The organism is Spirosoma soli, assembly GCF_042684525.1.
Classification (GTDB): Bacteria; Bacteroidota; Bacteroidia; order Cytophagales; family Spirosomataceae; genus Spirosoma; species Spirosoma soli.
The window spans coordinates 1-230,686 of sequence record NZ_JBHULN010000008.1 but is presented as its reverse complement, the minus strand read 5'-3'; the positions used below and the strand labels follow the sequence as shown (position 1 = coordinate 230,686).

Annotated in this window: 173 protein-coding genes, 2 tRNA genes and 4 pseudogenes (1 of these 179 cut by a window edge); 83 read left to right on the top strand and 96 right to left on the bottom strand. The window is 51.6% G+C overall.

Going from position 1 to position 230,686, the window contains the following annotated elements; genetic code table 11:
- A protein-coding gene (locus ACFSUS_RS15035) for a zinc-dependent alcohol dehydrogenase (RefSeq protein ID WP_381523909.1) crosses the window boundary here: on the bottom strand, positions 1–67 show its 5' portion. Its footprint begins 1,091 nt before the window's first position; the window shows 67 of its 1,158 coding nt (coding positions 1–67); it begins with the start codon at positions 65–67; the stop codon falls past the left edge of the window.
- Between the two features lie 374 nt (positions 68–441).
- Between ACFSUS_RS15035 and cphA the strand changes: the two genes are divergently transcribed.
- On the top strand, positions 442–3,132 hold the full coding sequence (gene cphA / locus ACFSUS_RS15030; protein WP_381523908.1) for a cyanophycin synthetase: 2,691 nt from the start codon (positions 442–444) through the stop codon (positions 3,130–3,132).
- A gap of 137 nt (positions 3,133–3,269) precedes the next feature.
- Here cphA and ACFSUS_RS15025 read toward each other — a convergent pair whose 3' ends face one another.
- The gene (locus ACFSUS_RS15025) at positions 3,270–4,157 is read right to left on the bottom strand and encodes a helix-turn-helix domain-containing protein (protein WP_381523907.1); all 888 of its coding nucleotides are present in this window, start codon (positions 4,155–4,157) and stop codon (positions 3,270–3,272) included.
- 76 nt (positions 4,158–4,233) lie between these two features.
- Entirely contained in the window at positions 4,234–4,971 is a 738-nt protein-coding gene (locus ACFSUS_RS15020) for an SDR family NAD(P)-dependent oxidoreductase (protein WP_381523905.1), read from the bottom strand.
- 402 nt (positions 4,972–5,373) lie between these two features.
- Between ACFSUS_RS15020 and parS (ACFSUS_RS15015) the strand changes: the two genes are divergently transcribed.
- A complete protein-coding gene (gene parS, locus ACFSUS_RS15015; RefSeq protein WP_381523903.1) occupies positions 5,374–5,859 on the top strand; it encodes a type II RES/Xre toxin-antitoxin system antitoxin in 486 nt (161 codons plus the stop codon).
- Positions 5,860–5,862: 3 nt separating this feature from the next.
- Positions 5,863–6,396 carry an RES family NAD+ phosphorylase gene (locus tag ACFSUS_RS15010; RefSeq protein WP_381523901.1) on the top strand — a complete coding sequence of 178 codons (534 nt, stop codon included), beginning with the start codon at positions 5,863–5,865 and terminating at the stop codon, positions 6,394–6,396.
- A gap of 332 nt (positions 6,397–6,728) precedes the next feature.
- Here ACFSUS_RS15010 and ACFSUS_RS15005 read toward each other — a convergent pair whose 3' ends face one another.
- From ACFSUS_RS15005 to ACFSUS_RS14980, 6 genes are all read right to left on the bottom strand, one after another.
- Complete coding sequence (locus ACFSUS_RS15005; protein WP_381523899.1) at positions 6,729–7,661, bottom strand: alpha/beta hydrolase; 933 nt, start codon at positions 7,659–7,661, stop codon at positions 6,729–6,731.
- Positions 7,662–7,770: 109 nt separating this feature from the next.
- Positions 7,771–8,682, bottom strand: coding sequence for an AraC family transcriptional regulator (locus ACFSUS_RS15000; RefSeq protein WP_381523897.1), 912 nt, complete (start codon positions 8,680–8,682; stop codon positions 7,771–7,773).
- A 269-nt stretch (positions 8,683–8,951) separates the two neighbouring features.
- Positions 8,952–9,362 (bottom strand): type II toxin-antitoxin system VapC family toxin, encoded by a 411-nt coding sequence (locus ACFSUS_RS14995; RefSeq protein ID WP_381523895.1) that lies wholly within the window; start codon positions 9,360–9,362, stop codon positions 8,952–8,954.
- On the bottom strand, positions 9,359–9,526 hold the full coding sequence (locus tag ACFSUS_RS14990) for a hypothetical protein (protein ID WP_381523894.1): 168 nt from the start codon (positions 9,524–9,526) through the stop codon (positions 9,359–9,361). Before ACFSUS_RS14990 ends, ACFSUS_RS14995 begins: the two co-directional genes overlap by 4 nt.
- Positions 9,527–9,692: 166 nt before the next feature.
- Positions 9,693–10,292 carry a recombinase family protein gene (locus tag ACFSUS_RS14985; protein ID WP_381523893.1) on the bottom strand — a complete coding sequence of 200 codons (600 nt, stop codon included), beginning with the start codon at positions 10,290–10,292 and terminating at the stop codon, positions 9,693–9,695.
- Positions 10,293–10,467: 175 nt separating this feature from the next.
- Positions 10,468–11,814, bottom strand: a complete 1,347-nt coding sequence (locus ACFSUS_RS14980; protein WP_381523892.1) for an amidohydrolase family protein — start codon at positions 11,812–11,814, stop codon at positions 10,468–10,470.
- Between the two features lie 1,104 nt (positions 11,815–12,918).
- Between ACFSUS_RS14980 and ACFSUS_RS14975 the strand changes: the two genes are divergently transcribed.
- Complete coding sequence (locus tag ACFSUS_RS14975; RefSeq protein WP_381523890.1) at positions 12,919–23,874, top strand: putative Ig domain-containing protein; 10,956 nt, start codon at positions 12,919–12,921, stop codon at positions 23,872–23,874.
- A gap of 244 nt (positions 23,875–24,118) precedes the next feature.
- Here the strand turns inward: ACFSUS_RS14975 and ACFSUS_RS14970 are convergent, their stop codons facing one another.
- Positions 24,119–27,832 (bottom strand): sigma-54-dependent Fis family transcriptional regulator, encoded by a 3,714-nt coding sequence (locus ACFSUS_RS14970; RefSeq protein WP_381523888.1) that lies wholly within the window; start codon positions 27,830–27,832, stop codon positions 24,119–24,121.
- 496 nt (positions 27,833–28,328) lie between these two features.
- Here ACFSUS_RS14970 and ACFSUS_RS14965 point away from each other — a divergent pair, with 496 nt between their 5' ends.
- From ACFSUS_RS14965 to ACFSUS_RS14935, 7 genes are all read left to right on the top strand, one after another.
- Positions 28,329–29,069: an SDR family oxidoreductase gene (locus ACFSUS_RS14965; RefSeq protein ID WP_381523886.1), complete on the top strand. Its 741-nt coding sequence runs from the start codon at positions 28,329–28,331 to the stop codon at positions 29,067–29,069.
- 46 nt (positions 29,070–29,115) lie between these two features.
- On the top strand, positions 29,116–29,868 hold the full coding sequence (locus ACFSUS_RS14960; RefSeq protein ID WP_381523884.1) for an SDR family oxidoreductase: 753 nt from the start codon (positions 29,116–29,118) through the stop codon (positions 29,866–29,868).
- Positions 29,869–29,946: 78 nt separating this feature from the next.
- Positions 29,947–30,597, top strand: coding sequence for an HD domain-containing protein (locus tag ACFSUS_RS14955; protein WP_381523882.1), 651 nt, complete (start codon positions 29,947–29,949; stop codon positions 30,595–30,597).
- Between the two features lie 124 nt (positions 30,598–30,721).
- On the top strand, positions 30,722–31,246 hold the full coding sequence (locus ACFSUS_RS14950) for a nuclear transport factor 2 family protein (RefSeq protein WP_381523880.1): 525 nt from the start codon (positions 30,722–30,724) through the stop codon (positions 31,244–31,246).
- Positions 31,247–31,279: 33 nt separating this feature from the next.
- The gene (locus ACFSUS_RS14945; protein WP_381523879.1) at positions 31,280–32,125 is read left to right on the top strand and encodes an oxidoreductase; all 846 of its coding nucleotides are present in this window, start codon (positions 31,280–31,282) and stop codon (positions 32,123–32,125) included.
- 86 nt (positions 32,126–32,211) lie between these two features.
- The gene (locus tag ACFSUS_RS14940) at positions 32,212–32,685 is read left to right on the top strand and encodes a nuclear transport factor 2-like protein (RefSeq protein WP_381523877.1); all 474 of its coding nucleotides are present in this window, start codon (positions 32,212–32,214) and stop codon (positions 32,683–32,685) included.
- 60 nt (positions 32,686–32,745) lie between these two features.
- Positions 32,746–33,324 carry a DsbA family protein gene (locus ACFSUS_RS14935; RefSeq protein WP_381523875.1) on the top strand — a complete coding sequence of 193 codons (579 nt, stop codon included), beginning with the start codon at positions 32,746–32,748 and terminating at the stop codon, positions 33,322–33,324.
- A 104-nt stretch (positions 33,325–33,428) separates the two neighbouring features.
- Here ACFSUS_RS14935 and ACFSUS_RS14930 read toward each other — a convergent pair whose 3' ends face one another.
- Entirely contained in the window at positions 33,429–34,172 is a 744-nt protein-coding gene (locus ACFSUS_RS14930) for an SDR family oxidoreductase (protein ID WP_381523873.1), read from the bottom strand.
- Between the two features lie 46 nt (positions 34,173–34,218).
- Complete coding sequence (locus tag ACFSUS_RS14925) at positions 34,219–34,806, bottom strand: TetR/AcrR family transcriptional regulator (RefSeq protein ID WP_381523872.1); 588 nt, start codon at positions 34,804–34,806, stop codon at positions 34,219–34,221.
- Between the two features lie 86 nt (positions 34,807–34,892).
- Between ACFSUS_RS14925 and ACFSUS_RS14920 the strand changes: the two genes are divergently transcribed.
- The 4 genes from ACFSUS_RS14920 (at position 34,893) to ACFSUS_RS14905 (ending at position 40,845) form a co-directional block, all read left to right on the top strand.
- Positions 34,893–35,237, top strand: coding sequence for an antibiotic biosynthesis monooxygenase family protein (locus ACFSUS_RS14920; protein WP_381523870.1), 345 nt, complete (start codon positions 34,893–34,895; stop codon positions 35,235–35,237).
- A gap of 201 nt (positions 35,238–35,438) precedes the next feature.
- The gene (locus tag ACFSUS_RS14915; protein WP_381523868.1) at positions 35,439–36,305 is read left to right on the top strand and encodes an SDR family NAD(P)-dependent oxidoreductase; all 867 of its coding nucleotides are present in this window, start codon (positions 35,439–35,441) and stop codon (positions 36,303–36,305) included.
- A 587-nt stretch (positions 36,306–36,892) separates the two neighbouring features.
- Entirely contained in the window at positions 36,893–38,581 is a 1,689-nt protein-coding gene (locus ACFSUS_RS14910; protein ID WP_381523866.1) for an erythromycin esterase family protein, read from the top strand.
- Positions 38,582–39,210: 629 nt separating this feature from the next.
- Complete coding sequence (locus tag ACFSUS_RS14905; RefSeq protein WP_381523865.1) at positions 39,211–40,845, top strand: S41 family peptidase; 1,635 nt, start codon at positions 39,211–39,213, stop codon at positions 40,843–40,845.
- 118 nt (positions 40,846–40,963) lie between these two features.
- Here ACFSUS_RS14905 and ACFSUS_RS14900 read toward each other — a convergent pair whose 3' ends face one another.
- From ACFSUS_RS14900 to ACFSUS_RS14890, 3 genes are all read right to left on the bottom strand, one after another.
- Positions 40,964–41,569, bottom strand: a complete 606-nt coding sequence (locus ACFSUS_RS14900) for an OmpH family outer membrane protein (protein WP_381523864.1) — start codon at positions 41,567–41,569, stop codon at positions 40,964–40,966.
- A 342-nt stretch (positions 41,570–41,911) separates the two neighbouring features.
- The gene (locus tag ACFSUS_RS14895) at positions 41,912–42,331 is read right to left on the bottom strand and encodes a hypothetical protein (protein ID WP_381523863.1); all 420 of its coding nucleotides are present in this window, start codon (positions 42,329–42,331) and stop codon (positions 41,912–41,914) included.
- Between the two features lie 490 nt (positions 42,332–42,821).
- The gene (locus ACFSUS_RS14890; protein WP_381523862.1) at positions 42,822–43,691 is read right to left on the bottom strand and encodes a cyanophycinase; all 870 of its coding nucleotides are present in this window, start codon (positions 43,689–43,691) and stop codon (positions 42,822–42,824) included.
- Between the two features lie 131 nt (positions 43,692–43,822).
- Between ACFSUS_RS14890 and ACFSUS_RS14885 the strand changes: the two genes are divergently transcribed.
- Complete coding sequence (locus tag ACFSUS_RS14885; protein WP_381523861.1) at positions 43,823–44,662, top strand: cyanophycinase; 840 nt, start codon at positions 43,823–43,825, stop codon at positions 44,660–44,662.
- A 3-nt stretch (positions 44,663–44,665) separates the two neighbouring features.
- Here the strand turns inward: ACFSUS_RS14885 and ACFSUS_RS14880 are convergent, their stop codons facing one another.
- The 3 genes from ACFSUS_RS14880 to ACFSUS_RS14870 form a co-directional block, all read right to left on the bottom strand.
- Positions 44,666–45,592 (bottom strand): isoaspartyl peptidase/L-asparaginase family protein, encoded by a 927-nt coding sequence (locus tag ACFSUS_RS14880; RefSeq protein WP_381523859.1) that lies wholly within the window; start codon positions 45,590–45,592, stop codon positions 44,666–44,668.
- A gap of 335 nt (positions 45,593–45,927) precedes the next feature.
- A complete protein-coding gene (locus ACFSUS_RS14875) occupies positions 45,928–46,182 on the bottom strand; it encodes a hypothetical protein (RefSeq protein ID WP_381523857.1) in 255 nt (84 codons plus the stop codon).
- A 568-nt stretch (positions 46,183–46,750) separates the two neighbouring features.
- Positions 46,751–48,091 (bottom strand): family 1 glycosylhydrolase, encoded by a 1,341-nt coding sequence (locus ACFSUS_RS14870; RefSeq protein WP_381523855.1) that lies wholly within the window; start codon positions 48,089–48,091, stop codon positions 46,751–46,753.
- Between the two features lie 380 nt (positions 48,092–48,471).
- Here ACFSUS_RS14870 and ACFSUS_RS14865 point away from each other — a divergent pair, with 380 nt between their 5' ends.
- The gene (locus ACFSUS_RS14865) at positions 48,472–48,771 is read left to right on the top strand and encodes a hypothetical protein (protein WP_381523854.1); all 300 of its coding nucleotides are present in this window, start codon (positions 48,472–48,474) and stop codon (positions 48,769–48,771) included.
- Positions 48,772–48,845: 74 nt separating this feature from the next.
- Here the strand turns inward: ACFSUS_RS14865 and ACFSUS_RS14860 are convergent, their stop codons facing one another.
- From ACFSUS_RS14860 to ACFSUS_RS14850, 3 genes are all read right to left on the bottom strand, one after another.
- A complete protein-coding gene (locus ACFSUS_RS14860; RefSeq protein ID WP_381523852.1) occupies positions 48,846–48,995 on the bottom strand; it encodes a hypothetical protein in 150 nt (49 codons plus the stop codon).
- Between the two features lie 110 nt (positions 48,996–49,105).
- The gene (locus ACFSUS_RS14855) at positions 49,106–50,875 is read right to left on the bottom strand and encodes a sensor histidine kinase (protein ID WP_381523850.1); all 1,770 of its coding nucleotides are present in this window, start codon (positions 50,873–50,875) and stop codon (positions 49,106–49,108) included.
- Between the two features lie 305 nt (positions 50,876–51,180).
- On the bottom strand, positions 51,181–51,594 hold the full coding sequence (locus tag ACFSUS_RS14850; RefSeq protein ID WP_381523849.1) for a DoxX family protein: 414 nt from the start codon (positions 51,592–51,594) through the stop codon (positions 51,181–51,183).
- A gap of 618 nt (positions 51,595–52,212) precedes the next feature.
- On the opposite strand from ACFSUS_RS14850, the gene ACFSUS_RS14845 reads away from it, so the two are divergent.
- Positions 52,213–52,449 (top strand): hypothetical protein, encoded by a 237-nt coding sequence (locus ACFSUS_RS14845; RefSeq protein ID WP_381523847.1) that lies wholly within the window; start codon positions 52,213–52,215, stop codon positions 52,447–52,449.
- A 282-nt stretch (positions 52,450–52,731) separates the two neighbouring features.
- Here ACFSUS_RS14845 and ACFSUS_RS14840 read toward each other — a convergent pair whose 3' ends face one another.
- Positions 52,732–52,998 (bottom strand): hypothetical protein, encoded by a 267-nt coding sequence (locus ACFSUS_RS14840; RefSeq protein WP_381523845.1) that lies wholly within the window; start codon positions 52,996–52,998, stop codon positions 52,732–52,734.
- 285 nt (positions 52,999–53,283) lie between these two features.
- Here ACFSUS_RS14840 and ACFSUS_RS14835 point away from each other — a divergent pair, with 285 nt between their 5' ends.
- From ACFSUS_RS14835 to ACFSUS_RS14825, 3 genes are all read left to right on the top strand, one after another.
- Complete coding sequence (locus tag ACFSUS_RS14835) at positions 53,284–53,712, top strand: response regulator (protein ID WP_381523844.1); 429 nt, start codon at positions 53,284–53,286, stop codon at positions 53,710–53,712.
- Positions 53,713–53,848: 136 nt separating this feature from the next.
- Entirely contained in the window at positions 53,849–54,271 is a 423-nt protein-coding gene (locus ACFSUS_RS14830) for a BLUF domain-containing protein (protein ID WP_381523842.1), read from the top strand.
- Between the two features lie 10 nt (positions 54,272–54,281).
- Complete coding sequence (locus ACFSUS_RS14825) at positions 54,282–54,785, top strand: response regulator (RefSeq protein ID WP_381523840.1); 504 nt, start codon at positions 54,282–54,284, stop codon at positions 54,783–54,785.
- 58 nt (positions 54,786–54,843) lie between these two features.
- Here the strand turns inward: ACFSUS_RS14825 and ACFSUS_RS14820 are convergent.
- Positions 54,844–54,925: transfer RNA gene (locus ACFSUS_RS14820), tRNA-Leu, on the bottom strand.
- A 164-nt stretch (positions 54,926–55,089) separates the two neighbouring features.
- On the opposite strand from ACFSUS_RS14820, the gene ACFSUS_RS14815 reads away from it, so the two are divergent.
- Entirely contained in the window at positions 55,090–55,512 is a 423-nt protein-coding gene (locus ACFSUS_RS14815; RefSeq protein ID WP_381523839.1) for a DUF3127 domain-containing protein, read from the top strand.
- 41 nt (positions 55,513–55,553) lie between these two features.
- On the opposite strand, the gene ACFSUS_RS14810 is transcribed toward ACFSUS_RS14815, so the two are convergent.
- A tRNA-Lys gene (locus ACFSUS_RS14810) sits at positions 55,554–55,626 on the bottom strand.
- Positions 55,627–55,700: 74 nt separating this feature from the next.
- On the opposite strand from ACFSUS_RS14810, the gene ACFSUS_RS14805 reads away from it, so the two are divergent.
- Positions 55,701–56,426, top strand: coding sequence for a tetratricopeptide repeat protein (locus ACFSUS_RS14805; protein WP_381523837.1), 726 nt, complete (start codon positions 55,701–55,703; stop codon positions 56,424–56,426).
- Between the two features lie 68 nt (positions 56,427–56,494).
- Here the strand turns inward: ACFSUS_RS14805 and ACFSUS_RS14800 are convergent, their stop codons facing one another.
- Entirely contained in the window at positions 56,495–57,304 is an 810-nt protein-coding gene (locus tag ACFSUS_RS14800; protein WP_381523835.1) for an SDR family oxidoreductase, read from the bottom strand.
- 130 nt (positions 57,305–57,434) lie between these two features.
- Positions 57,435–59,690 carry a gliding motility-associated C-terminal domain-containing protein gene (locus ACFSUS_RS14795; protein WP_381523834.1) on the bottom strand — a complete coding sequence of 752 codons (2,256 nt, stop codon included), beginning with the start codon at positions 59,688–59,690 and terminating at the stop codon, positions 57,435–57,437.
- Between the two features lie 68 nt (positions 59,691–59,758).
- On the opposite strand from ACFSUS_RS14795, the gene rlmD reads away from it, so the two are divergent.
- The gene (rlmD, locus tag ACFSUS_RS14790; protein ID WP_381523831.1) at positions 59,759–61,207 is read left to right on the top strand and encodes a 23S rRNA (uracil(1939)-C(5))-methyltransferase RlmD; all 1,449 of its coding nucleotides are present in this window, start codon (positions 59,759–59,761) and stop codon (positions 61,205–61,207) included.
- 128 nt (positions 61,208–61,335) lie between these two features.
- Here the strand turns inward: rlmD and ACFSUS_RS14785 are convergent, their stop codons facing one another.
- Positions 61,336–62,325, bottom strand: a complete 990-nt coding sequence (locus ACFSUS_RS14785; protein WP_381523829.1) for a helix-hairpin-helix domain-containing protein — start codon at positions 62,323–62,325, stop codon at positions 61,336–61,338.
- Positions 62,326–62,505: 180 nt separating this feature from the next.
- Between ACFSUS_RS14785 and ACFSUS_RS14780 the strand changes: the two genes are divergently transcribed.
- Positions 62,506–64,017, top strand: a complete 1,512-nt coding sequence (locus ACFSUS_RS14780; protein WP_381523828.1) for a glycine--tRNA ligase — start codon at positions 62,506–62,508, stop codon at positions 64,015–64,017.
- 108 nt (positions 64,018–64,125) lie between these two features.
- On the opposite strand, the gene ACFSUS_RS14775 is transcribed toward ACFSUS_RS14780, so the two are convergent.
- Together ACFSUS_RS14775 and ACFSUS_RS14770 are read right to left on the bottom strand one after the other, a co-directional pair.
- A complete protein-coding gene (locus ACFSUS_RS14775) occupies positions 64,126–64,527 on the bottom strand; it encodes a LytR/AlgR family response regulator transcription factor (protein ID WP_381523826.1) in 402 nt (133 codons plus the stop codon).
- A gap of 246 nt (positions 64,528–64,773) precedes the next feature.
- The gene (locus tag ACFSUS_RS14770) at positions 64,774–68,763 is read right to left on the bottom strand and encodes a hybrid sensor histidine kinase/response regulator transcription factor (RefSeq protein ID WP_381523824.1); all 3,990 of its coding nucleotides are present in this window, start codon (positions 68,761–68,763) and stop codon (positions 64,774–64,776) included.
- Between the two features lie 158 nt (positions 68,764–68,921).
- On the opposite strand from ACFSUS_RS14770, the gene ACFSUS_RS14765 reads away from it, so the two are divergent.
- From ACFSUS_RS14765 to ACFSUS_RS14740, 6 genes are all read left to right on the top strand, one after another.
- Positions 68,922–69,374, top strand: coding sequence for an SRPBCC family protein (locus tag ACFSUS_RS14765; RefSeq protein WP_381523823.1), 453 nt, complete (start codon positions 68,922–68,924; stop codon positions 69,372–69,374).
- Positions 69,375–69,672: 298 nt separating this feature from the next.
- Positions 69,673–70,917 carry a dicarboxylate/amino acid:cation symporter gene (locus ACFSUS_RS14760; protein ID WP_381523821.1) on the top strand — a complete coding sequence of 415 codons (1,245 nt, stop codon included), beginning with the start codon at positions 69,673–69,675 and terminating at the stop codon, positions 70,915–70,917.
- 103 nt (positions 70,918–71,020) lie between these two features.
- A complete protein-coding gene (locus ACFSUS_RS14755; RefSeq protein ID WP_381523819.1) occupies positions 71,021–71,458 on the top strand; it encodes a chromate transporter in 438 nt (145 codons plus the stop codon).
- A 144-nt stretch (positions 71,459–71,602) separates the two neighbouring features.
- Positions 71,603–72,040, top strand: coding sequence for a chromate transporter (locus ACFSUS_RS14750; protein ID WP_381523818.1), 438 nt, complete (start codon positions 71,603–71,605; stop codon positions 72,038–72,040).
- Between the two features lie 179 nt (positions 72,041–72,219).
- Positions 72,220–73,134: an ABC transporter ATP-binding protein gene (locus tag ACFSUS_RS14745; protein WP_381523816.1), complete on the top strand. Its 915-nt coding sequence runs from the start codon at positions 72,220–72,222 to the stop codon at positions 73,132–73,134.
- 81 nt (positions 73,135–73,215) lie between these two features.
- Positions 73,216–74,538 carry an ABC transporter permease gene (locus tag ACFSUS_RS14740; RefSeq protein WP_381523815.1) on the top strand — a complete coding sequence of 441 codons (1,323 nt, stop codon included), beginning with the start codon at positions 73,216–73,218 and terminating at the stop codon, positions 74,536–74,538.
- Positions 74,539–74,617: 79 nt separating this feature from the next.
- Here ACFSUS_RS14740 and ACFSUS_RS14735 read toward each other — a convergent pair whose 3' ends face one another.
- Positions 74,618–75,355 carry an NUDIX hydrolase gene (locus tag ACFSUS_RS14735; RefSeq protein ID WP_381523814.1) on the bottom strand — a complete coding sequence of 246 codons (738 nt, stop codon included), beginning with the start codon at positions 75,353–75,355 and terminating at the stop codon, positions 74,618–74,620.
- 158 nt (positions 75,356–75,513) lie between these two features.
- Between ACFSUS_RS14735 and ACFSUS_RS14730 the strand changes: the two genes are divergently transcribed.
- Positions 75,514–77,142: a carboxylesterase/lipase family protein gene (locus ACFSUS_RS14730; RefSeq protein WP_381523812.1), complete on the top strand. Its 1,629-nt coding sequence runs from the start codon at positions 75,514–75,516 to the stop codon at positions 77,140–77,142.
- Between the two features lie 132 nt (positions 77,143–77,274).
- On the opposite strand, the gene ACFSUS_RS14725 is transcribed toward ACFSUS_RS14730, so the two are convergent.
- A complete protein-coding gene (locus tag ACFSUS_RS14725) occupies positions 77,275–80,181 on the bottom strand; it encodes a hypothetical protein (protein ID WP_381523810.1) in 2,907 nt (968 codons plus the stop codon).
- A 95-nt stretch (positions 80,182–80,276) separates the two neighbouring features.
- Here ACFSUS_RS14725 and ACFSUS_RS14720 point away from each other — a divergent pair, with 95 nt between their 5' ends.
- Together ACFSUS_RS14720 and arsS are read left to right on the top strand one after the other, a co-directional pair.
- On the top strand, positions 80,277–80,609 hold the full coding sequence (locus tag ACFSUS_RS14720; protein ID WP_381523808.1) for an arsenosugar biosynthesis-associated peroxidase-like protein: 333 nt from the start codon (positions 80,277–80,279) through the stop codon (positions 80,607–80,609).
- A gap of 90 nt (positions 80,610–80,699) precedes the next feature.
- Complete coding sequence (gene arsS, locus ACFSUS_RS14715) at positions 80,700–81,746, top strand: arsenosugar biosynthesis radical SAM (seleno)protein ArsS (protein ID WP_381523806.1); 1,047 nt, start codon at positions 80,700–80,702, stop codon at positions 81,744–81,746.
- A 35-nt stretch (positions 81,747–81,781) separates the two neighbouring features.
- Here arsS and ACFSUS_RS14710 read toward each other — a convergent pair whose 3' ends face one another.
- A complete protein-coding gene (locus ACFSUS_RS14710) occupies positions 81,782–83,212 on the bottom strand; it encodes an aldehyde dehydrogenase family protein (RefSeq protein WP_381523803.1) in 1,431 nt (476 codons plus the stop codon).
- A gap of 132 nt (positions 83,213–83,344) precedes the next feature.
- Between ACFSUS_RS14710 and ACFSUS_RS14705 the strand changes: the two genes are divergently transcribed.
- The 9 genes from ACFSUS_RS14705 to ACFSUS_RS14665 all read left to right on the top strand — a co-directional run bounded on the left by ACFSUS_RS14705 (position 83,345) and on the right by ACFSUS_RS14665 (position 91,295).
- Positions 83,345–84,565 (top strand): helix-turn-helix domain-containing protein, encoded by a 1,221-nt coding sequence (locus ACFSUS_RS14705; protein WP_381523802.1) that lies wholly within the window; start codon positions 83,345–83,347, stop codon positions 84,563–84,565.
- A gap of 105 nt (positions 84,566–84,670) precedes the next feature.
- The gene (locus ACFSUS_RS14700) at positions 84,671–85,174 is read left to right on the top strand and encodes a pyridoxamine 5'-phosphate oxidase family protein (protein WP_381523800.1); all 504 of its coding nucleotides are present in this window, start codon (positions 84,671–84,673) and stop codon (positions 85,172–85,174) included.
- A gap of 154 nt (positions 85,175–85,328) precedes the next feature.
- Positions 85,329–86,096 (top strand): tRNA pseudouridine(38-40) synthase TruA, encoded by a 768-nt coding sequence (gene truA / locus ACFSUS_RS14695; protein WP_381523798.1) that lies wholly within the window; start codon positions 85,329–85,331, stop codon positions 86,094–86,096.
- A 65-nt stretch (positions 86,097–86,161) separates the two neighbouring features.
- A complete protein-coding gene (locus tag ACFSUS_RS14690) occupies positions 86,162–86,764 on the top strand; it encodes a nucleotidyltransferase family protein (RefSeq protein ID WP_381523796.1) in 603 nt (200 codons plus the stop codon).
- Between the two features lie 100 nt (positions 86,765–86,864).
- Positions 86,865–87,458 (top strand): DinB family protein, encoded by a 594-nt coding sequence (locus ACFSUS_RS14685; RefSeq protein WP_381523794.1) that lies wholly within the window; start codon positions 86,865–86,867, stop codon positions 87,456–87,458.
- Positions 87,459–87,470: 12 nt separating this feature from the next.
- Positions 87,471–87,680 (top strand): hypothetical protein, encoded by a 210-nt coding sequence (locus tag ACFSUS_RS14680; RefSeq protein WP_381523793.1) that lies wholly within the window; start codon positions 87,471–87,473, stop codon positions 87,678–87,680.
- Positions 87,681–87,713: 33 nt separating this feature from the next.
- Positions 87,714–88,103, top strand: a complete 390-nt coding sequence (locus tag ACFSUS_RS14675) for a type II toxin-antitoxin system VapC family toxin (RefSeq protein ID WP_381523792.1) — start codon at positions 87,714–87,716, stop codon at positions 88,101–88,103.
- Between the two features lie 47 nt (positions 88,104–88,150).
- Complete coding sequence (locus tag ACFSUS_RS14670; protein ID WP_381523790.1) at positions 88,151–90,472, top strand: glycoside hydrolase family 65 protein; 2,322 nt, start codon at positions 88,151–88,153, stop codon at positions 90,470–90,472.
- 169 nt (positions 90,473–90,641) lie between these two features.
- Positions 90,642–91,295: a class I SAM-dependent methyltransferase gene (locus tag ACFSUS_RS14665; RefSeq protein ID WP_381523788.1), complete on the top strand. Its 654-nt coding sequence runs from the start codon at positions 90,642–90,644 to the stop codon at positions 91,293–91,295.
- Between the two features lie 9 nt (positions 91,296–91,304).
- On the opposite strand, the gene ACFSUS_RS14660 is transcribed toward ACFSUS_RS14665, so the two are convergent.
- From ACFSUS_RS14660 to ACFSUS_RS14650, 3 genes are read right to left on the bottom strand one after another with little or no spacing between them, the layout of a single operon-like run.
- Complete coding sequence (locus ACFSUS_RS14660; protein WP_381523786.1) at positions 91,305–92,045, bottom strand: hypothetical protein; 741 nt, start codon at positions 92,043–92,045, stop codon at positions 91,305–91,307.
- Between the two features lie 26 nt (positions 92,046–92,071).
- Positions 92,072–93,133 carry an AMP-binding protein gene (locus ACFSUS_RS14655; protein WP_381523784.1) on the bottom strand — a complete coding sequence of 354 codons (1,062 nt, stop codon included), beginning with the start codon at positions 93,131–93,133 and terminating at the stop codon, positions 92,072–92,074.
- 7 nt (positions 93,134–93,140) lie between these two features.
- Positions 93,141–93,608, bottom strand: coding sequence for a QcrA and Rieske domain-containing protein (locus ACFSUS_RS14650; protein WP_381523782.1), 468 nt, complete (start codon positions 93,606–93,608; stop codon positions 93,141–93,143).
- A 127-nt stretch (positions 93,609–93,735) separates the two neighbouring features.
- On the opposite strand from ACFSUS_RS14650, the gene ACFSUS_RS14645 reads away from it, so the two are divergent.
- Positions 93,736–94,194, top strand: coding sequence for a DUF2452 domain-containing protein (locus tag ACFSUS_RS14645; RefSeq protein WP_381523780.1), 459 nt, complete (start codon positions 93,736–93,738; stop codon positions 94,192–94,194).
- A 71-nt stretch (positions 94,195–94,265) separates the two neighbouring features.
- Positions 94,266–95,090: a 1,4-dihydroxy-2-naphthoyl-CoA synthase gene (menB, locus tag ACFSUS_RS14640; protein ID WP_381523778.1), complete on the top strand. Its 825-nt coding sequence runs from the start codon at positions 94,266–94,268 to the stop codon at positions 95,088–95,090.
- 151 nt (positions 95,091–95,241) lie between these two features.
- Here the strand turns inward: menB and ACFSUS_RS14635 are convergent, their stop codons facing one another.
- From ACFSUS_RS14635 to ACFSUS_RS14620, 4 genes are all read right to left on the bottom strand, one after another.
- Entirely contained in the window at positions 95,242–95,652 is a 411-nt protein-coding gene (locus ACFSUS_RS14635) for a hypothetical protein (protein ID WP_381523776.1), read from the bottom strand.
- Between the two features lie 296 nt (positions 95,653–95,948).
- On the bottom strand, positions 95,949–96,155 hold the full coding sequence (locus ACFSUS_RS14630; protein ID WP_381523775.1) for a hypothetical protein: 207 nt from the start codon (positions 96,153–96,155) through the stop codon (positions 95,949–95,951).
- Positions 96,156–96,225: 70 nt separating this feature from the next.
- Complete coding sequence (locus ACFSUS_RS14625; RefSeq protein WP_381523773.1) at positions 96,226–97,617, bottom strand: S8 family peptidase; 1,392 nt, start codon at positions 97,615–97,617, stop codon at positions 96,226–96,228.
- A gap of 74 nt (positions 97,618–97,691) precedes the next feature.
- Positions 97,692–98,741: a trypsin-like serine peptidase gene (locus tag ACFSUS_RS14620; protein ID WP_381523772.1), complete on the bottom strand. Its 1,050-nt coding sequence runs from the start codon at positions 98,739–98,741 to the stop codon at positions 97,692–97,694.
- Positions 98,742–98,941: 200 nt separating this feature from the next.
- Here ACFSUS_RS14620 and ACFSUS_RS14615 point away from each other — a divergent pair, with 200 nt between their 5' ends.
- Together ACFSUS_RS14615 and ACFSUS_RS14610 are read left to right on the top strand one after the other, a co-directional pair.
- Positions 98,942–99,502 (top strand): dihydrofolate reductase family protein, encoded by a 561-nt coding sequence (locus tag ACFSUS_RS14615; protein WP_381523771.1) that lies wholly within the window; start codon positions 98,942–98,944, stop codon positions 99,500–99,502.
- A gap of 335 nt (positions 99,503–99,837) precedes the next feature.
- On the top strand, positions 99,838–100,326 hold the full coding sequence (locus tag ACFSUS_RS14610; RefSeq protein ID WP_381523769.1) for a sensor histidine kinase: 489 nt from the start codon (positions 99,838–99,840) through the stop codon (positions 100,324–100,326).
- Between the two features lie 125 nt (positions 100,327–100,451).
- On the opposite strand, the gene ACFSUS_RS14605 is transcribed toward ACFSUS_RS14610, so the two are convergent.
- Positions 100,452–100,649, bottom strand: a complete 198-nt coding sequence (locus ACFSUS_RS14605; protein ID WP_381523767.1) for a hypothetical protein — start codon at positions 100,647–100,649, stop codon at positions 100,452–100,454.
- Positions 100,650–101,100: 451 nt separating this feature from the next.
- Between ACFSUS_RS14605 and ACFSUS_RS14600 the strand changes: the two genes are divergently transcribed.
- The 7 genes from ACFSUS_RS14600 to ACFSUS_RS14570 all read left to right on the top strand — a co-directional run bounded on the left by ACFSUS_RS14600 (position 101,101) and on the right by ACFSUS_RS14570 (position 108,899).
- Positions 101,101–101,640 (top strand): gluconate 2-dehydrogenase subunit 3 family protein, encoded by a 540-nt coding sequence (locus ACFSUS_RS14600; RefSeq protein ID WP_381523765.1) that lies wholly within the window; start codon positions 101,101–101,103, stop codon positions 101,638–101,640.
- A gap of 28 nt (positions 101,641–101,668) precedes the next feature.
- On the top strand, positions 101,669–103,417 hold the full coding sequence (locus ACFSUS_RS14595) for a GMC oxidoreductase (protein WP_381523763.1): 1,749 nt from the start codon (positions 101,669–101,671) through the stop codon (positions 103,415–103,417).
- A gap of 44 nt (positions 103,418–103,461) precedes the next feature.
- The gene (locus ACFSUS_RS14590) at positions 103,462–104,121 is read left to right on the top strand and encodes a hypothetical protein (RefSeq protein ID WP_381523761.1); all 660 of its coding nucleotides are present in this window, start codon (positions 103,462–103,464) and stop codon (positions 104,119–104,121) included.
- Positions 104,122–104,479: 358 nt separating this feature from the next.
- On the top strand, positions 104,480–106,345 hold the full coding sequence (locus ACFSUS_RS14585) for a serine hydrolase (RefSeq protein ID WP_381523759.1): 1,866 nt from the start codon (positions 104,480–104,482) through the stop codon (positions 106,343–106,345).
- A gap of 117 nt (positions 106,346–106,462) precedes the next feature.
- Positions 106,463–107,782 carry a serine hydrolase domain-containing protein gene (locus ACFSUS_RS14580; protein WP_381523757.1) on the top strand — a complete coding sequence of 440 codons (1,320 nt, stop codon included), beginning with the start codon at positions 106,463–106,465 and terminating at the stop codon, positions 107,780–107,782.
- Between the two features lie 74 nt (positions 107,783–107,856).
- Positions 107,857–108,591, top strand: coding sequence for a DoxX family protein (locus ACFSUS_RS14575; RefSeq protein ID WP_381523755.1), 735 nt, complete (start codon positions 107,857–107,859; stop codon positions 108,589–108,591).
- Positions 108,592–108,611: 20 nt separating this feature from the next.
- A complete protein-coding gene (locus ACFSUS_RS14570; protein WP_381523753.1) occupies positions 108,612–108,899 on the top strand; it encodes a hypothetical protein in 288 nt (95 codons plus the stop codon).
- A gap of 247 nt (positions 108,900–109,146) precedes the next feature.
- On the opposite strand, the gene ACFSUS_RS14565 is transcribed toward ACFSUS_RS14570, so the two are convergent.
- A complete protein-coding gene (locus ACFSUS_RS14565) occupies positions 109,147–109,719 on the bottom strand; it encodes a response regulator (RefSeq protein WP_381523751.1) in 573 nt (190 codons plus the stop codon).
- Between the two features lie 270 nt (positions 109,720–109,989).
- Here ACFSUS_RS14565 and bla point away from each other — a divergent pair, with 270 nt between their 5' ends.
- The 4 genes from bla (at position 109,990) to ACFSUS_RS14545 (ending at position 114,202) form a co-directional block, all read left to right on the top strand.
- Positions 109,990–110,895: a class A beta-lactamase, subclass A2 gene (gene bla, locus ACFSUS_RS14560; RefSeq protein ID WP_381523749.1), complete on the top strand. Its 906-nt coding sequence runs from the start codon at positions 109,990–109,992 to the stop codon at positions 110,893–110,895.
- A 101-nt stretch (positions 110,896–110,996) separates the two neighbouring features.
- Complete coding sequence (locus ACFSUS_RS14555; protein WP_381523747.1) at positions 110,997–112,313, top strand: aminotransferase class V-fold PLP-dependent enzyme; 1,317 nt, start codon at positions 110,997–110,999, stop codon at positions 112,311–112,313.
- A gap of 690 nt (positions 112,314–113,003) precedes the next feature.
- The gene (locus ACFSUS_RS14550; protein ID WP_381523745.1) at positions 113,004–113,297 is read left to right on the top strand and encodes a hypothetical protein; all 294 of its coding nucleotides are present in this window, start codon (positions 113,004–113,006) and stop codon (positions 113,295–113,297) included.
- A gap of 425 nt (positions 113,298–113,722) precedes the next feature.
- Complete coding sequence (locus ACFSUS_RS14545; protein ID WP_381523743.1) at positions 113,723–114,202, top strand: tryptophan-rich sensory protein; 480 nt, start codon at positions 113,723–113,725, stop codon at positions 114,200–114,202.
- A gap of 10 nt (positions 114,203–114,212) precedes the next feature.
- Here the strand turns inward: ACFSUS_RS14545 and ACFSUS_RS14540 are convergent, their stop codons facing one another.
- On the bottom strand, positions 114,213–115,283 hold the full coding sequence (locus tag ACFSUS_RS14540; RefSeq protein WP_381523741.1) for a hypothetical protein: 1,071 nt from the start codon (positions 115,281–115,283) through the stop codon (positions 114,213–114,215).
- Positions 115,284–115,290: 7 nt separating this feature from the next.
- Complete coding sequence (locus tag ACFSUS_RS14535) at positions 115,291–115,941, bottom strand: ABC transporter ATP-binding protein (RefSeq protein ID WP_381523739.1); 651 nt, start codon at positions 115,939–115,941, stop codon at positions 115,291–115,293.
- A 186-nt stretch (positions 115,942–116,127) separates the two neighbouring features.
- Here ACFSUS_RS14535 and ACFSUS_RS14530 point away from each other — a divergent pair, with 186 nt between their 5' ends.
- Positions 116,128–116,853: a PEMT/PEM2 family methyltransferase gene (locus tag ACFSUS_RS14530; RefSeq protein WP_381523738.1), complete on the top strand. Its 726-nt coding sequence runs from the start codon at positions 116,128–116,130 to the stop codon at positions 116,851–116,853.
- Between the two features lie 27 nt (positions 116,854–116,880).
- Here the strand turns inward: ACFSUS_RS14530 and ACFSUS_RS14525 are convergent, their stop codons facing one another.
- From ACFSUS_RS14525 to ACFSUS_RS14515, 3 genes and pseudogenes are all read right to left on the bottom strand, one after another.
- The gene (locus ACFSUS_RS14525) at positions 116,881–119,016 is read right to left on the bottom strand and encodes a TonB-dependent receptor (protein WP_381523737.1); all 2,136 of its coding nucleotides are present in this window, start codon (positions 119,014–119,016) and stop codon (positions 116,881–116,883) included.
- 189 nt (positions 119,017–119,205) lie between these two features.
- A pseudogene (locus tag ACFSUS_RS14520) lies at positions 119,206–119,746 on the bottom strand (sugar O-acetyltransferase).
- 133 nt (positions 119,747–119,879) lie between these two features.
- Positions 119,880–120,923 carry an NAD(P)-dependent alcohol dehydrogenase gene (locus tag ACFSUS_RS14515; protein WP_381523735.1) on the bottom strand — a complete coding sequence of 348 codons (1,044 nt, stop codon included), beginning with the start codon at positions 120,921–120,923 and terminating at the stop codon, positions 119,880–119,882.
- A 635-nt stretch (positions 120,924–121,558) separates the two neighbouring features.
- On the opposite strand from ACFSUS_RS14515, the gene ACFSUS_RS14510 reads away from it, so the two are divergent.
- The 4 genes from ACFSUS_RS14510 (at position 121,559) to ACFSUS_RS14495 (ending at position 128,860) form a co-directional block, all read left to right on the top strand.
- Positions 121,559–123,019, top strand: coding sequence for a DEAD/DEAH box helicase (locus tag ACFSUS_RS14510; protein WP_381524049.1), 1,461 nt, complete (start codon positions 121,559–121,561; stop codon positions 123,017–123,019).
- A 116-nt stretch (positions 123,020–123,135) separates the two neighbouring features.
- On the top strand, positions 123,136–124,239 hold the full coding sequence (locus tag ACFSUS_RS14505; RefSeq protein ID WP_381523734.1) for a Gfo/Idh/MocA family protein: 1,104 nt from the start codon (positions 123,136–123,138) through the stop codon (positions 124,237–124,239).
- A 157-nt stretch (positions 124,240–124,396) separates the two neighbouring features.
- Positions 124,397–127,498 (top strand): amidohydrolase family protein, encoded by a 3,102-nt coding sequence (locus ACFSUS_RS14500; protein ID WP_381523733.1) that lies wholly within the window; start codon positions 124,397–124,399, stop codon positions 127,496–127,498.
- Between the two features lie 60 nt (positions 127,499–127,558).
- Entirely contained in the window at positions 127,559–128,860 is a 1,302-nt protein-coding gene (locus tag ACFSUS_RS14495) for an amidohydrolase family protein (RefSeq protein WP_381523731.1), read from the top strand.
- 95 nt (positions 128,861–128,955) lie between these two features.
- Here ACFSUS_RS14495 and aac(6') read toward each other — a convergent pair whose 3' ends face one another.
- Entirely contained in the window at positions 128,956–129,399 is a 444-nt protein-coding gene (gene aac(6') / locus ACFSUS_RS14490; RefSeq protein ID WP_381523729.1) for an aminoglycoside 6'-N-acetyltransferase, read from the bottom strand.
- A 147-nt stretch (positions 129,400–129,546) separates the two neighbouring features.
- Here aac(6') and ACFSUS_RS14485 point away from each other — a divergent pair, with 147 nt between their 5' ends.
- Complete coding sequence (locus tag ACFSUS_RS14485) at positions 129,547–130,110, top strand: TetR/AcrR family transcriptional regulator (RefSeq protein WP_381523726.1); 564 nt, start codon at positions 129,547–129,549, stop codon at positions 130,108–130,110.
- A gap of 23 nt (positions 130,111–130,133) precedes the next feature.
- Here the strand turns inward: ACFSUS_RS14485 and ACFSUS_RS14480 are convergent, their stop codons facing one another.
- From ACFSUS_RS14480 to ACFSUS_RS14470, 3 genes are read right to left on the bottom strand one after another with little or no spacing between them, the layout of a single operon-like run.
- Positions 130,134–130,781, bottom strand: coding sequence for a response regulator (locus ACFSUS_RS14480; RefSeq protein WP_381523724.1), 648 nt, complete (start codon positions 130,779–130,781; stop codon positions 130,134–130,136).
- Positions 130,774–133,782, bottom strand: coding sequence for a ligand-binding sensor domain-containing protein (locus tag ACFSUS_RS14475; RefSeq protein ID WP_381523722.1), 3,009 nt, complete (start codon positions 133,780–133,782; stop codon positions 130,774–130,776). The genes ACFSUS_RS14480 and ACFSUS_RS14475 overlap by 8 nt, the downstream gene beginning before the upstream one ends.
- An 11-nt stretch (positions 133,783–133,793) precedes the next feature.
- Positions 133,794–134,567 (bottom strand): trypsin-like serine peptidase, encoded by a 774-nt coding sequence (locus ACFSUS_RS14470; protein ID WP_381523720.1) that lies wholly within the window; start codon positions 134,565–134,567, stop codon positions 133,794–133,796.
- A 148-nt stretch (positions 134,568–134,715) separates the two neighbouring features.
- Between ACFSUS_RS14470 and ACFSUS_RS14465 the strand changes: the two genes are divergently transcribed.
- The 3 genes from ACFSUS_RS14465 (at position 134,716) to ACFSUS_RS14455 (ending at position 138,043) form a co-directional block, all read left to right on the top strand.
- A complete protein-coding gene (locus tag ACFSUS_RS14465; protein ID WP_381523718.1) occupies positions 134,716–135,354 on the top strand; it encodes a PKD domain-containing protein in 639 nt (212 codons plus the stop codon).
- A 70-nt stretch (positions 135,355–135,424) separates the two neighbouring features.
- The gene (locus ACFSUS_RS14460) at positions 135,425–136,810 is read left to right on the top strand and encodes a hypothetical protein (protein ID WP_381523716.1); all 1,386 of its coding nucleotides are present in this window, start codon (positions 135,425–135,427) and stop codon (positions 136,808–136,810) included.
- A 57-nt stretch (positions 136,811–136,867) separates the two neighbouring features.
- Positions 136,868–138,043, top strand: a complete 1,176-nt coding sequence (locus ACFSUS_RS14455) for a lipid A deacylase LpxR family protein (RefSeq protein WP_381523715.1) — start codon at positions 136,868–136,870, stop codon at positions 138,041–138,043.
- A gap of 290 nt (positions 138,044–138,333) precedes the next feature.
- Here ACFSUS_RS14455 and ACFSUS_RS14450 read toward each other — a convergent pair whose 3' ends face one another.
- Positions 138,334–138,465 carry a hypothetical protein gene (locus ACFSUS_RS14450; RefSeq protein WP_381523713.1) on the bottom strand — a complete coding sequence of 44 codons (132 nt, stop codon included), beginning with the start codon at positions 138,463–138,465 and terminating at the stop codon, positions 138,334–138,336.
- Positions 138,462–139,574, bottom strand: a complete 1,113-nt coding sequence (locus ACFSUS_RS14445) for a carboxylate-amine ligase (protein ID WP_381523711.1) — start codon at positions 139,572–139,574, stop codon at positions 138,462–138,464. Before ACFSUS_RS14445 ends, ACFSUS_RS14450 begins: the two co-directional genes overlap by 4 nt.
- Positions 139,575–139,925: 351 nt before the next feature.
- Between ACFSUS_RS14445 and ACFSUS_RS14440 the strand changes: the two genes are divergently transcribed.
- From ACFSUS_RS14440 to ACFSUS_RS14425, 4 genes are read left to right on the top strand one after another with little or no spacing between them, the layout of a single operon-like run.
- Positions 139,926–140,207, top strand: a complete 282-nt coding sequence (locus ACFSUS_RS14440) for a hypothetical protein (RefSeq protein WP_381523709.1) — start codon at positions 139,926–139,928, stop codon at positions 140,205–140,207.
- Positions 140,208–140,244: 37 nt separating this feature from the next.
- Entirely contained in the window at positions 140,245–141,345 is a 1,101-nt protein-coding gene (locus ACFSUS_RS14435) for an efflux RND transporter periplasmic adaptor subunit (protein ID WP_381523707.1), read from the top strand.
- A gap of 24 nt (positions 141,346–141,369) precedes the next feature.
- Positions 141,370–144,573: an efflux RND transporter permease subunit gene (locus ACFSUS_RS14430; RefSeq protein ID WP_381523706.1), complete on the top strand. Its 3,204-nt coding sequence runs from the start codon at positions 141,370–141,372 to the stop codon at positions 144,571–144,573.
- Positions 144,566–146,011, top strand: a complete 1,446-nt coding sequence (locus ACFSUS_RS14425) for a TolC family protein (protein ID WP_381523704.1) — start codon at positions 144,566–144,568, stop codon at positions 146,009–146,011. Before ACFSUS_RS14430 ends, ACFSUS_RS14425 begins: the two co-directional genes overlap by 8 nt.
- A gap of 159 nt (positions 146,012–146,170) precedes the next feature.
- Here the strand turns inward: ACFSUS_RS14425 and ACFSUS_RS14420 are convergent, their stop codons facing one another.
- The 4 genes from ACFSUS_RS14420 to ACFSUS_RS14405 all read right to left on the bottom strand — a co-directional run bounded on the left by ACFSUS_RS14420 (position 146,171) and on the right by ACFSUS_RS14405 (position 152,206).
- A complete protein-coding gene (locus ACFSUS_RS14420; RefSeq protein WP_381523702.1) occupies positions 146,171–149,332 on the bottom strand; it encodes an efflux RND transporter permease subunit in 3,162 nt (1,053 codons plus the stop codon).
- A gap of 12 nt (positions 149,333–149,344) precedes the next feature.
- Positions 149,345–150,400, bottom strand: coding sequence for an efflux RND transporter periplasmic adaptor subunit (locus ACFSUS_RS14415; RefSeq protein ID WP_381523699.1), 1,056 nt, complete (start codon positions 150,398–150,400; stop codon positions 149,345–149,347).
- A 23-nt stretch (positions 150,401–150,423) separates the two neighbouring features.
- Positions 150,424–151,761 carry a TolC family protein gene (locus ACFSUS_RS14410; protein ID WP_381523697.1) on the bottom strand — a complete coding sequence of 446 codons (1,338 nt, stop codon included), beginning with the start codon at positions 151,759–151,761 and terminating at the stop codon, positions 150,424–150,426.
- Between the two features lie 61 nt (positions 151,762–151,822).
- Complete coding sequence (locus ACFSUS_RS14405; protein WP_381523695.1) at positions 151,823–152,206, bottom strand: MarR family winged helix-turn-helix transcriptional regulator; 384 nt, start codon at positions 152,204–152,206, stop codon at positions 151,823–151,825.
- A gap of 292 nt (positions 152,207–152,498) precedes the next feature.
- Between ACFSUS_RS14405 and ACFSUS_RS14400 the strand changes: the two are divergent.
- Positions 152,499–154,553 (top strand): annotated as a pseudogene (locus tag ACFSUS_RS14400) (glycoside hydrolase family 3 N-terminal domain-containing protein).
- Positions 154,554–154,664: 111 nt separating this feature from the next.
- Entirely contained in the window at positions 154,665–156,095 is a 1,431-nt protein-coding gene (locus ACFSUS_RS14395; RefSeq protein ID WP_381523693.1) for a Gfo/Idh/MocA family protein, read from the top strand.
- Positions 156,096–156,201: 106 nt separating this feature from the next.
- Here the strand turns inward: ACFSUS_RS14395 and ACFSUS_RS14390 are convergent, their stop codons facing one another.
- The 3 genes from ACFSUS_RS14390 to ACFSUS_RS14380 all read right to left on the bottom strand — a co-directional run bounded on the left by ACFSUS_RS14390 (position 156,202) and on the right by ACFSUS_RS14380 (position 158,674).
- Entirely contained in the window at positions 156,202–156,981 is a 780-nt protein-coding gene (locus ACFSUS_RS14390) for a MerR family transcriptional regulator (RefSeq protein ID WP_381523691.1), read from the bottom strand.
- A 100-nt stretch (positions 156,982–157,081) separates the two neighbouring features.
- Positions 157,082–158,071, bottom strand: a complete 990-nt coding sequence (locus ACFSUS_RS14385; protein WP_381523689.1) for an N-acetylmuramoyl-L-alanine amidase family protein — start codon at positions 158,069–158,071, stop codon at positions 157,082–157,084.
- Positions 158,072–158,257: 186 nt separating this feature from the next.
- Positions 158,258–158,674, bottom strand: coding sequence for an OsmC family protein (locus tag ACFSUS_RS14380; RefSeq protein ID WP_381523687.1), 417 nt, complete (start codon positions 158,672–158,674; stop codon positions 158,258–158,260).
- Between the two features lie 180 nt (positions 158,675–158,854).
- Here ACFSUS_RS14380 and ACFSUS_RS14375 point away from each other — a divergent pair, with 180 nt between their 5' ends.
- Positions 158,855–159,451, top strand: a complete 597-nt coding sequence (locus ACFSUS_RS14375; RefSeq protein WP_381523686.1) for a Crp/Fnr family transcriptional regulator — start codon at positions 158,855–158,857, stop codon at positions 159,449–159,451.
- A 55-nt stretch (positions 159,452–159,506) separates the two neighbouring features.
- Here the strand turns inward: ACFSUS_RS14375 and ACFSUS_RS14370 are convergent, their stop codons facing one another.
- Entirely contained in the window at positions 159,507–159,827 is a 321-nt protein-coding gene (locus tag ACFSUS_RS14370; RefSeq protein WP_381523684.1) for a hypothetical protein, read from the bottom strand.
- A gap of 103 nt (positions 159,828–159,930) precedes the next feature.
- Entirely contained in the window at positions 159,931–160,374 is a 444-nt protein-coding gene (locus ACFSUS_RS14365; protein ID WP_381523682.1) for a GNAT family N-acetyltransferase, read from the bottom strand.
- A gap of 290 nt (positions 160,375–160,664) precedes the next feature.
- On the opposite strand from ACFSUS_RS14365, the gene ACFSUS_RS14360 reads away from it, so the two are divergent.
- Complete coding sequence (locus ACFSUS_RS14360) at positions 160,665–164,012, top strand: glycosyl hydrolase (protein ID WP_381523680.1); 3,348 nt, start codon at positions 160,665–160,667, stop codon at positions 164,010–164,012.
- Positions 164,013–164,037: 25 nt separating this feature from the next.
- Here ACFSUS_RS14360 and ACFSUS_RS14355 read toward each other — a convergent pair whose 3' ends face one another.
- The 22 genes and pseudogenes from ACFSUS_RS14355 to ACFSUS_RS14250 form a co-directional block, all read right to left on the bottom strand.
- On the bottom strand, positions 164,038–164,304 hold the full coding sequence (locus tag ACFSUS_RS14355) for a hypothetical protein (protein ID WP_381523679.1): 267 nt from the start codon (positions 164,302–164,304) through the stop codon (positions 164,038–164,040).
- 4 nt (positions 164,305–164,308) lie between these two features.
- A pseudogene (locus ACFSUS_RS14350) lies at positions 164,309–164,617 on the bottom strand (GH92 family glycosyl hydrolase); the annotation flags it as partial.
- Positions 164,618–164,664: 47 nt separating this feature from the next.
- Complete coding sequence (locus ACFSUS_RS14345) at positions 164,665–165,741, bottom strand: OmpA family protein (protein ID WP_381523677.1); 1,077 nt, start codon at positions 165,739–165,741, stop codon at positions 164,665–164,667.
- A 139-nt stretch (positions 165,742–165,880) separates the two neighbouring features.
- Complete coding sequence (locus ACFSUS_RS14340) at positions 165,881–165,973, bottom strand: RagB/SusD family nutrient uptake outer membrane protein (RefSeq protein ID WP_381523675.1); 93 nt, start codon at positions 165,971–165,973, stop codon at positions 165,881–165,883.
- A gap of 152 nt (positions 165,974–166,125) precedes the next feature.
- Entirely contained in the window at positions 166,126–167,190 is a 1,065-nt protein-coding gene (locus ACFSUS_RS14335; RefSeq protein WP_381523673.1) for a peptidoglycan DD-metalloendopeptidase family protein, read from the bottom strand.
- Between the two features lie 78 nt (positions 167,191–167,268).
- Positions 167,269–168,225 carry a thioredoxin-disulfide reductase gene (trxB, locus tag ACFSUS_RS14330; protein WP_381523672.1) on the bottom strand — a complete coding sequence of 319 codons (957 nt, stop codon included), beginning with the start codon at positions 168,223–168,225 and terminating at the stop codon, positions 167,269–167,271.
- A gap of 202 nt (positions 168,226–168,427) precedes the next feature.
- Positions 168,428–170,428: an OmpA family protein gene (locus ACFSUS_RS14325; RefSeq protein ID WP_381523670.1), complete on the bottom strand. Its 2,001-nt coding sequence runs from the start codon at positions 170,426–170,428 to the stop codon at positions 168,428–168,430.
- The gene (locus tag ACFSUS_RS14320; RefSeq protein ID WP_381523668.1) at positions 170,383–171,018 is read right to left on the bottom strand and encodes a 7-carboxy-7-deazaguanine synthase QueE; all 636 of its coding nucleotides are present in this window, start codon (positions 171,016–171,018) and stop codon (positions 170,383–170,385) included. The genes ACFSUS_RS14325 and ACFSUS_RS14320 overlap by 46 nt, the downstream gene beginning before the upstream one ends.
- Positions 171,019–171,063: 45 nt before the next feature.
- Positions 171,064–171,349: pseudogene (locus tag ACFSUS_RS14315) on the bottom strand (sulfatase-like hydrolase/transferase); the annotation flags it as partial.
- Complete coding sequence (locus tag ACFSUS_RS14310) at positions 171,346–172,719, bottom strand: sulfatase (protein WP_381523667.1); 1,374 nt, start codon at positions 172,717–172,719, stop codon at positions 171,346–171,348. The gene ACFSUS_RS14310 and the pseudogene ACFSUS_RS14315, both read right to left, overlap by 4 nt.
- Before the next feature lie 37 nt (positions 172,720–172,756).
- Entirely contained in the window at positions 172,757–173,110 is a 354-nt protein-coding gene (locus ACFSUS_RS14305; protein ID WP_381523665.1) for a sulfatase/phosphatase domain-containing protein, read from the bottom strand.
- Between the two features lie 32 nt (positions 173,111–173,142).
- Entirely contained in the window at positions 173,143–173,850 is a 708-nt protein-coding gene (locus tag ACFSUS_RS14300; RefSeq protein ID WP_381523663.1) for a thioredoxin domain-containing protein, read from the bottom strand.
- A gap of 24 nt (positions 173,851–173,874) precedes the next feature.
- On the bottom strand, positions 173,875–174,933 hold the full coding sequence (locus ACFSUS_RS14295; protein ID WP_381523662.1) for a glycoside hydrolase family protein: 1,059 nt from the start codon (positions 174,931–174,933) through the stop codon (positions 173,875–173,877).
- Between the two features lie 23 nt (positions 174,934–174,956).
- Positions 174,957–176,642, bottom strand: a complete 1,686-nt coding sequence (locus tag ACFSUS_RS14290) for an arylsulfatase (protein ID WP_381523660.1) — start codon at positions 176,640–176,642, stop codon at positions 174,957–174,959.
- A gap of 14 nt (positions 176,643–176,656) precedes the next feature.
- Positions 176,657–178,036, bottom strand: coding sequence for a sulfatase family protein (locus ACFSUS_RS14285; protein WP_381523658.1), 1,380 nt, complete (start codon positions 178,034–178,036; stop codon positions 176,657–176,659).
- Between the two features lie 12 nt (positions 178,037–178,048).
- The gene (locus ACFSUS_RS14280; protein WP_381523656.1) at positions 178,049–179,899 is read right to left on the bottom strand and encodes a sulfatase-like hydrolase/transferase; all 1,851 of its coding nucleotides are present in this window, start codon (positions 179,897–179,899) and stop codon (positions 178,049–178,051) included.
- A 33-nt stretch (positions 179,900–179,932) separates the two neighbouring features.
- Entirely contained in the window at positions 179,933–180,406 is a 474-nt protein-coding gene (locus ACFSUS_RS14275; protein ID WP_381523654.1) for a hypothetical protein, read from the bottom strand.
- 2 nt (positions 180,407–180,408) lie between these two features.
- Entirely contained in the window at positions 180,409–182,718 is a 2,310-nt protein-coding gene (locus ACFSUS_RS14270; protein ID WP_381523653.1) for an arylsulfatase, read from the bottom strand.
- 21 nt (positions 182,719–182,739) lie between these two features.
- Positions 182,740–184,305 carry a RagB/SusD family nutrient uptake outer membrane protein gene (locus ACFSUS_RS14265; protein WP_381523652.1) on the bottom strand — a complete coding sequence of 522 codons (1,566 nt, stop codon included), beginning with the start codon at positions 184,303–184,305 and terminating at the stop codon, positions 182,740–182,742.
- Between the two features lie 26 nt (positions 184,306–184,331).
- Positions 184,332–187,403, bottom strand: a complete 3,072-nt coding sequence (locus tag ACFSUS_RS14260; protein ID WP_381523650.1) for a SusC/RagA family TonB-linked outer membrane protein — start codon at positions 187,401–187,403, stop codon at positions 184,332–184,334.
- Between the two features lie 173 nt (positions 187,404–187,576).
- The gene (locus tag ACFSUS_RS14255; protein ID WP_381523648.1) at positions 187,577–188,665 is read right to left on the bottom strand and encodes a formylglycine-generating enzyme family protein; all 1,089 of its coding nucleotides are present in this window, start codon (positions 188,663–188,665) and stop codon (positions 187,577–187,579) included.
- 23 nt (positions 188,666–188,688) lie between these two features.
- Positions 188,689–189,756, bottom strand: coding sequence for a sterol desaturase family protein (locus ACFSUS_RS14250; protein ID WP_381523645.1), 1,068 nt, complete (start codon positions 189,754–189,756; stop codon positions 188,689–188,691).
- 761 nt (positions 189,757–190,517) lie between these two features.
- Between ACFSUS_RS14250 and ACFSUS_RS14245 the strand changes: the two genes are divergently transcribed.
- The 6 genes from ACFSUS_RS14245 to ACFSUS_RS14220 all read left to right on the top strand — a co-directional run bounded on the left by ACFSUS_RS14245 (position 190,518) and on the right by ACFSUS_RS14220 (position 220,203).
- Positions 190,518–191,966, top strand: coding sequence for a sulfatase family protein (locus tag ACFSUS_RS14245; RefSeq protein WP_381523644.1), 1,449 nt, complete (start codon positions 190,518–190,520; stop codon positions 191,964–191,966).
- A gap of 13 nt (positions 191,967–191,979) precedes the next feature.
- Positions 191,980–192,453 carry an alkaline phosphatase family protein gene (locus ACFSUS_RS14240; RefSeq protein WP_381523642.1) on the top strand — a complete coding sequence of 158 codons (474 nt, stop codon included), beginning with the start codon at positions 191,980–191,982 and terminating at the stop codon, positions 192,451–192,453.
- A 438-nt stretch (positions 192,454–192,891) separates the two neighbouring features.
- Positions 192,892–194,559: an MFS transporter gene (locus ACFSUS_RS14235; protein ID WP_381523640.1), complete on the top strand. Its 1,668-nt coding sequence runs from the start codon at positions 192,892–192,894 to the stop codon at positions 194,557–194,559.
- Positions 194,560–195,036: 477 nt separating this feature from the next.
- Positions 195,037–199,269, top strand: coding sequence for a hybrid sensor histidine kinase/response regulator transcription factor (locus ACFSUS_RS14230; protein WP_381523638.1), 4,233 nt, complete (start codon positions 195,037–195,039; stop codon positions 199,267–199,269).
- A gap of 176 nt (positions 199,270–199,445) precedes the next feature.
- On the top strand, positions 199,446–206,135 hold the full coding sequence (locus ACFSUS_RS14225) for a putative Ig domain-containing protein (RefSeq protein WP_381523636.1): 6,690 nt from the start codon (positions 199,446–199,448) through the stop codon (positions 206,133–206,135).
- 208 nt (positions 206,136–206,343) lie between these two features.
- The gene (locus ACFSUS_RS14220; RefSeq protein ID WP_381523634.1) at positions 206,344–220,203 is read left to right on the top strand and encodes a putative Ig domain-containing protein; all 13,860 of its coding nucleotides are present in this window, start codon (positions 206,344–206,346) and stop codon (positions 220,201–220,203) included.
- A 367-nt stretch (positions 220,204–220,570) separates the two neighbouring features.
- Here the strand turns inward: ACFSUS_RS14220 and ACFSUS_RS14215 are convergent, their stop codons facing one another.
- The 13 genes from ACFSUS_RS14215 to parS (ACFSUS_RS14155) all read right to left on the bottom strand — a co-directional run bounded on the left by ACFSUS_RS14215 (position 220,571) and on the right by parS (ACFSUS_RS14155) (position 229,735).
- A complete protein-coding gene (locus ACFSUS_RS14215; protein ID WP_381523632.1) occupies positions 220,571–220,702 on the bottom strand; it encodes a hypothetical protein in 132 nt (43 codons plus the stop codon).
- Positions 220,703–220,753: 51 nt separating this feature from the next.
- A complete protein-coding gene (locus ACFSUS_RS14210; RefSeq protein WP_381524047.1) occupies positions 220,754–220,900 on the bottom strand; it encodes a recombinase family protein in 147 nt (48 codons plus the stop codon).
- Between the two features lie 293 nt (positions 220,901–221,193).
- Entirely contained in the window at positions 221,194–221,646 is a 453-nt protein-coding gene (locus ACFSUS_RS14205) for an RES family NAD+ phosphorylase (protein WP_381523630.1), read from the bottom strand.
- A 3-nt stretch (positions 221,647–221,649) separates the two neighbouring features.
- A complete protein-coding gene (locus ACFSUS_RS14200; protein WP_381523628.1) occupies positions 221,650–222,081 on the bottom strand; it encodes an antitoxin Xre/MbcA/ParS toxin-binding domain-containing protein in 432 nt (143 codons plus the stop codon).
- A gap of 317 nt (positions 222,082–222,398) precedes the next feature.
- Positions 222,399–223,355 carry a PDDEXK nuclease domain-containing protein gene (locus ACFSUS_RS14195; protein WP_381524045.1) on the bottom strand — a complete coding sequence of 319 codons (957 nt, stop codon included), beginning with the start codon at positions 223,353–223,355 and terminating at the stop codon, positions 222,399–222,401.
- Positions 223,356–223,958: 603 nt separating this feature from the next.
- Complete coding sequence (locus ACFSUS_RS14190) at positions 223,959–224,462, bottom strand: DUF6691 family protein (protein WP_381523626.1); 504 nt, start codon at positions 224,460–224,462, stop codon at positions 223,959–223,961.
- Between the two features lie 10 nt (positions 224,463–224,472).
- Positions 224,473–225,048, bottom strand: coding sequence for a YeeE/YedE family protein (locus ACFSUS_RS14185; RefSeq protein ID WP_381523624.1), 576 nt, complete (start codon positions 225,046–225,048; stop codon positions 224,473–224,475).
- A 242-nt stretch (positions 225,049–225,290) separates the two neighbouring features.
- Positions 225,291–225,431, bottom strand: coding sequence for a hypothetical protein (locus ACFSUS_RS14180; protein ID WP_381523622.1), 141 nt, complete (start codon positions 225,429–225,431; stop codon positions 225,291–225,293).
- Positions 225,432–225,694: 263 nt separating this feature from the next.
- Complete coding sequence (locus tag ACFSUS_RS14175; protein WP_381523621.1) at positions 225,695–227,107, bottom strand: MBL fold metallo-hydrolase; 1,413 nt, start codon at positions 227,105–227,107, stop codon at positions 225,695–225,697.
- An 89-nt stretch (positions 227,108–227,196) separates the two neighbouring features.
- Positions 227,197–228,000, bottom strand: a complete 804-nt coding sequence (locus ACFSUS_RS14170) for a sulfite exporter TauE/SafE family protein (protein ID WP_381523619.1) — start codon at positions 227,998–228,000, stop codon at positions 227,197–227,199.
- A gap of 75 nt (positions 228,001–228,075) precedes the next feature.
- Positions 228,076–228,714: a Crp/Fnr family transcriptional regulator gene (locus tag ACFSUS_RS14165; RefSeq protein WP_381523617.1), complete on the bottom strand. Its 639-nt coding sequence runs from the start codon at positions 228,712–228,714 to the stop codon at positions 228,076–228,078.
- 104 nt (positions 228,715–228,818) lie between these two features.
- The gene (locus tag ACFSUS_RS14160; RefSeq protein ID WP_381523615.1) at positions 228,819–229,310 is read right to left on the bottom strand and encodes an RES family NAD+ phosphorylase; all 492 of its coding nucleotides are present in this window, start codon (positions 229,308–229,310) and stop codon (positions 228,819–228,821) included.
- On the bottom strand, positions 229,310–229,735 hold the full coding sequence (parS, locus tag ACFSUS_RS14155) for a type II RES/Xre toxin-antitoxin system antitoxin (RefSeq protein ID WP_381523613.1): 426 nt from the start codon (positions 229,733–229,735) through the stop codon (positions 229,310–229,312). Before parS (ACFSUS_RS14155) ends, ACFSUS_RS14160 begins: the two co-directional genes overlap by 1 nt.
- 547 nt (positions 229,736–230,282) lie before the next feature.
- Here parS (ACFSUS_RS14155) and ACFSUS_RS14150 point away from each other — a divergent pair.
- Together ACFSUS_RS14150 and ACFSUS_RS14145 are read left to right on the top strand one after the other, a co-directional pair.
- Positions 230,283–230,483 (top strand): hypothetical protein, encoded by a 201-nt coding sequence (locus ACFSUS_RS14150; protein WP_381524051.1) that lies wholly within the window; start codon positions 230,283–230,285, stop codon positions 230,481–230,483.
- On the top strand, positions 230,410–230,610 hold the full coding sequence (locus ACFSUS_RS14145) for a hypothetical protein (RefSeq protein WP_381524043.1): 201 nt from the start codon (positions 230,410–230,412) through the stop codon (positions 230,608–230,610). The genes ACFSUS_RS14150 and ACFSUS_RS14145 overlap by 74 nt, the downstream gene beginning before the upstream one ends.
- The last annotated feature ends 76 nt before the right edge of the window (positions 230,611–230,686 follow it).

The window sequence follows — 230,686 nt, the reverse complement described above, 5'->3', positions numbered from 1 at the left end:
CGATCTTGGGGTCATCAAAGTGCTCGTAGCGGATGTCGCCCATTTTGTGAAATACGGCTGCGTTCATAACCAGCGAATTGAATCAGAGAAAATCATAAAATAGTCTCGATGTAACGGCTGGTCCAGGGTTTGGTTTACAAAACATACTAACTGGTAGGATTAGTAGGATAGTAGGGCTACACTCAATTGCCTTGCCAGGTCGGTTTACTGCTCAATGCTGCTGTGTATACCCATTAAGGTGTCGTATGCCCAAATCCTCACCGAACGTTTTAGGCTGTAAACTTTTAAACGTATCGGCCGTTTCGTAAGGGCTTACCGCAATCATGACAAATAGGTTAGCCCTTCATACCTCTATACATCAATCACTGGAAATAGAATCACATCGGCCAATTCAAGTTGTGCAAACGTGTTGTACACTTACTTTGACTTGTCAGACTTACTATGAAAATCATCGACATCCGCGCGTTGAAAGGGCCTAACTACTGGTCAATTAAACGTCATAAACTAATTGTAATGCGATTAGATCTGGAAGAGCTGGAAGAGTTCCCCTCCAACAAGATCGACGGCTTCTCTGAACGGCTGCGAACCCTCATCCCAAGCTTATATGACCATCGGTGTTCGGAAGGTCGGCCCGGGGGCTTTTTTTATCGGGTCGAGCAGGGAACCTGGATGGGCCACATCATTGAGCACATTGCACTGGAGATCCAGACGCTGGCAGGCATTGAAGTGGGTTTTGGCCGCACCCGCGGAACCGGAGAATATGGCGTTTACAATGTTGTTTTCGCTTATCAGGAAGAACGGGCTGGTTTTCACGCGGCCCATTGCGCTGTTAAGATCGCTCAGGCACTGGTGGATGGACAAGCCTATGACTTACAGGCTCAGATTGCCACCCTCAACCGGCTTTACGAAGAAGATCGGTTAGGCCCCAGCACATCGGCTATTGTTGAGGCCTGCCTTCAAAAAGATATACCGTATATCCGTCTCGACACCGACTCAACGGTTCAGTTGGGCTATGGTGCCCGGCAGAAGCGTATACAAGCCACCGTTACCTGTCAGACCAGCAATATGGCGGTTGAACTGGCCGCTGACAAAAACGAGACCAAGCGTAGGCTTGGCAGTGCTAGTATTCCGGTACCGCTTGGCGAAGTGATCAGAACCGAAAACGACCTTCAAGATGTGCTTCGACACCTTGATTTTCCGCTGGTGGTCAAACCGCTGGACGGTAATCATGGGCGGGGCGTAACGACTGACATTCGAACGGTCGAAGCACTGTTCAATGCCTTTCTGATGGCCAAAGCGCAGGGCGAGGACGTATTGGTTGAGCAGTTTGCCGAGGGCAATGATTATCGGCTACTAGTGATCGATTATAAACTTTGCGCAGTTGCCCAGCGCGTACCCGCCCGGGTTATCGGCGACGGCGTATCTACCATTCGCCGACTCGTCGATGAGGTGAACCAAGACCCACGGCGTGGGGAGGGCCACGTAAATCTGTTAACCAATATCGAGATCGACGAGGCCACGATCAACCTGCTCACGGAACAAAACCTGACGGTAGATACGGTGCTGCCGGCCGGTCAGGAACTATATCTCAAAAAGACGGCTAACTTGAGCACGGGCGGTACGTCGGTGGATGTAACGGATGGGGTGCATCCCGAGATCAAGGCCATGGCCGAACGCACAGCCCGGATCATTGGGTTGGACATTTGCGGTATTGATTTAATTGCCAAAGATATTTCCCGTCCTTTGAAGAAGTCCGAAGCCGTAATCATTGAAGTGAACGCTGGACCGGGTTTACGTATGCATACGCATCCATCCGAAGGAAAGCCGCGCGAGGTCGGCAAAGCGGTGGCTGACATGCTGTTTCCTATTCAGACTGTGGGTACATCCGTCGGTACCCCAACGGACCCTAAAACAGAAGCGCCCGGTCGCATTCCGATTATCGCAATTACGGGCACCAACGGTAAGACCACCACGACCCGGCTTACCCAGCATTTAGTTCGTCAGGTGGGGTATACGGTTGGTTTTACCGCTACTGAAGGCATATATATCGGCGATTCGCTCATTGAAGAAGGCGATTGCACAGGCCCCTTGAGTGCCCTGAAAATACTACAGGAGCCTTCGGTCGATTTTGCGGTATTAGAGTGCGCACGCGGGGGAATGTTACGTTCGGGCCTGGCCTTTGACCGGTGCGATGTAGGAGTTGTAACCAATGTGGCGGCTGATCACCTTGGCCTGCGCGACATTAATTCGGTGGAAGACATGGCCCGCGTGAAAGCCATTGTGGCGGAGAGTGTGAAGCGTGAGGGCTATGCCGTTCTGAACGCCGACAACGAGTACACCTATGCTATGCACCATGATCTCCGCTGTAACATCGCTTTTTTCAGCATGGACCCCACGAGCGAACGGGTCGTGGCGCATTACCGGGCCGGTGGGCTAGCCGCCGTCTACGAAGATGGGTTCATTACCATTCGGCGGGGGGACGAGCGGATTCATGTTGAACACATAAACAATATTCCGCTGGCCTTTGAGGGGAAAGCCCCCTTCATGATTGAAAATATCATGGCGGCTGTACTGGCCGTGTACTGTCAGAACCTGCCGCTTGCCTTGATTGCCCGAGGCCTCCGTTCGTTTGTGCCGTCGTTCGAGAACACGCCGGGCCGGATGAACCTCTTTTGCTTTCGGAACTACTGTGTTCTGGTCGATTACGCCCATAATCCGCACGGGCTAGCCGCGTTGGGCGAATACATCAAACAGGCTGGCGTAGCGCGTAAGGTGGGTATTCTGACCGGCGTTGGCGATCGTCGCGACGAAGATATTGTTACGATTGGCCGGTTGGCTGGTAGTATTTTTGATGAAATCATTATCCGTTTTGATGAAGACGGCCGTGGACGGGACAAAGCGGAGATTGCAGACCTGATTACGCAGGGGGTGCGTGACGTTGACAAAGACAAGCCCATCCGCGTGATACCCGACGAGCTGGCCGCGTTGACCTACGCCATCAAAAATGCCCAAACGGCTACCATGATTGTTCACCTATCCGACCAGATAAACCGGTCTGTGGAGATCATTCGGGAGTTTAAAGAATTGGAAGAGCAATACGAACTTCATCCAGAGTTGCTGGAGCGAGCTTAACGCTAGTTCCGTTCGTGTAAACATCGGCCCTTCAGAACGTGTAATTCTGAAGGGCCGATGTTTGAGTTAGGGTATTCCTGCGGAAAGGGAGATAATTCACGGTCCGATTACGAACTATATCGTACTGAGACTTGTGCTCAATTCAGATAATGCTTTTTGTATTGGTTGGGACTAATCCCTGTTTGTTTCTTGAATAAGCGGGAGAAGTAAGGTGGGTTTTCAAAACCAAGCCTATAGGCTGCCTCCGCCACGGTATAATCGCCACCATGGAGCAGATTCTTTGCCGCCGAGACTAAAGCGATGTGGATGAGCTCCAGGGCAGTTTTCCCAGTTTCCTGCTTCAGCAGATCGCTCAGGTACCGTGCCGACATGTGTAGCTCAGCCGCCAACATAGCCACGGTAGGTAACCCCTTTTCCCGTAACAATCCTTGGTCAAGGTAGGCGAATAACACGGCATTGAACTTAGTGACTGTGGTCCCGGATACGATCGTACGGTTCAGGAACTGTCGTTTATAAAAGCGCTGGGAATAGGTGAGCATCGAGTCAATATGGCCCAAGATAATATCCCGGGTAAATTCGTCCTGGTTGTTGTTATATTCGGTTTCTATTTTCCGGTAAAGCTCCCAAATGATCTGCTGCTCTTTAGGTGATATATGGAGTGCCTCATTCAGCTCGTAATTGAAATAGCTGTACTTCTTAATGGCCGTATGCAGCGGATGTCCGCTCAGATAATCTTCATGAAACCATATTTCGAAGCCATCACTTTCCAGTGCTATATCTTTCATCTGTATAGCCTGCTGTGGTTTCATAAAGTACATCGATCCGCTCTGGTGGTCGTAACGTGTCCTGCCATATTTGATCTCACCGGAGGTTAGCCTTTTAAAGGCGATAATGTAGAAATCTGTAGTTACCTCATAGCTAACCACATTACGCAACGGGTCGCAGGTAAAGATTGTCAGTAAGGGATTTTCCGGTGCGGGGTAATTATTGCAGCGATGCACATCACCCAGGTGCTTAAAATGCATAGTACAGGAAGTTAAGGTTAGCCTGAGCATAAGCCCAGACTAACCTATTATAAAAGTAGGACTAGTTTGTAGGCTACTAAAGACCATGTGCCGCTATAGCAACCGCATTCCACTCTTGCCAGCTAGCCAGCCGCTGCTGATACACCGCTTGGGCCAGGGGCAACGCTTTTTTACCCAGGAACAAACGCAGCGGAGGCTCCGTTGCATCTACCAGCTTTAATATAGCGATCGACGTTGCCTGCGGATCGCCATAGGCATCGCTTTCTATTATGGCTGGATTCGAATTTAACTCGGCCCGTACACCATCATAGGCGGCAATGGGCTTACTTTGGATCGTTGATGCGCTGAATTCGGTGGCAAATCCATTAGGCTCTACGATAGTCACATGAATACCCATACCTTTCGTTTCCAGGTAAAGGGCTTCGCTAAAGCCTTCCACGGCAAATTTACTGGCGCTATAGATACCCAGGGAAGGAAACGTATAGACGCCCAGCGCACTGGATAGTTGCAGAATATGGCCGCTACCCTGTGCTCTTAGTATGGGTAGGGCAGCCTGGGTGACCCATAGCGAACCAAACAGGTTCGCTTCGATGAGGTTCCTCGACTCCTGCTCGCCGAGTTCTTCCACCATGCCAATGACCCCCATAGCCGCGTTATTGATCACGACGTCCACCCGGCCAAAATGGGAGTTTGCCTTTTCTAAAGCGGCAAAGCAGGCTGCCCTATTGGTTATATCCAGTTCCAGCGGCAGTACCGCGCTGCCATACTTTTCTACTAACTCGGTTAGCCCGCTGACCTTTCTTGAGGTAACCACAACCTAGTCACCCCGATCCAGGAAAGCTTCCGCCCAAGTTCTTCCAAATCCTCGGGATGCGCCCGTAATAAAAATTGTCTTAGCCATTGCCTCTTCTTTTTTTGATGAGGCAAAATTATCCTCCTAACCTTCAGCGCTACTTATACAAAACAGCAGAATACGGATACGTTTTTACAACGAAACCAAATAAAGACTGTTACAAAGCCGCCTTGTAAAAGGATGAATAGTGACGTAAGGGTCGCGAAAAACGCCCCATTTAAGGCACAGATTTATGAAAACTCTTGCGTATCTCGCAGGATCATTAAGTTGCCAAGTAATCTAAGATAACTCACAAACTTTTTTTCGACCGCATGGGTTGTAGTTACGTAAAATGTCAGTAACGTTGCTGACATATTGTTACTCATGAAAGCAACTACCGCGAAAGCTCCCAAAGCCAGGCCCGATGCCAATAAGAGCCGTACGCACCAACCGATCTTTGAGCCAGCCAATACCATGGTGCGCATCGTACCCGAGCGGACCGGCCCCTTCGAGCTCATCGCCCAGTCGCGCTCAGGGGTGGCCCATGCCGAGGTACGGCAACTAGCCGCCTTGTTAGAGCTAACGATTCGGGAGTTAGCCATCCTGTTGTCGATGAACGAGCGGACGATGGCCCGTCGCTTAGTGAGCGGGTCCTTGAACAAGGTGGAATCGGAACGACTCCTGCTGCTCAAAGCCCTGGCCGCTCATGGCCTGCGGGTGTTCGAAGAGCAGGGTAAGTTCAACCGCTGGTTGCGTCGGCCTCTGGAGATCCTGGAAGGTCAATCCCCCTTACAACTGCTGGACACGGCTACCGGCTTCCAGGTAGTCGATCAGATCTTAGGCCGTATTGAGTATGGCGTTTACAGTTGAGCAATGCCCTTAGTTTACCGTATCCAAAAGAGGCAGTTTATTGATTCTGTACTAACGGGAGAAGGGGCTCGGCTAAACGGTGGTCGGTGGAATCCACCGGGTACCCCCTTAGTCTACACCTCAATGACGCCGGAGTTGGCCTTACTGGAAACGCTGGTGCACTTGGATGGTACACCCCTGCGCGATTTGCCGCCGTTTGTGCGGGTGAGCATCGAGCTGCCGGACGCCATTGAGGAGATCCGCCTAGCTGAACTGCCCAGTGGTTGGGATGCGCTCAAGTATCCCGAAAGCCTACCGCAGTTTCTACTCCCTAAGCTAGTGCCTACTTACCCCGCCTTGGCCTTTGGTATTCCGTCGGTGATTGTCAGGAACACGCCTTCGCGCAACATCCTGATCAATCCGTTGCACCCGCTGATGAGTCAGGTGAAGGTGGTGGAAGTAGTGGCTCATGAGTTCGATGAACGATTACAGAAACAGGCTGAGACACCAGGGGTAGAAACCGCTCGGGCTAAGAAGAGCCAAAGACGGTCTACTTAAATGTCCCATCCTGTCTTAGTTCTTTTGTGGTAGAACGGCTTAGATCGTTTTGAAATACAAGCATTTATTGAGACTGTACTTCTTATAGTATTAGACTGATTTTTGCTATCTCTCCAGTGGTTCCGCACCGGAATGCCAGCCACCGGGGCTCAAGCCATTGAAGGAGCTCTAATAAGCATTGTTAGTTGAAAAGAAAATCAGGATTAACCAGCCTAGAAATAGATTGATTCGACGACTCAATGTTATGCAGTAGCTTGAGACAAGGACACCAGAAAGCCCCAGCAGATTGGGCGCTGGGGCAGTTAAAGCGTACTTTTTATCTTGGTCTTGGGTTATGAATCGGCTAGGTGCTTTTGCATGAAGGGAACCACGGCGTCAATCGCCTTATAAATTTCAGGCGCTACATCGTAGAAATTGAAGTGGTAGCCCTCTGACCAGACCAGCTCTTTCTCCGTATTGAGCAGGTTGTAGAACTTCTTGGCCTGATCGGGAATCAGGGCATCGTCGGTGGAAAAAACCAGGGTGGGTATCCTGATCTTAGGAGCCTGACTGATGGGGTCAAACACCTGCGCCCACTCTTCCCAGGCACCCCAGAAGATCTGGTTACGCCATTGGTTAACGCTGCCGCCCCGGTGTTTGTCGAAGTAGTACTCGCCCGGCGTTAGGTTAAAGCCTTCCACCATCGGATCGTTGGTGAAAATCTGCGTCGTTAGCCATTCGCCGTTCTGGGCAAACCGCTGGCGGGCGTCTTGGGCTTTCTGATTGTTTTTCTCAATGGTTTCGCTGCCCCAGAAGGGCTCTTCCAGCGCCGGTTCGTACATCCAGGGCACCACGGCGGCCAGGGCGGTCAGCCGGTCGTCGGTAGCCGCTAAGTAGGCCGCGTTACCACCCGAGGTGCAGATGCCCACCATACCAATTTTACCCACGTAAGACAGGGTTTGCAGGTAAGTCAGGGCCGCCTGCAGGTCTTTGAGCTTACCCTCGACGTTTTCGTTTTTGCGAGGCTGGCCCTCGCTTTCGCCGTAGCTAACGTAGTCAAAATCCAGCACCACGAATCCTTCCCGGGCCAATAGCGGGGCGTAGTTGTCAGGGGCATTTTCTTTGACCATCGTGACGGCCCCCTGCACAATCAGGGCTGGGTATTGCAGTTCCTCGTCGAAACCGGGGGGCGTAAACAGATGGCCGGCGATGGTCAATTCATCGCGTTGAAAAGTGACGTTCTGCCGTTCCACCCGACCAGCCGTAACCACATTCGTCGTTTCCATGTTATTTGGAGTTTCGGTTGATTAACAATTGGTTATACGGGCAAAGTAACGGCGTTAATGATCGGTAATCTTGACCCTTCTTGCCAACCTATTGACGTTTCTTGCTCAGTTAGCGTCGCTGCTGTCGATAGGCCAGTGGGGTAACACCGGTAGCCTTGCGGAATAACCGGTTTAAATGCGACTGTTCCGACAGGCCCACCGTCAGGGCGATATCGGTCAGCGAGAGCCCGGAATGACGAAGTAACTCTTTAGCTTTATCAATCCGTTGCTGAACCAGGTGCTGGTGGGGCGCTTGCCCAGTGGCCCGCTTGAAGCAACGGGCGAAATGGAACGAACTCATGTGTACGAGTTGGGCTAGATCGGCCAGCTTAATCGACTCGCCCAAATGATCAGCCATGTAATCGGTCACCAGTTTACGTTGCACCGCACTAAGCCCCGAAACCCGCTGCTCAGCCCGGTAGGTTTGACTGGCATAACGACCAGCAATATGAATGGCCATGGCACTAACCAGCGTATCAGCCAGTAAAGGGCCTGAGGTCGTGCCTTGCTGCAGCTCAGCCCGTAAGGCCAGCGCAATATGGCTCAGGACCGGATCGGGCTGGCCATGGACCTCGGCTAACTCGATCGCCGAGGGATTATAATCGGGCAGATTAACGGCCAACGCGTTGGGGTCGAGCGCCAGGAAGACGCACTGCGAGGGCTGAGTCCAACGCAGATTGCCCGAGACGCCTGCCGGGCTAAAACAGATCCGGTCGGGCGTTAAGGGAACCCGTTTGAAGCGCCCATTGGTTCGCCATTCCAGTTCGAGCGGTGAACCGGTCTGCACACTGATGTGGATATTTGCCTGAACGACCTCGGGGACTTCGACGGGCGGCAACCGGTGTTCCTCCAGCACGAGATGATTCCACCCTGCCCCTTGACTCGACAGTAGGGGTTGGGTGGGGAAGGCATCCAGCACCTGGCCCGTTTTTGGTTCGGTGACCTGGATGCGTTGAGTGGGGTTAGATGTAAGCAGGGCCATAGGACTAGTTTTTGAGCAACGAACTTGTCAGTCCAGTCGTCTAATGTATATCGTTGGAGCTGAAAGTGAGCGAAGTGGCCCGCCTATTTTATACAAGCCGTCCAATAATTAGCATCTTGACCTTATCGCTTACTGTCCATTTAGTAGCTATCATATTTATTTATTGGCATTTTTTGTCTCACGGATGAGCCTTTAGTGAGACGCTCTCTTTTGGATAAACGCCAACTTTATTTAGTAGCACACGAATTTCTGTCAGTGGTTCACTGAACTTAAGCTCTCAATAGTTTCAAACCTTGAGGTTCGTAGAAGGGAAAATTACCGTCGTGACTAATCAGGATCAATCGCTCAGCAATGGCCTGACTAATCAGAATATGGTCGAAAGGGTCACTGTGTATTGGGATCAGTGCTTCCAGCTTCGCCAAATGGACGACCCGGGATGGGAGTAGTTTCACGCCTAGCGTTTCGCGTAACACATTGGCAATTTCAGCAATGGTAACCCCATTTAATTGGAAGTCAGCTCTCTTTAGCTTAGCCTTGATGACAATCTCACGCAGGCTTTCATGACTGACGTAGAATTCATTCGTGCGGTTTTGAAGAATAGTTCTGATGGAAGCTTTTAAGTCTGGCGAATCAGTTAGCCACCAGATAAGGATATGCGTATCCAGTAGATATTTCTTCATTTCTTAATCGTCACCCGCAGGTCATCTTCCCAGGCAGACGACTCGCTGACGATTTTGTCTTTAAATAGGCCTAATCCTGCCTTCATATTTGACTTGGCGGCAAACTGGCTACTAGCAGAAGATTTCTTAATCGACGTTTTGGGCGTTTTTGTGTCTGTTGCCATCACTTCTAGGGTTACTTTACAAATATAACGTTTTTGAGCTGAAGTAAAGTTTTGATAGATCCCTACTTTAGGGCGTTCCGGCCTTCCAAACGTTCAGATAAATGCTTTGTTGTATGTGCATTTGCAAAAATAGATCGAACTATAATTAGAGAGAGTTTTGTGTACATTATGCATTCGATGAATCGTTTTTTTCCTCTTGCCAAGCTAAATACCGATAAACAGTCGCTCGGCTTATGTGAAATAACAGTCCAATCTCAGCAATTGTGTTCAGTTTATTGCCATACATGGTCTTGACCGCTCGTGCTTTTACTTGCGCTTCTGGAGTAAGGCCCTTAGGGCGGCCTCCTACACGGCCCCTGGCACGTGCTGCGGCCAAGCCCGCCTTAGTACGCTCGCGGATCAGATCTCGTTCAAATTCAGCTAATGACGCAAAAAGGTTAAACACTAAGCGGCCTTGCGCGGTGGTGGTATCGATGGCATCATTCAGACTGCGGAAGCCAGTTCCTCTGGCTTGAAAGTCATTGATCAACGTGAAAAGTTCTTTCAGTGACCTACCTAACCGATCTAGCTTCCAAACAATGATAGTATCTCCTTCTCGCAGAACCTCCAGCATCTTCTGAAGTTGTGGTCGTACCTTAGCCGAAGACACCTTCTCCTGAAAGATTTTTTGACAACCTGCTTTTTTGAGGTCATCCAGTTGTAGAGCTAGATTTTGATCTTGCCGGTCCGCCGGTGCGGTTGATACGCGTGCATAGCCAAATAACATAAAAATAGCCGAACCGACGAACCGGTCTCAAAAATGTGTACTGATAAAGATCATTTTTGAGAAGATGCGACTAATAATCAGTAGGAGTGAGCGATATTAAAAACTAGCTTTTCAGCAAATAGAGGGTTTTCCGAAATACTTGTAAAACATATAGTGCTACAGAATCAAAGCGTTCCTAATGGTCTTGATTGGGATAAGTCTTCTCAACAGCAGCCAACATCTGCTTTAGTTCAGCCGAGCTAAACCATCGGCCTTGTAACATGACCCCAGTTATTGTTTTCGTGTTGGCGATGTCTTTTAACGGGTTGCCTGACAATAACACCAAATCAGCTTGTTTATCAGCCTCAATCGTGCCCACCTCCGGGTCCCTTTTTAAGAATACGGCCGCATTAACCGTACTCGCTTTTAAGGCCTCATAGGCCGGTAAGCCTACACTCACTAACTCCTGAAGCTCCTCATGGATGCTGAAACCAGCTAACACATAGGGGTTTAGACAATCAGTTCCTGCAATAAATCGTCCCCCATTTTTATAGATCAATTTGGCCATTACTTTTTGTAAACGGTAACGATCTTGGCTGTAATAATGAAGCCGCTGCTGCCAAAATGTGCGAGTGATTTTATCGACATAGCGTTCGTAATTGGTCGGAATAGTGGGGTCATTAGGATGCTTCTGCATGTTTTTATAAACCAGCAAGGTGGGACACATCCATTTTTGGGAATGACCAATTAGTTCCAGTCGTTTGACTAACGGAATATAGGGAGACAGCGGACTTACATCAACGTGCTCCAGGGAGTATTGAGTCGATGCCAGTACCTCTTCAAGGTCGACCTGAAAGGGGATGTGTCCCACGACCGGGATATGGAGTGAATCGCCTACCTGTAAAATTTCTCGGTACAACTCTTGGGGTAAGGTGTGATAAATTTTGATACAATCATAGCCCGCTTTAGCAAACTGAATAACGGCCTGACGAGCCTCATCGCGCGTTTTGACGACGTGACTAAATTTCCACACGTTTGGAGTGCCCTCTAGAATCGGGCTGGCCGTATAAAGAGTAGGACCCAGGATTTGGCCTTGATTGATTCTCTTCCGTAAGTTAAGATGAAAGGGGTAACCGGCCATATTACGGATGGTTGTAACGCCATTGGCGACAAACAGGAGCAGATTATTGTCATCATTGAGGTGCACATGAAGATCGTTCAAACCCGGAATTAGAAACTTTCCAGTTCCATCAATAACGAGGCAATGTCCAGCCGTATCGATTTGAGCTAAATGAGGAGTAACCTGTTTAATTCGTCCCTTTTCGATGAGGACATGGTGATGGGCTAAAATGGTATCCTTCGTCATAGGAATCACGGAGACATCACGGATCAGGTAAGAATCCGCTTTGTTTATGGTCATTTTGCCGTATTGAGTTGGCAGCCCAGACTTCAGGTGAACTGGCGGTAGGACTTTGGGCCTAAAATAAAAATAGGCTATTATAGCCAGGAGAAACAGCAGGCTAAACGAGGCAATTTTTTTCATGCTTTGAAGGAGGTGGATTCTCAACAAAGGTGGTGAAAACAAGGAGCCTAGTTAAGATACACTTCTTAATTAAGGTCTCTACGAATACAGATCAATTAATTTACTCTCTTTTTGATCGACCCATCCAGGAGTCAACTAGTTGAACGCTCCTTTATCTCACTTGAGAGCGTATTTTGAGAATCTTTAATCTATAATGACTACCTGTTTTTCTACTATCTGTCTAACTCATCCGTAGCCTTCCTTATCTTAGATCACCGCTCCGGCTGCCAGCCGCAGTGACATTTTCTAGATGTACCCAAAAGAGTCTAGTACTGAATCAGACCACACTGAAAACCGACTTTACTTGCTTGTTAAGCAACACCAGCCGGGTTAAATGTAGGATGAGAGTGACCGTTAGTTGACCCGGCGTATGAATTAAAATCCCAACCAGAGGCCGCCCATTATACCCCTTATTTTATAAAATCAGAAAGGCGGATGGGTCTTATTTAATAGCTTACCTTTCTATTACTCTTTCGGAGTGAAGCCTGAATAATAGCCCATGCTTTACTCTTTAGCTGCTGGTGTAGTTCTTTGTCTCGGGGTACAAACGTGACGCTGCGCACGTTGCCAGGCTCACATTTTGTAGCCCAATAGTTGTTATCCGAGGTATCCGGGATAGAGGTATATGTAGGTTGACTCATCGTCAAAGGTAGCCTTTAATCGATGAATAACCTATTGACAGCCGGGTAAGTAAAATCCCTTATTTAATATTTATAAGTTAACTTATATTTAAATTTTATTTATAAAATTTACTTTTTGTAATAATATTTTATATTTGGGCACATGCTGTCCGGTAATGTCTTGACCATAAACGGTTTTAGCGGTCCGTCCGGGCGATGGCTCTTTCCTCACTCCTCGCTATTTGGGTTCTATCATTACTTACTCAACCTTACCCTATGCTAATCCCTCTACGGCCTGTATCAACCCACTGACCTGCGCCAGCTCGGCTTCGACTGGTAGCCTTACGCCCTGAGCGTTCGGCTCAATGGGGCTTTGGCTGGCCTTGAAGGCCAGCTAGCTCCTGATTGCCTGTTTCTTTTTCCACTCTTCACCTTCTGTTTATTCATGCAACACGACTATCGTTTTCTGGCGGCCAGTACCGGTTTGCGGTTGGCTCGCCCAGGGATTGGCTATCAGGCCAACCTACATCCATCCGGGTGCCAGGCCCCGGGACAAGTCCTCTCTCGCTTCCAATCACCAGCGCAACCGGGATTTAGTGGCTTACCCAGTCAACCAACCAAATTCTCGGCTTTTCTACCGTTTACCCTGGCCAACCACACCCGTCTAATGTTGGGGGGGCTGGTAATCCTGCTGCTGACTTTGCCCCAGGGGACTTTATGGGCGCAGTGTGCGTTTTTTCCCAGTACTTACTTACCAGGCGTACTATCGGTGGTAATAGCGGTAGAGGATGTAAACGGCGACGGGCGACCCGATCTGATTGGTGCCGATTTTAACTCCAACACCGTGGGGGTGGCGCTAGGGGTGGCTGAGGGGGGCTTTGACGATGTTGATGTGGTTAGCTACCCCGTTGGGAATGGGCCTTGGGAGGTAGCCGCAGCGGATGTAACCGGTGACGGACGGGTCGATATTATCACGGCTAATTATTCCAGCGACGATGTGACGGTATTAGCGGGGTTAGCCGGGGGCGGCTTTGGCCCGCCCACTAACTACCCCGTTGGGAATGATCCTAAGTCGGTAGCCGCAGCGGATGTAACCGGTGATGGACGGATCGATATTATCACGGCTAATGCTTCAAGCAGTAATGTGACCGTGTTGGCGAGTTTGGCCGGGGGCGGCTTCTCGCGGGTTAACTACTCCGTTGGGTTTATGCCTGAGTCGGTGGCCGTAGCCGATGTAACCGGCGATGGACGGATCGATATTATCACGGCTAATGCTTCTATAAATAACGTGACGGTATTAGCGGGGTTAGCCGGGGGCGGCTTCTCGCGGGTTAACTACCCCGTTGGGGTTAGGCCCACGTCGGTGGTGGTAGCCGATGTGACCGGCGACGGTCTACTCGACATCATCACGGCTAATATTGCCAACGAAAACGTGATGGTATTGCCAAAGTTGGCCGGGGGCGGCTTTGGCTCACCAGTCGTTTACTCCGTGGGGGGCAGGCCCCTGTCAGTAGCGGTGGGGGATGTGACCGGTGACGGGCGACTCGATATTGTTACCAGCAATCAGGGCTTTTTAGACCAGTCCGGTGGTATATCGGTATTGGCGGGTTTGGCCGGGGGGGGCTACAGTTTGCAGGTCATCTCGAGCGTGCCGCCTAGTTCCCAGACAATACTGATACGGGATGTGACGGGTAATGGACGACCTGATATTATTATAGTCACTGGTTTTGTGACGGTGCTGGCGGATCAGCCACCGGTGACCATCGCTACACAGCCCCCTAGTGGCTCTTCGGTGTGCGCTGGTACACCGGTCAGCGCACTAATCAGCGTTGATGCGGGGGGTATTCTCGGGGATGGGCTCTCCTATCAGTGGTACCGAGACGGGCAGATCGTGAGCGGGCAAAACTCCGCTACGTTAACGCTGCCCAGCACGACCACCGCCCAGAGCGGCAGCTATTCAGTAGAAATCCGGGGTAGTTGCAACGCCGGAGTACCGGTCCTGCTAACCTCATCGGCGTTCAACCTGTTAGTCAACAATCCGCCTATAATCAGCATCAGCCCTTCAGCTACGGCTGTCACCGTAGGTGCTGCCTACAGTCAGGCCTTCACCGCTTCGGGCGGCACCGCGCCTTACAGTTTCTCAGTGATCAGTTCTAACCTGCCCGCCAGCCTGAGCCTGTCGAGTGCCGGTGTCCTGTCGGGCACACCTACTCAGGTGGGTAGTTACAGCCTGCTGGTACAGGCGGGCGATGCCAACGGTTGCGTGGGCGTGGCCAGCACCCCCTTCAGCCTGACGGTGGGAGCTGTCGTGAGTTCGCCCATCCGCTACGTTCGCCAGGGCGGTACGGGCACGGGCAACTCCTGGGCCGATGCCAGCGGAGACCTCCAGAGCCAGATCAACTTGGCCGGTGCTCAGCAGGTGTGGGTGGCCCAGGGCACCTATAAGCCCACCACCACGACCGACCGCAATATCAGCTTCTCTATGCGCGAAGGCGTGGCCATCTACGGGGGCTTTGCCCCCAGCGGTACGCCCCTATTGGCCGAGCGCAATCCGGCCAGCTTTACCACCGTGCTCAGCGGAGACATTGGCGTCGTGAATAACCCAACCGACAACAGCAGCCACGTCATCAACAACCCGCCGGGGCTAACGGGTGCAGCCGTGCTGGATGGGGTTGTCATCACCGGAGGCTACGCCCTGGTTGGTAGTGATATTTCCGGTGGGGGGATGGTCAATGCGAGCAACAGCAGTCCGAGCCTGATCAACTGTCAATTTCTTACTAACCTGGCTGGCAACGGCGGGGGGATGTACAATGCGAGTAACAGTAATCCAAGTCTGCTCAACTGTAGTTTTCAGAATAACCAGGCCGGCAATGGCGGGGGAATGTACAATGTTGACAACAGTAGTCCAAGTCTGGTCAACTGTCAATTTCTAGCCAACACAGGGGGCAACGGCGGGGGGATGGTCAATGGCAACAGCAGCAATCCTACGCTAACCAACTGTAGTTTTCTGGCCAACAGAGCTGATGTTGGGAACAGCGGAGGTATGTTCAATAGCAACAGCCGTCCTACGCTGACCAACTGTGTGGTGTTTGGCAATGGCGGGGCGCGCACGTTCCAGGCGGTCAATGGTGCATCGGTAACGGCCCGCTTCACCTTATTCGAGGCTAGTGTGACGGACTACACCGATGGGGGCAACAATCTGACGACTACTACCTCGCCCTTTGTCTCGGCCACCGATCCACGGCTCAACTCATGCTCACCGGCTATTAACGCCGGGGACAATACCGCCTACGCCACCGCCAACGGCGGGATGCCGCCCAGCTCCGCCATCGACTTAGCTGGCAACCCCCGCCGGTTCAACAACGGGGTAATCGACATGGGGGCTTATGAGTACCAGGGCAATCCCACCATTCTCACCCTAAGTAACCCCAGTGTGAGCACCGCTACGGTGGGCCAACTCGTCAGTCAACCCTTCACCGCTACGGGCGGCACCGCGCCTTACAGCTTCTCGCTGGTCAGCGCTAACCTGCCGGCCAGCCTGAGCCTGTCGAGTACGGGTGTGTTGTCGGGTACACCTACCGAAGCTGGCAGCTACACCCTCCTGGTGCAGGCGGGCGATGCCAACGGCTGTGTGGGCGTAGCCAGTACCGTCTTCAGCCTAACGGTGGGGGCAGTGGTTAGCTCACCCATCCGCTACGTTCGCCAGGGCGGTACGGGCACGGGCAACTCTTGGGCCGATGCTAGTGGAGACCTCCAAAGTCAGATCAACTTCGCCGGTGCCCAGCAGGTCTGGGTGGCCCAGGGCACTTATAAGCCCACCACAACCACAAACCGTGACATCAGCTTCGCCATGCGCGAAGGCGTGGCCATCTACGGGGGCTTTGCGCCCAGCGGTACGCCCACCCTGGCCGAGCGCAATCCGGTCAGCTACACCACCGTGCTCAGCGGAGACATTGGCGTCGTGAATAACCCAGCCGACAACAGCTATCACGTCATCAACAACCCCGTGGGGCTGACCAACTCGGCGGTGCTGGATGGGGTCGTCATTACCGGAGGCTACGCCGATAATAGCACTGGCGTTAATTCATTCGGAGGAGGGCTGCTTAATCGCGGTAGTAGTCCCTTAGTACGTAATTGTATCTTCCAGGATAACAGTGCCGCTACTGGCGGTGGGGTCTACAGTCAGGGCGGCAGTCCGGCACTAATCAACTGCTCGTTTGTCAGCAACGAGGGTCTCGTTCAGGGCGGAGGAATGGCCTATGACGGCAATCCGTTATTGACGAACTGTGCGTTTCTTAACAACTCGGCTTCTTTCGGAGCTTTTGGTGCTGGCGGGGGTATCTTAACCAGCGGTGCTGGCGTGCTGACTAACTGCTCGTTTATGGGCAACGCGGCAGGATATGGCGGGGCTATGTATAATCAATACGGCAGTCCGACGCTGATTAACTGCTCGTTTGTTGTCAACTCGGCCAACTATGGCGCAGTGATGTCCAACAACTTGACCTGTAATCCTACGCTGATCAACTGTTCGTTTGCCAACAACACGGTTACTAACGCAGGTGGGGTAGTTGAGAATGCTTCTGCTTATGGTATTACTACGCTGATCAACTGTGTGCTTTTTGGCAACGGCGGAGCCAAAACCTTCAGGAGTGGTGGTGCTGAAACGCTGGCGGTTCGTTTCTCGCTGTTGGAGGCCGGGGTGACCGGATACACCCCTGACCCGACGAACCGGATCACCAGTGTCTCCCCCTTTGTTTCGGCCAGCAGTGTGACCCTCAACGGCTGCGCTGCGGCCATCAATGCCGGTAGCAACGAGGCCTATACTACGGCTGGTGGGCCCACCACCGATCTGGCGGGCAATGCGCGTATCTTTCCCATCGGGGGGACCATCGATATGGGCGCTTATGAGTACCAGGGCGCTCCCACTACGCTAACCGTGAGCAATCCAGCCGTGAGCACCGCTACGGTGGGTCAGATCTTTAGTCAGGCCTTCACCGCTTCGGGCGGAGTGGCACCCTATAGCTTCAGCGTGGTTAGCAGCAATCTGCCCGCCAGTCTGAGTCTGTCCAGCGCCGGTGTCTTGTCGGGTACGCCCACCGAGGCCGGCAGCTATACGGTGCTGGTGCAGGCGGGCGATGCCAACGGCTGCGTGGGCGTAGCCAGCACCGTCTTCAGCCTAACGGTGGGGGCGGGTACGCCAACCCTGGGCGTGAGCCTGTCGGTAAGTTCCCAACAAGTACTGACGAATCAAAGCACTACCCTGACGGCCGTCGCTACGGGCGGCCTATCGCCCTACAGCTACGTCTTCAACGGGCCGGGCACCCTCAGCCAGAGTCCCACCAGCAATACGGCGACCGTCTCGGGTTTGTCAGCGGGCGTGCAGACCTTTACCGTCACGGTGACTGATGCCAGTTCCCAGACGGTAACGGGCACGGTGAGCATAACGGTGAGCGAGCCGGTGGCTGACGGACCCGTCTGTGATACCTACACCACCCGCACCACGGCCAATGGCCTGGGCGACGATCTCCTGTATGGGGTGTACGCAGTGGGCAATGTGGTCTATGCCGCTACCCAGGGCGGGTTGAGCATATCGACCGATGGGGGTAGCACCTTTACCAACCGCACCACGGCCAACGGGCTGGGCAGTAATGCCGTGGTTGGCGTGTACGCGGTGGGTAATGTAGTCTATGCCGCCTGTTTTGGGGGTGGATTGAGCATCTCGACCGACGGTGGCCAGAGCTTTACCAACCGCACCACGGCCAACGGGCTGGGCACTAATGATGTGAGAGGTGTATATGTGGTGGGCAATGTGGTCTATGCCGCTACTTTTAACGGGTTGAGCATCTCTACCGACGGGGGCACCAACTTTACCAATAAAACCACAGCCAACGGACTGGGCAACAATCGCGTGTATGGTGTGTACGCGGTGGGTAGTGCGGTGTATGCCGCCACTAATGGCGGGTTGAGCATTTCGACCGATGGGGGCCAAAGCTTTACCAATAAAACTACGGCCAACGGACTGGGCAATAATTACATAAGTGGTGTGTACGTGGTGGGCAAAGTAGTTTATGCCGCCACTAGCGGTGGATTGAGTATTTCGACCGATGGGGGCCAAATCTTTATCAACCGCACCACCGCTAACGGACTGGGAAGTGATATTGTGGAGGGTGTGTATGTGTTAGGCAATGTGGTGTATGCCCCCACGGATGGCGGATTGAGTATTTCAACCGATGGGGGTAGCACTTTTACCAACCGCACCACGGCCAACGGATTGGACGATACTAACGTGAGGGGGGTGTTTGCCCTAGGCAATCGGATCTACGCGGCCACGTTTGGGGGTGGTTTGTCGTTCTGTCCGGCCCTGCCTGCGTCCCTGGCGCTGAGCAGCTTCACGGCCAGCCCTGCTACGCTGCTCACCACAGTCAGCACTAGCCTGTCGGCCGCGGTAACGGGCGGAACGGGTCCTTACAGCTACGTCTTCAGCGGGCCAGGCACCCTCAGCCAGAGCCCCACCAGCAACACGGCGACCGTCTCGGGTTTGTCAGCGGGCGTGCAGACATTTTCGGTCGTGGTCAGCGATGCCAGTTCCCAGACGGTAACCGGCACGGTGAGCGTAACGGTGAGCGAGCCGGTGGCTGACGCCATCTGCGACACTTACACCACCCGCACCACGGCCAACGGCCTGGGCAGTAATGCCGTGTTTGGCGTGTACGCGGTGGGTAATGTAGTCTATGCCGCCACTGAGGGTGGGTTGAGCATTTCGACCGACGGCGGCCAAAGCTTTACCAACCGTACCACCGCCAACGGGCTGGGTAGTAATGCCGTCAACGGAGTGTATAGCTCGGGCGGTGTGATCTATGCCGCCACGTTTGGTGGGTTGAGCGTCTCCACCGATGGGGGCAACAGCTTTATCAACAAAACTATGGTCGATGGGCTAGGCAGAAATAACGTGTTTAATGTATACGCGGTGGGCAACGTAATCTATGCTGCTACCGAGGGTGGGTTAAGTATCTCGACCGACGGCGGCCAAAGCTTTGTCAACCGCACCACCGCCAATGGGCTGGGCAGTGCTAGCGTGATTGACGTGTACGTGGTGGGCAATGTAGTCTATGCTGCCACCTCTGGTGGGGTAAGCATCTCGACCGACGGCGGCCAAAGCTTTGTCAACCGCACCACCGCCAATGGGCTGAGTAGTACTGGTGTGAGTGATATATACGTGGCGGGCAGTGTGGTCTATGCCGTTACCAATCCCGGGTTGAATATTTCGACCGATGGGGGTCAAAGCTTCACCACCCGAACTACGGCCAACGGATTAGGCAGTAACTTCGTGATTGACGTGTACGCGGTGGGCAATATAGTGTATGCCGCCACGTTTGGTGGGTTGAGCGTCTCCACCGATGGGGGCCAAAGCTTTACCAACCAAACCACCGCTAATGGGCTGGGCAGTAATAACGTGTATGGCGTTTACATCCTGGGTAGCCGGGTCTACGCGGCTACTTCGGGAGGTGGTTTGTCGTTCTGTCCGGCCCCGCCTGCGCCCCTTGCCTTGAGCAGCCTCACGGCCAGCCCCACCACGCTGCTCACCACGGCCAGCACCAGCCTGTCGGCCGTAGTAACGGGGGGGACGGGTCCCTATAGCTACGTCTTCAGCGGGCCAGGCACCCTCAGCCAGAGCCCCACCAGCAACACAGCGAGCGTCTCGGGCCTGTCGGGCGGGGTACAGACCTTCTCGGTCGTGGTCAGCGATGCCGCTTCGCAGACGGTGACCGGCACGGTAAGCGTAACGGTGAGCGAGCCGGTGATTGCGGCTCCCTTTGTGCTCACCCCAGCCAATGGTAGCCTGATCGCCGATAACACCCCCACCTATAGCGGCACCGCCGTGGCGGGTAGCCTGGTCACGGTGTTTGTCGATGGCAACCCCCTAGGCACAACGACCGCTGAAGCGGAGGGCAACTGGCGTGTTACGGCGACGACGCCACTGGCTGATAGCCCGCACCAGGTGTATGCCACGGCCACCGCCAATGAGGTCACCAGCCCGACCAGCAACACCAATACCTTCACCATTGACACGAGTGCTCCCTCAGCACCCGTCGTGATTACGCCGGCCAATGGGAGTGTACTCGCCGACAACTCACCCACCTACACCGGCACGGCCGAACCCAATAGCACCCTGACGGTGTTTGTCGATGGGTCTGCTATCGGCACCACCACGGCGGTGGCCGGTACGAGCTGGAGCTTTACCCCGACGGCTCCTTTATCCCCTGGTCCCCACACGGTTAGGGCCCGCGCGACGGATCTGGCCGGAAACACGAGTGTTGACAGCAATACCAATACCTTTATCATTAACAACGTCCAGCCAACGGTAAGTCTGACCAGTTCGGCCAGCAATCCCACCAGCACGAGCCCTATTCCCGTGACGATCACGTTCTCCCAGTCGGTCACGGGCCTGGTGGTGGGCGAGGTGAGCGTAACGGGCGGTACGGCGGGTAATCTGGCCGGTTCGGGCCCGTCGTATACGGTGGACATCACGCCCACCGCCCCGGGGCCGGTCTCGGTGAGTCTGGCGGCCAACGTAGCCCAGAATGAGGCCGGCAACGGCAATGCCGCTTCCGCGCTTTTATCGATTGAGTATACGCGGCTGCCCGACCTGATGGGTTTTGCCGCTGCTGTCAGCTCGGTCTGCGTGGGTCAACCGGTGACCTTCACGGCGAGGGTAGGCAATGGGTCGGAGCCCTACGGCTACACCCTGACCAACGGCGAAACCAGCGTTAGTGGCACGGGTAGCACCAGCGCCTTCAGCCAATCCCTGACGGCCAGCGGCTCGGGTAGCCAGAGCTTCACGCTGACCATCAGCCAGAACGGCCCGCTTAGCTCGGGGATTACTACCCTGACGGTCAACGAGCGGCCCCAGGCCAGTCTGGTCAGCAGCGGCACGTTGAGCTGTGGGCAAAACTCGGTCACCCTGACGGCCGGAGGGGGCTCCTCCTACACCTTCAGTCCGGGCGCTACTCCCCTGGAAGCTACCAATCAGGCTCTGGTCACTAGTGCTGGTAGCTATTCGGTGATCGTGGCCAATGGCACCGGTTGCACGGCTACGGCCAGTGTGCTCGTCAGCCAGGCCCCTGACCAGACGCTGAGCTTCAGTCAGCAGCCCGTTTCAAGCGCCAGCGTGACGGTGGGTGCTGCCGTGACGGCGGGTGTGGTGGTGGACGGCCCGGTGTTGAGCTATCAGTGGTACAAGGACAACCTGAACCGTCCGGTGAGTGGCCAGACTTCGGCAACGCTGAGCCTGACCAATGTCCAGGGCTCGGATGCGGGTAGCTACTTCGTGGTGGTGAGCGGGAACTGCAACTCCTTGACTTCCTCCGCCTTCAGCCTCTCGGTGAGCCCACCGCTAGTGGACGGGCCCTTTGCCATCACGGCGGTGACCACCATCAGTTGTACCCCGGTGCTGCCCAACCGCTACAGCGTCAGCTTTGCCCCCCGCTACAGCGGCCTGACCGGCCAGCCCATCAGCTTCTCAGTGGTCAATGAGCTCTTCCCCACCCTGGATGGGGGCCCCTACACCATCCGGCTCTACACCGACAACCCCCGCATCACCCTGAGCGCCGTGCAGCAGGGCACCCCGGGGGAAGCCCTATTTGTCTACGACTGGCTGGCGGCTTGTCGGGCTTCGGAGTCGAGTAACACGCCCCCCACGGTGCTGATGGCGGTGCCGCCCCAGTCGGCCACGGTAGGAGTGGGCTACAGCTACGTCATCCCGGAAGGTACCTTCTCCGACGCCCAGACGCCCGCCAGTCTAGCCCTGTCGGCCCAGGGCCTGCCCCTGGGTATCGGCCTGTCAGGCTACACCCTCTCGGGGGTACCATCGACAACGGTGGGCTCGCCTTACTCGGTGACCCTGACAGCCACCGATCCCGGCGGCTTGAGCGTGAGTACGGTGGTGGGCTTCAGTGTCAGCCCGGCTACGGGCCCGGTGGGGCCGACGCCCCCCTTTGCCATCTCAGGGGTGACCACGATCAGCTGTACGCCCATCTTTGACCGGATCAACATCAACTTTAGGCCCCAGTACGTGGGGGTGAACGGGCAGGCCATCGCCTTCGGGGTGGTCAACGAACTGCTGCCCACCAACGAGCCAGGGCCCTACAGCCTGACCTTGTACCGGGACAACCCCGTGATTACGCTGCGGGCTACCCAGACGGGCAGTACCGAGCCGACCAGCTTTGCCTACCACTGGCTGGCGGCCTGTGCCAGTCAGGGCAAAGACAACACCCCGCCGGTGGTGGTCAACCCGATTGGGTCACAGACGGCGGTGGTAGGCGTGAACTTCGAGTTGAACGTCCTCAACACGTTTGTGGACCAGGAGACGCCGGGCCAGGGCGGCTTGCGCTACGCGGTGAGTGGCTTGCCAGCTGGGTTGAGTCTGGTGAACACCAGCCTGAGGGGCGTAGCTTCCCTGACGGGTGTCTCGACGGTGGTGCTAACGGCCACCGATGGGGGCGGCTTGAGCACGACGGTGAGCTTCGGGCTGACGGTGCAGTCGGCCCCGGTGAGTGGGCTGGCCCTGAGGGTGCAGGCCAACCCCACCCAGGTGACGGTCGGGGGCAGCACCACGCTGACGGCCCAGGTCAGTGGGGGCACGGGGCCCTATAGCTACAGCTTCTCGGGTCCGGGTAGCTTGAGCGTGGTGGGTAACGTAGCGGTGTTCACGAGCCTGCCCCTGGGTGAGCAGGCCTTTACGGTGGTGGTATCGGACGGGGGTCAACCGACTCCTCAGCAGCTGAGCGTAGGCGTAAGCGTAACGGTGGCCGAGCCTGTCTCCCAAACCCAGCCTCAGACCGGGCCCTTCTCCATCACGGGGGTACAGACGCTGAGTTGCGTCGGGGTGGGGAGCGGTCAGCGGCAGGTAAGCTTCCGCCCTCAGTACGCCGGAGTGACCGGCGAGCCGATCAGCTTCTCGGTGGTCAACGAGCTGTTACCTACCGCTGATACGGGCCCTTACACGCTACAGCTCTACCCCGACAACCCCACCATTACCCTGAGCGCTCAGCAGGGCAGTCAGGTGGTGAGCTACGCTTACCATTGGCTGGCGGGTTGCCAGGCCCCGGCCCGACTGGGCTCGTCGACATCGGCGGAAGCCAGCCGGGGCTTGCGGGTAGTAGTGCTGGGCAACCCCATCCAGGGCAACCAGGTGTCGGTGGAGGTGCGGGGAGCCCAGGGGCAGGCCCTGCAGCTTGAGCTGACCGACCCGGCTGGTCGGCCCGTGAGCGAGCAGCGGGTGGAGTCGGCCGGGCGGATCGAGACGCTCACCCTGTCAGTGGGGGGGCAGCCGGCGGGTATACTCCTGCTGCGGGTGAGTAGCCCCAGTCAAACCCAGACCCTCAAGCTGCTCAAGCGTTAAAGGGGTTTCCTGCATCAGCCAGCAGCCGGATCACTACTAGGTGATCCGGCTGCTTTTTTGCCCTTATTTTTCAAAATCTTTGGCGTGTTTTTAGCCCGGATCAGTGTCTTAAAACGCCCGAAATTCGGAGACACAAATCTCACATCGTCTCGTGTAGGAGCGATTTATGAGACGCTTATTTTAATAACTGTCAACAGTAGTGAGCAGCATATGGGTTAATAAAGTTTAGATCAACTGGACAACATTATTCCCTAAAGTGCTCCCGTTTAATACCAAGGCGCTTGATTTTTGAATTTAAGGTGCTCTTAGGGATACCTAACCGCTCGGCGGCTCCACCCTCACCCGCGATTCGACCTTTACAATACTTGAGTACTCGCAGAATATGATCGCGTTCATTCTCGTCGATGGTTTTTAAAAAGCCACTTTCTGGCAGGGAGTTGAGTGATTTGATTGGCTTTAAACTGGGCAGGGGAATATGTTTAATCGTATCCCCGTTGGCTAGCAGCATACTTCGCTCGATCAGATGCTCTAATTCCCGGATATTGCCCGGCCAGCTATAGCGGACAAGCTCCTCTACCGCATGGGTGCTTATTTTGCTGATTTGGCGGCCTAACTTTTTAGAAAACCGTTGGATGAAGTAAGTCGCCAGCAGGGGTATATCTTCCGGGCGGTCCCGCAGGGGTGGGAGACTGATGGGGAAGATATTTAATCGATAGTAAAGATCATTTCTAAACCTGCCTTCCGCCATTTCTTTCTCTAAATCCCGGTTCGTCGCGGCAATAATGCGCACATCTACCTGTATCGTATTTTTTCCGCCAATCCGTTCAATTTCTTTCTCCTGCAAAACCCGAAGGAGTTTGGCCTGTAGTTCCAGGGGTAGTTCACCAATCTCATCCAGGAAGATCGTGCCGTTATGCGCTAATTCAAACTTACCAATCCGTTTCTCTACAGCCCCGGTAAAACTGCCCCGCTCATGGCCGAATAATTCACTCTCAATCAGATTAGCGGGTAAGCTGGCACAATTGATCTTGACCAGCAATCTACTTTTACGGGGAGAATTGTTATGAATGGCCCGGGCAATTAATTCTTTACCCGTACCGGTTTCGCCCAATAGCAGCACCGTGCTGTCGGAGGAGGCTACCTGAGAAACCAGGCGAAAGGTTTTTCGCATTTCAGCACTGTTGCCAATGATTTCAGCATAATTATGGTTGGTTTCAATCTCTTCTTGTAGATAGATTTTTTCTTCTTCTAATTGTTCTTTGTAGCGGTTGATGACGTTAAATTGGGTGATGATTTGCTCATGAGCCAGTATATTGGAAAGCGCGATCCCAATTTGAGAACCGATGTTTTTTATCAGGGGGGCATTGGCTTCTTTGTCATAACTGGTCGGAATATTCAGCCATAAAATGCCGATATTCTCGTCGCCCAATCGGACACGGGTACCGGTAAGTTCAAGTAAGCCAATTTCTTTCCACCACCTTACGTAAGGGGGGACTAGGTCCCGTTGATTCAGCGCTTCTATGTTAAACGAAACGGGCTCACTCGATGCCAGCACCACATTGGTAATGCCATCGTTAATGTCACTTTGCCGACTTAAGATTTCGCCAAATTCGGGATGTTGGGTATAGTGATCCCGCTTATCGTACAAAAACATTTGATGCTGTTTTTTGTCGGCCGTCAGCATCCGTAAACTATAGTTACCAATGACGCCAAATCGCCTAAGCTCTTCCGAGATAATAACGGCCAGCTGTTTACGGTCCCGAACGGAAGCCAGCGCATTACTGAGCGATAATAACATGGATTTTTCCTCTTCCCGCTTCTTAATGGCTTCGTTGGCCAGAATATTCGAAACTGCCACGGCCAATTGGGCGCAAATACCTTTTAACAAATCAATTTTCAAAGCCTCTATATTTAGGCTTGGTATATGAAAAAAGACAGCACCCACCGGCGTTTCACCTACTCGAAGCGCTAGGCACAAAAGCTCCTCAAATCCTACTGCTAGCCAAAAGGCGACGTACGTGGGTGGGGTGGATTCCCTAGCTAACTGGTTGACATCCAAAATAACCGGTTCTTCGGACATCATAACCCGAACAAATGCTGCGTCCTTAACGCTGTGCTTGAAGTAAATTACGGTTTCATAATCATCCCGATTCCTGACCGAATCATACACATCCATAATAAACGCGCTGTGCGTTTGCCGATCCTCATTTATTTTTACGATGCCGAACTGTTCAATGGCAAATAGTTTTTTTATCCGCGTATTGACCACGTTAAACAAATCATCCCGGTTGCGGAGCGAGGCAATCTCATTGCTAAGCGAGAGTAATACTGATTTTTCGGCCTCCCGATTCGCAATTTCCTCATTGGCTAAAATGGTCGAAACGGCGATGGAAAGCTGATAGGAGACGCCTTCAATCAGGGCCAGTTCATGATCGGTATAGGCGTTGGTATTGGCCGAGTTAACGTAAAACACCCCGATGTCTTTCTGACCATCCCGCAGTTTAATGGCTACTTTCTCGGTAATCCCTTTTTCGTATTCATAGTTGATGTACTCGGGTGCGGCTTCATGCTGGTATAACTGCTGCATGTTAAGAACCACAAGGCGGTCAGATGCCATTACGCGCGTCAGACAACAATCCTCCGAGACGCTCTTTTTGAGCGCGCTTCTTTGATAATGGGTGTAGCCGGGACTTTGCTGATGCAACGAAAATAAAAAAGCGTAATACGATTGGTCTTCGTTGACTATTAGAATGATAATGTCCTCGAAGTTGACTAATTTCTTAAGATTCGTATTGATCGCCCGGAATAGATCATTCTTATTACGGATATGGGCAATGTCTTCACTGACTTTGAGCAACAAGCGCCCCTCCTGCTCCCTGGCCCAAATAGCTTCATACGTTCTTATATTGTCAATGACAATGGAGAGTTGGTTAGCCAGCCGTTTGACCAGCTGCAGCTGATTAAACGTAATAAGCTTATTTTCCAATAAACATATACACCAGAGTCCCAACACTTTTTCCCGTACGTGTAGGCCAATCAGCAATACCTTCTTAATCCCGCTATCGTAGAGAATCTGGAAATATTCCGGCATGTTCCCCCGGGCAGACTGCTGCTTTAATTCGAAAACCATCGGGTCCTTGGTTAAGAATACTTTATTAAAAACGCCGTCATTCAGGGGGTAGCGGGCGCTAACGGATTGTTGGTATTGTGGGTGCGTATCGACTAACGAATGTGTTTCCTGAAGAAAAGAGCTGACCGTAGATTCGTCGTCATTGATAACGGCGACAAAATGATCACTAAAATCGAACACCGTTTTTAATTTGGCGTGAATAATTTTTAATAGATCTTTTTTGTCGCGAATAGCGGCAAAATCGTCATTCAGGGATTGCGCGATTTCGTTGTCCAGCTCGCGTTTCTGTCGTTCAGCATAGTCAAGTATATTAATTAACGACGCCGATAATAAGCCAGCCACGGTTCGCATACTCTCCAGCCGATTGGCGGGCAGGACCTCCTGGGCCCCGTACAGCATAAGCCACCAGCCGATTAGCTGTTCACCATCACGAAGCGGTATCCTTAGCGAGTGCCATTCGGCTTGCTCGTTCGGGGTTAAGAAACCGCTTTGTTGTAGGCCAATGACCTGGTTTCTGGTCGAATCAGCAGCGGATAGCGGCTCGTCGAAAACCGTATCATCCACCGTCAGTTGATTTCCATAAACTACACTCTCAAATGGGCTATGCTCCCCTCTAAAGGCCGGCTCAAAGAAAAAGTCGTTGACGGCGGTGCCATCCGCATTAGGCAAAAAAAATGTTGAATAGCGGTAGCCCAGCAATTGCTTGACCGGTTGATTGATGAGGTAATTGAGCTGCTTTTTGGTGCGTACGCGCAGCACGTCTAAAGCAATTGATCCGTACAGATCGTGCTCAAAAGCGGATGGCGGGAGAATAGAAGCGTCTTTCATGGTCAACACATTTTTTGATTGAATAAGGCCGTTTATTCTGGCGAACTGGCGAGTCAGGACGGGCAAACGTAGCGCTATGGCGGATACGCTTGTCTATACGCTATACGTCTACGCCTGCTGGGGCTCAATTTCACCTTAGCCGATACGGGATCGGCTGTATACCACCTACTTAAGCCATCATTCAATTTTAAAGGTACTACGTTTTTAACCAGTTGGGCAGGTACGGTTCCATATTCTTGACGTTGATTTTGTCCGTGAAGCGTCAATCACTCAGGTCGGACTTCCTCAACGTTGAATTTGCGCCCACCCACGATGGGGGCAAGATGATATGACGACACTTCCTTCGCCATAGGGCGATATATCGTCACGTAAACAAAACGAAATTAAAAAGTAAACCTCTGATTTACAGCTGTTTATTGTAGTGGCATGATTCTTATATGGCTTAGGCTGTCGGGCAACCTGTCCTGGTTGACTTCTAAACGCCAACATACATGCCATGAAACCGCTATCCGAAAAAGTAGTTCTGGTTACCGGTGCTTCCCGAGGAATTGGGGCCGCCGTAGCCCTTAAGCTGGCCACTGCCGGGGCCAAAGTAATTGTCAATTATGCCGGTGGGCAGCAAGCCGCTGACCAGACCGTAAACCAGATCAAGCAAGCGGGCGGTGAAGCCATTGCCCTGCAGGCGGATGTCAGTAAAGCCGACCAGGTGAAAGCCCTGTTCGATGGGGCCATCGCCCAGTACGGCCGCATTGATGTGCTGGTCAATAATGCCGGTATCATGATCACCAAGCTCTTAAAAGATACGACCGACGACGACTTTACCCGCCAGTTTGACATCAATGTACGGGGCACGTTTAACACCCTGCGCGAAGCGGCTACCCGGCTGGCTGATCAGGGGAGTGTGATCAATTTCTCCTCGTCCAATAACCGGATCATGCTGCCCAGCTATGCCACGTATGCGGCTACCAAATCGGCCGTCGAGCAGTTAACCCGCGTATTCGCCAAGGAAGTGGGGGCCCGGGGTATCAATGTCAACTCGGTGTCGCCCGGGCCCACCAACACCGAATTATTTATGAAAGGTAAACCCCAGGAAGCGATTGACCGGCTGGCGTCCTTGTCTGCCTTCCACCGCCTTGGCGAACCCGACGATATTGCCAAGATTATCGTCTTCCTGGCCAGTGATGAAGCCAGCTGGATCAGTGCTCAGAACATCGGCATTAACGGGGGGATGGCTTAACCGCTCTTTTCTGTAGTGCATCTGCTTACGATAAATCCTGAAAATTATGAACTCCCTAAAAAGTAAAGTAGCCCTGATCACCGGTTCAGCCCGTGGTTTAGGAAAAGCCATTGCCGAGCGGTATGCGGCCCTGGGTGCCGATATCGTCATCAACTACTCCCGGGACAAGGCATCGGCCGATGAAGTGGTCAGCAACATCAAAGCCATGGGCGTCCGGGTACTGGCCGTACAGGCCGATGTCAGCCACGTAGCCGATATTGAACGGCTATTCGACGAAGCCAAGAAAGCGTTTGGTAAACTGGACATTGTGGTGGCCAATGCGGGGATCGAAATGGTCGAAACGCCCGTCACGGAGTTTACCGAAGCGCAGTTTGACCGGCTGTTTGCCATCAATACCAAAGGCTCTTATTTCACCATGCAGCAGGCGGCCAAAACCATCGAGGATAACGGTCGCATCATTTACATTGCCTCCAGCACTACCTCGTATCCGGTAACCGGCATGGCCGTTTACGGCGGTAGCAAAACGACTCCGCGCTACCTGGTGAACGTCCTCTCGAAAGAGATTGGCCACAAAGGCGTAACGGTAAATTCAATTATCCCCTTTGCCGTTGACCATTCCGGCATCTTCACCGACCCGGACTCGTACCCACGCTTGCGGAAACAACTGCTGGACAGTTGCCCCATGGGCCGTCTGGCGGAAGTAGAGGATGTGGCCAATGCCGCCGAGTTTTTTGCCAGTGATCTGTCCTCCTTTGTGTCGGGGCAACACCTGCTGGTGAATGGCGGAGCGACCAATTAACTCCCTTGTCAATCAGGCTACTCCGCCCCAGTCCATTACTGAACCACAATATTTACAACTCTACAACACACGATCATCATGGCGATTAACAAGGTAAAATCAGTAGCCGGAATTCCTATTCCAGACAGTACGATCGCCCATCAGGCGACGGAGCTTTTGCGGGAGCATGGTACTGAATTCATTTACAATCATTCCTTGCGGGTGTTCTTTTTCTCATCACTGAACGGAAAACGGAACAGCTTACCCTACGATGCTGAACTGCTATACGTTTGCTCCGTTTTTCACGATCTTGGGTTAACGCCCCATTACAGCAGTCCAGATCTTCGCTTCGAGGTAGACGGAGCCAATGCTGCCCGTGATTTTTTAAGAAGCCATGGTTTGCCCAATGAAAAGTTGCAACTGGCCTGGGATACCATCGCGCTCCATACAACCATTGGCGTTGCCGAGCATAAAGAGGCAGAGGTGGCCCTGATGTATTCGGGAGTAGGTCTGGATGTGATGGGGGAAGGCTATGACAACCTTAGTGCCCAACACCGGGACGAAATAATTACCGCCTTTCCCCGAAACGATTTTAAGAAACACATTATTCCCACCTTTTTTGGCGGGTTTGCCCACAAAACGGAAACGACGTTTGGGAATATCAAAGCAGATGTCTGTGCGTACATGATCCCCAATTTCCATCGGAAGAACTTCTGCGACTGCATTCTCCATTCGCCCTGGAGTGAATAACTAAACGTCCCATTTATTCTGGATTATCAATTGGCTTATTGGTCAGCCAATCGACAGGTCCTATTGGCCATTCACTAATGAGGTACAGTCCTGACTACGTACATTTTTTAACGAGGCAATCAAGATGAAAACGATTGAAGCAGCTCCATCCGGTAGATTGGTTGGCCTGATGGGAGGGTGGGGAATAGCCTTATGGGTATTGCTGAACGCAGGCATGGTGAACGCGCAAGATAAAACATCAACTGTCATGGAAAATAAAGCGCTGATTCGAAACGGGTTTGATCAATGGGCAGCCGCTACGGGCAACTTTTTTGACCTCTTAGCCGACGACATGCAATGGACCATCACCGGCAGTACGCCCCTGTCCAAAACGTACATGGGTAAAAAACAATTTATGGATGAGGTCATTACTCCGCTCAATGACCGGCTTTCCAAAAAGATTGTGCCCAGTCTTAGAGAACTGTATGCGGACGGCGATGTGGTGATTGCCTTATGGGACGGTCAAGCCACCGCCACGGATGGAAAGCCCTATAACGCCAGCTACTGCTGGACAATGCAGGTGCAACACGGCAGGATCATCCGGGTCGTCGCCTTCCTGGACGGTATCGAGTTCGCTGATATCATGAGCCGAATCGCCTTACCTAAATAAATCTACCTCACCCGAATACAAACAAACCAAGCGATGCACAACCCAAAAGTATGGTTCATTACCGGCGCGTCAAGGGGGCTCGGCCTTGACATCACCAAAGCCGTCCTGGCAGCGGGCGATCAAGTAGTCGCCACCGTTCGGAGTAAGCCCGAGGATTTAGTCGCTCAGCTGAATAGCCAAGACCTGCACGTACTCGTGCTTGATGTAACCCAGGAAAGCCAGGCGCACAAAGCCATCCAGGAAGCCATCGCTATCTTTGGCCAACTGGACGTTCTAGTCAATAATGCCGGCTTTGGCTTACTGAGTGCCGTAGAAGAGGCCACGGACCAGGCCATCCGGCACATGTTTGATACCAATGTGTTTGGCACCCTAAACGTAATCAGAGCGGCCCTGCCTTACTTCCGTCAGCAACGCCGTGGACATATCATCAACCTGTCGTCTGTCGGGGGGTTAGTGGGCTCTCCGGGATGGGGATTGTATGCCTCGACTAAATTTGCCGTGGAGGGTTTTAGCGAAGCGCTGGCCAAGGAGTTAGCCCCTTTACATATTCATGTGACGGTGATCGAGCCGGGTTATTTCCGCACTGATTTTCTGGACAGTTCCTCCCTGAACACCAGCGCAACGGTTATTGAAGATTATGCGGCTACGGTCGGTAAAATGCGTGCCCGGGCGTGCGAAGTCAATAAACAGCAGCCGGGCGATCCCAGGAAGCTGGCCGCGGCCCTGGTGCGGATTGCCCATAGTGACAATCCCCCTTTACACCTGCCTTTGGGGAAAGACGCCCTTGAAAGCTATCAGGCTAAAACGGTCCTGTTCCAAAACGACATCGACGCCTGGCACGAAGTGATTGTGGGGACAGATTATGATCAAGTTCATTAACTGCTAAGTGGGTATAGGCTGCTCGGGGTAAGTAGTCAGGACGAACCTGTTTGCTTGTTCGGTGTCACCTTAAAAAACGTATCACTATGACCCTTGTCGCTCGCTTGCTTCGGTACCTTTTTGGCCCGTCAAAAGCCCCCCTTCTCGAAGACCTTCATGTTCGTTTGCTAAACGACTGGATTTCGACCCTGGATGATTCTTTCATTCACCCGATTTGCACCTGGAAACTGACCGAGGGGCATCCCTGGGCGGGTGTCTACGAAGGTCGGCATTTTTACGACTACTATTGGCCAGCGATCAGCACGACGTACCCAGGTTGGCAGGAAGTGATCCAAGAGGTGATCGGTACGTCCATAGGGGGTATTGTCGTGGGTCATTACCTGTTTCAGAGTACAACAAATGGCCCCTGGTACACCGCTCCGTTTACTCATTTTTACCACATTGCCAACCACCAGGCTGTAACGGTTCGCTTCTTTATGGGCGAGATCAGTCCAGCCAGTTCCCTGTCCGGACAGGTTATTAATTGGTCCGCACTCCCCGTTTTCTATTCACTGAATTGAGATGGCCACTGGCTGCATTGCATCGATCGTCCTTTTGTATACCTCTTACTGGGCTTTTTTATGGCTTCGTTACCGAACATGTTCCCATTGGCTACCCGTGTAGGGGAGGGCACCGTCGAGTTGATGGAGTTTGGTAATTTTGCCTGCCACCAATGCCGTCAAACGCGGGCGTTAGTGTACAGCGTTCGGAATGAATACAGCCACCAGGTTTGTTACAGCTTCCGCCACTTTCCGAACCCGCTTCATGCATCGTCCATGCTGGCTTCCCTGGCCGCTGAAGCGGCCCGTCGACAAGGGTATTTCTGGCCCATGTATCAGGCATTGTTTACCCTGCCGGTTATGACTCATGGGGCCGTTACTGAATTGGCCAGTGACCTGGGACTTGACCACAACCAGTTCGTTACTGATTTAGCCAGCGAGCAGCTTCGTCTTACTCTTGATGAGGATCAGCGGGAAGGTCAGCGACTGGGCGTCATGAAAACACCCACGCTGTTTGTAGCTGGGCAGCAGTTTCATGGAAAGTGGACGCCGTCTCGTCTACTGCCCATTATTCGGGCTCAATTAAGCCGGGTCGCTCAACCCTTGTTAAGTAGAGTTGACCCAGCGAATGGTGTTATCTATTGGGGTAAAGAAGCGTAAGGTGACACGCCCGTTCATCCACCCCTTAGAGCAAAAAGACAGTACCCAGGCAGGACACTGTCTTTTCAACCGTCAAACGAATGAAACTAGCTACCAGAGAAGGGCTAAGCCGCCGAGTTGTAGGTCCGGACGGCCGCTTCCGGTGAACTCAGATAATGCTGGTACATGTCCTTCGTTGCGCCGGTCTTAATTTCGAACTGATCCTGGGCAAGACCGGCCAACAAATCATCCGCTACGGCCGATGGGGGCAGCATGGGAATGGTTAACCCCTTGGTCATTTCGGTTGCCACGAAGGGCGGAAACACCTCAAAAACTTTAAGCGTGGGGGTTGTTTGCTCTAAGGTCAGCCGTAACGTTTGCGTATACGCATGCAGAGCAGCCTTTGTCGCGCTGTAGGTAGCAATGAATTGGATGGGCACGAAAGCGGCCACCGATGAGATGTTTACAATGGCGGATTCTTCTTTTTCGGCCAGAGTAGGAAGCAGCTTTTCGGTGAGTCTGATAATCGAGAAGTAGTTCACCTCCATCTCCTGTTTGGCTTTGCCGTAGGCATCGGCCGTTGCCGAAAGCTGGTAAGCAAAAGCAGTACCGGCATTGTTCACCAGTATATCGATGCCGCCAAAATCGGCATTGATCTGCTTAATGAGCTGGTCCACGTCGTCAGCGTTGGTTATGTCTGAAACAATAGGTGTTGTATTGGGTAAGGTGGCCGCTGCCGCCTTCAGCTTGGCTTCGTTACGGCCCGTAATGATAATGCGGTTACCTTTTTGGGCTAATGCGCTGGCAATGGCCAGCCCGATACCCGATCCGCCCCCGGTGATGAGTACTGTGTTGTCTGTGGTTTTCATGAATTAACAATTAAAAGACCGATCGGTCTATATTTGGACAAAAAATTTAACGTTTATGGTGATCGATTTCTGCTTTCAGCATATCCGTAATCAGCTCCATCTGCTGGGTGCTGTTTTGGATGCGACCGATTAACATGCCCCCTTCCAGTAGGGCAAACATTTTCAGGGCGAATTGATCCGCATTAAAGTTGTCCTGGAATTCTCCGTTGGCCGTTCCCTGCTTGACCAAATCTGAAATTGAAGACTGCATTCCTTTAATGGCTTGATTCACCCGTTGTTTGATGACGGGGTTCGTGTCATCGGCTTCCACCCCAAAGTTCAGGATAGGGCATCCCCCCAGATCACTTCGGAGCAGGTTGTCCCGGTAAAAATCCAGAAAGTAAAACAGCTTTTCCCGGGCCGTTGTCCCTCTCTGCACGTAGCTGTCAATTTCCGTCGAGAGTTTTTTAAGCAAATAGTTAAAGACCTCAAAACAGATCTCATCCTTGTTTTCGAAGTTGCCATACACACCCCCTTTGGCCAGGTTAGTAGCCTGCATGATATCGCTGATGGCCGTACCGGCCATTCCCTTCTGATTGAAGATCGGGGCGGCTTTTTCGATGATTGACTGACGGGTTCTTTCTGCTTTTGACATGATAATGCAAATATAGACCGATCGGTCTATATTTGCAACTAATTCGACAACAAACCGATAAATTAATCTTCCTTAGCTATAGAACAATGATCACTATTTCAACTGAAGAGCAGCTTCTGACGCTGATAAACGTGTTTACGGTTGATCCGTCAAACCAGCAGGCCCTTGTCGACTTGCTGACCCTGGCGACTAAAGCCAGCGTGCAAAACATAGATGGCTTTCTATCAGCCAGTCTTCACCGGAGCATCGATGGGACAAAAGTTACCATGTATGCGCAATGGGAAAGTATCGATAAATACAAGGCGATGCGGGCCAATCCTACCGCATCGCCCTACCTAGAACAAGCCCTGAGTATGGCGAAATTTGATCCTGGCATATACCAGGTAGTTGAGACCTTTATGGCCGAAGTTAATCCTGGCATCGGCCATTAATTACCCTCATGGCCGGCCGTAGTAAGCACAAAGCCTACTTGATGATCAGCTCCGAAGGTACTTGACTGTAAATAGATCAGCTCGATGGTATCAACATCCGCCAACCGTCGCACAGCCCTAGTATGATCATTCGTAGCAGTGACTCTACCATATAGACAGTCATCTTTTATGTACTAAATAATAAAAGACAATTTACTAATTATGAAAAATATTATTGTTACCGGAAGTGCTAGTGGATTCGGCTTATTAACCGTACACATGCTAGCCGAGCAAGGCCACAGGGTTTATGCTACCATGCGTAATGTAACCACCAAGAATGCAAAAGCTGCGCAAGACCTTAAAAACTGGGCGGAGGCGCATCATGTCGATGTTCGTGTGGTTGAACTCGATGTGACTAGTGGTGATTCCGTAACGCAGGCTATCATTCAAATTGCAGCAGATGCTGAAGGAAAAATTGATGTATTGATTAACAATGCTGGTTTACTGATCTGGGAATTTTCTGAAGCATTGAGTACCAAACAGGTCGATCAGATTTTCCAGGTGAATGTCATGGGTGCTGACCGAATGAATAAAGCTGTTTTACCTTATATGCATCGAGAGAACAGCGGTTTGTTGGTTCACTTGTCTTCAGGTTTATCAAGACTGCATTTGCCGTACATGGGTGCCTACAGTGCAGCAAAGGCCGCCATCGACGTTTTAGCTGAAACCCTGCATTATGAACTAAGCAAAACCGGAATTGACTCCATTGTTATTCAACCAGGCGTATACCCAACCACTGATTTGTTCACCAAACAGCTACCCCAGGATAAAGCCTTTGAGGAAGAAAAATACGGTGCGTTTGGGGCAAGGGTAAAACAAGGCATAGTCTCCTTTTTTGCCCCTACACCTCAAAGTCCAGACCCTTCAGAAGTAGCTCGTTTGATAGCCGAAATCATTGATATGCCGAAAGATCACCGAAAGCTATTTACCGCTATTGGCATCGGAGGGGGACAACCAGTAGTGGAAGAGATCAACGATAGTACCAACCGCTTTAGCCTGCATGTGCAGGGTGCTCTTGGGCTGATATAGTTATAATCATAGGTTTGAACTGCCAGCCTTACGGCTCCTGTTTCATTTGAACAAGAGCCGTAACTCAATGGCCATGGAAAATAAAATATTGATTCGAAAAAGGATGAGCAAACTGCAAGCGGTACGGTTAAATGAGTTATTGAAATGGAAGTATAAATAAGCATGACTTATTGAAAAGGGGAAATGGCCTCTCTGCGGCTCCCCGGTACCGAAGCAGCGGACTGTCGCGCAACGTTTGTTATGCAGCCGGTCAAACAATGGTGCATTTTTTATTGAACTGTCCCACTTCAACCCCCTTTCCAATAAAAGAGCCTTTACTGAGACTGTGCCGTTTAGACTTTCAGGCCACCGGGTGGTTCCGGCGCACCAGCCGGGACGCGGCAGATTTTTCTAATATTCATCAAGGCTGTTCCGTAGCATATGCTATTAGCTCAGATAGTTGATGGTTGAAGTAGCCGGGTAGCGGTTAAAACTCACGCCCACAACGGGGCGGGCTAAGGGTCTGGCGTTTTAACATCATTTAACCCGGCAATTATCAACTTACTGGTCTTAAGCAGTTACTTTTCCGACGAAACCATTTCTGTCGGATGCTTCACCTACGGTTTGCCCTTATCACCTTGTTATTACTCAACGTTACGCCGATTTGGGCGCAGCGATTATCGTCCGCCGAGCAGGAATTGCTCCGCCAAGCGGTTGTCCCATTCAATGATCCGGATAGCGCCGTACTGACACCGACGTTAACGGAATTGGTCCGTAATCGGTCGGTCATTGCTGTTGGAGAGGTTACGCACGGTACGAAGGAAGTTGAGCGGCTTCAGATTAGGGTGGCGAAGGCTTTAGTGCAGAAACACGGTTTCAAAGCCGTATCACTTGGTGAAATTTATATGAGTAGCACATGGCTCTTGAACGACTACTTGCTGTTCGGTAAAGACAGTAGCCGACAAACCCTGGCGGCCGTTGTTGGTATGACTACGGACATGCTTGACTTTACCAAATGGCTACGAACGGTTAACGCGTCTCGTCCCGTAGAGCAGCGGGTCTGGCTGCTTGGAGCTGAGATGGGCCCACCGGGTCAGCTTGCCCGAATTGCTCTATCATACGTTCAAGCACGGCGAATTGCATTGCCCGACTCTGTGCACAACCTGCTGGCTGAATTACTGACGCTACCCGATACGTACAAAGCTCAACCCAACATCAACTCGCTGGTAAAGCGAGGTAAATCGTTGGCGGTATGGTTGGCTCGCAGCGATACGGCCGCTACATTGACGCCGAAGCAAGCCTGGCAGCGCCAGTGTATTCAGCAACTTACCGAGGCTCTTGAAACGTTTAGTCGCCCCACTCAGGCTTACCGCGACCGGGCGATCTATGAAAACATCCGTTGGCTCAAGGAACGACGGTCAAACACTAAAGTTGCCGTTATCCGCATTCATAACGCACACATTGAGAAGCGGCCCTGTTACGAATGGGAGGGCTTAACCCGGGCTGGTTATTGGCTGGATAGCGCCTACCGCCAGCAGTATCTCGCCATCGGTACGGAAGTTGGTAAGGGAGCGTATGCATCCGGGAACGAAAAAGAACTCCTTACAATCCGCGTTCCTGAGAGTCGTCGGAAAGTAGGAACGCTTATCGGAGCCGTCACAAGCACGCCATACGGGTTCATCAATCTAAACGCTTCGCCGGAAGTAAGGCAGTTTTTTCAGGTGCACAACCACCTTACGTATGGTACGTCAGACCAACGAACCGGTATGATATGGCCTTGCAAGACCTTACCCGATGCGTTTGACGCTTTAGTGTATAGCCGTAAATCAACACCTATGCAATCAGTTGGTGGAATTTACGCTGGCCCAGTTGTTCCTCTTTTCTGCATTTACTTAAATATGACGGATTCGCTAAAGCATCAACTACAAAAGGCGCGGCAGTTTCGCATTTCGCTGCGGGCCGACTTCAGCGAAATAGCCGATGCCGAGAGTTCTGTGCGACTCAGTGTATACTGCCACGACCGACGAAAGAAACAGCTGTTTAATTGTTTGTTGCTGCTCAATAGTGGCACGGCAGCAGAACAATTGGTTAAAGTTCCGGCCCGAACGAAGTTCATTTCTGTTGGTTTATACGCCGAACAGATCAGCACATTAACCTTAAAACAGTTTATGGTCAACGACAGCCCCTTGCCAACGTCCGTGTTTAGTCTTCATAAATGGAAACCAAACGACACCGGCGCGAAAGGAGACTACCAGATTTCGTATACAACTGGGCAGATCCTGGTTCAACGTAAATAACCGATGCGGCTGGTTGGTGATCTGGTAGTGTTGCACTTAGCTCGAAGCGACTGGTTGCCGCTGTAGGTGGCAACTACGTTTCTAATTCATGTCATCGCCGTTTTTCTGGAAAAGTGGAATCCCCTTACCGGCTGGCATACCTGATTAGCCTTTCTGTTGTTTGTATTTGGCTAGTTGTGGTTTCCTTGTTTGGGTTCAGAGTCTTTGTGAGGTGGTAGGCTGGGATGTGCTGAGCGAACCAGATGATTTTCCCGTTACTATTCACACTTTTACTGACGGTTTGTTTGACTAAGTTGGAAACGGCAAGGGCTGAGAGGATAATCTGTAGAGTTGTACAAACTTTTCGTTTGGCCTATTACTGTCAATTAAGTTAAGCATTACAGGCGAGATTTTTGAAGAACGACCCATTTGGTGAAGCAAGTCAAATGTATGTTCCTTCGTCTAACTTGGGAGCGATTTGTGAGAATAAGTCTCTCAAGATGATAGTCCATCTCCATGCTGAACACCGATCAAGCAACTGCTACTTTAATGAAGCCAACTAAGACACCATTTAACATACTTTAACCCGGCTTGCCTAGCCTCAATAAGCCGATATTTCTAAGTTTGGGCCTATAGACTAACCCCAACCTATGCGCTATCTTTTCGCATTACTAATGCTCTCATCAACGGCACTTGCTCAACCCATCACCCAGCCCCAGACTTTAGTGGCCATCGGGAAAGTATGGGGCTTTCTCAAGTACTATCACCCCCAGGTAGCTACCGGAAAACTCGATTGGGATGGCCAACTTGTTCAACTCATTGATGAATCCGCTGCCATCCGCTCCAAAGCTGACTTGTCCGCCCGACTCTTGATCTGGGTTAACCAGCTAGGCCCGGTTGAACCTTGTGCACCCTGTTCAACGCCTGATTCGGCTCGCTTTACCCGAAACTTGGATTTAAGCTGGCTGGCCGATTCGGCCTTGTTCAGCCCAGCCCTGCGCCAGCAACTGACCTTTATTGCTGCCAATCCAAACCAGCGGACCAATCAGTATGTCCACTGGGACCCCTTCCGGAATCGATTAGCCTTTTCCGAAAAAGAATATCTAACTATGGCCTTACCTAGCTCCTCCTACCGGATGTTGGGGCTGTTTCGCTACTGGAATATTATTGAGTATTTCCATCCCACCAAATACGCCATGACTCAACCCTGGCATCAAGTATTGACCCAGTTTATCCCCCGCTTCCAGCAGGCGACCGATACGCTGAGCTATCAACGCGTGTTGCAGCAACTCATTAGCGCGACCCATGACGGTCATGCCGAGCTGATCATTCCCCCAGCGTATCGACTTCCCTGGACCAAACCGTTCCTGTTTCCTTCCTTTGATTATCGGCTGCTGACTGACTCGCTGCTGGTGACGGGCTACCTCAATGACTCCCTAAGCCAACTCGATGATATTCGTCGGGGGGATCGCCTGATCCAAATCGGTGATCGCTCGGTTTCTGAACTTATTGACCAGCGAGCGCCAGATTTCTCGGGCTCAAATCGGTCAGCGCTGATTCGACAGATGTTGCCGGTGCTGCTCACGGGCTCCCAGCCCGTGGTCGATATTGATTTGATCCGCGATGGCCAACGCGTTCGCAAAACGATGCATCGGTATCGGTTTGAGCGTTTAGACTATCGCCCCCCTTTGCCTGTTCAAACCAAAGCCGTGCCCCCAACCATTGGCTACGTTAACCTGGGTACGCTCTCTGTGGGCCAGGTTAAGCAGGTCATGGAGCAGTACCGAAACCGACAAGGCATTATTTTTGATGTGCGGGCTTACCCCAAAGGGACCTTTCAGCGCATTTGTGAGTATTTAAATCCGGCCCCCAAGGGGTTTGCGCGTTATACCAACCCCGATCTATCGTCTCCAGGACTATTTAGTTGGGGTGAGGTGCAGTACGTAGGGCGAAAAAACCCGGATTATTACCGGGGTAAAGTCGCCATTCTTTGTAACAGCCGTACCCAAAGCGCAGCGGAATCGACGTGCATGGCCCTGCGCACGGCTCCCCAGGCCAAGATTATTGGCACACCCTCCGCGGGTGCCAACGGCGATGTGAGCTATGTGACGTTTCCGGGTGGGTATCAAACCCGCTTTAGTGGACGGGGTGTTTACACGGTGGAGGGGCAGTTAATTCTGGGGCCCGGCGTCCCCATTGACATCGACGCCACGCCGAGTGCTAGTGATTACTTGAGCGGCACGGATCGGGCCTTACAAGCGGCCATTGATTGGATCAGTCAATAGGATTGCCCTCGTATCAACCAAGATTGATCCAGCTTAAGATAGTGTGTGGGCAATAATTCGTCGTATGCTGGCTATTTCATGTCAGGGAGCATTTAATGAGAATTTCTAACTTAATCGTCTACTTTTTCTTGGGGGAGACGGTACTCTTTGGGGGCAAAGGACTCGTAGTTGATGCTGCTGGCGCTTGAACTGATGGGGCTGGTGTGATTCCTAATCGTTTGATCACCAAACTAGTGATGTTGTTCTCTTCCGAGGCATACAGAACGTCAGAAGAACCGCTAGAAGGTGCGTTTAGAATAAAACGATAACCGTTTTGTTTCGCTACGCTGTCAATGGCCTGTTGAACTTTGCTCAACACCGGACTCATTAATTGGGTGTACTTTTTCTGTAACGATTCTTGAGCCGACCGACTAAATTCTTGGATTCGGGTCTGTAGATTCTGTAATTCAGTTTCTCGGTCTTTTCGAACGGTTTCACTTAATTGAGTACCGGTCTTTTGGTAGCTAGCATACTTCTCCTCCAATTCCTTTTGCAACCGTTTTAGCTCCGTTTCAGCTTGTGATTGTTGACCACTCAGCTGACTCTCAACCTGCTTCGACTCGGGCATTTGGGAAACGATATAATCAATTCGAGCAAACCCTAGTCGTTCGGATTGAGCTTGAAGCCTTAGGCTAATCAGTAGTAGAACGCTTGCCTGAAAACTAACACGTATTATTTTTTTCATTGATACTCGCTATTAACTGACTAATAAGTCTTGTGGGTTGAACGAGCAAAGTAAGGAAAACAGACATGTAGTGGTACTATTTAACATTTAATAACAATTCTGCCGCTGTTATATAAGTGCTGTAGCTACGATCCCGTAGCGGCTCGGTCGGAATGTCCCGGCGGGGAACCGCGTATCAACACCGTTGCGGGACCGGCCACGCGGTCGCAAAAGTCCAGGGGACAACAAACAGCTTTAAATGAGTAGCTCTTTACCAGTCAATTAACGACTGAGAATTGCTGGTTTTACTCGTCAGATGGTAGCCGTATCGACTATTGCATTGGCTACTCCTTTTGTGATGCTCTAGTGCTTATATCCTAAATTAAGCCGATTGGATACTGATTTAGCTACCCCTTCGTACATGATCCTTATCGGCTGCTGTGCTGTCAGGGCCTCTTCATCCAACACGCGTATTCGATTGGCGTCGGGGATGAACACGTAATCCTCATCGACTGCCAGCACTCGATCCCCCAAACTTAGTCGAACGGTCGTTGGATTAACCCCGAGGGGTAGACGGATTTCATTACCGAATGGCCTCTTGGAGGGGGAGAAAAATACAGTCGCCCACTGCTGTTGCTTGGGGCTATTATCCGAAGCCAGCATAAAGTGATAGCGTTGTTGAGGGAGAATCGAATCTAGCATACTACTAAAGGTCGTTGACTGACCGAATGCCGATAAGCCCGACAGGGTGATTAAGCATATTAAGGTTAAACTACTTTTCATATCCAGATTTAGCGCTATTAACTGTAGTGAATAACGTGAAGCGTAAGTTTTTCTGTTATATACTTTCTTATAGGCTATCTAAAGCACGAAACTTAGGTCTAACTACTTGCTCATAAAACGCCCGTTTTTCCGCGACGGTCGCTGAACTTCAACTAATTGCGTCATTTCTAGCTACGCTTTATCTCAACCGGGCCGCCGATACGATCATAAATCAAAGCGGCAGCGCGCTGGTTCATTTTCAGCGATACGCCTGAATTTGTGACCAGACTGCCGCAACGGACCGGGCTGTCAAACGGCGAATTATCCGCTCGGCGGTCCGTTTTGGCAAAACAACCCAGTTAACGATATTGAGCGAAGTTTGAAACTTCGCTTTGGTGTTATCTATGACCGGTCTGTGACCGGTTAACGCTGGGACGTAGTCTGGAGACTACGTCCCACTGCAGACTACGCCGAACCAAAACCGCACAAGAAAAGCTGACTCAAACGGATTTCAAGAAAAGGCGGTCTCTTCTGCTCTCGTAAAAATCCGGTCTTTCAAGTAATACACGGCGCCTTTTGCCAGAATGTTTACTCGAAGATTGTTTACGAAGACAGGCTCAAGCTCTGGCACCTCGTAGTAGTTTGTGTCCCTTACGTCGTCGGCAACTACGATAAACACGCCCCCTGATCCGATGGCCCGCATTACGTCGCCCTGGGAGATGACAACTCCTGAGTCAACGCAAAGACCAATGCCGAGCAAGCCAGGGTTACGTAATAGGGATTCTACCAGGCGGGGCAGGCGGCTGCGCTGCATAAAATGGGTGTCGATGATCGCTTCGGGCAGAAAGGAAAGCCCTTTTTCGGTTTCAATCAGACCTTTAATGAGTGACTCTCCGCTTTTCCCGTCTTTAATGGCTAGTCGGGGCATAGCAGCCGCCCCGGCACTCGTGCCCGCAATGACAAAATCTTCATTCTGGTAGCGTTCGTGTATTTTTTTGAGCAGTTGGCTATCCAGTAGCTTATCGATCAATTTAGTCTGGTCGCCCCCGGAGAAGAACACGCCATCTGCCCTGGCAATGCGTTGCAGGTGATCTCCCTTGTCGGCCTCTTCGGCACTGTTGATCTGCATGATGTGCACATGTTTACAACCCAGCTTATGAAACGCGTCCAGATAATCCTTACCAACCTCCTCCGGGATTTCCGAAGCTGCCGGGATCACTTCAATTCGGGAGTCGGTCCCTTTTACTTCAGCCAGGAATTCGGTCAGAATGCCCGAGTCGAAAAATAGCGAATCCCGCACTTCGCTGGATGCTTCATTATTACCCTGATACTTTGCTTCACCACCGCCAATGGGGATGAGCTTTCCTTTTGGTGCTGCCATGTCGTTTACGTTACGTTCGTTTCCGATAAAACTGTAGAACTAATGGATGGCTCTGGTGTTAGTAGGATAGTTGGTTGGCTGTTATTTTACGAGCCTACGTCTCGTTAGACTGTTTAAATTCAGCGCACGCTATGGTTATACGAGGTACACTGATTGCCATCGGAGGGAATGAAGACAAGGGAGCCAGAAAAAAAACGCTCCACGTTCATGATACCATTCATACGTTTGTTAACTCGGGTATTTTATACCGACTCGTTGCTGAAATAAACAATGCTGACGCTTGCCTGGAAGTGGTCACTACAGCATCCAGTATCCCCGATGCCGTTGCCAGACAGTACACCCGTGCCTTCAGAAAACTCGGCCACCGCCATATTCGGCAGATGCACATTACCTCGCCCGAAGAAGCTGATCAGCCTGCCATTATCGACCGCATCAAGAACTGCGGGGGGATTATGTTTTCGGGGGGCGACCAGCTAAATCTGACGGCTGCTTTCAGCAATACCGCTTTTGCCCGCATTCTTCACGAACGGTACGTCCGCGAACATTTCGTTATTGCGGGTACCAGCGCCGGAGCGATGGTGATGTCCGACCTGATGATCTATCCGCGTAGCCCCGAGAACTTGTTACAGCCTGAGGTCGACTTATTTCCGGGCCTATCGCTCGTTCACGAAGCCATTATTGACACTCACTTTCTGGTGCGGGGGCGCTTTCGGCGCTTAGCCTTTGCCGTAGCGCAGCACCCGACTCACATTGGCATTGGCCTGGAAGAAGATACGGGCATCATCATCCGGAAAGGCAACAAGCTCGAAGCCATTGGCACCGGCTTGGTTACGCTTATTGACGGTCGTAGCCTGAAAGAATCCAACCATACGGTGGCCCACGTGCAGCACGATATTTTTATTGAAAACCTGCTGGTACATGTGCTCAGCCACGGCAATAATTTTACGCTACGGAATAAAAAATTCTCGTAGGCATCACCCGAAGATGGCAACCTCGCCTTCTCCCGATTCGTTACGCCAGGCCCGGTACATACCTTCTGAGTTGAACGGCAGGGCAACGTTGCCCTCTTTATCAACGGCAATGAGCCCACCTTCGCCACCCCGGTTCTTGAGTTTGTCCTGCACAACAAGGTCGCAGGCTTCGTTCAACGATACCCCTTTGTATTCCATCAGGCACGAAATGTCGTAAGCCACCACCGACCGAATGAAAAACTCGCCGTAGCCAGTGCACGATACGGCGCAGGTTTCATTGTTGGCGTAGGTGCCGGCTCCGATTACCGGCGTATCGCCCACACGCCCGTATTTTTTATTGGTTAAGCCGCCCGTTGACGTAGCTGAAGCCAGGTTGCCGTCTTTGTCGAGGGCTACGGCTCCAACCGTACCTTTGCCCGTATTTTTCTTTTTGGCGCTATGGTCCAGCTGCGTTTTGTTGGATTCCTGGGCTTCTTTGAGTTGCTGAAAGCGATGTTCTGTAAAAAAGTAGTCATCCGGTTCAACAGCCAAATTATGCTCACGGCCAAACTCTTCGGCACCAGCGCCCAGCAGAAAAACGTTTTCGGACTGCTCCATGACGGCGCGGGCCAGCGAAATCGGGTTACGAATGTTGGTTACTCCGGCAACAGCTCCGGCCTTCAGCGACTGACCACACATGATGGAAGCGTCCATTTCGTGCTTGCCACTGGCCGCAAATACCGACCCTTTACCGGCATTGAACAGTTCATTTTCTTCCAGACTCCGCACAGCCTGCTCTACCGCATCTAAGGCTGAGCCGCCCCTGGCTAATACGTTATACCCGGCATCTAAAGCGTCTTCCAGCCCTTGTCGATACGTCTTTTCCTGTTGTGGCGTGATCTCTGATCGGTTGATGGTGCCCGACCCTCCGTGAATAGCAATTGTGTACATAGCTTAGTTAGTAAAAGTGGGCAGGCTCGTTTGTTAGATAACTAGCCTATAACTCGCTGATCTGGGATAGCGATTACAACATACGTACCGCCCTCGACTACTTTCGGTTAAGAATTGAGGTATAAAATGGGTAAACGGCCCTGACCGGTGCTCATTTACTGTTGCAACTCAGACTCGATACGCTAGCCGTCTCAACACAACAGCGGAAACACTCTTCCAGAGCACTTCCGCTGTTGTGTTCCTGACAATTCACCTTGCGTGTCTGACCACTAAAATTAATTCTTTCAAACCTGGTGCGACATCACTGTCGTATATTAACTTACTTCTATACCTCACTACCCACCCATACCACCTGTACCCGAGCCATCATCCATGTCCCCTCCGCCATCGTCGGACCCGCTGTCATCACCCAAGTTGTCCCCATCCATATCTGCGTCGCCACCGTCTATCAAACCTGTCCCCCCGTCGGTCGAACTCCCGCCATTATCTCCCGTATCACCCCCATCCATTAACCCCGTTCCGCCGTCGGTTCCACTACTATCTGTTTCCAGGCCATCTGTTGGGAAGTGCATGCTGATTTGCCTGTTCATGATCGGATACCAGTTTCGTTATCACTGTACATAACTGTATGATGACTGTACCGAGTAAGCTAATAACGCCCAAAAATTAGGATTTGGCCCTGCCTAGAAACGCCCGGCAAAGTCAGTTTAGAATCGGTTTCGTCAATTGGTTGCCAGTGCGCCAATGCCTACACCCAAACCCGCCAGTACGAGGGCCGTAACAACCGGATGTTTGGTTGCTTTGACGTAGTAACTTCTCGAGCGTATCCAACCTCCGTGGCTGGCCCAATGTTAGAAAGGATGAATGCTCCTGGAAACTGACGCCTATATTCTTAGGCAATCCGCCAGTGCTCCAGGGCAAAACAGGGTCCGGCGCAACAGAAGCAGCCTTCATGGTCGCCCTCACGTACAACCAGACCGGGCTGCGGTTCGGGCCTGGTTATACATGTAGTTCTCCCAATAGGGCGCCAATGTTCTGGTGGTATTCTTCGGTACTAATTGGCTTGCTATCTTCCATACGGGCCGGTGGGATACTATCTACCGCTGTCCAGGTACGGCCTCTGTCCATAAAGACTGTACCCGGTGCGGTAAACGATGATTATTGATACCATGACGTGATCAGAGAAGGTTTCTGCTCCGCCGATTGCCACCAGCCTAAGCCCGGTGGTATCAACGACTCAACGGGTTCACCAGCCGCCAGGCGCTTAATCATCGGAGCCAGAGCGGTTGGCTCAGGGTGGCCACTGCTCACATTAAATACTCCCGGCTCGTGTTTATCCTCCCGCTTCGTGAGCAGGCAATGCCAGTCATACAGACCCAATAAGGCCCAAACGGTTACGGCTTGTATATCTACACCGGCTGCCTTAGCCTGGTGGGCCTGTTGCCAGATCTCACCTAACCACCGCATCTGCTCATCCTCCGTATCGCCCAGGTGAGCTTCTGTTACCACTATGGGTAGGCCATAACGTAGCCAGGCTTCTTGTAATAAGCCACCGATGCCAGTCCGTAATTCCGGCACTGCCCGCACCATTTCCGTATCGGCATAGCGATGAAAGCCGTTACCCCCACGCATTCGGGTCGGATAGTTACGGACATTATGATCCAGATAGCGCTCACTGGTAACGTAATGGTTAATGCCCATAACAGAAGGGGGACAAGCATTTTCGACTAAAAACCACAAGTCGCGCTCGCTGGCGCCAAACCGACGTAGATAATCCCACATGGGATGGTCTGGGTTTATGCGGCCGCAGAGTAAATCCCAGCTTAGCCACCGGCGCTCATTCTCCAAGTCAGCCTGGTATTGCAACAGGGGCGTGCTGTGGGTCTTGCCTAAATCATCCGTCTGAATCAGTTGAGCATCAGGGCGCACCGCTCTGATTTCGGCCATGGCCCGAACGGTGGCCCGGCACTCGCGTAAGAGAATATCCACGAATGTGCGGGGTGATTTACCGTGCGGGTACCAGTGCCCATAGAGTCCGCCAAAGCGGGCTGTGGTCAATGGCTCGTTAATGGGCGTGTACGCATCCACCCAGGGATAACGCTCGGCTACCCGTCGGGCATAGCGGGCCAGCTCGTGCTCGAAGGCGGGCTGGTCGTAGGTAGCGTAGCGGGGGCCACAGCCATGGTGCACTAGCCCCGCAATTGGACGAATACCTAACTGACGCAGCCGATTGAGCCGCTCGTCGGTCCAGGTCCAGTTTAGCTCATCCGGGTTGTCAGGAGCGGCCCGTTCCCACAACACCGGATAACGTAATGCGCTTATTCCTAAATCGGCAATTAAATCCAGATCGTCTATGCGGTCGTGGTGGCCGCTGCGGTAAACCTGATCCTGGTACGTGTCACCCACCCGGTTGACAGTACATTCAAGCCCTCCCCAGAGGGCCAGCTCGCTTGTTTGAGGAGTGTATAACTCCGCTCGCTTTCGTTGTCGGTTGCTCATCGTAAGTGTTGTTCAGCTGAAGCTGGGTATGTGCAGCAGCTTGAAATCGGTTAGGTCTGCTCAACACGGGCCTATAATGATCCGTCTATTAATTAAGTAGACTTGTGAGGGAATGGTCTACCCCCTGATTTTTGGGTTTTAGCCAGGTCTGTGGACGATCAAGAACGACTCCAGGATGAGAGGGCATAGTGGACTTAACTACCAGCCTGTAGCAGAATTATGTAGACTCGGCAGCGGTACCATTAACTCACTAACCGATCCTGTTAGCGGACCAGAACGGCCAGTAGACTGTTCATGAGAAAGAAAAAAATAGGCCTTCTGACCAGGGCACCCGAGTTTGATCACAAACCAACTTAAACAAGGATACAATGAGCCTGTTCATGAAATTTTACAGCCCCGACGGGGCCGACGAAACGGCAGCTACTGGTTTAGGCGAAGGAACGGCCGCTGATGATGCCGTAATTGGCCAGGACCGGAATGAGAGAACCGACGACGCAGAAAATACCGCTGGCTATCTAACAAATGCCAAAAGCGATGCAAAGGCCGATGGGGGCGATCAGGCCAACGTACGAGGTGGTGACTCTACCATTTTAGGGGCCGGAGGAGCCGCGGGGGGATTATCGGGCGATGGCGAACGAACTGATGAATACGATGCCGCTGTAATGGGGCTTGATGATTAACAAATATAAACAGCCCCTAGTCGGACTCCAACGGCCCGGCTAGTGGCTGTTTACACTAAGATTGACGTATTCGCTTAGTCGTCAGAATCTAAATCGTCATCTGCGTCCAGATCAACGCCCGACTCCATCGCAGCTACTTCGTCGTCGGTGGTTGCTCCGTCGAATTCGTTAGAGTCATAATCGGTTTGATCCAGGGTTGTTTCCTGCGGGTCTTGACTTTCCATGGTACGTCTGATGTTTTGAGATGGCTGTTAGAACTCAATAGCAGAACTCTACTTGTTGGGAAAGGTTGACTTTATTAAGTAAAGAGCCCGTGTTTCTGTAGAAGTGGGAGCTATAACTGTTTGCCAGATTCTGTAATCTGGCTTAGAATAGGCGGACGATTGGCGGTGTCATTGGGAAGGTAAACAACGAACGTAGCACCCTGACCAGGTTTACTGTGGGCCATTATGTAGCCGTGGTGATTCTCCACGACCTTTTTGCAGATGGCTAGCCCAATGCCTGTTCCCGAAAATTCGCTTCGGCTGTGCAGTCGCTGAAACACCTGGAAAATTCGATCTCCGTACTGTTCATCAAAGCCAATTCCGTTGTCTTTTACCATAAATTCGTAGAAGCTCTGATGCGTATTGGCAGGCGTACCGGATACATTAGGAGCGTTTGTGAGTTGGCAGGTAATCGAAATCTCGGCGGGTATGCCCGGACGTGAGAACTTCAGCGCGTTGGCTAACAGATTCTGGAAAAGCTGCCTCAATTGCAGGGCGTCGCCGGATAGGGTAGGGAGGGAATCCAGCTGAATGACCGCCTGCTTTTCCTCAATTAATAACTCAAGGTCAGTAATGACTTCGCTCACAAGCTGCGCTAAAGACACGGGCTGAAAGGCCTGTTGCGCTGACAGGCGGCTGTACGTAAGCAGGTCCTGAATCAGGGTCGACATGCGCCGGGACGCTGCCTGCATCCGCTGAATCATGTCGACCGCAGGAGAGGGTAAATCGCGGACAAACTGTTGTTGCAAAACATCGCCAAAGGCCTGAATCTTGCGCAAAGGCTCCTGTAGGTCATGCGAGGCCACGTAGGCAAACTCCTGAAGGTTGTCGTTGCTACGGTGCAGTTGCTTGATGTTGAGTTGGAGCTCGTGCTGGTATTGCTTAATGGGAGTGATGTCGTGGAAAGTGACTGCCAGATTATCGTCGAGCCCAGCCAGCACAGCATCCAGCCACACAACGCTGTTGCCTTTCTGATAGGGAATCTCAAACTGACCCGGCTGACCGGTTTCAAGAACGTCGGTAAAGCGGTTGATTAATTCAGGACTTCCCAAAAAGCCCGATACTTGCGAAAGTCGTTTGCCAACAATGTCGGTGCGTTTAACGGCTAACAGGTCTTCAACGGCCGCATTAGCGAAGGTGACCCGGAAATCAACAATCCGATTTTTGTTGCGAATCACCTGAAGGTTGATGATGGTGTTGTGGGTTGTGTTAAGAATCGACTCCAAAAAACCTTCCAGCCGCTTCCGGCGGTAGCTCATTGCCAGGTTTGAGGCAAATGCCGCCAGTAGAATACCTATGGCGAGTACCGAGAAAATAGTTGATGCATTACTCGTCAGATCTGTTGATCGGACCAACTCTTGTTTTTGGGTTTCCAACCGGTTGTTTTCGTAGGCAATTGCCTGGTTGATAAGCTTATGTATAATAAAAAGATCGTTGAGTCGCCAGGCTTGTCCGGCGTTTACAATTTCGGTAATATTATTCTGCATGATTGTAGACCAGTGCCGCCGGACCAATCGTGACAGAGAGTCAATACGTTGGTGCTGAACACGATCTTCCGCCACTAATGCCGTAAGTTCGTGGAGTTGATTTGGTACCTGATCAGCCTCTTCTTTAAAAAGTTGATAATACGAGCCGACGTGTTCCTGGGCGAATGAAGGGCTATAGACCTGGGCACTCTTTAACCAGTTGGATAAGCGTTCGAGTCGGGTAATTACTTCACGGGACTGGTCAACCTGAGTCGTGTACGCTCTCATCCGAGAAAAGCTGTTACGGTCGATCAGGATGACGGTTGTTAACAGTAATAAAGAAAGCAGGAAGGGAAAAAGAGCTTTCAGATTCATAGCGTAGCAGTATAGCATCAGGAATTGATTAAGCCTCAGTCATCAGAGCCCAACTGATTACTAGCGACATAAGTCGATAAAGCTAGGCGTCTTTTAGGATACCTGACACTCAGTACTCCAAAAAATGTATAAATCTGATTAATAGGCGCTTGTTGCAGTAAACGGAGTTGAGCTATCTGACAAAAATAACCCCGGCTAGTACGAACGACCAGCCGGGGTAAAAGAGATTGATAAACGATTGCTGCAAGCGATTGGAGCTACCTACACTGGTAGCTTATCTTTCTTGGCTACGCTGATTCTGTTGGTCAACTGGCCAGGGAGGCTAGTTGCTCTGTTGCCACTCGATTGTGTGAAGCTTTCTTCTGCTTTTTATGATAGAATACGTACGAGCCAACGCCAATGCCTATGAAAGCCAACATGGGTAGCCAGTCGGTAACGGGTGTACCACTGTTGATTATTGAATACGTTGCCCCGATCAGATCGAAGATTAAACCAGCGTATGCCCATTCTTTAAGCCTGGGAAAGCCAGGTACTAGTATCGCTATGACACCCAACAGCTTGGCCCAGCCCAGAAATGGAATAAGATAAACCGGGTAGCCCATCTGTTTGAATCCCTCCACCGCTTCTGGCATTACTAGTAAATCGGGTATGGCTGAACCGAGCATAACAAATAAAAATAGGCCGGTAAAAATCCAGTAGGTGATGTTTGTCTTTTTCATAGCAATTTGTTGGCTGATTGTTTCAACAAAGCTACTATCCCACTACGTACCCGAAGGGGGTAAACAACGTCAATTCTGGGGTGGAATTGCGACATACACCTTTGCGTAACAGGTTGGTTTGACAACCACAAATAAGCCTGGCTAACTTGTTGGTCAGCCAGGCTTACGTCTGCTAGATTAGGCGATGAGGACGCCTGAACTTCACTAACTTGTTGTTGTACGAAAAGTGTTTAAGCAAACCAGTAGAGTGAGTATACGGCACAAAAAAGCCCAGTCGCATGAGCGACCGGGCGAGCGGTGTAAAAATGGTAGGCAATCCTCATCACTTAAACTCGATTCGTCATGTGTAACTCGGCTTACAAAATTAGTGTTTGGTAGTAGCCGATTAAGTTTTTTGCGGTGACAAAACTCATGGTGAAACAATATATTATCTAATGGAAAATGACCTGGCCAATACTGAGAAACAGATGCCTTGTAGAATTGTCAGTCATCTACGGTAAAGAACTTTAAAAAGACTGATTTACTGTGCTTTGTCACGAAAAAACACCTTGTTTGTGTGCCAAAAGTTGTCATTATTTTGTTATAAGTATAGACGCTAATTTGCTGCTTATAAACGATATGGAGTCAACATACATGGCCAATAAATTAACATCGGAAGCCTCAACCGGAGCAACGGCCCGTTCGGTACGTCGGAAGGCCAACGGTCCGGCTACAGCGGCTTTGCTTATTCAAATGGCTACTGAAATTCTGATGGCTTCGCCAACCATGCGCCAGCGCGCTAACATCACTCTGACGGACCTGGCTGCAGCCGACAAAGTGCGCAAGAGTTTGATCAAGCCAACGTTGAAATTGTAGTTTTTAAACGTTTGTGGGTATCCGTTCGCTAACATTGGAGCTAAAAGTGAAAGGCCCGATACGTATTGTGTCGGGCCTTTTTTGTAACTTAGTTACGAATTGATAAAAAGTTTAGTGGTTAGGAAAGCCCTTTACCGTTGGTTTGGGGCTTTTTAGTTGGAGAACCAGTTGTGCGTGTTTATGTTTTCAAAAAGCTCTTTAACCTGTTTTGCCACATATACGGCCAGCTTTTCTGCTTGGATTTAGCTTTGTCGTTTACCAGCCTGTCCGAACGGAGCTGCCCTACGCCAAACAGTGCATTCGCTCGGTGTTCGGTTGCTTGCTTCGATCCAGCTCCTGCAAAACCGCTTTGGCAAAAGCCACTTTATCTGACTTACGATACTGTTCGATCTGTTGTTTCCGGGAGGGTGGGCGGAAATCTCGGTTAATATGTTGGCAAGCTCCCCACAGAGTTGGGTTGAGTTTGATTTTGTACTGGCGGATTGGCGTATCCTCGCCGAACCATAAGCTAATGATATTATTGACGGTTGGTTTAATGACAACACCCATGATTTTGGTAGCAATAGGCTTGGTTATATATTGTTACGCCGAAGGTATTCAGCAACTTATGACCCAGCAATAAATTTGGGGCTAGTGGTTCAAAAGTGGGTATAAGCCGCATAAAATGATGGATAAAGCGTTTTGCTTAACTAACAGATAAGCGAGTACTATCGTTAGCATATACTGTCCATGTCTAATTGGAATAGCCGGTTAGTAAATTTGAACCAGCAGGCTCAATCCTTTTGAACAATGTAACAGTTCTACGACTAGTACACTTAATTTACGATTAGCCGAATGGAACATCATGGGCCCATTATCTTTATCGACGATGATGAAGATGATCAGCTTTTACTTAAACCGATTTTAGAAGAGATTGCCCCTTCGAGTCCGGTTTTATTTTTTGAGAATGGCCAGCAGGCCGTTGAGTATTTGAAGGGGACTGATCAGCGCCCTTTCCTGATTATTTCAGAAGTGAGTTTACACATCATGAACGGGCTCGAACTTCGCCGATTGATTGAACAAGATGCTGCCCTACGCAAAAGGGCTATTCCGTTCATCTTTTTCACTCACCCCATTGATAAGGAGTTGGTCGAAGAAGCTTATGAATTGACTATTCAGGGCTTTTTTGAAAAAAGACAAAACCTGGCCGAAATGCGTAGGCAGTTACAGGCTATCGTTGACTACTGGTCTAACTGTCTGCACCCGAATCGATTTACAAATTAAAGATCTTCATAAAAACAGAACGCTGTGGGTTGTTACATCAATCTTTACAGCGACGTATGGAGATTGCCGGTAGTCTGCTTACTTCTGATTAGGCCAGGCATAGGCGGCATTCGTTACGTCCGGAATGAATTGTTATATGGAGCATTGCATTGTCTATTTCAGCTCTTCGGTGGATTCATTCCAGGAAGAAGATTTATTAACGATACTTCAACAGAGCCGCCAAAATAACCTGAAGCACGGCATCACAGGCGTTATGCTGTACGTACGAGGAAGCATACTGCAAGTGCTAGAAGGCGAAAAAGAGGCTGTTGAGACTCTTTACAAACGTATTAAGCAGGACAAGAGGCACAAAGAGGTTATTATGGTGCTGAATCGGCCCATTACGCAACGTCTCTTTCCTACCTGGTCAATGGCCTATGAGACCATTACGGTGCAACAGCTAGATGACATTAAATCGATAATAGACCTCGATAAGAAAGAAGAATCGGCTGCCACGGCAGAAGATCACATCATTCTGAGGACCATTAAGTTGTTTTACGAAAGTAACCGCCATAATTAACCTCTAGACTTTGGACAAACTTTCTAGCACCAATGATGGCTACACATCTTCTAGTTGCATCAACGAAATGGGCCTTAGGCTGCCCGGCTACGGCCCTGAGGAAAACGAAGCATTGCTGAAACACAGTTTTCCCGAATGTAAACTTGTGTTTGGGGCTTTGCTTCCCCAAGCTTTTAACTACCCGGCCGATTGCTCAACTAACTCTCATAGCTTACCCCGCCTGGTTTTACTCGATATTTACCTACCCGATCCTGAGTCAGGCAGACAACGGCTGAAAGAGCTAAGAACCGCTTATAAGTGTATGCCTGTCATCGTATTCAATGCTCATTACGACTCCCAAACCATACGGGCTGCTTATGACCTGGGGGCACATTCGTTCATCAGCAAACCTAGCAATGCTCAGGAGTGGAGCGACTATTTCAAGTCGATGGCTGAATACTGGTTACGTACCGTTAGCTTACCGCCGAAATACGCCCATGAACCAATTAAAAGTAGGGCATACTGCACTTTCTGACTTAAAACGAAAAAGCACTTACCGTTTACTGTAAGTGCTTAATTCCTAGTTATTTATGTGACCACGGGGAGACTCGAACTCCCATGCCGTGAAGCACCACCCCCTCAAGATGGCGTGTCTACCAGTTTCACCACGTGGCCTTGCCGTACACCAGATTATTGATGCGGGTGCAAATATAGCTGTTCGGTTTTTTTATCCAAAAACGAACGAAGATTCTTTCTGCTTTTTTAAGGCATAATAGCCGAAAAATGGGCAAATTTTAGTAATTTTATCATTCCAAATCATACGTAAAAGCCCAATAATTATGGCACTTGAATTAGTCGGAAAACTCATAAAAGTACTTCCTGAAGTAACAGGCCAAGGTAAAAATGGACCATGGAATAAGCAGGAATTCGTCATTGAAACCCTTGACAGCCAATACCCCAAGAAGGTATGCATGACCGCCTGGGGGGAGAAGGCTAACGACCTGAAGCAGTTTGCCGATGGAGATACGTTGAAAGCTACGTTCAGTGCAGAGTCGAGAGAATATAATGACCGATGGTATACCGAACTTCGTGCGTTCCGTATTGAGCTAGCCGAAGGCGATGGTAGTGGAGCCGGCGCGGGCTATTCAGCGCCAGCGCGCCCTGCTGCGTCGCCAGCCGCTCGTCCTGCTCAACAGAGCCAGCCTGCAGCCATGCCGTTCAACACGACCTTTGATGATGAAAGCAACGATCTGCCTTTCTAAGATATACTAAATAAAAAAAGCCGCACTAAGCGGCTTTTTTGTGATTCGGCTGGGATTCGAACCCAGGACCCATACATTAAAAGTGTATTGCTCTACCAGCTGAGCTACCAAATCGGCTAACGATTGTCGACATATGATGAATGCCTCTTCGTTAATTGTGGTGCAAAACTATAGCCTTTTTTAGTTCATTGCAAGCCCTACGTCTTAAAATAAGCCTATTTTTTTGTTTTCTGGCCGGAACATCGCAGGCACAGGTTACGTCTGCAGACTCACTTCGGCGGGCAGATTCCTTGTTTGCTGCTGGCGATCAGGCAAGTGCCACGCGATTGTATGAAACGGCATTAGCAAATGGCCATACAGCAACCGACGCAATTCTGTTGAAGTTAGCCAGTGCCTATGAGCAGCAGAACGACGTTCCCCATTTACTCTATTATCTGGAAGTGTATTTTGATCGTCACCCAGACGATGCCGTTCTGCGGAAAATGAACGACATCGCCCGCGCTAATAACCTGAGTGGTTACGAAACCGACGATCTTAACTATTTCTACCTCTTTTACCGGAAGTATGGTATCTATTTCCTGATCTTTTTATTGATACCCGCTGGGTATGTGTTCAGTGTCTTAGTGCTTAAAGTAGCACGGAAGGAACGTATTTCTCAGCGTCAGAAATGGGTGATGCTGTTGTATCTGCTCTTGCTTCTGGTTTTTGTCAATTTACCCGAAGGCTTCCAGTCGGGCATTACCAGCCACGATCGCGTTTTACTACGTACAGACCCGTCGGCCGCTGCTCCGGTGGTTGAGGTTATCGGACGGGGGCACAAAGTCAATATTCTCGGCACTAAAGACATCTACTTGCGCGTCCTTTGGCATAATGAGCTGTACTTCATCCGGCGGGACAATGTCTGGATTATTTAATCACCATCTAAGCTGAGTGGTGGCCTGCTGCGACATGCTTTGTCTGAAGAGTCAATTTGCCCAGGCGGTCATTTTTTCAGGGGCGAGTCTTTCTCTTTGGCCAAAGTATTAAACACCAACTTGTCGGTCAGGGCCGGTAACCATTTATTCATAAACACTGTCAGCTTTCCCTGCGACGTCAGAATGAGTTCGCGTTTGCGGTTCTTCACGGCTCGCAAAATGTGGGTGGCACATTCGTCGGCACTCATCATATTGCCTTCGTCGCGCATGGTTTCTCCAGTAGCTTCTCCTTTTGCATTGAGCGCCGAAAAACGAATATTCGATGCCGTAAAGCCAGGGCAGGCCGTTAACACATGAACACCGGTATGCAGTAACTCGGTACGTACGGCCTCTAAGAAGCCGTTCATGGCAAACTTGGAGGCCGAATAGCCGCTGCGTACGGGGAGCCCCCGATAGCCGGCAATCGACGAAATCCCAACGATTGAGCCTTTGCTTTGCTGAATATAGGGCAGGGCGTAACGCGTTGCATAGACTGTACCCATAAAATTAATGTCCATAACCTTCTGAATGACGGCTGGCTCCGTGTCAATCAGCATCGAGCGCATAGAAATTCCCGCGTTATTAATGAGGATGTCCAGCCGACCAAAGTGGTCAATGGTTTGCTCGATGAGCTGTTTGACATCGGCCTCAACACTGACATCGGCTATTAAGGAAAGAACATCAATACCCGCCTGACGAAGCTCTTCGGTAACGGCTTGTAAGGTGTCGGCTTTACGAGCGCAGATAACGACGCTGGCCCCTTCGCGACCGAATGCAAAAGCCAACGATCGACCAATGCCCGACGAGGCACCGGTAATAAGAACTACTTTATTTTTCATAAGAATAGCCGCGAAGATACAGAATTGGTCGAGTGAGTGGAGTGGGAGCAGTCACTTAATTAAGGGGCGCGGTAGGCCAAACCAGGACAGGCTTCAACATACTGCACTTACTTCACCTACTGACCCGTCATCACCGGATTAACGTCAACGGTCCTTTAAAAGTCCGTTTGGAGGTTATGAGCAGATAGTAATACGTGCCAACAGGGGCGTCGGTGCCGTACCAGCGGAATTTAGGATCAACGGACCTGAAAACTCGCTGCCCCCAGCGGTTAGTGATTTCTACTGACAGAAATTGCTCATCGCAGGAATTTTCGGGTACGTTTTTGGCGGCAAAGTAGTCATTGATGCCGTCGCCATTCGGCGTAAATACGTTTGGTATGGAAATCTCCGCATTGGCGGTTAAGTTTTTGACCCGGAACGTAACGGTTGTGGTATCGGTATGATTCGGTTGGCAAGAACGATCGTCTACCACGAAATCGACTATGAAAGTAGCTTCAGTTTTCCCGGCCATTAGTGCACAACTGGGTCGCCAATCGAACGGAGACTGGAGCGTGGGGAGCCCAAATTTATTGGTAAATGTCATACCCACTTCTTTCACATCGAAGCCACGGCCGATGCCCGTAAGGCGGAGGGTGTCCCGGTCGGCATCATCCCCGAGCACGTCGAAGGTCACTCGCCCGGCTGAGTCACTGGCGTTGACAACCAGATCGACGACAGTTTGCGGGAGTGTTGTTCGAATAGTTGGCGGCTGGCTGGGCAGCCCCACGGCCGACAGCTTGACTGTTACGGTGTCGCGGAGGTTCCGGTTACAACGCGTATCGGTCACAATAAAGTCGACCAGATAGTCCGATTGAGTAGCCTGTGTACACGTTGGTTTCCATACGAAGGGCTGAGATACTTTGCCGACGCCGGAGGCTGATCCAAAGCTCATACCTGCCTGGGCCAGGGTAAAACCTCGCCCTACGGCCTGAATGGTTACGTTATCATTATCCTTATCGGTGCCAAACGCATTGAAGGTTAATGAGGAGCCAACTGTAACTCGACTTTGATTGTTGGCTAAATCAGTACCGGCCAACGGCTTGTTATTAGGCGACGGGATTATATTCAGGCGGACGTTGATGGTATCACTAAGACCCTGTGGACAGCCCTCATCGGTGGCTCGGATCAGTAAGGTGACCGGCGTACCGTTGCCACCCACGCACCGTCCGAAGCAAAATTTAGCTTGCAGCGTATCCCGACTGGTTCGGGTAAGAAACTCGCCGGGCGTAAGCGTCAGGCCAGGCAGCGAACCACTCATATTAATAATCTGAATCCGTTGGTTCGGATTAGGGTCGGTTAAGTACAGGTTCAGGCAGTTAGTATCTTGTTCCGCAATAGTCAGTACGTTACCTTCGGTATAGAATGCTGCTTGTCCTTCGGGCCGAAACAGAAGCTTAGGCGGGTCGTTCTTTTGGCAGTCAATCACTAATAATTGATAATCGCGCCGAACACGGCCAATGGCTCGCCCGTTTCGATACTCGACCACTTCTACCGAAAATACGAACAAACCCGTTCGGTTTGGCGTAACGTTGAGTAAACCTGAACGGGCGTTTACACCGAGTGGCACAGTACCCGGGATTTGGTTGGTAGGCGAAATGCCGGCAGCCCACCGAACGAGTGGGTAAGGTCCGGCCGAGAAAAACGGTTGCGCATTGCCGTTGAGGGCTCCCGGATTTGGGTCGAACGTAGTGCTGAACCCATTATAAGGTGTCACCAGCGAGTAAGCAAGGCTGTCACCATCGGCGTCTTTAGCGCTAAAATCAAGCGAAAATGGTTGGCCAATACACGCATAGTCTCCTTTCGGGATGGTAAATACGGGCGATGAATTGTAGACCCGAGCGGTTCCGTTTGTTATCGCCGGAAACTCCAGATAAAACGAAGAACCCGCTCCTCCGGGGTTCTCAATGTTAACGATGGTGCGATTGCGGCAGCAGCGCTCCCACGACATGTAATAGCCACTGGGGTCATTAAATACGTTCGGATCAAGGTTAAGGTCAACACTATGGCGAATAAGGCGGGTACTTAAACTGGCCGATGCGCAGGCAGGTCTGCTGTAAGGGACAAACTCACTACTGATACGGTTAAGCGGCACATACCCAATAAACTGATTATTGCGTTTGGCAAAAATACCGACTGTTACCCGGCCATCGTCGGCACCCGGGTCGCCGTTAACATTATCGAAGTATAGGTTAAGGTTAATACGGTGCGTGAAAGGGCCTTGTGCGCCTAGGTAACGTAGCTCAAGTTCGCCCCCTACTATATGTGTTGCCCAGGCAAAGTGGCTGATAACCAGTAAAAAGCTAGTTAAGATTGTCGTTAACCAGGAAATACGGTAGACGTTTGACATAGACAGATAAGGTTCACTAGTAAGGTCGTCCGAAAACGGCTGCTTAAATTAGCAGTTTTTTAGGACTTATGCGTAGGAAGATCCATAAAACACCCGAACGGTTGCAGGGCGTACGTGTTGATGCTGTTGCGGCCGAAGGGAAGTGTATTGTGCGCACCGAAGAGGGCGTAATTTTTGTAGAAAACCCTAATGGCGGCCCTGGTGTAGCCCCCGGCGATATTGTTGACTTGCGCATTACGAACCGTAAGAAACAATACCGGGAGGCCGTTGCTGAACACGTTCATGAACGATCGGCGGTTCGCGCTGAGCCATTCTGCGAACATTTTGGAACCTGTGGCGGCTGCAAATGGCAGCATATTCAATATGACGAGCAGCTGCGATTTAAACATCAGCAGGTGGTTGACCACCTGACCCGTATTGGCAAGGTCGCCCTGCCGGACATTCGGCCGATTCTGCCCGCTCATCCAACCACCTATTATCGGAATAAACTTGAGTTTACCTGTGCGGAAGGCCGTTGGCTGACGCAGGCTGAAGTCGGTACCGATGAGCCCATGGACCCGCGGGCGGTAGGCTTTCACGTGCCGGGACGGTTCGACAAAGTGTTGCCAATTCGGCATTGTTACCTCCAGCCCGATCCGTCTAACGCTATTCGGCTGGCCGTGGCGGACTACGCTTTTCGGCGCAACCTCAGCATGTATAACCTGAAAGTGCATACCGGATTTCTTCGTACGTTGATCATCCGTACTGCTGATACTACGCAGCAGGTGATGGTAACGTTGCAGGTAGCGCAGGAGGAGCCTGAACTGTTAACGGACTTGCTGATCTATTTGCGCGATACATTTCCGCAGATAACCTCGCTCAATTACATCCTGAACACTAAGAAAAATGATACGTATCAGGATCAGGAAGTTATTAATTGGGCCGGCAAACCCTACATTGAAGAGCAAATGGACGATGGCAGCGGCCGGCCGTTGATTTTCCGCGTAGGCCCTAAGTCGTTTTATCAGACAAATGCGCAACAGGCATTTAATCTCTACAAGGTGGCTCGCGATTGGGCGGGTTTGACCGGCAACGAACGAGTCTATGATCTCTACACCGGTACCGGCACGATCGCGCTGTTTGTAGCTCGTCGGGCAAAAGAGGTCATCGGTGTCGAGTACGTAGAAGCTTCAGTGGCTGATGCTCGGGTGAACGCCGACGTGAATAGGATTACCAACACCAGCTTCCACGCTGGAGACATGCGTGATATTTTAACCGATAGCTTTTTTGATCAGCACGGTCGCCCGGATGTAGTGATTACCGACCCTCCTCGGGCGGGCATGGACGAAGCTGTAACCAGACAACTGCTCAACGCCGGGCCGCAACGGATTGTGTATGTCAGTTGTAATACGGCTACTCAGGCGCGCGACCTGGGTATACTCGACGAAGGCTATGCCGTAACCGATGTGCAACCCGTTGATATGTTTCCCCATACGCACCATGTCGAGAATGTGGTGTTACTTAGCAGGAAAGTATAGGGTCATTAGTTGTCAGTAATTGCCATGAAACGCTCATTATGAGTCAGTTATTCAGAAGTATACCTAACGGCAGCCAATAACAAGTAGAGACAATTACTGACAACTAACGACCATTAATGACCACTGATTCAGAACTCCAGATAGGGCGCGATCTTCTCAATGGTCTTCGCGTCCAGAATTCGGATAGGCTTTAATGATTCTGCCGACGTGTAAGCACCGTGTTGCTCACGATAACTGACGATGATCTGTGCCTGCCGCCGTGACAAAAAAGGATGGCGGTCCAGCTCTTCGGTACTGGCCGTATTGATGGGAATCTTCCGGGCGGCCGAGTGAATCTTTCCAAATTTTTGTAACTCTTCCAGCGCCAGCGAATCCAATCCGTACACCTCCCGGAACTGCTCCGTCGAAATAAAGCCGCCAAGCGCATCGCGGTACTTGACAATTCGTCCAGCCAACGTAGCACCGATGCCTTTTAACGCTATCAACTGCGACGTATCAGCCGTGTTAATATCGAACGGTTGAAGCGCTGGTTTTGCCGGGCGCTCGGCAAAAGCCGGTCGTTCGGTAGCTGTCTTGGGTTCGTTGGCATACGAGTCGCTTTTGTCGTATTTCGCATTGGCAAACCGAGTCGAATTCGCCGGTTCTTTGAGGGCGATATATGGTTCCAACTGCTCGTATAGCTCAGGTGGGAAGTCATAGATACGTAATAAGTCTTCTTTCTGGCGGAACTGCCCACCTTTGCTGCGGTACTTGTCTATTCGTTCAGCTAGCCACTTGGGTAGTCCGAGTTGCTGCCAGCCGGCTACGCTGACCGTGTTGGGGTCGAAGTTGAAGAGCTTAGGTTCGCTGAAGTGCTCAGCGGTGGTTGTTTCTTTATTGGAGCGATTCCCAAACTTGGGTTGCTTCGCTTCTTCGGTGCGCATCAACGCGACCAGGCTATCGAGCTTACGCTGGTCGGCTGCCGACGTATCAGCGGGTTGCGAACTGTTAATAAAACGATAGAGAAAGGGGAGGAGCAGAAAAAGCAGCGTCAGGAAAATGAGGACGACAAGCCCACGGCTTTCCTTGTGAGAAACGCCGAAATAGTCGCGCACGAGCGACTGAAAACGATTGAACATGACGGTGGGGTACGATTCAGTTACGGAAAAGATGCAAGCTAAACCGTAAAATTTTCATAATCAATTTCTAATTTACTCACGGCGTGCGACAGCCTGTAGCCTTATACCATCTGATATGAAGTTAGCCATTTTCGGGGATTTTCGGCGTAAACCCTATCTTTGCGGCATCAGTAGCTGATTATGACAGAGCAGAAAACTACCCCGGCAGCATCCTTACAAGACATTATCGCCCACGCCAAAGAATATGGCTTCGTATTTCCATCGTCTGAAATCTACGATGGCCTGCAAGCTGTGTATGACTATGGCCAGAATGGCGTCGAACTTAAGAATAACCTGAAAACACTGTGGTGGAAGGCCATGACGCAACTCAACGACAATGTCGTCGGCATTGATGCGTCGATCTTCATGCACCCACTCACCTGGAAGGCCTCGGGCCACGTCGACTCGTTCAACGATCCGATGATCGACAACCGCGATTCCAAGAAACGCTACCGTGCCGATCAGCTCCTCGAACTGAAAGCTGAAGAGTACGCCAACGCCGGTGACGAGGCCCGGAGTAGTGCGCTCCTGCAGGAAATGGGACGTTTGCTGGGTGATAATGACCTTGAGGGTGTTCGAAACCTGATCATTGCCGAGGGCATCAAAGATCCGGTATCCGGAACCGACAACTGGACCGAGGTTCGGCAGTTCAATCTGATGTTTTCAACGCAGGTTGGGTCGCTAGCTGAGGATGCCAGCCTGATTTATCTGCGGCCTGAAACGGCACAGGGAATTTTTGTGAACTTTTTGAATGTGCAGAAAACCGGCCGCATGAAGGTACCTTTCGGTATTGCTCAAATCGGGAAGGCGTTCCGCAATGAGATCGTGGCCCGTCAGTTTACGTTCCGGATGCGCGAGTTCGAGCAGATGGAAATGCAGTTCTTCGTGCGCCCTGGTACCGAGATGGACTGGTACGAACGCTGGCGTGACACCCGGATGAAGTTTCACCAGGCCGTTGGCTTGCCCGCCGAAAAACTCAAGTTCCACATTCACGAGAAACTGGCACATTACGCGAACGCAGCGGTTGACATTGAGTACCAGTTTCCGTTTGGTTTCCGCGAGATGGAAGGAATACACTCCCGAACCGACTTTGACCTGAAGTCGCACCAGGAGCTGAGCCGTAAGAAACAACAGTATTTCGACAACGATGTTGATCCGGCAACGGGTAAACCCTACGGCAACTATATTCCTTACGTAGTAGAAACTTCCGTTGGCGCCGACCGTCTGTTCCTGGCTGTTTTCTGCAATGCGTTCACGAAAGAAACGGTGCGGTCCGGCGTTCCGGGCGAGGGCGAGGATCAGAAAGAACGGACATACTTAAAGTTACATCCGGCGCTGGCACCGATCAAGGCGGCCGTGTTCCCGTTGGTGCGCAAAGATGGGTTACCCGAAAAAGCAGAGCAGATTGTGAAAAACCTGCGCTCCGAGTTCCGGGTGGTATATGAAGAACGTGATGCAATCGGTAAGCGTTATACACGCCAGGATCTGATTGGTACGCCGTTCTGTATTGCCGTCGATTACCAAACGTTGGAAGACGATACGGTCACAATTCGCTACCGCGATACGACCGAGCAAATTCGCGTACCGATTAGTGAGTTGAAATCGCGCATCGGCAACGAGGTGTCAATGGAGCGCGTACTGGAGAAGATGTAAGCCTGTTTCTGACCAACACATGCTTACGGGAGCAAACAACGAAGCCCCCGGCCAATCTGGCCGGGGGCTTTTTTATGATGACATTGAATAGAAGCGGTAGCCGCTGTATTAGTTCATTAAATGTGGCATGTTGTTAGCCAGTTGCCGCCGTACAGTACTCCAGCGCCGACGCGAAACCGGTAGGACTTCACCCGTTGATAGATGAACCAGACCACCCGTGTCCGTACGCTCTAGCCGGTCAACGTAACGACGATTGACGACACAGTTTCGGTGGAGCCGGATAAATAGTTCGGTTGGTAGTTTGGGTGAGTAATATTTTAGGGTGCGAGGCATGAGCATGCGTCGACCGTCCACCCAATTCAACCAGCTATAATTGGCCACTGCTTGTAAATATACCAGGTCACCTACCGAAAAAGATTGACGACCAGTTTCACGTAAATACAGTTTGAGAGGAGGCCATTCAGTGGGCGATGTGCGAGCCGATGCGGATGCAGAAGAAAAGTACGTCACGAGCTTTAGGAGTTTGAGATTGTTCTAAGTCGATCAAACTAATATGTTTATGATACAATACTAGGATGAATGCTCGCCAGCTCCTTGCTCATTCGTAACAAGTAGCTATAAAATTTGTAACATGAGGGATAAATTGTGTAGTTGTTCGTGTAACGGGCTCATTAACAGCCATTCGTATACACCTTTTTACCTGCCAGAGTTATACAGTTACTTCTAATTTGAAGTAATCTGATAAAAATAAGCAGACTAAAGGACTTCTTGCCGGTTCTTTTCAACGTACTCTGAAGGGGTCAGATGATAGTGTTCTTTGAACACTTTAGAGAAGTAAGCAGGTGTATCAAAGCCAACGAGGTCAGCAACCTCAGAAACCGAAGCGCCAGTTAGCAGCAGTTCTGCCGCTCGGTTAAGCCGAACGACCCGGATCAGTTCGTTGGGGGTCATGCCCGTCATAGCTTTGATCTTTCGGTTAAGGTGCATCCGACTCATGCCAATGACTGTGGCCAATGGTTCAACGCCAAACGTTGAATCATCCAGACGAGCTTCTAAAACGGCATACACCCGATTCATGAAATCATCTTCTGGCGCTTGACTCGTGGCTGGCAGGTGCCCTTCCCGAATTAACTGAACGCGGTAATGCTGGCGCATTCGTTGTTGCTGCTCCAGGCGGTTGCGGACGCGCCCACGTAATTCGTCTACCTGAAATGGTTTAGACAAGTAATCATCCGCGCCTGCAGTTAAGCCTTCAATGCGGCTTTCTATAGCAGCCTTAGCGGTGAGCAATAAAATAGGAATATGACTCGTCACGGGATTGCCCTTTAGTTGACGACACAACTCATAGCCGTTCATTTCGGGCATCAATACATCACTAATGATCAGGTCTGGTCCATTGGCAATGGCAGCGTCTAACCCTGCCTGTCCATTGTTGACCCGATGAACCCGCCATTCAGTAGTCAGAATAGACATGATGTATTCGGCAATGTCGTCGTTATCTTCCACTAGCAATAGCCGGGGGGCATTTACGTCGGCGGCTGAGTTGAGGTTATCTGCTGTGTCGGTAAACGGAGTGCTATTCGAATTGGCAGATACGGTTGAAGCCAGGGCTGGACGACACGGGAGTTCAATAACAAACGTAGTCCCCTCGTCAGGCTGACTGGTTACTGAAGCCGTGCCATGCATTATCTCAACTAACTCCTTTACCAGCGCTAAGCCAATACCTGAGCCATTTACAGAACCTTCGGCTAGTGGGTCGACCTGATAAAATCGGTTGAAAATATGCGGTAATTTTTGACTATCAATACCGGTGCCCGTGTCTTGAACGACTAGTCGGATACGTTCAGTGACGCCTAAGCTGATAATGCCTGGGTTGATCAGCTCGTGGCCTAATGAAGTCGTTACGGTCACAGAACCGTTTTCCTTCGTAAACTTTAGGGCATTGTATAACAAGTTGTTAAGTATCTTTTCGAGCTTGTCCGTATCAAACCAATAAAAGGGCTGGCTCAGTTGGTTGTTTATGAGCAATTGAATATGCTTCCGTTGTGCTTCTTCCTTAAACTCCTGAACGGTTCGATCGACAAATTCTGGGAGATCACCTGGGGTAGGAGTAACTTTCAAACTACCCGCGTCAAGCTTGGCTAAATCGAGCAACTCGTTGATTAAACGCAAGAGCCGGTTTGCATTTCGATAAATGAGTGTCAACCGGTTGTGCTGCTGCAAATCGGCTTTATTATCGTTTAAAAGTTGTTCTAACGGTGTTAGAATTAAGGTTAATGGCGTTCGGAACTCATGGGTTATGTTTGCAAAGAATCGCGTTTTAACTTCATCCAGATGTTTCAGTTGTATGGTTTCCTGTTCACGCAGTTCCATCCGGCTTTTCAAACGGATTCGGTGAATGCGGACCCGCAAGAACAGGGCAATGGCTCCGAGCAAGAGTAGTAGGTAAAGTAGATACGCCCACCAGGTTGACCAAACAGGTGGTCTGATAACAACGCGTATCTGGCGCGTATGCGGACTCCAGATGCCCGAAGTGTTTGAGGCATTGACAACAAACGTATAGGTGGCCGGGGGGAGCTTCGTATAGGTAGCCGTGGCCTGACTACCACTGTATACCCAGTCGTTGTCAAGACCTATTAGCTTGTAGCGGTACTGGTTTTTGCCGCTCTGATTAAATTGAAGGGCAGCAAAGTCAAAGGATAAGAAGTTCTGGTGATAATCAAGCTCAATCTCGGCGGTTTCGTTGATATCCCGTTGAATAGGTGAGTCAACCGTATTAGCCTGTACGGGTTGGTTGTTAATCCGTAGGGATGTCAGTGCAACCACCGGTTTAAACGAGTCCTCACTAATCCGGCTAGGGTCAAAAACGGTATAGCCGCCGATGCCGCCGAACACCAGCCGTCCATCGGGTAATACAATGTCATGAAACCGGTTAAACTCTTCACTTGGTAAGCCGTCGTCAGTAGTATAATTCCTGACTTCGTAGGTCCGGCTATCGAAACGGCATAAACCTCGGTTGGTACTTAACCAAAGGTGGCCGTGCCCATCGGGCAAAATAGTATAAATAACGTTATTCGGGAGACCCTGAGCGGTTGTAAACTGCTTTATTTGGCCAGTCATCTTGTCGAGCTGACATAAACCACTCCCGAAGGTGCCAATCCAGAGATGGTTATACTGGGTTGGGTCTTGGGCCAGACATAACAGCGCATCGTTAGGCAGGGCTCGGGAGTCGGTCCCACCGGCGCGCCACCGGATTAAACGCCTGGTAGAAAGGTCGGCCCTGAGCAAACCGTGGTGCTTTGTAGCCATGTAGATACGGCCACCATCAACGGTCATCGCCTGAATTTCATAGGGGTGATTAGGGGGCAATGGTAAAGGAAAGGCTGTGAACGTTTCCAGTTCGGGATTATGACGAACTACAGCCTGACCATTTGGCCCCAGCAAGCCCCACAGTTCACCCTGAGAACCTGTAGCCAAAACTGGCAGCCTGAATAGACCATTAGGCAACCATCGGGGTTCTATGCCAGCTGGTTTTACAGCCGTGAACGATCTGTTAATCTCATCATAACGATAAGGCACTGTTTCTGGGCTACTAAGCCACAATGCTTTACGTCGGTCAAACTGGGAGCGAATGTAGAAAGAAGACTGCTGCCGGATGGCGGCTGGAATTACGCTTAAGGGAACGCCTAATTGTTGATTGAGCCAGTCAGTATGGAAGTTGCTGACGTAAGGCCAGGCACGAAAAGGTCGGGGATTAAGGTCATATTTTATGACGCCGTCGCCATCAAGACCGATCCAAAGAACATTAGAACGGTCAGCCATCATCGACAACGCCGGGAACCGGGCTAGCTTTGGGTCAGGGGGTAACGGGACCAAACCAGTCTTATTGGTGTATCGATTTTGGTCGATATAGTCTGTTCCGCGGTAGTCTTTAGCAAACAATGGCGTTTTGGTGGGATTGCCGGGCAGCGAAATAACTTGACGAACGAGGCCATTTTGGGGGTCGAATAAGGCAAAACGACCAGGGAAACCAAGCATTAACTCACCATTAGCCCGTTCATGAAGGTTACCTACATCGTTCTGTGGTAATCCTTGAGCTATGCTGAAGCCTGTAAATTGTTCAGTCTCTGGGTGATAATGATAGAGGCCATCCCGGGCCGCTAGCCAGGGGCGACCTTTTTTGTCAAGTAACAAAGCCCGGATGAACCGCTGGACGGTATCTTTTTTAATAGCCCAGTGCCGGTGTGAGATTGTACCATCAGCGTTGAGTCGAAAAAATCCGTTAGTTTGGGTGGCTACCCAAATGTTCCCCTGCCGATCAGGATGGATGCCGATTAGTTGATGACGACCCATTGCCTGGCGAAAATGGGGAGAGTCAGAAACACGTTTGCACTGTTCGGTAACCGGGTCAAAATAATCGATATTGTTGTCTTCGGTACTGACCCATAGTTTGCCGGCAACGTCTTCTTTAATGTTTAGAATGCTGCTGAAAGAAAGGGACTTAGGCTGTCGGGCGTCGTGCGTGTAGATGCGGAAGCGGACGCCATCGTAGCGGCATAAACCATCGCGCGTAGCGAGCCAGATGAAACCACGCCGGTCCTGAATGAGGGATTTAATAAAACCCTGAGGAAGGCCATCACGTACCGTAATATATTCGGGGGTTGGTACATTAGCAGCTAGCGGAACTGAACAGCTAAGCAAGCTCATGAAAAACACCCGTACTGACCACCTCTCAAACCGATTCATAAGCCGACTAGATTATGCCCGAATCGGCTCGTATGAAGCCGAAAACAGATGGTCAAATTCGACTTTATTGCTGTACTTATCAATTTTACGGTATTATTTTTTATTAAACGGTAGGTTTTTTTCTTGGAGCCTGCTCTTTAACAGATGGTTAGTACTTTATGAATCTTATCCTTAAAACCCGGGTTGGGCAGGGGCTGCCTACAGTTTGGGCCGGTTTTGACCGAGCCTTGTTCGATCAGCTTAGCCCACCGTTTCCGCCCGTTAAGGTGGTTCGTTTTGATGGGTGCCTGCCAGGAGATGTAGTGCATTTACGGCTCAATTTCTTGCTTTTTCGCCAGGATTGGATTAGCCTGATAACGGACCAGCAAACCACGGAAAACGAAATATACTTTGTCGATAAAGGCACCCGATTGCCTTTCTTCTTATCTTACTGGCAACATCATCATCGTTTACTGCGTGATCCTTCCGACAAACAACAAACAATTGTTGTTGATGATATTACGTTCCGAACGCCTTTTATCCTGACAGATTACCTTATCTATCCGCTTATGTGGTTGCAATTTGCTTATCGCAAGCCTATTTATCGCCGAGTGTTTAAACGCGAACGCTAAGCTATAAACGATACGTTGATAGTACGTAAAAAGTATACATTGACGAATTGTGTAGCGATAGACCGCTGATTCTTACGATCTGTAAGATTTCTGATGATTTAATTCAATAAACCGCTTGAGTCTTCCATGCATTCATTCGAATAATCAGTGTAAACCATACTAATCATAAGAATCAGCGGTCTAATATGTGGCACAAATAGCATCATTTACAGGCAACCGCTGACTTGCTTGCCTTGGGCCGCTTTTTGAACTGCCAACATTCCGTTACTTTTGTTGATACGGCTACTTAATCAATTGCATGAAACTACCCAACCTGACAACTCGTATTTTTCTGGGCATGGTGCTCGGCATTGCCATCGGCTATTTCTTTCCAGATACCGGCTCTGGCTTTTCGGGTAGTGACCTGAATATCTTGTCCAAAATCTTTCTCCGGCTCATCAAAATGATTATTGGGCCGCTTGTCTTTGCTACGTTGGTAGTCGGCATTGCCAAGCTGGGTGACTTTGGTACGGTCGGTCGGATCGGCCTGAAAACACTGGCCTACTTCTATTTTGCCACAATTCTGTCGCTGGTCGTTGGCTTACTGGTTGTTAACATCATGAAGCCCGGTGAGGTCATGAGCCTGCCGCTGCCGGCCAAAGGAACTGATACGGGGGTTGAAGTGCAAAAATTGACCTTCGAGAACTTCATTACCCACATTGTACCCACTAGTTTTATTGAAGCGCTGGCCACCAATGAGATCCTCCAGATCGTTGTATTCAGTATCTTCTTTGGTATTGCCGTTGGGGCCGTTGGCGCTCAGGGTAAAATTATGATTAAAGCGCTCGACGCTTTATCGCACATTATGTTTAAGGTTACCAGTTACGTAATGGCGTTTGCACCGTTTGGGGTGTTAGGGGCTATCGCAGCTGTAGTGGCCAAACAGGGACTAGGGATTTTAGCGGGATATGCCTATCTAATCCTGTGCTTCTTCGGGGGCTTACTGTTCTTCGTGTTCGTTGTCTTGGCAGTTATTTGCCTGGTGGTACGTATTCCTTACATTGCCTTGCTGAAGGAAGTCCGCTCGGCCATTATTCTATCATTCAGTACGGCCAGTTCGGAGGCATCGTTTCCGCAGACCATCGAAGCGCTGCGCCGGTTTGGGTGCTCAGAACGGATTATCTCATTTGTGTTGCCTTTAGGATACTCCTTCAATCTCGACGGTTCCATGCTGTACATGACTTTCGCTACGGCGTTCATTGCGCAGGCCTATGGCGTACCGCTCAGCATTGAGCAGCAGATCACGATGATGCTGACGCTGATGATCACTTCCAAGGGCATTGCCGGGGTGCCGCGGGCGTCGCTGGTGGTCATTGCGGGTACCATGTCGCTTTTCAATCTACCAATTGAAGGCTTAGCGTTATTGTTGGGCATTGACCAAGTCCTCGACATGGGGCGTTCTGCGACGAGTGTGGCCGGAAACGCCGTCGCTACCTGTGTGATTTCTAAGTGGGAAGGTGAATTCAGGACTCAGCCAATTGAGAGCGAAGAAGTTACCGCTTAATAAAAGGGATACCTGTAGGCGTTGTTATAGCAGTAAGAACTTGAGAAGGCATAGTTTAATTAGATGTTAAACTTTTTAATCTACACCATATTCTCTTACTGGTATGATGCACACTGCTTTACTGGAACCACAGCTGGCTCCTTATTTTACGTCTAAAGCTCCTTTTCAATTTCCTGCTAGTATCCGTGACGCTTTTGTTCGGTATTGGTCTTTTCTATCATTGATACTGGTATTGTTACTATTACCGCCTAATCTGCTCTTTCCGGAGCTTGGTATAACCCTAATGCCAATATCGTTAGTAGAATCGAACCCTGATAAACTCACAGAAGTGGTGACGATTGCTTTGATAACTATCGGAACGGTGTTGAGCGTTATGGCATTGCCCGGTTTGTTTAATCGAAAGCGGTCGGGCTGGGTGTTTACTTATTACGCTCAGTTGTTAGGCGTGCTCACTAGTGCGCTCTCCATGAGTGTATTGGGAGTTTTGTTAGGGTTAGCCTTTCTAATGCTGCTTTTTCAGGTGCGGGAGTTTTACAGCTAGAATTTGCTTACGATCTTTACTAGGGTAACCGTCCAATAAACCAGTTTGCCGTTTACTCAAAGGTATTGATACAGAAAGTCTGATAAATGGTAAATTTGGTAGCAAACGAATTTTCGTTGCCGTATATATAAACTCCCCTAACTGATGGCACAGTCCGCCGTATTAGAGTCTGAACTGGCTCCTTACTTTACGACCAAAGCACCATTTCAATTTCCGATCGGTTTTCGAGAGGGATTTGTTAAATATTGGCCAATCGTATCGTTGATTCTGCTATTGATTACCCTACCGGCTATTCTGGCTTTCTTGGGTATAGGTGCCGCTTTGGTGCCCGTTTCGTTCTTTGGGGGAGTTGGGGCTGGATTTGGATATACGATCACAATGATCTTGTCTTTGGTAGGGTTGGTGCTTGGAGCATTGGCACTTCCCGGCTTATTTAACCGCAAACGGTCGGGTTGGGTGCTCAGCTATTACGCGCAGCTAATTAGTATTGTAGGTAGCATATTCACGTTCAGCCTCTTGGGTGTTATTTTGGGCTTACTGTTTCTGTTGCTTTTATTCCAGGTTCGGGAATACTACAGTTAACTCACACTAAACATTTCTGTCTAGTAAAGCCACAATCCAGCTGGGTTGTGGCTTTTTAATAACCGTTTGTCTAGCTGAGTAGCAATTCATCCGTAAATTGGTTGGTGTTACGTAACAGAACAACGTAGTTTGAATGAATAAGACATTCCTTTTTCAAACCTGAACTAACTAGTAGATTCATGAGTAACATTTTGGAAACTCATCACATCGTTAAACAATATGCTGAACACCGGGCATTGGATGACGTTAGCCTTGTTGTACCCCAAGGGAGCATCTTCGGGCTGCTCGGCCCGAACGGTGCGGGAAAAACGTCGCTGATTCGTATCATTAATCAAATCACCGCTCCCGATTCGGGTGAGGTCATTCTGGCGGGGGAGCGGCTTCAGCCCGATCACATCAAACGCATTGGGTACTTACCCGAAGAGCGGGGCCTGTACAAGAAGATGAAGGTTGGCGAACAATTGCTATACCTGGCTCAGCTTAAGGGCTTGAGCGAGAAGCAGGCCATGGAAAAGCTGAAAACATGGTTTATTAAGTTCGATATTAAAACATGGTGGCATAAAAATGTTGAGGACCTCTCGAAAGGGATGCAACAAAAAGTACAGTTCGTGGCAACGGTGATGCACGAACCTGATCTGATCATTCTTGATGAGCCGTTCTCTGGCTTCGATCCAATCAACGCCAACCTGATCAAAGACGAAATTCTGGAGCTGCGCGATAGTGGTAAGACCATTATCTTTTCCACGCACCGAATGGAATCCGTCGAAGAGCTTTGTGATCATATTGCGCTTATCAATCGATCTCACAAGGTACTCGACGGGCCAAAACGAGCTATTAAGGAGCAGTTCAAGACCCATACGTATCACGTGGAGTATCAGGGATCGCTGGATACCTTACCTCCTGCTTTTGACGTGCTAAACACGCAGCCGACAGAGGATGGGTTTCTGCGGGCTAACATAAAGATTCCGCCGGATGCCGCTGTTAATGATCTCGTTCGGCACTTGCTCGATCGGGTGGCCGTGCGCTCCTTTGGCGAAAATATTCCCAGCATGAACGACATTTTCATCCAAACCGTCGGCGAAACGAATGACTAAACGATTAAAAAAGCAGAAGGTAATTTATTGACACTTTTCTTCCGCTGGTCGAGTCGTTCGCATTTTTCACTCATTACAACTATGAATACAATTTTCCTCATTATTAAGCGCGAATACCTGGTACGGGTTCGCAAGCGGTCATTTATTATCATGACCATTTTGGGACCGCTGTTGATTTTTGGGTTCTATGCTATCATTGGCTGGGCTGCCGTTAGCTCTATAAATCAAAAGAAAGTAAGTATTGTAGACGAGAGTGGCCGGTTTGCGAATCGTTTCAAGAACGATGACGAAACCGTTTTTTCGTACACAAAACAGCCACTCGCAGAAGCTAAGAAAGCATTCATTAAGCAAGGGTACGATGCGCTGGTTTTCATTCCCAAAAATGTAATTGAACAACCTAAAACTGTTCAAATTTTTGCCGAGAAGGGAGTAAGTTTAGAGGTCCAGAACAACATCGAACGGGCTATCTCGAAAGAGATTGAAACCATCAAATTGGGTCAGGCCGGGATTACGCAGAAAGTCATTGAAGATGCCAAAGTTGATGTTGATGCCCAGACAATCAGCCTGAGCGATGGGGGCGAGAAGAGCAGTAATTCCATTGCGATGTACGTGATTGGCTACTTCTGCGCGCTACTGATTTATATTTCGTTGCTGATTTATGGTACTCAGGTCATGCGGGGCGTAATGGAAGAGAAAACCAACCGTATTGTAGAGGTCATTATTTCATCGGTGAAGCCGTTTCAGCTCATGATTGGTAAGATCGTAGGCGTTGCCTTGGTTGGTTTGACCCAGTTTATGCTGTGGATTTTACTAACCGTAGGACTGTTTTCGATTGGCGGTGCCGTTATGGGAAACAAGATCGAACGGGGCCGGCAGGCGGTGCAGCCGTCGGCTATCAGTGGTACGCAGAGGAATCCGGCACAGGATGCTAAAGTTCAACAGACTATAGTAACCAAAGTAATGGAAGCTATAGAAACCCTGCCTATTCCGCTCATTGTGAGCTGCTTTCTGTTCTATTTCCTGGGAGGCTACCTGCTCTATAGCGCCCTCTTCGGCGCTGTCGGCGCAGCCGTAGACAATGAGACCGAAACTCAGCAGTTTATGTTCCCAATTATGATGCCCATCATTGCCGCCATTGCATTTGCGCAAATTGCCGCCCGTGAACCCGACGGCGCTATGGCGTTCTGGACCTCCATGATTCCGTTTACCTCGCCGGTGGTTATGCTGGTGCGGATTCCGTTTGGCGTACCCAGCTGGCAGTTGGCTTTATCAATGGCGTTGCTGGTGCTGGGCTTTGTGGGAACCATCTGGCTGGCCGCTCGCATTTACCGGGTGGGAATCCTGATGTACGGCAAGAAAGTGTCGTATAAAGAACTCTCGAAGTGGGTGTTTTATAAAGGATAACGTTTAAATTGTTTTTCAGCAAGCCGCCGGATGTACGAACAGGTTCATTCGGCGGCTTTTAGTTTGTAACTGGCGAGGGTTATGGTGTCGGTTCATGGGCAAACCGATACAAATACGGCGCTTTGTGGGCTCCTCCGCTGTATTTTTTCTCAATACGTTCTAAGATCCCCAGGCTGAGCATCTTGCGCTGGAACGCCGAACGGTGGAGTTTTTGATCAAGAATTGTTTCGTAAAGACTTTGGAGGTCGGCCATGGTAAAGGTTTCGGCCAGCAGATTAAGCCCAACTAGCTTATGATCCAGATTGGCGCGTAACGTCTCCAGCGCTTTCTGAACAATCTGCTGATGGTCCTGCATGAGTGGTGGTAGGTTACCTAAATCATACCAGGCACACCGATCTGATAGCCGATCAGGATTAGGTACCGCTTTGGTAAAATCAACCAGGGCGTAATAACCAACCGTCACAAATCGACGCAGCAGCCAGTGATCGTTCGTTGGCGTGATACCGTTAGCTTCCAGGATTTTTTGGAGTGGCTCAGGGTCGTACCGGGCTATATCGCCGAAGGTGTAAAACTGCTCCAGGTAAATATCGTGCAGACCCGTGCGCTCAGTTAAAACGCGTCGGGCCGCATCATTTATATCCTCATTCTTTTTAATGAAACCGCCTGGTAGCGCAAACAGTCCTGTGTTCCGGTACTCCAGAATCAGAATTTTTAGTTGGCTCTCATGAAATCCAAAAATCACAGAATCAATAGCCAGTCCCGGTAGAAAACCGGAGCCCTCGGGCTTTATCTCCGCTGGATTAGCTGTATCCTGCATATCCTAAAATTTTAAGCAAGTAACACAAAAGGGTTGGTAGTCTCAATTTAAACGTATACTATTGTCTCACTTTGCGACAATAGAGTGAGACAGAGTGATAAACTGAAATACTCCTTTCCCATTTTAAAAACAATTGTTCTTCGGTAAACCTGGTTGTTATGAAAACCCTCATCATTTTACTGGCAATGGCTGCATCGGGGCCTGCTCTGGTCAGCGCCCAAAACAACTCAGCGCCACAGGCCAAGACGGCCAACGGCGTACTCGAAGGTGTCGTTGAGCCAAGCGGCATTTACTCCTTCAAAGGCGTTCCGTTTGCTGCGCCACCGGTTGGCGAGTTACGTTGGAAAGAACCGCAACCGGCTAAAAACTGGCAAGGTGTGCGTAAGGCTGATAAGTTTGGGCCTCGTGCCATGCAGCGTAACGTGTTTGGCGATATGAATTTTCGCTCCAATGGTATGAGCGAAGATTGCCTTTACCTGAACGTCTGGACACCGGCTAAATCAGAGAAAGAACGCTTGCCGGTTCTCGTTTACTTCTACGGAGGTGGGTTTATTGCCGGTGACGGGTCGGAGCCGCGTTACGATGGGGAAAGCATGGCCCGGAAAGGCATAGTAGCCATCACGGTAAATTATCGCCTTGGCGTGTTTGGGTTCATGGCGCATCCTGAACTGACCAAAGAATCGCCCCACAAAGCATCGGGTAACTACGGTTACCTCGATCAGAACGCAGCTTTGCGATGGGTTCAACAAAACGTGGCCGCTTTTGGGGGCGACCCAAAGAAGGTTACAATCGCCGGTGAGTCGGCGGGGTCAATTTCGGTGAGTGCACAAATGGCTTCTCCTTTATCGAAAAACTTGATTGCCGGCGCCATCGGCGAAAGTGGGTCGATGCTCGGTACGTTGCCTCCTACTACGTTAGCTGATGCCGAACAACTTGGGGTTAAGTTTGCCGAAATGATGGGAGCAAAGTCGCTGGCTGAGCTACGGGCGATGCCGGGCGAGCAGGTGCTTGAAGCGACGGCTAAAGAAGGGTACGGTCGTTTCCCGTCGGCCGTCGACGGTTATTTCTTCCCTAAAGCTCCTAAAGAAATCTTTGCCGCTGGCGAACAGGCTCATGTTCCCTTGCTAGTCGGCTGGAACTCGGAAGAAATGAACTACCGGGCTATCATGGGTAAGGATAAGCCAACACCGGAGAACTACACCAACGCCGTAAAAAAACTGTATGGCGAACGCGCCGATGAAGTACTGAAACTCTACGCAGGCTCTACGGAGGAAGGTATTGAGCAAGCCGCTACGGACCTGGCTGGTGATCGGTTTATCGGATACAGTACTTGGAAGTGGGCGGATATGCAAACGAAAACGGGTGGTGGAAAGCCGGTGTATCGGTACCTCTATTCGCGCCCAAGACCGGCCATGACGCCCGAAATGGGTAATGCTACCCCTGGTTTGGCCGGTGGAGTGATTAAGGGAGGTGATGCAAACGCCAACAAGATGCCGCAAGCTCGGGGGGCGGTGCACTCAGCTGAAATTGAGTACGCAATGGGTAATCTGGCGGGTAATAAAGTGTATGCCTGGACACCAGAGGATTATAAAGTATCAGAGTTAATGCAGAACTACTTCGCTAACTTCATTAAAACCGGTAACCCGAACGGGGCTGGTTTACCCAAGTGGCCTGCTCTCAAAAGCGCAGACAATGCTCAGTTTATGCAGATTGACGTGAACACCCGTGTGGAAAACGACCAGCACCGCAATCGCTATTTATTCCTGGATCAGGTTTCGACCAAATAGTAACCCGTCTTTTGAAATCGTTTAGTACCCCAAAGCCCACGACTCAGCCATGAGCGTGGGCTTTTTGATCGTGTAGCCCGGACGGCCACGTGCGCCAGCAATCAATCACCCGGACGTGGCCGTACAAGCTATTTAAAATCCAATGTCAATGACCAGCGGCTGGACGAGCCATTCCTGAGTAGTTGTGTTATAGACCGTACGGAAACCTGCTTCGAAGGGCGTTCGTAATCGTAGCGTATTAAAGACGAAGGATACATCCAGACCGGTTGTTCGATACGTGTACTGAGCGCGCGCATTTTCGCCGTTAGCCAAGTCATAAAAGCCAGTTGCTTTAATGCGTTGTACGTACAACCACCGCCCCAACGACCAATGCGTATCGGCAACGGGGAGCCGATACTCCACGCTGCCCACGTTAATCTTGTCGGCGCTAACGTACAACTGCCCACGAGGATAAAATACCAACGCACTAAAGTTGTAGGTTCGCTGGGTTTGTGGCAGCTGTTGTTGGTAACCGCCCCGTAACCGAAGCGAATGGTGTTTTCCCAGGCCAGGGAAATATAAATTTGCCTGAACGCCCCATTGTTCGGCTTCAAGCTGGCCCCCGAAAGGGGTATTTCGGTAATTTATAGCCAGCGTTTGTCCCCAGCGGGGCGCCACATCTCGCTGGCTTTGCCGTAATATACGTGAGTAGCTAAAGCCGTAGAGCATGGTATTTAATGATCCGGCAAAGCCTACTTCATTAGAATAGCGAACGGGCAGTTCATACCCAGTAATGTGCAGATAATTATAATAAGCCGACAGGCTCAGGCTCTGGCTGTATTTTGATTGCGTCAACTGCAGCGGTAACCGGAAGCCTGCCGTTAACTGATTGTATTGCCACCGATCGGAGCGGACGCTGTCATAAGGTAGCCTGCGGTCAATGGGAATAACGGTGTTACGATTGCCACTCTGAAAGCTTACGTCAACAATGGGGTATAGTCCTTGATAGCTTAAATTGGCGAAGAAGTTGCCGACCCGTTCGGATTGATTGTAGGTATAACCAGCGCCAATTTGTGTCGTACTCAAAATATCCTGCGAGCTTAAACCCACTGACAAGGCTTGCCCAGTGCTGCCGACGGTGGGGCCCCAGCTGTACACATTGATGGCATTGGCCAGCCGCCGGAACCGAGTGGGAATGTAAGGCGTAGTAGCCGCCACAGAATCGGCCAGGATACGTCGGCCCAGGGCCGCTCCCGGTTCCAGTCGGGGTAAAGAGCCAAAATACCGCAGTGGCGGGCCTCCACCTACCGAGGTTTGCTGACTAACAACGGGTTTCCAATCGGTTGGATTGAGCGGCATGTCGGCAATCTGGTAACCATTTGCGGTGAAGTCGTCAAAAGCCAGCCGCGTACCCGACGGCGATACAGTAGCGTGATAAGCCGCCAGGGGTCTCGACGTAACCTGAAATACCTGCTTCGATTGCGTATTGACCGCGTAGATATTATCGATGCCGGACCGGGGCGAGTTAAAAAATATGTAATTGCCCCAGGGCTGTGGATGGCTTATATTATCGTTAGCCGGTGTCAGCAAATTGGTCCGGGCATTGCTTTCCGTATCAATCGTCTGAATCGTCTTTTTCCCGCTTTTCAAAGACACGGTTACAATCGTGCGGTTATCCTGCCAGCGTGGGTGCTGATAAAATTCGTTCTCTGGATTGGGTAATGCTTTCAGTACGGTACCATTTCGGGCGTCGAGAACGAGCAGATGAGTCTTATACCGTTCCGTATTTTCTACGACAATAAGTTTGGTATTATCGGGCGATAAGGCAACTGCTGTATAACGGGCACGATGGGTAAGCCGAGTGAGCGTTTGGGTCTTAAGATCAAGACAGCGAATGTTTGAATAAATCCGCTGTCTCCAGCGTGGGTCATACCCGAACTCAATCCAGCACACTTTTGTGGGTGTGGCCGATAGCATGTCTGGATCGTTAATAAAGCCTTGTACAAAAATGGTCTGTTCGGGTTTGTTCTTGCCGAGAATCACCAGCCGGGGTGTGTCGCCGAGGCCACTTTTTACGCATAGTACCGTAGAATCTGTCAGGAACTGAGGATGTTGGTAGCTCGTAAATACGGGGCGTTTCGTTTCTTGCTTCTCTGCCTGTTTTTCAAAAACAGTTACTGGTGTAATCTTCAGCTGTTCCTGTTGTTTCTGCCAGATTTCGGTGATGTCGTCCATCGTTTTCCGATACAAGTCCTCCGTGCGCAACCCCGTTTCGTCTTTGATGCTGGCCGAAAAGGCGAAGGGCCACGGAAACCGACGGTAGTTACGGTTGAGTACACGGCTCCAGGCGTCGGGGCCGTAGGTGCGTTTCAGGTACGTCGTCAGGAAGTACCCCAATACGTAGTGACTGGGGACGTTATCGCGGTAAGACCCCCCCACCGCTTTCGGATAATCGAACCGTTTGCCCGCCAGCAAATTTGCACGCATACCCAGGTCAAAGTTTGGGATTCGGCCGCGACCGCTCGTGCTAAGCAATGTTTCATTACTAACCGCATCACCTTCGGCAAACCAATCCGGAACGGTTAAAAGCGGAAAGAACAAGCCACTATTACCCAGAAATGTGTAAAGGAACCGCCCGTAACCTTGCAACGCCTTTTCATTTTGAACGACATGTCGGTATTCGTGTACAGCCAGCAAATCCAGCCAGTCATACGTGCCCAGCAAACCGGGGTCTTGTGGAGGAATAGCGAAGAATTCCGAACGGCGTGGATAAAGCGTTACAAATCCGTTGCTGTTGGTGGTCTGATTTTGTAGTACTACAGAGATGGGTCGGGGCTTCCGTTCCAGCGATGCGCTGGTAGGCTCATAGAGTTGCTCGAGTCGCTGGGCCGTTCGTTGGGCCGTTGAATCGAAGCCATCAGGATATACTACCCGGAAATGAGGAGTCTTCAGGCGATACCAATGCAGACTCGCGGGGTTTTGATCAAGAATAGGTAATGACTGGGCCGTGGCTGTGAGTGATAATAGCCCAAACAGCCACGCTAGATAGCTTGTTCTCATAAGTAGACACCGCGAATGTACATCAGATGCGAGAATCCTCGCTAAAATCTACTTAAATTGCTTACTCGTATATATACAAAATCAATCGTTTGTTCATGGAAACGTATTATAATCCCGACGACCTGAAAAAATTTGGCAATATCAGCGAGTTTCAGAAAGAACTGGCCGATAAGTTCTTTTCCTATTATGGTGCCGTTTTTGCGGAAGGCGCGTTAACGGCTCGTGAGAAGTCACTTATTGCGCTGGCTGTTGCTCACACCGTTCAGTGCCCCTACTGCATCGACGCGTATACGACCGATACGCTCGAAAAGGGCTGTTCTGAGCAGGAAATGATGGAAGCCGTTCATGTCGCAGCAGCCATTCGGGGCGGATCGTCGCTGGTACATGGTGTACAGATGATGAACAAAGCCAAAGAATTATCCATGTAACTCGAAAAATGAGTGAAAAGGCGAAAGGGTGATTTAAGCCTTTCGCTCTTTCATTCTTTTACTCCGCTTCGGCGGTCCGATTTCGCTCTTATGAAAAGCTTAAAAGCCACTGGTCATCAGCTTGCTAGTTCAGCAACACAAATTGAGCTCTTGGAACAGGAAGTTTCGTCGAAGTTGAAGCTACCCACCTTTCGGGAGAAGATGGCCACAGCTGGCCTTTTGCCACTACGTCCGACTGAACTAGCCATTTTTCAGGTCAACCTCGGCAAAATGTGTAATCAGGTCTGTAAGCACTGCCACGTTGATGCCGGACCAGACCGCAAGGAAATTATGACACGTGAGACCATGCAGCACTGCCTGGCCGCACTGGCAAAAACGAACATTCCTACGGTTGATTTGACGGGTGGAGCGCCCGAAATGAATCCTGACTTCCGGTGGTTTGTCGAAGAGATTCGGCGGTTAGGGCGGCATGTGATGGTTCGCTGTAACCTGACAATCATTGTCGCTAATCCAAAGTACAACGACCTGCCTGAGTTCTACCGTCAACATGAAGTGGAAGTTGTCAGCTCCCTGCCTTTCTATAATGCCGACAAAACCGACCGCCAGCGTGGCAAGGGCGTGTTCGAGGACTCGGTTAAAGCGTTACGTATGCTGAACGCCGTCGGTTACGGTCAGGAAGGCACTACCTTAAAATTAAATCTGGTTTACAACCCCGCCGGGGCGTTTTTGCCAGGAGGGCAGGAAGGACTGAAACGTCAATTCAAGCGGGTGCTGCACGATGAATTCGGTGTCGTGTTCAACGATCTCTATGCCATCACGAATATGCCCGTCAGCCGTTACCTCGATTACCTGATTGCATCGGGCAACTACGACGGTTATATGGAAAAGCTGGTCAACTCGTTTAACCCAGCGGCCGCTGAGGGTGTTATGTGCCGTAATACCATTTCAATAGGCTGGGATGGCCAGCTTTACGACTGCGATTTCAATCAGATGCTTGAGCTGAATGTAGCTAGTTCGGTACAGCATGTTCGGGATTTTGATATTGATCAGCTAAGCCAGCGGTCCATTATTCTTAATGAACACTGCTATGGCTGCACCGCCGGAGCCGGATCGAGCTGCGGGGGCGCAACGGCCTGAGAAGTGCGCTTCGGGGCGAAGCATAAAGACCTCTATTACAAATACTTCACGATGAAGCGTATCAGCTTCTTAACCTTATCGGTATAAGGCGGATAGATGAACTTCATCGTGCCGAAGTCGCGCTGCATGATGCCCCGCTGGTTCGAAAACTCCTGAAAGCTGAAAAAGCCGTTCGACTTACCCAACCCGCTGTTGTTGACGCCACCAAACGGCAATTCTACATTACCAAATTGTAGCATGGTGTCGTTGATAACGGTATCACCGGCTGAGGTATGGTCGATGATGTATTGCGTGTTTTTGCGGTTACGGCTGTGAATGTACAAGGCCAGTGGTTTCTCGCGCTGATTGACAACCTGTAACGCGTCGTCGAGCGTATCGTACGTTAAAACGGGCAGTACCGGACCGAAAATCTCATCTTCCATGACCCGCATTTCGGCAGTAACGCCTTCCAGTACCGTTGGCTCGATGAAGTTTTGATCGGCATTCATCGTGCCGCCGATGGCTACTGTCGCGCCTTTATCAACCGCATCGTCAACCAACGCCTTGACGCGCTGAAAATGCTTGCTGTTGACAATTCGGGCATAGCTGTCCGACGATTCAACTGGGTTGCCATCGGGGCTATACATACTTGTCAGTGTTTTACGCAACGCCTGCATGAATGGCTGCTTAACCGACTGATGAACAAGCAGATAATCTGGGGCAATGCAAGTCTGGCCGTTATTGAGGCATTTCCCCCAGGCTAGTTGCTCGGCTGCCTGTTTAACATTGGCTGATTCATCGACTATGGCGGGCGATTTGCCACCTAATTCTAACGTAACCGACGCTAAATGCCTGGCGGCAGCGGCCATAACAATCCGCCCAACCGCCGGGCTACCCGTAAAGAATATGTGGTTAAAAGGCAGTTCAAGTAAGGCTTTCGATACCTCCGCATCGCCTTCAAACACGGCGACCTCTTCAATCGGAAACAACTCCGAAATCATGCGCTTAATGAGACTCGCCGTATGCGGTGTTATTTCTGACGGTTTCAAAATTGCCACATTGCCGGCAGCAATGGCGGATACCAACGGCCGAATCGTCAACACGAAAGGGTAATTCCAGGGCGCAATGATCAAGATATTACCCTTAGGTTCATGGCGAACGTAGCTCTTGGTACCAACCAAGCTAAGGGGCGTTGGGAGCTGCTGAGGTTGCATCCATTGTTTGAGGTGCCGAATCGTATGCTTTATTTCGGTATACAACGCCATTAGTTCGGCCAGCGTTACCTCCGCCGACGGTTTTCTGAAATCGTCGTACATGGCCCGCTGAATGTCCGTTTCGTTCGTTTGAACCCACTGCTGAATCTTGCGGATGCGTTCAATCCGTTGCTCAGCGGTTGTCAGAGCCATTTCAGGTGCATAGCGACGCTGTGCCTCAAAAGCGGCCCGTAGATCATCGCGTTGATCAGTGTCACTAAGAATAGCATTCATGGGTGCTCGTTATAGGCGTATACAAGTCAAATTATTACAATAATAGTACAAATTTGAGGGTGAAATGGTTGGTATTGGCATTTAAAACGTGAAACGTATATCTTAGCTGAAACTTTAGTAAACCCGAACCGGATGACGCTCGTCAGTGACAACATCCGCTATCTGCGCAAACTGAATGGGTTGACGCAGGAGCAATTCTCTCGGAAAATAAATATAAAGCGTTCGCTGTTAGGCGCCTACGAAGAAGGCCGCGCCAATCCGAATCAGCAGAACATGCAGGCCATTGCCAAAGCCTTTAATACAACGGTTGAGTTATTAACCCGGCAGGATCTTCGCAAAGTTCGTGAAACACCTAATCTGAGTATACCACTTGGGCAGCCAGGCAAAGCCGCTGAATCAAGAACGCACAGCATTCGGTCGGATGGCAAGATCGACTCCGACGATGACGATCCATTTCAGCACCCTGACTTCCCGGACATATTTGCCCAGCCTGAGCCCAAAACGCCTGAGCCACAGCCGCTGGCGTCGGTACTGAATAAGTATTACCGAACCGAAGATGAGCATTCGTCAGGAATAGCCCGGACCGGAATGATACGGGAGCCGCGTCCTGCGCCGGTTCCACCGGTCATAACGCCCCCGGTACGGCCAGTCAACGAATCAACTCAGCCTGTGCGGACTGGCGGAACGGGCTTTCAATCGGTAGCGCCAAGTTCGCCCGTTGACCGGCTATTTGGTCAACAGCCCGAACACAGAGCGGCCCCCGTGCCAACACCTCCATCGTCGGCCCGTGCTTCTGAGCCGCTGGCGTTTAACAATGTCTACGAAGGGCCAGGTACATCAGCTCGGTCAAGTTCGCCAAGTCAGGCTGTCGCGCCAACCATTCCGGTGGTCATGCAGCATCAGTTTGGCGAGTATAACCAGCGTTATCAGCAGGCTGAGTTCCTGCACCGTCTGCCTGCCATGCACCTGCCGACGCTGCCCGAAGGGCACTACCGAGCCTTTGAAGCTGGTGACGATTTTGCGTTTCCTGGTGCACTCCTCGTTGGGCAGTTTGTGCGCAACTGGTTCGATATCATTGATGGAAAGATGTACGTATTGCTCACCCACCGCGAACGGTCGGACGTGTCGGGTATCTGTTGCCGACGGGTCTATAACCAGGTCAAAGTCAAAGGAACGCTATTGTTAGTAGCCGACCGGGCCGACATCCCCAATCGTGAAGTGGCCTTGAAAGATGTGCTCGAAGTCTGGGAAATCCGCGCCTTCGTTAGCCAGCAATTGCCCCCACCAGCACCGAACACTGAGCGGCTTCGTCAGTTAGTCGACGAGCTTCGCTTCGAGGTTGAGCGGTTATAGCTACGACTTCGCTGAGTGAGCAGAGTTAGTTAGTTTTTAATGGATTTACAAAAACTCTATTTCTGTAGTGGAGTTATAGGTAAGTACAGCAAACTAACACAGCGAATGCAAGCGCAGCAAACTCTCAACTCGATGGAGCTTGATAAGCTCCGGGACAAAATTAAAGACATTCGAATCGCTATGCTGACTACCCTGGAGGAAGATGGCGATTTTCATACCCGCCCGATGGCCACCCATGAAATGGACCCCGATGGTACCATGTGGTTCTTTACCTACGACAATTCACACAAAGTAGACGAAGTACGGCAAAACGAGCGGGTCAGCGTGGCTTTCTCCGATCCAGGTTCAGAATTATACGTAACCACGAAAGGAATCGCGGAGGTCGTTAAAGATCGGATGAAAATTAATGAGCTGTGGTCAGATATTCTGAAGACTTGGTTTCCTAATGGCAAAGAAGATCCGCACATTGCCCTCTTGAAAGTGACTATTCATGCTGGCGAGTACTGGGATCGGCCGGGTGGTAAAATGGTTAAGCTGTTTGAGATGGCCAAGGGGGCCATTACCGGCGATGCTGATAAGACGGGTCGTAACGAAAAATTTGGTGAATAACCGCATTGACGAAGTCGAACGGATCGTTCGTCTCTAGTTTCGTTCCTTCCTTCTTTGAACGGGGGCTTCGGTTTAGACTAGTTTAGTCTGTAACTGAAGCCCCTAACCGTTTCATAGCTAACTCCAAACGAGCTATTCGTATTTTTGCTCGTATATGCGTTATTTTCTTGAGTTAGCGTACCGGGGCACGAATTACCACGGATGGCAGCGACAACCCAACGGCCTGAGTGTGCAGGAAGTGCTCGAAACGGCCCTGACGACTGTGTTACGGCAACCCATCGCTATCGTCGGTAGCGGTCGAACAGATACCGGTGTTCATGCAGGACAACAGTTTGCACATTTTGAAGTCGAAACGGCGTTGCCTCTTCAGTTACTTCGGTCTGTCAACAGTTTAATCCCGAATGATATTGCTGTATACGATTGCTTTCCCGTTCGTGCCGACGATCATGCGCGTTATACCGCTACCTTTCGGTATTATCAATACCATATTACTCGTCGCAAGGACCCGTTTCGGGATGGGCTAGCGTACGTATTCACGCTTCCGCTGGCTGTCGACCGCATGAACGAGGCCGCAAGCCGATTACTGTATTACACCGATTTCGAGAGTTTCAGTAAAGTTAAAACCGATGTGCGGACGTTTAATTGCCGCATTGATTTCGCTTACTGGGAGCAAAAAACAAACGGCGATTTAGTATTTCACATACGCGCTGATCGCTTCCTGCGCGGCATGGTTCGGGCCATTGTTGGAACATTACTGGCGGTAGGGCAGGAGCGGTTGTCTGTTGACGAGTTTGAGCAGATTATTCAGGCGAAAGACCGTAAACGAGCCGGTCGGGCGGCTCCCGCTGAAGGATTATCGCTGGTCGAAGTGGGGTATCCTGCTGAAGTGTTTGAGCATCGGCAGAACCCGGCCGTAATGTAAAATGTTCTCTGTATAAACGTACTGATTTCGGTATACTGTAAACCGAAAACCAAAAAAAGCATCACTTGAAAATTGGAACCATCATCTTAGCCGCTGGCGATTCCTCCCGGATGGGCGGTGAGCCTAAACAATTGCTGACTTACAAAGGCCAGTCGCTCATTCGAAGAATTGCGGAGAGCGCCCTGGCGTTGCAAAAGGGCCCGGTTGTGATTGTGTTGGGCGCTAATCGTGAGCGGATTGTGCCGGAGCTGGCTGGCTTACCGGTTACGCTGGTCGATAACCCTAGCTGGCCAACGGGGCAGGCATCTTCGCTTAAGACGGGGCTCGCGGCCCTTTATATAACGCACAAAGATATTGAAGCTGTCATGGTGCTGCATACCGACCAGCCACTGGTATCGCTCGGCCTACTATTGCACATGTTTGAGGTTCGTAGGGAAGAAGGTAAAGGTATCGTAGCCTGCCGTTACGAGACACAGATCAGCGTTCCGGCCCTCTTTAATCGTGATTATATTGCCGAATTGTTGCAGCTAGAGGGTGATAAAGGTGTAAAATGGGTAATCGGCCGCCATCGCAACGACTGCTCCCAAGTACCTTTTGAAGCGGGAGCCATTGACCTCGACTCGAAACGCGACGTAGAGTTGTTTAACCAGGCACACTTGCCTGTTTAGTTACTTTCTATGTAGACCGTCCGTCCTGGTCGGGAGTAAAGACCAGGTGTTTTCTTTGCCGAACGGGATAGGCGGGACTACGTTTCTCCGTTTTTTAGTCATGCAAAAACTCGCAACTGCTCAGGAGCTTCAAAGCCGCATAGTCACCATTTTAGAAACAGTGGTCAATGAGTTTAAACCGCTGACTGATGCACAACTGCGTTGGAAGCCGACCGCGGCCCGACCGGCGCCGGACCAATGGAGTATTCTGGAATGTCTGCAACACCTGAACCTGGCAGAGCGGTTCTATATCCGTAATATTCAGCACAAAGTAGACCAGCTAGGTTTGGTACAGACTAGTCCAACCGATCAGGTGCTTGAATCCGATTGGGTAGGCAAGGCAATGCTGTATACTGTTGATCCACAGGTGAAAATTAAGCTGCCAGTGCCGGGTATGATACGGCCTCGCCGGGTCGGCGAACTGAATCCGACCGAGGTGATCAACCAGTTCGTCGAACTACACACATTACTGCGTGAATTATTAGCGAAAGCGGTCTATCTCGACTGGAATCAGGAGGAAATGATGACGCTGTTCGGGAATTGGTTGAAGATACGATTGGGCGACGCCCTCCGGATGCTGGTGGCTCATTCTGAACAGCATATTAATCAGGCGATGCGGGTGAAGAAGGAAATGAATAACTTTGTGGCGTCATAAACACCTTAGGCCATGAGTTTGAAAGAACAAGTAGCATCGCAACTAGATCAACTGACTGAGCCGGAATTGGCTCGTGTTGCTCACTATATAGCTGAACTTAAGGACCAATTACCTCCTCGTCGGATTAAAAATGACGCTTATCTAGAGGTAAGGGAAGCGCTGAAAGGTATTGAAGGGTCTATGAGCCAGTTCATCATCGATGAACGCACGGACCGAGTATGATTTATTACTTCGATACCTCCGCTTTAGTCAAATATGTATGTACCCGAGAATGGTAGTGAACAGATTACAACTATCATTCAGGCTGCCGAAACATACTTATACATATCAGAATTGACTTGTATTGAGATTAAAAGCTCTTTTGTTACTAAGTACAGAACCCGCCAGATCAGTAAGGAAGAATGGTTGACAGCCTTGCAGGCGTTTGATAAATCACTGGCTAATTTTTATATCGAGCCGTTGAATGAATTTGTGCGAGCGGACGCCGAACAACTTATTCAAACATATGCAATTCACTTCGCGCTACGTGCATTGGACGCAATTCAACTGGCTACATATCGGCGTTTAACGTACATAAATGTGATTTTGGTTAGTTCCGACGAGCGGATGAATGTATTAGCCACGGAGTTAGGTCACGTTATCTGAAACCCAGCTATCCCTCCGCTCTAAATCTTTTCACAACCTGTAATTGAATGAAAAATTACCTTACCCAAGACCCCTGGCGCATCGTTGAAGAGGGTTTCCACCGTGACTACAACGAAATCACCGAAAGTGTACTTTCCCTTGGCAACGGCCGACTTGGTCAGCGGGGCAATTTCGAAGAGAAATTTACGGGTAAAACCTTGCAAGGCAATTACGTTGCCGGTGTCTACTATCCCGACAAAACCCGCGTCGGCTGGTGGAAAAATGGCTATCCTGAATACTTCGCTAAAGTACTGAATGCCGCCAACTGGATTGGCATTGACATTGACGTTGAATACGAATCCCTCGATCTGAACACCTGTGAGGTGCGTGATTTTCGGCGCGAGCTGAATATGCTGGAAGGCTATCTCGAACGCTCGTTTGTGGCTATCCTGAAAAGCGGTAAAGAGCTAAAGGTTACGTCGACCCGTTTTTGTAGCATTGTCGATGATGAATCTGGCGCTATTCGTTATGCTATTACGCCCCTGAACTTCGAGGCTAAAATTACCATTACGCCTTATATCGACGGGGCCATTCGCAATCGTGACGCTAACTATGATGAGACGTTTTGGGATGAGGTGCGTAAGGAAACTGGTTACGGGGAAGCTTATATCGAGCTTCGTACCCGTAAGACGGGCTTTCACGTAGCGACCGGAATGTGCGTGGCTATTGAGCAGGATGGCTCAAAAGTAGATTACCAGTCGCAGCCGATTAAATATGAAAAGTATGTCGCCAATCGTATGACACTCGATTGTCGGCAAGGACAGGAGACGGTAATTTACAAGTACGGAGTCAACCTGTCGTCGCTGAATTATGACAGCGATACGCTCATCCTGGAAGCTCATCAGTATATCCAGCGCATCACGCGAAAGGGCTTTGAAAAAATGCTTTATGAACAAAAGCAAGCCTGGGCCGATAAGTGGAAAACAAACGACATCATTATTGAAGGCGACATTGCCGCTCAGCAAGGTATTCGCTTCAATATTTTTCAGCTGAATCAAACCTATACCGGCGAAGACGAGCGGTTGAACATCGGTCCCAAAGGGTTTACGGGTGAAAAATACGGCGGGTCAACATACTGGGATACCGAAGCGTATTGCCTGCCGTTCTACCTCTCGACTGCCGATCAGAAAGTAGCCAGAAACCTGCTGATCTACCGCTATAAACAGTTAGAAAAAGCCATCGAGAACGCGCAAAAGCTTGGTTTTCGGGCGGGTGCCGCGCTTTATCCGATGGTGACGATGAACGGTGAAGAATGCCATAATGAGTGGGAAATCACGTTTGAGGAAATCCACCGAAACGGCGCTATCGCCTATGCCATTTACGACTACGTTCGTTATACGGGTGACGAGCAGTACTTGGTCGATTACGGGCTGGAAGTCCTGATCGCCATCAGCCGGTTCTGGAGCCAGCGCGTGAACTGGTCGGCCGCCAAGCAGCAGTATGTGATGCTGGGTGTGACTGGGCCAAACGAGTATGAAAACAATGTTAACAACAACTGGTATACTAACTACATTGCTGCCTGGACGCTACGGTATACGATTGAAGCCGTTGGGAAAGTAAAGGCGCTGGACACTCATAAATACGCCGAGCTTATCGACCGCATTCATTTCCGGGAAGAGAAAGAACTAGCTAACGCCCAGCAAATTGTGGACAAGATTTACCTGCCCGAGGACGAAGAAAAAGGCGTTTTTCTGCAACAGGAAGGATTTTTGGATAAAGAGCTGATGCCGGTTACGGATATTCCGAAGGGACAGCGCCCCATTAATCAGAACTGGTCGTGGGATCGGATACTGCGTTCATGCTTTATTAAGCAGGCCGACGTTTTGCAGGGACTTTATTTCTTCGAGGACGAGTTTGACACCGACACACTCCGACGCAATTTCGATTTCTATGAGCCGATGACCGTTCACGAGTCGTCATTGTCGCCTTGCGTTCATAGCATTCAGGCGTCAAAGTTGGGAATGAAAGAGAAAGCCTACGAGATGTACCTGCGCACGGCCCGGCTCGATCTCGACGACTACAACAACGACACCGAAGATGGCTGTCATATTACGTCAATGGCCGGCACCTGGCTGGCTGTCGTGAAAGGGTTCGGTGGTTTACGGATCGAAAAAGAACAGCTTATTCTGAATCCATATTGCCCGGATAACTGGCAGTCGCTGGCGTTCAAGATTCGTTTTCGGGGCGCTTTGCTTCAGGTGACAACCACCCAGCAGGACATAACTGTGCAGAACTTTTCGCAGCAGTCAATTACCATTAAGTTGCATGGCGAGAACGTAACCCTTGCTGGCGAAAGTCAGCAAACGGTTGGCGTTTCGGTAGCAGCCTGAGGCAAATGCTGCAATAAATTTGATCCAAATTGTTCAGACCACCTCAGCCCAATACAGAAACTTTCATACGCTGAGGTGGTCTGACTGTTACAAATGAGTCGTATTCGCTATTTATAGTGATCAACTGGATAACCTGCTGCTCAGCTAAGCGCATTTATAAGACTGAACGATGGCTCAGGTATCGGCTCCTGGCGGAAATTTTGATTGGGTAGCGCCGGGCTATGACGCCCTTTCGTCTGTCGTGTTCGGGCAAAAATTGCGTCAGGCACAAATCTTGTTTATTGACAAAATTCCGCCTGGTGCATCCATATTGATTGTTGGAGGAGGAACCGGATGGTTACTCGAACAAGTGTTGACACGTTGCCAACCCGGCAGGATGCTGTACCTTGAAACATCGGCTGGTATGGTCAATTTAGCCAGCCGCCGAATGGTGAAAAAGGCACTCGTTGGCACCGTCGAATTTCGGGTGGGCGATGAGACAACACTCCGGCCCGATGAACACTTCGATGTACTGATCACCCCGTTCCTGCTGGATCTGTTCACTGAAGCCACATTGCAGAGCCAACTGATTCCTAAGCTTCTTAACGCACTAACCAAGGACGGGCTCTGGCTCGTTACCGATTTTGTATGCACTGACATTTGGTGGCAAAAAGCTTTGGTGCGCACCATGATTCAGTTCTTCCGGATTACGGCAGGCATTGAAACCAGTCAGTTAGTTGATTGGCAGCGGCTTCTTACTGAAGCGGGCTTAACGCGTACGCAACGTCAACCGCAGGTAGGCGGCATGGTTTCTGCTGAAGTTTGGTCGCGCGTTTCTCAATGAAAGCTAATGCTATAGATTCTGTAGTTTTTTCGTCAACGCCGGAAAAGTGCTCACATCATACCACTCTTCACTACCCAGGTTTAGCCATTGTCCTGTTTGCTTGGGGCGTTTTAGCTGAGCGCTGTCTGGGTCGTAGTCGTGTTCGTATACAAAGCTCATGATTCGTTGTAACTCACTCCAGGGCAAGGTTTTTCGACGTTCGTTACGTCCCTGAATTCGTTCAATCTGCACGGCTCGTTCCGTAAATGATGCGCTCACGTTAAGCGTCAGGCTGTCTGGTCGCACGTTAAAATCCAGATAGGTCAATTCAAAGGGAGCTTCGCGGCCACCGGCTTCATAAGCAGCCTGCATCAACTCTTGAACCAGATAATCCCAGTCGTCACGACTACGGGGTGTGCCCTGCTGTTTTTGGCCGTTAGGTAGTTCAATGGTTAACTCAAGGAACGCTTCTTCCTCATCTAACTCTTCTTCCACAAGCGAACTCAGCCGCGTTTTGTCGGTTAACTCGGTTAAGGCCTTTTGCCAGGCATTAGGCAACCGTCCCGACCATTGAAAGTCATCATCGCGAGTGTACCCTTCGGCAATCAGCTCGTCATCGTCGATGTCGTCGCGGTCGGGAAACGTAATGGAAAAGTTTACATCCAGTGAGCCATTCGCCGTGGGCCGGGCCGTCAATGTATAGAAGTAAGCATAGGGCGCCGGCAGCGACCGGGCAGTTTGATAACGAATCTGAAGATGTTTGAAGGACATGTACCATTAGTTAACGCGCTACAAAGTTAGTGGATTCGGGCTATAGTGGCGTTACGGTCTATTTTGCCGGTTGGCGTTTCAGAAAATGGATGAACTGTAATAAATTCTCTGGGTACTGAATAGGGGCCAAGCTGCGTTCGTACAGCTTCCTGAATAGTCAGCCACTGATCAGGGCTTAAGGCAAGCTGTTCACCTATCAAAACCACTCGTTGTCCGAGTCGCTCGTCGGGAAGCCCACTCACAAACAGGCGATTGGTCAGTCCAAGGGAAGCCAGCACAAGCTGAGCAACCCGTTCTACCTGCTCGGGTTGTACTTTCACCCCGCCAGTATTAATAACCATATCAGCGCGACCCAGCAGCCGAAAATGAACGGCATCAACCAAATCAACGACATCATTGGTTTGAACCCGCTCGAAATTGGTGGCCGCTGACGTAATGTGCAGGCAGTTACGTTCATCAGTGCCAATGTCGACGCCGGCCAGTGCGGTGAAAACATCCGTCGCAGTTGGGCCATTCAGTCGGCGCAGGGCAATGTGCGACACCGTTTCGGTCATGCCATACGTAGCATAGACGGGTGCCTGGATAACCTGCAACGCCTGCTCAAGCGCCGAGCTAGTAGCCGCTCCACCGATCAGAATGGCCTTCATGCTGTTCAGTATCGGTAGTTTATCCGGAGTCGATTCCAGAATAGTCTGAAGCTGCAAGGGCACAAAGGCTGTAAACGCAAAGCTAGTTTTAGCCGGGTCAAAATCGGCTAACGGAGTACTCGAGGGTTCAATGATGGTCATGGGCAGGCCCAACTCCAGGCCACGCACGAGCATCATGATACCAGCTACGTAACGAACGTTCAGGCAAACCAGTGCAGCATCTCCCGTCCGTAGCCCAAGCGTTTGGCCGGTTAAGTGTGCACTGGCTTGCATCTGCGTTCGTGTTAGCACAATCGGCTTTGGAGTTCCTGTTGAGCCCGACGTGTGTAGGGTGAACTCAGTCTGTCCGCTCAACCACGCCCGGCAAAAGTCAAGCGCTTGGGTTTCATACGCTGTATTCGCAATGGGCCAACGGGCCGGTTGAGCCGGGTCTAGAATCATCGGAAGCCTAATTATACACTCGAACGGTACCCGTAGCCGGATTTGACACAGCCAGATATTTTGTCAAAGGTAGGCTAGCCGGGCCATTGATTACTTTACCGCCGATGTCGAACCGAGATAAATGGAGTGGGCAGTAAAACTGGTCATCATTCGGTTTAAACACCAGCTTAGTCCCCTGGTGAGTGCAATTGGCCGAGACCGCCACAAAGTCGCCATCTTTGGTTTGGGCTACAATGATCTCATTCACTATAACATAGCCACCCTTTACCTTTAAATTCGCATTCGCCTGCTCATCTAGCCGAAGCGTAAAATCAATTTTTTGGTTTGCATCAGGCTGTGGATCACCGTTAGCTTGGCCTGCACAGCCTGCCATGCATCGGGTAAGCATAATGGCCCCGATTGTGGTGCCAACTAATCTGAAAAATTCATGCCGGGGCATTGTAGGCTGGTCGGCGGTCGGAAAGATGGTTTCCATATTGGTTTATTGTACTTTTGCGGCAGACACTCTTTTAGTGGTGTAAATGTACCTTTTTTTGTCATTCAACGACAGCGAACAAACAGGTTCGTCGGACTGTTATCCACGGGCGGTCAGCCCAACAACTATGGAAGAAGCGAAAGTAGTGATCAATCCGATTTCGCCGGATAAAGTTGCCGAAGCACCTGGCCTGCTGGCCTATGCACACACGGCCGGTGGGGCCGTCATTCGGCCCGAAGACAAGGGTAAGATAACCGGCCGGGCAGTTTCGGCTATGCGCGAGCAAACCGACATGCAATTAAGTCAGCTCTACAAGCAGATGCAGTTGCTGGCCGACCAGGCCACTGCCATCCGGCACCGCGTTGAAGTATCGGAACGAATCTATGCGGCTCAGATGAGTTTTGAGCCGGTTGTAGGGCATACGTATTACTTTTATACACGTAAAAATGGCACGGACGTACTATCAATGGTTGGACCAACCGAATGGGGGCGAAAATTTCCGTTTGAGCGCTGTCTGGCTACCGTTCGGATGATGGCCGACCATACGTGGGATGTGCAGTATCATGATGTTAACTATAATGAGTAAAAGAGCGAATGAGTGGTTTGTTTCCAGTATTCTTTCGCTCTTTCATTCTTTCACCCTTTCACTCTTTGTTTATGCAAAGCAATTACCCCTGGGAAACAATTAAAGAATATCAGGAAATTCTGTTTAGCTACTACGACGGAATTGCTAAAATCAGTATCAATCGCCCACACAAGCGGAATGCGTTTACACCGCTGACGGTAAAAGAAATGTCGGAAGCTATGGAGTTAGCCCGGCAGGACGAGCGCGTTGGCGTGGTTATTTTAACCGGCGAAGGTGGCGAAGCATTTTGCTCCGGTGGCGATCAGTCGGTTCGAGGGCATGGTGGCTACGTCGGCGAAGACAAGGTACCGCGCCTGAACGTACTCGATTTACAGATGCAGATTCGGCGCATTCCCAAGCCAGTTGTCGCCATGGTCGCCGGGTACGCTATTGGGGGTGGCCACGTGTTACACGTTATCTGCGACATTAGTATTGCCGCTGATAACGCCCGTTTTGGGCAAACTGGACCTAAAGTGGGCTCGTTTGATGGTGGTTTCGGCGCTAGTTATCTGGCCCGGATTGTAGGGCAGAAGAAGGCCCGCGAAATCTGGTTTCTGTGCGATCAGTACAATGCTCAGGAAGCTCTGGATATGGGGCTGGTGAACAAAGTGGTACCACTTGATCAGCTTGAGGAAACAACGATTGCGTGGTGCCGGAAAATGCTCGAAAAAAGCCCGATTGCATTACGTATGCTTAAAGCCTCATTCAATGCCGAACTGGATGGCCAGGCTGGCATTCAGCAACTGGCGGGGGACGCAACCTTGCTTTATTATTTATCCGATGAAGCAAAGGAAGGGAAAGATGCATTTCTGGAAAAGCGAAAGCCGGATTTCAGTAAGTTTCCCAAGTTCCCATAAAAGAAAAGGTCCGGCGCAGTTGTCGGACCTTTTCTTTTATGGCGCTTTTTGTATGCACAAATGGTTTTCGTGATTCCGACATAAGCCGTGACGCCGGACCGCTCGGAGCTACGAAAGCAACAACAGCTTTGTAGACAACAAATGGCATTAATTACCATTTGCCATTCCGGGTCAATATTTCTCCCATATCAAAGTAGCACTGTCGCCAAGCCTGCTCCACCTCGGGGGTCCAGTCAGTGCCTAATGCTTGCTGAATTGTCCACATCAGCGCTCGTCCCAGGTAAAGAATTTGCTGCGGAGAAATCACATCGGGCAAGTAATGAGTGGCCAGTGAAAGTAGCCGTATGTTTGTAGCTTCGGGTTGATTCAGGCGGGCAATAATCATGCTGAACTCATCAATTAAGGCGGCTGCTTCCCCTTTCAGGCGAAAACTGGCCAGAGGTCGCCAGGAGGAGCCTTCGAGCTCTAGCCGGGTTAGAAACACGTTGCTGAGCAGTTGAGGGTCTATGGGACGTAATAAGCGCCACGTTCGTTGCACTAGTGTAATTTGCTCTTCTGTCATCTCATAGGGTATTCTGTAATAAGCTTCTAAGTTGGCGATACGGTAAACGGATACCAACTTTTTTCGCACAAAGCGTTCCAATCGTCTGTTGAACTGTATCTAATTGCCCGGTGAATTGCTTTTTGCGGTGTTGAGCTTATGCGTTCTCGAGTGCCGCGTTTGCTGGTTCAATCGGAAACGACTACTCGTCATGGGTCTGTGTTATTGTTAACTTTCTCGTATGTCCTGAACCGTCACGGACCCGAGAGAGCTAATAATGATTAAATGTGCGTAATACAGAGCATAAAACAGCGCCTTTAAGCAATACCTACCGACCGATCTGGTTCAACTGCTACCACTTCAGGAATGGCGTTTATGGCCGGTAACTGGCCATCATCTGCCTTAACCGTAATCACATTGATCTGATCAAGAACCTGGGAGACTTCGACCGATTTAGTTGCGAGTTGAGCGGCAACTTTCGACGACGCGCCTGCTTCAACAAGGACCGTGTAGTTTCTTTTCATGGTGATTAACTTAATGAAGTTTATTCAGAACGCCCACTGCCAGGCCTGGCAGTGGGCGTAATTCGTTTGACTAAAGTGCTTCCGAGATCGTCTGATCGGGCTGAGGGATGGTGTCTGAGACAGGCACCTGACTCGGCGGAAACACAATGCGGATTGGCACTAACGGAGCCTGAACTAACCCGGCGCCTACATCGGTAGTTGGCTCATGCAAGGGCTTAGCCATCGACAGCAGTTTTTTCCACAAAGCAAACCCCCGGTTACTTTTGCTCTGCTGGGCCAACAGCGCGGCAATGCCTGCAACGTGGGGAGTCGCCATGCTGGTGCCATTCCACGTAACATACTTTTCGGGAAGTTTTGTGGACGAAAAAACGCCTTCACCTGGCCCGGCAATGTCGACGTTACCGTAGGGAGCATGAATACCCCGGTTAGAGAAACGGGCGACTTTTCCCGTCTTGTTCACCGCGCCAACGGCCATGATAGACGGACAGTTCGCCGGGTGCGACACGGGACGGACGAAGCCAGGGCGATTGCTATCGTTACCGGCAGCCGCTACAATGAGCGTACCTTTTGCCAGAACATTAGCGGCTACATTCTCGAAAATCTGAGAAAAGCCTGGCTGGCTGGTAGATGCGCCCAACGACATGCTAATGACTTCGCATTTGTTAGCCAGCGCCCAGTTGATGCCCGCCAGTATGCCGCCATCACTACCAGATCCTGCATTTGACAACACTTTACCAGCGTAGATAATCGATTCATACGCAATTCCGTACCGGGGAATAGTCGGATCGACAGGGTTAAGAGGACCACAAGCCGTGCCGATGCAGTGGGTACCATGACCGTGACCATCCTGTACGCTCTCCCCATCAATAAACGATGCGGTAATAATCTTGCGCCCAGCAAAGTCAGGGTGACTCAAATCCATGCCCGTATCCAGCACGGCGACTCTGATGCCTTTGCCAGTAAACTCGCGAAACCGGTTTGGATGAACAACGTTGGTTTGTTGCAAACCCCAGGTTGATCCGTTGGCTTCAACGCCAATTTTGTCGAAGGATGCCGTTGTCTCCTGACCACCCTGACCTAGTTTTTCGACCAGCACATCAACCGCGTCTTTAAATCCTTTCAGATAATCGCTACTGTTCAGCGCCCGCACTACCCGCTCTGGTTCCACGATGTACGACTCATTGTCGTCGGCCATTACCGAAAGGCTACTTAGCTGCTGTGGCTTCGCATTAACAACGGCAACACCTAATTCTTCCAGATAAATGGCCTCTTGTTGCTCAAAATCGGTACTGGAAACAACGCTGTCTTTAAAGTCAGACGAGCGCATCATCTGCAAACCCGTTGCCTCCCGAAAAGCTTCGGCTTGTTTGGCGGTGTTGTTACTATTGGGCATCATCACCAGATAACGCCCTGTGTATTCTTCGGAAGCCTGAATAGCCGCCGGTTCAGTTGATTTTGACATGATTGAAACGTAGTTTTAGAAATAGTTAACATGATTGAACAAGCCCGCATCTACGCAGACGAGGGTCTCTTACATCAAGGATGCTCGTTACGAGCGCGAATGATCAGGTCCACCATATCGCTGCCACCACTGGCAAAGTTGGTGGATGGGTTGTGGGCACTCTGCACGCATACAGTGTGAGGTGCGCCATTCCAGTACCCGAAAAACGATCCTCCTGATTGACCCGGCCAAATATCTCCCCGGTGATTCAGGTACTGGTGAGCATCGCCCAGGTTGTTGGCCCCGTCGAGTGCAATGCTCCCTTGGTACGTCGGGCGCTGTCCGCCAGTCAGGTCACCAGGATAGCCCACGTGAGCCCAGTAAGCCCCGCCATCCCACGAGTCGGTGTATGATTTACTGCCCAGCCAGCCGGTCTGGTCTCCAATGCGGCTGTTGAGTACAATCACGACATAATCGTATTGAAGCTCTGTCGAGTTAATACCATCGCCACCCGTTACTTTTTGCTTATAATACGTTAATGAAGCCCAGGCCGTACCAAATGGCGTGCTGCCGTTGTAAAACGCAGGTTTGAAGGAAAGCCACCCGGTCGAGTTGTTGGCCTGCCAATCAACAATGTGGCTGCACGTGAGCAAATGCCGGGGACCAACCATCACCCCGCTGGCAAACCCCAATGGGGAGTCGACCCGCCCGGAGCATCGCCAGGGATAGTTCGTATCGTTGAAAACCTGACGCTGATCGGGGCTGAAAATCGTTTCAACGCCTACAGTTCCGCCCATGAATTCTTCCCGATCGATGAACTTAGGCTTAGCGTCCCGCTTCGGCTCCAGCTTTACCTTAGGGTTGAAATCGGCGAATTCGGGAATATATCCCGTTGTTTCCAGGGGTTTCGAGAGCGCAAGTACCTCCTGTTGAGTAAGACGTTCGACAGCAATCGACCGGGAACCTGCGGGGAAGACCCGAGTGCCCAGCGGCACTTTTTCAGGGTCGTCGGCGGGCAGATTCTCGTCTTGTGCTATCTTAACCAATGGTGGCTCCACTCTGGCTTTGCGAGCGGGAATGCGTAGTACCTCTTCGGCGGTCATGGGTTGATCGGCCGCTACTGCCAACGAATCATTCGTTTTCATACTGTTCGTGTTTAAGGATAAAAAATGGTTTAAGGAACTCGCCCACTTTAGTAGAGTAGACGGATTGTTAGTCGGTGGAGCCGAATCCGATGGCAACACGAAAGCACAAGGTTTTATGATCCTCTCCGAAAATTTGGCGTAAAGAATAAATGGACACCTATTTTTGCCGCCTACGATCCACTTCCTAAACCTCAACACTCATGCGCAAACTGATTTATGACGTAGCAGCCTCCTTAGATAATTACATCGCCCACTCCGACGGCTCCGTTGACGGCTTTCAGTGGGAAGGCAATTTTGTTGACGATTTCCTGGAGCGTATCAAAACGTATGGAGCCGTTTTAATGGGTCGCAAAACCTACGAGTGGGGCTTTGCCTTTGGCCTGCAAAAAGGAGAACCCGCTTACACTCAGGTTAATCCTCAACTAAAGAACTATGTTTTTTCGTCCTCTATAAGCTTTGAGCCTAGTCCCCTGATTGAAGTGGTTCGTGAGCATGAAGTCTCTTTTGTTGAGGGCCTAAAAGCTCAGTCGGGCAATCCCATTTGGCTCTGCGGGGGTGGTGAACTGGCCAGTAAGCTGCTGGAAGCGCACTTAATCGATGAGTTGGTCATCAAGCTAAATCCGGTCGTGTTGGGCGAAGGCATTCGTTTGTTTGGGTCAAGCCAGACCAAGGTTGGGTTAAGGTTGACCGATAGTAAGCGGTACGAAAACGGGCTAATGCTACTGAACTACCAGATTCAGTATGAATCGCCGGTTGCTTAGGAAATAGAGAAGGTCAAACGGCTAATCGACTGGCCCCTATAATATTGGATGAGTGCTGGCTCAGGACCTTATTGCCTTCATTTAGAAGCAGCTGATTTAATCGAACTGGTAAGAGGCCTGATGATTTTGGATGAGCTAGATAGGTCGCGACGGTCACACGTAGGTGAGTTTGAAAAGTCATAAATATACTAGCTGTTCAACAGATGCTTCCTCGGCGTTCGGACTCTATAAACAAGCCGTAGACGAAGCCAAAGCTGTTGAAACGCCTTATTCAACAGCTAGTTTGATGCCCTGAAGCAGCAGATTAGTCCCGACTTTTTTTTAACAGCCTCAATGTGCTGGATTCGCTCATTGATGAGAATCCTACCCAGGCCCGCGTTTTTCTGGAGGAATTAAGTACTGTTTATCGGTATTTGCTCCGCGCTAATGAGCAAAATCTAACCGACTTAACGTCTGAACTGTCGTTCATTCGGTCGTACTTTCACCTTCTGAAGATACGCTACGGTAGCGGAGTGAACATGGTTGTCGCCGTTGATGAACGGCACGGCATGTACCAGATTCCACCCCTGACGCTCCAACTGCTGGTTGAGAATGCCGCAAAGCACAATGTTGTGCTACCCGAACAGCCGCTGTCTATCCGCATCCAAACCGGAGACCATCAACAGGTAGTAATTCGCAATAACCTGCAACGGAAAAAGACCCGCGTTATCTCGAACCAGGTGGGGCTGGCCAACATTGCCATGCAGTACCGACTACTAAATAGGGGGGAAATGCGCGTGGAAGAGGATGAAAATTACTTCACCGTTACGCTGCCGTTACTGTAATCAACGTCGGCATCTCATCATGGTAAATTTGTGAGTTACGCTGGAAGGCGAGTGATATTCTTACCGAACTAATGTAGCCATTTTCCAGGCCAGCGCACAAGGCGCGTTGCCGATGGCCTGGAATTTTAAGCACAAATGCGAACCCGCGACAAGCGGATATCCGACCGGTTGAACTGACGTTGCATTTCGGCAAACACCCAATCGATAGCTTCGTCGGGATCAGTTGCGTTAACGCAAAGATTCTCATCTTGCCTGATGTTGTTTTTTGCTTCGTCTAGTAAATCAAAGACGACCCGGATTAACTGTTTCTTTCTGGTAGCCATAGTAATTCAATAATTAAAAAAGAGGCAATCAGCGTGGGGTTCTAAACTTAGCTGCCTGCTTGCCGCAATCACCGTTTCGACGCGCCAGACAGATTATGCTTACTTGCTGATTCCGCTTAGCAGTAATTGATGCCCCAAAAGTAATACTTGTCTATTGTAGTTGTATTATATATAGCAAAATAAAATTATAGAAATATATTTATACAATTGACTACCTGCGTCAAAGCTGTAGATGGGGCCTGTTACCGAGCTAAATTTTACCTGTAGGAGAAGTTACATCGCCCGATTCTCTTTGGTCAACACCTGTAAGCTATATAACCAGAAGAGCAAAGCATTTCTATAATAGTCATTAGTAGGACTACTAGCTGACCTGTCTTTTACGTATAATCTTATCAACGTGCTCAGACTACTAAGCACAGCTTTACAATTGTATTTAACTTCTTAGCGTACTATGCAACGACGTTCTTTATTGAAAAATATGGCCATAGGTATGGGTGGGTTAATCACGCTACCGGCCTGGGCTTCCAGCTGGACCCCCGACTCAATTGGCAGGGTGGCCACTGTATCGTTCGATGAAGAAATGCTACTTGGTGAAATTGTGGAGACCTTCATTCCTCAAACCGATACGCCCGGTGCCAAGGGGCTCTTTGTACACCAGTTTGCGCTACGTATAATTAAGGACTGCTACGATCAGTCAGCCCAGACGATGTTGCAACAGGGGCTAGCCCTGACGGATGCTACTGCTCAGCAAACATATACCAAGTCGTTTGCTGATTGCGATGCCACCCAACGTAAGGACGTCCTGGCCAGACTTACGGCATCTACCGACCCCACTGGCAAGGCATTCGTCGATATGACCAAGCGCCTGACCATCTGGGGCTATACCAACTCAGAATTTTATAAGGTTAATGTAGAGAAGTATGTTATGGCACCTGGGTTCTATCGCGGCTGCGCGCCTGTGCCTAAAATAGCCGTGAACGGTACCCGGTAACTTTCTTCCATCTGTTCTTCCTAACGCTATGTCATTCTTAAATATAGATTCGGTTAAAGCCCGCACATTCGATGCCATTGTTATTGGTTCGGGAATTAGCGGTGGCTGGGCTGCCAAAGAGTTAACTGGTAAAGGTTTACGTACGCTGGTACTGGAGCGCGGCCGCGACGTAAAGCACATTACTGACTATCCCACCACGATGATGCAGCCCTGGGAGTTTCCTCATGCCGGGCAGTTGTCAAAAGAATACCTGGATGCTAACCCTATTGCCAGTCGATGTTATGCAAACCGAGAGGACGCCAGTCATTTTTTTGTCAAAGATGCCGAGCATCCCTACGTGCAGGAGAAGCCTTTTGACTGGATTCGGGGCTATCAGGTTGGTGGGAAATCGCTGATGTGGGCGCGGGGCACCCAACGTTGGTCACAATATGATTTTGACGGGCCAGCGCGCGACGGATTTGCCGTCGAGTGGCCCATTACTTACAAAGAAATAGAACGCTGGTACAGTTACGTCGAAAAGTTTGCGGGTATATCAGGTAACAAAGACGGTCTGGCTCAACTGCCCGATGGAGAGTTTCTGCCACCCCATGAGCAATCGTGCGTCGAGAAATACTTTACCGAGCAAATGGCCAAGCAGTACAAAGGGACGCGGCCCATCATCATTGGCCGTTGCGCGCACCTGACCAAACCGCAACCTATCCACTACCAGCAGGGCCGGGCGCAGTGCCAAAACCGCTCCTTATGCCAGCGGGGCTGTCCATACGGGGGCTATTTCAGCAGTAATTCGTCGACGCTGCCCTGGGCGGCTAAAACCGGTAAGCTGACACTCCAGCCCGATTCGGTGGTGCACTCGATTATTTTTGACGAAAAGAAAGCCGGGCCGACCGGTGCGCCGGTGCAATCCGGCCGGGCGTCCGGGGTGCGGGTGATCGACGCGCACACTAAACAGATGACGGAATATTACGCCAAGATCATATTTGTTAATGCTGCCTGCCTGAACAGTAATCTGATTCTTCTGAACTCAAAATCAAGCCGCTTCCCCAACGGGTTCGGTAATGACAACGGCCTGCTAGGCAAGTACGTAGCGTTTCACAACTTCCGGACCACGATTTCGGCCGAATATGAAGGTTTTTTGGACACAACCACCGAAGGTATTCGTCCCAACAGTAGTTATATTCCCCGCTTCCGCAACGTATTCAAGCAGGAAACCGACTTTTTGCGAGGCTACGCAGCCGGGTTTGGTTCTAGTCGCATGACCCACGCCGATACGGCAGGCATAGGCGAGGAGTTGAAAGCAAGTTTGATGCAGCCCAAGTATGGTAACTGGCGCGTGGGTTCACACATGATGGGTGAGACGATTCCCAAAGAAAGCAACTACGTAGCGTTAGACCCAAATTTGGTCGATCCCTGGGGCATTCCACAACTCAGCGTCTCGGTAGCTTACGACGAAAACGACGAAAAGATGATTCGTGATTTCCACGAGCAGATGACTGAAATGTTAACCGTTGCGGGCTTTACTAACATCCAGACTCACGACAAACCTGATAAAGCGCCGGGCCTCGATATTCACGAAATGGGTGGTGTTCGGATGGGGAAAGACCCCAAAACATCACTACTCAATAAGTGGAATCAATTCCATACCTGCAAAAACGTGTTTGTCACGGACGGGGCTTGCATGACCTCAACCTCAACCCAAAACCCATCGCTGACTTTCATGGCCATAACGGCCCGAGCCGCGAATCATGCTGTAGAGGAGCTTCGTAAAGGAAATTTATAGCACGAGAGCACGGGCAACGTCGTTGCCCGTGCTCTACCATAGAAATGAATCGGTTTACAGTGTTTGTTGTATTGGTTACAGCTTGCCAAACTGTCTACGCCCAGCCGAGGGTTCCAAAAGCTGATTATGCTGTGTATGAGGCTGGTTTGCCTACGAAATCGTATGGGCGAGATAACCGGTTTTATCTGCTCCCGAAAACAGTCCCCATCTACCGAATAAAAAATCTTAAGATCTGGTACCAGCCGCGCTTGACTCCGGCTGAACTAAGGAACAGGCGGCCACCGTCCGATTCATTGTGGATCTGGGAAGATACTTTGCAAGCGTCCGAATGGCGTCAGCTGCTGTTACGTTTTAATACGCTTGACACGTCTGACACGCTGCTTCTTGACAAAACACAGTTCCGGGTTATGCCTGTTTACAGCTGGCCAACGGATGCCGAGCGGCACAGACAACAAACTCGTGACACGATCCGCAGTGATGACCCACTTGTGCTTTTCCAAAAACTTGCCCGATTTGACGCTATTCCGATTGAGCCCTACTACAATGTCCTGTCGCAAATTACTTACTCGCCCGACGGGCACACCGCTATGTTCTATTATGCCCATTACTGTGGTAGTCGGTGTGGCAGCGGTGGTTTAGTCTTTCTTAAACAAGTAAACGGCCTGTGGACGCATTATTATACGCACCAAATCTGGATATCCTGAAAGCTGTATAAAAAAACGTAGTCTCGTTTTCAGGACTACTGATACAAACTGCGTTCAAGAAGGCAAGCGTAATTTATAAATCCAATAAAAAATCAGCTGTTGCTTTGGATATCATTTTTGTAATTATGTACTTTGCTTTACAAAGTACTTTTGAAGACTTAGACGATGAGCTATTTAATAACGCCAGTAACTAGTCAACCTAGAACTACCCAGCTAATCACGAGCTCTACCAAGCTAGACTATTTCAGGACGTATGTATCGTTACCGAGAACGCTTTTGGGAGTGATTTTTGGCCCAGTCAAAGGGGGTATGCCAATAAGACTAGCAATGAAAATATGTCAAGCCTGTTTTTTTACCCATGAACTTTGTAAGACAAAGTACTTTTTGGCGGGTAATATTCGTGTTACACCATCACTTTTTTCAAAATACAAACCATATGAGAATAAAAATTACTAACCGCTTTAAAACGGATTCGAACGATGCTAGCGTACCAAAAATTACAATGTTCATTATTATCCAGGGAATGATTGACCGTAGGGGGTTTTGTGGCAAGGCTGAGCGAATCCCCTTTTTGCACCCAGCAGTGCCTGTGTTCATTGCCTTGTTTATGGGTACAACTGTCTACGCACAGGACAAAACCAGTGAGATTGACAAGATCTTCGGTTGGGCAACGTCAGCTACCCCAGGGTGCGTATGCGCCGTTTCGCAGAACGGAAAAGTGGTGGTGAGCCGTGCTTACGGATCTGCTGATCTCGAACGCGACCTGCCATTAAACCCAAGTTCAATCTTTGATGCCGGATCGGTTGTGAAACAGTTTGTTGCCGCAGCAATCCTGCTTCTCGTTGAAGAAAGAAAACTTTCTCTTTCTGACGATGTCCGCAAACACATTCCACAACTGCCCGACTACGGCCATAAGATCACGATAGACCATTTACTCACCCATACCAGCGGCATCCGGGACTGGACCGGGATTTTGCCCTTAACGGCGGGGAACGAGGATGCCCTAACCTTGACCCTCCGCCAGCGTGCTCTTAATTTCGTGCCCGGCGATGAATGGTCGTATTCAAACAGCGGCTATGTGCTGCTCAAAGAGATTGTCGCCCGTGTGAGCGGGATGTCGTTCGACGAATTCACCCGTAAGCGCCTGTTCGAGCCGCTCGGTATGAAGAATTCCGCCTACCACACTAACCTGCGCGAGATTGTTAAGAATCGCTCACTCGCGTACGAGAAGGACCGAAACGGTTGGAAGACGGCGATGAAACTCGATAATGACCGGGGCGGTGGTGGCGCTCTGCTCACCACGGCGGACGACCTCCTGATCTGGAACGACGCGCTGACAAACAGCCGTCTCGGCCAGTACGTCACTGAAAAGCTTCACGAACCGGCAACGCTGAACAACGGCAGGAAGCTGGGCTATTCCCGCGGCCTGTCTTTCGAAACCTACCAAGGCCTCAGAGAGGTGAGGCACACCGGTGGCGCTGGCGGTTACAGCACATGGCTGGGTCGCTATCCCGAGCGAGGTCTTTCCATTGCCATTCTGTGCAATTCAGACGCCATGAGCACGACGGCGCTTGCTCACCGCATCTTTAGGCTATACGTGCCCGCCACCGGAGCGCAAGGCGCTGATAGCAATCTGCCGCCAATCGCTGCCGAAGGTGTCGACCCCGCGGGACTCGACTTGAACAGCAAGGTGGGATTGTTCTTTAAGGAGGGTACCGCCGAGCCGCTCCGCTTGGTCGTGGATCAGGGTAGACTGCGCGTGGCAGGTGGCCCCGCCCTCGTGGCGCAGGCGAAAGACCGCTTCAAACGTTGGGGCGCCGTCTTAGAATTTATGTCGGGCGACGAGTTTGAGGTCTACTTCCTATCGCAAGACCGGTTCGAATTGAAGTCCATAGAAGGCAAGACGACCCGGTATCGGCGTGCTCAGCTTTACGCCCCCAGACCAGATGAACTACACGCTTTTGCCGGGCGGTTTGGCAGCGATGAGATTGGGAGCGTATTGCAAATAGAACCGAAGGAAGACGGCCTGATAATGCGTCTCGAACATTCGCCAGCTAAGAGTTTAGAGCTTAAACCCATTGATGGTGATGCGTTTCAGTTTATGGGGATCTTGGTGCGCTTTCGTCGGGACAAAGACGGCAAGGTCGTGGCCCTCGACTTGAGTAATCCGGTTGTGCGTAACATCAAATTCACCCGGCTGAGCGACCAGACCAGCCGCAAGTAGCACTAAAGAATGAGCCGAAAAACAACTCACAAAGGTCTCATGTCAACAGGCAAACGCTTCAGGTAGTCCCAAACGAGCCATAGAATGACACATTCGCTATTATTCAAACGTATAAAGATGAGAATAGTATTCACCGCTTTACTGTCACTGGCCTTATTTACCCCAGGCTACGCACAGACGCTCGATAAAGCCAAACTTGACCAATTTTTCGACCGGCTCGCCGAGAAAAACAAGGCGATGGGGAGTCTGACCATCACTAAAGATGGCCAGATGCTTTACGCCCGTAGCATTGGCTACAGCCAGATTAACGGAACCGAAAAGAAACTGTTGACTCGGTCGAGCAGGTACCGGGTCGGTTCAGTCACAAAGATGTTCACCGCAGTAATGATTTTTCAGCTCGTTGAAGAAGGAAAACTGAAGCTGACGGACAACCTCGACAAATTCTTTCCGCAGGTGCCCAACGCCAATAAAATTACGATAGCCCACATACTTGCGCACCGCAGTGGTATCCATGAGGTAAGCGGGGATCGGGAGTTCCGAACCCGGCGGCTGGATGGAATGACGAAAGATGAATTGCTTGCCTTAGTCGTCAACAGCAAACCTGATTTTGAGCCGGATGCAAAGGATGCTTACAGCAATACCGGTTTTCAGCTTCTGGGTATGCTCATCGAAAAGTTAACCGGTCAATCCTACCAGGAAGCCCTACAGGAAAGAATCACGTCGAAGATTGGGCTCAAGGATACCTACCTCGCCATGGGAAACATCGATGTGAATAAAAACGAATGTTTTTCTTATCGGTATTACTTAGACTGGAAACAGGAACCCCAAACGCACGCCAGTCTTTTGTTCGGCTCGGGTGCCCTGATTTCGACACCGGCCGATCTGGCTACGTTCATTCAGACGCTTTTTAACCTGAAACTGGTCTCGAAGGAGAGCCTCGATCAGATGAAGCAGAATACGTTAGGCATGCAAACCTTCACGTACCATGGCAAGACTTTCTACGGGCACACGGGCGGAGTCGACAACTTCGGATCGTGGTTGGTTTATCTGCCGGAAGAAAAACTGGCCCTCGCCTACACCTCGAATGCGAAAGTTTACCCGGTAGCCAAAATCATAGACGGCGTTTTCGATATTTACTACAACAAGCCGTTTACAATTCCTGACTTTGAAGCGATCACCGTCAACCCCGACGTTCTGGACAAATACGTCGGGGTTTATTCAATCCCAGGAGCTCCCATGAAATTTACGTTTTCCAGAGATGGCGCGACGCTCTACGTTCAAATGACCGGACAATCCGCTATCCCGCTCGAACCGATAACCCATGATAAATTTGGTATCGAAAGTGCCGGTATTGTTTTTGAGTTCGACGCTGCCGGGAGCCAGCTGATTCAAAAACGGAACGGTCGGGAGCGGGTATTGACCAAGGAAAATCAATAATCGTTAAACGGCAATCCGTAAAAGAAGCTACCGAGTAACTATGTGATTGGCTCGGTAGCTAAGTCTAAAATCCCATGACTATTTCTTCAACACTTGACCGGCTTCATGCGCAGGCCAAACAAAACAGATGGCTTTGGTTTTTCTCTATTTTTAATCGGCTGGCGCTGGCAGCTGGCTTTATTCCGGCGGGTATCGTGAAGCTTATGGACGAACGCTTTGCCAGCGGCCTATCCGCTAATCACCCGATGGGACAATATCTCGTAGCCTTACATCATACGGGTTATTATTACACCTTTATCGGCGTTGTGCAAGTGCTGGCGGCTATTTTTCTACTCATTCCGCGCACGGTTACGCTCGGTGCCTTTCTCTATTTTCCGATCATCTTAAACATTTGCGTTCTGACGTATGCCGTGCGGTTCGACGGCTCGCTTTTTACCGCTCCGCTGATGACGCTGGCGAATCTGTATCTGATTTGCTGGAATTACGAAAAATGGAAATATATTCTGCCCTTTAATCGGCTGCGTGTTTCGGCTGCCGCACCCGAGACTAAGCGCATGAGCAACAAATTCCCGACACTTTTCTTTGCTGGCGTATTTGCCGCCGTGGTTATTTGCGTGGTGGGCATTCCGAGCCTTTACCGCATTAAGCCCCGCAACACCTTACCACAGTGCATAAAGCAGTTTAAGAATACCAACCGCACGGTGGCTGGGGCAAATTTCTGCGATTGTATTCACAACAACGGCCAGCCGCTCAACCAATGCATGAACGAATACAACAAGGCTCCAGACGATAAGATCCGGGTACCGTAAAACCTTAAACAAACACAACCATGAATAACACCTTACCTATTGGAAATATCTTCAGTTCGCTAGTTGGTATAGTCGTTCTGGCAATTGGCGTAGTAAATACGTTTTGGGGGAACGATCCGGGTTTCGGAATTTTTATCGTTTTTCTTGCATTCGTTTACCTCCCACCGGCAAACGCTATTCTTAAGAACCTGACGGGTTTCTCCATTCCGTCAGCACTGAAAATCGCCCTGGGTGTCTTTATCCTCTGGGCATCATTAGGCGTGGGTGAATTGTTTGATAAGATTGAATTGATGAGAATGGATTTATAATACGTCAGAACCTGGAGATAGCCAGCTGAAAATACTGTTGCCCCGCTGTAGATTTTTCCTGCCTTCCCCACCGACTGGAATGGCTTAGCCGCTAACAACCGTAAGCGTCATTAAACAAAAGCCAATCAGCGTTCATAAATTACTGAGCGAATCGTAGCTGGGATGGAGGGTTATGAGCAATGAGGAAAGGGCATGGTGATACATGCCCTTTCCTCATTGCATCAGGCTTCGAAAATAGAAGCTGCGTTTATAACCAATGATCAATCAGTCGATTAACCACCTTAATCGTATCGTCGAAGGCTAGGGGTTTGGTCACAAACTCATCAGCTCCCATTGACAACGCTTTTTGACGATCGTGTTCATTCAACGAAGCCGTTAACATCACAACGGGCAAATGCTGAGAGGCAGCATGGGTTCGTACGTGCCGTAGGGTGTCAAACCCATCGATTCGTTTCATGTAAAGATCCAATAAGATAACCCGCGGTAAAACCGAAGCTGTTTCTAGCTGATTTAAGAGCTCATCGCCATCCATAAAAAAAGTGGGAGTTACATTGGGCGTAATTCGATTAAAGACGAGCCGCATTAGTATGTGGACATCAGGGTTGTCGTCTACGACCCATACCGGAATCATATCGTCTACGTACTTTTGGGGCGAAATGGACTGAAAAGGTTGTACGGGTTTTTGGGGAGTTTCGTTCAGAAGCCAATACTTTTCTTTTACTACCTGGCGATATCGGCGTAGCAGTTGATCGAACGCATTAGCTTTAAGTGTACCTCCTGCCCGAGGAGGTTGCTTTCTGTGTTTAGTATAAGAAATCATAGTTGGTTTAGCTTAAGGAGAATGATGTATTAAACGTACCAAAAAATTATCAATATCTACTTGTTATCTATACTAATAGTATAAAATTTCTAGTAAAATATACCTACAAAGTTGATAGGAAAAGTAGTAAGTTACTTAGTCGTAACGTGAACAAGGGCCATTAAGTATAAAGGATTGAATGCATTTACCGTTACAGAAAACTCTTAAGAGCAAAGCAAAATCAATGAGAAGAACGCCTACATTCACGTAAAAATCAGCTACTTTACTGTCATGCGTTTATTGATTTTAGTCAGTTTATATCTGCCTGTCGTAGTGTCCGCTCAGCCGAACGAAAACCGTGCAGGTCGTCGACAGTCAGTCAGTAAACTTCGTAATCAGATCGAACAACTAACTCAGCGTGCGCAGGGGCGAGTAGGCGTAGCGGCTACCGTGCTGGAAACCGGCGAATCCGTAACGCTACACGGCGACGAGCCATTTCCGATGCAAAGCGTTTACAAGTTTCCGATTGGTATGGCCGTACTACATCAGGTCGACCAGGGAAAACTGACACTTACTCAGACAATTCGGGTCGATAAAAGCGAATACGTTTCGGAACGGCAGCACAGTCCCATGCGGGACAAATACCCAAACGGTACTGAAGCAAGTGTAAGCGATTTGCTACGGTATGCCGTATCGGAAAGTGATGGTTCGGCTAGTGACGTCTTGTTGCGAATTGTTGGTGGAGCGCCAGTTGTTATGCAGTATCTGCAAAGCCTCGGCATAAAGGACATTCAGGTGGTGAATACAGAAAAAGAAATCGGCAGCGACAATGCTGTGCAGTATCGGAATTGGGCCAAACCGACAGAAGCTGTAGCGCTGCTGCGGGTGTTGCAGGAAGGGCGTGGGTTATCAAAGGCGAGCCGAACCCATTTGTTACGTCTGATGATAGAATCGCCCACCGGACCGAAACGAATTAAGGGGCTCTTACCGGCTGGCACAGTAGTGGCTCACAAAACTGGTGGGTCGGGGACTATAGATGGTGTAACGGCAGCTACCAATGACGTTGGTATCGTTACCATGCCCAGCGGACAGCACCTGGCTATCGCCGTTTTTGTATCAGACGCCAAAGCGGATACGGCTACCCGAGAGGAGGTAATTGCAGAGATAACGAAGGTGGTTTGGGATACCTGGAAGTGAATAGTATGACATTTTAAGGCTGTTAGTGGATATTATATTTGGTATTAAAGGTTTAAAGGCTAATTTTATTTTATACTATTTAGTTTTAACCGTATTGACACATGACTACTCGCAGAACCTTCTTCCGGCAGGCAGGAGCCGTAGCAACTGGTGCACTAGCTCTACCTAACTTTTTGCCCGAAACTCATGCCCGTTCCGTTCACGCAGCTGATGCGGGGTTGAAAACGGCCGCTGAATGGGCGCAGGATGAAGATTTCTGGTCGTGGGTTAAATCAGAGTTTACTGTATCGCCTAATCTCCTCAACCTCAACAACGGCGGGGTTAGTCCGCAGCCGAAGGTGGTGCAGGATGCGCACATTCGATTCTATCAATACGCCAACGAAGCACCCTCTTATTACATGTGGCGGATTTTGGACCAGGGTCGCGAAGCCTTACGCAGCAAATTGGCGGATCTGGCGGGCTGCTCGGCCGAAGAAATTGCTATTAACCGTAATTCGACAGAAGGATTAAATACCGTAATTTTTGGCCTTAACTTAAAAGCTGGTGATGAGGTGGTGCTAACCAAACAGGACTACCCAAACATGCTGAACGCCTGGAAACAGCGCGAAAAGCGCGATGGTGTTAAGCTCGTGTACCTAAACCTGGATCTACCCAGCGAAAACGACGACGCACTAGTTGAGCAGTACGTGCGGGCCTTCACGCCTAAAACGAAAGTAGTACACATCACCCACCTGGTAAACTGGGTTGGGCAACTGCTACCCGTTCGTAAAATTGCCGATGAGGCTCACAAACGCGGTATTGCTGTTATTGCCGATGGAGCTCATTCATTCGCCCATTTCGATTTCAAGATTCCTGATCTTGGCTGCGATTACTTTGCAACGAGTTTGCACAAGTGGCTGTGCGCGCCCTTTGGCAGCGGTATGCTGTACATCAAACAGAATCGCATTCCCGACGTTTGGGCCTTACTCTCAAACGACAAGTCGGACGGACCGGATATTCGCAAGTTTGAGACACTTGGTACGCGCTCGTTTGCCTCAGAAATGGCCATTGGTACCGCCGTTGATTTTCACCTTAGCATTGGCTCAGCCCGGAAATTCGCCCGGCTGCACTACCTCAAAAACTACTGGGCCGAACGTGTTCGTGAGGTACCGGGCGTTCAGATTCATACGTCGCTAAAACCCGAATACGCTGGTGCTGTGGCCCTGTTTTCGATTGACGGTATGAAGCCCTCCGAGATTGATGCCGCTTTGCTCGGGCAGTACAAGATCCACACTGTCGGCATCGACTGGGAGAACATACATGGTGTTCGCGTGACTCCGCACATCTATACGTCGCCCAAAGACCTCGATCGACTGGTAACGGTCATCACTACCATCGCGGGAAAACAAGCTGTGGCGAGTAAGCAAAAGAAAAGCTGATCATCAAGCGTAACATAGGGCGCTTGAGGGCAGTATCCCCATAGGCAAGCCGCTGTAGTTCAGCCAATCACACTTCTGAAAAAGCCCATTGTCAGCATATAATAGATCCGCTTGCTGATAAGACTGACGGGGTTGCTATGATTACTGACAATAACTGAACTTAACGTAGAATCAGACGACAACAGCACGAAGGGAATCGACTCATCCGGCTTTAGCAAACCACCAGGAATAATTTCTGCCCGTCTTGGAGCCCCATCTTGTCAATGTACTATTCTGCTAGGCGGCAATGCTCGTCCTTATTCGATCATTCGGATTGGCCGGAGTGGCAAAAACGGATGCTCGTTACGGGCGAAACTATGTTGGGCATTGGGAAATGTAAACGTATTTCAGATAAAAATTTTAACCGATGTGTTCGATATGAACATGGGTCAATAGGGTGTAGTTAACCGTTTGATTAATAGGTAGTTTTTAAATATAATAGTTGCTAGGTTTAACAATTTTGGAGGTATTGTACTTATTGAAAAAGTGTCGTATAACTTAAATTTCGAAAGAGAATAAGTAGAAGTATCAATTCGCCAAGGATAACTTCGTTACCTTCTTAAATGGCTTCACTAAGTTTTTTGCCCACCTTTGCTGACTGACCCTTGAAAAGCTAGTTTATCGAATATAGACATAGAATAAATTTGTCAGATGAGCTTTCCACTGATTACTTACCGAGCTAGCTACAGCTTTACCGTTGACGGCATTGTCATTGCCATTACCGAGCTTAACGAATGGGGCAAAAGCGTTGCCAATGATGTGGAGACAGTACTCAGCGAAATCCAGGATCAAGTTGGCGATCTGGCAGGCTATGCGGTGCTGCATTGCGACCGGATGGGTGTCTGGGACGGCATTCGTTTAGACCGGGGGCTGGTCAAATTCTATGAGTTAGGAGAAACCGCCTTTGAGCAGGCCACCGCGCGGCTGCTACACTTGTTCGAGTGAGCGACATGAGCTTGCTTATGGAGTAATCGCATCATGTAATCAACGAAATGGTTAACCAGTAAGCGATTACTCCTGTGGATTCGCATGCGCTTAACGTAGCGAGGAGTTAATGATGAAGCCCTGGGATACGCCTGATTGCCATCATTTAGATGAAGCCGCGCTGTCGTACCCCAGGCTGTACAGCAGCAGTCATCCCCGGCTGGTTGGCCAGAGCTACCAAACCTAATCAAATCGAACATCGGCCGGCTGGTTGCGAGACAGCATGAGTAACTCAGGGAGCCAGACGAAGCCGTAAGTCATAGCATATCGGCAGGCTTACTTACTGATTTTGGTAGATTTTACCGCTTTAAGCAAGAGAATTTTTGAGAACAACTTCAATTAATAGTCTGTTAATCTGACGTGAATGGGCGAAAACTAGAAGCGTGATGACTTGGACTGTTGTAACGAGCATTTTAGTATTCTACGCAATACTGGTAGTGGTCAACGTACCGGCTCCTTTTATAGGGCTCAATTTTGAGAGTGGCAATATGCCGAAGCTATGGTATCAACCTCCTGGCTTTGTGATCCCAATTGTTTGGTTTTTGCTCTTTACGCTCCTGGGAATAGCCAGATACACGCTTGTGGATATCAATCAGCCAAAGTTACAATGGTGGCTTTTCGGGTTAGCATTCTTATGCGCAACGTATGCCTATTACACATTGGGCTTTGCCAAACTGACTAATATATCACCGCTATGGTTTGGGCTCATTGGTAATATTGTGGTCATTCTTTTTGCAACGTTTATAGTTTACAAATTGTATCCTGTTTCAACACTGGCGGCATTTCTGACGTTGCCTGTCATTATCTGGACTGTTTTCGCTAGTCTGATCGTGATTGGTGAAATGAAACTCGAAAAATTATTGTAGAGACAACCAGTCAATGTCCTGACCGGGCTCGGTTGGTCATTTGAAGTATTATTGCCCCCAACCACCCCATAAGCAGCCATAAAGCGACGGGTAAGCCAAACATAATGGCCAGCAAGCCAATGATGAAGCCCCAGAACACGCCCGTTTGCCAGCGTTCGGAGGAAATAGCGCGGCCGTACGCCAGGCTGTGCAGTAGCAGTAACCAACCCCAGCCGGTTAGCCAGAGCCACCCAACGTAATCCAATCGAACCTTGGCCGGACAATTCCGACACAGTATGAGCAATTCAGGGAGCCAGATAAGGCCGTAGGTAATGACGTATCGGCCAAGGCGCAGCCACTGGGATAAGGGTAAGTTGGGTAAAATGAGTAAAAAACGCTGCTCGAACGCACTGAGCTGGCGACTCACCTGCGAATGGGTGATGAGCGCCAGCATCAGCCCAATCAGTAACAGCCGCTGATCGTAATCGTCGGTGGGGTAGAGTCGGCAGACTCCCACCAGCAACAGGCAGGAAATCAGCTTCGTTAAGAACAGAGATAGTGGTTCGTGACGAAGCCAGTAGGTGGGGAAAAAGAGTTCGTAGGGTAACCGAATCGATAAATGAGGCAGGCGAAGGGCGTTGTGGACGTGATGCCTGAGCCGATAGTCTACGACCCATGCACCCCCCGTTATCAATCCGAGAACGGTCAGCACGATGGCGACAAACGGTCCCCAGGTCTGGTAGTGAATGGCCCGCGCCAGCATCCAGATAGCGTATGCAATAACCGGAATTAACAATTCTGTCAGTAGCAATAACCACAAGGGCCAGCGAATAGGGGGTGGCACGAGCCTGAACGTTTGAAGAAACAGATGCTCAGGAGCGGCTAGTTGCCTGCGCACAAAACTTACCACCCGAACGGTGTATACGCCCCACAAGCCAATGATAATACTGAGAAAAAACGGGGAGCCCAGCGCCCCCGTGATCAAGGCTTCGTGATCTATGGGCCGCAGGAATCCAAACGCCAGTAGGACAACGACCAGAAACGTACCGGCGTTTCGGACATAAAAGGGCAGGACCAGGGTGCGGTAAAGAACGAAAAACATGGGCGGATCAGGACACGGAGACAATTTTACCCTTGCCCACCTGCCAGCTACTCGTAATCGGTAAACCGGTGAGGCTGACGTCCTGATGCGAGGTGAGCAGGAATGATACACCCTGGTCGGTATGAAGTTGCCGAACGTAATCGAACAAACGCGCGGCCGTGTCTACATCCAGAGTCGTCAGCGGCTCATCCAGCAAGACCAGTTGTGGAGTGCCGAGCAGCGCCAGAAGTAACGACAACTTTTTGAGCATCCCGCTGGAAAACGTGCCCGTGGGTTGCGTCCAGAATGCCCGGACCCCCAATACGTCAACTAAGGCGTTTAGCTGGCCAGCTGGTGCCTGTTTGGCTTTCCCCACAAATTCGGCCAGATCGCGTGCTGACAGAAAATCTGGATAAAGCGGCTCCGCTTCGGCATAATTGACCCGGAGTCGGTACGCTTCCGGGTCGCGGTTGACTTCGTATTGGTCGTTGAGCCGTATTTCTCCCGAAAAGGGTAATAACCCCGCCACCGTACGAAAAAACGTAGTCTTGCCCGAACCGTTGCCTCCCTGAAAATAGTGAATACCCAGTGGTAAATGCAGGTTAGGTATCGTTAGTACGGGCTGGCCGTTTGATCCGCCGTTGCTGTAGGATTTGATAAAGTTTGATACGGTCAACAAAGCTCAGTAGCTGCTCGTGAGGTAAGAAACTGAAAAATAATGAGGGAGACACAATCGAACAAGCGAATGGGGATGAATGGTTGGCTCACACGATGCAACGCGCATACGCTACCAGCGCTTACGGAACATCTGTAGGCCATTTGCTCTCATTTTTAACTAAAAAGTTGATAGGCTGGTCTCGATAGTATGAAAAGAAAAAACCTGTTCGTACGGCTGGTCGAAGCCAATCTTGAATCGGCCGGTATCATTCTGGATCGACTAACACCGTTACGGGGCATCGTCATTGCCACCATCATTGTAAGCTTGATTCTCGACCCATTTGTGCAGGCCAACGTCACAACCACGGGAGCGATAGTATATGCGATCAGCTTTTTTATCGCCCGTCAGTGGTTTCTGATGGCCAGTTTCGGAGCACAAGGTATAGCAAGCTGGCTAAAACGCAAGTATGGTGTGGCGCAGGGTGGCGACTGGTATGAGTTCATAACGGCGCTATTTTTCTATCACCGCAGTTATAGCTACTCGTTGCTGTTAAACAAAACGCATTTTATCGGCCTAGAGGCTCTGTTGCCCTATGAGCCGTATCTGTTAGTTATCGGTTGGTTATTGATAAGCCTCGGGCTGGTCGTGAACACCTGGTCGTATCTGCTCATCGGTCGCGAGGCTTATTATTACCTGGATATGTACTACGGCCGTTTCTTCAAGCCATTTGTTGCCGAAGGACCTTATAAATACCTGAACAACCCTATGTACAGTGTTGGACAACTACCCGCCTACGGAGCGGCTCTAATGGCGGGCTCGGGTGTGGGCCTGGTGCTGGCTGTACTCAATCAGATTGCCTGCTACATATTCTATCATCGGTATGAACGGCCCCACATTGAGGCTGTATTAGCGAAGCAAGCTCAGCCCGCCTGACAAGAATAGCTACTGAAGAATAAGTCTCTACCATTTTGTGCTGATGCGAATGCCGCCCACGCCGTTTCGGGTTGGGGCCGCGTTGTAATAACGGTTACCAACGGCGTTCAGATCGTAGCCTAACGAATACGTTTGGTTCAGGAGGTTGTCTCCACTGGCATAAACGTCGACGGTCCAGTGCTGCCCCAGCGACCGCCGAAAACCCAGCGTGGCTTGCAGTAACCGGGTGGGAGCGGCCATGACGGTGTTGGCGTCGTTGAGTGGGAACGGATTCAGGAATTGAAACGTCACGTGCGCATACAGCCCCGGTTTGGTTTCGGCATCAAAGCCAGTTACGAGCGTTGTCGGCGCTACACCCGGCAGACGATTGTTGGAAAGATCCGTGGCGCCCTGCTGATAGTCGCGGAATCGGTAATTGGTGAGCGTCAGGCTATGCCAAAGACGTAGTAAAGAAAACAAAGAGCGGTCGGTCGTTGTCGCAGAAGCATAGGTCGTGGGCGACAGAAAGTCGAACGAAATTTGAGCTTCTACCCCCTGCTGATCAGTCCGGCCGGCGTTAACAAAAAACTCGGCTCCGGCTTCGTTAGATCGTCGGACGATTGTCTGGCGCAGTTGAAGCTGGTAAACCGCAACGTCAAAGCGTAGTTTGTTATTAACCGCCGAACCTCGAACTCCTACTTCATAACTTGTGCCTTGCTCTGGGTTGAGGGTATTGTTAAAGCCCCCCGCCGACGGCCGAACTTCCTGGCTCGACGGTGCCGAATAGCCCGTGCTGATGCTGGCAAACACGGATACAGTCTCACCGAAGGTGCGAGCCAGCGCAACGCGCGGCAGCCACACGGGCGAAAAGTTGCGGGTCAGGAGCGTAGCGGGAAGTGCGCCAATGGCCTGGGTCGGAAAACGGGTGAAGCCGTACCGTACATCGTTGCGACTTAGGCCCGCTGTTACTCTAAAGCGGGCGGGGAGTTCCGTTTCAGCCTGAGCAAAGAGCGTTGATTGGCGAGCCGTTAACTCTTCGTCGGTTTGAATCGTATCGGCTGTGCCGCCCCGGTTACCAAAGTTGCGGTCGACCGTAAAATTGCGGATCAGTTCAGCCCCTACGGTGAAGGTTGTGGGTAGCGGCCCGTTTGGGAGTCGGATCTGGGTGATGGTTCGCCCGCCAATACCCTGATCGGTCCGTCGTTCGTAGTTCGTAATAAATGGATTCGCAAAATCGGTCGTTGATCCGTAAAGCACGGTTGTATTCTGGATTCGGTCGTTCCAGCGGTACTCGTGCGACACCCCCAGAAAGCCTAGTTTCTGATAAATGCCGGCTTGTTGCTCGACACTACCGGGTAGCGTAGCGGTGGCTGGGCGAGCCGCCCGTGGGTTGGCCTGAAACTGAGCCAACGTGAGTCCTCCCGGCGTCTGATAATGCAGGTCTGAATACAGGCCAAGAATAGACACAGTACGTTTTTCGCTGACAGTAAACGAGCCGGTCAAACTCAGGTTATCGCGTACTAGGCCACTCTGATCGCGGTAGCCGTCGCTTTGCAAATGGTTGTAGCTGATCGAAATCGCTGAATTGTTCTTGCCCGTTTGCACCGCGACCCCGTTGCCATATAGCCCATAGCTACCACCCAGCGCTGATAGTTCAATGCTGGTCTGACCCGGCGGCACGGCTAAACCACTGAACAAAATGGTGCCGCCCGTTCCGGCGCCGTATAAGCTGCCCGATGGCCCTTTGATGACCTCAATGCGGCCCAGCGCCCGTACGTCCAGAGCGTTGAGGGGCGTATTGCCTCCCGCATCGGTTAGGGGAATCTCGTTCCAGTAGGTCTTAATGTTCCGCACACCGAACGGCGACCGAACGGCACTGCCCCGAATGGCGAGCCGATAACTGCCCGGCGACCGCTCATCAGCCCGGACGCCAGGAAGTGTGTTAAGCGCGGGCACAAGCGTTGGCGTACCAAATCGTTGGTTTAAATCCCGGCGCGTCAACAGGCTAATAGAGGCCGGAGTTTCCAGCAGACGGCGGTTGGTGGCATACCCGCGTACCACGACTTCGTTGAGTTGAAGTGTGTCGTCAAGTGACGTAGCGGCTGTTGGTGGGGTTATCTGAGCAAATAAAAACGCAGGCAGCAGGGCTAAACCGAATAAAGCAGGTAAACTATACGTAAGCATGGGCGATTGGAACGAGATGGCAAAGGTACGTCGTCATCGCTTTCGGACGTCTTTAAGTGTAAGCAAGGTGCTTCTCGGATTGTTTAGGCCTAGGGTAGATAGTGGCCAGAACCAAACAAAGAGCCGGGCTAACGGGCAGGCGATTTTCGACCGCTTTTGCGGACGCATAGCCTCTGCATCCGCTGGCTTTTACAACGTCTTGACAACTTTTGCCGGTACGCCAGTTACTACGTACGGTATTAGACGGTACGTTCCTACTTACCACGGCGCCAGCCGCCACAATCGGGCTTTCGCCAATGGTAACACCCGGCAAAATGGTAGCTCCCGCGCCAATCCAGGCGTTTCGTTTAATGACAATTGGCCTGGGAATGACTGTTGGGCGGTCGGTAGGGTCAATTGGGTGATTTTCGGACGTCAGATTGACCCGGGGGCCAACCATCACATCGTCGTCAATGGTGATGCCGCCAATATCCAGGAAAGAGCAGGCATGGTTGATAAACACATTTTTACCCAAACGAATCGACCGGCCAAAGTTGGTGTAAAACGGAGGGAACACCGTTGTCGACGGGTTCACCTCCGTTCCAATAATTTCACTCAACCGGTTTCGTACCTGATCAACGTTGGTGGCCGTTGTATTCATCTCGACGCATAATTGGATGGTACGAGAAACGACCTCTCCGAACCGGGCATAGTCAGGATCATCCTAACGAAGTGGTTCTCCTGCCTGCATCCGGGCGAAAATGTCGTTACAGTCTGTTGGATTGCTCACGGACAAAAACAGCTGCCACTAGGCATAAAAAAATTGGGTTCTCAACAAACCCTGCTGACTACGACAGTAAGGCTCGGCTGATGATGTCCGAACACTACAGCGTTGCCATATCGATCACAAACCGATAGCGCACATCGCCTTTCAGCATTCGGTCGTAAGCGGAGTGAATATCGTTGATGTTGATCATCTCAATGTCTGACACAATATTGTGTTCGGCGCAGAAGTCCAGCATTTCCTGCGTTTCGGGAAGCCCGCCAATACTCGATCCCGCAATGCTTTTCCGGCCCGGAATCAGGCTGAAGGCCAGTAAAGCGGACGGGGTAGGTGGAGCACCCACGCAGATATGTACACCGTCGGTTTTAAGCAATGACAGATACTCATTGTAATCATGCTCGGCGGAGACGGTGTCCAGAATGAAATCATAATAGCCTCTGACCGATTCGAGCTGGGCCGGGTCACTGGTGACCACGAATTTATGGGCACCGAGTTTTTTTGCATCGGCTTCTTTCTTGGGTGAGGTGCTCAGTACAGTCACTTCGGCCCCAAACGCCACCCCAAATTTTACGCCCATGTGTCCCAGACCTCCCAGGCCCACAACGGCCAGTTTATGCCCCGGGCCTACTTTCCAGTGCCGTAGGGGGGAGTAGGTCGTAATGCCCGCACAGAGTAAGGGAGCCGTAGCAGCCAGATCCAGTTTGTCGGAAATATGCAGTACAAAATCCTCATGGACCACAATCGTGTTGGAATAGCCGCCGTAAGTAGGGGTCTTCTTATCCTGTTCGAGTCCATTATACGTCTGAGAGTTGCCATTAATGCAATATTGCTCCAACCCGTGCTGGCAGTTATCGCAGACGCGGCAGGAATCTACCAGACAGCCCGTACCGGCCAGGTCGCCCACCTTAAACTTGCTTACCTGGGAACCGACCGCCACTACGCGACCGACGATTTCGTGGCCAGGTACCATAGGATACATGCTGTTACCCCATTCGCCCCGCACCTGGTGAATGTCTGAATGACAGACCCCGCAGTAAGTAATATCGAATTGAACATCGTGAGCCCCCAGTTCTCGGCGCTGAAAATCCCAGGGAGCCAGGCCCGAATCTTTCGTTTGGGCGGCATAGCCTTTTGTCGCAATCATTGCTTCTTTTTTGTTTCGTTGACTATTATAACACACTTACTAAATAGCGCTACCGTCTAATCTTTTTTTAAACAACACGCAGCCGCTTATCGGGGGTAATGGGTAAATCACGGACGCGCTAACCTGTGGCGTTGAAGACCGCATTGGCTACCGCACCAGCAAAACCGATCAGCGCGATTTCACCCACGCCTTTGGCACCCATCGGGTTAGTTTGGGTTGGGGCTCATTAAAAATCGCTTATCGGAAGAACGTAAGACCCTACTGGCTCGGACAGATTTCACCCTACGTCAGATTCGCTAACACACTGGCTTTGCGGACTAGCCTAATTTTAACCAGTTCTTTAGAAAAAAGTTGAAATTACGCCCAGTGAATTCAGGCGCTCGTCCATTTATCTATTTGGGTATGCTCATAATTGATGACGGCGAACGAAGGAATAGGAAATATCGTTGTTTAATATATATTTGTTTTCAAATCAATCGGATGGCACGGGTCCCGGCGGGGCACCGCACCCCGCGCCGTATCGACTACAGGCTGACCAGGATGTTAAGGTCAGCGTTTCATCACTTTCACCAGCTGTTACCTTGACATTTTCCGAATTTAATCTCCACGACGACCTGCTGGCCGGTGTGGACGCCATGAACTACTTAAAGGCCACTCCGATTCAGGAGATGGCCATTCCCAAAATCCTCGAAGGGCGCGACCTCGTGGCCAGCGCCCAGACCGGCACCGGTAAAACGGCCGCTTACCTGATTCCACTCCTCGACCGCATCTCCCACGCTGACCACGACCACACCAGTACATTAATTCTGGTGCCGACGCGTGAGCTGGCCAAGCAGATCGACGAGCAGGTAGAAGGCTTCGGCTACTTCGTACAAGCGACCAGCATCGCTATTTATGGCGGTGGTAAGGGCGACGAATGGGATAAGCAACGGCGGGCGCTCGAAGACGGCGCCGACATTATCATTGCCACCCCCGGTCGACTGATTGCTCACATGCAACTCGGCTACGTCAATTTTAATAAGATTGATTACCTGGTGCTCGACGAGGCTGATAAGATGCTCGACATGGGCTTCTCCGACGACATTCTGAACATTGTGGCTAAGCTGCCTACGAAACGACAAACGTTGTTGTTTTCGGCGACGATGCCCAACAAGATCCGGGAGTTTTCCAAACGAATTTTAACTGACCCGGAAGAGATCCGTCTGGCGGTTTCAAAGCCAGCCGCCGGTATCGATCAGCAGTTCTACCTGGCCTACGACAGTCAGAAGCTGCCTTTATTGGCTCATCTAATCAAAAACAGCCCTACGCCCGTGCAGAGTATGGTGTTGTTCACATCGCGCAAGTCAGAGGTGAATGGTATTGTCAGGGCGCTCAGTAAGCTAGGTTATGAGGCCCGGGGCATAAGCTCGGATCTGGATCAGGACGATCGTGAGGTGGTGCTACGTGATTTTAAAAACAAAGCGTTCCCCATTCTGGTAGCGACGGATGTGCTTTCGCGCGGTATCGACATCGATAACCTGACCCACGTTGTCAACTACGATATACCACGCGATGCCGAAGACTATGTACACCGCATTGGTCGGACGGCCCGGGCCGCCACCACGGGAACGGCCATTACGTTCGTGAGTGACCAGGATCAGAATCGCATCGTTAACATCGAAAAGCTTATTGAGCGTGACATCGAAAAACGGTCGATTACTGAAGAACTGGGCATGGGTAAATCGCCCGTGTTCGACCCTCGACGGTTTAGTGGTCTGCGGGGCAAAGGCGGTCGAGGAAAAGGCAACTCCAGCCGGGGTGGACGCGACGGACGACGTGGAGAAGATACCCGTCGGCCACAGCATGGAACGGAGCCCGCTGGTGAACAGCGTGAAAATCGGAATGGGCAACGCCGTGGAAAACCTCGTGCCGAGGGCGTGGCAACACTCGCCCCGGTACCTGACAAGACATTAGCCAACCCGGTAGACCAAGCGTCGCCAGTTAGCGCGGAAGGGCAATCGCCCGAAAAAGCCAAGCGCCGAAAGAAGCGTCGACGCGGGCCAAAGGGAGAAAGCAGCCCGAACGGACAACCGCAACCCAACGTAGCTCCGCTGTAAATCGGTTGGTCTGTGGCTGCGGAATAAGATAAACAGAAGTTAAATGATGAATGGTAGCGCAAATTTCAAGTTGCGCTACTTTTTTTGTTGCATATGCTAAACCAGCCTTTTAAACTATGAACGCCTATATCTCACGCCGGGACTCACTGAAAACGCTGGCCTTAACGGCGGGTGGCTTATTGACTCAATCGAATCTTGTTCTGGGAGAGCCTAAGCCGAAAAAATTAGGCGTGGCCCTGGTTGGGCTGGGTAACTACGCTACCAGTCAGTTAGCGCCGGCTCTGCTCGAAACGCAAAATTGTTACCTGACGGGCATCGTTACGGGGTCGCCCGACAAGGCGAAGGCATGGGCAGAGAACTATAACATTCCCGCAAAGAATATTTACAATTACCAGACGTTCGACCAAATCCGGAATAATCCTGACATTGACGTTGTTTACGTCGTGCTGCCTAATTTCATGCATGCTGAATACACCATCCGTGCGGCACAGGCGGGCAAACACGTGATCTGCGAGAAACCCATGGCCATGAACGCAACCGAAGCGCGGCAAATGATTGGGGCCTGTGAAAAGGCTGGTGTGCAGCTCTCGGTGGGTTACCGGCTGTATTTCGAACCGCGTCACTTAGAAATGCGTCGGCTAGCGGCCGAAAAGACGTTCGGCGCGGTTAAAGTCATCGAATCGGGGCTGGGTTTCACCGTGCCGGGGCCGAATTCCTGGCGGCTGAATAAGAAAATTGGTGGGGGAGGGGCCATTATGGACCTGGGTGTCTATGCCATTCAGGGAGCCCGCCGAACACTTAATGAAGACCCAATCAGCGTAACCGCCCAGGCGTTTACGTTCGACAACGTCAATTTCAAAGACATCCACGAGACGGTGTTCTGGCAGTTTGAGTTTCCGAGTGGGGCCGTAGCGCATTCCAGCACAACGTATTCGTCTTATGTTGATCGGCTTTACACGACCTGCGAACGTGGCTGGTTTAAACTCGAACCGTCGTTCAATGCAACGGGTACCCAGGGTATCACGAGTAAAGGACCGATGGATGTGCCTTCGCCCCGGTATCAGCAAACGGCTCAGCTGGATGCGTTTATGCAGGCCATCCGGGATAAAAAGAAGCCCGAAGCTTCGGGGGAAGAAGGGTGGAAAGACATGAAACTTATTGGCGCAATCCTGCAAGCCGCCGAAACGGGACGGAAAATTAAACTCGACTGGCCCAGCTGATGAAGTCATCAAAACCATGACTTACAAAAGCTAAACAAATTCTTAATTGGGTTCTATGGATGGGCTTATTGTCAAAATAAACGTTGGCAGAAAGACCGTTTCGTTTTATTTCTTGTCTATTTTTGGAGTTTCACCCAATTATCTTTCAATCTACTTCATGACAAAACATTTTCTAACGGGACTATTAACCGTTGGTCTGACGTATTGTGCGGTAGCTCAAACGACATTTCCGCGCAATGGTGTGTTCGACGAGCGACCGGGTTTATACGCCTTTACCAACGCTACCATCGTCGTTGATCCGCAAACAACCCTCCAGAATGCTACCCTGCTGATTCGTGACGGCCACGTAGAAGCGGTTGGTAGTAACGTCAGTGTACCAGCTGGAGCCGTTATTGCCGATCTGAAAGGCAGACGGATTTACCCCGCGTTAATCGATATTGATTCGGATTATGGCATGCCTGACCTAGCCGGAACGCGTACCGCTGGCCCTGGGGCTGGTGGCGGTAACCGTGGCGGTGGCGCACCTCAGTATGAATCAAACAAAAAGGGGGCGTATTACTGGAACCAGGCGGTGCAACCCGAAAACGACGCCAGCGTATTGTTTAAAGCGGACCCTAAAAAAGCCGATGAGCTTCGGAAGCTGGGCTTTGGGTCGGTGCTGGCCCACAACCACGACGGAATCGTTCGAGGAACGGGCGCACTGGTCGTCCTGGCCGATGATCGCGAGAACACCCTCGTGCTGAAACCGAATGCCACAGCCCACTATTCGTTCAACAAAGGCACATCTACCCAGGTAAACCCAAACTCCATGATGGGGTCGGTGGCCTTATTACGTCAGGCGATGTACGATGCCGACTGGTACAAACGAGGTGGTAAAAAAGAACAAGCCAATCTGTCGCTCGATGCGCTGAACCAGATACTGGCGCTGCCCGCCATTTTTGAAGTAACGGATAAGCTGGGTGTTCTACGCGCGGACAAAATTGGCGATGAATTCGGTATTCAGTACATCATACGCGGATCGGGCGACGAGTACCAGCGCTTGGATGAGATTAAGGCAACCGGGGCGTCGTTGATTGTGCCAATTAACTTCCCGCAGGCGTATGATGTGGAAGACGCCTGGGACGCCGACAATGTAACCATGGCCGAGCTGAAACACTGGGAAATGGCCCCGATGAATGCCGGTCGGATAGCTGGTGCAAATATCCCGTTTGCGCTGACAACCGCCGGTTTAAAAGCTAAAACCGATTTCTGGGCCAATTTGCGGAAAGCGATTGAGAACGGATTGCCAGAACAGAAAGCCCTTGAAGCCTTAACGACCGTACCCGCCCGGATGATCAAAGCTGAAGATCAGGTAGGTACGCTGAAGAAAGGCAGCGTAGCAAACTTCATCATTACGTCTGGCAATCTGTTCAGCGCTGATAACGTGATCTACGAAAACTGGATTAACGGGAAGCAATACATTGTCAATCCGAAAGATGCGGCTGATTTGCGGGGGAGCTGGAAGCTCACGATCGGGACACGGACTGACCTGAAACTGAACATAACCGGCAAATCGGCCGACAAACTTGAATACCAGATTCTGGCTGACACCGCTAAAATCACTCCTAAAGTTGCCGTTTCTGGCGACCTCATTTCGATCCAGACCCAGCTAGATAAGAGGGCGGCAGGAACCACACGCTTAACCGGTTACCGGACAAACCCGACGACCTTTAGTGGCGATGGCGAAACCCCCGATGGGAAGATGGTGACCTGGTCGGCTACCCGGACGGGCGACGCACCGCAATCAACTACCGCTACGTCGGCGACGGCAACTGCAGCGAGATCAACCACTGCCACATCAACTACTGCTGTCAATAGCACCATCGTGTATCCGTTTGTTGGGATGGGCAACGTCCGTAAACCGCAACCCCAAACGATGCTGATCCGTAATACAACGGTCTGGACGAATGAGAAAGACGGCGTCATGCAGGGCGTTGACGTACTGGTGCAAAATGGCAAGATTGCGCAGGTGGGCAAAGGGCTGACGGCTCCAGCCAGTGCATCGGTAATCGACGGAACGGGTAAGCACCTGACGAACGGCATCATCGACGAACACTCGCACATTGCCTTGCTGTCCGTCAACGAAGGGTCACAGTCGAGCACGGCTGAAGTGCGCATGGCCGATGTGGTAAATTCAGAAGACGTAAACATTTACCGCCAGTTGGCCGGGGGGGTTACCACGTCGCAACTGTTGCATGGTTCGGCTAATGCCATCGGTGGACAGTCGGCCATTGTGAAGCTAAAGTGGGGCGAAGCCCCCGATGCTATGCTCATCAAAGGTGCCGATGGCTTTATCAAGTTTGCGCTCGGTGAGAACGTAAAACAGGCGAACTATCCTAACCCCAACGTACTGACCCGTTTCCCACAGTCGCGGATGGGGGTTGAGCAGGTGTACATGGATCATTTTACGCGGGCTAAAGAATACGCTAAGTCGTGGGCTGCCTACAATAAGTTAAGCGCTAAAGAAAAGGCAACGGCTGTAGCACCCCGGCGGGATATTGAACTCGATGCCCTCGCCGAAATTCTGGCTAAAAAGCGGTTCATTACGTGCCACTCCTACGTCCAGTCGGAAATCAACATGCTACTGAAAGTAGCCGACTCGCTGGGCTTTACAGTCAATACGTTTACGCACATTCTGGAAGGGTATAAACTAGCCGATAAGATGGCTAAACACGGGGCCGGTGGTTCGTCGTTTGCCGACTGGTGGGCGTACAAAATGGAAGTGAAAGACGCCATTCCGTACAACGCTGCTTTAATGCACCGCCAGGGCGTAACGGTGTCCATCAACTCCGATGATGCCGAAATGGCCCGCCGACTCAATCAGGAAGCGGCTAAAACGGTCGAGTATGGCGGCATGACCGAAGAAGATGCCTGGAAGATGGTAACGCTTAATCCGGCCAAACTCCTGCATCTGGACAATCGCCTGGGCAGCATCAAAGCAGGTAAAGACGCTGATTTGGTCCTCTGGAATGCTAACCCGCTGGCCATTTACGCCCGGCCGGAGTACACGATCATCGACGGTGCCATTTACTTCAGCCTCAAAGACGAAGATCGGAAGCGCGACGAGATGCAGGCGGAACGGGCCCGGCTCATTCAGAAAATGCTCGCAGCAAAAGCGGGTGGCTCGCCTACGCAACGCGCTGGCTTCAAACGGGCCCGGATGTGGCACTGCGAAGACGTGGAAGGCGTGATGGCAGAAGGGGAAGAACAGGGTCATTGATTGTCATTTATCGCAAGAACAACCAATGGCTATTAATGAGAACCAATGACCACTATTGATATGAAACGACTACTTATTTCTATACTCACGCTGGCGTCGCTTATGAGCTACGGCCAGAATCCAGCCCCGGCCAAGCCGCAAACAAAAGCAACGGCCTTGTTGAATGGCACCATTCACATTGGCAATGGTCAGGTGATTCCGAACGGGGTGATCATTTTTGAAAATGGTATCATCACCAACGTTGCTGATGCGACCGTTGTCCGGCTCGCTATGGATAACCTGGACGTAATAAACGTAGCTGGTAAGCACATCTACCCCGGGATCATCTCGCCCGCATCGACGGTTGGCTTGCAGGAGATTGGAGCCGTCCGGTCCACCGTCGATAAGCAGGAGGTAGGTATTCTCAACCCGAACGTCCGGGCGTTGATTGCCTACAATACAGACTCAGAAATTATTCCTACGATCCGGAACAACGGCGTTCTGCTGACGCAGGCCATGCCGCAGGGCGGTACGGTGTCGGGCAGTTCGAGCGTGATGATGGCCGATGGCTGGAACTGGGAAGATGCCGTGCTGAAAAAAGACGATGGCATCTGGCTCAACTGGCCCGCTTACTTCGGCCGGGAGTTTGATCTGGCCGACTTTACGGTTGTCGTTAAAAAGAACGAAAAGCGTAATGAAGCTATCGCTGCGTTGAAAGCCACTTTTGCCGACGCCAGAGCGTATGCTGCTGAGCCCAGTCATACCCCCATGAATCTTAAGCTGGAGGCCATGCGTGGACTTTTTTCGGGAAAGCAAAACCTGTATATCCGGGCTGATTATGGTAAAGATATCATCGAAGCCGTGACCTTTGCCAAGTCGGTGGGCGTGCCCAAAGTGGTAATTGTCGGTGGAGAAGAGGCTAATCGCGTTGTTACATTCCTGAAAGACAACAACGTACCGGTTATTTTAAGCGCCCTGCATCGACTGCCCAACCGGGAAGACGAAGACGTCGATTTACCGTACCGGATGCCAGGTATCCTTCAAAAAGCTGGTGTGTTGGTGGGGTTGAGCTATGCCGACGAGTGGTGGCGGACCCGTAACCTGCCCTTCCTGGCCGGGACCGCCGTTGGTTTTGGCGTTACTGACCGTGAAGAAGCCTTGAAGATGGTGACGTCGAATACGGCTAAAATTTTGGGTATCGATAACGTAGTCGGTACGCTTGAAAAGGGCAAACAGGCTACCTTGTTTGTGTCGGCGGGTGATGCGCTGGACATGCGCACGAACGTTGTTGAGCACGTATTCATCCAGGGACGCAAGGTGAACCTAGACGACCGCCACAAGCGACTGTATAACACGTACAAGGAGAAGTATCAGCAGAAATAAATAGGGATTAACACGCTTGATTAAAACAAAACGAGCCATGGATTTTTGTCTGTGTGCTCGTTTTGTTTGTGCTGCCTGACTAATTCGTGCTTCGGCTAAGTCACGTTCTTAATGAAGAAAATGGTTCGCTCCACCTCTTCAAAACCAGCTTTACTGTGGAATGCTGCACTGGGGGCGTTGTCGATCAGAACATCAGACGCTAATTCGCTGCATCCTTGGTCCCGTGCCCACTGCTCGGCTCGGTGAATCAGTTGTCGGCCAATGCCCTGTTTTTGGTAGGGTTCACGTACGTAAAGACCTTCGACGTAGGCCACTGGTTGCTGGGTAGCGCCTGGTACGTAGTCATGTCGCAGGGAAAGATTCATGAAGCCAATTGCGGTTCCCTGCTCATCCCGGACGATGAAAGCCGTCTCCCTGGGCGATTGGGCAATACCATCAGTTACTAAATTCATTTCATCAAGGCTGTAATCGGGCCATAACTCCAGGGCTAGTTGCAGCCAATCGTCAGCGTCATTTTCTGTAACCTCAAGGATAGTCATAGCGAATCAGTTTAAAGAGAACACAAGCCGCTTTTGGACTGCCGTTACTCTTCTCCGTTAAACAAAACGAGTATATGAGTCTTTTATATCCATTGCGCTCGTTTCGTGCATAGGTGATAGCTTACTTCGTTCAATCGGTCGTTGCTGGTGAAAGAAAGAATCATAAAAGAAGCCCGGCATCTGTTCAGCCAATATGGCGTAAAAACGGTCAGACTGGATGACATTGCCCAGCAACTGGGTATATCTAAAAAGACGGTTTATCAGTACTTTACGGATAAGGAAGAACTCGTTCGCCTGATGCTGGAAGAGCAGTTGAACGAGACGTTAGCAGAAGCCAGCTCAATTCATGAACAAGCCCCTAATCCGGTTGCAGGAGCCTTACAAATCTGGGACCGGCTGGTCCGCTACCGCCGAACGATAAATCCTAATCTTTTCCGCGATATAGAGCGTCATTACCCGACCGTATGGCACTTTTTCGAAGAGTTTAGGGCGCGCTATCTCAACGTTATTTTGGTGACCAATTTGCGTCAGGGTGTCGCCCAAGGGCTTTACCGGACCGACCTGGACGAGCTAATCATTGCCTGGCTCTGGGCCGAGCAAAGCCAGTGGGAGGTGCCCGATGAGCGCTACAAAACACAAATGAAGCATCATTTTATGCGGGGGCTGTTAACCACGGAGGGTTTAGCCCTGTATGAATTGCTGATGATGTGAGTAGGTGATGGGTTAAAAGCATTTTACTTGTTTTCATCCATGAACCGAAGTAGTTCAGCCGTGCTTTTCACACCCAGTTTGAAATAGATATTCTTCCGGTGGGTTTCAACGGTGTAGAAGCTTACATGCATAGCATCGGCAATCTGCTGGTTCGTTAAACCCTGCCGAACGTAGTTAATAACCTCCAGCTCACGAGCCGTCAACTTGATTTTCTTGAGGAAGTCGTCATTGATTTGCGGTTCAATATCGACTTCTCTTACAAATTTTTGATCAAAGTACGTCTTTCCGGCCATAATTGCTTTAATAGCAATAATTAGCTCGCCCACATCGGTCGTTTTTAACAGGTAGCCTTTAGCGCCAGCTTTCTGAAAATCGTCAACATACCGTTGTTCGGCATAACTGCTTAGAATTAAGACTTTTAGTTGTGGAAAGCTGCTTAGTAATTGCCGCGTCATCTCCAGTCCATTGATGCCCGGCATGTTAAAATCCATCAACAACATATCCGGTGAAAGACGAAGTAAGGCATGAGGGGCATCTTTGCTCTGATAAACCTGCCCAACCACCTCAATGGTTGGCTCGTTGATTAACATGGCCTTTAGTCCATCGTTAAACATACGATGATCGTCAACTATTAAAACTTTCGTGCGTGGATCAGTATTCGCTTCAATCATAAGGCACTTCCAGAATGATACTGGTGCCGCTTTCATTGGATGATATCTCTAGCCGGGCACTCAGGTAGTTTGCCCGTGAATTTATGTTTTTCAGGCCAATTCCTCTGCCTTTCTGCGAGTTATTTTGCTTATTAAAGCCGTGCCCATCGTCTTCCACGGTAAGCACAAAGCTCTCGGGCTGATACAGCATCTGTATAGATGCGGTTTGGGCTCCCGAATGTTTCAATATGTTATTGAGCAACTCGTTAATGATTCGATAAATAACCAACGACCGCTCGGGCGAAATATGTTCTTCTTGGCCAACGCTTAAGAAGTCAAACTGAATACCTGAAGCTTCCCCTGCTTTCTCAACCGCCTGCCGGACAACATAGGATAAAGCGTAGGTTTCAAATTCAACGGGCATAAGATTATGGCTAATTGTGCGCAGGTCCTGCCCGGCCTTCTCGATCAAGGACTGCGCTTTCATTACGTCGGGCGACTTCTTTTGAGAAACGACCCGACCAAGAATGCCTTTGGCAGCTGCCAGCGTATTGCCTACGTCATCGTGAAGATCCTGCGCAATACGATGACGTTCGGATTCCTGGGCTGCCATCAACTGACTCGTCAGACGGCGTTGCACCTGCTGCTTTCGGTGGAGATAAACCTTAACTAGCCAATAACCCAAGCCTAATACTCCTATTGCTATCAGCAGTTGAAACCACCACCGCTGCCAGAAAGGCTGATCTACGTAAATGCTCAGCGTTTTAGCCGGTGTCCAAAGACCATTCGATGCCAGTGCTTTCACCTGAAGCCCGTACCAGCCCGGCGAAAGGTTTGTATAGCGAATCTGCGGGTTAGCCTCGCTATTAATCCATTGATTGCTTTGCCCCAGCAACCGGTATTGATAATGGGGTGGGATACTACTCAGGTAATCCAAAGCCGCCACCTGAATCGATATATTGTTTTGGTTATAGGCTAAGCGAAGGGTATCAGATTCGTCAATCGTTTTGGGAAGCTCGTTTGCCGGTTGATCATTGACGCTTAGCTGAACCAGCCGCACGATGGGTGGTTTCATATGCTTGATGCGGCTCGGGTGTACTTGATAAAGGCTAGTTGTGGTACCAAAAAACAGGTGGTCGGCGTCGGTCTGATAGGCGGCATAGCTCATAAACTCTATATCAGCCATTTCGGGCAGAACCGTAAACCGCTCCTTCCGGTCAAAGATGGCTAAACCATGATTGGTGCTAATCCACAAATCCCCATCCGCGTCGGGCAGCAGACTAAACACCGAGTTATCAGGCAGGCCATCTTGCCTGGTGAAGCGCCGGATGACCTGGCGCTTTTGGATGTGGTATTTGACCAACCCGTTGTCGGTGCCAATCCAGAGCCATTCGCCCTGTTTGTGAAAGCTGGTAGGGCTGTAACCGGGAAGTGTGTTGTAAAGATGCCGAATCGACGTGCCACGCACCGAGAAACATTGCAGGTCGCGGTCGCGCCGACCTACAAAGAGGAGTCCGTTTTCCCGGTCATGATACAGAGCCCCGGAGTAGGTGGAGGTGGAGTCGTAGAGGTAGCGTAACCTTTGCCCGTGGTGTATCGTGTACATACCCGCGCTGGTAGCCAGTAGGTATACGCTGGGCGTGAGTTCGTAGATGTTGCGAATAACGTTCGCTTTAACCGGGTCGGCCCTGTTTGGAATCTTCTGGGTAGTAAACCGCTGTCGGCTGGGATTCCAGCTAGCCAAACCTCCATTAGTACCTATAAATACCTGCCCGGACGAACTGCACATGATACTGCCAACCCAGTAGCTCGTTAGCCCTTCCTTGGTTGAGTAACGCTTCATCTGCCCCGTAGCCAAATTGATTCGACGAACGCCATCGATAACTGTTCCGGCCCACAAATAACCTTCTTTGTCCTGGGCAATGCCCCGGACACTGTAACCGTTAAAGTCAGTAGAGTCAAGCGGGCTGTCTTCGGTGAACATGGGCTTGAGCGAAATCGGATAGAGTAAATCGACCCCTTTAGGATCTAAGTTGACCCAAATCCAACCTTTACGGTCCACAAACAATTCGCTGATATGGTTATCCGCTAATGAATTAGCCTGCAACGGCGACCGACGAAACTGCTGTTTGATCTGGCCAGTCTTGGGGTCCATAACCAGAATGCCGCTGCGCGACGTACCGATCCAGATTAGGCTGTCGGGACCAGGGGTAAGCGTATACACGACATCGTCTTCCGTGTTGATGCCAATGTTGTATTCTCGGTACTCCTGCGCCTTGAGGTATCCAACGCCTTTGTTTGTGCTAATCCAAACCGACCCACCGGGACCTTCGCAAAGCGCGTAAAGAACCCGCTCCTTCCCAATGCGGTCGTCTGTACGGCTGGTCAGGTAATAATACTGTTGCTTGGTTCTCAAATCGTAGCGTAACAAGCCTTTGGGTAGCCGGAGCCATAGTTGCCCGTTTAGCTTGTCCATAACTACTTCACGGGAAATAGGCGTAAAATCATAGGGTACATTAGGTAGGAGAGTATATAGCTTGTTGCGCCGGAAATTAAAACACAACACGCCCCGCAGACTGTTAAGGAACCAGACGGTTGAGTCGTCCACAAAAAAGGAACGATTCTGCGAAAATTGCCGCTTTCCCCGCCCGTCAACCAGATAATAATTCTGAAACCGGTTAGTCCGGCGAACGTATCGACTTAGACAGACCTCCGTGCCGACCCACAAATCGCCGTTGGGTGCTTCGACCAGCCCCCGAACCTCGCCCTTACCGATGCTGCCGGGGTCGTTGTCCGCGTGGGCATACGTGCGGAAGCGACTGCCTTCCAGCCGGTTCAGCCCGTTCTGGCTGGTCATCCACATATACCCCCGGCTGTCCTCCAGAAAGTAGTACACCGACCCCTGCGAGAGTCCGTCTTTCGTGGTGAAGTGCTTGATGGTGTATTGGGCATAAAGGGTAGGCAGTCCTATTGCGAGGTTGATTATCCAGACCAGAAGGTACCGAAGCAGGGGGTGTTTCATTTAATGGTGGGTTAGTTCATCCAAGACGTTATGTTATTATACACCTTTTGATTGATTCGCGCCCCTTTGCTACAATGTCTTGGAGGGCGAACCGGCCTACACTTTTTACCATAACCTGTATTGTGAATGCCAACCACAACAGCCTGCCCATTTACATCGACCCAAACGGGCGAGCCGCTGTTTCGCTTACGAGTGTAGAAGTTGTATGTTATGCATTGTGATTGTAAGCGGTCAATGCGACCGTCCTGCTCGTACATTTCGTACTCAACCTGATCGCACGGATAACCTGCCAGATGAACTGGTAGACTTTCACCATCCTTCAGGTATTGATAATTGTCTTTCCAGATAAAATGTCCTCCAATGATCCGGAAGAGCGTGTCGGTTGATAATTTAATAGTTCCATAATCAAACTCAGACTGTCCTCTCTTGCCTTTGTAGTTCGCATCAACAAACAGGCTTACTTCAGACCTGTCAAAAACAATTTTACTGCTATCACTTGGCCTACCGTTGATAAAAGGCATAACATCGATTCGACGAATCTTGCTACCCCGTTTCGAGATGGAATGGCCGGCGGTCACAAGCACAGTGGGGCTAATTAAGAAAGCCGTCGCGGGATGCGATCCACGTTTGCGATAAACCTTAATAGCACATAGATACCGGTACGGTGCAAGCGTAGCATCGACCACCCGAGTTCGAGTTGCTGGGTCGGGGCGGCAATCTTGGCTTTGGCCGGGTTGAGTCAACAACACGGTCAGGGCCACAATGAAAGCAAAGCAAGAGCGCATGGCATTGAAGTTGGTTTTCTGCCAAAAGTAGATGAGCTTATTATGCGTAAAAATACCTGAAATCAGGTATAGTGGATGGGGTGGGGGTAATAGCAACTTTGTGTCAGACAAACTCAATCATCACACAATTCCAAAAATTTCCACAATCATGAAAAATTACCTTTTGTTTCTGGTACTCCTTTGCTCATCTCTATTTACTGCTTGTAGTAATCAGGGAAGAGAGGATGCTGTAAATCCTCACGAACCTACGCCAACTGTCGATTTCTCCTTTCAGGAAAACAGTACTGGTGATATGACTTTTGCCACTACAACTACTGGTAAAATTACTTCGTATAGTTGGTCTTTTGGCGATCAGCAGACATCAAACGAAGTAAACCCTATTCACCCTTACAACAGAAACAAAACATACTCAGTAAGCTTGAAAGTGAAAGGACCAGGCGGAGAAGCCGTTACGTCTAAATTGGTAGAGACAAAGAATGTAGAAGGAACTGTAATTTTCTGGACTTCTAAGATTTACATAGATGTTTTAATGGAACCGCAAACTTCGGTAGGTATATGGTTTCCTAATACATCTCCTCTTAAGTTCTACAGTCCACCTCAAATAATTAAAAAATCATTTTCATCTGCTCCTCCTTGTAGCACAGAGGGAGCTGCAACTTTTAAAGGAAAAGATGGTGATACCGTTTATTGGAATTCAAATGGTAGTAGCTCCCCCTTTGGAGGTGGTATCTTCTACGGCTACTTTACTTTCGTTGGTCGTGAATGTAAGAACGTCAAGATTGAGTAGCGAATCAGTTAACATCCAAGGTCATAAGTAATCACCTCAGTTACTTCAGCACCTTCACAAAAATACTACCATGAGAGCTATATACCTTACCTGTCTTCTCTTAATAGCTTGGATGACATCAAAAGCGCAGAGCAGTCCATCTGGTGCTTATTACATCGAAGATTATATCGATACAACCCTTAGAGCAACCAATGAAGAAGTGCGTTTTGCTGATTCAACTAATGTAGCTAATCGAGCCAATACTTCTTTCAAAAAATTACGCCTTCCACTTTTCTCCGAACCAACACTCAACCGAATGTTTGCCAAACGGGTGGCCTATTATTTGTCTGGTTCGAACGACATAGCGCTGTATCGAAACTTTGCCATTGTGGACACCAAAGGATTTACAATTAGCAATTCGTTTGCATTCCCAGCAGATCCCGCCAAAATGACTCGATTTCTTATTAATACGGGCGTACGCATTCCTTTGAGTAATAATCAAGCCGTGCTTTATCAGAGTGACAGGCTTCAGCGAGGGATAACAGGACTATTCAATGTAGTATTTTTCAAAAAAGGCAGCGTATTCTTCCCAAGTGACAATGACGCTCGTTTTATGAGCGCAGCCAGGACGTTTTTAGATTCAGCAATTCGCCGAAAAGTAGCGAGGGAACGATCTGATTTTCGTGCGGTTTACGAGCCTAAACCTAACACTCCAATAAATAATACTTTGTTCGACGAACGAAAGGCTGATTTTGAGAAATCTCTTGTCAACAAGTACGCTGCCGAAATCGCAGATGAGGAGGAAGTTTATGGGCTCAAACGCATCAACTCCGTGCGCAAACAATGGTTTGTTATCAATGGTGAGGTTCCTTACAGCGCTATTGATAACAAATTAATTGAGCAAGATCGCAGGCAAGTCAGAAACATTTCTTACAGACCATTTATCATTGGCGCGCAGTATGCGTACTTTATCAATTGGCAGAAAACAGGGATGCTTTTCACAATGGACGCCAAGTTACGGAACGATGATGTAATTAGATTTTATAACGATTACAAAACCAACATTGCAAACGATAGCATATCGTCCTTTGGACGTTCATTGGGTATTCAGAAAATAACTGGCGATACAACCTTTCTCGATCATCGGTACAGAAACATAGGCACTTTTACATTCTCGCCAAGCGTTTACTTATCTTTATCTGAAGCCAAGTTTGCCATCGCCAGAGATGCCATTTTATTCAATGGTATGGCTTTTAATCTTTCTACGCAAACTGTTATCAATAAACTCTTCAGTTATAATAACGTCAATCTGGGTGTAATTTTTTCACTGGCAGGCAAAGACGGCAAGCCCATCAACCTCGAGTTACTTGGCACGTTTGTCGATGTATTCAACCAGTTAGCTCCTCCTGAGTCCAAAGCGAGTCGCTTTACGGTGACAGCTTCATTGGCTATTCCGCTTAGCAGTGTTATATTTTAAAGCGAATAAAAGTTTTGCTTTATGATTTAGCTGCGCTGCTTCTGAAGCTTTACGATTATGAAAATATCATTGCTTTCCATCTATCGTCGTTGGCTATTGATAGCTCTGTTGTTTAGTGGGCTATCCATCACGGCATCCGCTCAAGTCAGCAACGATACGACCCCCGTTGGCCCAAAGGAAACCTCGCGGAAGTACGTCCGGCTTATGTTCGAGAACGACATTCTGCAACTGCGCCCAAACGATATTCGAGATCATGATTTTACAAATGGCGTCCGACTCGACCTGATGGGTAATTTTTGGGGAAAGCTCCCCACACGTTTCCTACTGCTCGAATTTCCGGAGGAACCCGACCGGCGTAAATATGATTATCTGTATTCATTCAGTATAGGGCAGGAAATGTACACGCCAGACAGCATAGAAACGACGGCCATTTTGCGCGATGATAGACCTTACGCGGGTTGGCTCTACATGTCGTCGGCACTGGTTACAACCGACCCGGTGGGCAAACGGAAGCTAACGTCAAGTTTTGGACTTGGTATTATGGGACCGCTCAGCCGCTCTGACTCAGTACAGTCATTCATTCACCGAATTTTTGGGTTTACACACCCAGCCGGTTGGGGTAATCAGATTGCCAACGATATTGGGGTGAGTTACGCGGTTCGTTACGAAGCCCGTTTGTCTCCGCAGTTTCACCGGGCTTTCGATCTCATTGGCATGGTAGAAGGTCATATTGGCACCGTCACAAACTACATTGGAACAGGCGTAATGTTGCGAATTGGCCAGTTCAACGATTATTTCCAGAACGCCACTGGTTTGTACGACTCCCGGCTGGCAACCCGGCTCGTTGCCCAGCCGAAGTTGTACAGCCGAATGGACTCCGTTAAGCGAGAACGCTTGGACAATTCGACGGAATTTAAACGGTTGAGTAAGCGCTTAAAACGCAAGCCGGAATCGTTTAACAACCGGCGCTTTCAGGCATACGGTTTCATACGGCCGATTGCACGGGCCGTACTCGATAATTCATTTTTACAGGGAGGCTGGACCAGTCGTTCTCGCAACGTACACATTATACCATCGGAAGACATCGAACGGTTTTACGTTAATGTGGAATATGGCGGAGTGCTGTCATTCGGTCAGTTGCAGCTTACCTATTCACAGTCGTTCCGAACAAGAGAGTTTCGTCAGGGGAAGACTCAGCAATGGGGGCGACTTAGTTTACTCTTCGGCTTCTAAATGGCCGCATCTATAACTGGCTAAATAGTAAAGCATGCTGTACTTCAGCCGGGTTAGCAATCATGTATTTCTTTAAAACCCGCAATGTTAACTAATCGCTCAACCAGTCGTTTATCAACCAAGGCCGTATTATAATGTTTTATAATGTTCAAACCGCTCTTGGAAAGGCGCTAAACCGTCAAAGACAGCTTCGTCGTGCCGGACAGATTCTAAATCAGCATATGCCAATTAGTCAAGCGACGCTGATGGGATGCAGGATTGCATACACGTAATTGTTTTTACTCCTACCCTTACGCCACGGCCTCGTACAACTCCTCGCGCTGTTGCTTGACGTGCTCGTCGGAGATGTATTGGTCATCGGTTATCAGCTTGTCAATAATAGCGTTTGGGGTGATAATCTGCGCAAAGTAAGACTTTCTCACCCTCCCTTGGCCGTTTCATCCGTAATAAAATCCACTACGTCTTCCAGTTTGCCGGTTTTGGTGAAGGCTTTTCGTTGGCGGCTCGCGCCGGTACCCTGCCGAAGGACTTTTTTGACAATCGAATTGATCTCCTCCCATTCGCCGTATTCTTCCAGGGCGGGCCGCACATAGGTCAGTAGTTTTTTGATTAGGTCGGTGGCGGGAATCGATTGACCCATTTCTGTATCAATCAGGGTTTCGTCGAGGCCGAAACGGGCGGCCTGCCACTGGGCCGCTCGGAGGACTTCGGTCCGAACGTGCGTAAACTCTTTATACCGCTCGGCTTCCAGCGCGCACGTCCGGACCAGCGCACGCACCAAACCGGCAACCATAACGGCTTCATCAACGGTCAGGCATACGTCAGTGACCCTGAACTCCAGCGTTTCGTAATGCGGAGAAGGGCGAATATCCCAGTAAATCTTACTGGCATCGGTGATGCTGCCGACGGCAACCAGGTCATTAACAACCTGGTCGTATTCTGATCGCGACGTGAAGACGTGCGGGGGACCGGACATAGGCCAACGTCCCCAAATTTGTGTCCGGAAGCTCGTGTATCCCGTGTCGGAGCCGAGCCAGAATGGCGAATTTGACGATAAGGCCAACAGCGACGGAAGCCACGGACGAGCCCGATTCATGACCTGAATGGCGATTTCCCGATCCGGAATGCCCACGTGCACGTGGCAGCCGAAGATGAGCTGCTCCCAGGCTAACTGCTGGTAATCCGTCTCCAGTTCTTTATACCGCTCTTTGGGCGTCAGCTTCTGGTTTTCCCAATGCGAAAACGGGTGTGTACCGGCTGCAGCAATGCGACTCCCTTCTCGCTCGGCAGCGGAGATGATTTCGCTACGTAATCGCTGAAGTTCGCTACGTACTTGTGAAGCCGTACTACAGATAGGTGTACCAATTTCAATCTGCGACAAATAAAGCTCCTGCGTCACCTGCTTGCCGACGGCAGCCCGCGCTTTGGGGAGAATCGATTGCGCACGCGACCGCAACTCCCGACTTTGTGGGTCAATGATCTGATATTCTTCTTCTACCCCAATAGTAAATGCTTCCTTTTCGATGGACACGAGTATCTTTTGGGCTAATGGTGTACGTGAATGACTATACAAATAATCTTGCCAACGTAGATGCGGCCTATAAACAACTCTTTAACCTTTGAAGTGGTTATGGCAGCTATTGTAAAGGCATTCATATCTGTAGACTATTCCAAATTACTGCCCTGGACTAACAAAACGTGTACCTATAAATAACGCAACAAATTGATTGTTTAGAGTAAAAAATGGTATTTTTTAAATATACTACTGCTTATAACGGAGCTGATCATGCGAATTTTAGAACTTTTTAATGTTTTATAATTTGCTTCTCATGCCATTTTAATGTCGTGGTGCTTGGTTTGTGTCACTCAACACACACAAGCTATGCAACACCCAACTCTTCCTTTGATTTTGCTTTACGACGTTGGCCTGATTTCACAGGTGTCCAATAGGGTTCTGCTCTGTAAGCAAAGCCACCAACGAAGCATTCATGAATACGCAATAGGCAGCTCAGCGCAGCTGATAGATGATGTGGTTTGGCAACCACAAATTTCAGACTGTAAGCGGGTTCGTCAACAGAAACACAGTCTGATCCGTCAACTCGAACGGGCTCCCAATGCCCCACCGTATCAGGCAAGCATAGGTCAGAACACCACCTCGAAATAGTATCATTTACCATCAAATAACCCCATATTACTTAGCCATGTTACTAAAAATTCATATACAAAGGCTTCACATTCTTATAGGTATATGTGCCCTGTTAAGCAATGTAGGCTGCTCAACAAAAGCAGAAGAACAAAAAGAAGAGGAAGTCAGGTATTTAGTTACTAGCCCTTTACAGAAAGACACATTAGCTACCAAGGACTATGTGTGTCAGGTTCATTCAATTCAACACATTGAAATAAGGGCTTTGGAAAAAGGCTATCTGCAGAAGATTTTTGTGGACGAAGGGCAGTATGTAAAAAAAGGGCAGCTTATGTTCCAGATCATGCCCGTGGTTTACAATGCTGAACTGCAAAAATCGCAGGCGGAAGCTAACTACGTAGGCATCGAATACCAAAATACCAAGCGACTGGCCGATAGCAACATCGTCTCCAAAAATGAACTGGCGCTGGCTAAGGCTAAGTTCGACAAGGCCAACGCCGAAGTCTCACTGGCGAAAACACATTTGCAATTCACGGAGATACGGGCCCCGTTTAGTGGCATTATGGATCACTTCCAGGTACGACTGGGCAGTCTGGTCGATGAAGGGGATCTGCTGACTACGCTGTCGGACAACAGCAAAATGTGGGTGTATTTCAACGTGCCGGAAGCCGAATATCTCGACTTCAAAACCCATCATGACGACAACATGAAGCACGTAAACCTGGTGATGGCCAATAATGAACTGTTCGACCATCCGGGTGAAGTACAAACCATTGAAGCTGATTTTAACAACGAAACGGGAAACATCGCCTTCCGGGCAACTTTCCCAAACCCAAAAGGTCTCTTAAGACATGGCGAAACCGGTAATGTCCGAATGACCGTACCGCTCAAAAATGCCTTGATTATTCCGCAGAAAGCCACCTACGAAGTCCTTGAGAAGAAATACGTGTATGTCGTGGATAAAGACAACAAGATTCGGTCAAGGGAAGTCGCTATAGCTGCGGAAATGCCTCACATTTTTGTTATTAAGTCCGGGCTGAAAAAAGATGATAAGATCTTGCTGGAAGGCTTACGTCAGGTACGAGAAAACCAGAAGATACAATACAAGTTCGAGCAGCCTGATGCTGTCATCTCTCATTTAAGTCTATATGCCGAATAATTCGGTTTTCTAAAACCAGAAAATATGTTCACCAAATTCATACGCAGACCTGTATTCGCTATTGTGATATCGGTCATGATCGTCTTTGTGGGTATACTGGCTATCACGAGGCTGCCGATCTCTCAATTTCCAGACATTGCTCCTACCACCGTAAATATATTTATTGCTTATCCTGGCTCCAGTGCTGATGTTCTGGTAAAATCTACGTTGATTACCCTCGAACAGGCGATCAACGGGGTACAGGACATGCGGTATATCGCGACTGATGCAACCAGTGCTGGTGAGGCTACGCTCCGGATTATATTTGAGCCCGGTACGGACCCGAATGATGCCGTCATCAGGGTGAAAACAAGGGTGGACCAGGTAATGCCGCTTTTGCCCGAACTGGTTCAGCGCGAAGGGGTTATTATTACGCCTATCCAGCCTAGTATGTTAATGTACGTCAACCTCTATTCTAAAGATAAGAGCATTGACGAAAAATTCCTGTTCAACTACGCTACCGTTAAAATGATCCCTGAAATTCAGCGGACCAGAGGGGTAGCCAGAGCCCAGATATTGGGTAGCCGACGCTATGCCATGCGCGTTTGGCTAAACCCGGAGCGCATGCGGGCCTACAACATCTCTACGGAGGAAGTAATGAAGGCCATCGGGGAGCAAAGTATTATCGGTCGGCCCGGCCGGATCGGTCAAAGCTCCGGTATCGCTGCTCAGTCGCTCGAGTATGTGCTTACCTACAAGGGACGGTATAACAAGCCGGAAGAGTATGAAGCCATCATTGTCCGGGCCAATCCACAAGGGGAAAGCATCCACCTGAGGGATATAGCCAGAGTAGAATTGGGAAGCGAATTCTTCGATATCTATTCGAACCTGGACGGTCATGCGTCGGCCGCCATTGTGTTGCGGCAAAACTACGGGAGTAATGCCAGCGATGTAATTGCGGAAGTAAAGAAGAAACTCGAGGTAATGAAAGGCTCATTTCCTCCGGGTGTAGACTACAAGATCAGCTATGACGTGTCTAACTTCCTGGACGCATCGATCGAGCAGGTAATTGATACGTTGCGCGACGCCTTCATTCTGGTGGCCTTTGTGGTGTTCATATTCTTGGGTGACTGGCGTTCTACCCTGATCCCGATTCTGGCGGTTCCGGTATCCTTGATCGGGGCGTTTTTCGTGATTCAGTTCTTTGGAATCTCCATCAACCTGATTACGCTCTTTGCCCTGGTGCTGGCCATTGGTATTGTGGTGGATGATGCGATTGTGGTGGTGGAAGCCGTACACGCCAAGATGGAGGAGGAGCCGCATTTAACCCCCTTTGGTGCGGTCAGAAAAGTGCTTGGGGAGATCAGCGGAGCGATTATTGCCATCACGGCAGTTATGGTGTCGGTATTCCTGCCCATCTCGTTTATGTCGGGCCCCGTGGGTACCTTTTACCGGCAGTTTTCCATTACTATGGCCAGCTCCATCGTGATTTCGGCCATCATTGCCCTCACGCTGACGCCGGTGTTGTGTGCCATGTTATTGAAAAATCATCATGGACATGCCAAAAAGAAAAACCCACTTACTCGGGCGCTCGACAGTTTCAACCGGGGTTTCGATAAAATGACCGGATGGTACGTGGGCTTGCTAAAAGTAATCGTCAGCCGACGATTCGTTACGTTCGCGGTGTTAATTGGTTTCTGTGCGGGAATCGTACTCGTGAATAAAATTCTGCCAGCCGGCTTTATTCCGAACGAAGACCAGAGTACCATTTATGCCATTATCCAGACGCCACCGGGCTCTACCCTGGAAAAAACCAACGAGGTTTCCCGACGGCTCCAGAAAATTTGTGAAGAAGTACCGGGAATCGAATCGGTATCGTCGCTGGCCGGTTACGAGATCATGACCGAGGGCCGGGGCTCTAACGCCGGTACCTGTCTGATCAACCTGAAGACCTGGTCGGAGCGCGATCATACCGTGAAGGAGATCATGGAAGAACTGGAGGAGAAATCGAAAAACCTCGGGGCGACTGTCGAATTCTTTGAACCACCCGCCATCCCGGGATTTGGTACGTCGGGCGGTTTTTCGATGCGTTTGTTGGACAAAACAACCGATACAGACTATCGGGAGTTTGATAAAATCAACAAAGAGTTTATGGATAATTTGAGCAAGCGGAAAGAGCTCACGGGCTTATTTACCTTCTTTGCCGCGAACTATCCGCAATACGAACTGGAGATCGACAATAAACTGGCCATGCAAAAAGGCGTATCGATCGGAAAAGCGATGGATAACCTCAATATCATGATCGGTAGTACGTACGAGCAAGGGTTTATCAAGTACAACCAGTTTTTTAAAGTGTACGTGCAGTCTGATCCTAGCTTCAGAAGGCTTCCATCTGATCTCTTAAAGCTTTTTGTTAAAAATGATGAGGGAGAAATGGTGCCTTACTCAGCCTTCATGACGCTCAAAAAAGGGCAGGGGCCGAATGAGATTACCCGGTTCAATTTGTACAATTCAGCCGCCATTCAGGGCCTTCCGGCTAAGGGGTATACCACGGCACAAGCTATTGAAGCCATTCGAGAAGTTGCCGCCAAGACGTTGCCCAAAGGATATGACATCGCTTTTGAAGGTCTGTCTTACGACGAATCGATTCGGGGAAATGAGTCGCTTTACGTATTCCTGATTGTATTGGCCTTCGTCTACATGGTGCTGGCCGCGCAATACGAAAGCTTCATCATTCCGTTGGCCGTTGTATTCTCGCTGCCGGTTGGGGTATTTGGTTCGTTCCTGGTGCTGAAGATGATGGGGCTGGAGAACAACATCTACGCCCAGATTGGACTCATCATGCTGGTGGGTCTGTTGGGTAAAAACGCCGTGTTGATCGTTGAATTTGCCGTTCAGAAGCGCCACCAGGGCGAAACGATTCTAAACGCAGCCATTGAAGGGGCCAAGGTCCGTTTCCGACCGATCCTGATGACCTCATTCGCCTTTGTGGCCGGATTGATACCATTGATTAGTGCAACGGGGGCCGGCGCTATTGGTAACCGTACGATTGGTGCATCCGCCCTGGGTGGCATGTTGTTCGGCACCATTTTCGGGGTCATCATCATCCCTGGCTTGTATTACATATTTGGTAGTCTGGCCGATGGGCGGAAGATGATCAGAGATGAAGAGGATGACTCGTTAACCGAGAATCTAACGCATCAGTTAGATGCTTTTCCAGTAGAAGAAGAAAGCACAAATCATGTTTAAAAAACTCATATATACAGGGCTGGGCCGCGCCGGCGTACCGGTAGCTTGCATGGCGTTAGCTATAACGTCATGCAAAACCCCGGCATTGGTTACACGAACAGAGAATAGAACCGTTCCTACAAGTTACAGCACCGGTCAGGATACGCTGAATACGGGTAAGGCCAAATGGCGGGAATTCTTTACGGATCCGTACCTGACGGCCCTGATTGATACGGCCCTGCACAACAACCAGGAACTGAACATTACGTTACAGGAGATTCAGGTTGCTCAAAACGAAATAAGAGCCAGAACAGGGGAATATCTGCCGTTTGTAGGTTTGCAAGCGGGCGCAGGCGTTGACAAGGTAGGTCGATACACCCGGTCAGGCGCTATCGAAGAGAATACGGAAATCAGGCCGGGTCGGGAGTTTCCGACTCCTCTGCCAGATTTTCTTTTAAGTGCCAATGTCTCCTGGCAGGTCGATATCTGGAACAAGCTGCACAATGCGAAACGAGCCGCGGCAACCCGCTATTTGTCTAGTATAGAGGGACGAAATTTCACGGTTACGAATCTGGTTGCCGAAATCGCCAATTCCTACTATGAATTGTTGGGACTCGATAGCCAGCTGGATATAGTTAAAAGAAACATTGATATTCAGACGAATGCATTAGCTATCGTGCGAATCGAGAAAGAATCGGCCAAGGTTACAGAGCTGGCGGTACGTCGATTTGAAGCCCAGGTGCTCCGTACCCAGAGTCTTCAATACGACATTCAGCAGCGAATTGTCGAAACGGAGAACCGGATCAATTTCCTCGTAGGTCGGTTTCCGCAGCCTGTTCAACGGAGTTCGCAGGATTTCAATACGTTGGTGCCCGAAGTTATGCATGGCGGTATCCCATCGCAACTACTGCAGAACCGGCCCGACATCAGACGAGCCGAACGGGATCTGGAAGCAGCCAAGCTGGATGTGCAGGTGGCCAGAGCTAATTTTCTTCCTTCGCTGGACCTCTCCGCAGCCGTGGGTTTCAATTCCTATAATCCAGCCCTCTTGCTAAATCCCGAATCGTTACTATATTCATTGATTGGCGGCTTTACCAGGCCATTCGTCAACAGAAACGCCATAAAATCGCTGTATTACAGCGCGAATGCCAGACAGATCCAGGCGGTTTACAATTACGAACGAACCATTTTAAACGCCTACATCGAAGTTGCCAACCAGTTGTCTAATATTAATAACTTGCAAAAGAGCTATGATTTGAAAGCAAAGCAGGTCGACGCCTTGATCCAGTCGACTAATATTTCAAACACGCTCTTCAAATCAGCAAGAGCCGACTATATGGAAGTCTTGTTGACCCAACGCGATGCACTCGAATCGCGATTTGACCTGGTTGAAACTAAAGTGCAGCAACTGAATGCCATGGTCAATACGTACCGGGCGTTGGGTGGCGGATGGAAGTAAATTGGGTGAGGCTGAAAGATAGATACCCCGTCTTAAAGCAAGTACAGAAGGTGTCAAGTAAAGCGACGAAGTAAGCGTTGCGATTAAACATCAACCTTATCAAACAATAGAGCCAGCCCTCAAATCGAAGGCTGGCTCTATTGTTTGATAAGGTTGATCTTAACTTATTGCCTTGGCTACTTCTAATTCCTGTGGCTTTTTGGGCGTCACTTTCTTTTTGGCGAACCGAGCAATAAGCCGGTCAACGACCAGATACATAGACGGCACCACCAACAATGTCAGCAACAGTGAAGATGTTAAGCCACCGATAATCACCCAGGCCATACCATTTTTGGTTTCGGCACCGGCACCACTCGCCAGAGCAATCGGCAGCATACCCAGAATCATGGCCAGTGTCGTCATCAGAATCGGACGAAGACGTTCTTTGCCCGCTTCAATCAGCGCGTGAATAACATCGTGACCTTCGGCTTTCAACTGATTGGCAAAGTCAACGATCAGGATGGCGTTCTTCGCCACCAGACCTAGCAACATAATCATACCCACAATCGAGAATACCGTCAGGCTTTCCATCGTCAGGGCGAGTGCCAGCAACGCACCAATCAGCGCCACCGGAATCGAGAATAACACCACAAACGGATAGACCACACTCTCGTAGAGCGCCACCATGATGAAATAAACCAGCAAAATAGCAATCATCAACGCCAGACCCAGGCTACCAAAGGCATCGGACTGCTGCTGCAATTGGCCTAAATACTGGATAGACACGCCATCGGGCAGTTTCTCCTGTGCCATCTTGGCCTGAATGTCAGCGCCTACCGTACCCACCGGACGCCCAACGACTTGTGCGTTTACCGTGATCGAAGAGAGTCGGTCGATCCGTTCGAGTACGCTTTCTCCCACCTGTTCCTGTACCGTAGCGAACTGCGACAGTTCAAAGGTTTTGCCCTGGTTGTTCACAAACGTCAGGCGGCTAACATCCTGGGCGCTGGTGCGGTCAAACCGATCCAGGCTAACCAGAATATCGTATTCGTTCCCGTTCTGCTTGAACTTCGACTGGTCATTACCCCGGAAGGCGTTTTGCAGTGCCAGACCTACCTCAGATGCGTTGATTCCCAATTGCGCCATCCGTTCCCGATTCAGGTTAACCGTTACTTCGGGCTTCGGATCTTTTACTGAGTACTTTACATCTTGTGTACCTGGCACCGATGCGGTCACCTGTTTCACCAGGGCGGCTGCTTTCCGTATATCGGCCAGATTGGTACCTTTCACCGCAATCATAATTGGGGCCTGCGAGGCTCCAACAATGCCTACCGGGCTTACCGTTACCTTTACCCCCGGAATCTGGCTAACCTCCTGCTTCAGGATTTGGCCAAACTCTTCCGTCGACAGTTTGCGTTGCTTTTTGTCGATCAGCTTCACGTTGATGTCGGCCAGGTTACTGTTCGAGGAGGTTGCTATACCATTACTGCTGTAGCCAACATTGGTGAACACGTTGGTCACTTCGGGGTGTTTCATAATGATTTGCTCCGCCCGTTGTGCTGTCGTGTTCGTTTGATAAATCGACGCCGTTGGGGCCAGCTCAATCTGCACACTCATTTCGGCCTGGTCACTCTGTGGCATAAAAGCACCACCAATGAACCCGGCAGGTACTAGGGCAATGGAGCCAACCAGCAGTACGATAACCCCCAGGAATACCCACCGCTTGTGGCCTAATACCCAAGTCAGAATGCGACCATAGGCATCGGTCAGGCGATCCAGGAAGCGCTCAAAGCCTAAGTTCAGTTTACCCCATAAGGTTTCTGGATTCAGGACTTCGATCTTACCAAAGCGTGAGGCCAGCAACGGAGTCAGGGTAAACGACACAAGCAAGCTCATCAAGGTCGAGAAAACGACCACCAGCGCAAACTCACGTAGGATGTTCCCAATCAAGCCCCCCGTCATGGCCAGTGGAACGAATACCACGACGTCGACGAGCGTAATAGCCAAGGCCGTAAAGCCAATTTCACTTCGGCCATCGAGGGCTGCCTGGCGCCTGTCTTTCCGACCCGTCGGACCGTCCATTTCCAGGTGTCGATTGATGTTTTCCAACACCACAATAGAGTCATCGACCAGAATACCGACCACCAGCGAAAGGGCCATCAGTGTCATCAGGTTCAATGAAAAGCCCATCAGATACATCAGCGCGAACGTTGGAATCATGGACGAAGGCAGGGCTACCAGAACGAACAGCGCCGACCGGAAGCTGTGCAGGAACAGCAGCATCACCAGGGATACGATCAGAACCGCCAGCCCCATATCTTCGACTACCGCGTGGGCCGAAGCCAGTGTGTAGATCGACTGGTCAGACGCGATGTTGAATTTTAGCCCAACGTTGCTGTATTGCTTTTCTAACTGAGCAATCTTAACCTGCGCCTGCTGGCTAACCGACACGGCATTGGCATCGGACTGCTTCTGGATCTGCAAACCAATCGATGGCTGGGCGTTGATGTGGTTAATGGCCGTTGGTTTGGTCGTTGCATCGACTACTTCGGCAACGTCTTTCAGGAGAACCTGCGATCCGGCGTTCCGGCTGCCATCGGTCCGTTGCGCTATAATCAGATCGCGCAGGCGATTCACCGTTTGCACCGAGGCATCGAACCGAATCGAGTACTGCGACTCCCGCGTTTCTAACTGACCCGCCGGATAGCTGGCATTGGCCGCGTTGATGGCCTGCGATACCTGGGCAATTGATAGGCCATACCCGCGTAGTTTCTCGGTGTTGACATTGACCTGGATCTCCCGCTCATTGCCGCCAATGACGTTCACCTGGCCAACCCCCGACACGTTCGATAACTGTGGCTTGATATCGTTGTCGATCAGATCATACAGCGCTGTGGGCGACATCTTGGCCGTAACGCCCATCCGCAAGACCGGAATCTCGTCGGTAGAGAACTTATTCAGAATCGGCCGGTCGGCTTCGTCGGGCAAGAGGTTAATGATTTGCTCGATTTTGCGTTGGGCATCCTGTTGGGCCAGGGTAGTGTTCACCCCGTTCTTCAACTGGATAATTACGCTCGATGCGCCTTCCTGCGAGGTCGATGTCATCCGGTCCAGCCCTTCCAGCGCCGAGAGGGCCTCTTCGATGCGCTTGGTTACGTTCGTCTCAACCTCATCGGCCGAGGCTCCCCGGTAGGTTGTCACTACGCTGATGACGTTGGCCTCAAACTTAGGTAACAGGTTGTAGGACAGCTGCTGGTAACTCAAAGCACCGAATAAAATCAGGACAATGAAGATGGTTGTTACCAGCAGTGGCCGTTTAACCGCTATTTCAGATACAGACATGATTTCTTAAACTTATTTTGTGATTTGTACAGGCTTACCATCGCTCAGGTTCAGCTGACCAGTTGTTACTACCCGATCACCTGCCGATAGCCCCTCAAGTACTTCCAGACTATCGCCAAAATCCCGACCTACTTTAATTGTACGGCGGCTGGCTACGTTTCCATTTACGACATACACGTACGGATTCTTGATACTTTCGACCAGCGCAGCCCGCGGAATTTGTAAGGCTTTCTGGTTCGATTTCTGCGAGAAATCTACATTCACGAACGTACCTGCTTTCAGGCCATTGGCGTTATCAACGGTGATTTCAACCGGATAATTATGCTCTTCGCTGCCTTGTGGAGCAATGTAAGAGATCCGACCATTGAACGTCCGACCCGGAAACACGTCGGCCGATACTTTAACCGACTGACCCTCACGCAAGCCATACACATCACTCTCGTTAACGGGTACCTGCACTTTCAAACGGTTCACGTCCAGTACGCGTCCGAGTACTTTACCAACGGTGATGTATTCACCGGGCTCAATATCCTTCTGCACAATCCGGCCACCAATCGGTGCCTTTACATTGGCATCGGCTATCTGCTTCCTGATCTGTTCAGCCTGGTTGACAGCCGTTTCGTAGTTATATTTTGTTTCGTTTACCTGTATCTCCGTAGTAGCATTACCGGCCAGGAGGGTGTTGTAACGGGCTACGTCTTTTTTCAGCCTGTCAATTGTAAGCTGTGTTGCCTGAAGCGACAATTCTTTCAGCTGGTTGTCCAGTTGCACCAGCGTTGCGCCCTGCGATACGTTGGAACCCAGGTTAAAGTTGACCCTGGTTACCTTGCCTGCCGTGGTAGCAATGATGTCTGCTTCTTTGTATGGAATCAGATTGCCGGTTTTAACAAGCTGCTGGCTGACCGTTCCCTCCGCTACGGGAGCAACGGTTACCGGAATGGCCACGTTCGTCTTAACGACGGGCTGTTTCTGCGCGTCGATCTTCTTTTTGTTCGAAGACAGGCGGAAGCCAATCAGGGCAGTAACGACTAGTAAGGCTGCGACGACGATTAGCGTTGTCTTTTTCATGATCTATTATGCGGTTGTATTTCTCAAAGTTGGTTATAGAACGTGAGGAGTTTACCCTGCGATTGTTCGAGATCAAGGCGGGCCTGGTACAGATTAATCAACGAGTTGATGTAATTGGTCCGGGCTTCGCGGTATGAATTATCCGCATTGATCAGGTCCGTGAGCAGCTTGGTTCCCTGCTTGTATTGTAAGGTGGTGATGTTATACACCTCCTGCGCCAGCTTAACATTACGCTCATCGTTTTGCAGACTTGTCTGAGCCCGCTGAATCTGCGACTGGGCGCTGTTAAACTGAAGCCGGTAGGCCGCCACATTCAGTTTCTGTTGTTCCTGCTGGGTCAGCAGGGTTAGGCGCTGCTGTTTTATCTGAGCGTCTCGCTGGAAACCGTCGAAGATGGGAATACTCAGGCGTAGGCCAAAACTACCAAAGCCCACAAAGTTGCTGAACAGCTTGTCGATGGTCTGAGCTCCCAGGTTCAGCGTACCATAGTTAGCGGTCAGACTGAGCGTTGGCAGGTAACCCGCTCTGATTCGTTGCAGCTGCAAGTCCTGTAGAGCGATATTGGTTTGTGCCTGCTGAAAAGAAACCAGATTGTTCGCATCAAACTGTCCTTGCTGCAGGGTTGGCAGCTGAGTCAGCAGGGTAGAGTCCGACAGCACCAGATTCTGCTCCTGAGGCATTCCCATTTGATACTTCAGTCGGTTCAGGGCCAGGTTTAAATCATTCTCGGCCAGCGCCAGCTGCGACTGGGTGCTGTTATAACTTACCTCTGTCCGCGTATAATCGACTGGCTGGATAACACCGTTGTCGCGCTGCAATTTCAGGATGTTAAGCACCTGCTGCGTCCGTTCGAGGTTATCACGTAGTAACCCAATCTGCTGCTGAGCCACAAACACCTGGTAATAATTGCTGGCTATGTTATAGATAATATCCTCTTGTGTCTGACGTGTGTTCAGGGCGGCCAGCTCCTGATTGGGCTTGTTCGCTTTAATGCCAAGCAAAAGCGATTTATCGAAAAGCGTTTGAGAAGCCTGAGCCGTTACGTTCGTCTGGTACTTCTGACCAATGATGAACACGCGTGGATCGGGGCCAAATACACCAGCGGGAATAACGCTTTGCTGAAGCTTGATGTTGTTGGTCATTGTACCGCTTGCGCTTACCTGCGGCAGATACTGCCCCAGCGCCTGCCGAGCCTGCTGATTCGCTGTTTCCACCTGGTACTGCGCAATGCGAACAGTACCGAAATTTTTAAGGCCATAGTCAATGCAGTCTTTAAGCCGGAAGCCAGGTTGGGCCTGCGCCCAGGTGCTCACCGGTAAAAGCAGACCGAAAAATAAGCCAAGTGCAATTTTACGTTTCATAAATACAATTGTTGAGGTGTCAACTGTAGACGTGTCAACTATTAGATCGAAAAAATGTAAACTACTTATCTAACAACCCGGAGATTTTCCGGAGTGTGATTAAAAATGAGTCTAGTTCGCTAGCGGTCAATTGATCCGTTACCTGCTTGTCAATAGTTTCTGCTGTTTCAATCGCTTTTTCAACGACCAGTTTTCCGGCGGGTGTCAACTGAATCAGGTTTCGGCGACGATCTACATCATCGGATACAATTTTCAGGTAACCATCGCGCTCTAACGTACGAATAGAGCGTTGAATGCCTGATTTGTCTTTCTGAGCCATGTTGGCAATGTCCTGCTGAGATAGCAAACTATCACTTGAAAAGTAGATGATAAACAAGATAGGTAACTGCTCGATCTGTAGCGAGAAACCTGCCTTTGTTAATTCTCGATTAGATCGGCGGGCCATTAAATGACCAACATGGCTAATCATAAAAATGGACAAACGACCTAGCCTCTCGGAAAATTTATCCCTGATGTTAGTCTCTTTATCTACAAGCATGGGGCAAATGTATAAACGTGTTGATATATCAACTAACGTTTTATGGGAAAAGTTTTTCTGCACAGTACAATTTTATGGTAAGCAGATAAAGGGTGTATAGGTAAGCAGGAGTTGCTACCTGCCTTTCTTGCCCTACTTTTCGTCTAAACCCATGAAGCCTAGAAGTTTACAACCAACTCTCTTCTTTCCTGCTGCAATAATGTCCTGTCCAATACGTCAAGGCCTGACCTTTGCCCTGACTGGTCTGCTGCTTACGGTTTTGGGTGCGATCAACGCTGCTCTGAGTCAGGCCAAGACGACACAACTCACCTTAGGCAGTCGATCCGCTAAAATTCTGGAAAAAGATGGGCTTCGGTTCAAGGATGTCAACCGGAATGGGCAAGTGGACAACTACGAAGACTGGTGATCGTCGGCGGAGAAGCGCAGTCGGGACTTGCTGACTAAAATGTCAGAGGAGCAAAAAGTTGGCTTTATGCTTATTAGCACAACGCGTTTGAAAAATGACTGGGCGTTTGAAGCGCCTAAGAATAAAGAGCCTATAACCAGCGACTTCAACGAGGAAGATTTGGTAGCGGATATGAACATGTTCACGCGTAAGCCGCTACCGACGCCCATCATGAATGCGGCCGGTACAACCAAAGCCGTTACGCAGTTTCACCTTCGTCATTTCATCCTACGGGCGAACACAAGCGCACGAATCACCGCCGAGTGGGCCAACAAACTACAGGCACTCTGCGAGAGCGACGGCTTAGGCATTCCGGCCATCGTGGCGTCGAACCCGCGCAATCACATTACCAATGCCGCTGCCATTGGGAAAAGCGTTGGTAAAACTAGTTTCTCGAGCTGGCCGGGCGAGCTGGGCTTGTCGGCCATGCGCGACCTGAAGCTGGTGCGGGAGTTTGCCGACATTGCCCGCCAGGAGTGGGCGGCTGTCGGTTTGCGAAAAGGATACATGTACATGGCGGACCTGGCGACGGAACCCCGCTGGCAACGCACAGAAGGTACGTTTGGTGAAAACGCGGACTGGGTTGCTCAGGTGATTACGGAAGTCGTACTGGGCTTTCAGGGGGCTAAATTAAACCCAACATCTGTAGCTTTAACTACCAAGCATTTTCCGGGTGGGGGAGCCGGGCAAGGTGGCCAGGACCCGCACTTTGACTGGGGTAAGACCGAGGTGTTTCCGGGGGGGATGTTCCAGAACAACCTGATTCCGTTTAAGGCGGCCATCAAAGCCGGTACGTCGGCCATTATGCCCTATTACTCATTACCCAAAGGCACCCAGTATGCCCCCATTGCCTACGCCTACAACCGGGCCGTTATTCATGATTTGCTCCGGACCGAGCTTGGCTTTAACGGCATTATCAATTCCGATACGGGACCCATTGAGATGATGCCCTGGGGCGCAGAGAACCTCACAATCAATGAGCGTTACAAAAAGACGCTGGAAGCGGGTGTTAATCTGTACTCGGGTACGGCTAACCCTGCTAACCTGCTCGAAACCGTAAAAAGCCGTAGGGTCGACATGAAACTGATCGACGATTCGGTCATTCGTTTACTCATCGAAAAGTTCGAATTAGGGCTGTTCGAGAATCCGTATGTAGATGTTGATGCCGCCGAGCGAATCGCGGGTAACGCAAAATTTCAGGAACGAGCCAATCTGGCGCTCCGTAAATCCATTGTGTTGTTACGTAATGAAGCCAAAACGTTACCCATAAAAGCCAGAACCAAAGTATACTTCGAGTCGTATCTCAAAAAGACTGGGGTCGCTGACTCCACAGCTGGGTCGGTGTATGTGCCGACGAATCATCAGTACAGCGTTGATTTTGTCAAAACACCCGAAGAGGCTGATGTGATTCTTTTGTGGATTACACCCGGTGGCAAGTCCTTGTTTGCTTCTGATGGCTCTCCGCTTCACCTGTCCCTATCTAAAAATACCGTGAACACAGCGTACATTAATCGACTGACAGCGAAGAAATCTACCATCCTGGCTATTAACTACACGAATCCGTGGGTAATCGACGAGATTTATAACAAAGATAAGCCCGGCAATATCAAGGGTGTTCTGGCCACGTTCGGTACTACTCCCGATGCCTTGTTGGATGGGGTGTTGGGCAAGTTTGCACCAACGGGTAAGATGCCATTCACGACGCCTATATCGGAAGACGCCGTAAAAAGCCAGAAAGAAGACGTACCCGGATACAAGGAAGGAGCGGGGTACGCACTCTTCAACTATGACGAAGGGATAAGCTACTGAACGTATTGGCATACGCTTAGCCGCCCCCGACTGATCAGTCAGAAAAGTAGATAAACCAGAAACTTCACTTATTTTTATCCAGTCTTTACTCATTCTCAATCCATTTTCAGCATGAAACGTAACCAAACCGAAGCTTCGTCTGGCAACGGTGAGACAAACTCCCGCCGATCGTTTTTAAAGACTCTCAGCATTGCGGGAACCGCAGCGGCCACTGCACCAGCCGCGTTGGCCGGGTCGGCTGCCTCTACTCCGCAATACCTCAATCTGGTCAGAAACCACGCCAGTACGTCGGCCAACGACAAAGTGCGCATCGCCCTGATTGGTACGGGTGGTATGGGCATCGGCGATACGCAAACCGCGCTGATGGTGGACGGCATCGAGATGGTAGCCGCCTGTGATCTGTACGATGGGCGGTTGCGTCGGGCAAAGGAGCTTTGGGGTGATCAGATCGCCGTTACGCGGGATTATCGTGAGTTGTTGGAGCGTAAGGATATTGATGCCGTCATTAACGCTACAACTGACCACTGGCACGAAAAAATATCGTCGGACGCTATGCGCAAAGGCAAGCACGTATACTGCGAAAAGCCGATGGTGCAGAAGGTGGAAGACGGGCATACGCTGATTAAGGTATCGAAAGATACGGGTAAGGTGTTTCAGGTGGGCAGCCAGTTTGGTAGCTCTATCATTATTGCCAAAGCTCGTGAACTGCTCAAAGCTGGTGACATTGGCGAGATCGTCTTTGCCGAAGCCCAGTACGACCGGCACAGTGCTATGGGTGCCTGGCAATATTCTATCCCGCCCGATGCCTCGCCACAAACCGTTGACTGGGATACGTACCTGGGTAGCGCACCTAAACGACCCTGGGACCCCCTCCGCTTTTTCCGCTGGCGCAATTATCAGGACTATGGTACCGGTATCGCTGGCGACTTATACGTCCACCTGCTAACCTCGCTGCACACCGTTACCGGCTCAAAAGGGCCCAACCGCGTGTATTCGAGCGGGGGAATCCGGTACTGGAAAGACGGTCGGGATGTGCCCGATATTCAATTAAGTATCTACGATTATCCGAAAACGGCCGAGCATCCCGAATTTAACCTGACGACCCGCGCTAACTTCGTCGATGGCGGTGGTGGTGGCTATCTTGTGCGGATTGTGGGTACCGAAGGTGATTTGTCGATTGGTTGGGACAGCCTGACGGTTCGGCGGAATAAATTCCCGAAGGCACCAGGTATGTCAGTCGACAACTTCCCGAAAGACCAGAAGGAGCTGTATATTCAGGAATACAACAAACTGTATCCGCAACGGGCTGAAATGGAAGGACCGAAAGAGTTCAAATACACGGTTCCCAAAGACTACAAAGGCGATCGGTACGAGCACTTTGTTAACTTCTTTGAGTCGGTACGGAATAATAAACCAAACGTGCAGGACGCTACGTTTGGGTTGCGGGCCTGTGGTCCAACGCAGTGCGGCAACATGAGTTATTTCCAGAAGAAAGCCGTTAGCTGGGACCCAATCAACATGAAAATCCTGAGTGCTACCTAGCGACCCACTATTTTCGTTACAGAGGCACAGAACACACAGGTTAGTAGGCATTCAAAAGCTTGCTAATCCGTGTGCGCTGTGCCTTTGCGTTGAAAAGCATTGCGTCTTATGCGCTTAATTGCGTATTCGCAAAATACGTCATGGCTTTGTGCAGAAAAGCCGCGTAGGCTGGGTTGGCCTGGCCATTTTGACTGGTAAACCGCGGGTCGTCAATGTACAACTGCGCTAAGCCTTTGTATGCTTCAGCCATGTTCTTACTTTTGCACACATCCTCTCCCCAAAATCCCCGAATGTTGGTGTAATGCCGGGCAATCTGTTGTTGCACGGCCGCGCTGGCTGGGTCGTCATGGATCATCTGCAGGAGGGTTTGCGTGATGTCCTGCTGGTCGGCTTTGAGTCGTTCAACTCCAGCCTTACCGAGCTGGCGCAGGTTGTTTTCGCTCGCTTCGACCTCTTTAGCGCCGTATTTATCAACCGCTTCGCGTCGATACGCTTCCGCCTGTTCCCTGGGGAAGCCTGCATAAAGTTCTTCGTCTGTCATCATGCGTTGTTCGCCTTTTAGTTTAGAAATTGTTTTGTCAATCGTTCCTAACAGCGTTGTCAGCCGATCCCGGCGGTTTTCTAAGGCACAGCGGTGGCTTTCCAGCGCGGCCATCATATCGAATGCTGGGTCGTTCATGATGCGTCTGATTTCGGCGAGCGAGAAATCCAGTTCCTTGTAAAAGAGGATCTGCTGCAGTCGGATTAGCTCTTTCTCACCATACAGCCGGTACCTGGCCTCGGTGCGGACTGATGGTTTTAATAAACCCAACCGGTCGTAGTGGTGCAGCGTGCGCACACTAACCCCCGCTAGTTTGGCCAGTTGGTTGACGGAATACGGTCTCATCTTCGTCGTTCATTTTGATTGACGAAGCAAATGTAGCCTATGACGTAAGGGGAGAGTCAAGCGAAATTTTAACTTTTTTTCGGCTGGTTGGCAAAGCGTTTTACCGCAAACGATAATCATCCATAATGCCCTGCGCCATCCAGCTGGCCAGCGCCTGGCGGTTAGCGGCCAGCACAAAGCGTCGTTGGTCCTGCCGGTTCTGGATGTTCCCCAACTCGATAAATACCGTGGGCGGATGGCTGTTCCTGACGACATAGAGCGTACTGCGCGTGGTTACGTTGCCCGAATATGGCCGACCGGGTTGGTAACGCCTGTAGTTTGTCTTGAAACGTCGGTGAATGTGTTGGGCTAGTCGCCTGCCGACGGCGCTACGGTCGTGATGATAAAAGAAAACGTCGATATTCTGGCCCTGGCTGCGGCTGTCGACATGAATCGTAATAAAGCGCTGGTATGCTTTTTTATGACGGGTGTAGAGCCGGTTGACGGCGGTTGTCGTCTGATTGAGCCGGGCGGTCTGGTTGAGGGGAATGCGCTGATGGGGGTAGGCTACTTCGTCTCGGTCGAGCTTCAATACGGCATCATTCCGAATACCGTCGTTAGGGTCCTGCACCATCATGTAGACGGTTGCACCCTGTTGCTTTAACAACTGCGCTAGTCGAATGGTAACGTCGTAGGCATACTCATCTTCGGGCAACAGATTACGGCCGTACCGACCAATAGCGCCTGGGTCGGGGCCACCGTGTCCCGAAGCCAGATAAAAGATAGTGCCGCTGAGTGGCCGGCGACCAGCTACAGAACGTGCCGGTTGGCGGCTTTTGGATGACCGTACCTGTTGTTGGCTCGGCTTTACTTTTCTTTTTGTGGCGGTACGACGAGCCGCTTTACCTTGTTTGACGCGTTTCGTTCCAGCCCGTTGTTTTTCCGCCTGTTTGAAGGGGAAAGTAGACCGGACTGTTGGTAATAGCGTTGCGGATGCATGGTGATATTCGCTTAATCTACGGTCAGAAGAGTGAGTCTCTATTTCAGACGTTAGCTTACCGGACTTGCCAAAAAGGGAGAGAAAAAGAAAAGAAAGTAAAAGCGTCTGCAACGGGTTGATTTGCTAAATAAATAGGTGCGCTTGTGGAAGCGTTCAGGTTATTGTTTGCCCGAAATGACCTCGCAAACGAAAGCACAAAAGTATGGTTAAAGCGACGGGGTATCAAGCCGGTGGCTAAGTAGGCAATGGGTGAAAGAGCGAAAGTCCAGCATACCCGCTCTTTCGCTCTTTCACTCTTTAAGCCAATGTCGCGTCCACGCTGATGGTGGTGTTGAATAGCTTGGAGATGGGACAGTTGTGCTCGGCATGATCCACCAGCTCGTCAAACTTGGCTTTGTCGAGGCCTGGTACAGCCGCGTTGAGCGTTAGTTTCGAGCTGGTGATGCCACCATCTTCCAGGGTGATGTCGCACTTGACATCCAGCGAATCAGCGGCAAAACCCGCTTGTTGAATGTTAAAGGCCAGTTGCATGGCAAAACAACCTGCGTGGGCAGCCGCTACCAATTCTTCGGGATTTGTGCCTACACCATCCGCGAAGCGGGTATTGAAGGAGTACTGGGTCTGATTGAGAACGGTGCTGGCGGTGGTGAGCGTACCTTTACCATCTTTGCCGGTACCAGCCCAATGAGCCGACGCATTGCGGGTAATTTTCATAACTGTATGTTTAGATTGGTTACCAATTTTTTTTCTTAACGGGCCAAAAGTAGGATAAAGACCGTTGGTCATTTTTCACCTATGTTAAAAAGCGAAAAGAGCCCTATATGAATCAAGAACTAGTTTGCAGATTTAGGGTTTCGTCAGAAGAGCCTAGGAGGAACCATAACTAATTAAGCGATGCGGTCACCCGGACATGAGTTGTTGGAGTACCATTTGCAGCAGTTTGCTCAGCTATCCGATGCCGATATTCGGTTGACAGACGAGTTCTGGCAGCTTAGGGCCATTGCCAAGCACGAGTTGTTTACGTTTAAAAATGCGGTTTGTCGGCACGTAGGCTTCATTTTGAAAGGCATCTTTCGGGTGTATTATGTGGACCCGAAAACGGACCTGGAGCATAATCTATATTTTGTGGCTGAGAACACGTTCCTCACTTCGTTGAAAAGTTTGTTAACACAAACCACCTGTCCCTATATTATTGAAGCGCTGGAAGATGCCGAGCTGATGGTCATTGACTATGAGCACCTCCAGCAGCTCTATTCCAGGTCGCATGGATGGGAGCACTTCGGCCGGGTTCTGGCCGAACAGTATTTCCTGTTTAACCAGACCCGGTCTGAGAGTTTATTAATGCAGACGGCTGAAGAACGGTACGTCGATTTAGTTGAAAACCACCCCGACATTTTGAACCGGGTTTCACTAGGTCATATCGCTTCTTATCTGGGTATCAAAGGTCCTTCGCTGAGCCGAATTCGGGCGCAGGTAGCGCATCGCTGCTAGCCGATATAAACGCGTTCCGTCCCTGTTTCGTAGGTGTGGGCTAAGATGGGCTGGATTAATAGCCTTCATCAGTGACTAGATAGTAATGCTCGTGCTGAGTCGACTGATCGGCGTTTTTGAGGGTAACCTTGAGCCAATCAACGTGCGTATAGACATTAAAAGGGGCGTAGTGCGTATCGACCACTTCCTGGTTGCGAACTGATGCCCGATTCTGGACAAAATTAATGGCCTCTTCCCGAGAGTCGAATGTGCCCAGCAAGTCGCCTAAATCAAGAGTGGGTTCCTGGTCGGGGAGTTCGCCCGTTGTGTTCGAGATGGGTGAGTCGATAGTCTCCAGCGCATCAGACGTTGAAGCTGCATACAATTCAATAGTCATCCAGATGTAATGGTTGGTCTGAACGGATAACTACACAACGGGTCATTTTGATACAAAAGACCACACTTGCCGCGGCTTGGTTTGACCTTAAAGCGGCCTTAATTTATGCCCTGCTTTGGTATGCCCATTCCCAGACATCGCCATCTTCCTCATCCCAGACGGTACCCAGGCAGATGAACTTGTTTTTGCGCAGGATATGCGTTGAATAACTTTCTTCGGGTAGTGTCCTGGCGGTAACCGTAACGAGAGGGTCAGCTTGTAAGGCCAGGCGTACTAATTGCTTGCATACCTCAGTGCCAACGCCCCGGTTTTGGTAAGCCGGAAAGGTGCCATACGCAATTTCGACCCGGCCCGCTTTAGGTTGGCCCTTAAAAGCTGCACTGCCTACCAGTTTGCCATCCAACTCGACAAAATAACCAATCCAGGGTGGTACGTACCCTACGCGATTAAAGAAATCAATCGTCATTGACAGACCGGGTTCGCAATCGGGATTGCCAATAAAGTGGGCATTGTCTAAACGTGTTTGCTGAATTGGCAGAAGTTTCACTGATGTAATCGGCCATGTAAAGGTTGGGCACGTAAGGTGCCGCCCGGATATGGTATAAAAGTACACGGTTTTCCAAAGCCTTATACATTTTACGGGTTTACAGCTTGAGATCGCTAACCTGGCGAAATATCAGCGCACTTACCCTGGGTAAATGCCTGACTTAGAGTGGCTGATACCTTGAAAAAACCACATAGAAACCCGTAGCCGTAGATATATGCTTGGAGTAATCTAGGGGCTACGTTCCAGGCGGTTTATTTTTTATATCTTTCTTTTCCTAACCGTTCATACCTATGATTCATCTCCGTACTTATAGTAAGACGGCCGGTGCCTTGATGGCGCTGTCGCTACTCAGTTCTCCAGCTTTTTCTCAGTCGGTCAGTACGTTGCAATCCGGCTTTCAAAACCCGCCCAATGCGGCCAGACCCAGGGTGTGGTGGCATTGGATGAATGGCAACATCACTAAAGAAGGGATTCAGAAAGACCTGGAATGGATGCAACGGGTCGGTATCGGCGGATTCCAGAACTTTGACGCTAGCTTGTTCACTCCGCAGGTCGTCGCCAAAAAACTCGTGTTCATGACGCCGGAATGGAAAGACGCCTTCCGACATACAACCGAACTGGCCGATAAATTACAGCTTGAAATGGCTATTGCCGGGTCGCCGGGCTGGAGCGTTACGGGCGGCCCCTGGGTAAAGCCGCAGGATGGTATGAAAAAATACGTCTGGACAGAAACCCGTGTCGTAGGCGGGCAACGCTTTTCGGGGAAACTGCCTCAGCCTTCGTCAAAAACGGGCGCTTTCCAGCAAGTTGAGATGCCCAAAACGGGAACACTCGGCCAATCGGTAGGCCAATTGCCAACTTTCTACGAGGATGCCGCCGTAATTGCCTATCGCTTACCAGCCAGTGATAAATTGATGGTCGAACTTAATCCTAAAGTCACTTCGAGTGGCGGTACGTTCAGCCTGGCCGAACTAACCGATGGGGATGTGGCTACGGCTCGGTACCTGCCACCCAAAGAAGTAGGCGAAGACATGTGGATTCAGTACGAATTTGATAAGCCCCAAACGTTCAAGGCGTTTTCGATTGCAGGGGCGAATCACATTGCGCTCGAAGATTTTAACGGGGGTCCCCAAAACCGATCCCTGAAAGTTAGCGACGATGGAACAGATTTTCGGGAAGTGGTAGCCATTCCTGGGAGCATCGTTCCGCAAAATACCCTCAGTATTCCGCCAACTACGGCCAAATATTTCCGGTTTACGTTTAAGACTTTACAGCCCCAGGTTAACATGTTTGCGGCCATGGCGGGCGTAAAGCCCGAACCACCCAAGACGGAGGGCGTGAATGTAGCCGAGCTGGCTTTACACAACACCGATCGAATTAACCTCTTTGAAGACAAAGCGGGCTTCAATCCCTGGAAGGAAGAAGCTACTTCGCCTAAAACCTCTCGGGCGGATGCCATTCCCGTTGCCGATATAGTCGACCTCAGTGCGAACCTGAAAGCAGATGGTACTTTGGAATGGAACGCACCAGCCGGTAATTGGGTCATTGTACGGTTGGGCTACTCGCTCACGGGGCGGCAAAATCACCCCGCTTCGCCCGAAGCCACTGGGCTGGAAGTGGACAAGCTCGACAAAACGGCTGTCAAAAAATACATCGAGACGTATCTGGACATGTATAAAGATGCCACGGGCGGCCTGATGGGAAGTAAAGGACTTCAGGCCATGGTGTTAGACAGTTACGAAGCAGGCCACATGACCTGGACGAAAGCCCTGCCCGAAGAGTTTGCCAAACGGCGCGGTTACGACCTGAAACCCTGGATTCCGGTGCTGACCGGCCGGGTTGTAAACAGCACCGAAGCCAGCGAACACTTTCTGTGGGACTTCCGCAAAACTATCGGTGAACTGATCGCCGAAAACCATTATGAAGTGATTGGTGATGCGTTGCACCAACGCGGTTTGAAACGCTACACGGAATCGCACGAAAACAAACGGATCTATCTGGCCGATGGCATGGACGTTAAACGTAAGGCCGACATTCCGATGGCGGCCATGTGGACGCCGGGAAGTTTGGCGGGCGGCAGCGATGAAGAAGTTCGAAGCAAAGCCGACATCCGCGAGTCGGCGTCAGTGGCACACATCTATGGCCAAAACCTGGTAGCAGCCGAATCAATGACTTCAATTGGTAATGCTTTTAGTTTCCATCCGGAGAAATTGAAACGAACGGCCGATATGGAGATGGCGTCGGGGTTGAACCGCTTTGTCATTCATACCTCGGTGCATCAGCCTCTGGACGATAAGAAGCCCGGCTTCTCACTAGGACCATTTGGACAATACTTTACCCGTCAGGAAACCTGGGCCGAACAGGCTAAACCCTGGATGGACTATTTAGCGCGAAGTTGCTATCTACTTCAGCAAGGAAAACCAGTGGTGGATGTGCTGTATTATTACGGAGAAAATCACAACATCACCTCCGCTTTTGCTAGTAAGTTGCCCCTAGTTCCGTTCGGCTACGAATATGATTTTGTCAACGCAGCGACCGTACTGACCGCATTGAAAGTAGAGAACGGAAAAATTGTGGCACCGAGTGGCCAGCAGTATAACTTGATGGTGCTCGACTCTACTGCCCGATACATGACGTTACCGGTTTTGAAGAAGATCAGGGACCTGGTGAAATCAGGCATGCGGCTAACCGGCACTAAGCCCGAACATTCTCCGAGTTTAGCCGATAACCCATCCGAGTTTCAAGTGGTAGTCAGCGAAATCTGGGGAAGTCCTACAGTTGTCAATAAGCCGATTGATGCGGTTTTGAAAGGGTTAAACGTAGCGAAGGATGTGGAGGTGTCGAATGCTAAAGCCGAAGTTTTGTACGTTCATCGGCAGGCTACGGATCAGGACATCTATTGGCTCAATAGCCGAAGCGATGCCCCTAACGAAGCGGTCGTCAGTTTCCGGGTGACGGGGAAAGTGCCTGAATTGTGGCATCCCCAGACCGGGAAAGTTGAAAAAATATCGTATGAGATTAAAGACGGACGGACCATCGTTCCCCTCCAGTTCGACCCATGGGACGCTTACTTCATCGTTTTCCAGCAGAAGGCAACAGCTAACTCGTACACGAAGCCGTCGGTTTCAGAATCAACAGCGACTCCGGTGAGTGGCCCCTGGGCCGTTCGTTTCCAGGCCGGTCGAGGGGCTCCGGAGCGCGCTACGTTGCCGCAGCTGGCTTCCTTCTCAGACCATGCCGATGCGGGAATCAAGTACTTCTCCGGCACGGCTACCTACGAGAACGCGTTTGATCTGACAAGCTTCGACAAAGCCGGACGCTATATAATTGATCTGGGTGACGTAAAAAACATCGCGGAAGTCATCGTCAACGGAAAAAGTATGGGCATCGTTTGGAAAAAGCCCTTTCGTTTAGATGTTACGGACGCCCTGAAAACAGGTCGGAACACGGTACAGATTAATGTAACCAACCTATGGGTAAACCGCCTGATTGGCGATCAGCAGCCGGGGGTTGCCCAAAAGATTACGTTTACGACTATGCCATTCTACAGAGCCGATTCACCACTGTTGCCTTCGGGGCTTCTGGGACCGGTAACGTTACGTTCCATGAAAAATAAAAGCGTAGTTTCTGCCAAATAAGGAAAGTGCACCAATGACTAAGTGCTTATGGATTCATTAACGCCAGCTTGGCGAAGAAATCATTGAGCATCAGATGTATATCAAGCTGGGTGTATACTCTTACCGGGCGTCCTTTGTCATTAAACTCATACGTTCCCTGTTGACTGATCGTTGGAGCCAACTTGATGGTGTAGCTGCTCGACGAAGGATCGGGCTCGAAAGACGATTGCAGTGCGGTTAACAGGACCAGCGGACTGTCGCCTAATACATAGGGTTCGCCGATATTAAGCTTATAGTTCTGAAGTCTGGTCATTAGGTTCATCAACCCGGAGCATCCCGGTGATCGGCATAAGCGAAAACTGGCCGTCGTCGTTCATCCAGGGCGAAGGTTGGTGAGTTCGTTTGAAGCCGCGAATTTTGTCGGCGGCATAAGTATACGCCCAACCATTGCCCATTTTGCTCGTTTGTGGCATCCAGAAGTTCATGCCCCAGGGTAGCGCAATAGCCGGATACGTGTTGCCATTCGATAAGCTCGGCTTTGAGCCAGTGCCAATTAGCGGGTTGACAAATTCAATAAGGTCGGTGAATTGTTGTTGGGATTGGGCGTGGCTGTCAATTGTGTTCAGGAGTATTAAGCAGCCAAAAAGGCAAATGAGGGCGGTTTTTATGAGTATTAATTGGCGGTAAGAGACATTGGTTCTGTTGCCATAAGTTGAATCACTACCCGGCGGCTTTTCGCTTTCAGTTCTTCTGGATCATTAGGCAAAGCGTTCTCATCCGGGCCTTTCCAGTCGATAATGAGCTGTTGATCAGATATGCCACGCTGGTTGAAATAATGCCGAATGGTTTTGGCGCGGTACTCCGATAAGGTAGTGTTCAAGTCTCGCCTGCCGACGTTATCAGTATAGCCCGTGATAGTCATCTGACCATTAGGCTGTTTTTTCAACACATCGATCAGTGAGTCCAGGATGCGTCGGTTAGCCGGACGTAGCTCGTATTTACTCTGGTCAAAGTAGAGGGTTGTCTGCCCGGTCGTGGTTGTCGGAAAGCGATGTACCCCCTGATTAAGAGCATTATTTGGCTTTTTGATTGGGGCGTAAACGAAATTGTATCCTTTCCGGATGGTGAACGTAGTCTCCGATAGCAGCTCTTTGTCCTTTGTTGATAGAGCCAATACATATTGTCCTGGCCGCATACCACCCCCCGGCTTTTTTGAGAAGAACCGGGGTATGTGACTTGGAATGAACCCCTCCTGTGCTTTTCTCATCGAGAAAATAGTAACACTGCTTATCAACCCAGGCCCTGGTGTTCTGACATCTCTTATGTCAAGATCAACTTCAACGCTGTCAACGAGTTGAAACGTAAAGGAGAATAGCGTTTCCGACTCGGCATAGCTTTCCGTTGAACGGGCCAGCGTAAAGTCGGGCGTTTCAATCTCAAACCGAGTCCCTGAGGGTATCGCATTGGCGAAGTGTACAGGGATCTTTAACGACTTATATCCTTCCGCTTCATAGATCAGGTGCGTTGCTGATGCAGGCAGTGAGCATTCAAAACGGCCCTCTTTAGTGCAGGTTCCTATCGGTTCACGGCGTTCGTTGATCACCGCAAACAGATCGGCTTTAACCGCGCTAGTGGCATTGGTATCCACACACCTACCATAAATTACGTAATGCTTACTCAATTGGTCTTGGGCCGATAAGTCTGCGCAGAGGAGACTACATACCAGCAACATGAAGTAGGAAAGCTTCATAAGGTGAGTTGTTTGTTGTTTGTTAAAAAGGTTTAGCTAAGCTATTACTACCCAGCTAAACCTTTCTGGTACATAAAACAACCAACCGTTAAGTCGCAATGCTGTATTACTCGGCTGAATTGTTCATTACGTGCCTGAATTAATTAGCCGGATAGCCGGGGTTCTGCTTTAGGGTAGGGTTCGCGGCCAATTGCCGTTGTGGAATTGGAAACAGCGCTTTAGTTAAAATCACTGGGTTGGTGGTCTCACCAGCTTGCTGTAGTGAACGCTCCCAACCGGATCATGTCCGTACGGCCTTCCTTACTTAAACGAAACGGCTCAACAGTTTCCTAGCTGGAAGTAGTTGCTGTTGAGCCTGTCGAATCTCCTGAGCACGGAGACAAATTAATTTACCCGTAGCTTTTGGCCGGGCCGAATGCGTGATCGGGAAGAGATATGATTACGTCGTGTTAGGGCTGATACTGACATGCCATACCGACTCGCAATGGAGCTTAGGGTTTCGCCCGATCGGACACGGTGCAGCACCGTCCGTTTGAAACGAGGTTTAAAGCTAATATCGGTTGAACGGCCACCCCGTAGATAATCCCAAACGCTGCCCGTCAGCAGGAAATGGTCAGAGTTTACGGTGTTTTCCGGAAAGGAGTAGATGTTGAGCGGGCTGAAAGGATTGCCTTCGTAGCGAACCTCAAAGTGGAGGTGTGGGCCAGAGCTGCGCCCTGTGCTTCCGCCGAGACCGAGTTGGTCACCTGCCTTCACTAACTGACCTTGCTCAACCGTCTGTTTAGACATGTGTCCATAGAGGGTTTCCAGACCATTGTAGTGCCTGACCAATACGAAACGACCGTATCCATCCCCATTCCAACCCACCACCCGAACAATACCATCAAAGGCAGAGTAGATTGGGTCACCGGTTTCGAGATCAAGGTCGGCACCCGTATGCCAGCGGCCCCAGCGGAAACCGAAGTTAGACGTCAGCTTACCTTCATTTAACGGAGCTGACCAATAGCGGTTGGCCGGCGGGTCGTATAACTTGATATCAATGGTTTCGTCAAACTCCAGTGGGTTAATGTTGTAAGGATCAACCTGGCGAGAATCCCAGACCGCGTAGTAGTCTGCAATTTTTACCCACTCATTACCAACTAATACAGAGTCAATGACTTCTACAACGCTGGTCTCTCCCTGGTCAATCATACTGGTGTCTTCACTGACGACCGGGTTAAGTTCTTTTTTGGGCTCAAATTGGTTGTTGAAGCGCAATTGAGTAGTTTCTTGTTCAAACTGGTCATCCGCTTTTCGGGGCTGATCAATGACCTGAGAATTGGAGTTATTCTGATTTTTGGGTGTAATACGCAGGTTATTCTTAAATCGCCCGCGCTCTTGAGCTTGTACAGTCAATGCCATGCACAAGCACCCAATGGCCAGCAGCCACTGTGTAGCGGTTTTTCTCATCGGTATCAAAGATGAGTTTTCGGTTTTCGGGTATGATGGCATCAGTGCGCCAGAAACCGAAAACCGAAAACTAGTAAGTTAATGAACAAGTTCCTGGCCCTGCATTTCCAGGGTAACAAGATAACGTTCTGCGTCAAGGGCCGCCATACAGCCTGTTCCGGCTGCGGTGATGGCTTGGCGATAGATGTTATCCTGGGCGTCTCCACAGGCAAAAACGCCAGGTATGTTAGTTCGGGTACTGCCTTTCTCGGTCAGAATGTAACCATTCTCGTCGAGGTCAAGATAATCCCGGAAAATATCTGTATTCGGTTTATGACCAATGGCCACAAAAAAGCCGGTCACATCTAAAACGCTTTCTTCACCCGTTACGGTATTTTTTACCCGCACGCCCGACACTTCTTCGTCACCTAAAACCTCTTCGGTTTCGGTGTTGTAGAGGATCTCAATGTTAGGGGCTGTTTTAACGCGCTGCTGCATGAACCGCGAGGCCCGCATTTCATCCCGTCGAACGAGCATGTATACTTTCCGGCAAAGATTGGCCAGGTAGCTGGCTTCTTCGGCCGCGGTGTCACCCGCACCTACAATCGCTACGTCCTGGCCGCGGAAAAAGAAACCATCGCAAACGGCACAGGCGGATACCCCGCGGCCATTTAGCCGCATTTCGGAAGGTAAGCCAAGCCACTTGGCTGATGCACCAGTCGAGATAATGACCGAATCGGCGGTTATTTCGTGTTTGTCGTCAACAACAGCGCGGTGAGGAAATCCCGAAAAGTCAACACTCGTCACCATCCCGTATCGAACATCGGTACCAAATCGACGCGCCTGATTTTCGAGATCTTGCATCATTTGCGGGCCATTAACACCATCTGGATAGCCAGGGAAATTATCTACCTCAGTAGTGATGGTCAACTGACCACCAGGTTGGGCACCCTGGTATAAAACGGGTTTCATATTGGCCCTTGATGCATAAATAGCAGCCGTGTAGCCTGCAGGGCCTGAGCCGATAATCAGGCACTTAACGTGTTCGGAAGTCATTGCGGTTGGCACGATGTCGTCTTTAAAGTAAGAAACAAAGTCTATCTAAGAGACTATGCTAAATAGACAACATATGCAAAATTGAAAAAAATCCCGAAGGAAAGCAAGGTTAGAGGGCGACGGGCATAGGGCAGGGGGCATAGTGTTTAAATGGAGCGGTTCGGTTATTTAGCCCCAACCTCTATGCCCTTCACCCTACGCCTTACAACACGCGCCACTCGATACGCCGGTTTAGTCGTCGGTTTTCGTCGTTGATGTTCGGGGCCAGTGGGCGGGTTTTTCCGAAACCTACCGCCTGAATACGAGCCGGAGCAATACCGGCCTTGGTCAGGTAGGCGACAACGGCCTGCGCCCGCTTTTGGGATAGCGTCAGGTTAGCGGCCGCATCACCTTTGTCATCAGTATGGCCCGATATTTCTATTTTAACGGACGGGTTTGATTGAAGAAACGCGGAGAGCCGGTCGAGTTCGGTGCGGGACTTCTCCGCAAGATCGTAACGGCCAGACTCGAAGAATAAGTTGTTCAGCGTCTCTTTGGCCGATGTTCCAGCTGTTACTGGTTCGAGCGGGACGCTCAACGACATGCCCGTTCCGGCGCTCCGGTCACCTTTGGTCTTTTGAGTGAAATCGAACGAAAGGCTTTTGAACAAGTAACCGGGGATGCTCACATAAAGTGCATATTCACCACCGCTTGGGAGCACAGCCGTGTACTGACCCGTCTGGGCATCGGCCTGTACTCGCGACAGTACCTGATTTGTCTTCAGATCAACCAGTTCGACGGTGGCTGCCAGCGGTTTATTGGTTTTAGCGTCGGCAATAACCCCTTTCAAATAGCTAACCGGCTTAATTCGCTCACGGAGCGATTCGGGTAGGTCGAAGGTGTACAGCCGTGACTTTTGTGAAACTCCTTCTTTTTGTTCTTCAAACGAATAATAAGCCCGTTTGCCATTAGCGGATACGAACAGCGACGCCTGATCTTCGGAGGTATTAATCGGATACCCCAGATTGGTGGGGGCAGACCAACCCGAAGGACCATTGTCAGCAATAAACAGATCGTAACCTCCCAGGCCCACGTGCCCTTCCGACGCAAAGAAAAGGCTTTGCCCGTTGGCATGAATAAACGGCGAAGCTTCGTTTGACGATGTATTGACCGGCTCGCCAACGTTGACCGGTTCGCCCCAGTTGCCTTCAGCGTCGAGGTCGCTACGCCATATGTCGCGTCGACCTTTACCACCGGGACGGTCAGAAACAAAGTACAGTCTTCGTCCATCGGCGGATAATGAAGGCTGCGATTCATAGTAGCGGGTATTGATAACGGGTCCCAGGTTTTCCGGACTCGACCAGTCGCTACCGGTTTTCCGGCTTAGGTACAGATCACAGCTCCCGAACCCTTTTCGACCCTGACAGGCGGTGAAGACAATCAGGCGACCGTCGGCCGAGAGGCTGGCGGTACCTTCGTTATCCGGGGAGTTGATGCCCGAGGAGAGCGATGCTGGGGGCGACCAGGTTTCGCCATTGAAACTGGCCGTCATCAGGTCTTCGTCGCCTTCGGGCTTCAAAGCCGTAAATACCAGCGTTTGCTCGTCGGCCGTCAGGACCGGAAAATATTGCGAAGGCGTAGTTTGCAATACTGAAGACAGTGGCTTTGGGTCTACCGCCTGCGGATGCAGCAAAGCTTCCTGCCCAAAACGAGCGGACTCGATCTGACGACTAATGCGTTTGGCCTGCGCCGACTGCGGGGCAAACATAGTCTGAAATTTTTCGAGATAAGGCAGGGCCTCACTATAGCGGCCTAATCGAAGCAACGCAGTACTCAGTGACTGATAAGCGGCCCCGGAGGCCGGGCTATCGGGCTGGAGTTTGATCGCATTCCGGTAGGCAGCCATCGCAGGCTCAAACCGCTTAGTGAACTCGTACAACTGGCCCAGCTTCAGGTAGGCATCCGAAAAATTTGGGTCGACTTTTACGGCCTGTTCCATGAACGGAATGGCTTCATTGGCCTTGCGTTCACCGAACAGCTTTATTGATTGAGCGTAAAGTTCCTGCGCTTTGGGCGATTGGCAAAGGGCGTGGGGCATGGAGCAAAGGGCTAATAAAAGCGAAGCGATTAGCGCTACCACTAGCTTCTCCCAGCCCTTAGCTCCCGACCCAAGTCTGCCTATGGAATATCTAAGTATTTGTGCGTCTGCAACGAAATTTGCCATTGCGGATGTTCTTTTACATACTCAACGATGCGGGAGAGCATTTCATTGGAACGACTCCATTCAGTTTGCAAAAAGAGTTTGCAACCGGGCCGCAGATGAGGCACAAATGATTCTGCAAAAGCAAAATCTGAGGGATTGTAAATGATGACTTTCAGCTCGTTGGCTTTGTCAAATATCGCCGGATTTGGCTTTTTGAATTTCTTGGGCGAAAAGCAAATCCAGTCCCACGAGCCCGTCACAGCCTGGCATACGCCAGAGGTTTCAATGTTGGTTTGAAACCCGGCCGCTTGAAGGGTTTTAGTCAGCGCGGTAAGGTCGTGCATGAGGGGTTCCCCTCCCGTAACAACCGCCATTCGGCCGGGGTGCTGCAAAGCGCCTTGTACAATAGCCTCAACGGTTTGCTGGGGGTGGGCGCTGGCATCCCATGACTCTTTAACATCGCACCAGTGACAGCCCACGTCGCAGCCGCCGAGCCGGATAAAATAAGCTGCCCGACCCGTATGCGCTCCTTCGCCCTGAAGCGTGTAAAAAGCTTCCATAACGGGCAAGGTGTGCGTTAGTGTTGTTTGTTGTTTCTGTTCCAAAAGCATATACAAAGATACGAATGCGTAGGCGGATTATCAGGGTAGATTGTTGGGCTCTTTGGTCATGTGGCCGATGCCGGCCTGGTGCTGAAACAGGCCGGTCATTAAAGCCGCGCGGGTAGGGCAGCAGCGGGCGGTATTATAAAACTGCGTAAACCGAACCCCTTTGCGAGCCAGCTTGTCCCAGATCTGAGTAGCCCATGTCGTCGGCCATGATCAGCACGATATTGGGCTTGGGTGGGGCCTGTGGGTTTCGGCTTGCTACGGTTAGGGGCGGAGTAGCTCCCAGAAGGAGTAGTTCGCTCAGGAGAGCACCGAGGAGAAACAGTCTATTCATGGTTTTACCGGAAGATTCGTTGTGAATTTGAAATCAGCGGCTGCCTTTTGTCGCCATTGCCTCAGCCGGGTCAGTAGTTGTTCTCGTTGTGCGGGTAGCTTTTGGGATAAGTCGGTTTGTTCTCCCAAATCGTCCGAAAGATTGAAAAGTTGAACCTGGCCGTTGTCGAAGTATTCGATCAGTTTGAAATCACCGCTTCGAATAGCACCAGCTGAGCGACCACCAAGAAAATGAGGTTTGGCTATTGGGTAATGCCAGTACAGTGTTCTTGGTATTGGCCCGGCCTTACCTTTCAAGACAGGAGCCAAACTGACGCCGTCCAGAACCAAATTAGCCGAAGGCTGCACGCCAACCAGTTCTAGTAATGTGGGGTAAATATCCAGCGTGTTGATGACCTGGTCCGAAACTGATCCAGCTTTGATCGTACCCGGCCAGTAGGCTACGAAAGGCTCACGAATCCCACCTTCGTACAACTTCGATTTACCCCCACGCAAAGGTGCGTTGGATGTTACGTTGCGTTCTCCACCATTGTCGGACGTAAACAGAATTAGCGTATTATCACTGACTCCCAACTCCTTCAACGTAGCGACAATCTGTCCGACACCGTCATCAATACGTTCCAGCATGGCGGCCAATTCGGGATTGTTCTGGTTGGTGCCAGCTCCTGCTTTTTGTTTGTATTTCGCTACGTCGTTTGGTTTGCCCGCCAGTTTCGTATGGACGGCGTAATGCGATAGATACAGGAAAAACGGTCGTGCCTGATTACGTTTGATGAAGTCGACTGCTTCGGCGTTCAGCCGATCCGTTAAATACTCGCCTTCGATTTTGGCCTGGACGTCCGGCATAAAAAAATACGGATGGACGTAGTCGCCGTTGGCAATGTAGCCGGTTTCGGAGCAGATTACTTCGTCCCAACCATGCTTAGCCGGTTCGCCTTTTTTCTGGCTATAGTCGCCCGTCAAATGCCACTTGCCGACTAAGCCTGAGTGGTAGCCAGCCTTCTTCAATTGCTCATTGAGGGTTACGTAGTCGGGCGAAAGAAACTTTTCGTCCTTAGTGTCCAAATAGTCCGTTATGCCGATGTGGGCGGGGTGTTGCCCGGTCATGAGGGCAATACGCGTGGGGGTACAGACGGGTGCGGTGGCGTAGGCCTGCGTGAAGCGCATACCGCCTGCTGCCAATCGGTCGAGGTTCGGCGTTTCGTTGAAGCGATTACCATAACAGCCCAGTTCACTCCATCCCAAATCATCGGCCAGAATAAAGATGATGTTGGGCGCAGTTTTGGCCCTGGGCAACTGGGCAAAAGTTGCTCCGGTAAATGACATTATCCCAACGAGAATGGTCAGGCAGGTAAAAGGCAGGTGCTTCATCTTATTTCTGATTGAGTAGTTATAGTCAAACCTTTCCTTACAAAACAGCCTGTTTCAATGCTTTATACCGCTTTCGCATTTGTTCGAGTTGCTTAACGTACCGGGTATCCTTAGCCAGATTCGTCGTTTCATGCGGATCATGCCTGGTGTCGTAAAGCTCCTCGTAACCATATTCCGTGAACAACATGTATTTTAGTTGCGGACTCACCACACCTTCTACTTTAGGGATTTGGGGGCTGCCCATGAACGTGTGTTCGTAGAAGAAGTCTGTCCGGTTGGGCCTTTTTTCGTTTAGGCTACTGGTTAAATCAATCCCCTGCATGGTTGAAGGAATCGGTGTGCCTGCCAAGGATAACAGCGTTGGCCGCTTCGTTTGCGTGGAGAGACGCAAACGAAGCGGGTCGGCTATTGGTGAAGAATGGGTTAAAGCGACTCGGCGATACTGGCCTGAATTTCGGTCTTCGGCGTTACGCCAGCTTTCTTCCATACCTGCTGGCTGCCTTTGTAAAGGACCAGCGTAGGTAACGAGGTGATACCAAGTTCTTTTACCAGCGCCTTGTTTTCGTAGGCTTCGATACGAACGACTTTGATGTTCGATGCCTGTTCCTTTTCCAGCTCATCTACCGTAGGCGCCAGCTTTTTGCAGGAACCGCAGTAACGGGAGCCGAAGTCAACCAGGACAAGCTTATCCGATTTCAACTGGGCTTGGTAATCCGCCAGCGACAATCCGGCGCCAACCGTCGATTCGACGGGACGGCCAGAGCCAATCCATTTGCTTAACCCACCCGGTAGTTCTGTTACGTCCGAGAAGCCCGCTTCCTGCAACTCTTTGGCGAGCTTGCCACTACGTCCGTTACCGATGGAGTAGACAAAGACCGGATTCGCTTTATTGAGCGTTTTAATCTGTTTCTGAAAGTCGGCCTCGTTTGCTACGCTGAAGGAAATAGCCCCCTTGAGATGGTTCTGGTTGTATTCTTCTTCCGAACGAGCGTCCAGAATCTGCGCCCGGTCGCCGGCCTGCTGAAGTTTGGCCTCGAACGCTTCAAATGTCAGCGCCGGGGTCTGGGCTTTCAGGGTCAGGCATACGAAAAACGCGAAGCTCAGTGTTAATAGGAAGCGGTTGATTTTCATAGTTATATTTAGTTTAGTGAATTCTTATTTGTTGGGTGAAGCTCGGTTGGCTACCGGCTGCTTGTCGAAGATCAGCCGACCAATCGCAATGGCGTTTTCGCCGGCGGCCGAATACAACAGGTACCAGTTCTTGTTTTCCTCGAATACGTAGGGATCTCGCAACTCCCGCACCTTGCCGTAGTACAAGCCTATCTTTGAGGTCGTAAGCGGAAGGTTAGCGCCTTCGTAGTCAGTTTGGGGAGCGGCTACTTCCTGGGGCGGGGTAGCTGTCCAGGCCGTCCAGTTGTCAGTCAGCTTAATTTTGGTGAGCAAAATGCGCTCGGGTGTATCACCCACGCGGCTGTAGAACACCCAGAGCGTATCACCAACCAATTTCACTGCCGAATGACGCAGGGCATTGGGCTTCTGAATTTTGGCAAATGGGTTAGGCCCTTTCTCGAACTCGGTCTTACCATCGTTGGACCGGTAGATGGCGCTCGACCGACCGATGGCGTAGTACTTATCGTTCCACTGAAAGACCCGGAAATATGATTCACCCAGCACTGCCGTATCAGCTTTGAAGTGGATTCCGTCCCGGGTCGTGGCTCGTAGCGTGTATTGGCCTTTCTGCCCCTTGTGTTCCAGAGGGCAGTGGAAATACAGGATCAGCTGCTTTTGACGGTCATCAATGTGCACATCGGGCGAGGCCACGTGTGTTACACCATCGCCCGCGTTTTCGGCTCCCTCATGGCGAACGCTCTCGGTGGCCGGAAACGGCGCGTCGTTGCAGCGACAATCGGTGATCTGCAAGGTGCCCGGTTGGTAAATCTTCCAGGGACCATGCAGATCGTCGGCGTAGGCCAGCCGAATGTATTTGCCTTTATGATGAGCAAAATACAGGTAGTACTTGCCCAGCTTATTCGGTAGCCAATCGGGGACTTTGATCAGCGAAGGGCCGTTAATGTCGTCGCCGTCCTGACCAGGCAGTGAAGAGGCCGAAATGATAGGATTGCTGGCAAAGCGTTCCAGGGATATGTTTTGTGCATTAGACCTATGAAATAACAAGAGTAGGAGGGCTAATGACCAACGTGCCGGTTGTTTCATAATGCTTTGAGTCTGGTGAATGATTAGAAATTGCGTCCGCCCAGTAATGTCTTTTTGGGGGTGGGTAGAAGCGGCTGCTCCGGTTTTATTTTGTCGTAATCGACTACGCCTGTTTGCCCGGCCCAGTTGAAGTACAGGGCTGATAGCGCATCGACCAGAGTAGGGTTTTTTGCTGCTACGTTCTCTGTTTCTCCGGCATCGGTGGAGAGATCGTACAACTCCCACTGGTAGGACGGATAAATAGACACCAGCTTCCATTTTCCCCGCCGAACCGCCCGGTTGCCGGCCCATTCCCAGAACAACGGCCGTTCCGTGTCCAGCTCCTGCCCATTGAACAGAAGGTTTTTCAGGCTTTTGCCCGGTAGAGCATTCGTCGTTACGCCCTGGAACGTAGTGGGGTAGGTTGTCTGGGCGAGGTCGTAAATCGTAGGCGCTATATCAATGAGATGGGCGGTTCCCCGGGCCAGTGTACCGGCTTTGATTTTGCCGGGGAACCAGGCAATAAAGGGCGAACGAATACCACCCTCGTAGGCAAAGGCTTTGAACGAGCGGAACGGCGTGTTGGACAGGTACGACCAGTTTTTGCCCTGCGATTCAAACGACCCGGCCGTACCAACTGGACCTGTATTACGTCCGGCGCGACTGCCCCAATGCGCTACGTCTTCGGCGGGAGCGCCGTTGTCCGAAATAAAGATAATCAGCGTATTGTCGTCTTTTTTGAGGTCCTTCAGCTTGGCCAGTACTTTGCCCACACCCTGGTCAGCCCGATCCAGCATGGCCGCGTACACTTCCATTTTGGCCTTCCAAAGCTGTTTTTCGTCATAAGTCAGGGCATCCCATTCCGGTACGTCGGCGTCGCGGGCAGCGGCAGCTTCGGCCTGTTTTTGGGTAATAAGGCCTAATTTGACCTGACGAGCTAAGCGGTCTTTACGTAGGGCATCCCAGCCTGCGTCGTATTTGCCGCGATACTTAGCAATGTCTTCTGGCAACGCCTGCAACGGCCAGTGGGGAGCGGTGTAGGCCAGGTAGAGAAAGAAGGGGCGGGCCGAAGTGCCATTCTCTTTACTCTGTTCATCCAGAAAGGATAGGGCGTGATTGGTGATTTCGTCGGTGAAGTAGAAGGAGTTGGGTTTAGGATGTTGTCGTTGATTGTCCTCCAGGATGACCACGGGCGACGGTCGTCCGATGGGCAGCGGATCGGCATCGAAATAGTTGGACGCTCCGCCCAGGATACCATAAAACCGATCGAACCCGCGTTGTTTCGGCCAGTGTAAACTATCGTTCCCAACGTGCCATTTACCCGATAGAAGCGTACTGTAACCGGCCTGTTTCAATACTTCGCCAAACGTTAGCGACTCTTTGTTAAGCCAGCCCTGGTAAGCGGGTAAGCCCAGGTTGACGTTAAAGTAGCCGATTCCTGCCTTGTGGGGGTACTGACCCGTGATAAGCGACGCTCGGGTGGGAGCGCAGATGGAATTATTGTAAAATTCGCGGAGACGTAAGCCCTCACTGGCTAAGCGGTCGATATTAGGCGTCTGAATCTCGGAGCCATACGACCCCAGATCAGAATAGCCCATATCATCCACCATGATCAGGATGATGTTGGGTTTGTCGACACCTGATCGGGTAGGCCGCTGCGTTTTTTGCTGGGCAACCGCTCCAGACGAAACGCAGCCAAGGAGCAGTAAGCTAATGATGAGTTGTTTCATGACTAATCTGGTGGTTACGGCTTTTGTGCGTACGTGATATCAAGCGCGGCTCCCTGGTCGCCTTGCTGCTTCATCCAGGCCTGTAATTTCTGCTGGTATAGCTTAATGCGTTCCTGATACGCTGGATCGGTGGCGAGGTTGTTGAACTCCCATGGATCGGTCTGGGTGTCATAGAATTCGATGGCTGGCCGTTTGACAAACCGCTCGGTGATCCGTTTTGCATTCGAATTAGTAGCTGCCTGGGTAGTCCAGGAAAACCAGACAGAATTCCGGTCTTTCTGCTTTTCGTTCATCATGAAGCGGTTATAGTAATCCTGATCCGGGGTCAGGTTCACGATCAGTTTGTAGCGGGTGTCACGGATACTGCGGATGGGGTAGGGGCTGCCTTCCGGAATGTTGTTATGAATGCCGTAGGCGTATTGTCGTGCCGTTTGGCTCCTGCCCAGTAGAACAGGTAGAAAGCTTTTACCATCCAGTCCCGCAATGGGTTGGCCATCTGCTACGTTAATAAGCGTAGGCGTAATGTCTTCGTATTGAATGAGGGCATCGGTCTGGGTGCCGGGTTTGACATTGCCCGGCCACTTGATCAGCATTGAGCTTTTCTGACCGGCGTCCCAGAGGTTCCACTTGGCCCCCGGAAACTGCGCACCCTGCTCGCCCAGAAACACGACGATTGTGTTCTTATCCTGACTAGTTTCTTTCAATAGCTTCGCAATGTCTCCGACCTGATTATCCAGGCGCCGGACTTCCGCCAGGTACTTGACGAACTGACGACGAGTCACTTCCGTATCAACCCAGTTTTCGGGAAGAACAAGTTTGTCCGGGTCGAATTCGGTTGTGTCACCGACAGTCCAGGGAGCGTGCGGGTTGATGCTCATGACAAACAGGCAATACGGTTTGTCATTCCGGGTGATGAATTTCTTTACGCCGTCCAGCGTGTAGTCGTCGGTGGGCGCCACGCAATTGGGTTCAAAGCCCTGGATAATCTCAAACGGAAAGACGGTTTTAGGCTTAGTGACGTGGTCTTTGCCTGTTAGCCCCACGCGGTAGCCCAGATCGGCCAGGTAATGACCCACGCTTTTGAGCGTATCATAAACGGGTTTGTGGTTCTGAAACGACCCATGCCGCACCGGATATAAGCCCGTGAACAGTGACGCCCGAGTCGGTACGCACATCGCTTCAGACGTATAAATCTGGTTGAATTTTAGTCCTTCGCTGGCTAATGCATCAATGTGAGTAGTACGTATGTTTTTACCACCGTAGCAGCTCAGTTGCCGACTATCCAGATCATCGGCCATGATGATAATGACATTCGGTTTTCTGGCCGAACTCTGTTGGGCAAACAAGGGCACTGTTGTCATAACGGCCACCAGAAATAGGAGCGTCCTACGCATCGTATGCAGAAGTTATTGGTTCAGCGTATTCAGTAAGGTCTGAGCGGCCCGAACGTCGTATAAGTCGTTGACGGGATTCCTGGAAGGGTTCTTCTCAATCAATTCCCTGGCCAAATCAGCGGCTGACGTAGCGTCGCGGCCAACGGTTTGCAGGACATTAAGCGCCTGCAACCGAATCGGGCGACTAGAGTTGCTCAGGGCCTGCTTCAACGTAGCGATGCTTGCTTCTTTTTCGCCGAGTTGATACAGAGCTTCAGCCGCGGCAATCTGCACCGCCACTTCCGAATCCTTGAGCAAGGGGGGCAGTGACGATTTTGCGGCCACGGGTTTTAACACGGTACAACCCGTGGCCGCCCAATACCGAACTACCGGGTCGTTGTCTTTGAGCCGTTTGATGAGTTCAGCCGCATCCGCCAGGTTTCGCGAAGAAGCCAGCGTAGCCGTTTCCATGACCCGTTGCAGGTTGTACTTGCCCGCTTTAGCATAGTCGTATAATGGCGTTTGGCCAGCGATGTCCGACAGGATCGCTTCGGGAATAAAACCAACATCCCTGCTTTCGAGGAGCCATTGGTTATTGGCTTTCCGCAACCGAACCAGTTCTTTGGCGTACTTAGGATCATTGGCCAGGTTATGAATGTTGTGCGGATCGGCTGCTACGTCGTATAGCTCCTCGGTGGGTTTGGGTTGCCAGAACCGAGACTGCACTTCGTTGAGTCGCCTGGCTTTGTATTCCGTCTCCCACGATTGAATGGACGGCGCTTTCCATAGGTAATCCAGGTGTTGGCCGTAAATCCTGTGCGGCAGGTAATTGCGGGTGTAGCGAAATTGCTTATCCCGCACCGACCGCGATAGGTCAATGGCTTCGTCCATCCGCCCCCGGAAGCCATAAGCATATGCGGGGTCGGCTTTCTGTTGACGTCCCAGGAATGGCTTCCCCTGCATGTAATCCGGAACGGGGATGCTTACCAAACTCAGAATCGTAGGCGCGAAATCGAGGAACGTGACCAGCCGATCAGTCTGCGAGCCCGCTTTATTGGGCGCTAAATGGGCGTACTTTTTTGGCAAGTGGACGATGAGAGGCACATGAAGGCCGGATTCGTACATGAATCGTTTGCTCCGGCCCAGCACCCCACCATTGTCGGCGTAGTAAAACACAATCGTGTTTTCGGCCAACCCGGCTTCGTTCAACTCCTTGAGTAGCTTGCCAAACTGCCGGTCCATTTCCTCCACTTTGTCGTAATACTGTGCCCAGTCGTGCTTGAACTCAGCGGTACGGGGGTGATACGGCGGAATGGGGGCTTTTTCGGGATCGTGGTGTAACGACGCCAGAGGTTGGTGGAGCGAGCTTTCGTGCGATACGAATAGATTGAAAACCGCAAAGAAGGGCTGACCGGCTTTCCGTTTTTTATACGTAGCCGAATCGCTTGAGTCATCCCAGGCATCCGGCTGATCCGTTGTGTTGTAATCTTTCTTCGAGTTGTTGGTGGTGTAGTAGCCGGCTTCCCGCAGGTACTTCGGAAAGAACTTCACAAACGATGGCACGGGATACGTACTGCGCATGTGCTCGGTGCCCAGCGTGGGCGGATACATGCCCGTGATCAGCGTGTTCCGGGAGGGCGCACAAACCGGGGCAGTCGAAAACGCATTTTTGTACAGAATGCTTTCTTTGGCAAACCGGTCGATGTTCGGCGTTGTGGCGTACGCATTCCCGTAACAGCCAATCAGAGACGTATTGTTGTCCTCACTGACAATCCAGAGAACGTTTGGTCGGTCGGCGGGCGTCTGGGCCAGCAATCCGAAAGGAATAAGCCAGCCCAGGACCAGTAAGCCGGTATAAATGAGCCGATATCTGCTGTAACGCATGGCGGTAGTTTAGATAAATACGTTGCCAGAGTGCTATTCAGCGAAGCTGGAACGCAGCTTTACGCCCCAGCGTCCGTCTTCTTTGGTCAATACGTATAGCGATTCATAAGAAGCCACTTTGCTGCCGTCTTTCCGGTAGCGAGTGAACTTCGTATCGACATGCACCTTTTCGGGCGACGCCTGAACGATGTTTCGGTGATCCCACTTGCTGTAGTCCCAACCCGCTTTTTGCAGCGGACCAAACACACTGATTGAATCGCGTAATCCGGCCCGCTCCAGCACCGACATTTTGCCGCTGGCGAGCCGGTAGTGCGGAAACTGATACGTGCTTTCCCAGCCTTTCAGGTCTTTGGCATTGAAGGTGCTCAGGTAATCGTCGAGCACCTTGTCAATGGCGGCCTTCTCCTGCTTTGATAATACATAACTACCATCGGTCTGCGCGTGTACGGCTGTAGCCAAGGTAAGCAACAGACAAAAGCTCATCAGCGCTTTCTTTATAGTGAACATGCTTATTTGCCTGATTTTAAGTACGACTGCTGCGACGCTTCAAAATCAATCGTGACTTTGTTGATCTTGCCCGTAAAGGCAAACGGCACTTTATACGTATCCGAAACTGGCGTGAGATCATCGAAACCGACGTTAACGCCTTCGTGCGAATACAGGTTACCGAGTGTTTTGGCCAGCGTTCCTTCGCCAACTTTTGTGTTGTTGATGTACAGACTGACGAGCCCCTGACCGTTGGGCTGGTAGGTGACGTCAGTCCGAAGCTGAACGGGTCCCGTCGGGATAGGTGTATTGTCGGAAGTGACGCTGGTTTTGGTTTCGTCGCCCAGTACGTAAGTCAGGTGCAGTTTTTTATGCTGGACGAACAGGCTTAACCCACCCGCGCGGCCACCCCGCGACAGCAGCACCCCCTCTGCACCATTCGCCGGTATGACGACGTCGGCTGTAAGGCTGAACGAGCGTTTGACGGCAAAAGGACTGGCAATGTCCGGTACGGTCGATTGACCGGGGTAAAGCACCACCTTGTTCAGATGCCGATAGGCATTGGGCAACTCAAACGGATCGGTTTCGTCCTTTAGCGGGTAGACATTGTACTTGGTCGCTTCACGGTCGAACAGGGCGATCAGTTCCTTGAGTTTAGCCGGGTGCTGCTCGGCCAGGTTATTGATCTCGTTGATGTCCTGCGCTACGTGGTACAACTCCCACTTGTCCTGCGCAAACGGCTGCCCTTTTACGTGCAGAGCACCCGCTTTCCAGCCATCCTGGTAGATGGACCGACTGCCTTTGATCTCGTAGTACTGAACCGTGTGCCGGGCAGGAGCTTTCGCATCGTTGAGGCTGTAGGCCAGGCTCGTTCCTTCGATGGGCTCCTGTTTGTAGCCGTTGATGCTTTGCGGCACCTGCGCGTGAATCAGCTCAAGCGTTGTCGGTAAAATGTCCGTAACGTGGCTGTATTGCGTTCGTAAACCGCCCTTTTCTTTGATGCCTTTTGGGTAGTGAACAATCAACGGATTGCGCGTGCCGCCTTCCGAATTGGCATCCTGCTTCCAGTGCCGGAACGGCGTGTTGGTAGCCGCAGCCCAGCCTAAGGGATAGTTGGCTTTGGCAAACTCGGTACCGATAAGGTCAATCTTTTCGAGGTTTTTCTGCAACCGCTGCTCTTCGGTCAGGTCAGTGCCTACGTTGTTGATCGTCCCCACGAACGTTCCTTCTTTGCTGGCGCCGTTATCGCCAACGGACACAAAAATCAGGGTATTGTCGAACTGGTTGATTTCTTTAAGGTAGTTGATTACCCGGCCAATTTCATAATCGGCATGGGACACAAATCCGGCGTACACTTCCATGAAGCGGGCATACAGCTTCTTCTCCTCCGCCGACAGGGTGTTCCAGTCCTTGATACCCGGATTGCGGGGAGGCAAGGGCGTGGTTTTCGGCACGATGCCCAATCTGATCTGATTGGCCAGCACTTCCTCGCGGTACTTATCCCAACCACCGTCGAACTTGCCCTTGTACTTGTCCGACCATTCTTTCGCGACCTGGTGGGGTGCATGACCCGCTCCGGTTGCCAGATACAGGAAGAAGGGCTTGTTAAGGTCGGCCGACTTCTGGTCGGCTATGTACTCAATAGCCCGGTCGGCCAGGCGTTCATTCAGGTACTTGCCGTTTTGCTCGTCGGGCACCCGGTGAATTCCTTCCCACAATTCAGGGTGAATCTGATCGGTACTGCCACGTGAGGGGAAACCATAGAACTGTTCAAACCCCCGCCCCGTCGGCCAGCGGTTAAACGGCCCGGCCGGCGTCAGATCGGTGAGGGGCGTAATGTGCCATTTCCCGAGCGCGAAGGTATTGTAGCCGTTTTCGCGCAGGATTTCGGCTACAGTAGCTTTTTCAAAGGGGATCTGAGCATCGTAGCCGGGCGTGCCGATGGCGGTTTCGGGGAACAGACCCATGTGTGCCGAGTGCTGATTCCGGCCCGTTAGCAAGGCGGCCCGGGTGGGCGAACAGATCGCCGTTGTGTGGAAGTTGGTGTAACGAAGGCCGTTATACGCTAATTGGTCGAGGTTGGGCGTCTGGATTAAACCGCCGAACGAACTGACCGCGCCAAAACCAACGTCGTCCAGCAGAATCCAGACAATGTTGGGGGCGCCTTGCGGAGCTTTATTGGCCGGGGCCCACCATTGTTTCGTTTCGCTAACCGTTTTGCCCAGCCTACCCTGAAAGGCAGGAATGGGCGTGTGTTGCGCCTGAACACCAGTGGCTAAGACCGTCAGAGCTGCCAGCGATACGGTATGAATACTATTGAGCGATGTTTTCATGGGAGAGGAGAACGTGAGGGATTAAAAGCCAGGATTTTGCGTCAGTAATTTATTGTTGTCGATCTCCGACTGAGGAATTGGGTACAGCCGGTGCTTGTCGGCCGCGTTCGTTTTGCCTACTTTTTGCAGGTTAGCCACGAACGTACTTTTGCCCGACGCATCTTTCTGGCGGATGAGATCAAACCAGCGCTGGTATTCGTACACCACCTCCAGCCGTCGGTCCAGATACAACGAGTCGCGGAATTGATCTTTTGTCAGGCCAGGGGTTAGATTAGGGAGTCCGGCCCGGTTTCTGACGCGGTTCAGCGATTTGTACGCTTTCACCGTTGGCCCGTTGGCCTCGTTCTCTGCTTCGGCGTGAATCAGCAGGAGTTCGGCATAGCGTAGAATCGGTACGTTCGTAGCCGCTTCGCTGGTAACCGATGTGGAGCTTGGGTCCCACCACTTGTGAAAGAAGGGAGTGGAATCGTTCGGTATAGTCGAATTGGTGATGAGTAAGGCATACTTCCGACCGTTGGCCGGGCTGACAAAGTACCGGACAAACGTGACATCCCGGCGCTTATCGGCTGGCTTATACATCTTGTAGATGCTGTAAAACTTATCGTTGCCCTGGGTGTAATACCGGACCATGTGGGCGTAGTTACCCGATAACCCCGGAATGGAGGACAGAATAGCCCGCGGGTTTTCGTTGTTGCCCTGGCCTTGTGCGTTGGATTTAAACTGCGCTGAGAAAATATGCTCCACGCCGTTTTTAGACGCGGGCAGGAATACGTCGGCGTAGTTGGTGAAAAGGTTATACCCATACGTACCTGTTCCACCATCGGCTGCTGACAACACTTCTTCGGCTTTTTTCACTGCGTCAGCATAGTGCGATGTAACGTTGAGCGGTAAGGAGGCTTTTGTTAGATACACCTTCGCGAGCAGCGCTTTGGCGGCACCCTGCGTAGCGCGGCCCACGTCTGGCGCGTTGTAGGAGGCTGGTAGTACCGTAGCCGCTTCGGTCAAGTCCTTTTCAATCTGTTCATAAACTTTTGTTGATGGTGATCTGGCAATGGCGTAGTCTGATGCGGTTACAAACTTCTGATATTCCGTAATCAGGGGAACATCGCCGTAAAGCCGAACCAGGTTGAAGTAATAGAGCGCCCGCAGGAACTTAGCTTCGGCCAATAGCCGGTTTTTCAGCGTTTCATCGAAACTGATTGCCGGAATTTTCTCCAGTACTACGTTCGCTTTTTTAATAGCCGCGTAGTGTTGCTGCCAGAGTTCGTACACCCGCAAATTGGTTGAGGAGTGGGCCAGCACCGACAGCGAGCGAACATCGGGATTTGTCGCGCCCGGCCCTGGATCTTCGTCGTCGCCGGCCATGTTCATGCCCGTGTTAAACAGGGTGTTATACGGCGTTTGTATGGTGCTCCCCCCTGAGTTTAGCAGAAAGTACACCGCATTAACCGCGTTGATGGCGTCGGCCTGAGTTTTATAATACTGGTCCTCCGAAATCAAGGCTTCGGGGGCTTCTTTCAAAAATTCCTTGCAGGCGGTAAGCGATAGCGCAATCAATCCGGCTGCTGCGTAGTTCAATAATTTCATGGTCAGTATGTAGAAGAGTGGCCGGATTACAGCGAAAGCGAAAGGCCTACCTGATACGATTTGTTGTTGGGATACACGCCGTTGTCGATGCCCTTATTGATAAGCGACTGGCCGTTCAGGCTCACTTCCGGGTCATAGCCCGTGTAGTTCGTCCAGGTAGCGGCATTCTGCGCCGAAACGTACACCCGCAGGTTTTTGATTTTAGCTCTGGTCAGCAGTGTTTTAGGAAGCGTGTAGCCCAGCGAAACGTTCTTTAGGCGGTAATACGTAGCGTCCTCAATAAAGCGGTCGGAGATGGTGATGGCCGGGTCCTGGAAAGCCGCTTTTACGTCCGTGTTTGTGTTCGTCGGTGTCCAGCGGTTCAGCAGGTCTTTCGATGCGTTCGTATAGCCGGTGCCCAGTTCGAGATTGGCCCGGTTGGCGTTGTAGAGCTTCCCACCGATAGACCCCTGAAAGAAGATCGACAGATCGAAGCCTTTGTAGTTTAAGGTGTTCGTCAGGCCCACGTTAAACCCAGGTTGGTTGGCAATTACAATGCGGTCACCGGCCTGGGTGATAACACCATCGCCGTTTATATCCTTGTACTTCTGACCACCCGGACTTTTGTTGGCCTGGGGAGTTAAGGCGGCATCTCTGGACTGGATGACGCCATCCGTTTGGTAGACGATGAATGAGCCCAGTGGATACCCTATTTTGGCAATAGAAGGCGAAGAGATGTCTGGGATAATCTGATCAACGCCCTCGCCGAGGCTCAGGATTTTGTTGCGGTTTGCCGAATACACCAGAATCGTGTTCCACTTCAGGGCACCCGTCAGGTTGCGTGAGTTAACGGACAGCTCAAATCCCTGGTTAGATACGGCACCAATGTTCTGGTAAATGGTAGAAGCCTGACCATTGTAGAAATTAGATAGCCCTGAGGTGCCCGGAACCGTACGGCTTAGCAGCAGATCGGTCGTTTTTTTGTAGTAGTAGTCGGCCGTAACCTGAATCCGGTTGTTCAGCAACCCCAGGTCAACACCGGCGTCTACCTGGAAGGTTTTTTCCCAGCCAAGGTTCGGATTAGGCACCGTATTCGGCGCAAAGCCGGAGACCGTCGCGTTCGAGAAGTTGTACCGGAAATACGCCAGTTGGGAGAGGGACTGATAGGGCGGAATGCTCTGGTTGCCCGTCAGCCCCGCACTCAGCCGAAGCTTCAGCACGCTGATGTTACGCACTGATGCGAAGAAAGGCTCGTTGCTCACGTTCCAGCCAAAAGCCGCCGACGGGAAGTACCCCCACTTGTTGCCTTCGCCGAATCGGGAAGAACCATCGGCCCGAACCGTGAAGGTTACTAAATATTTGTCGTTGAACCCGTAGTTAACCCGGGCCAGGTAGGAGGCTAATGCCCACTTGCTGGCGAATGACCCTGGTGTTCGGTTGGTGATGCCCGTTCCCAGGTTGTTGTAGCTAAACGCGTCGGTGGCAAAACCAGCCGCTTCGGCAACGGCTCCCTTGGTGTCGGACTGCTGCGCCGTAAACCCAACAACTGCGTTGATGGTATGGCGTTCGTTGATGACTTTGTCGTAACTAAGCGTGTTTTCGTTCAGCCAGTTGGAGGTGAATACCGAGCCGACGAGCGCATTACCCTGTAAACTCTGCCCTTCGGCAGTGCTGCTGGGAAGATACCGGTTTTGTTTGTTATCAACGATATCGGTACCAATCAACACTTTTGCTTTTAGCCCGTCGGCGATCGTATACTCACCGGAGATGTTACCCAGGATACGATTTGTAATGGTCTCGTTCAACTGGTTATACAGTGAGTTGATCGGGTTCTGAAGGCTGGACTCGAAAGGGCTGTTGACAACGAACGTACCATCATTTGTGTAGATAGGCAGAGACGGGGGCGTAAGCAGTAAGTTACCCACAATGGCAGCGGGAGCTACGTTTGCCTTTGTGTTGCTGGCGGTTAAGTTACCCGTAATTCTGAACCGCGAATTGTATTCATGCGCCAGATTGATGCGGGCCGAGTAGCGTCGGAAATCCGTGTTCTGCAGAATGCCATCCTGTTTGAAGTAATTACCCGAAATGGCTAACTGCGTACGGTCTGAACCGGACAAAATCGAAATGTTGTGGTTCTGAATAGGAGCCACCCGAAAGGCCGCAGCCTGCCAGTCGGTACCCACGCCCGACGTGTCCAGCGAATAGCCCAGGGCAGTTGGCAACGTAGTGGTCTTTCCCGAATTGGTGGCTGCATCTTTGCGAAGCTGCCACCACTCACCGGCGTTGAGCAACGGAATGGTCCGGATTACGCTCTGCGCACCGTAGTAGGCGTCATAGTTGACCGAAGATTTGCCTTTCGATCCGTTCTTGGTCGTGATAATAACCACCCCGTTTGCCCCCCGCGATCCGTAAATAGCCGTTGCCGACGCATCTTTCAGAACGTCAATGGTTTCAATATCGGAGGTGTTGATCGACGACAAGGGGTTAATTTTTGATCCATTCGTGACACCGGCATCGTTCAATGAATAGTCGTTGTTGATCGGAAAGCCGTCAATTACGTAGAGGGGGTCGCTACCCGCGGTGATGGAGTTATTACCCCGGATCTGTACGCTAACACCACCACCGGGTTGCCCGGATGTTTGCGTAACAATAGCACCAGGAATGGTACCCTGCAGGAGTCGTTCTACCGAAGCAACGGGCTGGTTTCTAACCTCTAAGGGTACCGATGCAATAGATCCCGTAATATCGCTGCGTTTCTGGGTACCGTAACCAACGACCACCACTTCGCTAAGCTGGCTGGCGTTTTCCTTAAGCTCAATGCTGATTGTGCTGGTGGTAGCCTGTATTTCCTGTGGGCTATACCCAACGTAGTTGACAACCAACGTAAACGGAAGCGTTTGCCCCGTCTTTAAGAAGAATTTTCCATCGGTGTCGGTAGCGGCTCCGTTAGTGGTTCCTTTGATCTGAACGGTAGCGCCGATTAATGGTTCTTTGGTCTTATCGTCGACGATCCTACCCGAAAGCGTCGAGTTTATGACGGGCGCAGCGGTCTGGGCATAGTGTCGCAGCGGTTGGATAAGTATCCAAATCCATAGTAATACGATAAACGTTTTTTTCATTGTTTTGTACCGGTTATAGAAAATAAGGACCCATGACAGTCGTGCCAACGACTGCTCATTCAGTTGCCACTGAGTATGCGCCTTGTTTTTTGACCAGCCAGTCCTGCTGGAACAGGACTGGCTTTTTTATGAACTGAGGGGTTAATTAATTAAAGATTAGACTATAATTACTGTTACTGAGCCGACCGTACGCACCGGAAACCCAAGTTGTTACTCGCGCTCGAGGTTTCGCCCTTGCCCCGGCTGCCCGCCTGATATCGGACGCAGTATTGGTCGCTACACAGGAAAGAGCCGCCCCGTTGTACGTGCTTGATGGTGCCCGGTTCTTCCGGATCATAGCTGTCACTTGGTCCTTTCGGGTTGTTGGCGGGGCTTTTCTGGTAATAATCCGGCCGGTAGAGATCGCTGCACCATTCCCACACATTGCCTTCCATATCATAGAGGCCGAACGCGTTGGCCGGGAACGTCTGTACCGGAGCCGTCGTGCGGAAACCATCTTCGGCGGTATTGGCGTTAGGAAAGTTGCCCTGAAAGATGTTGGTTACCCACTTGCCTTGCGGTTTCAACTCACTTCCCCAATAGTACTTGGTTCCTTTGTGACCGGCGCGGGCCGCATACTCCCATTCGGCTTCGGTTGGTAAGCGCTTACCCGCCCACCGAGCATAAGCCACTGCATCTTCGTAGCAGACCTGAACGACTGGGTCGTTATCCCTGCCCACGAGGCTGCTCCTGGGCCCCAGCGGATGACGCCAGTTTGTTCCCGCTACGTACTGCCACCACTGCAACGGATTTTGCAGCGACACAGGCCGGGCAGGGGGCGTAAACACCGCCGATCCTGGCACCAGCTTATCAACCGGGACGCCGGGATAGTCAGCCGGATTCAGCGGGCGTTCGGCTACGGTTACGTATCCCGTTGCTTTGACAAACTGCGCAAACTGGGCGTTGGTCACCTCGTGTTTGTCCATCCAGAAGTTGTTGACCCTGACGGCATGAATCGGCCGTGCATCCACAAACTCGGCCGCACCCATCGAAAAACTGCCTCCTTTAATTAATACCATCTCCGCATTCCCACGACTGTCGTTCGATGTGGGTGAGCTGCCGGAACGGATAACGGCCGCGCGAGTCGGGATTCGGCATAGAGGGCCTTCACCGAAGGTTATCGCTTTTTGCGGTTCGACACCCATTACGTTATCAACCAGTTCATTTTTTTGAATGAATGGGCTGGCCAGCAGTAGCGCGAGGATTGGCAGGGTTTGTTTCATGGTATATTCACGTCAATAGGGCATTAGGCTCGGGCCAGCTCTGGCTGAGGGGCCACGTCAATGGCGTCACCGACCTCTGGACCATCAGCGGCCAGCTCACTGCCTTCCTTTTTGGATTTAAAAATAGGCCACAGGAATTGCGCGTACCACTCCTCTTCTTTGTAAAATTTAATGCCAAAGGAGGCCGGGTACTGGCGGGTAATGATGCCGGTGCCGAAAATGACATCCCAGATGAAAAACATATTGCCAAAATTGCCTTTGTAGTGCCCGATCCCGTCGTCGTTTGAGTCGGCGTGGTGGGCATGGTGCGTAGCTGGGGTCGAAATGAGCCGCTCCAGCACCCAGGCAACCGGATGCAATACTCTGTACTTGTAGAAGGGCTTATCCCAGGGGATGCTACTGTGCGCCGTTGTAGTAATCAGTGATTTAATCACCGTAACAAACAGGGCTGGTAGCCCTAAACCTAGGTAGGTTAACGTAGCTGTCAGGTACGTCTGCGAAAAGAAGATCGTGTAGATGAAGTTTTGCCGCGAAGCCATCGCCATACCCATGTACGGTGCTGAATGGTGAGTACGGTGAAAGCGCCACATGAAAGGCACCTGGTGATGCAGCCGATGATACCAGTACTGCGTGAGGTCGTCGGCTACCGCGATGATAAACAGGCCACACCAGAACGGCACCCACGCAAACACACCTTTGTAGTCTGGTAGCAGATAAGGCAGGATTTGCAGGCTGAAAAAGGCGATGGTTGGCGGTATCAATAATTTGGGGGCAAAAAAGCAGACCAGATCTAGGGTTTTCTCGTTTTTCGTCCACTTGTTATCGTACAACCCTAAGGCAAATTCAGCTACTCCGAGGAGTAAGATAAATACCGGCAGGCCCCAGCTCTTAAAGTTTCTGAAAACCGGCTCCGCAAACTGAAACGCTGCGGGAAGAGCGTGTGAGATGTCTTTTGGCGGACCATCGTTCCAGGGCGTTTCGCCTGTAAGCTGGCACCACAGCAACAACGCCAGGATGGGAAGGGAGTACAAAAAAACGCTGATGAGCGCATCGCGGGTAATTCTCGAAGCTAATGTCTGGTCAGAAGCCATGATCGGGTTTATCTAATTGTTCCACAAAGTTTTAATGAGCAAAAGCCACCCTGCAATGATGGTGAGTGGTAGCAGAAAAACGAGGATGCTTACGACTATCTTCTTAGTCAAAATCTGGGCATCTTGTAAAAACCTCATCGGCAACATGATTTATAAATTGAAGCTTGGTAATCATTACAATTTTTTAACCTATAGATTTTATAGGATAATGAAATACACACAAAGGCGTATGCACGGACGGATTAATCAGGTATTAACGTCTAGTTAAGACAACAACAGGCGAGTGATGAAGTGACTTTCACAAGCATTTCGTTAGGCGCGGTTGAGAGTAACGATATCATAACGAAATGCTATGAGGTTGATAAGGGCTTGGTAAAAGCGTTGTATTGACGGCTCAAAGGTAATGTAGCTGATTTTTAAAAAGCAAACATTTTTTAAGTTTTTAATCTAAAGAGCATCATTTGACAAAATAATAATAAACTATTTCCCCTAAAAACAGATGTATTCGATAGACTATTAAATAACTAGATTTTGTATTTTGGCATCTTTCTATTAAACTTTTCTTTCTAGTCAGCCTACTCTTTTGGCCTGAATTGCAATAAACTTTTATTTGCAGCCAAACGATTCTCAATCTGGTCAAGACCTGTTGATAAACCACTTCTGGGGAACAGATCTGGTTTATCGTGCGTCAAGGTCTGGCTTCAACTGTCATTCATCTGGTTAGTAAGCTCGTTAACGGGTTTCTTATGTACCATAACCCTATGCTACGTGGTCTTTGGATTACCATTTTTGCCATTAGTCAATCCTGGGTACTACTTGCTCAGAGTCGGCCTAATATCGTATTAATCGTTGCCGATGATCACGGACGCGAGGCCGTAGGTTGTTATGGCAACAAGGTTGTCAGGACGCCAAATATTGATCGGTTGGCCGCCGATGGCACTCGATTCGCCAATGCTTTCTGTACAACGGCAAGTTGCAGTCCGAGTCGTTCGGTGCTGCTGACGGGTTTACACAATCACGCAAACGGCATGTATGGGCTTGAGCACCGCGAGCACCATTTTCACTCGTTCGACACCATACGTTCGTTACCGGTGCTGCTCGAACAGGCAGGCTACCGAACGGCTCGCATTGGTAAATTTCATGTTGCTCCCGAGTCAGTTTACCACTTTCAACAGGTCTTGAAAGCCGGTGGAACCAATGATCCGACAGCTATTGGTCGCAGTCCGGTTGAGATGGCCGATTTGTGCCGTCCGTTTATGGCGGAAGCTTCCGAGAGGCCATTTTTTTTGTACGTAGCCAGCGACGATCCACACCGAAGCAATGCGGTTGCTGCGGACGGCTCGCCTATTTTTGATACGCCAAATCAACCGAATTCGTTTGGGAATCGCGCGCAGGGTTATCCCGGCATTAACACTGATACGTATCGGCCAGAAGACGTCATCGTGCCCTCTTTTCTCCCCGATACAAAGGCGACACGAGCTGAACTGGCACAATACTATCAGTCCATTAGTCGGCTCGATCAGGGCGTTGGCCGCCTGATCGACCATTTAAAAGCAACCAATCAATACGACAACACCTTGATCATCTATCTGGCTGACAATGGAGCTGCTTTTGCCGGGGCCAAGACAACGCTCTATGAGCCGGGTATGCGTTTGCCTTGTATTGTAAAGCCGCCGAAGCCAGCAAAACCCGGTTATGTGCAGCAGGCCATGATCTCGTGGGTAGATATTACTCCTACGTTACTGGACTATGCGGGGGTTGCTGAGCCCAATGTCAATCGACAGGGTCGTTCGTTCAAAAACATGCTCGAACAGGACGCCGTAACAGGGTGGGATGAGGTGTATGGCTCCCACACCTTGCATGAGGTGACGATGTATTATCCCATGCGCGTCTTGCGGGAAAGGCGGTTTAAGCTAATTTATAACATCGCTTACCAGTTGCCTTTTCCCATGGCGCTTGACCTCAAGAAGTCACTTACCTGGCAATACACGGAGCAGAGCGGGATAAAGCAATACGGCAAACGAACCGTAGCTGCCTGCCTGCACCGGCCACAATTTGAACTGTACGATCTGGAAAATGATCCCGACGAAAGCCGTAATCTGGCCGATTCCCCTACATACAGAGCCATGCTGGAGCGAATGAAGCAGAAGTTACGCTCGTTTCAGGTTCAGACGAAAGACAGTTGGGTGAGTAAATGGGACTACGATTGACGGTGATTCTGGCGTGCGAAGCAAGAGACGGCTGACGGCGCTGGATATTCTGCCAACCGTTGCCAAAGTATGCGGAGCCCGGTTACCCAAACAACGCATTGATGGCGTCGACTGGGTGGCTTTGCCGAAAGGGGATGATTCAGTGACGCCCCGCGATACGTTTTACTATTACTACCGCAGGAACAGCCTGGAAGCCGTGCGGCAGGGCGACTGGAAACTGGTGTTCGCGCATCCTGGCCGGACGTATGAAGGCTACCTGCCGGGGCAGGGTGGCAAACCAGGGCCTACTACCGAAACCCACCAATTTGGGGGCGCTCTATACGACCTGCGTCGCGACCCCGGTGAGCGATATGACGTTCGGGAGCAGCATCCGGAGGTTGTGAGTAAGCTGGAAAAGATTGCCCTAGAAGCCCGCGCCGATTTGGGCGATGACCTTCAGAAACGAACCGGCGCTAATGTTCGTGAGCCGGGGTGTATCGCTCAATAATTAACGTTATCGAAGAATTGGAATTCACATAATGCTGATCCCTGGCGTCGTATACTGCCAAGTCCAGGTTCAGGAGTGCCTTCCTGACGGAGAATGGACTGTCTGTCAGTCGTACTGTTTCCTGCTTGATCTCCTTTGCCCCCTGGCGCATACGATCTAACCGTCTTCATACCGGCTTCGTTTCTTGCGAATTATCCTCTGGAAACCCGTTGAAAGCAGATGAGGTTTTAAAAGTAGAATATGTTCAGTGCGCAAAACATGATCGTAAATTCAGTAACTAACCCCATGGCAGTTCCTGAAGAAGCCAGACAGACTATACGATACTATTCTACGGGGAGAGGCAGGCCAGTTTTAATTTACACCAGGTTAAGTTCAAACGTTCAACGCTTTCCGGGAGTTATCAGCAGAAGACATTTACCAATGATCTTCGCTTCTTTTATGCAAGCTGTAAATACGAACGTACCCGTCGACAGACCACCGACCATCTGGGAAGCCTTTCAGGTTAGCATGTTTCGGGCGGTCTGGATAGCCGCCTTTGTGTCGAACATTGGGACCTGGATGCAGAATACGGCTGGCGTGTGGCTGATCACGACCTTGTCAGAGTCATCGGTACTGGTGTCGTTGATGCAAACGGCGACCAGCTTACCCGTTTTTCTGCTTAGTGTACCCGCTGGGGTTATTGCTGACTTAGTTGATCGAAGAAAATTGTTGCTGGTAACTCAGTTGTTCATGGCAGCAGCGGCTTTGACGCTTGCCGTTACAACCCTGCTGGGCTTCTCAACGAGTTGGTCGGTGCTGTTGCTGACGTTCCTGTTGGGGGTAGGGGCCGCTTTTAATGCCCCGGCCTGGCAGACTGTGGCCTCCGAGCTCGTTCCGCGACACTTGTTGCCAGCCGCTCTGACGCTCAACGGCGTGAGCATCAATGCCGCCCGGGCGGTCGGGCCGGCCCTGGGTGGCCTCATCATTGCTTACTATTCGCCGGGTTACGTCTTTCTGTTGAACAGCCTGTCATTTCTGGGCACCTGTTGGGTGCTTTATCAATGGAAACGAACCAACGTGGTTTCAAACCTGCCAAGCGAGCACTTCGTGAGTGCACTACGAGCGGGTATTCGATACGTTCAATTCTCACCGTCGATCCATGCCATTCTGATTCGGGCATCGGCGTTTACGTTCGGGGCCAGTGCCTTATGGGCGTTATTATCGTTAGTGATTGCCCGTAAGTTACACCTGAGCTCCGGCACGTACGGAGCCATGCTATCCTGCCTTGGCGCCGGGGCCGTGACAGGAGCCTTACTCATGGATTACATTCGTCAGGTACTGCCCACCAATCGCCGGATTATTTTAGGACTCATCGGGTTTGCCATCGCGACGGTAGCGCTGGGTACGGCACCATCAGTCAGTTATCTCTACCCGATGATGTACGTAGCGGGGATCTCATGGCTCTTAACCCTAACTAGTTTCAATGTAGCGGTGCAGCTGAACCTACCCAAGTGGGTGCAGGCCCGGGTGTTGAGCATTTACCTGCTGGTGTTTCAGGGCGGGATGGCGTTTGGTAGCCTGATATGGGGTAGCGTAGCGAGTCGCTTTGGCCTGGAAACGGCCTTGCTGGCCGCTGCTGGTTGGTTGCTAGTCAGCACATTACTGGCAATTCCCTTACCCGTTATTCAAGCCGATAAGTTGAACTTAGCCCCGGCGGGTACCTGGGCCGAACCCGAAAATCATACGGATGTTGACCCCGACGATGGGCCGGTGGTGGTGATGATTGAATATCGCATTGATCCTGTCAGGCTACCTGACTTCTTGAGAGCTGCTGAAGGCTTAAAACGAATTCGAATGCGCGATGGGGCCTTACGGGTGGGTGTGTTTACGGACATTGCCCGACCTGAGCGTCAGGTAGAGTTTTACACCGTAGCTTCGTGGGGAGAACACCTGCGTCAGCACCAGCGGTTCACGCAGGAAGACCTCGTTGTTGAGCGCATGGTTAAGCAGTTTCACCTGGGTCCGAACCCGCCCCTGGTTACGCATTTTGTGACCCAAACGGATAAAATTACGGATATGCCCGCTCCTATACAGACGCCAAGCGCAGCGACGCTGGAGGGGCAGTAGGAGTAAGTCTAAAAAAGCGGACCGCAGCCGCGGACGGTCGCTGGCGGACCATCAGATTCGTCACTTAGGTTAAGTTCAGGGTAATGGGTTAATGAAGGGCGGAAATTATTGCAGGGCCGCTTGGTGGGTCCAAACGGCAATTACAATTTATCTAATTCCTTATTCAATCTTGCCAGAAGGAGCATTTCATGAGATAGCAAGATGACAGATTGCCGCTCAAGGAAACCGCTGCTTAATTAACTCAACAAAATAGCTATACATATCGGTTTGCGCGCCCAGTTCGTAGTTTTGAAGAGAAGCAAGATGCTTCTTCTTCCATGAATGACCTTCCGCCCGCTATAACGCCCGACTCAAAGAGTACCGACCGCAAACAATGGGAGCAACACCAGACCTTCTTTGGTAAAAGATTGACAACAAATGGCGTAGTCAATCTAGGAAGTCCAATTTTGCGTATTTTGTGGACCAATTCCACCGACAATGCGCTTTCTTTACTTACTGGTTTTCTTTCCGTACTGGATTTTTGCCCAGTCTACCCGACAGACTGGAAAAGGCTGGCAGGAATTGACGATTTCAGAGGGGTTGTCGCAGGGGATGATTTTCGATCTCAAACAGGATCGCAAGGGGTTTATGTGGGTGGCGACAAAAGACGGGCTGAACCGCTACGACGGGCATAATTTCACCGTTTTTACCCACGATCCCTACAACGAATACAGCCTGTCCGACAACACCTGCTCGGCCCTGCTGGTGGATCATAGCGGGCGACTCTGGGTCGGTACGCTCACGCAGGGACTCAACCTGTTCGATGCCAAAACGCAACGCTTTTACCACATCGACATCAGCGACCGCGACGCGCCCAATGCAGGCAATTACGAAGTTCGTTATCTGGCCGAAGACCCCGACGGCAACATCTGGGTGAACACCGACCAGGATAAGCTGATTAAAATTACCCTGCCCGACGCGATTAAAATGGGTTTCCCGACCCAGTCTGACTTCACCGATCAGGTCAGATTTAGCCAGTTACCACTGCAAGGCATGAAAGCTAACGGTATGGCACACCACTTCCATTTCGAGCGGGATGGCCGGGCAATCGTGGGGACAACCTATGGCATGTATGCCCTCAACTGGCGGCTGGCCACCACCATCAGGCCCGTGAATCGTCCGGCGGTAGATCCGGCGAAGTGGATCATAGTTGACGATGACAGCCAGGGAGACTACTGGTTTTCGGTAACGGGCGACTCGGTTCACGGCTGGTACCGGGGTGTCTATAAAACCATTGCCCTGCCTAAATGGTACCATAGCGTGGTAGTTCGGTTTGTAGGGGCGAATACAGTGGCGGTGGCGACCATCGACCACCTCTGGGTCATGTCGCCCGCCGATCTGATGGCGCAGGATAGCCTGACCGACCGGAACGCCACAACGGTGATGCCTCCTAATCTGTTCAGTCTGAAGGCACTGATGAAAGATCAGACTGGTAATCTCTGGGTGGGTAGTGCCGGCTATGGATTGCGTAAGTTCAATCCGCGGATCAACCAATTCCAAGCCTTTCTGCCAAACACATCACTCAACTATTTGTATCAGGACCGGCAGCAACGGATTTACGCCCTGAAACCGGTGCAGTATGTGCAACTCGACCGAGCAACCAACCGGGCAGTGCCTATACCAGCTTTCCGCCAGTTGAGACCCGAACAACAGCACCGCTACCTGATGCAGGATCGGCGGGGTAATTTCTGGGTGGCCTACCACGATCAGGTAACGCGGGAGTACTATTTGATGGCCTATTCGACCGACTGGAAACCAGGCAAAAAATACCCTTTACCCCCCAACACCGGTTTTGGGTATTATGGCAACCAGATCATCGAAGACCGGCAGGGAATGCTCTGGATTGGAGCCACCAACGGTAATCTGCTCCGGTTCAACCCGCTGACTGGAGCCTTTCAGACGATCAGCTATGGTGCGTTACTGCCCCGAAGCGGAGCCGAAACGGAGACCTATGCCCTCTATTTCGATCAGGCTGGTACACTCTGGATTGGCACCCAAAAAGGGTTGATTCGCGCCGAACATCCGCTTTCAAAACCCGTTTTCACCCTTTATAAGAACTCAAAAACGGATCGCAATAGCCTGAGCAACAATTTTGTGTCGTGCGTGCTCGACGACCCCTATGAACCCAACCGCTACCTGTGGGTGAGCACCAAAGGCGGGGGACTGGAACGGCTCGACAAGCAAGCCCGTACCGACGGGGATGCCAGTACGTCGGACCGAACCCTCCGACCAGGGCCGTTTACCCACTTCACCGAAGCGCAGGGGCTACCCAATAAAGTGGTGTATGGCATGCTGGTCGATGAGTTTAAAAACCTGTGGATAAGCACCAACCGGGGACTGGCTCAGTTCAATCTGAAAACCCTCAAGTTTCGCCACTACACCAAAGCCGACGGTCTTCAGGACGATGAGTTCAACACCGGCTCGTACTTTAAAACGGCTTCGGGCGAACTGCTGTTTGGCGGTGTGAACGGCCTGAACATTTTTCGGGGGGAGGGGGTAACGAGCAAAAATGGCCCGGCCCCGCCGGTTCATATTGTTGATCTGAAAGTGAACAACGAGCGGGTCGTTGTGGGTGGGGCCGATGGCATTCTGTCCACTAGCATCGACTATGCTCAGGAACTCAACGTGGCGCACAACCAGAATGGATTGACGCTGGAGTTTGCCCTGATGGACTACACCAATGCGCCTAACAACCGGTATCGGTATCGGCTCGATGGCATCGACCGGAACTGGGTGGAGGCCGGTACCAACCGCTTTGCCAACTACGCGCAACTGCCCTCGGGTAGCTATACGCTGCAGGTGATGGGTTCGGCCGATGGCGAGGTCTGGAGCAAACCCGTTGACCTCGCCATTCGGATCAACCCACCGTTTTACCGTACCTGGTGGGCTTATCTGTTTTATGCCCTGGTGTTGGCCTTTATTGGTTGGCAGTTGTACCGGTTTCAGAAACAACGCTGGCTGCTCCAGCAGCAAGTCGATTTTGAACAGAAAGAAGCCAGTCGGCTGGCCGAGCTCGACGCGCTCAAAACCCAGTTTTTTGCCAATATTTCCCACGAGTTTCGCACGCCCCTGACGCTCATTCTGGGGCCTATCGAACAGGCCGTTCAGAACTACGCGCATGATCCCAGTTTTCCCCTTATTCAGCGTAACGCCCAGCGGTTGCTGAGCCTGATCAACCAGCTCCTCGACCTGAGCAAGCTGGAAGCCGGTCAACTCCGGCCCGAACCCGAACCAGGCGACCTGGCGGGTTTCTTCCGTACTTTAGCCAGTTCGTTTACGTCCCTGGCTGAAAGTCGGAACATTCAGTTTGTATTTACCCAGGATGAAACCGAACGGCAGGCCAATTTTGACCGCGACAAACTGGAGAAGATCGTGTCGAATCTGCTGTCGAATGCATTCAAGTTCACGCCTTCGGGCAACGAGGTCAGGATGACGGTCCGTTACCCCCGCCTGGGCCAGTCGGGCGTGTTGCAGTGTACTATTGAGGATACAGGAATCGGCATTGCACCCCAATACCTGCCCCATATTTTCGAGCGGTTTTACCAAGTAGAGGGGCAGACCAACCGCGATGGCGGTGATGCGGCATACCGACCGCGCCCCTACGAAGGCACCGGCATTGGGCTGGCCCTGGTTCACGAACTAGTGAAGGTGCTGGGTGGTACCATCGACGTGGTCAGCACGGAGGGCGTTGGCACTACGTTTGTGGTGACCCTGCCCTTGCGTGAGGTGGGCGAGCCGGGGGTACGGACCACGCTCATTAGCCGGGATCGCTCGCTGCTTCACCAGACGCCCCTCCCGGATTTGCCGTTACCCAGCCAGGCCAGCACAATGGAGACAGAGGTTCCACCAACCCACTCCGAAAATGTCCTCCTTATTATCGACGATAACGACGACATCCGGGCCTATGTTCGCTCGGTTTTTGCCGCCGACTACCAGATTATCGAGGCCGTAGATGGGCAGGATGGCCTGGAAAAGGCTACCGCCAGTTTGCCCGACGTGGTGATCTGCGATCTGATGATGCCCCGGCTCGATGGCTTCGGCTTTTGCCGCGCTCTGAAAACAGGGGAAGCCACCAGCCACATTCCGGTGGTGATGCTCACGGCCAAAGCCACCCTCGAAGACCGCATCGAGGGCTTTGAACTGGGGGCCGACGACTACCTCACCAAACCTTTCAACCGAGCCGAAATTCAGGCACGGGTGCGGAATCTGGTTAGCCAACGCCAACGGCTCTACCAACGCTTTGCCACCAGTCTGCTACCAGAGTCCACAGCATCTTTGCCGGTAGCCAGCGTGGTTGAGCCAGTCAAACCCACCCTGCTGGCTGCCGAGCAGAAATTTCTCGACCGGCTCCGGGCGGTGGTCATGCAGCACCTCGACAATGCCGAGTTCACGGTCGAAGCCCTGGCCGGAGCCGTGAACATGAGCCGGGCGCAGCTTCACCGCAAACTGCGGGCCGTGGCCAACACCACGGCCACTAACTTCATCCGCGACATTCGGCTGACCCAGGCGGCTGACCTCCTGGCGAAGGGTGAAGACACCGTTTCGCAGGTAGCCTACGCCGTCGGCTTCGACAGCCTGTCGTATTTCGGCAAAGTGTTTCAGGAGCGGTATGGCGTATTGCCTTCTCAGTATGGAAGGGCCTCCGCTACCAATGAACGTGGTCTATCCTGACCAGTAGGCAATAGCGATTACTTGCACCAAAAGCCCGGTCTTCGAGCTTTTTTTAAGCTCATGCAACGCCAGCGATAAAGAATGCGACGAGAGCGTCAATGATTTGGTGGGCCTTAGCAGTACTTGCGAGGGCAATTACGGCTATTCATCAGCCCATCGTCATTCCTGTTTCTTGTATGAAAAACCACTACCTCCTTCGTCTTCTTTTGCTGGTGCTGTGCCTGCTCTGCGTTGGGCTGACGGCCCAGGCCCAATGCCCCACGGGTGGTGTGACCTTATCCACACAGGCCGAGGTCAACGCCTTCCCGGCGGGCTGCCCTAACTTACCCGGCACCTTAACCATTTCAGGGGCTGATATTACCAATCTAAATTCGTTGTCAGCGCTCACCAGCGTGGAGGGACAGCTACGAATCCTGAATAATACATCCTTAACGAGTGTAAGTGGGTTGAGCGCCCTCCGACAGGTGGGGACTAGTTTAATAATTCAAAATAACGCTGTTCTACCCAATCTGAGCGGGCTTCAGTCACTCACCAGCGTGGAGGGCCTTCTGACCATTCGGGATAACGCAGCCCTGACGAGTATAAGCAGCCTGAGCGCCCTCCGACAGGTGGGGGCTAGTTTAACAATTCAAAATAACGCTGTTCTACCCAATCTGAGCGGGCTTCAGTCACTCACCAGCGTGCAGAACCTTCTGACCATTCAGGATAACGCAGCCCTGACGAGTATAAGCAGCCTGAGCGCCCTCCGACAGGTGGGGGCTAGTTTAAGAATTCAAAATAACGCTGTTCTACCCAATCTGAGCGGGCTTCAGTCACTCACCAGCGTGCAGAACCTTCTGACCATTCAGGATAACGCACAACTCAGTCTTTGCGCTACCCCGCCCATTTGTCGGCTGCTGCCTACTATAACCGGCACCATCACCATCCGCAACAACGCACCGGGGTGCGCTACCCGGGCCGAGGTCGAGGCCAACTGTAGAGGGCTTACCATTACGGACTTTGCCGCCAGCCCCAACCCCGTGTGTGCGGGTAGCCCTGTCACGTTTACCGCTACGGTGAGCAATGTCGTCACCCCCTACAGCTTCACGATCACCAATGGGGCGAGTACGTCTATTGCCACCAACAGCAGCAACACCGCCCTGAGCCAGACGCTGACGGCCAGCGGCTCAGGGCCCCAACCCTTCACCCTGACAGTGAGCAGCCCGGGCGGTTCGGCCACTTCGGTGACCACTAGTGTCACGGTGAACGCGGTGACGGTGACCAATCCAACCGTTAGTGATGCTACCGAGGGCCAGCCCTTCAGCCAGACGTTTACCGCATCGGGTGGGGCAACGCCCTACAGGTTCAGGGTGGAGGGTGGTGACTCTAGACTGCCCACTGGCCTGAGCCTGAGTGAATCGGGCATACTCAGTGGCACGCCGACTCAGACGGGCAACTTTCCCATCGCAGTGCGAGCGACCGATGCCAGTTTAGTTTGTGAGGGATCAGGAACCACCTATCCGCTGAGGGTGAACCCTCCGGTGGTGCAATGCCCCACGGGTGATGTAAGGCTAAGCACTCAGGCAGAGGTCAACGCCTTCCCGCCGGGCTGCTCTACCGTACCGGGCTCCTTAACCATTTCAGGAATTGACATTACTGATCTGAGTCCGTTGGCATCACTCACCAGCGTGGGGGCCAATCTTATTGTTAACAATAACTCCTTGCTGACGAGCATGAGTGGACTGAATGCACTCCGACAGGTAGGGGGTAATCTTGAAATTATCTCGAACAATGCCCTGCCAAACCTGAGCGGACTCGAGTCCCTTACCAGCGTAAGGGATCTTCTGACTATCTACGAGAACGAATCGCTGACGACTGTGAGTAGCCTGAGCGCACTTCAACAGGTGGGGGTGCTCGACATATCCATCAACAATGCCCTGCCCAATCTGAGCGGGCTTCAATCACTTACCAGCGTAGAGGGCGGTCTATTTATCCTCGAAAACCTTTTGCTGACGAGTGTGAGTAGCCTGAGCGGAATCAGGCAGGTGAGGGGGAATATTCGAATCCAGGGGAACAGTGCCCTGGCGGACCTGAGCGGACTCGAATCGCTCACCGGCGTGGGGGGAGAGCTGGCTATCGCAAATAACCCCTCGCTCACGAGCGTGAGAGGACTGAGTGCACTCCGACAGGTGGGGGAGGATCTGTTCATCTTCTCAAACGACGTACTGCCCAGCCTGAGCGGGTTTGACGCACTTACCAGCGTGGCAAGTGATGTGTTTATCGTTGATAACGCGCAACTCAGTACCTGCTCAACTGAGCCTATTTGCCGGCTGCTGCCCAGCATAACCGGCGCCATCACCATCCGCAATAATGCACCGGGGTGCGATACCCGGGCCGAGGTCGAGGCCAATTGTGCCGGGCCCACTATCACCAGCTTTGGGGCCAGCCCCAACCCCGTTTGTGCGGGTAGCCCGGTAACGTTTACCGCTACCCTGGGCAACGTCGTCACGCCGTATAGCTTTACGCTCACCAACGGGGCAGGTACGTCTATTGCTACTACCAGCAGCACTACCGCCCTCAGCCAGACCCTGACGGCCAGCGGCACCGGACCCCAACCCTTCACCCTGACGGTGAGCAGCGGGGGGCAACTAACCACGGCCACCACCAGTGTCACGGTGAATGGAGCCGCTCCTACCCGGCTCTATGTGAACGACGATGCCACGGGCGCTAATACCGGCCTGACCTGGCAGGATGCCTTCACCGACCTGCAATCGGCCCTTACGTTCAGTTGCCGACAGAACCTCACCGAGATCTGGATTGCCCGTGGGGTGTACAAACCACGATCCGGCGCAGTGGGAGACGCCTTTGCCATGCTGCCCAATGTGGCCATCTATGGCGGCTTCAACGGCGGTGAAACAGACTTGACCCAACGACCTCCGATCACCCCGGAGAACCCCTCCTCAACTACTCTGTCAGCGGACATTAACAACGACAATACGGTACTGGGCAACTCGCGCTACATTATTTACAACACGCTGCGCCTGACCAGCACCGCTATTCTGGATGGGGCCGTAATTACCGATCCACTCTCGGGTACCCAGACGGCGGCTATCATGAACAATAGCAGCACCGACCCCAGATCTGGGTTTGGCAGCGAGTGTAGTCCCCAGTTTCGCAATCTCCTGTTTACCGGGTATGTAACAGGTCAAGATTTTGTAAGTAGTAGTGGTCTGTTTGTTAATAATGTTGCCATTGAAGGGAGTATAGCCAGTCCCAGCTTCGTTAACTGTGTATTTCGGGCCAATCAGGGGAATCCCGGTAATGGAGCCTCGATTTTAAACGTTACCTCGAGCCGCCCTGAGTCTTCCTCCGCCACCAAGATAAGTCTGCAGTTTACCAACTGTATATTTGCTAACAACAGTGCCCCTCAATTGATAAATTTTACAATTAGAGGATCGATACAGACCCAATTTACAAACTGTTCGTTTCTGAATGTACCTGATGGTATAGCCGAAAACCGAAGAAGTCAGGTCGATCCGGCTATCGACATCCAACTGACTAACTGTGTTCTGTGGAATACCGGAGGAGCGAATACCTTTCGGCAGGACCCCAGTACGTCACTTAGTGTAACGGCCCAGTACAGCTTACTGGATCAGGCCATCACGGGCTACACCAGCGGTCCGAATAACCTGACCACGACCAGCTCGCCCTTTGTGTCGGCCACGAATCTGCGGCTGCTCCCCTGCTCGCCCGGCATCGACGCGGGCTTAAACTCGGCCACCGGCCTCAACGGCATCACCACCGATGTAGACAATAACCCCCGCCGGTTCAACAACGCTGGAGCGCCGGCCGGAATCGTGGATATGGGCGCCTATGAATTCCAGGGTACTACGTCACTCACTGTCACCAATCCGACCGTCACCACCGCGACGCAGGGAGTGGCTTTCAACCAGACATTCACAGCTGCGGGCGGTACGCAACCTTACAGCTTCTCGCTGGCCAGTGGTAGCTTGCCGCCCGGCCTGAGCCTGGCTACAACCGGTGTGCTGAGTGGCACGCCGAGTCAGGAGGGTAGCTATACGCTCACGGTGCGGGCAACGGATGCCAGTGGCTGCGTGGGGACGGGCGGGGTCTACAGCTTGACAGTGACGGCACCAGTGGTAAATCAACCCACCATCACGGGCTTTGCCGCCAATCCCAACCCCGTATGTGCAGGTAGTCCCATCACCTTCACCGCTACTATTGGCAACGTCACCGGCGACTACGGCTGGTCCATTTCCAATGGTGGACCTCCGGTTGGCAGTGCTGGCCCCAGTTCGGCTACGGCCTTCAGTACCCAGCTAACGGCCATTGGTAGCGGGCTACAAACCTTTACGCTCACTGTCACCAGCGGAGGGCAGGTGGCCACAGCTACCACCACGGTAACGGTCGATGCCTTGCCCGTGGCGGAGCTGACCAACAACGGCCCCCTGACCTGCAACCAAACCTCGGTCACCCTGACGGCCAGTGGCGGCACCTCCTACAGTTTTAGTGCGGGAGCTAGTCAGATTGGTGCTACCAACCAAGCCGTGGTGACTACCTCGGGGACCTATTCGGTGACTGTGGCTAATGCTACCGGCTGTGTGAGTGCCACCAGCACCACCGTCGAGAGCAGCACGGCCGCGGCCCAGGTGAGCATCAGTCCTGTATCGGCGACGCTGAGTTGCGCCAGCCCAACGGTGAGTCTGACGGCATTGGGGACGGGGGATGTGCGCTGGAGCACGACCGAGACCACGCCGGTCATCTCGGTGAGCGTCGCGGGCACTTACTCGGTGACCATCACCAACGCCAGCGGTTGCACAGCCACCACCAGCGCGAGAGTCGAGCAGGCCCCCGACCAGACCATCGCCTTCACTCAGCAGCCCTTGTCGGCTACTAGCGTCACGGTGGGGGCGACGGTGAGCACCGGCGTCACCGTCAGCGGCAATCCTACCAGCTACCAGTGGTACAAGGATAACCTGAACAATCCCCTGAGTGGGCAGACCTCGGCCAGCCTCACCCTGGCTAACGTCCAGCTATCCGATGCGGGCACCTACTCGGTGGTCATCACGGGGAGCTGTAACTCACTCACCTCAACGGCCTTCAGCCTCTCGGTGAGCAGCCCCGTGGTCGAGACGGGGCCCTTCGCCATCACCGCCGTGACCACCCTCAACTGCACCCCCGTGCTGCCCAACCGCTTCAGCATCAGCTTCACCCCCCGCTACAGCGGCCTCACCGGTCAGCCTATCAGCTTCTCGGTGGCCAACGAACTGCTGCCCACCACCGAGCCCGGCCCCTTCACCATCCGGCTCTACACCGATAACCCCCGCATCACCCTGAAGGCCACCCAGCAGGGCACACCCCAGGAAGCCAACTTTGTCTACGACTGGCTGGCGGCCTGCCAGGCTTCGGAATCAGCGAACACCGCCCCAACGGTGGTGCTGCCTGTGCCGCCCCAGTCGGCCACGGTGGGGGTAGGCTACAGCTACGTCATCCCCGAGGGCACTTTCACCGATGCCCAGACCCCGGGTAGCCTACAGGTGAGTGCGCGGGGCCTGCCGCCCGGCCTGAGCCTGACAGGCTACACCCTGTCGGGGGTGCCCTCCACTACCGTTGGGTCGCCCTTCACGGCCACCCTAACGGCCACCGATCCGGGAGGCTTAGCCGTGAGCACGAGCGTGCTCTTCAGCATCGCCCCTGGTCTGAGTGTGCCCCCGGCTCCCAGCCAGCCCTTTGCCATCACGGGGGTGAGCATGCTCAGCTGCACACCCATCGCCGACCGGATCAACATCAACTTTGCGCCCCAGTATGTAGGCCTCAACGGGCAGGCCATCGCCTTCGAGGTGGTCAACGAGCTGGCGGCCACCAACGAGCCTGCTCCCTACAGTCTGACCTTGTACCGGGACAACCCCCGCATCACCCTCAGGGCTCGTCAGACGGGCAGTGTGGGGGAGGCCAGCTTTGTCTATGACTGGCTGGCGGGGTGCGCTAGTCAGGGCCAGGACAACACCGCCCCGCGGCTCAACAGTGCGGTGGGCAGCCAGACGGCGGTGGTTGGTCAGTCGTACGTGTTGAGTCTGGCCAACGTGTTTCTGGACCAGGAGACGCCCCAGAGCCTGACGCTGAGTGCGAGTGGCTTACCGGCAGGGTTGGCTCTGGTGGGCAGCACCATCAGTGGTACGCCTTCGGTAACGGGGGTGTCGACAGTGGTGGTGAGAGCGACCGATCCGGGCGGGTTAAGCCTGACGGTAAGCTTTGGCTTGACGGTGAGTGCGGCCAGTTCGCAGACGGTCACCCCCCCGGTGGGTGAGCCGGGGTCTTTCACCATCACAGGGGTACAGACACTGAGCTGCGTGGTGGTCAATGCCGGTTTACGAGCCGTGACGTTCCAGCCCCAGTATGCCGGGGTGACAGGCCCGCCGATCAGCTTTAGGGTGGTCAATGAATTGGCGGCTACCAGCCAGCCGGGTCCTTACACGCTGAATCTGTACACCGACAACCCGGCAGTCTTGCTCAGGGCTACGCAAAACGGGAGTGCGGGCGAGGCCTCCTTTGTCTACAATTGGCTGGCGGGCTGTAGCGGGGGTAGTGCCCGGCAGGGTGTCGAAGCTGTCGCCCCACTGGAGGTGCTCGTCCTGGGCAACCCCACGCCGGGCGATGTGGTGGAGGTGCTGGTGAAGGGAGCGGGTGGTCAAGCCCTAAGCCTGCGGGTAGTCGATGAACGGGGGCGGCTGATGAGTGAGCGCCGGGTTGGAGGTGAGGAATCTGATCAGCCTCAGCCAGTCCGGCTAGGACAGTCTGCGGGCCGCTACCTCATCCAGGTGAGCACCCCGAGCCAGCAGCGGACCGTGAAGGTACTCAAGCGGTGAAGGGGCTGTGGGGGTGATCAGACGGCCCTATCCGTACCTTGACGAGTACTTCTCCTTAAAAAAAGCCCGTTTTCCGGGCTTTTTTTAAGCCCATGCAACGAGAGCGTTAAAGAATGAGACGAGAGCGGCAATGATTTGGTGGGCTTTAGCGGTACTTGCGGGGGTCATTGCGGCTACTCATCAGCCCCTCATCATTCCCGTTTCGTGTATGAAAAATCACTACCTGCTTCGTCTTCTTTTGTTGATGTTGCTCTGCCTGAGCCTGACACCGACTGCCTGGGCTCAAACCGCGGCCTCCTACGTGTTTGCTCCCATCAATGGGGTGACAGCCGAGTCCACACCGGGCAATATCCTTATCAGTGCCTCGTCGACGTTCAATTTCCGGTCGAACCCGGTGAATATCGGCTTTACGTTCGTTTTCGCGGGTGTCAGCTACACCCAGTTCACGGCCGATGCCGGGGGCGTGCTGCAGTTCGGCGCGCAGCCGAACGGTGCTCCCGGCTTTCCCCGGGACAACAACACGCCGGGCCTGACGCCCGGCTCGGACAGCTTTGGCACCACCGGCTTCAACGGTGGCGTGAGCTACGGGGTGGTTGGCACCAGCCCCAACCGCAAGCTGGTGGTGGAGTGGCGGCAGTCGGGCGGTGGGGTACCCGATAACGCGTCGCGCCGATTCCAGGTGTGGCTCTTCGAGGGTAGCAACGCCATTCAGATGGTGTACGCGAGCGGGACCGCCGACGCGGAGCGGGTAACGGTTGGAATTGCGGCTTCGGAAACCGATTTTCTGTGCGTCGACCCTGCAACTAACCTGGCCAGCAGCACCGAGGTGCCCGATGCGGGGGGCTTCGCATACACGGCGGGCAGGTCGTTCCGGTTCGAGCCGGTGGTGGCGTCCACGGCACCCACCATTACCGGCTTCACGCCCACGACGGGCACTGAGGGCACCAGCGTGACGGTGAGTGGCACCCGGCTGACGGGCATCACCGCCATTCGCGTGAACGGCACAGCCGGCACCATCATGGGCACGCCCACGGCCACCGCGGTCACCTTCACGGTGGGTACTGGCAGCACCAGCGGGCGCATCAGCCTGAGCACCCCCGGCGGGCTGGCGGTGAGCAGCAGCTCCTTCTCGTTTGCCCCTGGCATCACCAGCTTCACCCCCACGAGCGGGGCTACAGGCCGGGACGTCACCATCACCGGCACGAACCTCTCGACGGTCACGGCCGTGACCGTCAACGGTACGCCCGGCATTCTCGTGGGTACGCCCGGCAACGCCAGCCTCACCTTCAGGGTGGGCACGGGCAGCACCACGGGGCCCATTAGCGTGGTGAACCCGGCGGGTACGGCCATCAGCAGCACCAATTTCACGGTGACGAACAGCGTGACGAACGTAGCGCCGGCGAGCGGGCCGGTGGGCACGGTGCTTACCATCACGGGCGTGGGCTTCACGAACATAACCGGCGTCCGGTTCGGGGAAGTGCCGGCCCCGTTCACGGTCAACTCCGACGCGCAACTCACTGTTACGGTGCCGCGCCTGGCCTCCAGCCAGCCCATTCGGATTACCCGAGGTAGCCCCGGTAGCCTCACTTTCTCGTCGGAACTGTTTACGGTGACGCGGCCCCTGACCGGCACCGCGTATAGCCTGGTGACGAGCGGGCTGGCCACCAATGCCAGCACCGGTGCTGTGCCAGCCCTGGCTGATTTCGATGGCGACGGTCAGCTGGATTTGCTCATTGGCCGCGCCGACGGCGCCATCAGCCATTTCGAGCAGAGTGCCGTCAACGCGGCCACCTTCACGCTCGTGACCCACAACTTCAACGGCATCAACGTAGGTGGCAACGCTGCGCCCACCCTCACCGACCTGGACGGCAACGGCCGGCTGGACTTGCTTATTGGCCGCGCCGACGGCACGATATCGTTGTACCGGCAGGACGCCATGAACAGCACCACCTTCACGCTTGCGGCAAATAACCTCGGCAACATCGACGTCGGCGACAATTCCGCGCCCGCGTTTACGGACTTCAATGGCGACGGCCTGCTGGATATGCTGCTGGGAAATGCTAATGGCTCGGTGAGTCGCTTCTCGCAAAGCAGCTTGAGCCCTACTATCTTCTCCAGCCCCACCAACTTCAGTGACTTGGCGCTGGGCAATGGCAGCTCGCCAAAGCCTTTCGTGACAGATCTCGACGGCAACGGTCGGCTCGATGTGCTCTTCGGCCTGGCCAATGGCACCATTAGTCGCTACGAGCAAACGGCCACCAACGCTACCACCGTGGCACTGGTGAGCAGTAATTTCGCCGGCCTGAGCGCGGGCACCGACGCGGCTCCCATCCTGACTGATATCGACGGCAACGGTGCCCTCGACCTGCTGCTGGGCCGCGGCACCGGTGCTGTGGACCGCTACGAGCAGACGAGCGCCGGGCCCACCATCACCAGCTTATCGCCTGCCAGCGGTCCGGCGGGTACGGTGGTCACCATCAACGGTACCAACCTGACGGGAACTACGGCCGTTGTGCTGCGTGGTATTCCGGTCAACATTACGCCCATCTCAAACACGCAGGTGTCGTTTGTCGTGCCCGCACAGGCATCTACCGGTCCCATTCGGCTGACTACGCCGGGCGGCACCGTACTGAGCGGCACGAACTTTACCGTAACGCGGGCCAGTTCGTCGCTCACCTATGTCCAACGATCTGCGTCGTTCAACAACATTGATGTCGGGACTTTTTCAACGCCCGCCATCACCGACCTCGACCACGACGGGCTGATTGACCTGCTCGTGGGCCGGGAGATAGACGGGCTGGTGAGTCATTATGAACAAAGTGCGCCCAACAGTCTTAGCTTCACACTTCGGGCTAACAACCTGAGCGGCCTGACGGGTCACTTCAACTCGCTGGTGTCGGTGACCGATATCGATGGCGACGGCCTGCTCGATATGGTGGTGGGGATCGGGGCGGGTAATTTCAAGCACTACGAGCAATCGGCCCCTAACAGCAACTCGTTCACGCAACTATCCAATGACTTCAACAACATCGTTGCTACAGGGGGAATAGCCTTCCAGATTCCGCACTTTACGGATGTTGACGGCGACGGCCTGCTCGATCTGCTGGTGGGCGACGAGTTTCTGAGCCGCTACGAGCAGACGGCCGCCAATGGGGGCACGTTTACCCAACTGAATAACCAAGACTTCGGCCCGACGGACGATGCGGGTAACGGTGGTGCTGCCGCCTGCGTGGTTGATCTGGACGGTAATGGGCGGCTCGATATGCTGATTGGGCGTCAAAATGGACAACTGTTTCATTATGAACAAAGCAGCGCGAATAGTACCGCTTTCACCCAGATTTCAACAGCCTTCAATGGATTGAGTTTATCGGGGTATACAACCCCCGCCATCACTGATCTGGATGGCGATGGGCTGCTCGACTTGCTGGTCGGTGGTGCTGATGGCCAGATCAGGCATTTCGAGCAGGCTGCTCCGCCAGTTTTCACAAGCGACCCTGTCAGCAAAAGCGTTTGTAGCGGCAGTGGCACCACGTTTACCGTGGCCACTACCGGAGCCAGTTCCTTCCAGTGGCAGGTAAACACGGGTAGCGGTTTTACTAATCTGAGCAATACCGGTCCTTATTCGGGCGTAACCAGCACGACGCTCACGATCAGCAATGTAGCGGGTCTTACTGGGTTTCAGTACCGTTGCGTTGCCACTGGGGACGGCATTTCCGTTAATTCAAATGCGGCAACCTTAACGGTGAACCCCCTGCCAATCGTCACCAACCCCACCGTCAGTACTGCTACCCAGGGCCAGGCCTTTAGCCAGGCCTTTACGGCGTCGAATGGGCAAACCCCCTACAGCTTTAGTCTGGCCAGTGGCACGTTGCCCACCGGCCTGAGTTTAACCAGTACGGGCGTGCTGAGTGGCACACCGAGTCAGAGTGGCAGCTTTCCCATCACGGTGCGGGCCACCGATGCCAATGGTTGTGTAGGCGTAGGGCCCACCTACAGCCTGACGGTGAGCAGCAGTACAGTTATCTGCAACAGCAGCCCCGACTATCAGCCCTTAGTCGATCTCTACAACGCTACCAACGGCCCCAACTGGAACAACAACACCGGTTGGCTCAGTGGCTGCGACCCCTGCACAGGCAACAACGGCAACCCCTGGTTTGGTGTATTCTGTCTGAATGGGCGGGTTAACCGCATCATCTTAGCCGCTAACCAATTGAGTGGCTCTATTCCGGCCAGCCTGAGTGGGTTGACTACTGTTAAATTTATTGAATTGGACGGAAATCGTTTAACTGGCGCTATCCCCTCCGAACTGAGTGGATTGCCCAGCCTTGAATTACTTAATTTAGGGAGTAATCAGTTGAGCGGGAGCATTCCGGCCAGTCTGGGGACGCTCCAAAATTTAAGAGCTCTTGACTTATTCAAGAACCAGCTAACGGGTAGTATACCGTCCGGTTTAAGTGCCGCTACCAACCTGGAAGTTATACGAATCAGTGAAAATCAGCTAACGGGCAGTATTCCGGCCAGTTTCACCACACTGACCAACCTTAGAGAGCTTATTGTAGGCGTTAATCAGCTAACGGGCGGCATTCCAACCAATATCGGTTCGCTCACTGCACTCACCACACTCGATGTTGCCTTCAATCCGCTTGGTGGGCCAATTCCACCCGGTTTAGGCACCTTACCCCTCATAATTCTGGAAGCCCAGAATGCTCAGCTAACAGGTTGCTTTCCCGCATCACTATCTGCTTTGTGTGGACGTGATATCCGGCTTGGCGGTAATCCTGGCCTGCCGGGCGGTGGCAATTTTGCTGCATTTTGTGCGACGGGTGCAGGCAGTGATGCCTTCGTGGCCCGCGCCGGAGCCAGCCAGTCAACTGTCTGTGTGGGCAGCGTGGTGAGTTTGAGTGCTTCGGGCGGGACATCCTACACCTGGAGTGTCCCGTCGGGAGCCATCCTGAGTGCTACCACGGGGGCGGTCGTTTCGGCTACCCTAACAACGGCAGGTCCCAAAACCTTCACAACTGTAGTGAGCAATGGAGGGGGCAGTTGCACGGCTACGGCTACAGCCAGCGTGACGGTGAACACGGCTCCGGTAGTCACCAATCCAACCGTCAGCACGGCTACCGTGAGCACCGCTTTCAGCCAGAGTTTCACCGCATCAGGTGGTACTGCACCCTACAGCTTCTCGCTGGCTAGTGGCACGTTGCCCCCCGGGCTGAGTCTGAGTACAGCCGGTGTGCTGAGCGGCACACCAAGTCAGAGCGGCAGCTTCACCCTCACCGTGCGGGCCACCGAGGCCAGTGGTTGCGTGGGCGTAGGGCCAACCTACAGCCTGACGGTGACGGCCCCGGTGGTGAGTCAACCCATCCGCTACGTGCGGCAGGACGGCACGGGCGATGGCACCTCGTGGGCCACGGCCTCGGGCAATCTGCAAAGCCAGATCGACGCACCGGGCGTGGAGCAGGTCTGGGTAGCGGCTGGTCTCTACAAGCCCACTACCACCACCGGCCCCAACAGCCGCACGATTAGTTTCTCGATGAAGAATGGGGTAGCCATCTACGGGGGCTTCCCGGCCACGGGCAACCCCAACTTTGCCCAGCGTGGCGCCGTCAACCCCGTTACGGGCAGCCCCAGCAGCAGTACACTCAGTGGCGACATTGGTACTATCGGCAACAACAGCGACAATACGTATAACGTTATCTACAATGGTCCGGGCTTAACGCTTACGGCCATACTCGATGGCTTTGTGATAACCGGCGGCAATGCCAACAGTAATCAGTTAAACATCGGTAGTCGGCGTGGAGGGGGAGTTTATAACGATGGAGGTGCCATTGATCAGGTTTGTAGCCCAACCATTCGTAACTGCCTGTTTCAGCACAACGCGGCTTCGGATAGGGGTAGTGCTTTGTTCAACGATGCCAATAATGGTTCGGCCAGCCCCCAGTTGACCAACTGTGTGTTCGAAAGCAACACGGGGGTCGCCATTTTCAATGAGTCGGATTTGGGTGCCAGCAGTCCCGTCATCACGAACTGCTCATTCCTGAACAATGCCGGAGGAGGCATCTTTATTAATGTAGTCCAGGACAATACGGTAAGCCAGTTAACCCTCGCCAACTGTCTATTTAGAAATAATAGCGCTTTTGAGGGAGGGGCTATCTTCGGCAATTATGAGATAGGCGCTGCCCAGCAGAATAATATTGTCCGCATTACTAATTGTGTGTTCGAAGAAAACTCAGCCAGTACCGGGGGTGGAGCGGTGACCGGACTTGGCAATAACCGGTATGAGGTGGTAGGTAGCACGTTCCGGAACAACTCGGCCAGCGGAAATGGAAGTTCGGGAGGTGCCATTTACTCAGCTGACCCCATAATGACCTTTACCAACTGCCTGTTTGAGGGAAATTCTGCCACACGGTCTGGGGGGGGGATAGAAATACAACGGGCAAGCAAGACTCTCTTTATTAACTGTTCGTTTCTAAACAACAGCGCTTCCAGTAGTGGTGGCGTAGTACGGTATGTAGCTGATGATAGCCTCGTACTCAGAAACTGTTCGTTTCAGGGGAATATTGCTCCTTATGGAAGTATCATAAATAAAGGGAATAGTAGTACTAAGGTAGCCTTGACCAACTGTGTCCTGTTTGGTAACGAATCAGAGATCCCAATCGGTGATGACAGTCAACAGGTGCGGGTCAGCTACAGCCTTCTTGAGCCTTCGGTGACAGGATACACTAGCGGACCGGGCAACCTGACTACGACCGTCTCGCCCTTTGCCAGCACCACCTCTACCCAGCTCAAGGGTTGCTCCCCGGCCATCAACGCCGGTGACCCGGCTACCACCACGGCCACTGTCGGCACCACCGATCTGGCAGGGAATCCGCGCTTCTTCAACAACGCCGGAGCGCCGGCCGGGCGCATCGACATGGGAGCCTACGAGTTCCAAGGTAACCCCACCGCTATCACCGTTACCAATCCAACCGTTATGACGGCGACGGTAAGCACTGCTTTCAACCAGACCTTTACGGCGTCGAATGGGCAAATTCCCTACAGCTTCTCGCTGGCGGGTGGCACGTTGCCCACCGGCCTGAGTTTAACCAGTACGGGCGTGCTGAGTGGCACACCGAGTCAGAGTGGCATCTTTCCCATTACGGTGCGGGCCACCGATGCCAATGGTTGTGTAGCGACAGGTGGGGTGTATAGCCTAACGGTAAATGCACCGGCCACGGTGCTGTCCATCGCCCGGGCGAGTGGTACCCCCACCAAGCTGACTGCCGTAGTTTATGTGGTCACGTTCGACATGCCCGTGGCAGGCCTGACAGCGGCCAACTTTAGCGTGGTGACGACGGGGCTGAGCGGAGGTGCCGTGACGGGCATCACCAATACCGGACCCAGCACCTACAACGTGTCGGTGAACACAGGTACTGGCGACGGCACCCTGCAGTTGCGGCTGAACAACGGCACTGGCCTGACGCCGTCCGTGAGCAACCTGCCCTTCGACGGCGAGGTGTACACCATCGACAAAACGGCCCCCACCGCAGTCGTGTCGAGCCCGGCCAGTACCAGCACTGCGCCCATTCCATTCGCAGTTGACTTCAGCGAAAACGTATCCAACCTCGAAGTAAAGGATATTCTGGTGACCAACGGCACGGCCGGGGCGCTGGTGGGCGGTGGCAGCAGCTACACGCTCTCCGTCACGCCCACAGACCCCGGCGCGGTCACGGTTCGCCTGGCAGCAGATGCCGCCAACGACCTGGCTGGCAACGGCAACCAGGCGTCCAACACCGTGAGCGTGACCTACGCCCCGGCCCCAACCATCACCGGCTTTGCCGCCCTGGACAACACGGTTTGTGTAGGCAGTCCGGTGACGTTTACGGCTACAGTGGGTAACGTAACGGGCTTCTACAGCTTCACCCTGACCGATGGGGTGACCACGCTGGCCAACTCGACCAGTATGAGCGCCTTCAGCCGTAGCCTGACCCCCAGCCAGACGGGACCGCTGACGGTGACGCTGATCACGGGTGACAACGGCTTCACCAGTACGGCCACTACGACGATCACCGTCAACGCCTTTAGCCCCGATTACCAGCCTCTGGCCGATCTCTACAATGCAACCAATGGCGCAAACTGGTCCAACAACACGGGTTGGCTCAACGGCTGTGACCCCTGCACGGGCAACGCAGGTAATCCCTGGTCGGGACTCACCTGCGCCAACGGGCGGGTTACAAGAGTTAGTCTGTTCTCCAATAATCTTGTCGGCACCATACCGGCCAGCCTGAGTGCACTGAGCAATCTGACCGGATTGATTTTAGAGAATAACCAGCTCAGCGGACCCATACCCCCCAGCCTGAGTGCGCTGAGTAATCTGACTCAACTGAATGTAGGGTTCAATCGGCTCAGCGGGGGCATTCCTTCCAGCCTGAGTGCGCTAACCAATCTGACCAGCCTGAATTTAGGGGTCAACGGACTCAGCGGGTCAATACCGGCCAGCCTGAGTGCACTGAGCAATCTGACCGGATTGATTTTGAGAACCAATGGGCTAAACGGCCCCATTCCTGCGGGCTTGGGTGCGTTGGACAAGCTAACGCTACTGGATTTAGGGACCAACGAACTAAGTGGGGCTATTCCTCCCAGTCTGGGTGCATTAGGCAATCTAAACCTATTGAATTTGTCCTTTAACCAGCTAAGCGGATGCTTCCCCGCGTCGTTATCAGCCCTGTGCGGACGTACTGTTAATTTCTCCAATAACGCAGCCCTGCCGGGTGAGGGTGATTTTGCCGCTTTCTGTGCAACGGGCGCAGGCAGCGATGCCTTCGTGGCCCGCGCCGGAGCCAGCCAGTCAACCGTCTGTGTGGGTAGCGTGGTGAGCCTGACGGCTTCGGGTGGCACAGCATATAGTTGGATAGCGCCCGCTGGTGTTACCTTGAGTAGCCCGGCCACGGGTTCCGTCGTCTCGGCTACGCTGGGCGTATCGGGCCTACAGACCTTCACGGTCGTCGCTAGCAATGGAGGCAGTTGTACCGCGATGGCAACGGTAGGTGTGCTGGTAAACCCGGCCGTGAGTGTCATCAATCCGGCCACCAACACCGTCACCATCAACACGCCTTTCAGCCAAACCTTTACCGCGTCGGGGGGAGCGGGTATCTACAGCTTCTCACGGGCGAGCGGTAGTCTGCCCAATGGCCTGACACTAAACACAGCCGGTGTGCTGAGTGGCACACCCACCCAGGGCGGCAGCTTCACCCTCACCGTGCAGGCCAGAGACGCCAATGGCTGTGTGGGGGTGGGCCCAGCCTACGTGCTGACGGTGAACGCCGTACCGACCATCACCGGCTTTGCTGCTGTGGACAACAGCGTCTGTGTGGGTAGTCCGGTGACGTTTACGGCCACGGTGGGCAACGTGATCGGTTTCTACAGCTTCACCTTGACCAACGGGGTGAGCACCATCACCAACGCCACCAACCAGAGCGCCTTCAGCCGTACCTTAACACCAACTCAGACGGGACCCCAGACCTTCACCCTGATTGCGGGTGACAACGGCTTCACCAGCACGGCTACCACCACTGTAACGATCAACGTCCTGCCGGTAGCGGGGCTGACCAACAACGGTCCTTTGACCTGTAGCCAAACCAGCGTGACCTTGACGGCTTCGGGTGGCACCTCCTACAGCTTCAGTGCAGGAGCTGACCAGCTTGGCAGCAGCAACCGGGCGGTGGTTAATACGCCGGGCACCTACTCGGTGATGGTGGACGATGGGAATGGTTGTGTGAGCAGCACCAGCACGACAGTGGTCAGTGGCACGGCGGTGGTAACGGTGGCTAATCCCACCACTAACGCGGTAGCGGTCAACACGCCCTTCAGCCAGACTTTCACGGCCAGTGGCGGAGTGGGTCCGTATAGTTACAGTCTGGCCAGTGGCGATCTGCCCAACGGGCTGAGTTTAGCCAGTACGGGGGTGCTGAGCGGCACCCCGCGTCAGGGGGGCAGCTTCCCGCTGACGGTGCAGGCCACCGATGCCAACGGCTGCGTGGGGGTGAGTGCACCGTATGTGCTGACGGTGAATGCCGTACCGACCATCACCGGCTTTGCTGCTGTGGACAACAGCGTCTGTGTGGGTAGTCCGGTGACCTTCACCGCCAGTGTGGGCAACGTAACGGGCTTCTACAGCTTCACGCTGACCGATGGGGTGAGCACGCTGGCCAACTCGACCAGTATGAGCGCCTTCAGCCGCAGCCTGACCCCCAGCCAGACGGGACCGCTGACGGTGACACTGATCACGGGTGACAACGGCTTCACCAGCACGGCTACCACCACTGTAACGATCAACGTCCTGCCGGTAGCGGGGCTGACCAACAACGGTCCTTTGACCTGTAGCCAAACCAGCGTGACGCTGACGGCTAGTGGGGGCAGCTCTGGTGAGCCGTTCTCTTACACCTTCACCGACAGTAGTGGTAGCGTGCTGGCTGGCAGCGGCAACACCCGCAGCGTAAGCGCATCGGGCACCTACTCGGTGATGGTGAGTGATGCCAACGGCTGCGTGAGCAGTACCAGCACGACAGTGGTCAGTGGCACGGCGGTGGTAGCGGTGAGCAACCCAACGACCACCGCCGTGGCCATCAACACTTCCTTCAGCCAGAGCTTTACCGCATCGGGGGGAGTGGGTCCGTATAGTTATAGTCTGGCCAGTGGCGATCTGCCTAATGGCCTGAGCCTGAGCACAGCGGGTGTGTTGAGTGGCACCCCGCGTCAGGGGGGCAGCTTCACGCTGACGGTGCAGGCCACTGACGCCAACGGCTGTGTGGGCGTAGGCCCAGCCTACGTGCTGACGGTGAACGCCGTACCGACCATCACCGGCTTTGCTGCTGTGGACAACAGCGTGTGCGTGGGCAGTCCGGTGACGTTTACGGCTACAGTGGGTAACGTAACGGGCTTCTACAGCTTCACCCTGACCAACGGGGTGAGCACCATCACCAACGCCACTAACCAGAGCGCCTTCAGCCGTACCTTAACACCAACTCGGACGGGACCCCAGACCTTCACCCTGATTGCGGGTGACAACGGCTTCACCAGCATGGCCATTGCCAGCGTGACGATCAACGCCCTGCCGGTAGCGGGGCTGACCAACAACGGTCCTTTGACCTGTGAGCAGACCTCCGTCACACTGACCGCTTCGGGTGGTACGAGCTATGTCTTCAGCGGGAACGCTACTCAGATCGGTACGACTAATCAAGCTACGGTCAACGCAGCAGGTACGTATTCGGTCACGGTGGCCTCGGCCAGTGGCTGTGTGAGTACTACCAGCACCAGCGTCGAGAGCAGCACGACCGCAGCTTCCGTCAGTATCAGCCCCGCATCGGCTCTGTTGACGTGTACTAGCCCTATCGTGAGTCTAACGGCACTAGGCGAGGGCGATGTGCGCTGGAGTACGGCCGAGACGAGTCCGATCATCTCGGTGAGTGTCGCGGGCAACTACTCGGTGACGCTGACCAACGCCAGCGGTTGCACGGCCACGGCCAGCGTGACAGTTGAGCAGGCCCCCGACCAGACGCTGGCCTTCACCCAACAACCCCTGTCGGCTACTAGCGTGACGGTGGGGGCGACCGTCACCACGGGTGTGGTTGTGAGCGGCAATCCAACGGCCTACCAGTGGTACAAGGACAACCTCAACAGTCCCGTGAGTGGGCAGACCTCAGCCACCCTGACTCTGACTAACATCCAGCTCACCGATGCGGGTAGCTACTCGGTGGTCGTCACCGGGGCCTGCAACATCGGAACGCCGACCGGCCTTACCTCGTCGGCCTTCAGCCTCTCGGTAGTCACTCCTGCAGTCCCCCTGGCTCTGACGCTCTCCGCCAGCCCCACTCAACTATTGACTAACCAAAGCACGACCCTGACGGCTATCGTCGCGGGCGGCACAGCTCCCTATAGCTACAGTTTTGCCGGACCAGGTATCCTTATATCCAACGGCAATACGGCCATCGTGTCGAGCCTGCCCGTGGGGGTACAGACGCTGACGGTGGTAGTAGCTGATGCTGTCAATCCCGCCCAGACGCTTACCGGTACAGTTAGCGTGACCGTCGGAGAGGTGGTTAGTGCGCCCTTCGCCATCACGGCGGTGACCACCATCAGTTGTACCCCGGTGCTGCCCAACCGCTACAGCGTCAGCTTTGCCCCCCGCTACTCGGGGCTCACCGGCCAGCCCATTAGCTTCTCAGTGGTCAATGAGCTCTTCCCCACCCTGGATGGGGGACCCTACACCATCCGGCTCTACACCGACAACCCCCGCATCACCCTGAGCGCCGTGCAGCAGGGCACCCCCGGGGAAGCCCTATTTGTCTACGACTGGCTGGCGGCTTGTCGGGCTTCGGAGTCGAGTAACACGCCCCCCACGGTGCTGATGGCGGTGCCGCCCCAGTCGGCCACGGTAGGAGTGGGCTACAGCTACGTCATCCCGGAAGGTACCTTCTCCGACGCCCAGACGCCCGCCAGTCTAGCCCTGTCGGCCCAGGGCCTGCCCCTGGGTATCGGCCTGTCAGGCTACACCCTCTCGGGGGTACCATCGACAACGGTGGGCTCGCCTTACTCGGTGACCCTGACAGCCACCGATCCCGGCGGCTTGAGCGTGAGTACGGTGGTGGGCTTCAGTGTCAGCCCGGCTACGGGCCCGGTGGCCCCCACGCCCCCCTTTGCCATCACGGGGGTGACCACCATCAGCTGTACGCCCATCTTCGACCGGATCAACATCAACTTTGTGCCCCAGTACGTGGGGGTGAACGGGCAGGCCATCGCCTTCGGGGTAGTCAACGAGCTCTTGCCCACCAACGAGCCCGGGCCCTACAGCCTGACCTTGTACCGGGACAACCCCGTGATTACGCTGCGGGCTACCCAGACGGGCAGTACCGAGCCGACCAGCTTTGCCTACCACTGGCTGGCGGCCTGTGCCAGCCAGGGCCAGGACAACACCCCGCCGGTGGTGGTCAACCCGATTGGGTCACAGACGGCGGTGGTAGGCGTGAACTTCGAGTTGAACTTCCTCAACACGTTTGTGGACCAGGAGACGCCGGGCCAGGGCGGCTTGCGCTACGCGGTGAGTGGCTTGCCAGCTGGGTTGAGTCTGGTGAACACCAGCCTGAGGGGCGTAGCTTCGGTGACGGGTGTCTCGACGGTGGTGCTAACGGCCACCGATGCCGGGGGCTTGAGCACGACGGTGAGCTTCGGGCTGACGGTGCAGTCGGCCCCGGTGAGTGGGCTGGCCCTGAGGGTGCAGGCCAACCCCACCCAGGTGACGGTCGGGGGCAGCGCCACGCTGACGGCCCAGGCCAGTGGGGGCACGGCGCCGTACAGCTATAGTTTCTCGGGCCCAGGCTCGGTGAGTGTGGTGGGCAACGTAGCAGTGTTTTCCAACCTGTCCCTGGGTGAGCAGGCCTTTATGGTAGTGGTATCGGACGGGAGTCAACCGACTCCTCAGCAGTTGAGCGTAGGGGTGAGCGTGACGGTGGCCGAGCCCAGCTCTCAAACCGGACCCTTCTCGATTACCGGCGTGCAGCCGCTGAGTTGCGTTGGGGTGGGCCCTGGTCAGCGGCAGGTCAGCTTCAGCCCTCAGTACGCCGGCGTAACCGGCGAGCCGATCAGCTTCTCGGTGGTCAATGAGCTCTTGCCTACTCAGCAAGCTGGTCCTTACAGCTTGCGTTTGTACACCGACAACCCCGTCATTACCCTGAGCGCTCAGCAGGGCAGCCAGGTGGTGAGCTACGCTTACCATTGGCTGGCGGGTTGCCAGGCTCCGGCCCGGCTGGGCTCGTCGGCATCGGCGGATGCTGTCCCAGGCTTGCAGGTGGTGGTGCTGGGTAACCCCATCCAGGGCAATCAGGTGGCGGTGGCGGTGCGGGGCGCCCAGGGGCAGGCCCTGCGGCTTGAGCTGACCGACCCGGCTGGTCGGCCCGTGAGCGAGCAGCGGGTGGAGTCGGCCGGGCGGATCGAGACGCTCACCCTGTCAGTGGGGGGGCAGCCGGCGGGTATACTCCTGCTGCGGGTGAGTAGCCCCAGTCAAACCCAGACCCTCAAGCTGCTCAAGCGTTAAAGGGATTTCCTGCATCAGCCAGTAGCCGGATCACTACTAGGTGATCCGGCTGCTTTTTTGCCCTTATTTTTCAAAATCTTTGGCGTGTTTTTAGCCCGGATCAGTGTCTTAAAACGCCCGATTTATGAAGCAGTGTCATGCATCAGTCAACCGTTCGTTTGCTCCTGCCAGGCTAAGTATCGACAAACCGTCGCTCGGCTTATATGAAACAACTGACCAATCTCTAAGATCGTATGCATCTTCAGGGCATACATGGTCTTAACCGCCCGTGCTTTTGCTTGAGCTTCTGGAGTAAGACCTTTCGGACGGCCTCCCACGCGTCCTCTGGCACGAGCCGCGGCTAAACCAGCTTTAGTACGTTCACGGATTAGGTCTCGCCGGGTCGCCGACGGTCAGCCGCGCCGGTGCGATCGAACTCGGCCAGCGAGGCAAACAGGTTGAATACTAAGCGACCTTGGGCAGTGGTCGTATCATCGGATCGCCGAAGCGACGGCATCATTCAGACTACGGAACCCAACCGCACCGGCGACCCGGGCCTTTGGTCTGAAAGTCATTGATCAAGGTGAAAAGTTCTTTGAGTGACCTGCCTAGTCGCCGGGTGGCCGGACCCATCCAGCTTCCATACAATAATTGTATCTTCTTCCCGAAGTACCTCCAGCATCTTTTGAAGCTGTGGTCGTATCTTGGCCGAAGACACCTTGTGGTCCGCCACCCCGGTCCTGAAAGATTTTTTGACAGCCGGCCTTTTTCAGATCATCCAGTTGCAGGGATAAGTTTTGATCCTGCCCGGGGTGGGGCGCCACTGCGACGCCGGTGCGGTTGATACGCGTGCATAGCCAAAGAGCATAAAAGTATCTGTACCGGTGATGTAGATCATTTTTGAGGAGATGCCACTAACTGTCAGCTGGTTGCATCTCCTCAAAAAACGATTTACGCCGTTATATTCAAGAAGTAGATTTATAAAAAATCCTTCAGCTCTTAGTGATGTGCTTAAAGAAGACGGGAATCCCAAAAATAGTCCTCGGTTCTAACCAGCTGAACGTACTGACTAAAGTCTGGATGTTCGGTATTGATAATGTAATTGTACTCGTAGATAATGATCGCTGAAGGAACCTTCAGGATCAGACTTTCCTGGCTGGTGTACCAGTTAGATCCAATTGTTTGTAGAGCAGGATAACCCGCCAGAGTTCGCCAGTTGGTGGGAAGCTCTTTGAGTTGAACGGTTCGCATCAGGTAATCATCATCGGCAATAGAGATGACCATCACCTTATAGGAGGAGGTAGGCTGAATGGCTCCCCGGTGAACTACTAGCTCCAGAGAAGCTAAGGAACGCGATGCGCCGGTATAAATAACTTGCTGGCCTTTGGTATTCCACCGATTCGCACTTCCTGATGAACGTAAGCTATGAGCATGAACATCTTTACTGATTCGAAATACCTCCATCCCCTATACATTATCTCCGTATTCCATGGCCGTTAACCGATCATCGACAAATTTTATCCCGGTGATGGTATTTAGATAGGCATTAGGGGTCCTGTTGTCAAAATAAAAGTTAGACCGATTCAGCCACTGGTCGAATTCTTTTACTGAGCCAAATACCTGAATGCCGTGCTTGATGAGGGCTAACAGCAGGAGGACCTGTTCCTTAACATTTTCTTTAAGGGTCGTTGGCGGCTTCTTGTATTCGCGGAAGGTTTTAACGCTCACATTGAGCCAGTGCGAAATGATAGTATCGTTAAAATCGGTTAAGGTCTTAATGGCATTAACATGCTGCCAGTTGACCTCCCTGGTATAAAGCAGGGAAAGGATTTCGCTATCATTAATGTGGCCAGGCACATCTCTCAGCAGTAGACTTTCAGGTGATGCAGCTCGTTTCATCGGGAGTTTGTTTTCGGCGTTGTCACAAACTTAGGCAAATTTACCTTTATCAAAAGGAACTATTTCACTTTGTAAATAATTCAGCTTTTCTGAGAATCCTATCGTCTCAAGGAGGAGCGTTTTCTGAGACTGTAAGACAAAGTCAAAATAATGGTGGCTGGCCCCTCGCTTTCCGACGACCACAGCCGGTACACCGGAGCAGGATCGTTTGACACTTGTTAGAATAACCCTTCAAACAAAGCCAGCCTTAGTTATAATCAGATGGCCACGCCCCGGCGTACGGGAAACCAGGGGAATAGCCATAAGCTAGTTACGTGTTAGTTGTCCTCATCGGGTAATTCTTTACGAATCTCATCCATCAACTGCTGCTCGGTTGGCAGGTGAAGCTGATACTTACTGGCAAACAAGTGGGTGTTATTCTCGGGTAAGGTGTAACGAACGACGGCATCGTTTTTGTCCGCACACAACAGCACGCCAATCGTCGGATTCTCATAAGACTCCCGAATGGCTCGGTCGTAGTAATTGACGTACATCTGTAGTTGACCCAGATCCTGATGGGTTATCTTGTCCATTTTCAGATCCAACAAGACGAAACATTGTAAGAGCCGATTATAAAAAACCAGATCGATTTTGAATTCATCGCCATCAATGAGAATGCGTTTCTGGCGAGCGACAAACGAAAAACCGTTACCGAGTTCTAGCAGAAACTCCTGAATGTGGGTGATGATGGCACTTTCCAGATCTTGCTCATAGTAGCTGGCTTGTGGCTTGAGGCCTAAAAATTCCAAGATCATCGGATCTTTGATAAGTTGATGAGCCTGAGTAGGCTTGGCTTCTGAGCGGGCGATGGTTAGGACACTTTCCTTATCTTGGCTCATCAATAAGCGCTCGTAGAGGAGGCTGTTGATCTGACGTTCCAATTGGCGTACCGTCCAGGCGTTCTTTTCGGTTTCGGCCATATAAAAGGCTCGTTTATCGGCATCTTCAACCCGAACTAAAGCTTTGTAGTGAGTCCAGGTTAATTGTGAACGCACTGAGTTCACATTTGGAAAAGTCTGATAGAACTGCCTGCTTAGTTGCAGGTTTCGACTGGAAAAGTTTTCGCCATATTCAGCCACGAGTTGAGTGGACAAGTTTTTGATGAGTGCTTTGCCATAAGACGCCCTCTGCTGGCCCTGTTGTTGATCCTCAATGATGAGCCGGCCGATCTGCCAGTACATCAAGGTTAAGCCATGATTTACCGATCGAGCCGCACTCTCACGGGCCTGGCTAATGATTAGTCGTATTTGGGATAATAGTTAATCCATGCACTCTAAGTAGGCCCCTGATACAGTAAGTTTGACGTATCAAATTTGCCAAGTGCGAAGATACTGGTTAGCGGTCATGTTGATTCTATTCAACTGATAAGCGATAGCCGATTGGCTAGCCTAACAGCGGTTCACGTTAGACTGGATATTCATGAACGTTTTCTCGTCTCAAGAGTGAGCATTTAGTGAGACTGTTAGACAAAACCCAAAAAAGAAGTGGCTGGCCTCTGTCATCACATTTCCGGCCAGTACAGCAGGTGTTACGGAGCGTAACCGTTTGTATCAGAAAAGTTGATAGGGTATAAAAAGAAGAGTAAGCTGTACTGAAATAATCTGTAATTAAAAAAGCCACCTTCATCGTAAGCGGCTTTTTTGTGACGGAAAATGTGCTGGTAGAATCACCCGGTTAAAACAGTATCGCAACAACTACTTCGCTAATTGTGCCGTAGAACTGACATTCTTTGCATTAGTAACAGGGACGACCTTCAGCTTGGGGCGGGACGATGAACAATAAAAAATGGCTGACCCGAAAGCCAGCCGTCAGATAACTGGTTCTGAACGCTTTTAGGATTAGTTGGGCAACCGCTCGCGGAAATAGCCGTACAGCCACGTACCGGTGATGGTACTCAGCAGGGTAACGCCGACGACCAGAAATCCGCTGCCGATCTGCGCAAACAAGGGACCCGGACAGGCCCCCGTGATGGCCCAGCCCAGTCCGAAAATCAGACCGCCGTAGATTTGTCCTTTCTGAAACGTTTTGGGGGCAATGCTGACGGCTTCGCCCTGCAGGGTTTTGATGTTGAAGCGTCTGATGAGCCACACCGACAGCATTCCTACCACGACGGCACTGCCGATGACGCCGTACATGTGGAAGGAGTCGAGCCGGAACATTTCCTGAATACGAAACCAGGAGATGATTTCTGCTTTGACGAAAACAACACCGAATATCATGCCAACGAGCATATACTTGAGGTTTGCTGTTGGGGCTTCTGATTTTACCTGCCTGTATGGTACCTCGCATACAGTGGCCGGTTCGTTGAACGAACGATTTTCTGGTGATGGTACTGACTGCATGGCTGGTTGATTAGTTGACGAGTTTGAAAATAAAGGGCAGCAGCAGGTGCGTCATGGCAAAGCCGCCGACCATGAAGCTGATGGTGGCTACCAAAGACGGCCATTGCAGATTCGACAGGCCCATAATGGCGTGGCCCGACGTACAGCCGCCCGCCCAGCGCGTGCCAAACCCTACCAGCAACCCACCGATCACAAAAAAGAATAACCCTTTCATTGTAAACAGGTTAGCCGTAGCAAACAGGTCGGCGGGCATCAGTCCCGAAAAATCCCGGATACCATACCCGCGTAAGGCCGTTTCGGTGGCGGGGGCTATTTCAACCGCGTTGGGGTTTGTCAGGAAGTAAGTGGCCAGAAAGCCGCCGAGCAGAACCCCGGCCACGAAGAACAGGTTCCATGCTTCTTTTTTCCAGTTGTAGGTGAAGAATGGAATGTTAAAGGGCAGGCAGGCCGCGCAGATGTGCCGCAAGGACGAGGAGATGCCGAATGACTTGTTGCCGATCAACAGCAGTGTCGGTACGGTCAGGCCAATAAGCGGCCCCGCCACGTACCAGGACCAGGGTTGGCGGATAAAATCAAGGAAATTCATAGGTAACTTTTGTTAATAGTGATAATTCAGCACAAGGTTAAGCTGGCTCATGTCCAGCCGATTGGGCGATGATCTGTTATCCTTGCGTACCAGCAGCATCTCGGCCTCCAATCCTCCAGAAAACCCCTACAATGGTATCTGGCTCTTAGATTTAGCTGCGAATAACTGGGCAGGCCGTTCTTATTCAAGCGGTAACTGGCACTATTCGGTAACTGTTAATAGCCCGTTGTCAGGTCCCAGTTCTAGTGTCGGCCGGCTTTGTACCGGACACTGCCGGTTACCGCATTCACGTTGCCCAGCCCTTCGTTGCGTTCGCGATTCAGGTACGTGTAAAACGGCTCCACGGCAAAGATGGTGCGTCGCAGGAGCGTACTCAGTAGCATTAATCACTAATCAACGAAAAATCGTTTGTTACCGAGCTACGGAAGCTAGTAATCCGGCAACACTCGCTCCTGGCCGGCTACAAACCGGCACTGCATTGCGCAGCAGTAGCCAGGGGTCAGGTGTGGCAGCAAATCCAGTTAGTTCGCTACTGACACGCCCGCTGCCCGGCACCGTTAGCCCACGATAGGTGGCTACAGGCTGACTCCGGTCAGCCCCGGCGTTAAACGATTGCCTTGTCTGGCGGAAACCAAAGGCTGTTCTATCAGACAGTTGCTTCTCGGGCTTCGGTTACCACCGGATTGCCCTGGTTGACCCACTCGTTTATACTGGCGGAGTAGTTCTGCACGTTGTCGAATCCGTGGCGGGCCAGCAGGGAGTAGCCGATGGTGGCCCGGTCTCCCGACTGGCAATAAATTACGACGGGCTTGTCTTTGCTGATCTTGTCGAGTTGCTGGGGCAGGGTGCCTACAAACACGTTTTCTGCCCCTTCGATGTGCCCGCTGTTGTATTCGGATGCCCCCCGCAAATCCACCACCTGCACATCGGGGCGGGTCAGGTACGTTTTGGCCGTGTCGATGTCGATAACATTGGCCTTTTGCAGGTCGATACCCAGCGTATTTACGTCGGTTACGTAACCATAGACCTTGTCTAAACCGATGCGCATGAGTTTACGGGTAAGGTCCTCGATCTGGGCATCGTCGGCGACCAGCATAAATGGTTCCTCGTAGGTCATAAACCAGCCCATCCAGGTGGCAAAAGCGTTGTTGCCCTGAATATTGATGCTGCCCGGCACGAATCCTTCGGCAAAAGCTACTTTGTTGCGCGTATCAATTAGCTTGATGCCCTTGTCGAGCGCAGCCCTGACGGCCTCCACCGTGAGTTTTTCGGGCGAGGGAACCGCCGTCAGCAGCGGGCGGTCAACCCGGTTGAGGTGTTTCATGCGGGCAAAATACCGGGGTGGTTCGGGTTGGTCGGCTAACAGGTAATTTACAAAACCCTGTAGGTCGTTGTCGTACTGAAACGCCCAGTTCCTAATTTTTTCGTAACCGACCGTCGTGCTGGGTACCGCTCCCAGGGTTTTTCCGCAGGCTGAGCCGGCGCCGTGGCCTGGCCATACCTGTAAAAAATCGGGTAGGGTGCTGAACGTATGGACTGACTCAAACATCTGGCGGGCACCGGCTTCCTGCGTACCCTCCAGGCCCGCTGCCTTTTCCAGCAGGTCAGGACGGCCCACGTCGCCCACAAAAACAAAGTCGCCCGTAAACAGCATAACGGGCACAGCCGAAGCGGGTTTGTCTGTCAGTAAAAAACTGGTACTTTCCGGCGTGTGGCCCGGCGTGTGAATCACGGCTAACGTCAGATTACCAACGGTAATGACATCCCCATTTTTCAGCCCCTTGTGGTCGAACTCGTACTGCCAGTCCGGTCCGCCTTCGTCCGACAGGTAAAGCGCGGCACCGGTGAGGGCCGCCAGTTCGCGCGCCCCCGACAGAAAATCGGCGTGAATATGCGTTTCGGTGATGTGCGTAATGCGAAGGCCATTTTGCCGGGCGACGTTGATGTAGGTATCCACATCGCGTTTGGGATCGATAACGATGGATTCGCCCGTTTTTTGGCAACCGATGAGGTAACTGGCCTGCGCCAGACTCTTGTCATAAATGTGCTGAAAAAACATAATTTATTTTGCTTTGCGACTGTCAATTGATTGCCTAAAAGTAGATCACGGAGGGACCGCGATCAGTGACTTTTGTCACTCATACCCGCTCATAAAAATACCTCCCGGCTGATGATGTACACGCCCATCACCAACACAAACCAGCCAAAGGTTTTCTTTAGCTTTTGGCCCGGCACAAATCGGGAGAGATACGTACCCAGCAGGATACCGAATACGGAGAACGATGTGAATTTTAGCAGGAAGGGCCAGTCGATCAGCAGATTAGCGGTGCTCTCCCAAAAGCCAATGAGCGCATTGGCGGCAATAATGAGCAGGGATGTTCCCACGGCCATTTTCATGGGCAAGCGAACCAGCAGCACTAAGGCTGGTATGATCAGAAAACCACCGCCCGCCCCTACAATGCCCGTCAGCAGACCGACCAGAATGCCGTCGAAGGCAATCATCGGCAAATTGAACCGGAAGGGAGCCGCGGAGAGCTGATCCGGCATCTTTTTGTCCCGGATCATGCTGACCGATGCCACGAGCATGACCGATGCAAAAAAGATCATGATGGCTATGTTTTTGCTGAGAACAAAGGTGTCGGTAATGAAAACCGGATCGGGAATTGCCGGTATGAGGTAGTGGCGGGTCAGATAGACCGCCCCGAAGGAAGGGACTGAAAACAGGATGGCGGCTTTGTAATTGACCTGCCGCTGCCGAATGTAATTGAGGGAACCAACCAAGGAGGTCGTACCGACGACAAACAGCGAGTAGGTGGTGGAAACAACGGGGTTAAACCCCAACAGATAGACCAGTACGGGCAGTGTAAGGATGCTTCCGCCCCCGCCGATCAGGCCCAGACTGACCCCGATAAGAATGGATGCCGAGAAGCCAGCCAGTTGTAAGGATGTCATATACACTTAAGTTTTTAAGCGAAATACGACTTCAGTACACAGGACTTCCGTGATAAATGTTACAAAAGATGGAAATCAGGACAGCATCGCGATCTTGTTGCGCATCAGTTTAAGGTGGCCATGCTTTTCCAGTTGCTTCAGCAGGCGGGATATGACCTCCCGCGAGGTGGCCAACTCCTGAGCAATTTCTTCATGGGTAATTGACAGTACACTGCACTGACAACTGGCAATCTTTTTTTGCAGGTACGTCAGCAGCCGTTCGTCTAATTTGTGGAAGACAACGTCATCGATGGTCGTCAGCAGGCTATCGAACCGCTTCTGATACGTTTGAAAGACGAACTGTTTCCAGGTCGGGAAGCGGCACATCCACTCGTCTACTTTCTCGACCGGAATGGCGATGAATTCGGTTTTTTCTTCCACCACCGCCGTGATTTCGCTTTGCTTCGTGCTCAGACAGCATGTCAGCGACATGGCGCAGGTGTCCATCTCGCCGAGGTAGTAGAGCAGCACTTCCCGGCCTTCGGGATCGGGACGCAGGATTTTGACCGATCCCTTTATGATAATGGGAACCGAACGGATGTACTCACCCGGCCGGATCAGGTACGACCCAACCGATGCCGTTCTGTACTGACCTGTTGCGGCCATTTCCTCGATGAGTTTGTACTCAAACTGGCCGTTGAGAATCTCGTGCAAGTGTTCGACTGTCAGTTTCATGGGCTACTCGTTAAAAATGGCCGGGTTACGGCATCGCAACACAAATTCATCGGGTCAGGTTGCTCAGGTGCATTATAAGCTTAGTCTTTATAAACGCCCGTTATTTATGCTATTACCGCCGTTGGTAAGCGTGGATCTATCGGGTAAGGCTGAATCGAGAGAACCTGGCACTCGCTACACTGAGCATGTAAGGGGTCTAACAAGACATTGCGGGAAGGTGACAGGGGGACCAGAGCGGAAGGTAAGGCCAAACATAAGCACTGGTAGCGCTCGAACTGCTGGTCAGCAAAAAGCGGCAAGCCTACAGGAGTGGCATAGGGATCATCCCAGCCAAGAGGCAGTTCTTCCACGCTAATTAAGCGGATAGAGTGGTCGGGTACGGTAATTTCACATAGGATCAGCGGAGGCAGGTCCGCTAAAGGCGTGCCGTCCAGCTGCACCATGTACTCCCAAAAACCTAGCTCCGGCGTAGTGGCTGTGTAGACCATAGGCCATCCTTTAGCATTCCAGCGCCCACCCCGCAGCTTAGCCCCTATCCCCTCCAGGATGCTATCCCGGTGGGCGTCAGTTTGGATACGATACAGCGTGATGGCCATTAGCTGAAGACACCATATTCGATCCGCCCCAAGATATCTTCGATCAGCTGGACACCGGTGGGACTATCTAGCAGATCTAAGGGGAACCGATCCCCTAACAGCCGTAAGGGTCGACGCAGCCAGCGGTTAAATTTGCCTTGATCCTGAAAAACGGTTGCTCCATAGTCAGCCAATCGACTCAATAGCAGCAGCTTTTCGGAGGTAGACGCATCCAGTCGCCCCACCTTGGCCTGTCGGTGGAAGGTAGCCACCGATTGGTTAAGCAGCCGAGCCATCTCCTTATCGGTAACACCGAGTAAGCCGGCAATTCGTCCGGCCTCAGTGCCCATCAGTCCCTGGCGAGAGCGGTCGATGAGTTGAAGAGCCGTCAGAGGTTGAGGAAAGTGGTTTTGTTCACCTATGTAAGCGAAAGCTTGTGTTGCCATGTTGCGCCACCAAAGAGGGCATGTGACCTCATTTGATAGTACTATAACTATCTTTTGATACTCCTGATTCCTGAATGAACTGGAAGTGTGAAGAAAGTTGGGTGAAAAGACGTCTACTTTTGGGGCGCATTTTCTAAGAAAGTTAGTTTGTTATCTAACCAACTTTATCCATCGCAAACTAATTGATCAACTACGCTTTGCTGAACATGATATCGCTACTTTGTTACTTGACCGTAATTGTACTGTCAGCCGGATTCCCTCTAGGAGTGTTGGCTCAATCAGTACCGTTTGAGATACCCCTAGGGCCCAAAGGGGCTCCTGGATTTGAAAATCGGCGGAATGAACCCGAGCAGGCCCAAGACTATTGGGTACACCATATTAATAATCCATCCGTAACCGTCTATCTACCCCCTAAAGAGAAAGCGACAGGGGCCGCGGTGGTTATCTGTCCGGGGGGTGGACATTGTCTTAGCCCCCTGAATGGTTGGACAAAATTGCAAAAACAGGTGGTGCGCCACTGCGATTAGTCCTACTACATTCAGAAATCATGAGCAAAATCAGGCGAACTTTTACTCCTGAAGACCGATATTCCATCGTTCAGGAAGCCATCCGCGACGGCCATGCCGACATTTGTCGCAAGTACAATGGCACGGGCCACCCCGCTGTCTCCTTCGTTGCTGCGGAAGTGGCGCCTAAAATATTTAAGCAAGGGAAAGGAAGGGCTGAGAGATTCCTATACACGGGTTGATCCCCAACTCCGTACCCTAGAGGAAGAAAATGAGCGCTTAAAACGAATTGTTGCCAAACAGGCCCTAGAACTGGAACCGCGGTGGCCTTTAGGTTTGTGGCATGGTAAGAATCTAAGAATTAGCTAGCTTTCTAAAAACATCAGAGCGGGCTTCCCTATCGCGGTGGCTAGGTACGACCCATGGTCCGATTCAGGTCCCGCTC

Coding starts and splice junctions, on each gene's coding strand:
- ACFSUS_RS14510 (WP_381524049.1), top strand. CDS start 121,559: ATGAACTACTTAAAGGCCACTCCGATTCAGGAGATGGCCATTCCCAAA.
- ACFSUS_RS14550 (WP_381523745.1), top strand. CDS start 113,004: ATGAGCTTTCCACTGATTACTTACCGAGCTAGCTACAGCTTTACCGTT.
- ACFSUS_RS14595 (WP_381523763.1), top strand. CDS start 101,669: ATGTCATTCTTAAATATAGATTCGGTTAAAGCCCGCACATTCGATGCC.
- ACFSUS_RS14530 (WP_381523738.1), top strand. CDS start 116,128: ATGAAAAGAAAAAACCTGTTCGTACGGCTGGTCGAAGCCAATCTTGAA.
- ACFSUS_RS14380 (WP_381523687.1), bottom strand. CDS start 158,674: ATGAAAATTACCCGCAATGCGTCGGCTCATTGGGCTGGTACCGGCAAA.
- ACFSUS_RS14965 (WP_381523886.1), top strand. CDS start 28,329: ATGAAACCGCTATCCGAAAAAGTAGTTCTGGTTACCGGTGCTTCCCGA.
- ACFSUS_RS14990 (WP_381523894.1), bottom strand. CDS start 9,526: ATGGCAACAGACACAAAAACGCCCAAAACGTCGATTAAGAAATCTTCT.
- parS (WP_381523613.1), bottom strand. CDS start 229,735: ATGGCAACACAAGCTTTCGCTTACATAGGTGAACAAAACCACTTTCCT.
- ACFSUS_RS14575 (WP_381523755.1), top strand. CDS start 107,857: ATGACTATTTCTTCAACACTTGACCGGCTTCATGCGCAGGCCAAACAA.
- ACFSUS_RS14760 (WP_381523821.1), top strand. CDS start 69,673: ATGAAACTACCCAACCTGACAACTCGTATTTTTCTGGGCATGGTGCTC.
- ACFSUS_RS14185 (WP_381523624.1), bottom strand. CDS start 225,048: ATGAATTTCCTTGATTTTATCCGCCAACCCTGGTCCTGGTACGTGGCG.
- ACFSUS_RS14625 (WP_381523773.1), bottom strand. CDS start 97,617: ATGTCAAAATCAACTGAACCGGCGGCTATTCAGGCTTCCGAAGAATAC.
- ACFSUS_RS14345 (WP_381523677.1), bottom strand. CDS start 165,741: ATGAAGCTTTCCTACTTCATGTTGCTGGTATGTAGTCTCCTCTGCGCA.
- ACFSUS_RS14915 (WP_381523868.1), top strand. CDS start 35,439: ATGAAAAATATTATTGTTACCGGAAGTGCTAGTGGATTCGGCTTATTA.
- ACFSUS_RS14975 (WP_381523890.1), top strand. CDS start 12,919: ATGCAACACGACTATCGTTTTCTGGCGGCCAGTACCGGTTTGCGGTTG.
- ACFSUS_RS14505 (WP_381523734.1), top strand. CDS start 123,136: ATGAACGCCTATATCTCACGCCGGGACTCACTGAAAACGCTGGCCTTA.
- ACFSUS_RS14200 (WP_381523628.1), bottom strand. CDS start 222,081: ATGAAACGAGCTGCATCACCTGAAAGTCTACTGCTGAGAGATGTGCCT.
- ACFSUS_RS14515 (WP_381523735.1), bottom strand. CDS start 120,923: ATGATTGCGACAAAAGGCTATGCCGCCCAAACGAAAGATTCGGGCCTG.
- ACFSUS_RS14590 (WP_381523761.1), top strand. CDS start 103,462: ATGAATCGGTTTACAGTGTTTGTTGTATTGGTTACAGCTTGCCAAACT.
- ACFSUS_RS14270 (WP_381523653.1), bottom strand. CDS start 182,718: ATGAAAACATCGCTCAATAGTATTCATACCGTATCGCTGGCAGCTCTG.
- ACFSUS_RS14660 (WP_381523786.1), bottom strand. CDS start 92,045: ATGTCCTTCAAACATCTTCAGATTCGTTATCAAACTGCCCGGTCGCTG.
- ACFSUS_RS14375 (WP_381523686.1), top strand. CDS start 158,855: ATGCGGTCACCCGGACATGAGTTGTTGGAGTACCATTTGCAGCAGTTT.
- ACFSUS_RS14745 (WP_381523816.1), top strand. CDS start 72,220: ATGAGTAACATTTTGGAAACTCATCACATCGTTAAACAATATGCTGAA.
- ACFSUS_RS14525 (WP_381523737.1), bottom strand. CDS start 119,016: ATGCTTACGTATAGTTTACCTGCTTTATTCGGTTTAGCCCTGCTGCCT.
- ACFSUS_RS14800 (WP_381523835.1), bottom strand. CDS start 57,304: ATGAAAAATAAAGTAGTTCTTATTACCGGTGCCTCGTCGGGCATTGGT.
- ACFSUS_RS14670 (WP_381523790.1), top strand. CDS start 88,151: ATGAAAAATTACCTTACCCAAGACCCCTGGCGCATCGTTGAAGAGGGT.
- ACFSUS_RS14425 (WP_381523704.1), top strand. CDS start 144,566: ATGTTTAAAAAACTCATATATACAGGGCTGGGCCGCGCCGGCGTACCG.
- ACFSUS_RS14735 (WP_381523814.1), bottom strand. CDS start 75,355: ATGCAGGATACAGCTAATCCAGCGGAGATAAAGCCCGAGGGCTCCGGT.
- ACFSUS_RS14880 (WP_381523859.1), bottom strand. CDS start 45,592: ATGTACACAATTGCTATTCACGGAGGGTCGGGCACCATCAACCGATCA.
- ACFSUS_RS14435 (WP_381523707.1), top strand. CDS start 140,245: ATGTTACTAAAAATTCATATACAAAGGCTTCACATTCTTATAGGTATA.
- truA (WP_381523798.1), top strand. CDS start 85,329: ATGCGTTATTTTCTTGAGTTAGCGTACCGGGGCACGAATTACCACGGA.
- ACFSUS_RS14440 (WP_381523709.1), top strand. CDS start 139,926: ATGCAACACCCAACTCTTCCTTTGATTTTGCTTTACGACGTTGGCCTG.
- ACFSUS_RS14310 (WP_381523667.1), bottom strand. CDS start 172,719: ATGAAGCACCTGCCTTTTACCTGCCTGACCATTCTCGTTGGGATAATG.
- ACFSUS_RS14860 (WP_381523852.1), bottom strand. CDS start 48,995: ATGGAAAGTCAAGACCCGCAGGAAACAACCCTGGATCAAACCGATTAT.
- ACFSUS_RS14700 (WP_381523800.1), top strand. CDS start 84,671: ATGCAAGCGCAGCAAACTCTCAACTCGATGGAGCTTGATAAGCTCCGG.
- trxB (WP_381523672.1), bottom strand. CDS start 168,225: ATGACTTCCGAACACGTTAAGTGCCTGATTATCGGCTCAGGCCCTGCA.
- ACFSUS_RS14355 (WP_381523679.1), bottom strand. CDS start 164,304: ATGACCAGACTTCAGAACTATAAGCTTAATATCGGCGAACCCTATGTA.
- ACFSUS_RS14630 (WP_381523775.1), bottom strand. CDS start 96,155: ATGAAAAGAAACTACACGGTCCTTGTTGAAGCAGGCGCGTCGTCGAAA.
- ACFSUS_RS14405 (WP_381523695.1), bottom strand. CDS start 152,206: ATGGCCCGCCGATCTAATCGAGAATTAACAAAGGCAGGTTTCTCGCTA.
- ACFSUS_RS14650 (WP_381523782.1), bottom strand. CDS start 93,608: ATGGAAACCATCTTTCCGACCGCCGACCAGCCTACAATGCCCCGGCAT.
- ACFSUS_RS14870 (WP_381523855.1), bottom strand. CDS start 48,091: ATGAGCAACCGACAACGAAAGCGAGCGGAGTTATACACTCCTCAAACA.
- parS (WP_381523903.1), top strand. CDS start 5,374: ATGAAAGCAACTACCGCGAAAGCTCCCAAAGCCAGGCCCGATGCCAAT.
- ACFSUS_RS14395 (WP_381523693.1), top strand. CDS start 154,665: ATGAAACGTAACCAAACCGAAGCTTCGTCTGGCAACGGTGAGACAAAC.
- ACFSUS_RS14900 (WP_381523864.1), bottom strand. CDS start 41,569: ATGAAAAAAATAATACGTGTTAGTTTTCAGGCAAGCGTTCTACTACTG.
- ACFSUS_RS14565 (WP_381523751.1), bottom strand. CDS start 109,719: ATGATTTCTTATACTAAACACAGAAAGCAACCTCCTCGGGCAGGAGGT.
- ACFSUS_RS14605 (WP_381523767.1), bottom strand. CDS start 100,649: ATGGCTACCAGAAAGAAACAGTTAATCCGGGTCGTCTTTGATTTACTA.
- ACFSUS_RS14150 (WP_381524051.1), top strand. CDS start 230,283: ATGAGCAAAATCAGGCGAACTTTTACTCCTGAAGACCGATATTCCATC.
- ACFSUS_RS14280 (WP_381523656.1), bottom strand. CDS start 179,899: ATGCGTTACAGCAGATATCGGCTCATTTATACCGGCTTACTGGTCCTG.
- ACFSUS_RS14795 (WP_381523834.1), bottom strand. CDS start 59,690: ATGTCAAACGTCTACCGTATTTCCTGGTTAACGACAATCTTAACTAGC.
- ACFSUS_RS14755 (WP_381523819.1), top strand. CDS start 71,021: ATGATGCACACTGCTTTACTGGAACCACAGCTGGCTCCTTATTTTACG.
- ACFSUS_RS14475 (WP_381523722.1), bottom strand. CDS start 133,782: ATGAAACACCCCCTGCTTCGGTACCTTCTGGTCTGGATAATCAACCTC.
- ACFSUS_RS14620 (WP_381523772.1), bottom strand. CDS start 98,741: ATGAAAACGAATGATTCGTTGGCAGTAGCGGCCGATCAACCCATGACC.
- ACFSUS_RS14850 (WP_381523849.1), bottom strand. CDS start 51,594: ATGAAAAAGACAAACATCACCTACTGGATTTTTACCGGCCTATTTTTA.
- ACFSUS_RS14415 (WP_381523699.1), bottom strand. CDS start 150,400: ATGAAAAAGACAACGCTAATCGTCGTCGCAGCCTTACTAGTCGTTACT.
- ACFSUS_RS14940 (WP_381523877.1), top strand. CDS start 32,212: ATGACCCTTGTCGCTCGCTTGCTTCGGTACCTTTTTGGCCCGTCAAAA.
- ACFSUS_RS14750 (WP_381523818.1), top strand. CDS start 71,603: ATGGCACAGTCCGCCGTATTAGAGTCTGAACTGGCTCCTTACTTTACG.
- ACFSUS_RS14260 (WP_381523650.1), bottom strand. CDS start 187,403: ATGAAAAAAACGTTTATCGTATTACTATGGATTTGGATACTTATCCAA.
- ACFSUS_RS14655 (WP_381523784.1), bottom strand. CDS start 93,133: ATGATTCTAGACCCGGCTCAACCGGCCCGTTGGCCCATTGCGAATACA.
- ACFSUS_RS14465 (WP_381523718.1), top strand. CDS start 134,716: ATGAAAAATTACCTTTTGTTTCTGGTACTCCTTTGCTCATCTCTATTT.
- ACFSUS_RS14555 (WP_381523747.1), top strand. CDS start 110,997: ATGACTACTCGCAGAACCTTCTTCCGGCAGGCAGGAGCCGTAGCAACT.
- ACFSUS_RS14265 (WP_381523652.1), bottom strand. CDS start 184,305: ATGAAATTATTGAACTACGCAGCAGCCGGATTGATTGCGCTATCGCTT.
- menB (WP_381523778.1), top strand. CDS start 94,266: ATGCAAAGCAATTACCCCTGGGAAACAATTAAAGAATATCAGGAAATT.
- ACFSUS_RS14390 (WP_381523691.1), bottom strand. CDS start 156,981: ATGAGACCGTATTCCGTCAACCAACTGGCCAAACTAGCGGGGGTTAGT.
- arsS (WP_381523806.1), top strand. CDS start 80,700: ATGAAAAGCTTAAAAGCCACTGGTCATCAGCTTGCTAGTTCAGCAACA.
- ACFSUS_RS14570 (WP_381523753.1), top strand. CDS start 108,612: ATGAATAACACCTTACCTATTGGAAATATCTTCAGTTCGCTAGTTGGT.
- ACFSUS_RS14960 (WP_381523884.1), top strand. CDS start 29,116: ATGAACTCCCTAAAAAGTAAAGTAGCCCTGATCACCGGTTCAGCCCGT.
- ACFSUS_RS14540 (WP_381523741.1), bottom strand. CDS start 115,283: ATGTTTTTCGTTCTTTACCGCACCCTGGTCCTGCCCTTTTATGTCCGA.
- ACFSUS_RS14845 (WP_381523847.1), top strand. CDS start 52,213: ATGGAGTCAACATACATGGCCAATAAATTAACATCGGAAGCCTCAACC.
- ACFSUS_RS14580 (WP_381523757.1), top strand. CDS start 106,463: ATGAGAATAGTATTCACCGCTTTACTGTCACTGGCCTTATTTACCCCA.
- ACFSUS_RS14890 (WP_381523862.1), bottom strand. CDS start 43,691: ATGGCAGCACCAAAAGGAAAGCTCATCCCCATTGGCGGTGGTGAAGCA.
- ACFSUS_RS14370 (WP_381523684.1), bottom strand. CDS start 159,827: ATGACTATTGAATTGTATGCAGCTTCAACGTCTGATGCGCTGGAGACT.
- ACFSUS_RS14855 (WP_381523850.1), bottom strand. CDS start 50,875: ATGAATCTGAAAGCTCTTTTTCCCTTCCTGCTTTCTTTATTACTGTTA.
- ACFSUS_RS14180 (WP_381523622.1), bottom strand. CDS start 225,431: ATGCTACTGAGTACGCTCCTGCGACGCACCATCTTTGCCGTGGAGCCG.
- ACFSUS_RS14675 (WP_381523792.1), top strand. CDS start 87,714: ATGTATGTACCCGAGAATGGTAGTGAACAGATTACAACTATCATTCAG.
- ACFSUS_RS14255 (WP_381523648.1), bottom strand. CDS start 188,665: ATGAAACAAACCCTGCCAATCCTCGCGCTACTGCTGGCCAGCCCATTC.
- ACFSUS_RS14545 (WP_381523743.1), top strand. CDS start 113,723: ATGACTTGGACTGTTGTAACGAGCATTTTAGTATTCTACGCAATACTG.
- ACFSUS_RS14930 (WP_381523873.1), bottom strand. CDS start 34,172: ATGAAAACCACAGACAACACAGTACTCATCACCGGGGGCGGATCGGGT.
- rlmD (WP_381523831.1), top strand. CDS start 59,759: ATGCGTAGGAAGATCCATAAAACACCCGAACGGTTGCAGGGCGTACGT.
- ACFSUS_RS14205 (WP_381523630.1), bottom strand. CDS start 221,646: ATGGAGGTATTTCGAATCAGTAAAGATGTTCATGCTCATAGCTTACGT.
- ACFSUS_RS14295 (WP_381523662.1), bottom strand. CDS start 174,933: ATGAAACAACCGGCACGTTGGTCATTAGCCCTCCTACTCTTGTTATTT.
- bla (WP_381523749.1), top strand. CDS start 109,990: ATGCGTTTATTGATTTTAGTCAGTTTATATCTGCCTGTCGTAGTGTCC.
- ACFSUS_RS14495 (WP_381523731.1), top strand. CDS start 127,559: ATGAAACGACTACTTATTTCTATACTCACGCTGGCGTCGCTTATGAGC.
- ACFSUS_RS14320 (WP_381523668.1), bottom strand. CDS start 171,018: ATGCTTTTGGAACAGAAACAACAAACAACACTAACGCACACCTTGCCC.
- ACFSUS_RS14865 (WP_381523854.1), top strand. CDS start 48,472: ATGAAATTTTACAGCCCCGACGGGGCCGACGAAACGGCAGCTACTGGT.
- ACFSUS_RS14995 (WP_381523895.1), bottom strand. CDS start 9,362: ATGAAGAAATATCTACTGGATACGCATATCCTTATCTGGTGGCTAACT.
- ACFSUS_RS14275 (WP_381523654.1), bottom strand. CDS start 180,406: ATGTTCACTATAAAGAAAGCGCTGATGAGCTTTTGTCTGTTGCTTACC.
- ACFSUS_RS14325 (WP_381523670.1), bottom strand. CDS start 170,428: ATGGCAAATTTCGTTGCAGACGCACAAATACTTAGATATTCCATAGGC.
- ACFSUS_RS14225 (WP_381523636.1), top strand. CDS start 199,446: ATGAAAAACCACTACCTCCTTCGTCTTCTTTTGCTGGTGCTGTGCCTG.
- ACFSUS_RS14830 (WP_381523842.1), top strand. CDS start 53,849: ATGGAGCATTGCATTGTCTATTTCAGCTCTTCGGTGGATTCATTCCAG.
- ACFSUS_RS14985 (WP_381523893.1), bottom strand. CDS start 10,292: ATGTTATTTGGCTATGCACGCGTATCAACCGCACCGGCGGACCGGCAA.
- ACFSUS_RS14780 (WP_381523828.1), top strand. CDS start 62,506: ATGACAGAGCAGAAAACTACCCCGGCAGCATCCTTACAAGACATTATC.
- ACFSUS_RS14600 (WP_381523765.1), top strand. CDS start 101,101: ATGCAACGACGTTCTTTATTGAAAAATATGGCCATAGGTATGGGTGGG.
- ACFSUS_RS14980 (WP_381523892.1), bottom strand. CDS start 11,814: ATGAAAAAAATTGCCTCGTTTAGCCTGCTGTTTCTCCTGGCTATAATA.
- ACFSUS_RS14925 (WP_381523872.1), bottom strand. CDS start 34,806: ATGTCAAAAGCAGAAAGAACCCGTCAGTCAATCATCGAAAAAGCCGCC.
- ACFSUS_RS14335 (WP_381523673.1), bottom strand. CDS start 167,190: ATGAGAAAAACCGCTACACAGTGGCTGCTGGCCATTGGGTGCTTGTGC.
- ACFSUS_RS15005 (WP_381523899.1), bottom strand. CDS start 7,661: ATGGAAACGACGAATGTGGTTACGGCTGGTCGGGTGGAACGGCAGAAC.
- ACFSUS_RS14455 (WP_381523715.1), top strand. CDS start 136,868: ATGAAAATATCATTGCTTTCCATCTATCGTCGTTGGCTATTGATAGCT.
- ACFSUS_RS15010 (WP_381523901.1), top strand. CDS start 5,863: ATGCCCTTAGTTTACCGTATCCAAAAGAGGCAGTTTATTGATTCTGTA.
- ACFSUS_RS14220 (WP_381523634.1), top strand. CDS start 206,344: ATGAAAAATCACTACCTGCTTCGTCTTCTTTTGTTGATGTTGCTCTGC.
- ACFSUS_RS14160 (WP_381523615.1), bottom strand. CDS start 229,310: ATGGCCATCACGCTGTATCGTATCCAAACTGACGCCCACCGGGATAGC.
- ACFSUS_RS14935 (WP_381523875.1), top strand. CDS start 32,746: ATGGCTTCGTTACCGAACATGTTCCCATTGGCTACCCGTGTAGGGGAG.
- ACFSUS_RS14175 (WP_381523621.1), bottom strand. CDS start 227,107: ATGTTTTTTCAGCACATTTATGACAAGAGTCTGGCGCAGGCCAGTTAC.
- ACFSUS_RS15025 (WP_381523907.1), bottom strand. CDS start 4,157: ATGCATTTTAAGCACCTGGGTGATGTGCATCGCTGCAATAATTACCCC.
- ACFSUS_RS14785 (WP_381523829.1), bottom strand. CDS start 62,325: ATGTTCAATCGTTTTCAGTCGCTCGTGCGCGACTATTTCGGCGTTTCT.
- ACFSUS_RS14285 (WP_381523658.1), bottom strand. CDS start 178,036: ATGCGTAGGACGCTCCTATTTCTGGTGGCCGTTATGACAACAGTGCCC.
- ACFSUS_RS14480 (WP_381523724.1), bottom strand. CDS start 130,781: ATGATTGAAGCGAATACTGATCCACGCACGAAAGTTTTAATAGTTGAC.
- ACFSUS_RS14875 (WP_381523857.1), bottom strand. CDS start 46,182: ATGAACAGGCAAATCAGCATGCACTTCCCAACAGATGGCCTGGAAACA.
- ACFSUS_RS14645 (WP_381523780.1), top strand. CDS start 93,736: ATGGAAGAAGCGAAAGTAGTGATCAATCCGATTTCGCCGGATAAAGTT.
- ACFSUS_RS14840 (WP_381523845.1), bottom strand. CDS start 52,998: ATGGGTGTTGTCATTAAACCAACCGTCAATAATATCATTAGCTTATGG.
- ACFSUS_RS14635 (WP_381523776.1), bottom strand. CDS start 95,652: ATGACAGAAGAGCAAATTACACTAGTGCAACGAACGTGGCGCTTATTA.
- ACFSUS_RS14710 (WP_381523803.1), bottom strand. CDS start 83,212: ATGAATGCTATTCTTAGTGACACTGATCAACGCGATGATCTACGGGCC.
- ACFSUS_RS14725 (WP_381523810.1), bottom strand. CDS start 80,181: ATGAGAACAAGCTATCTAGCGTGGCTGTTTGGGCTATTATCACTCACA.
- ACFSUS_RS14300 (WP_381523663.1), bottom strand. CDS start 173,850: ATGAAAATCAACCGCTTCCTATTAACACTGAGCTTCGCGTTTTTCGTA.
- ACFSUS_RS14170 (WP_381523619.1), bottom strand. CDS start 228,000: ATGACATCCTTACAACTGGCTGGCTTCTCGGCATCCATTCTTATCGGG.
- ACFSUS_RS14970 (WP_381523888.1), bottom strand. CDS start 27,832: ATGAAAGACGCTTCTATTCTCCCGCCATCCGCTTTTGAGCACGATCTG.
- ACFSUS_RS14920 (WP_381523870.1), top strand. CDS start 34,893: ATGATCACTATTTCAACTGAAGAGCAGCTTCTGACGCTGATAAACGTG.
- ACFSUS_RS14895 (WP_381523863.1), bottom strand. CDS start 42,331: ATGAAAAGTAGTTTAACCTTAATATGCTTAATCACCCTGTCGGGCTTA.
- ACFSUS_RS14500 (WP_381523733.1), top strand. CDS start 124,397: ATGACAAAACATTTTCTAACGGGACTATTAACCGTTGGTCTGACGTAT.
- ACFSUS_RS14585 (WP_381523759.1), top strand. CDS start 104,480: ATGAACTTTGTAAGACAAAGTACTTTTTGGCGGGTAATATTCGTGTTA.
- ACFSUS_RS14235 (WP_381523640.1), top strand. CDS start 192,892: ATGCAAGCTGTAAATACGAACGTACCCGTCGACAGACCACCGACCATC.
- ACFSUS_RS14885 (WP_381523861.1), top strand. CDS start 43,823: ATGGTTATACGAGGTACACTGATTGCCATCGGAGGGAATGAAGACAAG.
- ACFSUS_RS14765 (WP_381523823.1), top strand. CDS start 68,922: ATGAATCTTATCCTTAAAACCCGGGTTGGGCAGGGGCTGCCTACAGTT.
- ACFSUS_RS14250 (WP_381523645.1), bottom strand. CDS start 189,756: ATGGCTTCTGACCAGACATTAGCTTCGAGAATTACCCGCGATGCGCTC.
- ACFSUS_RS14410 (WP_381523697.1), bottom strand. CDS start 151,761: ATGAAACGTAAAATTGCACTTGGCTTATTTTTCGGTCTGCTTTTACCG.
- ACFSUS_RS15000 (WP_381523897.1), bottom strand. CDS start 8,682: ATGGCCCTGCTTACATCTAACCCCACTCAACGCATCCAGGTCACCGAA.
- ACFSUS_RS14190 (WP_381523626.1), bottom strand. CDS start 224,462: ATGCAGTCAGTACCATCACCAGAAAATCGTTCGTTCAACGAACCGGCC.
- ACFSUS_RS14360 (WP_381523680.1), top strand. CDS start 160,665: ATGATTCATCTCCGTACTTATAGTAAGACGGCCGGTGCCTTGATGGCG.
- ACFSUS_RS14910 (WP_381523866.1), top strand. CDS start 36,893: ATGCTTCACCTACGGTTTGCCCTTATCACCTTGTTATTACTCAACGTT.
- ACFSUS_RS14230 (WP_381523638.1), top strand. CDS start 195,037: ATGCGCTTTCTTTACTTACTGGTTTTCTTTCCGTACTGGATTTTTGCC.
- ACFSUS_RS14705 (WP_381523802.1), top strand. CDS start 83,345: ATGACGCTCGTCAGTGACAACATCCGCTATCTGCGCAAACTGAATGGG.
- ACFSUS_RS14815 (WP_381523839.1), top strand. CDS start 55,090: ATGGCACTTGAATTAGTCGGAAAACTCATAAAAGTACTTCCTGAAGTA.
- ACFSUS_RS14955 (WP_381523882.1), top strand. CDS start 29,947: ATGGCGATTAACAAGGTAAAATCAGTAGCCGGAATTCCTATTCCAGAC.
- ACFSUS_RS14770 (WP_381523824.1), bottom strand. CDS start 68,763: ATGAATCGGTTTGAGAGGTGGTCAGTACGGGTGTTTTTCATGAGCTTG.
- ACFSUS_RS14215 (WP_381523632.1), bottom strand. CDS start 220,702: ATGATGCCGTCGCTTCGGCGATCCGATGATACGACCACTGCCCAAGGT.
- ACFSUS_RS14165 (WP_381523617.1), bottom strand. CDS start 228,714: ATGAAACTGACAGTCGAACACTTGCACGAGATTCTCAACGGCCAGTTT.
- ACFSUS_RS14470 (WP_381523720.1), bottom strand. CDS start 134,567: ATGCGCTCTTGCTTTGCTTTCATTGTGGCCCTGACCGTGTTGTTGACT.
- ACFSUS_RS14945 (WP_381523879.1), top strand. CDS start 31,280: ATGCACAACCCAAAAGTATGGTTCATTACCGGCGCGTCAAGGGGGCTC.
- ACFSUS_RS14615 (WP_381523771.1), top strand. CDS start 98,942: ATGCGCAAACTGATTTATGACGTAGCAGCCTCCTTAGATAATTACATC.
- ACFSUS_RS14740 (WP_381523815.1), top strand. CDS start 73,216: ATGAATACAATTTTCCTCATTATTAAGCGCGAATACCTGGTACGGGTT.
- cphA (WP_381523908.1), top strand. CDS start 442: ATGAAAATCATCGACATCCGCGCGTTGAAAGGGCCTAACTACTGGTCA.
- ACFSUS_RS14835 (WP_381523844.1), top strand. CDS start 53,284: ATGGAACATCATGGGCCCATTATCTTTATCGACGATGATGAAGATGAT.
- ACFSUS_RS14290 (WP_381523660.1), bottom strand. CDS start 176,642: ATGAAACAACTCATCATTAGCTTACTGCTCCTTGGCTGCGTTTCGTCT.
- ACFSUS_RS14245 (WP_381523644.1), top strand. CDS start 190,518: ATGCTACGTGGTCTTTGGATTACCATTTTTGCCATTAGTCAATCCTGG.
- ACFSUS_RS14430 (WP_381523706.1), top strand. CDS start 141,370: ATGTTCACCAAATTCATACGCAGACCTGTATTCGCTATTGTGATATCG.
- ACFSUS_RS14420 (WP_381523702.1), bottom strand. CDS start 149,332: ATGTCTGTATCTGAAATAGCGGTTAAACGGCCACTGCTGGTAACAACC.
- ACFSUS_RS14680 (WP_381523793.1), top strand. CDS start 87,471: ATGAGTTTGAAAGAACAAGTAGCATCGCAACTAGATCAACTGACTGAG.
- ACFSUS_RS14720 (WP_381523808.1), top strand. CDS start 80,277: ATGGAAACGTATTATAATCCCGACGACCTGAAAAAATTTGGCAATATC.
- ACFSUS_RS14905 (WP_381523865.1), top strand. CDS start 39,211: ATGCGCTATCTTTTCGCATTACTAATGCTCTCATCAACGGCACTTGCT.
- ACFSUS_RS14685 (WP_381523794.1), top strand. CDS start 86,865: ATGCAAAAACTCGCAACTGCTCAGGAGCTTCAAAGCCGCATAGTCACC.
- ACFSUS_RS14665 (WP_381523788.1), top strand. CDS start 90,642: ATGGCTCAGGTATCGGCTCCTGGCGGAAATTTTGATTGGGTAGCGCCG.
- ACFSUS_RS14460 (WP_381523716.1), top strand. CDS start 135,425: ATGAGAGCTATATACCTTACCTGTCTTCTCTTAATAGCTTGGATGACA.
- ACFSUS_RS14950 (WP_381523880.1), top strand. CDS start 30,722: ATGAAAACGATTGAAGCAGCTCCATCCGGTAGATTGGTTGGCCTGATG.
- ACFSUS_RS14730 (WP_381523812.1), top strand. CDS start 75,514: ATGAAAACCCTCATCATTTTACTGGCAATGGCTGCATCGGGGCCTGCT.